The organism is Gluconobacter sp. R75690 (assembly GCF_015244525.1).
In the GTDB taxonomy this organism is placed as follows: Bacteria; Pseudomonadota; Alphaproteobacteria; order Acetobacterales; family Acetobacteraceae; genus Gluconobacter; species Gluconobacter potus.
The window spans coordinates 1-228670 of record NZ_JABCQB010000001.1; the positions used below are offsets into that span (position 1 = coordinate 1).

At 61.4% G+C, this 228670-nt stretch carries 214 protein-coding genes, 3 tRNA genes, 1 pseudogene and 1 riboswitch (1 of these 219 cut by a window edge); of the genes and pseudogenes, 117 read left to right on the top strand and 101 right to left on the bottom strand.

The genetic code is table 11. From position 1 onward, the window contains the following. Positions 1-107: pseudogene (locus HKD27_RS00005) on the bottom strand (transposase); the annotation flags it as partial. Positions 108-426: 319 nt separating this feature from the next. Between HKD27_RS00005 and HKD27_RS00010 the strand changes: the two are divergent. Together HKD27_RS00010 and HKD27_RS00015 are read left to right on the top strand one after the other, a co-directional pair. Then, positions 427-1038 carry a nitroreductase family protein gene (locus tag HKD27_RS00010; RefSeq protein ID WP_194688351.1) on the top strand — a complete coding sequence of 204 codons (612 nt, stop codon included), beginning with the start codon at positions 427-429 and terminating at the stop codon, positions 1036-1038. A 60-nt stretch (positions 1039-1098) separates the two neighbouring features. Further along, positions 1099-2370: an MFS transporter gene (locus HKD27_RS00015; RefSeq protein WP_194688350.1), complete on the top strand. Its 1272-nt coding sequence runs from the start codon at positions 1099-1101 to the stop codon at positions 2368-2370. Positions 2371-2423: 53 nt separating this feature from the next. On the opposite strand, the gene HKD27_RS00020 is transcribed toward HKD27_RS00015, so the two are convergent. Both HKD27_RS00020 and HKD27_RS00025 read right to left on the bottom strand, forming a co-directional pair. After that, positions 2424-3596 (bottom strand): alpha-hydroxy acid oxidase, encoded by a 1173-nt coding sequence (locus HKD27_RS00020; RefSeq protein WP_197436587.1) that lies wholly within the window; start codon positions 3594-3596, stop codon positions 2424-2426. Next, positions 3596-4381, bottom strand: coding sequence for an SDR family oxidoreductase (locus tag HKD27_RS00025; RefSeq protein ID WP_194688349.1), 786 nt, complete (start codon positions 4379-4381; stop codon positions 3596-3598). Before HKD27_RS00025 ends, HKD27_RS00020 begins: the two co-directional genes overlap by 1 nt. 231 nt (positions 4382-4612) lie before the next feature. On the opposite strand from HKD27_RS00025, the gene HKD27_RS00030 reads away from it, so the two are divergent. The 8 genes from HKD27_RS00030 to HKD27_RS00065 all read left to right on the top strand — a co-directional run bounded on the left by HKD27_RS00030 (position 4613) and on the right by HKD27_RS00065 (position 13708). Then, entirely contained in the window at positions 4613-6079 is a 1467-nt protein-coding gene (locus tag HKD27_RS00030; protein ID WP_194688348.1) for an NAD(P)-binding domain-containing protein, read from the top strand. Further along, positions 6072-7706, top strand: a complete 1635-nt coding sequence (locus tag HKD27_RS00035) for an ABC transporter substrate-binding protein (RefSeq protein ID WP_228518262.1) — start codon at positions 6072-6074, stop codon at positions 7704-7706. The genes HKD27_RS00030 and HKD27_RS00035 overlap by 8 nt, the downstream gene beginning before the upstream one ends. 2 nt (positions 7707-7708) lie before the next feature. After that, positions 7709-8752 (top strand): ABC transporter permease, encoded by a 1044-nt coding sequence (locus HKD27_RS00040; protein WP_194688346.1) that lies wholly within the window; start codon positions 7709-7711, stop codon positions 8750-8752. A gap of 2 nt (positions 8753-8754) precedes the next feature. Next, positions 8755-9615 (top strand): ABC transporter permease, encoded by an 861-nt coding sequence (locus HKD27_RS00045; RefSeq protein ID WP_194688345.1) that lies wholly within the window; start codon positions 8755-8757, stop codon positions 9613-9615. Beyond that, complete coding sequence (gene nikE, locus HKD27_RS00050; RefSeq protein ID WP_194688344.1) at positions 9612-11222, top strand: ABC transporter ATP-binding protein; 1611 nt, start codon at positions 9612-9614, stop codon at positions 11220-11222. Before HKD27_RS00045 ends, nikE begins: the two co-directional genes overlap by 4 nt. Before the next feature lie 130 nt (positions 11223-11352). Then, positions 11353-12294 carry an N-carbamoyl-D-amino-acid hydrolase gene (locus tag HKD27_RS00055; protein WP_194688343.1) on the top strand — a complete coding sequence of 314 codons (942 nt, stop codon included), beginning with the start codon at positions 11353-11355 and terminating at the stop codon, positions 12292-12294. Between the two features lie 36 nt (positions 12295-12330). After that, a complete protein-coding gene (locus HKD27_RS00060; RefSeq protein ID WP_194688342.1) occupies positions 12331-13011 on the top strand; it encodes an aspartate/glutamate racemase family protein in 681 nt (226 codons plus the stop codon). Then, entirely contained in the window at positions 12995-13708 is a 714-nt protein-coding gene (locus HKD27_RS00065) for an amino acid racemase (RefSeq protein ID WP_197436588.1), read from the top strand. The genes HKD27_RS00060 and HKD27_RS00065 overlap by 17 nt, the downstream gene beginning before the upstream one ends. 64 nt (positions 13709-13772) lie before the next feature. On the opposite strand, the gene HKD27_RS00070 is transcribed toward HKD27_RS00065, so the two are convergent. The 5 genes from HKD27_RS00070 to HKD27_RS00090 all read right to left on the bottom strand — a co-directional run bounded on the left by HKD27_RS00070 (position 13773) and on the right by HKD27_RS00090 (position 18653). Beyond that, on the bottom strand, positions 13773-14876 hold the full coding sequence (locus HKD27_RS00070; protein ID WP_194688341.1) for a mandelate racemase/muconate lactonizing enzyme family protein: 1104 nt from the start codon (positions 14874-14876) through the stop codon (positions 13773-13775). Further along, entirely contained in the window at positions 14873-15613 is a 741-nt protein-coding gene (locus HKD27_RS00075) for an amino acid ABC transporter ATP-binding protein (RefSeq protein WP_194688340.1), read from the bottom strand. Before HKD27_RS00075 ends, HKD27_RS00070 begins: the two co-directional genes overlap by 4 nt. A gap of 1 nt (position 15614) precedes the next feature. Then, on the bottom strand, positions 15615-16274 hold the full coding sequence (locus HKD27_RS00080; RefSeq protein ID WP_194688339.1) for an amino acid ABC transporter permease: 660 nt from the start codon (positions 16272-16274) through the stop codon (positions 15615-15617). A gap of 5 nt (positions 16275-16279) precedes the next feature. Further along, a complete protein-coding gene (locus tag HKD27_RS00085; protein WP_194688338.1) occupies positions 16280-17047 on the bottom strand; it encodes an ABC transporter substrate-binding protein in 768 nt (255 codons plus the stop codon). A gap of 73 nt (positions 17048-17120) precedes the next feature. Further along, positions 17121-18653: an amidohydrolase family protein gene (locus tag HKD27_RS00090; RefSeq protein ID WP_194688337.1), complete on the bottom strand. Its 1533-nt coding sequence runs from the start codon at positions 18651-18653 to the stop codon at positions 17121-17123. Positions 18654-19150: 497 nt separating this feature from the next. Between HKD27_RS00090 and HKD27_RS00095 the strand changes: the two genes are divergently transcribed. From HKD27_RS00095 to HKD27_RS00105, 3 genes are all read left to right on the top strand, one after another. Then, entirely contained in the window at positions 19151-21562 is a 2412-nt protein-coding gene (locus HKD27_RS00095) for a TonB-dependent receptor (protein WP_194688336.1), read from the top strand. A 92-nt stretch (positions 21563-21654) separates the two neighbouring features. Further along, positions 21655-22410, top strand: a complete 756-nt coding sequence (locus HKD27_RS00100) for a class II aldolase/adducin family protein (RefSeq protein ID WP_197436589.1) — start codon at positions 21655-21657, stop codon at positions 22408-22410. A 10-nt stretch (positions 22411-22420) separates the two neighbouring features. Further along, the gene (locus HKD27_RS00105) at positions 22421-23743 is read left to right on the top strand and encodes a dihydroorotase (RefSeq protein ID WP_194688334.1); all 1323 of its coding nucleotides are present in this window, start codon (positions 22421-22423) and stop codon (positions 23741-23743) included. A gap of 9 nt (positions 23744-23752) precedes the next feature. On the opposite strand, the gene HKD27_RS00110 is transcribed toward HKD27_RS00105, so the two are convergent. Beyond that, a complete protein-coding gene (locus HKD27_RS00110; protein WP_194688333.1) occupies positions 23753-24652 on the bottom strand; it encodes a LysR substrate-binding domain-containing protein in 900 nt (299 codons plus the stop codon). 139 nt (positions 24653-24791) lie between these two features. On the opposite strand from HKD27_RS00110, the gene HKD27_RS00115 reads away from it, so the two are divergent. Beyond that, on the top strand, positions 24792-25763 hold the full coding sequence (locus tag HKD27_RS00115) for a D-2-hydroxyacid dehydrogenase (RefSeq protein ID WP_194688332.1): 972 nt from the start codon (positions 24792-24794) through the stop codon (positions 25761-25763). Between the two features lie 532 nt (positions 25764-26295). On the opposite strand, the gene HKD27_RS00120 is transcribed toward HKD27_RS00115, so the two are convergent. From HKD27_RS00120 to HKD27_RS00145, 6 genes are all read right to left on the bottom strand, one after another. Beyond that, positions 26296-26371, bottom strand: a tRNA-Glu gene (locus HKD27_RS00120). Positions 26372-26412: 41 nt separating this feature from the next. After that, positions 26413-28212: a single-stranded-DNA-specific exonuclease RecJ gene (gene recJ / locus HKD27_RS00125; RefSeq protein WP_194688331.1), complete on the bottom strand. Its 1800-nt coding sequence runs from the start codon at positions 28210-28212 to the stop codon at positions 26413-26415. Between the two features lie 10 nt (positions 28213-28222). Next, positions 28223-29224, bottom strand: coding sequence for a class II fructose-bisphosphatase (gene glpX / locus HKD27_RS00130; protein WP_062497613.1), 1002 nt, complete (start codon positions 29222-29224; stop codon positions 28223-28225). Then, positions 29221-30510, bottom strand: coding sequence for a homoserine dehydrogenase (locus HKD27_RS00135; RefSeq protein WP_194688330.1), 1290 nt, complete (start codon positions 30508-30510; stop codon positions 29221-29223). Before HKD27_RS00135 ends, glpX begins: the two co-directional genes overlap by 4 nt. Further along, positions 30507-31733 carry an LL-diaminopimelate aminotransferase gene (locus tag HKD27_RS00140; RefSeq protein ID WP_194688329.1) on the bottom strand — a complete coding sequence of 409 codons (1227 nt, stop codon included), beginning with the start codon at positions 31731-31733 and terminating at the stop codon, positions 30507-30509. The genes HKD27_RS00135 and HKD27_RS00140 overlap by 4 nt, the downstream gene beginning before the upstream one ends. 131 nt (positions 31734-31864) lie before the next feature. Continuing rightward, positions 31865-32848 (bottom strand): hypothetical protein, encoded by a 984-nt coding sequence (locus tag HKD27_RS00145; RefSeq protein ID WP_194688328.1) that lies wholly within the window; start codon positions 32846-32848, stop codon positions 31865-31867. 177 nt (positions 32849-33025) lie between these two features. Between HKD27_RS00145 and HKD27_RS00150 the strand changes: the two genes are divergently transcribed. Then, the gene (locus tag HKD27_RS00150) at positions 33026-33703 is read left to right on the top strand and encodes an ATP-dependent Clp protease proteolytic subunit (protein WP_194688327.1); all 678 of its coding nucleotides are present in this window, start codon (positions 33026-33028) and stop codon (positions 33701-33703) included. A 56-nt stretch (positions 33704-33759) separates the two neighbouring features. Further along, entirely contained in the window at positions 33760-34734 is a 975-nt protein-coding gene (locus HKD27_RS00155) for a ferritin-like domain-containing protein (protein ID WP_194688326.1), read from the top strand. 63 nt (positions 34735-34797) lie between these two features. Here the strand turns inward: HKD27_RS00155 and recA are convergent, their stop codons facing one another. The 8 genes from recA to HKD27_RS00195 form a co-directional block, all read right to left on the bottom strand. After that, the gene (gene recA / locus HKD27_RS00160; protein ID WP_194688325.1) at positions 34798-35835 is read right to left on the bottom strand and encodes a recombinase RecA; all 1038 of its coding nucleotides are present in this window, start codon (positions 35833-35835) and stop codon (positions 34798-34800) included. Positions 35836-36038: 203 nt separating this feature from the next. Continuing rightward, complete coding sequence (locus HKD27_RS00165) at positions 36039-37115, bottom strand: flagellar biosynthesis protein FlhB (protein ID WP_194688324.1); 1077 nt, start codon at positions 37113-37115, stop codon at positions 36039-36041. A 3-nt stretch (positions 37116-37118) separates the two neighbouring features. Beyond that, positions 37119-37973: a flagellar biosynthetic protein FliR gene (locus HKD27_RS00170; protein ID WP_194688323.1), complete on the bottom strand. Its 855-nt coding sequence runs from the start codon at positions 37971-37973 to the stop codon at positions 37119-37121. Positions 37974-38048: 75 nt separating this feature from the next. Further along, on the bottom strand, positions 38049-38321 hold the full coding sequence (locus HKD27_RS00175) for a flagellar biosynthetic protein FliQ (RefSeq protein WP_011253052.1): 273 nt from the start codon (positions 38319-38321) through the stop codon (positions 38049-38051). Between the two features lie 2 nt (positions 38322-38323). Continuing rightward, the gene (gene fliE / locus HKD27_RS00180) at positions 38324-38671 is read right to left on the bottom strand and encodes a flagellar hook-basal body complex protein FliE (protein WP_194688322.1); all 348 of its coding nucleotides are present in this window, start codon (positions 38669-38671) and stop codon (positions 38324-38326) included. 5 nt (positions 38672-38676) lie between these two features. Next, positions 38677-39084: a flagellar basal body rod protein FlgC gene (gene flgC / locus HKD27_RS00185; RefSeq protein WP_011253054.1), complete on the bottom strand. Its 408-nt coding sequence runs from the start codon at positions 39082-39084 to the stop codon at positions 38677-38679. A 12-nt stretch (positions 39085-39096) separates the two neighbouring features. Continuing rightward, a complete protein-coding gene (locus HKD27_RS00190; protein ID WP_194264341.1) occupies positions 39097-39489 on the bottom strand; it encodes a flagellar basal body protein in 393 nt (130 codons plus the stop codon). 126 nt (positions 39490-39615) lie between these two features. Next, complete coding sequence (locus HKD27_RS00195) at positions 39616-40458, bottom strand: GIY-YIG nuclease family protein (RefSeq protein ID WP_370544207.1); 843 nt, start codon at positions 40456-40458, stop codon at positions 39616-39618. A 257-nt stretch (positions 40459-40715) separates the two neighbouring features. Between HKD27_RS00195 and HKD27_RS00200 the strand changes: the two genes are divergently transcribed. Continuing rightward, positions 40716-41021 carry a flagellar biosynthetic protein FliO gene (locus HKD27_RS00200; RefSeq protein WP_194688320.1) on the top strand — a complete coding sequence of 102 codons (306 nt, stop codon included), beginning with the start codon at positions 40716-40718 and terminating at the stop codon, positions 41019-41021. Next, on the top strand, positions 41018-41785 hold the full coding sequence (gene fliP, locus HKD27_RS00205) for a flagellar type III secretion system pore protein FliP (protein WP_194688319.1): 768 nt from the start codon (positions 41018-41020) through the stop codon (positions 41783-41785). Before HKD27_RS00200 ends, fliP begins: the two co-directional genes overlap by 4 nt. 54 nt (positions 41786-41839) lie before the next feature. Here fliP and HKD27_RS00210 read toward each other — a convergent pair whose 3' ends face one another. Further along, positions 41840-43258 (bottom strand): gamma-glutamyltransferase, encoded by a 1419-nt coding sequence (locus HKD27_RS00210; protein ID WP_194688318.1) that lies wholly within the window; start codon positions 43256-43258, stop codon positions 41840-41842. A 232-nt stretch (positions 43259-43490) separates the two neighbouring features. On the opposite strand from HKD27_RS00210, the gene HKD27_RS00215 reads away from it, so the two are divergent. Then, entirely contained in the window at positions 43491-44249 is a 759-nt protein-coding gene (locus HKD27_RS00215; protein ID WP_228518260.1) for a DsbA family protein, read from the top strand. A gap of 34 nt (positions 44250-44283) precedes the next feature. On the opposite strand, the gene HKD27_RS00220 is transcribed toward HKD27_RS00215, so the two are convergent. Further along, a complete protein-coding gene (locus HKD27_RS00220) occupies positions 44284-44640 on the bottom strand; it encodes a hypothetical protein (RefSeq protein ID WP_194688316.1) in 357 nt (118 codons plus the stop codon). A 130-nt stretch (positions 44641-44770) separates the two neighbouring features. Between HKD27_RS00220 and folP the strand changes: the two genes are divergently transcribed. The 6 genes from folP to HKD27_RS00250 all read left to right on the top strand — a co-directional run bounded on the left by folP (position 44771) and on the right by HKD27_RS00250 (position 50092). After that, on the top strand, positions 44771-45568 hold the full coding sequence (gene folP, locus HKD27_RS00225) for a dihydropteroate synthase (protein ID WP_228518259.1): 798 nt from the start codon (positions 44771-44773) through the stop codon (positions 45566-45568). Next, a complete protein-coding gene (gene folK, locus HKD27_RS00230) occupies positions 45565-46464 on the top strand; it encodes a 2-amino-4-hydroxy-6-hydroxymethyldihydropteridine diphosphokinase (RefSeq protein ID WP_194688314.1) in 900 nt (299 codons plus the stop codon). The genes folP and folK overlap by 4 nt, the downstream gene beginning before the upstream one ends. Beyond that, positions 46461-47135 (top strand): GTP cyclohydrolase I FolE, encoded by a 675-nt coding sequence (gene folE / locus HKD27_RS00235; RefSeq protein ID WP_197436590.1) that lies wholly within the window; start codon positions 46461-46463, stop codon positions 47133-47135. The genes folK and folE overlap by 4 nt, the downstream gene beginning before the upstream one ends. Positions 47136-47330: 195 nt before the next feature. After that, a complete protein-coding gene (locus tag HKD27_RS00240) occupies positions 47331-48362 on the top strand; it encodes a fatty acid desaturase (protein WP_194688313.1) in 1032 nt (343 codons plus the stop codon). Positions 48363-48393: 31 nt separating this feature from the next. Continuing rightward, the gene (locus HKD27_RS00245) at positions 48394-49005 is read left to right on the top strand and encodes a CatB-related O-acetyltransferase (protein WP_194264332.1); all 612 of its coding nucleotides are present in this window, start codon (positions 48394-48396) and stop codon (positions 49003-49005) included. 187 nt (positions 49006-49192) lie between these two features. After that, the gene (locus tag HKD27_RS00250; RefSeq protein WP_194688312.1) at positions 49193-50092 is read left to right on the top strand and encodes a fructose bisphosphate aldolase; all 900 of its coding nucleotides are present in this window, start codon (positions 49193-49195) and stop codon (positions 50090-50092) included. A gap of 22 nt (positions 50093-50114) precedes the next feature. Here the strand turns inward: HKD27_RS00250 and HKD27_RS00255 are convergent, their stop codons facing one another. Genes HKD27_RS00255 through queE form a run of 3 tightly spaced genes read right to left on the bottom strand, consistent with a single transcriptional unit; the run spans position 50115 to position 52011 of the window. Next, the gene (locus tag HKD27_RS00255; protein ID WP_194688311.1) at positions 50115-50642 is read right to left on the bottom strand and encodes a 6-carboxytetrahydropterin synthase; all 528 of its coding nucleotides are present in this window, start codon (positions 50640-50642) and stop codon (positions 50115-50117) included. Next, positions 50639-51367: a 7-cyano-7-deazaguanine synthase QueC gene (gene queC, locus HKD27_RS00260; protein WP_194688310.1), complete on the bottom strand. Its 729-nt coding sequence runs from the start codon at positions 51365-51367 to the stop codon at positions 50639-50641. Before queC ends, HKD27_RS00255 begins: the two co-directional genes overlap by 4 nt. 2 nt (positions 51368-51369) lie before the next feature. Further along, a complete protein-coding gene (gene queE / locus HKD27_RS00265; protein WP_194688309.1) occupies positions 51370-52011 on the bottom strand; it encodes a 7-carboxy-7-deazaguanine synthase in 642 nt (213 codons plus the stop codon). A gap of 134 nt (positions 52012-52145) precedes the next feature. Between queE and HKD27_RS00270 the strand changes: the two genes are divergently transcribed. Continuing rightward, positions 52146-52985: an ABC transporter permease gene (locus HKD27_RS00270; RefSeq protein WP_194688308.1), complete on the top strand. Its 840-nt coding sequence runs from the start codon at positions 52146-52148 to the stop codon at positions 52983-52985. 4 nt (positions 52986-52989) lie between these two features. Continuing rightward, positions 52990-53760, top strand: a complete 771-nt coding sequence (locus tag HKD27_RS00275; protein WP_041111890.1) for an ABC transporter ATP-binding protein — start codon at positions 52990-52992, stop codon at positions 53758-53760. A gap of 7 nt (positions 53761-53767) precedes the next feature. Here HKD27_RS00275 and HKD27_RS00280 read toward each other — a convergent pair whose 3' ends face one another. Further along, a complete protein-coding gene (locus tag HKD27_RS00280) occupies positions 53768-54118 on the bottom strand; it encodes a DUF3147 family protein (RefSeq protein ID WP_194688307.1) in 351 nt (116 codons plus the stop codon). A 74-nt stretch (positions 54119-54192) separates the two neighbouring features. After that, positions 54193-54269, bottom strand: a tRNA-Asp gene (locus HKD27_RS00285). Positions 54270-54472: 203 nt separating this feature from the next. On the opposite strand from HKD27_RS00285, the gene HKD27_RS00290 reads away from it, so the two are divergent. The 10 genes from HKD27_RS00290 to HKD27_RS00335 all read left to right on the top strand — a co-directional run bounded on the left by HKD27_RS00290 (position 54473) and on the right by HKD27_RS00335 (position 62717). Beyond that, complete coding sequence (locus HKD27_RS00290; RefSeq protein WP_194688306.1) at positions 54473-55402, top strand: retropepsin-like aspartic protease; 930 nt, start codon at positions 54473-54475, stop codon at positions 55400-55402. 115 nt (positions 55403-55517) lie between these two features. Next, positions 55518-56993, top strand: a complete 1476-nt coding sequence (locus HKD27_RS00295) for a methyl-accepting chemotaxis protein (protein WP_194688305.1) — start codon at positions 55518-55520, stop codon at positions 56991-56993. After that, a complete protein-coding gene (locus HKD27_RS00300) occupies positions 56993-57262 on the top strand; it encodes an STAS domain-containing protein (protein WP_062497590.1) in 270 nt (89 codons plus the stop codon). Before HKD27_RS00295 ends, HKD27_RS00300 begins: the two co-directional genes overlap by 1 nt. Further along, positions 57259-57618 carry a response regulator gene (locus tag HKD27_RS00305; protein ID WP_194264322.1) on the top strand — a complete coding sequence of 120 codons (360 nt, stop codon included), beginning with the start codon at positions 57259-57261 and terminating at the stop codon, positions 57616-57618. The genes HKD27_RS00300 and HKD27_RS00305 overlap by 4 nt, the downstream gene beginning before the upstream one ends. Continuing rightward, positions 57615-59663 (top strand): chemotaxis protein CheA, encoded by a 2049-nt coding sequence (locus HKD27_RS00310; RefSeq protein ID WP_194688304.1) that lies wholly within the window; start codon positions 57615-57617, stop codon positions 59661-59663. The genes HKD27_RS00305 and HKD27_RS00310 overlap by 4 nt, the downstream gene beginning before the upstream one ends. Then, positions 59660-60088, top strand: a complete 429-nt coding sequence (locus HKD27_RS00315; protein WP_024716930.1) for a chemotaxis protein CheW — start codon at positions 59660-59662, stop codon at positions 60086-60088. The genes HKD27_RS00310 and HKD27_RS00315 overlap by 4 nt, the downstream gene beginning before the upstream one ends. Further along, positions 60085-60942: a protein-glutamate O-methyltransferase CheR gene (locus HKD27_RS00320; RefSeq protein ID WP_172492808.1), complete on the top strand. Its 858-nt coding sequence runs from the start codon at positions 60085-60087 to the stop codon at positions 60940-60942. Before HKD27_RS00315 ends, HKD27_RS00320 begins: the two co-directional genes overlap by 4 nt. Further along, entirely contained in the window at positions 60939-61994 is a 1056-nt protein-coding gene (locus tag HKD27_RS00325; protein WP_194688303.1) for a chemotaxis response regulator protein-glutamate methylesterase, read from the top strand. The genes HKD27_RS00320 and HKD27_RS00325 overlap by 4 nt, the downstream gene beginning before the upstream one ends. Beyond that, on the top strand, positions 61991-62386 hold the full coding sequence (locus HKD27_RS00330) for a response regulator (RefSeq protein ID WP_041111901.1): 396 nt from the start codon (positions 61991-61993) through the stop codon (positions 62384-62386). Before HKD27_RS00325 ends, HKD27_RS00330 begins: the two co-directional genes overlap by 4 nt. Further along, positions 62379-62717, top strand: coding sequence for a hypothetical protein (locus tag HKD27_RS00335; protein WP_194688302.1), 339 nt, complete (start codon positions 62379-62381; stop codon positions 62715-62717). The genes HKD27_RS00330 and HKD27_RS00335 overlap by 8 nt, the downstream gene beginning before the upstream one ends. Before the next feature lie 18 nt (positions 62718-62735). Here the strand turns inward: HKD27_RS00335 and HKD27_RS00340 are convergent, their stop codons facing one another. Genes HKD27_RS00340 through HKD27_RS00350 form a run of 3 tightly spaced genes read right to left on the bottom strand, consistent with a single transcriptional unit; the run spans position 62736 to position 65868 of the window. Beyond that, entirely contained in the window at positions 62736-63131 is a 396-nt protein-coding gene (locus HKD27_RS00340) for a hypothetical protein (RefSeq protein ID WP_226986554.1), read from the bottom strand. Positions 63132-63166: 35 nt separating this feature from the next. Beyond that, positions 63167-64096 carry a 4-(cytidine 5'-diphospho)-2-C-methyl-D-erythritol kinase gene (locus HKD27_RS00345; protein ID WP_194688301.1) on the bottom strand — a complete coding sequence of 310 codons (930 nt, stop codon included), beginning with the start codon at positions 64094-64096 and terminating at the stop codon, positions 63167-63169. Continuing rightward, entirely contained in the window at positions 64093-65868 is a 1776-nt protein-coding gene (locus tag HKD27_RS00350; protein ID WP_194688300.1) for a tetratricopeptide repeat protein, read from the bottom strand. The genes HKD27_RS00345 and HKD27_RS00350 overlap by 4 nt, the downstream gene beginning before the upstream one ends. Before the next feature lie 101 nt (positions 65869-65969). Here HKD27_RS00350 and HKD27_RS00355 point away from each other — a divergent pair, with 101 nt between their 5' ends. Both HKD27_RS00355 and HKD27_RS00360 read left to right on the top strand, forming a co-directional pair. Next, positions 65970-66815 carry a uracil-DNA glycosylase gene (locus HKD27_RS00355; RefSeq protein ID WP_194688299.1) on the top strand — a complete coding sequence of 282 codons (846 nt, stop codon included), beginning with the start codon at positions 65970-65972 and terminating at the stop codon, positions 66813-66815. 182 nt (positions 66816-66997) lie between these two features. Next, a complete protein-coding gene (locus HKD27_RS00360; protein ID WP_194688298.1) occupies positions 66998-68962 on the top strand; it encodes a transglycosylase SLT domain-containing protein in 1965 nt (654 codons plus the stop codon). A 140-nt stretch (positions 68963-69102) separates the two neighbouring features. On the opposite strand, the gene HKD27_RS00365 is transcribed toward HKD27_RS00360, so the two are convergent. Beyond that, positions 69103-70941 (bottom strand): Hint domain-containing protein, encoded by a 1839-nt coding sequence (locus HKD27_RS00365; RefSeq protein WP_228518258.1) that lies wholly within the window; start codon positions 70939-70941, stop codon positions 69103-69105. Positions 70942-71375: 434 nt separating this feature from the next. Further along, the gene (locus tag HKD27_RS00370; RefSeq protein WP_194688297.1) at positions 71376-71954 is read right to left on the bottom strand and encodes a YqaA family protein; all 579 of its coding nucleotides are present in this window, start codon (positions 71952-71954) and stop codon (positions 71376-71378) included. 144 nt (positions 71955-72098) lie between these two features. Between HKD27_RS00370 and HKD27_RS00375 the strand changes: the two genes are divergently transcribed. Further along, positions 72099-72647 carry a cytochrome b gene (locus tag HKD27_RS00375; RefSeq protein ID WP_194688296.1) on the top strand — a complete coding sequence of 183 codons (549 nt, stop codon included), beginning with the start codon at positions 72099-72101 and terminating at the stop codon, positions 72645-72647. Between the two features lie 350 nt (positions 72648-72997). Here the strand turns inward: HKD27_RS00375 and HKD27_RS00380 are convergent, their stop codons facing one another. The 3 genes from HKD27_RS00380 to ccmA all read right to left on the bottom strand — a co-directional run bounded on the left by HKD27_RS00380 (position 72998) and on the right by ccmA (position 77719). Further along, positions 72998-76318: a S41 family peptidase gene (locus HKD27_RS00380; RefSeq protein WP_228518257.1), complete on the bottom strand. Its 3321-nt coding sequence runs from the start codon at positions 76316-76318 to the stop codon at positions 72998-73000. A 103-nt stretch (positions 76319-76421) separates the two neighbouring features. Further along, complete coding sequence (gene ccmB, locus HKD27_RS00385; RefSeq protein ID WP_194264309.1) at positions 76422-77087, bottom strand: heme exporter protein CcmB; 666 nt, start codon at positions 77085-77087, stop codon at positions 76422-76424. Then, on the bottom strand, positions 77084-77719 hold the full coding sequence (ccmA, locus tag HKD27_RS00390) for a heme ABC exporter ATP-binding protein CcmA (protein WP_194264308.1): 636 nt from the start codon (positions 77717-77719) through the stop codon (positions 77084-77086). Before ccmA ends, ccmB begins: the two co-directional genes overlap by 4 nt. A 188-nt stretch (positions 77720-77907) precedes the next feature. Between ccmA and HKD27_RS00395 the strand changes: the two genes are divergently transcribed. Both HKD27_RS00395 and HKD27_RS00400 read left to right on the top strand, forming a co-directional pair. Beyond that, positions 77908-78702: an amino acid ABC transporter ATP-binding protein gene (locus HKD27_RS00395; RefSeq protein ID WP_370544208.1), complete on the top strand. Its 795-nt coding sequence runs from the start codon at positions 77908-77910 to the stop codon at positions 78700-78702. Next, the gene (locus HKD27_RS00400) at positions 78702-80228 is read left to right on the top strand and encodes an ABC transporter substrate-binding protein/permease (RefSeq protein ID WP_194688295.1); all 1527 of its coding nucleotides are present in this window, start codon (positions 78702-78704) and stop codon (positions 80226-80228) included. Before HKD27_RS00395 ends, HKD27_RS00400 begins: the two co-directional genes overlap by 1 nt. Before the next feature lie 32 nt (positions 80229-80260). On the opposite strand, the gene HKD27_RS00405 is transcribed toward HKD27_RS00400, so the two are convergent. From HKD27_RS00405 to HKD27_RS00415, 3 genes are read right to left on the bottom strand one after another with little or no spacing between them, the layout of a single operon-like run. Then, entirely contained in the window at positions 80261-81205 is a 945-nt protein-coding gene (locus HKD27_RS00405; RefSeq protein WP_194688294.1) for a hypothetical protein, read from the bottom strand. Positions 81206-81208: 3 nt separating this feature from the next. Next, a complete protein-coding gene (locus HKD27_RS00410) occupies positions 81209-82462 on the bottom strand; it encodes an AAA family ATPase (protein ID WP_034954447.1) in 1254 nt (417 codons plus the stop codon). Between the two features lie 33 nt (positions 82463-82495). Then, positions 82496-83107 (bottom strand): hypothetical protein, encoded by a 612-nt coding sequence (locus HKD27_RS00415; RefSeq protein ID WP_194688293.1) that lies wholly within the window; start codon positions 83105-83107, stop codon positions 82496-82498. 216 nt (positions 83108-83323) lie between these two features. Between HKD27_RS00415 and rimP the strand changes: the two genes are divergently transcribed. The 10 genes from rimP to HKD27_RS00465 all read left to right on the top strand — a co-directional run bounded on the left by rimP (position 83324) and on the right by HKD27_RS00465 (position 96504). Continuing rightward, the gene (gene rimP, locus HKD27_RS00420) at positions 83324-83935 is read left to right on the top strand and encodes a ribosome maturation factor RimP (protein WP_011253104.1); all 612 of its coding nucleotides are present in this window, start codon (positions 83324-83326) and stop codon (positions 83933-83935) included. 34 nt (positions 83936-83969) lie between these two features. Then, complete coding sequence (gene nusA / locus HKD27_RS00425) at positions 83970-85523, top strand: transcription termination factor NusA (RefSeq protein WP_011253105.1); 1554 nt, start codon at positions 83970-83972, stop codon at positions 85521-85523. After that, on the top strand, positions 85495-86175 hold the full coding sequence (locus tag HKD27_RS00430; RefSeq protein WP_011253106.1) for an RNA-binding protein: 681 nt from the start codon (positions 85495-85497) through the stop codon (positions 86173-86175). Before nusA ends, HKD27_RS00430 begins: the two co-directional genes overlap by 29 nt. Beyond that, positions 86172-88925: a translation initiation factor IF-2 gene (infB, locus tag HKD27_RS00435; RefSeq protein WP_194688292.1), complete on the top strand. Its 2754-nt coding sequence runs from the start codon at positions 86172-86174 to the stop codon at positions 88923-88925. Before HKD27_RS00430 ends, infB begins: the two co-directional genes overlap by 4 nt. After that, positions 88922-89350 (top strand): 30S ribosome-binding factor RbfA, encoded by a 429-nt coding sequence (rbfA, locus tag HKD27_RS00440; RefSeq protein WP_194264303.1) that lies wholly within the window; start codon positions 88922-88924, stop codon positions 89348-89350. The genes infB and rbfA overlap by 4 nt, the downstream gene beginning before the upstream one ends. Positions 89351-89447: 97 nt before the next feature. Continuing rightward, positions 89448-90449, top strand: coding sequence for a tRNA pseudouridine(55) synthase TruB (gene truB / locus HKD27_RS00445; protein ID WP_062446591.1), 1002 nt, complete (start codon positions 89448-89450; stop codon positions 90447-90449). Beyond that, complete coding sequence (gene rpsO / locus HKD27_RS00450; RefSeq protein WP_011253110.1) at positions 90409-90678, top strand: 30S ribosomal protein S15; 270 nt, start codon at positions 90409-90411, stop codon at positions 90676-90678. The genes truB and rpsO overlap by 41 nt, the downstream gene beginning before the upstream one ends. A 197-nt stretch (positions 90679-90875) precedes the next feature. Beyond that, positions 90876-93026 carry a polyribonucleotide nucleotidyltransferase gene (gene pnp, locus HKD27_RS00455; protein WP_194264301.1) on the top strand — a complete coding sequence of 717 codons (2151 nt, stop codon included), beginning with the start codon at positions 90876-90878 and terminating at the stop codon, positions 93024-93026. Between the two features lie 64 nt (positions 93027-93090). After that, the gene (locus HKD27_RS00460) at positions 93091-94509 is read left to right on the top strand and encodes a nitronate monooxygenase family protein (protein ID WP_194688291.1); all 1419 of its coding nucleotides are present in this window, start codon (positions 93091-93093) and stop codon (positions 94507-94509) included. 3 nt (positions 94510-94512) lie between these two features. After that, positions 94513-96504: an FUSC family protein gene (locus tag HKD27_RS00465; protein WP_194688290.1), complete on the top strand. Its 1992-nt coding sequence runs from the start codon at positions 94513-94515 to the stop codon at positions 96502-96504. Positions 96505-96575: 71 nt separating this feature from the next. On the opposite strand, the gene HKD27_RS16690 is transcribed toward HKD27_RS00465, so the two are convergent. The 7 genes from HKD27_RS16690 to HKD27_RS00500 form a co-directional block, all read right to left on the bottom strand. Beyond that, a complete protein-coding gene (locus tag HKD27_RS16690) occupies positions 96576-97001 on the bottom strand; it encodes a hypothetical protein (RefSeq protein WP_194688388.1) in 426 nt (141 codons plus the stop codon). Beyond that, positions 96998-98005 carry a VOC family protein gene (locus tag HKD27_RS00475; RefSeq protein ID WP_194264297.1) on the bottom strand — a complete coding sequence of 336 codons (1008 nt, stop codon included), beginning with the start codon at positions 98003-98005 and terminating at the stop codon, positions 96998-97000. Before HKD27_RS00475 ends, HKD27_RS16690 begins: the two co-directional genes overlap by 4 nt. A gap of 92 nt (positions 98006-98097) precedes the next feature. Further along, positions 98098-98517 (bottom strand): DUF1489 family protein, encoded by a 420-nt coding sequence (locus HKD27_RS00480; protein ID WP_194264296.1) that lies wholly within the window; start codon positions 98515-98517, stop codon positions 98098-98100. 23 nt (positions 98518-98540) lie between these two features. Then, a complete protein-coding gene (locus HKD27_RS00485; RefSeq protein WP_194688289.1) occupies positions 98541-99641 on the bottom strand; it encodes a nucleoside hydrolase in 1101 nt (366 codons plus the stop codon). 36 nt (positions 99642-99677) lie between these two features. After that, a complete protein-coding gene (gene hemW / locus HKD27_RS00490) occupies positions 99678-100856 on the bottom strand; it encodes a radical SAM family heme chaperone HemW (RefSeq protein WP_194688288.1) in 1179 nt (392 codons plus the stop codon). Then, positions 100853-102880, bottom strand: coding sequence for a potassium transporter Kup (locus HKD27_RS00495; protein WP_194688287.1), 2028 nt, complete (start codon positions 102878-102880; stop codon positions 100853-100855). The genes hemW and HKD27_RS00495 overlap by 4 nt, the downstream gene beginning before the upstream one ends. 115 nt (positions 102881-102995) lie before the next feature. Further along, positions 102996-103691 (bottom strand): YggS family pyridoxal phosphate-dependent enzyme, encoded by a 696-nt coding sequence (locus HKD27_RS00500; RefSeq protein WP_194688286.1) that lies wholly within the window; start codon positions 103689-103691, stop codon positions 102996-102998. Positions 103692-103766: 75 nt separating this feature from the next. Here HKD27_RS00500 and HKD27_RS00505 point away from each other — a divergent pair, with 75 nt between their 5' ends. After that, entirely contained in the window at positions 103767-105110 is a 1344-nt protein-coding gene (locus HKD27_RS00505) for an RsmB/NOP family class I SAM-dependent RNA methyltransferase (RefSeq protein WP_194688285.1), read from the top strand. Between the two features lie 49 nt (positions 105111-105159). On the opposite strand, the gene HKD27_RS00510 is transcribed toward HKD27_RS00505, so the two are convergent. The 4 genes from HKD27_RS00510 to HKD27_RS00525 all read right to left on the bottom strand — a co-directional run bounded on the left by HKD27_RS00510 (position 105160) and on the right by HKD27_RS00525 (position 109800). Next, positions 105160-106206, bottom strand: a complete 1047-nt coding sequence (locus HKD27_RS00510; RefSeq protein WP_194688284.1) for an aldo/keto reductase — start codon at positions 106204-106206, stop codon at positions 105160-105162. Positions 106207-106294: 88 nt separating this feature from the next. After that, entirely contained in the window at positions 106295-107914 is a 1620-nt protein-coding gene (locus HKD27_RS00515) for an ATP-binding protein (protein ID WP_194688283.1), read from the bottom strand. A gap of 5 nt (positions 107915-107919) precedes the next feature. Then, the gene (locus tag HKD27_RS00520; RefSeq protein WP_194688282.1) at positions 107920-108645 is read right to left on the bottom strand and encodes a response regulator; all 726 of its coding nucleotides are present in this window, start codon (positions 108643-108645) and stop codon (positions 107920-107922) included. 99 nt (positions 108646-108744) lie between these two features. Then, entirely contained in the window at positions 108745-109800 is a 1056-nt protein-coding gene (locus HKD27_RS00525) for a cysteine synthase A (RefSeq protein WP_194688281.1), read from the bottom strand. Positions 109801-109857: 57 nt separating this feature from the next. Here HKD27_RS00525 and HKD27_RS00530 point away from each other — a divergent pair, with 57 nt between their 5' ends. Next, complete coding sequence (locus tag HKD27_RS00530) at positions 109858-110286, top strand: rhodanese-like domain-containing protein (protein WP_081107351.1); 429 nt, start codon at positions 109858-109860, stop codon at positions 110284-110286. Here HKD27_RS00530 and HKD27_RS00535 read toward each other — a convergent pair. The 5 genes from HKD27_RS00535 to HKD27_RS00555 all read right to left on the bottom strand — a co-directional run bounded on the left by HKD27_RS00535 (position 110262) and on the right by HKD27_RS00555 (position 115805). After that, a complete protein-coding gene (locus HKD27_RS00535) occupies positions 110262-111182 on the bottom strand; it encodes a DUF2272 domain-containing protein (protein WP_052327647.1) in 921 nt (306 codons plus the stop codon). The two genes, HKD27_RS00530 and HKD27_RS00535, sit on opposite strands and share 25 nt — an antisense overlap. Before the next feature lie 55 nt (positions 111183-111237). After that, positions 111238-111510 (bottom strand): hypothetical protein, encoded by a 273-nt coding sequence (locus HKD27_RS00540; protein ID WP_194688280.1) that lies wholly within the window; start codon positions 111508-111510, stop codon positions 111238-111240. Between the two features lie 178 nt (positions 111511-111688). Then, positions 111689-112795: an S-methyl-5-thioribose-1-phosphate isomerase gene (gene mtnA, locus HKD27_RS00545; RefSeq protein WP_194688279.1), complete on the bottom strand. Its 1107-nt coding sequence runs from the start codon at positions 112793-112795 to the stop codon at positions 111689-111691. Positions 112796-112956: 161 nt separating this feature from the next. Beyond that, a complete protein-coding gene (locus tag HKD27_RS00550) occupies positions 112957-114330 on the bottom strand; it encodes a glycosyltransferase family 1 protein (RefSeq protein ID WP_228518256.1) in 1374 nt (457 codons plus the stop codon). Next, complete coding sequence (locus HKD27_RS00555) at positions 114327-115805, bottom strand: glycosyltransferase family 1 protein (RefSeq protein ID WP_194688278.1); 1479 nt, start codon at positions 115803-115805, stop codon at positions 114327-114329. The genes HKD27_RS00550 and HKD27_RS00555 overlap by 4 nt, the downstream gene beginning before the upstream one ends. Positions 115806-116258: 453 nt before the next feature. On the opposite strand from HKD27_RS00555, the gene HKD27_RS00560 reads away from it, so the two are divergent. Next, positions 116259-118205: a hypothetical protein gene (locus HKD27_RS00560; RefSeq protein ID WP_194688277.1), complete on the top strand. Its 1947-nt coding sequence runs from the start codon at positions 116259-116261 to the stop codon at positions 118203-118205. Between the two features lie 133 nt (positions 118206-118338). Further along, positions 118339-119553 carry an HAD-IIIA family hydrolase gene (locus tag HKD27_RS16720; protein WP_194688276.1) on the top strand — a complete coding sequence of 405 codons (1215 nt, stop codon included), beginning with the start codon at positions 118339-118341 and terminating at the stop codon, positions 119551-119553. A gap of 20 nt (positions 119554-119573) precedes the next feature. Here the strand turns inward: HKD27_RS16720 and HKD27_RS00570 are convergent, their stop codons facing one another. The 3 genes from HKD27_RS00570 to HKD27_RS00580 all read right to left on the bottom strand — a co-directional run bounded on the left by HKD27_RS00570 (position 119574) and on the right by HKD27_RS00580 (position 123708). Continuing rightward, the gene (locus HKD27_RS00570) at positions 119574-120482 is read right to left on the bottom strand and encodes a GDP-mannose 4,6-dehydratase (RefSeq protein ID WP_194688275.1); all 909 of its coding nucleotides are present in this window, start codon (positions 120480-120482) and stop codon (positions 119574-119576) included. 12 nt (positions 120483-120494) lie between these two features. Next, the gene (gene gmd / locus HKD27_RS00575) at positions 120495-121478 is read right to left on the bottom strand and encodes a GDP-mannose 4,6-dehydratase (RefSeq protein WP_062497544.1); all 984 of its coding nucleotides are present in this window, start codon (positions 121476-121478) and stop codon (positions 120495-120497) included. Positions 121479-121944: 466 nt separating this feature from the next. Then, the gene (locus tag HKD27_RS00580; protein ID WP_194688274.1) at positions 121945-123708 is read right to left on the bottom strand and encodes a bifunctional diguanylate cyclase/phosphodiesterase; all 1764 of its coding nucleotides are present in this window, start codon (positions 123706-123708) and stop codon (positions 121945-121947) included. 118 nt (positions 123709-123826) lie between these two features. On the opposite strand from HKD27_RS00580, the gene HKD27_RS00585 reads away from it, so the two are divergent. Next, positions 123827-124909 (top strand): glycosyltransferase family 4 protein, encoded by a 1083-nt coding sequence (locus tag HKD27_RS00585; protein WP_228518255.1) that lies wholly within the window; start codon positions 123827-123829, stop codon positions 124907-124909. A gap of 2 nt (positions 124910-124911) precedes the next feature. Here the strand turns inward: HKD27_RS00585 and HKD27_RS00590 are convergent, their stop codons facing one another. Further along, entirely contained in the window at positions 124912-125910 is a 999-nt protein-coding gene (locus HKD27_RS00590; protein ID WP_194688272.1) for an aldo/keto reductase, read from the bottom strand. Positions 125911-125961: 51 nt separating this feature from the next. On the opposite strand from HKD27_RS00590, the gene HKD27_RS00595 reads away from it, so the two are divergent. From HKD27_RS00595 to HKD27_RS00615, 5 genes are all read left to right on the top strand, one after another. Continuing rightward, a complete protein-coding gene (locus tag HKD27_RS00595) occupies positions 125962-127293 on the top strand; it encodes an O-antigen ligase family protein (protein ID WP_370544209.1) in 1332 nt (443 codons plus the stop codon). Between the two features lie 19 nt (positions 127294-127312). Beyond that, positions 127313-128311, top strand: coding sequence for a GTP-binding protein (locus HKD27_RS00600; protein WP_062497542.1), 999 nt, complete (start codon positions 127313-127315; stop codon positions 128309-128311). Beyond that, on the top strand, positions 128308-129348 hold the full coding sequence (locus HKD27_RS00605; protein ID WP_194688271.1) for a WD40 repeat domain-containing protein: 1041 nt from the start codon (positions 128308-128310) through the stop codon (positions 129346-129348). Before HKD27_RS00600 ends, HKD27_RS00605 begins: the two co-directional genes overlap by 4 nt. 162 nt (positions 129349-129510) lie before the next feature. Further along, positions 129511-131499: a GAF domain-containing protein gene (locus HKD27_RS00610; RefSeq protein WP_194688270.1), complete on the top strand. Its 1989-nt coding sequence runs from the start codon at positions 129511-129513 to the stop codon at positions 131497-131499. Between the two features lie 23 nt (positions 131500-131522). Next, positions 131523-131894 (top strand): response regulator, encoded by a 372-nt coding sequence (locus HKD27_RS00615; RefSeq protein WP_194688269.1) that lies wholly within the window; start codon positions 131523-131525, stop codon positions 131892-131894. Between the two features lie 12 nt (positions 131895-131906). Here the strand turns inward: HKD27_RS00615 and HKD27_RS00620 are convergent, their stop codons facing one another. Continuing rightward, positions 131907-132212, bottom strand: coding sequence for a SelT/SelW/SelH family protein (locus HKD27_RS00620; RefSeq protein ID WP_041111937.1), 306 nt, complete (start codon positions 132210-132212; stop codon positions 131907-131909). 395 nt (positions 132213-132607) lie between these two features. Here HKD27_RS00620 and HKD27_RS00625 point away from each other — a divergent pair, with 395 nt between their 5' ends. Continuing rightward, positions 132608-133168 (top strand): phosphatase PAP2 family protein, encoded by a 561-nt coding sequence (locus HKD27_RS00625; protein ID WP_228518254.1) that lies wholly within the window; start codon positions 132608-132610, stop codon positions 133166-133168. Between the two features lie 24 nt (positions 133169-133192). On the opposite strand, the gene HKD27_RS00630 is transcribed toward HKD27_RS00625, so the two are convergent. The 3 genes from HKD27_RS00630 to HKD27_RS00640 form a co-directional block, all read right to left on the bottom strand. Next, the gene (locus tag HKD27_RS00630; RefSeq protein ID WP_194688379.1) at positions 133193-134551 is read right to left on the bottom strand and encodes a chloride channel protein; all 1359 of its coding nucleotides are present in this window, start codon (positions 134549-134551) and stop codon (positions 133193-133195) included. A gap of 282 nt (positions 134552-134833) precedes the next feature. After that, positions 134834-135727, bottom strand: a complete 894-nt coding sequence (locus tag HKD27_RS00635) for a cation diffusion facilitator family transporter (RefSeq protein ID WP_041111940.1) — start codon at positions 135725-135727, stop codon at positions 134834-134836. A gap of 9 nt (positions 135728-135736) precedes the next feature. After that, positions 135737-136792, bottom strand: coding sequence for a cation diffusion facilitator family transporter (locus HKD27_RS00640; protein ID WP_194688268.1), 1056 nt, complete (start codon positions 136790-136792; stop codon positions 135737-135739). A 159-nt stretch (positions 136793-136951) separates the two neighbouring features. On the opposite strand from HKD27_RS00640, the gene HKD27_RS00645 reads away from it, so the two are divergent. The 3 genes from HKD27_RS00645 to HKD27_RS00655 all read left to right on the top strand — a co-directional run bounded on the left by HKD27_RS00645 (position 136952) and on the right by HKD27_RS00655 (position 139828). Further along, positions 136952-137533 (top strand): DJ-1/PfpI family protein, encoded by a 582-nt coding sequence (locus HKD27_RS00645; protein ID WP_062497638.1) that lies wholly within the window; start codon positions 136952-136954, stop codon positions 137531-137533. 64 nt (positions 137534-137597) lie between these two features. Next, the gene (locus HKD27_RS00650; protein ID WP_194688267.1) at positions 137598-138215 is read left to right on the top strand and encodes a TIGR00645 family protein; all 618 of its coding nucleotides are present in this window, start codon (positions 137598-137600) and stop codon (positions 138213-138215) included. Beyond that, positions 138215-139828, top strand: coding sequence for an NAD(P)/FAD-dependent oxidoreductase (locus HKD27_RS00655; RefSeq protein ID WP_194688266.1), 1614 nt, complete (start codon positions 138215-138217; stop codon positions 139826-139828). The genes HKD27_RS00650 and HKD27_RS00655 overlap by 1 nt, the downstream gene beginning before the upstream one ends. On the opposite strand, the gene HKD27_RS00660 is transcribed toward HKD27_RS00655, so the two are convergent. Further along, the gene (locus tag HKD27_RS00660) at positions 139825-141108 is read right to left on the bottom strand and encodes an MFS transporter (RefSeq protein WP_194688265.1); all 1284 of its coding nucleotides are present in this window, start codon (positions 141106-141108) and stop codon (positions 139825-139827) included. The two genes, HKD27_RS00655 and HKD27_RS00660, sit on opposite strands and share 4 nt — an antisense overlap. A 262-nt stretch (positions 141109-141370) precedes the next feature. On the opposite strand from HKD27_RS00660, the gene HKD27_RS00665 reads away from it, so the two are divergent. Then, positions 141371-142372 carry an EAL domain-containing protein gene (locus HKD27_RS00665; protein ID WP_228518253.1) on the top strand — a complete coding sequence of 334 codons (1002 nt, stop codon included), beginning with the start codon at positions 141371-141373 and terminating at the stop codon, positions 142370-142372. Positions 142373-142436: 64 nt separating this feature from the next. On the opposite strand, the gene HKD27_RS00670 is transcribed toward HKD27_RS00665, so the two are convergent. Both HKD27_RS00670 and HKD27_RS00675 read right to left on the bottom strand, forming a co-directional pair. Then, the gene (locus HKD27_RS00670) at positions 142437-142835 is read right to left on the bottom strand and encodes a YidB family protein (RefSeq protein ID WP_194688264.1); all 399 of its coding nucleotides are present in this window, start codon (positions 142833-142835) and stop codon (positions 142437-142439) included. Positions 142836-142998: 163 nt separating this feature from the next. Beyond that, positions 142999-143703, bottom strand: coding sequence for a pirin family protein (locus HKD27_RS00675; RefSeq protein ID WP_194688263.1), 705 nt, complete (start codon positions 143701-143703; stop codon positions 142999-143001). A gap of 99 nt (positions 143704-143802) precedes the next feature. On the opposite strand from HKD27_RS00675, the gene HKD27_RS00680 reads away from it, so the two are divergent. Both HKD27_RS00680 and hemA read left to right on the top strand, forming a co-directional pair. Continuing rightward, positions 143803-144762: a LysR family transcriptional regulator gene (locus HKD27_RS00680; protein ID WP_194688262.1), complete on the top strand. Its 960-nt coding sequence runs from the start codon at positions 143803-143805 to the stop codon at positions 144760-144762. After that, positions 144759-145976 (top strand): 5-aminolevulinate synthase, encoded by a 1218-nt coding sequence (gene hemA, locus HKD27_RS00685; RefSeq protein ID WP_194264264.1) that lies wholly within the window; start codon positions 144759-144761, stop codon positions 145974-145976. The genes HKD27_RS00680 and hemA overlap by 4 nt, the downstream gene beginning before the upstream one ends. Before the next feature lie 120 nt (positions 145977-146096). Here the strand turns inward: hemA and HKD27_RS00690 are convergent, their stop codons facing one another. Then, on the bottom strand, positions 146097-147965 hold the full coding sequence (locus HKD27_RS00690; RefSeq protein ID WP_194688261.1) for a Hint domain-containing protein: 1869 nt from the start codon (positions 147963-147965) through the stop codon (positions 146097-146099). A 427-nt stretch (positions 147966-148392) separates the two neighbouring features. Here HKD27_RS00690 and HKD27_RS00695 point away from each other — a divergent pair, with 427 nt between their 5' ends. Genes HKD27_RS00695 through purF form a run of 3 tightly spaced genes read left to right on the top strand, consistent with a single transcriptional unit; the run spans position 148393 to position 150623 of the window. Further along, the gene (locus HKD27_RS00695; RefSeq protein WP_228124493.1) at positions 148393-148593 is read left to right on the top strand and encodes a hypothetical protein; all 201 of its coding nucleotides are present in this window, start codon (positions 148393-148395) and stop codon (positions 148591-148593) included. 1 nt (position 148594) lies between these two features. After that, entirely contained in the window at positions 148595-149158 is a 564-nt protein-coding gene (locus tag HKD27_RS00700) for a CvpA family protein (RefSeq protein ID WP_062497527.1), read from the top strand. Positions 149159-149183: 25 nt separating this feature from the next. Beyond that, entirely contained in the window at positions 149184-150623 is a 1440-nt protein-coding gene (gene purF / locus HKD27_RS00705) for an amidophosphoribosyltransferase (RefSeq protein WP_194264261.1), read from the top strand. Positions 150624-150720: 97 nt separating this feature from the next. Here the strand turns inward: purF and HKD27_RS00710 are convergent, their stop codons facing one another. The 12 genes from HKD27_RS00710 to HKD27_RS00765 form a co-directional block, all read right to left on the bottom strand. Beyond that, positions 150721-152943, bottom strand: coding sequence for a histidine kinase dimerization/phosphoacceptor domain -containing protein (locus tag HKD27_RS00710; protein ID WP_228518252.1), 2223 nt, complete (start codon positions 152941-152943; stop codon positions 150721-150723). 143 nt (positions 152944-153086) lie between these two features. Beyond that, the gene (locus HKD27_RS00715; protein WP_194688259.1) at positions 153087-154586 is read right to left on the bottom strand and encodes a S10 family peptidase; all 1500 of its coding nucleotides are present in this window, start codon (positions 154584-154586) and stop codon (positions 153087-153089) included. Between the two features lie 119 nt (positions 154587-154705). Then, on the bottom strand, positions 154706-156109 hold the full coding sequence (locus HKD27_RS00720; RefSeq protein ID WP_194688258.1) for a lyase family protein: 1404 nt from the start codon (positions 156107-156109) through the stop codon (positions 154706-154708). 125 nt (positions 156110-156234) lie between these two features. Next, positions 156235-157131 (bottom strand): DMT family transporter, encoded by an 897-nt coding sequence (locus HKD27_RS00725; protein ID WP_194688257.1) that lies wholly within the window; start codon positions 157129-157131, stop codon positions 156235-156237. 88 nt (positions 157132-157219) lie between these two features. Beyond that, complete coding sequence (locus HKD27_RS00730) at positions 157220-157501, bottom strand: hypothetical protein (protein ID WP_062497522.1); 282 nt, start codon at positions 157499-157501, stop codon at positions 157220-157222. Then, a complete protein-coding gene (gene ccmI, locus HKD27_RS00735; protein ID WP_041111955.1) occupies positions 157498-158238 on the bottom strand; it encodes a c-type cytochrome biogenesis protein CcmI in 741 nt (246 codons plus the stop codon). Before ccmI ends, HKD27_RS00730 begins: the two co-directional genes overlap by 4 nt. A gap of 5 nt (positions 158239-158243) precedes the next feature. Next, entirely contained in the window at positions 158244-158714 is a 471-nt protein-coding gene (locus HKD27_RS00740) for a cytochrome c-type biogenesis protein (protein WP_194688256.1), read from the bottom strand. Then, the gene (locus HKD27_RS00745; protein ID WP_041111956.1) at positions 158711-159265 is read right to left on the bottom strand and encodes a DsbE family thiol:disulfide interchange protein; all 555 of its coding nucleotides are present in this window, start codon (positions 159263-159265) and stop codon (positions 158711-158713) included. The genes HKD27_RS00740 and HKD27_RS00745 overlap by 4 nt, the downstream gene beginning before the upstream one ends. 12 nt (positions 159266-159277) lie before the next feature. After that, positions 159278-161257: a heme lyase CcmF/NrfE family subunit gene (locus tag HKD27_RS00750; protein ID WP_194688255.1), complete on the bottom strand. Its 1980-nt coding sequence runs from the start codon at positions 161255-161257 to the stop codon at positions 159278-159280. A 7-nt stretch (positions 161258-161264) separates the two neighbouring features. Then, positions 161265-161768 carry a cytochrome c maturation protein CcmE gene (gene ccmE / locus HKD27_RS00755; protein ID WP_194688254.1) on the bottom strand — a complete coding sequence of 168 codons (504 nt, stop codon included), beginning with the start codon at positions 161766-161768 and terminating at the stop codon, positions 161265-161267. Further along, the gene (locus tag HKD27_RS00760) at positions 161765-161932 is read right to left on the bottom strand and encodes a hypothetical protein (protein WP_167315815.1); all 168 of its coding nucleotides are present in this window, start codon (positions 161930-161932) and stop codon (positions 161765-161767) included. Before HKD27_RS00760 ends, ccmE begins: the two co-directional genes overlap by 4 nt. Further along, positions 161929-162690, bottom strand: a complete 762-nt coding sequence (locus HKD27_RS00765) for a heme ABC transporter permease (RefSeq protein ID WP_194688253.1) — start codon at positions 162688-162690, stop codon at positions 161929-161931. The genes HKD27_RS00760 and HKD27_RS00765 overlap by 4 nt, the downstream gene beginning before the upstream one ends. A gap of 174 nt (positions 162691-162864) precedes the next feature. On the opposite strand from HKD27_RS00765, the gene HKD27_RS00770 reads away from it, so the two are divergent. Continuing rightward, complete coding sequence (locus tag HKD27_RS00770) at positions 162865-163281, top strand: EVE domain-containing protein (RefSeq protein WP_194688252.1); 417 nt, start codon at positions 162865-162867, stop codon at positions 163279-163281. Positions 163282-163292: 11 nt separating this feature from the next. Here the strand turns inward: HKD27_RS00770 and HKD27_RS00775 are convergent, their stop codons facing one another. Further along, on the bottom strand, positions 163293-163826 hold the full coding sequence (locus HKD27_RS00775; RefSeq protein ID WP_194688251.1) for a hypothetical protein: 534 nt from the start codon (positions 163824-163826) through the stop codon (positions 163293-163295). 141 nt (positions 163827-163967) lie between these two features. On the opposite strand from HKD27_RS00775, the gene HKD27_RS00780 reads away from it, so the two are divergent. Together HKD27_RS00780 and HKD27_RS00785 are read left to right on the top strand one after the other, a co-directional pair. Beyond that, positions 163968-164807 carry an EcsC family protein gene (locus tag HKD27_RS00780; protein ID WP_011253178.1) on the top strand — a complete coding sequence of 280 codons (840 nt, stop codon included), beginning with the start codon at positions 163968-163970 and terminating at the stop codon, positions 164805-164807. Positions 164808-164834: 27 nt separating this feature from the next. After that, entirely contained in the window at positions 164835-165224 is a 390-nt protein-coding gene (locus tag HKD27_RS00785) for an MAPEG family protein (RefSeq protein ID WP_194264250.1), read from the top strand. Here HKD27_RS00785 and HKD27_RS00790 read toward each other — a convergent pair. Beyond that, positions 165211-165414 (bottom strand): hypothetical protein, encoded by a 204-nt coding sequence (locus tag HKD27_RS00790; RefSeq protein WP_034954040.1) that lies wholly within the window; start codon positions 165412-165414, stop codon positions 165211-165213. The two genes, HKD27_RS00785 and HKD27_RS00790, sit on opposite strands and share 14 nt — an antisense overlap. Positions 165415-165519: 105 nt before the next feature. Between HKD27_RS00790 and aat the strand changes: the two genes are divergently transcribed. From aat to HKD27_RS00845, 12 genes are all read left to right on the top strand, one after another. Beyond that, the gene (gene aat / locus HKD27_RS00795; protein WP_194688377.1) at positions 165520-166197 is read left to right on the top strand and encodes a leucyl/phenylalanyl-tRNA--protein transferase; all 678 of its coding nucleotides are present in this window, start codon (positions 165520-165522) and stop codon (positions 166195-166197) included. Then, positions 166194-167111: a hypothetical protein gene (locus HKD27_RS00800; RefSeq protein ID WP_194688250.1), complete on the top strand. Its 918-nt coding sequence runs from the start codon at positions 166194-166196 to the stop codon at positions 167109-167111. Before aat ends, HKD27_RS00800 begins: the two co-directional genes overlap by 4 nt. A gap of 2 nt (positions 167112-167113) precedes the next feature. After that, positions 167114-167728 carry a hypothetical protein gene (locus HKD27_RS00805; protein ID WP_231748078.1) on the top strand — a complete coding sequence of 205 codons (615 nt, stop codon included), beginning with the start codon at positions 167114-167116 and terminating at the stop codon, positions 167726-167728. 166 nt (positions 167729-167894) lie between these two features. Then, positions 167895-168272 (top strand): hypothetical protein, encoded by a 378-nt coding sequence (locus HKD27_RS00810; protein ID WP_194264247.1) that lies wholly within the window; start codon positions 167895-167897, stop codon positions 168270-168272. Positions 168273-168335: 63 nt separating this feature from the next. Further along, on the top strand, positions 168336-168842 hold the full coding sequence (gene bcp, locus HKD27_RS00815; RefSeq protein WP_194688248.1) for a thioredoxin-dependent thiol peroxidase: 507 nt from the start codon (positions 168336-168338) through the stop codon (positions 168840-168842). 59 nt (positions 168843-168901) lie between these two features. Continuing rightward, positions 168902-172168: an AsmA-like C-terminal region-containing protein gene (locus HKD27_RS00820; protein WP_194688247.1), complete on the top strand. Its 3267-nt coding sequence runs from the start codon at positions 168902-168904 to the stop codon at positions 172166-172168. A 126-nt stretch (positions 172169-172294) separates the two neighbouring features. After that, on the top strand, positions 172295-173704 hold the full coding sequence (locus HKD27_RS00825; RefSeq protein WP_370544210.1) for a replication-associated recombination protein A: 1410 nt from the start codon (positions 172295-172297) through the stop codon (positions 173702-173704). Next, entirely contained in the window at positions 173701-174708 is a 1008-nt protein-coding gene (locus HKD27_RS00830) for an RluA family pseudouridine synthase (RefSeq protein ID WP_194688246.1), read from the top strand. Before HKD27_RS00825 ends, HKD27_RS00830 begins: the two co-directional genes overlap by 4 nt. Next, positions 174705-177224 carry an AsmA family protein gene (locus HKD27_RS00835; protein WP_194688245.1) on the top strand — a complete coding sequence of 840 codons (2520 nt, stop codon included), beginning with the start codon at positions 174705-174707 and terminating at the stop codon, positions 177222-177224. The genes HKD27_RS00830 and HKD27_RS00835 overlap by 4 nt, the downstream gene beginning before the upstream one ends. Continuing rightward, a complete protein-coding gene (locus tag HKD27_RS00840) occupies positions 177221-177916 on the top strand; it encodes an ATP12 family chaperone protein (RefSeq protein ID WP_194688244.1) in 696 nt (231 codons plus the stop codon). The genes HKD27_RS00835 and HKD27_RS00840 overlap by 4 nt, the downstream gene beginning before the upstream one ends. 154 nt (positions 177917-178070) lie before the next feature. After that, a complete protein-coding gene (locus HKD27_RS16615) occupies positions 178071-178202 on the top strand; it encodes a hypothetical protein (protein WP_255314061.1) in 132 nt (43 codons plus the stop codon). Positions 178203-178338: 136 nt separating this feature from the next. Continuing rightward, a complete protein-coding gene (locus HKD27_RS00845) occupies positions 178339-178575 on the top strand; it encodes a hypothetical protein (protein ID WP_194688243.1) in 237 nt (78 codons plus the stop codon). Between the two features lie 432 nt (positions 178576-179007). Here the strand turns inward: HKD27_RS00845 and HKD27_RS00850 are convergent, their stop codons facing one another. The 3 genes from HKD27_RS00850 to metZ form a co-directional block, all read right to left on the bottom strand. Beyond that, the gene (locus tag HKD27_RS00850) at positions 179008-180174 is read right to left on the bottom strand and encodes a bifunctional 2-C-methyl-D-erythritol 4-phosphate cytidylyltransferase/2-C-methyl-D-erythritol 2,4-cyclodiphosphate synthase (protein WP_194688242.1); all 1167 of its coding nucleotides are present in this window, start codon (positions 180172-180174) and stop codon (positions 179008-179010) included. Between the two features lie 83 nt (positions 180175-180257). Continuing rightward, positions 180258-180731, bottom strand: a complete 474-nt coding sequence (apaG, locus tag HKD27_RS00855; RefSeq protein WP_041111971.1) for a Co2+/Mg2+ efflux protein ApaG — start codon at positions 180729-180731, stop codon at positions 180258-180260. 41 nt (positions 180732-180772) lie between these two features. Continuing rightward, positions 180773-181966, bottom strand: a complete 1194-nt coding sequence (metZ, locus tag HKD27_RS00860) for an O-succinylhomoserine sulfhydrylase (RefSeq protein WP_194688241.1) — start codon at positions 181964-181966, stop codon at positions 180773-180775. Positions 181967-182038: 72 nt separating this feature from the next. Beyond that, positions 182039-182118, bottom strand: a riboswitch (SAM riboswitch). 109 nt (positions 182119-182227) lie between these two features. Between metZ and HKD27_RS00865 the strand changes: the two genes are divergently transcribed. Continuing rightward, positions 182228-182301, top strand: a tRNA-Gly gene (locus tag HKD27_RS00865). Positions 182302-182321: 20 nt separating this feature from the next. Here the strand turns inward: HKD27_RS00865 and HKD27_RS00870 are convergent. The 5 genes from HKD27_RS00870 to HKD27_RS00890 form a co-directional block, all read right to left on the bottom strand. Continuing rightward, the gene (locus HKD27_RS00870; RefSeq protein ID WP_052327648.1) at positions 182322-182861 is read right to left on the bottom strand and encodes a hypothetical protein; all 540 of its coding nucleotides are present in this window, start codon (positions 182859-182861) and stop codon (positions 182322-182324) included. Between the two features lie 52 nt (positions 182862-182913). Further along, the gene (locus HKD27_RS00875; protein ID WP_041111974.1) at positions 182914-183663 is read right to left on the bottom strand and encodes a 2OG-Fe dioxygenase family protein; all 750 of its coding nucleotides are present in this window, start codon (positions 183661-183663) and stop codon (positions 182914-182916) included. Between the two features lie 80 nt (positions 183664-183743). Beyond that, on the bottom strand, positions 183744-184973 hold the full coding sequence (locus HKD27_RS00880; RefSeq protein ID WP_194688240.1) for an NAD(P)/FAD-dependent oxidoreductase: 1230 nt from the start codon (positions 184971-184973) through the stop codon (positions 183744-183746). Positions 184974-185071: 98 nt separating this feature from the next. Then, positions 185072-186307 carry a bifunctional glutamate N-acetyltransferase/amino-acid acetyltransferase ArgJ gene (gene argJ / locus HKD27_RS00885; RefSeq protein ID WP_062497502.1) on the bottom strand — a complete coding sequence of 412 codons (1236 nt, stop codon included), beginning with the start codon at positions 186305-186307 and terminating at the stop codon, positions 185072-185074. A gap of 4 nt (positions 186308-186311) precedes the next feature. Beyond that, the gene (locus tag HKD27_RS00890; protein WP_194688239.1) at positions 186312-187250 is read right to left on the bottom strand and encodes a peptidylprolyl isomerase; all 939 of its coding nucleotides are present in this window, start codon (positions 187248-187250) and stop codon (positions 186312-186314) included. 325 nt (positions 187251-187575) lie between these two features. Between HKD27_RS00890 and secA the strand changes: the two genes are divergently transcribed. The 15 genes from secA to glmM all read left to right on the top strand — a co-directional run bounded on the left by secA (position 187576) and on the right by glmM (position 204166). After that, complete coding sequence (secA, locus tag HKD27_RS00895) at positions 187576-190341, top strand: preprotein translocase subunit SecA (RefSeq protein ID WP_194688238.1); 2766 nt, start codon at positions 187576-187578, stop codon at positions 190339-190341. A 34-nt stretch (positions 190342-190375) separates the two neighbouring features. Further along, positions 190376-191125, top strand: a complete 750-nt coding sequence (locus HKD27_RS00900) for a YebC/PmpR family DNA-binding transcriptional regulator (RefSeq protein ID WP_062501367.1) — start codon at positions 190376-190378, stop codon at positions 191123-191125. Next, complete coding sequence (gene ruvC, locus HKD27_RS00905; RefSeq protein ID WP_011253202.1) at positions 191122-191628, top strand: crossover junction endodeoxyribonuclease RuvC; 507 nt, start codon at positions 191122-191124, stop codon at positions 191626-191628. Before HKD27_RS00900 ends, ruvC begins: the two co-directional genes overlap by 4 nt. Beyond that, positions 191625-192227 (top strand): Holliday junction branch migration protein RuvA, encoded by a 603-nt coding sequence (ruvA, locus tag HKD27_RS00910; RefSeq protein WP_194688237.1) that lies wholly within the window; start codon positions 191625-191627, stop codon positions 192225-192227. Before ruvC ends, ruvA begins: the two co-directional genes overlap by 4 nt. Beyond that, the gene (gene ruvB, locus HKD27_RS00915; RefSeq protein WP_041111981.1) at positions 192224-193273 is read left to right on the top strand and encodes a Holliday junction branch migration DNA helicase RuvB; all 1050 of its coding nucleotides are present in this window, start codon (positions 192224-192226) and stop codon (positions 193271-193273) included. Before ruvA ends, ruvB begins: the two co-directional genes overlap by 4 nt. Positions 193274-193325: 52 nt before the next feature. Further along, the gene (ybgC, locus tag HKD27_RS00920; protein ID WP_041111982.1) at positions 193326-193751 is read left to right on the top strand and encodes a tol-pal system-associated acyl-CoA thioesterase; all 426 of its coding nucleotides are present in this window, start codon (positions 193326-193328) and stop codon (positions 193749-193751) included. 29 nt (positions 193752-193780) lie between these two features. Further along, complete coding sequence (tolQ, locus tag HKD27_RS00925; RefSeq protein WP_172492883.1) at positions 193781-194572, top strand: protein TolQ; 792 nt, start codon at positions 193781-193783, stop codon at positions 194570-194572. Positions 194573-194575: 3 nt separating this feature from the next. Beyond that, complete coding sequence (gene tolR, locus HKD27_RS00930) at positions 194576-195016, top strand: protein TolR (RefSeq protein WP_194688236.1); 441 nt, start codon at positions 194576-194578, stop codon at positions 195014-195016. Between the two features lie 12 nt (positions 195017-195028). Then, positions 195029-196024 (top strand): energy transducer TonB, encoded by a 996-nt coding sequence (locus HKD27_RS00935; RefSeq protein ID WP_194688235.1) that lies wholly within the window; start codon positions 195029-195031, stop codon positions 196022-196024. A 16-nt stretch (positions 196025-196040) separates the two neighbouring features. Then, entirely contained in the window at positions 196041-197402 is a 1362-nt protein-coding gene (tolB, locus tag HKD27_RS00940; RefSeq protein WP_194688234.1) for a Tol-Pal system beta propeller repeat protein TolB, read from the top strand. Between the two features lie 487 nt (positions 197403-197889). Beyond that, a complete protein-coding gene (gene pal / locus HKD27_RS00945) occupies positions 197890-198369 on the top strand; it encodes a peptidoglycan-associated lipoprotein Pal (RefSeq protein ID WP_062497498.1) in 480 nt (159 codons plus the stop codon). 143 nt (positions 198370-198512) lie between these two features. Then, positions 198513-199379 (top strand): tol-pal system YbgF family protein, encoded by an 867-nt coding sequence (locus tag HKD27_RS00950; RefSeq protein ID WP_194688233.1) that lies wholly within the window; start codon positions 198513-198515, stop codon positions 199377-199379. A gap of 23 nt (positions 199380-199402) precedes the next feature. Next, on the top strand, positions 199403-200638 hold the full coding sequence (gene tilS / locus HKD27_RS00955) for a tRNA lysidine(34) synthetase TilS (RefSeq protein ID WP_228518251.1): 1236 nt from the start codon (positions 199403-199405) through the stop codon (positions 200636-200638). Between the two features lie 171 nt (positions 200639-200809). After that, positions 200810-202714, top strand: coding sequence for an ATP-dependent zinc metalloprotease FtsH (gene ftsH, locus HKD27_RS00960; protein ID WP_011253213.1), 1905 nt, complete (start codon positions 200810-200812; stop codon positions 202712-202714). 93 nt (positions 202715-202807) lie between these two features. Further along, entirely contained in the window at positions 202808-204166 is a 1359-nt protein-coding gene (gene glmM / locus HKD27_RS00965) for a phosphoglucosamine mutase (protein WP_011253214.1), read from the top strand. Positions 204167-204234: 68 nt separating this feature from the next. Here glmM and HKD27_RS00970 read toward each other — a convergent pair whose 3' ends face one another. Beyond that, positions 204235-204978, bottom strand: coding sequence for a response regulator transcription factor (locus tag HKD27_RS00970; protein WP_041111989.1), 744 nt, complete (start codon positions 204976-204978; stop codon positions 204235-204237). 190 nt (positions 204979-205168) lie between these two features. Between HKD27_RS00970 and fliI the strand changes: the two genes are divergently transcribed. Together fliI and fliJ are read left to right on the top strand one after the other, a co-directional pair. Further along, positions 205169-206527: a flagellar protein export ATPase FliI gene (gene fliI, locus HKD27_RS00975; protein WP_194688232.1), complete on the top strand. Its 1359-nt coding sequence runs from the start codon at positions 205169-205171 to the stop codon at positions 206525-206527. A gap of 11 nt (positions 206528-206538) precedes the next feature. Continuing rightward, on the top strand, positions 206539-206964 hold the full coding sequence (gene fliJ, locus HKD27_RS00980; RefSeq protein WP_194688231.1) for a flagellar export protein FliJ: 426 nt from the start codon (positions 206539-206541) through the stop codon (positions 206962-206964). Here fliJ and HKD27_RS00985 read toward each other — a convergent pair. The 3 genes from HKD27_RS00985 to HKD27_RS00995 form a co-directional block, all read right to left on the bottom strand. Continuing rightward, positions 206946-207377, bottom strand: a complete 432-nt coding sequence (locus tag HKD27_RS00985; RefSeq protein ID WP_194688230.1) for a hypothetical protein — start codon at positions 207375-207377, stop codon at positions 206946-206948. The genes fliJ and HKD27_RS00985 overlap by 19 nt on opposite strands. A 69-nt stretch (positions 207378-207446) precedes the next feature. After that, positions 207447-207986 (bottom strand): hypothetical protein, encoded by a 540-nt coding sequence (locus HKD27_RS00990; RefSeq protein ID WP_228518250.1) that lies wholly within the window; start codon positions 207984-207986, stop codon positions 207447-207449. An 11-nt stretch (positions 207987-207997) separates the two neighbouring features. Next, entirely contained in the window at positions 207998-209281 is a 1284-nt protein-coding gene (locus tag HKD27_RS00995) for an aminopeptidase (protein WP_194688228.1), read from the bottom strand. Between the two features lie 54 nt (positions 209282-209335). Between HKD27_RS00995 and HKD27_RS01000 the strand changes: the two genes are divergently transcribed. Then, the gene (locus HKD27_RS01000; protein WP_370544211.1) at positions 209336-210187 is read left to right on the top strand and encodes a glycosyltransferase family 2 protein; all 852 of its coding nucleotides are present in this window, start codon (positions 209336-209338) and stop codon (positions 210185-210187) included. Between the two features lie 53 nt (positions 210188-210240). On the opposite strand, the gene HKD27_RS01005 is transcribed toward HKD27_RS01000, so the two are convergent. From HKD27_RS01005 to HKD27_RS01020, 4 genes are all read right to left on the bottom strand, one after another. Further along, positions 210241-210516: a hypothetical protein gene (locus HKD27_RS01005; RefSeq protein ID WP_024716948.1), complete on the bottom strand. Its 276-nt coding sequence runs from the start codon at positions 210514-210516 to the stop codon at positions 210241-210243. Positions 210517-210653: 137 nt separating this feature from the next. Then, on the bottom strand, positions 210654-211721 hold the full coding sequence (gene hisC, locus HKD27_RS01010) for a histidinol-phosphate transaminase (RefSeq protein ID WP_194688227.1): 1068 nt from the start codon (positions 211719-211721) through the stop codon (positions 210654-210656). Continuing rightward, entirely contained in the window at positions 211718-212218 is a 501-nt protein-coding gene (locus HKD27_RS01015; protein WP_194688226.1) for an ankyrin repeat domain-containing protein, read from the bottom strand. The genes hisC and HKD27_RS01015 overlap by 4 nt, the downstream gene beginning before the upstream one ends. A 51-nt stretch (positions 212219-212269) precedes the next feature. Then, entirely contained in the window at positions 212270-213274 is a 1005-nt protein-coding gene (locus tag HKD27_RS01020; RefSeq protein ID WP_194264470.1) for an MBL fold metallo-hydrolase, read from the bottom strand. 137 nt (positions 213275-213411) lie between these two features. Between HKD27_RS01020 and tkt the strand changes: the two genes are divergently transcribed. The 11 genes from tkt to HKD27_RS01075 all read left to right on the top strand — a co-directional run bounded on the left by tkt (position 213412) and on the right by HKD27_RS01075 (position 225918). Next, the gene (tkt, locus tag HKD27_RS01025; RefSeq protein ID WP_194688225.1) at positions 213412-215469 is read left to right on the top strand and encodes a transketolase; all 2058 of its coding nucleotides are present in this window, start codon (positions 213412-213414) and stop codon (positions 215467-215469) included. A 12-nt stretch (positions 215470-215481) separates the two neighbouring features. Continuing rightward, positions 215482-218355 carry a bifunctional transaldolase/phosoglucose isomerase gene (locus HKD27_RS01030; RefSeq protein WP_194688224.1) on the top strand — a complete coding sequence of 958 codons (2874 nt, stop codon included), beginning with the start codon at positions 215482-215484 and terminating at the stop codon, positions 218353-218355. A 3-nt stretch (positions 218356-218358) separates the two neighbouring features. Next, positions 218359-219357 (top strand): phosphogluconate dehydrogenase (NAD(+)-dependent, decarboxylating), encoded by a 999-nt coding sequence (gene gnd, locus HKD27_RS01035; RefSeq protein WP_194688223.1) that lies wholly within the window; start codon positions 218359-218361, stop codon positions 219355-219357. Positions 219358-219463: 106 nt separating this feature from the next. Next, a complete protein-coding gene (locus HKD27_RS01040; protein WP_194688222.1) occupies positions 219464-220324 on the top strand; it encodes a Cof-type HAD-IIB family hydrolase in 861 nt (286 codons plus the stop codon). Further along, positions 220321-221061 carry a 6-phosphogluconolactonase gene (gene pgl / locus HKD27_RS01045; RefSeq protein ID WP_062497485.1) on the top strand — a complete coding sequence of 247 codons (741 nt, stop codon included), beginning with the start codon at positions 220321-220323 and terminating at the stop codon, positions 221059-221061. The genes HKD27_RS01040 and pgl overlap by 4 nt, the downstream gene beginning before the upstream one ends. Continuing rightward, the gene (gene rpiA / locus HKD27_RS01050) at positions 221058-221753 is read left to right on the top strand and encodes a ribose-5-phosphate isomerase RpiA (RefSeq protein ID WP_194688221.1); all 696 of its coding nucleotides are present in this window, start codon (positions 221058-221060) and stop codon (positions 221751-221753) included. Before pgl ends, rpiA begins: the two co-directional genes overlap by 4 nt. Positions 221754-221755: 2 nt before the next feature. Continuing rightward, entirely contained in the window at positions 221756-222292 is a 537-nt protein-coding gene (locus HKD27_RS01055) for a gluconokinase (protein WP_194688220.1), read from the top strand. A 3-nt stretch (positions 222293-222295) separates the two neighbouring features. Then, complete coding sequence (locus tag HKD27_RS01060; RefSeq protein WP_194688219.1) at positions 222296-222823, top strand: YaiI/YqxD family protein; 528 nt, start codon at positions 222296-222298, stop codon at positions 222821-222823. A gap of 55 nt (positions 222824-222878) precedes the next feature. Then, positions 222879-223751, top strand: a complete 873-nt coding sequence (locus tag HKD27_RS01065) for a LysR family transcriptional regulator (protein WP_062497481.1) — start codon at positions 222879-222881, stop codon at positions 223749-223751. 139 nt (positions 223752-223890) lie between these two features. After that, on the top strand, positions 223891-225333 hold the full coding sequence (gene aldA / locus HKD27_RS01070; protein WP_194688218.1) for an aldehyde dehydrogenase: 1443 nt from the start codon (positions 223891-223893) through the stop codon (positions 225331-225333). A 57-nt stretch (positions 225334-225390) separates the two neighbouring features. After that, positions 225391-225918, top strand: coding sequence for a type 1 glutamine amidotransferase domain-containing protein (locus tag HKD27_RS01075; RefSeq protein WP_172492904.1), 528 nt, complete (start codon positions 225391-225393; stop codon positions 225916-225918). A gap of 70 nt (positions 225919-225988) precedes the next feature. Here HKD27_RS01075 and HKD27_RS01080 read toward each other — a convergent pair whose 3' ends face one another. After that, complete coding sequence (locus HKD27_RS01080) at positions 225989-227095, bottom strand: glycerophosphodiester phosphodiesterase (protein WP_194688217.1); 1107 nt, start codon at positions 227093-227095, stop codon at positions 225989-225991. Between the two features lie 11 nt (positions 227096-227106). Further along, positions 227107-228670 carry the 3' portion of a TonB-dependent receptor gene (locus HKD27_RS01085; protein ID WP_194688216.1) on the bottom strand. It continues 833 nt past the right edge of the window, so the window shows 1564 of its 2397 coding nt (coding positions 834-2397); its start codon lies beyond the right edge, outside the window; its stop codon occupies positions 227107-227109.

A 228670-nucleotide genomic window follows, 5' to 3' on the forward strand; every position in this document is an offset into this window, starting at 1 on the left:
AGACCAAGGAAGCGCATAAAAGACAGACGGTCATTGATCAGGTCTTCCATCCGCTCGTCGGAGAGCTTGTTCAGTGTCTGGATCACCAGGATTTTGAACATCAACACCGGAAAAATGGAATCACAGAGACGTACACAAAACCGTGGAGTTTTTAGAACTCTCCACCTGTTTCACCGAAAGTAAAAAAACAGAACAAGAAGGAGAGTATGACAGCTTCTGGAGGCTGGGGCCGTCCGTATCCAAAAACGTCGGTAATGGTGCCGACTGGAAACCCCGATATTTCACGGCAGGCTTCAGGAACACGCTATTTCCTGAAGCTATAGCCTCGGATTTATTATGATACCAACACGAAACGGAAATCCTGTTAGGGTTGGGCTTCGTCAGCATGCTGCGTGATATTTCCATTCCCACAACATGAGATCCGTGATGACCGAAGCCCCCAACCGCGAAGCATCTTCCTCAATCATGAAAATGATCGTCAATCGCTGGTCCCCCCGCGCCTTTACGGACGAAACCATTTCTGACGAAGCTCTTCGTGAAATTCTCGAAGCGGGCCGTTGGGCTCCCTCCCAGTATAATTCGCAGCCGTGGCGGTTCATGTACGCCCGGAGGGGAACGGAAAACTGGGAACAGTTCCTGTCCTGGCTGAAGCCGGTGAACCAGAGATGGGCCAAGTCAGCGTCAGCGCTCGTCTATATTGCATCGCGTACCACCATGATTCCGAGAACAACGCCGGATCGTGTTTTTTCCCGCACTCATTCCTATGATGCCGGGGCTGCTGCCATGCTTGTCCTTTTGCAGGCGCACCATGCTGGATGGGCGGCTCATACCATGAGTGGTGTCAGTGATGTCGACCTGACCCATGCGGGTCTGCGCCTGCCGGCCGATTATGCTTTTGAAACCGCAATCGCCATCGGAAAGCAGGCTCCGGCCGAGATTCTTCCGGAAGATCTGCGGGTGCGTGAAGTGCCTTCACAGCGCGTGCCAGCTGATCGTGTTATATTTGACGGGACCTTTGTTGAAGCTCCTGATGCCTGACATCCTCTTGCCCTGTGGACGTGAGTAGCGTCGGCAGGGCAAAAGCCTGCGGAGAGAATAATGCCAGGATTTGATCCGCTTGACAGAAAGCTGCTCATTCGTCTGATGCCGCTTCTCGTCCTGTGTTTTTTTTTTGCTTATGTAGACCGGGTCAATGTCAGCTTTGCTGCCGGTGACATGCGCCATGACCTCCTGCTTTCAGGCACGACTTATGGACTGGGCGCCGGAATTTTCTTTATCGGCTATGTTCTCTTTGAGATGCCGGGCAATTACATCCTTGGTCGACTGGGAGCCAGATTGTGGCTTTCAGTCTGCATGATTGCCTGGGGGCTTGTCTCTGCAGGCATGGCCTTTATCGGGAACGGGACCGAGTTTCTCGTCATGCGTTTCGTGCTCGGGGTGGCGGAATCCGGTTTTTATCCCGGAATTCTCTTTTTCCTGATGCAGACCTTTCCGCCCAAGCTCCATGCACGGGTCGTCAGCTATCTGATTGTGGTCATCCCCGTGGCGAGCGCTGTGTCATCACTGCTTGCAAGTGTCATCTTGCACTTGAACGGGACATGGAATCTGCACGGATGGCAATGGCTTTTTCTGATTGAAGGGCTTCCCTCAATCCTTCTGGGTGTTCTCCTCTATCATTATCTTCCTGAGCGGCTGGAGCACGCCGCGTGGCTGACAGAAGATGAGCGGACAGTTATGGCCGGTCGTCTTGCCTATCTGAAGGCTTCCCGGCAGTCGCGCTCCCTTGACCTGTTTCTTGGCGCGTTCAGGTTCCCGATCGTCTGGAAGATTGCCGTTGTTTTCTTCTGTATTTCTTTTGTGAGCGGCACGATCCATTTCTGGCTGCCCCAGATGATTGCTCATGTCGGGTTCGACCGGCACAATGTTCTCCGGCTTGCGACCGTTCCATATTTTGCGGGTGCCGTGGCTCTTCTGATATGCGTGAGGCGAACCGGGACGGCCACTGATAACAGACGCATTCTCAGTGCTCTGGTGATTGCCTGCCTTGCACTGGCAAGCATGACGCTCTCACCATCTCTTGCAGGGCAGGGGGGCCTGCTCACGCTGGCTACGGCCGCACTTTTCGTGATCCTGGGGTTGATGTGGGGCTTGCCCGGACGTTTTCTGCACGGCGTTCAGGCAGCCGCCGGGGTTGCGCTGATCAATTCATTCGGGAACCTCGGGAATTTCTTTGGTCCGGTGGTCTTTGCGTCTCTTTCCGGTTCGACGTCAGCCTATGCCCGCGGGCTGATTATGGATGCCCTGATGCTGGGAGTTGCCACGGTTTTTTTCTGGAGGTTGATCCGTAAGGGATCTGTTCCTTCCACATAGCTCACGGGCATGTTGCTCCAGAAGCAGGAAAGACCGGCTTCTGGAGCGTCGTATTACTCCTGCCCCCTGACGTTCAGGAGGCTATTCAGCTCCAGCTCTGACAAAGCAGTCTGCCCACTCAGTCCCATCGTTACGCGCAGTTCGTCCAGAAGCATGTTCAGGATGCGCTCCACCCCCTCGGCTCCGCCCGCGGCAAGACCATACAGTGGCAGACGTCCGACCATGACCGCATCCGCGCCAAGAGCGAGCAGTTTGAAAACGTCGCTTCCCTGCCGGATGCCGCTATCGGCGATGACCGTCATGTTCCCGGCTTCGTCTGCCAGGGAAGGAAGCACATCCGCCACGGCAGGTGCTGAATCAAGATTGCGCGCCCCATGTGTCGAGACGACAACGCCATCAATCCCGATCCGTCTGGCGCGGATGACATCTTCAGGGGACAGAATTCCCTTGAGCACAAGCTTTCCTTTCCAGACTACGCGCAGATGTTCGATATCCTGCCACGTCACGTCTCGTGCCAGCCGTACGGACGGGTCCTGCCGGGGACGCAGGACGTCCGGACGCAGATATTCCGGATAATGCGGAAAATCCGGGATTCCACGCCCCCGCAGCAAAGGGCGCAGAAGTGCATTCCATGCCCAGCGCGGATGGGAAGCAATGTCGAGAACAGACCTTGGCGTTGCCCGGAATCCCATGCTGAACCCATTGCGCCTATTGTAGTGACGTAACGGCTGCACGGCCGTGTCTACTGTGATCACCAGTGTTTCTACACCAGCGGCTTTGACACGTTCCAGCAGTTCCAGCGTCCGTTTCCGGTCCTGCCAGACATAGAGCTGAAACCACACATTTCCCCGTCCTGCCCGTGCAACGGTTTCGATCGGCACGATGGATTGTGTCGCCAGGCAGACCGGTATTCCCAACCGGGTCGCAGCCGAGGCGATCCGGGCTTCTCCGCCGGGGCGGATCATGCCTGCAATGGCCGTGGGGGCGACGATCAGGGGGGTAGGTAATGTTTCCCCCAGAACGTTGCAGGACAGGTCGCAGTCGCTGGCGTCGGTGAGGACGGACGGCACGATCCGCAGACGGTCCAGCGCGGCTCTTCCCAGTCTGAGGGCTGTTTCGCGTTCGCTTCCCCGGTCCATGTATTCGAACAGGACCCGGGGCAGATAACGACGTGCGGCTGTGCGATAATCTTCTGCTTCCAGCAGGGAAGACAGATCAGGCGCCATCACACACTCCGGATCATCCCCCCGTCGATCCGGAGTTGGCTGCCGGTGATGTAGGAGGCCCGTTCGCTGGCCAGAAAAACCGCGGCGTCGGCAAATTCTTCCGGCCGCCCATAACGTCCGGCGGGAATGTTGCGCAGGGAGCGGCTGGCAACTTCTTCGACCGTTATTCCGTCACGAGAGGCCGCCGCACCATCGAGCTGGTCGAGGCGATCCGTATGAATGCGCCCGGGGATCAGCATGTTGACCGTCACACCATCCGCTGCAACCTCGTTGCTGAGTGTCTTGGACCAGCCGGCAATCGCCCCGCGGATTCCGTTGGAGAGACCAAGTCCGGGGATGGGCTGCATGATGCCTGATGACCCTACAGTCAGCACGCGCCCCCATTTTCGCTCCCGCATCCCGGGAACCAGCCGGGATGCCAGCAGGAAGAAGCGGCTGGCCATGACCGTGAACTGGGCGATCCAGTCCTCGTCGGAGAAACCGCTGACGAGGCCGGGTGGGGGGCCACCGCTGTTGTTGACGAGAATGTCCACGCCTCCGCTGGCCAGAACGCTGTCTGCCAGTGCGATAATGGATGCACGGTCCTTAAGATCGGCCTGCAGCGCTGTAATACGGTTGCGCTGCTCTTCAGGCAGTTCAGCACGCCAGGCTTCGATGTCAGCGGGATGCCGCGAGGCCGCCAGGACATGGACACCTTCGGCACACAGGCCAATCGCGATTGCACGTCCCAGCCCTCGGCTTGCTCCGACCACGAGAGCCGTTTTTCCATTCAGACCCAGATCCATGGATTTTCCCCTTCACAGGCGTATGCAGCACCACTGTGGAACAGTTTCCAACACCCTGTCGACAGGACGGGAGATGGAATAATTACAATTCTGCTCTTTATTCCGGGACGGTATTGAGGTGGCTTATACCCGGCAATGATTCGCAATCGAAAAAGCCGGGAAAACAGTTCACATCAGCCGCTTTTCGTTCTCTTCTGCAAACGATATTTCAGATGACAGGCGGTGTACAAAATGACCTCAGATGCCCTCCCGCAGACAGACCGCGCCCTGGCCGAACTGACAGCCCGCGTTCGGGACGACCTTGACCGCATTGCTCATCCGCGGCGCCCCTGGACGTTTCGGCACGACGCTCCCTCCGGCGAGGCGATGCTCGATGTGCTGATCGTGGGCGGTGGGCAGAGCGGGCTTGCTGCGGCATTCGGGCTGATGCGTGATGAGGTCCGCAATATTTTGGTGGTCGATCAGGCTCCCCGGGGGCTGGAGGGGCCCTGGCTGAGCTATGCCCGGATGCATACGCTCCGCAGTCCGAAGGACTTCACCGGTCCCGATCTCGACATTCCATCCCTGACCTATCAGAGCTGGCATGAAGCGAAGTTTGGACCGGAGAGCTGGACGGCACTGCATCTGATCACCAAGCAGCACTGGGTCGAATATCTGCTCTGGCTGCGTGATACCGTTGGAATCCCCGTCCAGAATGATACGACTGTTCTGGACATCGAGCCCTGTGAAGGCGGTTTGTGCGTCTTGCTCCAAAACGCAGGGGCTGAGCCGGTGCGCCGTTATGCCCGCAAGGTTGTTCTTGCCACGGGACAGGAGAGCCTGGGCCGCTGGTCCATGCCGGGCTTTATCGAGGCACTGCCTTCACGGGTCCGCGCCCATACGGCGGAGGGCATCGACTTCTCCGCTCTGCGCGGAAAGCGTGTCGCCATCCTCGGGGCTGGTGCGTCCGCGTTCGACAATGCCGCAACTGCTCTGGAAGCGGGGGCAGGGGAGGTGCATCTCTTCTGTCGCCGGGTGGAGCCGCAGCTTGTGCAGCCCTATCTGTGGCTGACTTTTACAGGCTTTTTGAAGCATTTTTCCGAACTCGACGACGTCTGGAAATGGCGCTTCATGAACTACATTCTTGGCCTGCGTGAAGGCTTCCCCCAGCCCACATGGGACCGCTGCGCGAAGCATATGAATTTCCGTCTTCATACGGGAGCTGGCTGGAACGGTGCCCACATGGACGGGGAAAAAATCCTGCTGGAGACAGCGCAGGGGCCTTTCGAAGCGGATTACGTCATCTGCGCCACAGGCATCGAGCACAATCCCGCGCAGCGCCCCGAACTGGCCCGTGCCGCCGGAAATATCGCGCGCTGGGAAGACCGCTTTACGCCAGCTCCGGATGAGCAGAACAGCCGCCTGTCGGCCTTTCCCTATCTGGGCAACGACTACACGCTTCAGGAGCGCGCCCCCGGTGAAACGCCGTGGCTGCGGAACATCCATCTGTTCTCCATCGCGGCCACGATGAGTTTTGGCCCGTCCGGATCATCCATCAACGCCATGAAATTCTCCGTGCCCAAACTGGTCTCCGGTATTACCGGTGCCCTCTTCCGCGACGATGTGGAAGCTTATTGGCAGGACCTGAAAGGGTATGACATCCGGCAGGCTGAACTGCGCTGGCCTGCAGGTCATCCCATGACACTGGAAGATGCCTGAGCCTATGGCCAGACATCCCCTCAGTCGCCGGACCTTCCTGGCTTCGACCCTCGGTGCGGGCGCTGCCCTGACCCTGCCGTATCCGCAGGGTGCTGCCTTGGCGCAGTCCCGAAGGGAGACGCTGCGCCATGTGACGGGTGGCGCCATCAATACGCTTGACCCTACCATGCTCGGGTCAACCCGTGAGTCCTTCGGGCTGAGCATGAATGTCTATGATCGCCTCATGACGTTTGGCAGCCGTTCCATCGGGGCTTTCGCGACGTTTGATCCCACGCATCTGCAGGGCGAACTCGCTGAATCCTGCGAGATCAGTGCCGATCAGCGGAGCCTTACGCTTCATCTGCAGGATAATGCCGTCTGGCATGACGGCACACCCGTCACGGCTGAAGACATCAAATGGTCCCTTGATCGCTGTGTCTCGGCCAATTCCCTGGCCCGCCCCCAGTTCAGCAGCGGATCCCTGACCACACCGGATCAGTTCCGCATCGCCGGTGAGCGCACCATCGAGATTTCCCTGCCCAAGCCTGACCGTCTGGCGATGGCCAATCTGGCCATGCCCTACGCCATCATGGTCAACAGTCGGCTGGCCCGACAGCATGTCACATCAGACGATCCCTGGGCCCAGCAGTGGCTCCAGCACAATACGGCGGCCGGGGGCGCTTTCCGCGTCGAAAATTTCAAACCCGGCGTGAATGTCACCCTGACCCGTCATGACGGCTGGCACGGTGGAGCAGCGCCTTTTTTCGAGCGGATCATCAGCCAGACCGTTCCTGAAGCGACCACCCGCGCCGGGCTGATCGAACGCGGAGATGCCGACATCGTTATCGATCTTGAAGCCTATGATATCATGGCGCTTTCCCGTCGCGGCAAGGTCCATATCGATTCCGTCGTGGAGAGTAACTGCTTCACACATCTGGCTTTCAATACCCAGAGCGCGCCGTTCAATAACGTGCTCGTCCGTCGTGCCATTGCGCTGGCTCTGCCGTATCAGGACCTGTTTGCAGCCAGTATCTTTGGACGCGGCAAACCCCTTTATGGTGCAGACTGGTCAGGGCAGTCTCAGGCGCCGGATTTCCCACAGCCCCTGCCATTCTCGCAGAATGTCCAGAAAGCGCGCGAAATGCTGGCGAAAGCTGGCCATCCCGAGGGTTTTCACACGACTTTTTCCTATGCCACCAGCCAGACGACCACAGCCGAGCCCATGGCCGCGCTGATCCAGGAAGCGCTGGGCCATATCGGCATTACGGTCAGGATCGACAAGCTCCCGGATGCGCAGTTCAACACCATGCAGGCTCGGCGACAGCTCGATTTCTACACCGACACCGCGGCTGGCTGGATCGAGCATGCCTATTATTTCTTCTACCTGTATTTCACCCGTGACCAGCGCTGGAATTTCTCCAACTGGAACAGCCCGCACATGGTGGAGCTTGTGGAAAAGGCCCGTTTTGAAACGGACGAGGCGGCCTATGTGGCCGAATGTCAGGCCATGCTGGACCTGCTCGTCGATCAGGTTCCGCTGATCCTTCTGTGGCAGCCCAACATGGATGCCGTGACCGTCCCTGATCTCACTGGCTTTACATACCAGTATTACCGTCAGGTCGATTTCCGTACCCTGGCCCGGAGCTGACCATGTCCGCGGAAAAACATCTCCTCCCGCCTTTGGTCCGCCGGATCGGACTGCGTCTGGGTGCGGCACTTCCCGCGCTCTTCTGCGTCATTCTCTTCACCTTCATCATGATGCGGGTGCTTCCCGGTGATCCGGCCGTCTATTTTGCTTCTGGCCCCAATGCCGGACAGGCTGAAATTCAGGAACTGCGCCACAAGATGGGGCTGGACGCGCCCATGCCCGTCCAGTTCCTGCACTATCTCGAAAATCTCGCGATGGGTGATCTCGGCCGTTCCCTGACGACCGGCCAGTCCGTGGCGCAGGATATGCACGAGCGCCTGCCTGCCTCGCTCGAACTGACGCTGACGGCACTGGCTTTCAGCCTACTGATTTCCCTGCCGCTGGGTCTGACGGCGGCCTGGTGGTCCGGCTCGAAATATGACCAGTTCGTCCGCGCTTTCTGTTCGGCCTGCTTCTGCATACCGCCGTTCGTCTCGGGCATCCTGCTGGTTTACGTCTTCTATTACTGGCTGGGCCTTGCTCCGGATCCGACAGGCCGGATCAATATCTTCCTTCCCCAGCCTCCACGGCTGACGGGCCTCCTCCTGATTGACAGTGCGCTGGCGGGAGACTGGACAGCGTGGCACGAAGCTGCCGGTCAGCTTGTTCTGCCGGCCATGACGATGGCGCTGTTTGTGATTGCGCCTCTGACCCGCATGACGCGGGCGGCAGTGATTTCGGTGCTGGGGGCGGATTATATTCGGACTGCACGAGCCATGGGGCTTCCGACCTGGCGGATCATGATTGTCTACACGCTGCGCAATGCATTGATGCCGGTCCTGACGACGGTGGGGATCGTATTTTCGACCATGATGGGGGCGAATGTGCTGGTGGAGAAGATTTTCTCCTGGCCGGGCGTGGCGTCCTATGCGCTCGATGCGCTCGTTTCGTCCGATTATGCGCCGGTGCAGGAGTTTATCCTGCTGATGGCGTGCCTGTTCATTCTGGTAAATCTGGTGATTGACCTGCTGCTGGGTGTGTTAGACCCGCGGGTGAGTGTGGAATGACCATGACGAATGTCACAACGCGCTCAAAGCGCTTCGGGATCGGACGTTTTATCCGTCAGCAGCCTGTGGCAGCGCTGGCGATCGGTGGTCTTTCGATCATCGTGCTTCTGGCTGCGCTTGCCCCGGTAATATCGCCATATGATCCGCTGGGCTCGGACGTGCCGCATGCGCTTCTTGCGCCTGACGGGCAGCACTGGTTCGGAACCGACGAACTGGGGCGTGATGTATTCAGCCGGATTCTTGTGGCGGCGCGCCTCGACCTGTCGATTGCCGTTTCTGCCGTGACAATCTCGCTTGTGGCTGGTGTGACAGTCGGGTGTTTCTGTGGATATCAGGGGGGCTGGCTGGACCGTGTGACGGGACGTATTGTGGATGTACTGACAGCGTTTCCATTGTTCGTCATGGCCATGGCGCTTGTGGCGGTTCTGGGGAACTCGATCGCCAATCTGATTTATGCGACGGCCATCATTAATTTCCCGTTCTATATCCGGATCGCCCGAAGTGAGGTTGCGGCGCGGCGTAATCTGGGTTGGGTAGAGGCGGCGCATGTCAGCGGAACGTCGCCCACGCGCATCGTACTGATGTTCCTGCTGCCCAACATTTTGCCGACCATTGTCGTGCAGGCTTCCCTCAATCTGGGCTGGGCTATTCTCAATGCCGCTGGGCTGTCCTTTCTGGGGCTGGGGATTCCGGTACCGACGCCTGAATGGGGGGTGATGGTCGCCAACGGGGCACATTTCATGTCCTCGGGGCGGTGGTGGCTGGTCGTGTTTCCAGGTGGAATGCTGATGGTGACCATCCTGTGCTTCAACCTGCTGGGTGATGGCCTGCGGGACCTGCTCGATCCGAGGACACGCTCATGAACGAACCTCTTCTGACCATTGATGGTCTTCGCGTCAGCTTCACATCTGACCGGAGCAGAAGGGAAGTCCTGCATGGCATTTCCCTGTCCCTTGAGCGCGGGAAGGTGCTTGCGCTTGTGGGAGAAAGCGGCTCGGGCAAGTCCGTAACAGGGCTGACCACGATGGGACTGCTGCCGAAACAGGCTGTCGTGACGGAAGGGACGATCCGGTTCCGGGGGCAGGATATTACACGTCACGTTCCGCGCAGCCTGCGCGGGGCGGGCATTGCGATGGTGTTCCAGAATCCGCGCGCGGCGCTCAATCCGACACGGCGGGTGCGAGACCAGCTTGCGGACGTGATCCGGGCTCACGACAGACTGGACCGTGCTGCATTGCAGGTGCGGCTTGTGGAACTGATGCATCAGGTGAGCATTACGGACGTTTCTCGGTGTCTGAATGCGTATCCCCATCAGCTTTCAGGTGGTCTGTGCCAGCGCATCGTCATTGCCATGGCAGTGGCATGTTCTCCTGATCTGATCATTGCGGATGAGCCAACCACGGGTCTGGACGTTCTGACGCAGAAATCGGCGATGGATCTGCTTCTGCGCCTGACGCGCGAGCAGGACATGGGCATGATTCTCGTGACGCATGATCTGGGAATGGCAGCGCAGTACTGCGATGATGTTGCGGTTATGCGACATGGTGAAATCGTAGAGCACGGGACGCCCGAAATGCTCTTTAGCACCCCACAGAACGACTATACGCGTCGGCTGGTTGCAGCATGTCCCAATAAAACATCGCTACTGGAAATGCCGGAGGATGCGGCCGCCTGGCAGGACAGTGGTCCTGTGCCATTGCTTGAAGTGCGAAATCTGGTGAAGGAATATCAGAGCGGGTTCCGGGCCGTGGATGACGTGTCCTTTTCTATCCGTCAGGGCGAATGTCTTGGACTGATCGGAGAGTCCGGTTCGGGGAAAAGCACGATTTCCCGGCTTGTCAGTCGTCTGGTGGACGCGGACGGCGGTGAAATTCTGTTCAACGGAACGTCGATCAGTGCAGTTCCCGCCGAGGACTTTTATCGGGCGCCACAGCGTCGGCAGATCCAGTTCGTTTTTCAGGACGCGGCAGGCAGCCTCAATCCGCGTTACACGGCTTTCCGGTCTATTGTTGATCCACTGCTGCGGATGGGACCGGTTCCTGAGGGAGATACGCTTCGGGAGCTTGTCGTGCAGACCGCGCGGTCCGTCGGGCTGTCGGAAGATATACTGGAGCGTTATCCACACCAGATGTCGGGAGGACAATGCGCCCGTGTGGGTATTGCGCGGGCGATTATTGTATCACCAGACCTGCTGATTCTTGATGAACCGACAGCTGCGCTGGATGTGCTGGTGCAGGCCGAGGTCCTAGCGCTTCTTGAACGGCTGCGGCGGGAGCAGGGCATGTCCTATCTGTTCGTCAGCCATGACCTGCATGTTGTGCGCATGCTGTGCGACCGCGCGATCATTCTGCGGAAGGGGAGGATCGTTGAGGCTGGGCAGTGTGAGGATATCTTCCAGACCCCGCAAAGCGATTATACGGCGCAGCTTCTGGAAGCGATCCCACATTTCAGACCGGCGGTATATGTATAAGAAATTCAAATAGAGGTCATTCAATTGTTATAGGCCTTTAATTGATTCGATTTCGGAATTTCCATAACGTCAAGACGGGTCAAAAATAGACGCAATACCTATTCTCCTCCAATACAGCTTCGAGAACACAATGAGCCGCATTATCAGAATTGCTGCCGCCCAGATGGGGCCCACCCAGCGTACGGACTCAAGGGCAGACACGCTTGCCCGGCTCATAACGCTTCTGGAACAGTCTGCCGGGCAGGGTGCCGAGCTGGTGGTTTTTCCGGAGCTGGCGCTGACGACGTTCTTCCCGCGCTGGCTTCTGGAAGGACAGGAACTGGAAGACTATTTTGAAAAGTCGATGCCGAATCCCAATGTTCAGCCGCTGTTCGACCGGGCACGGGAACTCGGAGTTTCATTCTATCTTGGTTATGCGGAATTAACGCCGGACGGCCAGCGATTCAATACGTCCGTTCTGGTCGGTCCGGATGGGCAGATCATGGGGAAATATCGCAAGATCCATCTCCCCGGTTCGGTCGAACCGCGTCCCGGTGCGGTCTATCAGCAGCTTGAGAAGCGCTATTTTGAATATGGGGACATGGGCTTCCCGGTCGTCCATTCTGGTCCGGCGCTGAAGGATGCCATTATTGGCATGCTGATCTGCAATGACCGCCGCTGGCCGGAAGCTTGGCGATGTCTGGCATTGCAGGGCATGGAACTGCTCTGTGTCGGCTACAATTCGGCGGCTTACGATCCCAATGGCGGCGACACCGAAAGTGCGGCACTGCGGACTTTCCACGCCCAGCTCGTGGCGCAGTCCAATTCCTACATGAATGCGTGCTGGAGTGTGGCGGTTGCCAAAGCTGGTAACGAGGACGGATCCGGACTGATCGGCGGGTCATGCATCGTTGATCCGGACGGACAGATTGTTGCGGAAACGAAAACTCTTGTAGATGAAGTCGTTGTTGCGGACTGCGACATGGGCCAGTGCTTGCAGGGCAAGTCCAAGATGTTCAACTTCGAGGCACATCGGCGCCCGCAATGGTACACCCCGATTACCGAGCAGGTGGGGGCCATCATCCGTAAATGAAATGCGGTTTTTCCAACCTGTCAGTGGGGATTTTTTATGACGGATACCGCCAAAATACTGGTCATCAACCCGAATTCCTCGGAGCTGGTCACGGCGGCAATTGATCGTGAAGTTGAGCATTTCCGGGCGCTTTCTCCTGTCAGGATCGACGTTCGGGGCACACCGGGCGCTCCGCCGGGCGTATCGTATCAGCAGGATGCGGATGATATTGCGCCAATGGTGCGCAGGATCGTGTCGGAAAACGAAGCTGATGCCTATGTCATTGCCTGTTTCAGTGATCCAGGTCTGCTGGGGGCCCGGGAAACGTTCCCGGAAAAAATCATCCTTGGATGCGGTGAAAATGCAATCCTTCAGGCCCTGACAGAAGCAGACCAGTTCGGGATCATTTCTTTGTCGATCCTTTCTACCTATCGACAGCGTCGCAAGATCCGCATGATGGGTGTGGCTGACCGGTATGTGGGAAGTCAGGACATTTCATCGAACGCGGTCGAGGCGACTTCTCCGGAACTGCTGGACCGGATGCTGGAAGCCGGACAGGCCCTTGTGGCACGTGGGGCGGATATTGTCCTGACGGGCTGCGCGAGCATGTCCCATTTCCGCGAGCCTCTGGAGGAGCGCCTGGGGGTCCGCGTCATTGATCCGGTCGGGTCGGCCGTTTCTGCCGCCATCGGGCGGATTATCCTCAAACAGGGACAGCGTCGTGGATCAGCCCGTTAAGCTGATTGGCGTTCTGGGCGGAATGGGCCCTGCGGCAACCGCGGATTTCATGGGGCAGGTCATTGCCAATACCTCAGCGAAGGTGGATCAGGAGCATATTCCGCTTCTGATCTTCTCTGACCCGGTCATACCGGACCGCAGTACCTCCATTCTGGATGCCACTGCCCCGTCTCCGCTGCCGATGTTGCAGGATCATGCTGTGCGGCTTCAGAGGGCGGGCGCTACGGCACTCGTCATTCCGTGCAATACCGCTCATCATTTTCACTCCGATATTGCGGCCGCACTGGATATTCCCGTTCTGCACATTGCGGATGCGGTCTGCGAGGACCTCGGTCGGCTGCGGAATGACGGAGGTCAGGTGCAGGCTGTGGCGTTGATGGCGACTGCAGGAACCATCATGTCCGGGTTTTATCGCCATCGTCTCGAGAAGGCGGGTTTTGCGTGCATGATTCCTGATGCCGAAGAGCAGGCCCTCATCAACGAGGTCATACGCCTGGTGAAAGGCGGGAACACCACTGCGGCGATCGCACCTGTGCGGGACGCGAGCCGACGGCTGAAGGCACGTGGGGCGGATGCGGTTATTCTTGGCTGTACGGAACTGCCGCTGTTGCGTGAGGCGATCGGAGATATCCTGCCTTACGTGGACTCAACACGAGCGCTGGCGCAGGCCTGCATCCGGTACGTCCGGCAGAGCTGACTTTTTTCCTGCGAAACTGTCCTGTTAAAGGGAGGGAGCCTGTGGCTCTCTCCCTTTCTGCGTTTCAGCCTTCAGAGGGCATGACAAAAGGAGCCAGTGCGTCCAGATCCGGACGGATACCCCATCCGGGGGATTGCGGAAGAAGAACCTCGCCATTTATGGGAGCGAGATTTCCCTGAAAATAGGGCGTCCAGAGTGCCGCCTTGGACATGGGCCATTCCAGAAACAGCGCATTGGGCATTGCTGCCAGCCAGTGGGCATGCATGGCGATGTTCAGCGGTGTCGTGAAAGAATGGCTGCAGACCTGCGGGACCTGCGGGGCAATTTCGCAGGCTGCGAGCAGGCCGCAGCGTGTGATGTCCGGCTGCAGGATGTCCACCAGAGGGGCAATCCGTTTCAGGCCAATAATCCCGCACTCGCCCTCACCAGACGCGATCGGGACGGCGCTTTGCTTGCGTAGGTTCTTCTGACCGTCCAGATCGTCGCGGTTGAGGGGTTCCTCGATCCAGGCAAGATTGAAAGGCTCGAAGGCCCGGGCGCGGGAGAGGGCTTCGTCCAGCGTAAAGGCCTGTGCGGCATCCACCATCAATGTTGCATCGGGGGCGACGTTGCGTGCGGCCTGAAGGAAGGCGACGTCGCTTTCCTCGCTGGCACCGAAAGGCGGCCAGCCCAGCTTGTGGGCCCGAAAGCCGGCCTCACGTTCCGCACCGATGCGCAGCGCCGTGGCTTCCGGCGTGGCGGCAACCTTGTCGCTCGCGTAGCAGGCGATGGATGTCCGGGCTTTGGGCGAGAGCAGATGGCTGATGGGGAGGTCCGCGCGTTGCCCGGCCAGATCCCATAAAGCCAGTTCGGCCGCGGCGATGGCCTGCATGACCACACCGTCACGACCGATCCACTGGGTGTCCTTTTCCATCCGGCGGCGCAGGGCCGGGATGTCGGATGCATCGGCGCCGAGCAGGATGCAGCGTAGCCCTTGCGCGGTGACATGGGTTTTGGGTGCGTTCACCACGGCGCGGGACAGGAAGGGACTACCATGGGCTTCACCCCATCCCGTCAGACCGTCTTCAGTGACGATCCGCAGGAGGAAGCATTCCTCGTCGCGTGGCTGACCAGTCAGGGATGAGGGAAGGCGGAAGGCCAGTCCGTCTACGGCTTCGATGCGGCTCATGCTGGCAGGGCTCTTGAAAGAAAGGCGCGTCCACGTTCGGTGGCAGGTGCGGTGAAGAAGGTCTCGGGTCTTTCGTCTTCCACGATCTGTCCATCCACCATGAAAAGGACGCGATGGCCGATACGGCGTGCGAAGGCCATTTCATGTGTGACAACCAGCATGGTCATCCCGCTCTCGGCCAGTTTTTCCATGACGCCGAGCACTTCCTGCACCATTTCGGGATCAAGTGCGCTTGTGGCTTCGTCGAAAAGCATGACCTTGGGCTGCATGGCGAGGGCGCGGGCGATGGCCACGCGCTGCTGCTGTCCGCCGGAGAGCTGGCCCGGATACTTGTCGGCATGGGCGGAAAGACCAACCTGCTCCAGCAGTGCCGCAGCCTGTTCGCGTGCCTGTGCGCGTGGTGTGCCAAGGACAGTCACGGGACCTTCCATCACGTTACCGATCGCCGAGAGATGCGGCCACAGGTTGAAGGACTGGAAAACCATTCCGACATGCCGGCGCAGTTGTATGAGGTCGCGCTGGCGACAGGAGGGCGAGATTTGCTGACCGGCGACAGAAATGCTGCCGGAGGTATGGCGATCCAACTGGTTGACGCAGCGGAGCAGGGTGGACTTTCCCGCACCGGAGGGGCCGATCAGGGAAACGACCTGCCCTTGTGGGACATCGAATGTGATGTCCGTAAGGACTTGGCGCTCTCCGAAGGATTTGGAGGCGTTCTGGAAGGAAACAACGGTCATGTCAGCGCACCGTGTAATAGCTGAGGCGGCGTTCGATCCACGCCTGTGCGATCTGGAGAACGGTGGTGATTGCCAGATAGAGAATGCCGGTTGCGACCATCACTTCCGTCACCTTGAATGTTACGGAATAGATGCTCTGGGCGGTCAGCATCAGATCCGGTACGGCAATGACGGACACAAGCGACGAATTCTTGATGAGTGTGATGGCCTGTCCGACATAAGGGGGCAATGCGGGTTTGAGCGCCTGTGGCAGGACGATGCGGCGCATGATCTGAAAAGGCGCAAGACCGACCGCGGCTGCTGCTTCGGCCTGTCCTGACGGGACGGACTGGATGGCAGCGCGGAAAATTTCGGAGAAATAGGCTGCGGAATTGAGGCCGAGCGTCAGGATGCCGGCGCTCCATGGATCAAGCCGGAAGCCGCTCTGGGGGACGGCATAGTAGACTGCGAAGAGCTGAAGCAGCAGAGGCGTGCCTCGTAGAATCCAGACATATCCCCAGGCCAGAAGTGAGATGGCGCGCATCGACGACAGGCGTGCCAGCGCAATACACAACCCGAGGCAGGTGGCCATAAGCAGCGCCGCCATGCTGATTTCGAGCGTGACGCCGCAGGCCCGGAGGAGGCGCGGCATGATATGGGCGACGAAATGCCAGTTCACCACGGATTTCAGGCTCCAAACCAGTGATTGGACAGGGATTTGGCCTGACCGTCTGCCTGTCTGGCGCGGATCTGTTCCGAGACGGCTGCTGCAAGTGTTTCGGAGCCGGATGGCAGGATCATTGCCAGAGGATGGGGATCGATTTCACGTCCGACGAGCTTGAGGGGCACCTGCTGCTGTCTGATGGCATATTGCGCGCCGCCACGTCCGACAATCCCGGCGTCCAGACGGCCGGACATGACATCCATGATGATGTCAGGCAGGCCCGGATAGGAGCGTAGCGTGCCGGGTTTGGCCTGATTATGGGCCACGTCTTCAAGAATGCTGCCGGATGCGACGCCGATGGTCAGTCCGTGCAGATCCTCGACTTCATGAATGGAGGTGTTGTCAGCCCGTACGATCACCGCAGCGGAATCAGTGCAGTAAGGCTCTGAAAAAACGAAGCTGGCCTTGCGCTCCGGGGTGACGCGGACGGCGCTCATGACAGCGTCATACTGGCCGGCCATCAGGCCGGGGAGGATCCCGCTCCAGGACAGGTAGGAAAAACGTGGCTCGACACCAAGGCCTTTGCAGATCAGCCGGGACCATTCGAGATCGAAACCTGTCAGGGTTCCGTCAGCGTCCAGAAAACTGTAGGGCGCATTGGCTCCTGTTGTCGCAATGCGCATGAAGCCCTGCTGGCGCACACTCTCCAGAGTTGATGCGTGGGCTCTCCCGATCAGGGATGTTCCGGCAAGGGTGAGCATTCCGGTCAGCAGGGAGCGACGATGCATCATGATTTTCCTCAGCGATGATAAGGACTGGGGAACACTGCGGAGAGTACTCCCCCGGAACCGGGCGTGTTGTGGTTTAGCGACGGCCATTGACGAGATAGAACGGTTCCGAAATATCGAGGTGATCCAGCATCTTGCGGTGCCAGTCATGAAAATAGGGACGCAGTTTGGCGAGTGCGGAGATACGCTCGGGTGTTGCGGCCTTCGTCTCGTGATGCTTCACGTAGCTGCGGATTTCACCATACAGCCCTTTGACATCAATGGTCTGGAACTTCCGGTCACGGATTACAATGCGGCCGTTGACGACGACGTCTCGGACATCCTGTCCTTTTCCGCGCCATAGCAGCAGGTCGGGGATGGAGAGATTTTCCGAAGTCCAGGGGTCGTGAAGCATGGAACCCGTCTCCATGACTGCGAGATCAGCAGCCGCGCCAACCTGAAGGGTGCCGTGATTCTGCTCGAAACCCAGCGTCCGGGCCGCGTTTGTCGTTCCCATGGACAGGATCTGGGCAGACGTCAGGGGAGGCATGTCCGCCAGATCGAAGCCCGGAACACGCGAGAGCATGGCCGACATCCGCAGTTCCATCAGCACGTCATCGTCATCGTTCAGGGACTTGTCGTCGATGCCGAGAGCGACGTTGATGCCTTTGCGCATCATGTACCAGACCGGGGAAATGCCATTGCGGACATGCAGGTTGCAGGAGCCATGATGCGTCGTGCTGGCACCGCGCTCGGCGATGAGGTCGATGTCCTTTTCCGACAGCCAGACGGCGTGACCCAGCGTGGTGTTGGGCCCCAGCAGACCGATGCGGTCCAGATGTTCCACCAGGGAACATCCGAAGGTCTTGATGCTCCAGGCGCGCTGATGAGGGGTCTGGAGTGTATGGATATGGATTGGAGTGCCACCGTGGGAGTCGGCGCTGTCGCGGATGCGGGTGAAGAACTCATCCGTGGAGCCATGCGCCCATGAAGGGCCATGGAGAACCCGGCTCATGGGAGAGTCTTCCTCGCGGTGCAGGGTCTCGAACAGGTCGAGATAGCCGTCTGCAATCGCGCGGGCATCATAGCGCGTCATCGGCAGAACGAAATCGTGCAGTTCGACCGGGAGGGTCTTGAGGAAGTCCCCTTCATCAATGCAGAACCGGTTGCGGTCACGCACTGCTGGCGAATAGGCCAGGCGGATACCGGTTTCGCGATAGCTGTTGATGGCCTGACGGGCCTGTTCCAACGCCTTGGGACCTTCGTCGTTCCAGCCCGTGTGATGGATCGTCGTGCAGCCGCCACGCAGATGACGGACCGCTGAAAGGGCGGAACACAGGTCGTTCGGCAGATAGACCATTGCCGACCAGTCGAGAAAGGCGTTCTCGAGGTAGTCGTAGAGGACGCCCTTCTGGATGGGCGACAGGCCACGGCCATGGGAATGGGCGTCGATAAGGCCCGGCATGACGAGCGAAGTTCCATCACCGATGACATCGGCAGCAGGATATTTCTGCTGCATCTCTGACCATGAACCGAATTCCTCGACCGTCTCGCCTTCGATACAGATGGCCGCATCCTTCAGGATCGTTCCGGTATCGATGATGACGTGGCCACCCCTCACAAGCAACATGTCGCGCTCCGTATAAATCTGTGTTCCGCAAAACCGGTGCCCGGGTGGGCAGGATACCTTGGCAGCCAGACCTGTAAGGCCAGCTCATGTTTGTAACGAAAGAACGAATACCATCTACTGATATGGATTCGAATCCGAACCGATTACAGGGAATCCTTCTCTCGCTTGCCGAAAATTACCCTAATCAAACCTGAATCCGACTAAAACCTCTAAAATCCGCAGGGTGGTATAAGACTGTGAATAATAACAAGTAATTGAAATATTGGCTTTTTCTGTCGGATTTTCGTGCTGTTTGTGAGGAAGCTATCACGAGACGATATAGCGCTGCTGATCTCCTAATAACCAATTTGTTGCCGCCTCAAATATTCGGATGCTTATATCATCACGAAACGGAAACATTTTCGCGTTGCTTAATATTGCTGTACGGCATCGCCTCCGGGGAGAGCGACAGTCACAGTAAAACACGCGACCATCATGGTATTATAGGGAGCAGAGCGATGAGACACTGGTCAGCTGCACGAATACTGCTTCTGTCTACGACTGGCCTGATTTACGGAGCTGGTACCGTAGCATATGGAGCGGACACCAAGAGCAGGCATTCTACGTCAGCATCCGCCTCTCAGCCGCAGGCGAAAGCAGGAAAGCCGAAGCCGGTCAAAGGCGGGTCCAAGGGGCCGAAAAGCGTTGATGCCAAGGGTGATATCGAAGCGATTGCCGTGCATACGCGTCGGCAGAGCGGCGGCGGCCTGCTGTCCATGACCAAGGATATCCGCTCTTCCGTTGCAACGACCCGTGCTTTCATCGAGACGCAGCCGGCTACAGCCAATCCCGAACAGCTGATGGCGATGCAGCCGGGAGCGGTTGTGGCGACGCAGGATCCCTATGGTATCGAGCCGGGAAACATCACGGTCCGTGGGCTGAACAACAATGAGATCATCTGGCTGTACGAGAATTCTCCAATCACCAATGATGGTACATTCTATCCTCAGGAAGCGGTGGATGCGCTGAACCTTGAGGAAGTCCGGCTCAGCCCTGGATCAACCAGCTTCGATCTGCCAGGTTCCAATGGTGCTGCGGGTACGATCCGCATGGCTCTGCATAATCCCGATCACAAGCTGGGAGCATCAACCAATATTACCTATGGCGCCCATAATACCCGTCAGGTTTATGGGCGTATTGATACGGGTGATATCGGGAATACCGGGGTGCGTGGCTTTGTGTCCTATTCCAACTTCGTCGGTGATGACTGGCGCGGTCCGGGGCATAACTGGCGCGAGCACGTGGATGCCAAATTCATCAAGGACTGGCAGGGTGGCCACCAGACGACCCTTGCAGTGGAATGGACCAAGCTCAACTTCCAGCTCGAGCGTCCTCCAAGCATGTCTGCGTGGAACACCTACGGCAAGAACTACAATTATACGAGCAAATTCACGTCGGGTGACACCAACTATTACAAGCTGCACCAGAATGTCTATCAGGGCATGTTTGCGACCCTGAACCAGCATTTTGCGCTGTCGCATAACCTTGCATTGGATGTTGACCCGTATCTCTACTGGGCAGAAGCAGCCATTCCGGGTGCAATGAACCTGTCTGCGTCTTCGGCCTACCAGGGCACGCAGAAGATCTCGGGACTTCAGCTTGAGACAGGAAACGGCTCTACGGCCAACTCGGCACTGTTGTATTCCAATTCACCAGCGCTGTTCATGCGTTCGGGCATCAATGCGAAGCTTGAATGGAAAATTGGCGAGCATAACCGTCTGATCTTCGGAGACTGGTATGGCTTTACGGAGCAGTCACAGGCAGGTCAGTTCAACTATCTGAATGCTTCTGGTAGCCCCAAAAGCCTGTGGGGCAGTACGTCCTCGGCCGTCTATCTGCCAAACGGAAAGCTCTACAATTTCTCTGACGTGCTCAACCGCATCCAGACGAACCAGATTTTCCTGGGCGATCGTGCATCCTATCTGAATCACCGTCTTTCGCTTGAGGCTGGTTTCAAATATCTGTTCTACCGCGCGCAGGACTTCAACCGTATTCCCGGCGTGACCTATAACATCAACAACAATCAGACAGCTCCGATGCCGAGCATTGGGGCGCGGTATGATTTCAATGACGAGCATGAGATTTTCATGGATGCGGGTGTGAACTCCCGTGTTCCGGATCCGAGCCAGATTGCGGACTCCGTCAGTGCCAGCACGGGCAAGATCACGGGACGGGCATCCCGCGACCAGAAGATCGAAACGTCGATCATCGAGGAGCTTGGCTATCGCTATAACGGCAAGATGATCAACGCCCAGCTAACGCTTTTCAACTATAACTTCACGAACCGTCAGGTTCAGACGGTTGTTGTTCAGAATGCAGGACTGGTTACGCAGTATGTCAATGCTGGCGGCCAGACAAGCCGGGGTGCGGATGTCTCGGTTGGGACAACGCCGTTTCACCACTTCTCCATTTTTGCATCGGGTGAATACCTGCATGCAACGATTGACAACAACATTCCGACCCAGGGAACATATCTTCGGACTGCCGGAAATACTGCGACGGGTTCGCCGACATGGACGGCCAACCTTGGCGTAAACTATAATGACAGTCGGATCTTTGGTAATATCCAGATGCATTATGCATCGAGCCAGTATTCGACGTTCATGAACGACGAAAAACTTCCCGGTTTCAAGACGGTTGATATGACTCTGGGTTATCGTCTGCCGAAAATTGGCCCGGTCAAGGCGCCCAAGATTCAGCTCAATCTCGTCAATCTGACAAACAATCACTATCTTTCCGGGATCTACAGTACGCAGTTCAATGCAAAATCTGCGCGTGCCATGAACGGATCGACAATCGCTGGCTCGGCTCCGCTTTACATCATAGGGGCCGGTTTCACGGCGATGTTCTCCTTCTCTGCGGCGCTTTAAGCGGAGAAGATTTTTCCCACGACATGCGGGGTATCGGTTTCATTCTGGAATGGGACCGATATCCTGTCGTTACAGACAACAGGAACATGATCATGACACAGAATGCAGCGTCCGTTACGTCCACAGGCCTGTCCGTCCGGCAGGAGCTGGCGGCGACCTTCCGTATTCTAGCTCATTTCCGGATGACGGACCTGATCCATACCCATGCCTCGGCCCGGATCAAGGATCGTGATGGTGCGTTGCTGATCAACCGGTATAACCTGTTGTTTGATGAAGTCACCGCTTCCAACCTGATCGAGATCGACGAAGCCGGTGTACCGTTCCCGGAGTATCAGGATGCGGACATCAATGATGCCGGCTGCAACATTCACAGCGCAATTCACGAAGCGATGCCGGGAATTGGGTTTGTGATTCATACCCATACGCGCGCAGGTGCTGCTGTTTCCGCCCAAAAGCATGGCCTGCTGCCTATCAGTCAGCAGGCCATGATGTTTGATGGTGCTGTCGGGTATCATGAGTTCGAGGGCTTTGTGCTGTCGCATGAAGAACGGGGTCGCCTTGTTGCCGATCTTGCGGATAACAAGGTGCTGATCCTGCGCAATCATGGTCTGATTGCAGTGGGCAACAATGCAGCTGAGGCTCTCAACCGGATTTATAACCTTGAGCGGGCCTGTGAAATTCAGGTGGCCGCGCTGGCAGGGAATCCGGAACTGGTGACGCCACCAATGGATATCCAGAACCGTATGGGCAGGCAGGCCGTGACGCCCAAGCAACTCCATATCGAAAAAATGGGTTGGGATGCATGTCTGCGCATGATCGACCGGCAGGATATCAGCTACCTGCTTTGAGGGCGCAGAAATGCATTATGATCTGCTATTGCGAGGCGGGACGGTCGTCACGCCCCAGGGCCGCTATGTCGCGGATATCGCGTGTCGGGACGGCAGGATCAGCACTATTGGGGATCTTCGTACGGCTACGGCGGATCAGGAGGTGGACTGCCGGAACCTGACCGTGCTTCCGGGATTGATTGATCCGCATGTCCATCTTCGGGATCCCGGCGATCCGGCAGTCGAGAATTTCAGTGATGGAACACGGGGGGCGGTTCTGGGAGGGATTACGACCCTCTTCGATATGCCCAACACTGCGGAACCCGTGACGGATCTTCCGACACTCATGAAAAAGATTGTCTCCATGCAGGGGCAGATCTGGTGTGATGTCGGCCTGTATATCGGGGCGACCAAACGGAATGCGCTCGAGCTTGAAACACTCGAGACGCATGATGCGGTCTGCGCCATCAAGCTGTTTCTGGGCTCATCCCGGGGCGATATGCTTGTAGATGACGACGAGAGCGTAGAGCGCATCATGCGCCATGGTCGTCGGCGTATCTGCTTTCACTCCGAAGACCACGCCCGGCTTCAGAAGCGTCGGGCCATGTACGAAGAGGGGGAGCCGCATCGCCTCCATGCGGAATGGCATGATGTGGAATGCGCCTTCCTTGGAACACGACGGCTGACAGCGCTTTCGGTCGAAACGGGACGCCCGATTCATATCTTGCATGTTTCGACAGCGGAGGAACTGGAGTATCTCAAGGCTTATCGCCATCTCGTGACGACCGAAATCCTAGTCAATCACCTGACGCATGTCGGCCCGGAAATCTATGACCGGCTGGGTGGTCTTGCCGTTATGAATCCGCCGATCCGTGACCAGTTTCATCATGATGCGATCTGGAAAGCCGTGCGGGAAGGGAGGGTGGACTGTATTGGCTCTGACCATGCACCACATCCCCTTGAAGCCAAGATGCGGCCATGGCCAGCCACCGCGGCAGGTCTGACGGGTGTGCAGACGCTAGTGCCGGTCATGCTGGATCACGTTTCGGCTGGTCGCCTGTCACTTGAGCAGATGGTGCAGCTCATGTCCGCCGGACCGGCAAGAGTCTATGGCTTGCGTAACAAGGGCCATATCATGCCTGGCTATGATGCTGACTTCACCATCGTAGACATGGCAGCGCAGCGGACCATTACGACGGACTGGATTGTCTCTCCATGTGGATGGACCCCGTTTGACGGCCATGAGTGCACGGGGTGGCCGATCATGACGGTTGTGCGCGGAAAAATTGTCATGCGTGATGACGAGGTTATCGGAGATGCGGAGGGGCGCTCTGCGTCCTTCTCGAAAGTCTGAAAAGTCGTCTCAGCGTCCTTGCGCCGCCTGCTGGTTCAGCAGTCGGCGCATTTCTCCCAGAAAGGTTTTGGCCAGCCGTGTGAGAGACCGGTTTTCGGCCCAGACCGCTGATGCTGCTACCGGAATGGAAGGGGAGAACGGGCGCTGGATGAGGCGGAAACGTCCGGCAGAACTGGCGGTGAGAGGGTCAACCACGGCCACTCCTACCCCCTGATCTGCCAGAATGCAGGCTGTCAGGCCGTAGCGGACTTCTACCGCAAAAGTCAGTTCCACGCCCGTCTGTTCGTAGGCGCGGTGTAATGCTGCACCGAGCTTGGTTTCCTGTTCCAGTGCGATCAGGCGATGTTGGTGCAGGTCTTTCGGCGTGATGACTTCGCAGGCAGCCAGAGGATGTTCTGGGAGCATGACGCAAACCATTTCTCCTTCATACAGGACCTCCGAGCAGATTCCCGGCCGCTCGGCAAAGCCAAGAATGAAGCCCAGTTCGGCCTGATGCGTCTCTATGCTTTCGAGGACTTCCTCGTAACGCCGGGTGTCGAAGAACGTGCGGACACGTGGGCGGCGGATCTGCATTTCGCGAATGGCGTGGGCCAGAACGCCGTATCCGACAGGAGGCGTCGCTATGAGGCGGAGTTGTCCCGCCTTGTTGTCCCTTATGTCTTTTATCCGGCTCTCGAGACGCTTGTGTGTATCGAAGATTGACTCTGCTTCAGCCAGGAGAATCTTCGTTTCAGGTGTTGGAAAAATACGGTTGTTAACTCTCTGGAACAGCGCAAACCCGATCTGCTCTTCCATGACTTTGAGGGCATTGCTGACAGCAGGCTGGGACAGGCCAAGCGCATGTCCGGCTGCAACCGTCGTGTTGTAACGTACGATGGCGCGAAGAATTTCAAGCTGTCGGAGATTCACTGATAACCACCACGAATAGTCCCGGTCCGAATTATCATATAAGTATCGAAAATAAGCCGCTAGCGAAACATTTATCGGATTTATATCATTGCGTATCCGGTTTGCCTAACTGGACATGTCAGCTTTGCAGGATGCCCTGATGCCTTGGATCACAGACAGTCCCAAACTCGTTTCAGCCCATCCCATCTACGATATTACAGCCGCCTTGCCACCAGATGCGCCGATTGTGACATCGCCTCATGCCTTCACGGAACAGGATCTCAGGCCTCTGCTCGCCGAAGTTGAAGTCCTGTGCATTTCCATGATGTGGCGTGATGAATTCCTGGATTTGGCACCCAACTTGAAGATGATCCAGTCAATCAGCGCAGGTGTGGATCATTTCCCGATGGAGCGCCTGAAAGAGCGCAATATTCCACTCTGTACGGCCGGGGGAACCAATTCCCGAACGGTTGCTGAGCATACGCTGGCATTTCTGCTGAATATCTCCCGCCGCCTTTACGCAACCCGGGACGACCAGAAAGCCCATCACTGGAATCCTCCTCGTTACGGCAGCCCTGATCGACAGCAGGAACTTGAGGGAAAGCAGGTTGGGATTATTGGCTATGGAAAAATCGGCAGCACGATCGGCGAACTATGTCGTCTGCTGGGAATGAAAGTGACAGCGGTTCGGCGTCAACAGTCCGAAGACGGACGTATGGACAATGACATCAGAACGGCTCTTTACAGTGAGTTGGATACAGTTTTGCCGGATCTGGATTTCGTTGTTCTGAGCTGTCCTCTGACGCCACAAACCGAAGGGCTGGTAGACAGCAGGTTCCTTGATCTCATGAAGCCCACAAGCTGGCTTGTGAATGTTGCACGTGGGCGTGTCGTGCGGGAGCAGGAACTGGTCTCCGCTCTTGAACGGGGTGTGATTGCAGGGGCTGCTCTTGATACATTCGAGCGTGAACCGTTGCAAAAAGACAGTCCGCTCTGGGATATGGCTAATGTTCTAGTGACACCACACAATGCCGGGGACAGCGAGAAATACGCACCTAATGTCGCCAGACTTCTGTTGGAAAATATCCGAAAATTTGAAGCTGCTGAGTCTCTGATCAACAGGGTGGTTTGAGAGGCTGGTCTTAGTGGAAATGCAAACGGGCTTAGACCATGCTTTATTCCAGTGACTTCTGGCTATCCAAAAATATTGGTTCATAAATGCGAACCAATGTTTTTGCTTTCGTATCGCTAGAGTCGAAAAACCATTCAAAGCTGCGACGCGGATGGAAGGATCAAAGAAGCATTGATTTCTTCTGATGCCTGATTGAGGCACGTCGGACAATAATTGACGGCCCTACAGAATGCCTTTCGCTTTGCGTCTAAAGCAGAGCGAGAGTTGTTCCGTTCCGGATTTCAATGTGACAGCCTTGATGATGTGATTGTTTTCAGCAGCTGGCAAAATGATTAAAATGGTTCCTGCAAAATCTGCGGCAAAGTTTCCTGATAGTCCAATGACATGCGCAGAGTGTGTTTGCACAATCATCAATTATACAAAAATCTATGATGAAGAAATCCGCATTTGCGGAAAAAGAGACAGACTAATTAAATAGCGTGTCTTATGCCATCCCAAGCTGAACCCTAAAGTCCCCAGTTTTATACTAAAATGGCGTCCCGTACGGGATTCGAACCCGTGTTGCCGCCGTGAAAGGGCGGTGTCCTAGGCCTCTAGACGAACGGGACTGGAGGCGTGAGCGGGTGTATAGGGGTGGGGTCTGCTTCCGTCAAGCGGGTGCTGCGTCAGAAATGAAAAAAGACAGATTTTTTCTCTCCTGCCATGTCTCGGCCCGCAGGGTGCCTGCGACATGGACCAGCGGCATGAAGCGGTCTTCCAGCAGGGCGGCGAAAGATTTGTCGGCTGCACGGAAGACCAGGCCGCGCAGGCGTGTACCTCCGTCCTCGCCTTGCAGGATGACGCGCAGGGTGTTGCCATCCTTGCCGATACGCTCGCTTTTGACGCAACGGACATTGCTGATGGCGAGGACCGGCTCCTCGTTGCCGGGGCCGAAGGGTTCCAGCCGGGCAAGCTGGTCCGCGACAGCGATGGAGGCGCCGGCCAGCGTCATGATGCCGTCGAGCTTCAGGGCATCCTGTTTCGGGAGGGCAAGCGCGCCGGAAAGCTGTGTGTCGAGCCAGCTGTGGAACTCGTCGGCACGATCGGCAGAAAGTGAGAAGCCGGCTGCCATAGCGTGGCCGCCGCCGCTAAGCAGCAGGCCGTTCTGGCGGGCTGCGATAATGGCGGTTCCGAGATCCAGGCCCGGGACGGAGCGGGCCGAGCCCTTGATGACGCCATCTGTCAGGGCAGCGACGAGGGCAGGGCGGTTGTAGCGCTCTTTCAGGCGGCCTGCGACGATGCCGACGACGCCGGGGTGCCATGTTTCACCGTGCAGGAAAATGACGGCGTGGCCGGCTTCGAGCTGCTGCTGCGCCTGTTCCATGGCGGAGTCGAGGATTGTGGATTCGACGGTCTGACGCTGGCGGTTGACGCGATCGAGTTGCTCCGCAAGAGCGCGGGCTTCCACGACATCTTCGGAGAGCAGGAGTTTCAGGCCCAGATCGGCCTGCGCGATGCGGCCACCGGCATTGATGCGGGGGCCGAGGGCGAAGCCGCAGGCCATGGCGCTGGCTTCTTCCTTCACGCCTGCAACGGAGGAGAGCGTGGCCAGCCCGAGGCGCTCGCCGCGGGACATGACGCGCAGGCCCTGCATGACCAGAGCGCGGTTCAGGCCGGTCAGGGGCATGACGTCGCAGATGGTGGCCAGCGCGGTGAGGTCGAGGCGTTTGAGCAGGTCGGGGATGGCCTGACCTTCATCGAACCAACTGGTGTGACGCAGGTGGCGGATCGTGGCGACCATCGTGAGGAAGGCGACGGCCGTGGCGCAGATGCTGCCCAGCCCGGAGGTGCAGTCCAGCCGGTTCGGGTTGACCACGATGCATTTCGGCAGGGCGGCGCCATCGGGCTTGTGGTGATCGAGAACAATGATGTCGGCGCGGTCGGTCAGGCCGTTGAGGATGTCGATGGCTGCTGTGCCGCAGTCGATACAGACCAGAAGGGTGGCGCCCTGGGAGAGCAGGTTTCCAAGGGCTACGGTGTTGGGGCCGTAGCCTTCGGTCAGGCGGTCCGGAATGTGGATGCTGACGGTGCAGCCCAGTTCGCGCAGGGTGTCGCAGACGAGGGCCGTGCCGCAGGCGCCGTCCACGTCATAGTCGCCGAACAGGCCGACATGCTCGCGGTTACGGATGGCTTGTGCGAAGCGTTCGGCGGCCCGGTCCATGTCCTGCAGGCAGGACGGGTCGGGCATGGCGTCGCGCAGACGGGGATTGAGAAACGAAGAGGCGTCGTGGGGGGCGACGCCCCGTGCCGAGAGGATACGGGCCAGAAGTTCGGGAATACCGGCCTGCTGGGCCAGGGCGAGAGCCAGGCGGTTGTCTGCTTCCGCCAAGCGGGGATCGCGCCAGATCCAGCGGCGGTGTCCTGCACTTCGGGTTACGCCGAGGACGGCACCCGTATCATCTGCGAGCATGGTTCTCCGTTCAGGAAGCGGCTTGTGCCTTCGGTTTGAAGGTATGGTGGCTTTCTATATAGCGCACCGTGCCAGATTTTGAACGCATGACGATGGAATGTGTGCGGGCCTTGGTCGGGCTCGGACGCTCCACGCCCTTCAGCAGCGGGCCGGAAGTGACGCCCGTTGCGGAGAACAGGACGTGGCCGGAAGCCATGTCGTGCAGGAAAAGCTTGCGGGCCGGATCGAGCCCGTTGGCCATCTCACGCGCACGTTCCCGCTGGGCATCATCCTCGAACAGGAGGCGTCCCTGCATCTGGCCTTCCATGCAGCGGATGGCCGCTGCGGCCAGCACGCCCTCTGGAGCGCCGCCAGAACCGGCATAGAGGTCCACGCCGCCGCCTTCGATACAGGTGGCAATGGCGGCGGCGACGTCACCGTCGCTCAGGAGCATGACGCGGGCGCCGGCCTCGCGGGCATGGGCGATCATCTCTTCATGTCTTTCGCGGTCAAGTGCGCAGAGAACCATGTCAGAGACATCGCGCTTCTTGGCCTTGGCCAGCGAGCGGAGGTTGTTGCCGATCGAGGCATCCAGATCCACCACCCCGTCCGGAAGGTCCGGGCCGACGACGATCTTTTCCATGTAGATGTCAGGCGCATGGAGGAACTTGCCGCGCTCGGCGAGGGCCACGACCGTCAGGGCGTTGGGCAGGCTCTTGGCGCAGAGATTTGTGCCTTCGAGCGGATCGACCGCGATATCCATCGCCGGGCCGCCGGAGCCGACTTTCTCGCCGATATAGAGCATCGGCGCTTCGTCCATCTCGCCTTCACCAATGGTGACGACGCCATCGATGGCCACGGTGTCGAACGCGGCGCGCATGGCCTGAACGGCCGCGCCGTCGGCTTCATTCTTCTGGCCGCGACCGGTCCAGTGGGCCGAAGCGATGGCGGCGGCTTCCGTTACACGGACAAGCTCGAGAGCAAGATTGCGGTCAGTGACGCGGTACGGGAGAACATTCTGAGGGTCGATCACGCAAGGGGATCCTCGATTTTGAGCGCAAGCGGCTTTCCTGTCACGACAGGAAGGACGGCGAGCGCTGTGGCAGCTGCGTGGATGGCTTTTTCAGGAACCTGATGGGTTACGATCGCTAGGTCGGCACATCCTGTTGCAGCATCGTGCTGGGAAACAAAGTGGACAGAGACATTGTGGTCCCGAAGAACCGATGTCAGGTCAGCCATTACGCCCGGACGGTCCTGAACGTTCAGACGTAAATAGAATGCGCTGTTCAAATCAGCGAGATCGGCACAGTCGATGGCTGCCGGAACGGTGCTCCTGCCCCAGACAGGAATGGCGGTTCCCCGCGCCAGATCGATGAGATCGGCGACGACCGCGCTGGCTGTCGGGCCTTCTCCGGCACCGCGACCGGAAATGGTCATCGGGCCGCTGAACACACCCTGCGTGGAAACAGCGTTGAAGACGCCTTCAACGCTCGCAATGGGCGCGTCGGTGGGGACGAGGCACGGACGGACCCAGGCGGCGAGGGGGCCGGTTTCGTCCCGCCGGGCCATGCCGAGGAGCTTGATGCGGTATCCGAGCTGGTCGGCGAATTTCAGGTCGGTCGCGGTGATGTCGCGGATACCCTGCACCGAGAGGGTATCAAACGTGATGGGCTGGAAAGCCAGACCGGCGAGAATGGCCAGCTTGTGGGCCGTGTCCCAGCCGTCCACGTCCGTTGACGGTTCGGCTTCGGCATAGCCCTTGGCCTGCGCTTCGGTCAGGACGTTCATGAAGTCCCGGCCTGTGGCGCGCATTTCGGTCAGGATGTAGTTGCAGGTGCCGTTCAGAATGCCACCGACGCTGAGCAGACGGTCGGCGGCCAGTCCTTCGCGGACGAGCTTGATGGCGGGGATACCGCCAGCCACGGCCGCCTCAAACAGGAGCGGGGCGTTCTTTTCCGAGGACAGGCGGCTGAGACGATCGCCATGCAGGGCTACGAGTGCCTTGTTGGCGGTCACGACCGGCAGTCCGCGTTCGAGCGCAGTGCGCACCATGTCGCGGGCCGGGCCTTCGGAGCCGCCAATGAGTTCGACGGCGACGTCGATCTCCGGGTCCTGCGCCACGGCGGTGGCGCTGTCGTGCCAGCGCATGGCGGACAGGTCCACGCCGCGGTCGCGGGTACGGTCCCGGGCCGTGATGGCCACGACTTCGATCGGGCGGCCGGCCCGGGCGGTAATCAGGTCAGCGTTCTCACGCAGGAGACGAATGACACCGATCCCGACAGTCCCGAGTCCAGCCAGTCCGATCCGCAGTGGTTTCACGATGATGCAGCTCCAAGAAGATCAGCGGTTCTGGCCCCGGCGCCGTGCCGGGACATGAAGCCCTTGATGGCCCGCGTCGCCTGACGCAGCCGCTGGGTGTTTTCGACAAGTCCGATCCGGACAAAGCCCTCGCCGTATTCCCCGAATCCGAGGCCGGGTGCAACCGCCACGCCTGCTTCCTTGAGAAGCAGCTTGGAGAAGGCGACGCTGCCCATCTCGGCGAAAGCGGGCGGGATGGGTGCCCAGGCGAACATCGAGCCTGCCGGTGCGGGGACGTCCCATCCTGCGCTCTGAAGGCCGCGCAGCAGCACGTCGCGGCGGTCCTTGTACATGGCGCGGATTTCGGAAACGTAGTCCTGCGGGCCGTTCAGGGCGGCGACGGACGCGACCTGGATGGGAGTGAAGGCGCCATAGTCCAGATAGGACTTGATGCGCGTGAGGGCCTGGATCAGACGCGGATTGCCGACCGCAAAGCCCATGCGCCAGCCTGCCATGGAATAGGTCTTGGACATGGACGTGAACTCGACAGCCACATCTTTTGCACCTGGAACGGCGAGCAGGGATGGGGGCGGTTCGTTCTCGTTGAAATAGATTTCCGCATAGGCCAGATCGGACAGGATCCAGATCTCTTCCCGGCGTGCGAAGGCCACGAGTTCCTTGTAGAAATCAAGGTTCGCGACAAAGGCTGTCGGGTTGGACGGGAAGTTGACGATCAGGGCCGTCGGCTTGGGGACCGAGTGCCGGACGGCACGTTCGAGCGCGCGGAGCATGTCCTCATCCGGCGTGGCCGGGATCGAACGGACGGACGCACCGGCGATGATGAAGCCGAACTGGTGGATCGGGTAGGACGGGTTCGGAACCAGGATCGTGTCGCCGGGGCTCGTGATGGCGGCGGCCAGATTGGCCAGCCCTTCCTTGGAGCCAAGGGTCGCGATGACCTCGGTTTCCGGGTCCAGCGAGACGTTGAACCGGCGCTCGTAATAGTTCGCCATGGCCTTGCGCAGGCCCGGGATGCCGCGGCTGACGGAATAGCCATGCGCACGCGGATTGCCGACCGTCTCGATCAGCTTCTGTACGACGTGAGCCGGGGGCGCGCTGTCGGGATTGCCCATGCCCAGATCGATGATGTCGTCACCGGCGGCTCGCGCGGCGGCCTTGGCCTTGTTCACTTCAGCGAACACATAGGGCGGCAGGCGGCGGATGCGGTGGAACTCTTCGGTCATGACCAGCTCTGGGACAGAGGGTGAAAGGGAGCAGCGACGATAGACAGGTTTTTTCAGGAGTGGAACAGCCTGACTGTTCCCGATCTCACAATGTCGCCTTCCAGGGGGGCTCTTCCGGGCTGCTCGCAGTGTCAGTGGTTGATCGTAACCCGGACGCCATCGCCAATGGCTTCGGCTTTGAGAATGATTGCGGATGCGGGCACGCCGCGCGCGATCAGAGCGCGGGCGACCACGCGGGCGCGCAGCAGGCCCAGCGCGATTTCCCGGTTCTGGTCCGCGGGCGCAAGGGCTGCATCCGCGCTCATGAAGGCCCCGAAGCCAAGGATAGTCAGGCGCTTGTTCCCGCGCAGAGAAACAATGTGCTGGTAATCGCCCTGCGGATCACCCGTGACGTGGTCCGTTGCAGGCTGGAAGCGGATCAGGGTGCCTTCGGGCGTGGACGTGTCGATATCCGGGCGAACGGGATCACTGACCATTGCATCACGCGGCAGGTCGAAGCCCGGGAACTGCGGTGGGGGCGGAGGCAGATCACCGATTTTCGGGAACTGGCCCGGCGGGGTCGGCGGAATGGATTTCGCGACGACGGCGGGAAGTTCCGCTTCCGCCGCCGGGGCGGAGGGCGCCGTCTTTTTTGCCGGTGCGGAAGCATTGGGGATCGATGTCGTCGCCAGATCGGGAGCCGGATTGATGGCGGAAGGGCTCTCCGGTTCCGGCTGTCCGACTGTCGTCATGGTCATGCCGCTCTGTTCCGTATTGGCTGTCGTGGCGGCCGGGGCAGGTTTGGGCGGCGGGGGAATGGTCGGCAGGGCACCCTGGGCCGCACTTTCGCGCTGGGCCAGGTTCCGCTGGGCTTCAAGCTGTGTCGTCAGTGACAGACGCGCCTCGGGCGTCGGAAGGTCGGGGGCCTGCGTCGGGGTACGGCCGACATGCGGATAGCGCAGGTTCTCGCCCGGCGGTGGGGCGCGCAGCTTGGCAATCTCGCCGCCTTCAAAGTTGTGCCACCAGCCGGTTACGGTATCCGTTGCGTCCTGATGCTGGCAGGCCGCCAGCAGCGGCGCGGTCATCAGCAGGAGAAACGGGATTTTTCCCGCAGTCCTGCGTGTCGCCGCTGTCATGGGCTGCCTGCTGTTCCCTGGGACCACTGTGCCGTTCCTGCCGTCTGTAGAATGTCCAAATGCGGCGGAGACTAGCGGTTCGTGGCAGGGATGGCGAGAGTTCCTGTCGGTCCGGATCGGAAGCCCGATCCGAAGGAGGACTTGGCACCGACGAAAACGAAGCGCAGGATAGGGGGTATGAAGATGCATGCTGGATCTGGAAACGATATGGATATCACCAGAATGACCCCGACCCGCTTGGACGACGAGCCGGATGCTCCGGAGCCCGAGACCCGGGAAGACGACAACAAGACGCTGAACAGCCCGATCAGCGAGCTTGAGGGCCGTCTGTTCGATCAGCGGAAAGTCCTGATCTTCGGCGGTATCAACGACAAGATCGCCCGTGATGTCACCGGTCGCCTTCTGGCGCTGGCCGGGACGTCCGACAAGCCGATCGACGTGTATGTGAACTCCCCGGGCGGTCATGTGGAGAGTGGTGACACCATCCATGACATGATCCGTTTCGTGGATTCGATTGCGCCGATCAACATGATCGGAACCGGCTGGGTCGCTTCCGCTGGTGCGCTGATCTACGCTGCCGGCCGTCCGGAACGACGGGTCTGCCTGCCGAACACGCGCTTTCTGCTGCACCAGCCGATGGGTGGCGTGCGTGGTCCGGCAACGGATATCGACATCGAGGCCCGCGAGATCATCAAGATGCGCGAGCGTCTGAACCGGATCTTTGCGAAGGAAACCGGGCAGACCTACGAAAAGGTCGCCAAGGATACGGACCGCAACTACTGGATGTCGGCCCATGAAGCCATTGCCTATGGCCTCGTGAACCGCATCATCCACTCGGCAACCGAACTCAAGTAAAAACTACAAGCTCCAAGGGGCACGGCGTGCCTTTCCGGCATGCCGCGAACACAGTTATGAAAAGTCTGGCCGAAATCTATTCCCATCTTCCCGACGCACCGTCGGAGAAGACGCTCGAGCGCGTTGATTACGAAGCGCGCCACTGGAGCAGCCCGATCCAGGGGCCGCTCAAGCCGGGTACGGAAGAGCACAAACGGGCCGTCGCCGCGATGTTCCGTGATACGTTCAATCCGTACAAGCCGTCCGTGATCGACTGGCCGAAGCTGGATCGGGAGACGCTGCATCGCATCACGTCGCTGCCAATCTGGGATATTGCGGTCCAGACCGAGGGTAAGGCCCGCCTGCGCATGGCCGCCTATGCGGACATGATCACCGACCCGGACATGAAGGATGCGCTGTCGCGTAATGCCTGGGAAGAGAACCGGCACAAGGAAGTCCTGACCAAGCTGGTCGAGGCCTACAACATTCCGATGGCGCCGGAGCCTCCGTATGTGACGCCGAAGGATACGGAATGGGCGTATCTGGTCACGGGTTTCTCGGAATGTGTGGACAGCTTCTTCGCGTTTGGTCTGTTCGCGCTTGCCGAGCGGGCCGGGCTGTTCCCGCAGGAACTGATCGAGACGTTCGAGCCGGTGATGCAGGAAGAGTGCCGCCATATCCTGCTGTTCGCGAACTGGCTGGCCTGGCACCGGGCGACCATGCCGTTCTGGAAGCGGCCCTGGTTCGAGCTGCGTGTGATCGCAGTGTGGCTGTTCCTGGCCTATGAGCGCATGGGTCTGGCCCGTTCGATCGACGAGAACGGTGAAGAACACACGCAGGACAACAATTTCACGGTCACGGGTGCCAAGGACATGACGACGATGGACATCAGTCTTCCAGACCTGATGCAGCTCTGTCTGGACGAGGATGACCGCCGGTTTTCCGGTTATGATCCACGTCTGCTGCGGCCGACGACGACGCCGGCGATAGCGCGTGCGATCATCAAGGGTGCAAAGCTCTGGGATCGGGTCCGGAGCAAGATCGCCGCCTGAGCGATCCTCTTCTCGATAGTCAAACGGCATAAAAAAGGGCTCCGGAAGGAGCCCTTTTTTGTTTCAGTCTTCCGGGGTGCCTTCGGCGTCGGGCTCCGGATCCGTCATCAGGGCGTCGGAGAGGACGCCGGCTTCTGCGCGGATGCGGCGCTCGATTTCGGAGGCCATCTCCGGATGATCGCGCAGGAACTGCTTGGCGTTTTCACGACCCTGTCCGATGCGCTGGCTGTCGAAGGAGAACCATGCGCCGGATTTCTCGACGATGTTGCCCTTCACGCCCAGATCGAGCAGTTCGCCCATCTTGCTGATGCCTTCGCCATACATGATGTCGAACTCGACCTGGCGGAACGGGGGCGCCATCTTGTTTTTCACGACCTTGACGCGGGTCTGGTTGCCGACGACCTCGTCCTTGTCCTTGATGGAGCCGATGCGGCGGATGTCGAGACGGATGGAAGAGTAGAACTTCAGCGCGTTACCGCCGGTCGTCGTTTCCGGATTGCCGAACATCACGCCGATCTTCATGCGGATCTGGTTCAGGAAGATGACGAGCGTGTTGGAGCGCGAGACCGTTCCAGTCAGCTTGCGCAGGGCCTGGCTCATGAGACGGGCGTGTAGGCCAACATGGCTATCGCCCATATCGCCTTCGAGTTCGGCGCGGGGCACAAGTGCGGCGACAGAGTCCACGACCAGCACGTCAACGGCGCCGGAGCGGACCAGCGTGTCAGCAATTTCCAGCGCCTGTTCGCCGGCATCCGGCTGGCTCAGGAGAAGATCGTCGATGTTGACGCCGAGTTTGCGGGCATAGCCCGGGTCGAGCGCATGTTCGGCATCGATGAAGGCCACGGTGCCGCCCTTTTTCTGGGCTTCGGCAAGCACATGCAGGGCGAGAGTGGTCTTGCCCGAGCTTTCCGGTCCGTAGATTTCGACGATACGGCCGCGGGGCATGCCACCGATCCCGAGAGCGATGTCCAGCCCGATGGATCCCGTGGAAATCACATTGGCTTCCACTTTCGGGCGCTGGCCCATGCGCATGATCGAGCCTTTGCCGAAGGCGCGCTCAATCTGGCTGAGTGCGCCTTCAAGCGCCTTGGTCTTGTCCATTCAATCCTCGCAATAGGTTGGGGCTGGCGTTTCCAGGATACGATAGACCGGGCGGCCACTCTCGCAAAGAGCCGCGATTTCCGCGATTGCCGGCTTCCTGTGTTCGCAAAATGTTCTCGCGCAAACATATCATGTCTGACCCCCTTTCCGCCAAGGGGCCTGGTTGCTTTCAGGAAAGATTTTTTCAGGAACGGCGGCTGTGTCTATCTCAGGGGAGCAGAACGGCTGGCAGGGCGTTTGAGTTTCCAGACATAGGCAATGATGGCCGCGACGATCTTGAAATGTTCAGCAGGGATTTCGCTTTCGAGAGGAAGGGTGAAAAGTGCGCGGGCCAGCGGCGGGTTGGCCACAATCGGGATGCGGTTGTCCTGTGCGATTTCCCTGATGCGGGCCGCCACTTCGTCCATGCCCTTTGCGACGATTTTTGGCGCGCCACCGCTGCCCTTCTCGTAAACAAGTGCGACGGCGTAATGCGTCGGATTGGTGACGACAACCGTCGCGGTTTTGACGGCGGCCATCATGCGCTGCCGGGCGGCTTTCGCACGCAGGGCTTTCTGACGGCCTTTGACGTGCGGATCGCCTTCTGTGTTCTTGTATTCGTCCTTGAGGTCTTCGCGGCTCATCTTCAGCTTGGAGATATGCCGGAAACGCATCCAGAAAATATCAAAGCCGGCGATGACCAGTTGCGCCAGGATCATGGCGGATGCGGCCTTGAAGCCGAGATCTACCATCATTTTCAGGAGGGGGCCGGGTTCCAGCCCGACCATCCGCGGCGCACTCGGGATGGCACCTTTGGAGATGTTCCAGAGGACCACGGCAAAAATCGCAAATTTCGCGAGTGCCTTGAACGTATCGGGAAGCGTTCCGCCACCGGCGATGCGCCTGAAGCCCGCCAGGGGAGAAATCCGTTCGAATTTCGGAAGCAGGGATTCAGGATGGATGAGGAAGCCTGTCTGCAGGAACCCTGCCCCAAGACAGAGCACGGCGACGGTCGCTGCCATTGGCACGGCCAGCTTCAGGCCGGTTTCAATAGCGTGGTCCGTACTATTGAGCAGGCCACCCTGTGCCATGGGGACCGTGCCGGCATTGGCCATGAGGACCTGCATGACGTGCACAAAGTCCGTCACCAGATACGGCAGAACCATGAAAATTCCTGCAAATCCGCCAAGAAGAGCCACGAAATTCATGGCCTCGCGGGACATGACGATCTGCCCGTCCTCACGCGCCTTCTGAAGGCGTTGTGAGGACGGGGCTTCTGTCTTGTCGTCGGAATCAGACATGCTTCAAAGTCCTGGAAGAGCCCGGAGGATGTCGAAAGCCTGTCCCTGCCAGATCGTGACCATGGTGCTCAACGTGAGGCCAAGAAGAGCAATGCCGCCAAGAAGCTGAAGGGGACTGGCGGCATTATAGATCTGCAAGGTGGGGAGCAGGCGCGTCATGATGCCGAGCATGCCCTGCCAGACAAGCGACAGGATCAGAAATGGCGCACTGAGCTCCAGACCGAGAGCGAAACTGCGTTCGGTGAGCTGGATGATGCCTTGGGCGGAATCGCCCAGCAGGTTCCAGTGTGCGTGAGAAGCAGCGGCAAGCAGGGCTCCTCCCGGCGGAATGATGCTGTAACTGCCGAGGATTGCGCGGACGGGCAGGATATATGCGCCAGTCACGAGAAGCACGAGAGGCGCCAGAAGGTTCAGGAAGCGGGCAGGCGCGGAACTGCCCGAACCCAGATCCGGGTCCGGCTGAAGAACGCTCGAAATCCCCATGCAGACCGCGATGATCTGTCCGGCAATCGGCAGGGCCATGCAGATCAGACGTGCCATCCAGCCTATCAGGATCCCGGCGAAAAGTTCGACAGCAATCATGCCGCCCAGAGCCACGGGAGCCAGGGCATCCAGATGGCTCCGCATCAGCAGGGGGGCGACAAGCGGAAGGAGCAGGGCCGTGAGGGTGATGGCGCATCCCGCGCGGATCATCATGGGCATGGACTGCTCGCCAAGGCCCGGCATGACCATGACGACCGCCCCGGTGCGGGAAAGGACCAGGACGAAGGCAAGGGCCCAGACGCTCAGGACCGGCCCGCTGAGGTCCAGTCCCTGTAGCGCGGTTGCTCCATCCGGACCGGCAAGACCGGCGTTCACAGCGGAGCATCTTTCAGACCGGAAAATCCGGACACAGGCATGTCAGTCAACTCCGGATCCGGAAGGGGAAAAGGTTCAGGTCGTGCCGACGAGGATGAGCTGGTCGAAGAGATGTCGGGTAAAGCTGATGAGCGTTGCGGTCATGAAGGAGCCGGCCATGACCATGACGGCCCCGATCGCCAGCACCTTGGGGACGAAGGACAGTGTGGCCTCGTTGAGCTGGGTGACCGCCTGCACCAGCGAGACCAGAAGGCCGACCCCGAGGGCAGTCAGGAGGGCGGGGGCACTCAGCTTGAGAGCGACGAGAAAGGTCTGTTCCAGAATGGCGCCGAGATCGATGGCCTGCATGGTCAGATCGTCATTTTCATCACGTCCTGATACGCCTGTACCATGCGGTCGCGGATCACGGTCGTGGTCTGGAGAGCGAGCTGCGCGTTGGACACCGCGGTGACGATCTGCGTCATGTCCCCGCCGCCTGTGAGGCCCTGTGCAGCTTTGGCTTCGGCATCATGACCACTGTCGATGACACTGCTGACGGACTGGGAAAGGATGGATCCGAAATCCGTACCGGAACTGCTGCTGGCGGTCGCTGCGGATGACTGGATCCCGTCATCGACATTGTCCGTAATCCCCTGCAGGCGGCTCTGGAGACTTTGGACGGCGTAGGCATTATGGGCCTGGGTGAGGGATGTGAGCATCTGGATTACTTTAGCAGGTCGAGTGTACGGGACAGCATGGTCCGGGTGCTCGAAAGGGCGTTGAGGTTGGCTTCGTAGGAGCGTTCGGCTTCACGCATGTCCATCATCTCGGTCATGGAATCCACGTTGGAAACCTTGACGTAGCCGCGTTCATCAGCGGCGGGATGGGATGGGTCGTAGCGGGTGTCGAAGTCCGACATGTCCTGTCCGACATTCTGGACATCCACGGTCGAGGCACCCGTTTCGTCGTCTACATGTTCGGCGAAGGTGATGGTCTTGCGACGATAGGGATCTGCGCCGGGCTGGGAGCCGGTCGTATCCTGATTGGCGAGGTTTTCCGCGACGATGCGCAGGCGCTGGGCCTGTGCGTCCATGCCGCTTGCGGAAATGCCGATGGTGGTGGACAGGTTCATCCGTCAGGCTCCTTACTTGCCGAGTGCCGTCTGGAACATGCTCAGGTATTTCGAATAGACGTTCACGGCGAGATGCTGCTGGTCGTTCACGTCTGCGACCTGTTCCATCTGCTGGTCCAGGGAAACCTGGTTACCATCCAGGGACTGTTCGGATGTGGTCTCGATGGTGTGGGTGCCTGAGGCGTTGTAACCGATATGATCGGGCTGGGTGACGGTGGGCGTAATGTCGAATTCGCCCATCGCCGCCTCGAAAGGGGAGACGTCCTTGGCCTGGTAGTCCGGTGTATCGGAGTTGGCGATGTTGCCGGCCAGCACCTGCTGGCGCGCCTGAAGCCAGTTCATGCGGTCACGGCCCAGAGAAAAAAGGTCGGTGCCGCCTGCGCTGGTTGGGTCGATGTTACGCATCGAGACAGTCTCCATCATGCAGGTGCCGGAAAAATCCCGGCGAAGCGCATGATGGCGTGAAATCTTTAATAAATGGTTGCCTGAGCCGTCGATTCTGCTGCGGGAGAAGGGTGTGAGGGGACTTCGTCAGGCTTCGTAATCGTTACTGGGCGTAGAGCGGCCTATGGCCTCTTCAAGGGTATGTCCGCTGCTGTCTTTCCATTCTGTCCATCCGTTGGCCGCGCGCCCCAGAAGATAAACGGCAGCCGGACTGGGGGATTTGAACAGGGCGTCCCGAGTATAATAGATCCGGTCCCCTTCAATGCGAAGAAGACCCTGATCCAGAAGGGTTTGTCTCTTTTGATAATAGTTATGTCTGAGAAAACTGTTGGAAACTTCAGAGCGTCCGTAGGATCCCGCTAATACGACCAGCCCTTCTTCCGTGTATTTGGCGCGTCCGTCCACGCCAGATGCGCGACAATAAAATTCGGTTGGGATAGATTGTTTCTGTGTATCCAGAACAGATTCGGTCATCTGAGTAACAGCGACAGGATTGCGGTTGCGAATGAGGGGTTCAAAAATCGGGTACCCTAAGGTTGTCAGCAGGATATCGATCGTTTCGAAAACTTCACGGCATTCTGCCTCCAACGCGGGAAGGGTATGGGGTCTTGTTCCACCTGTGCCGTTGTCCATTTCAAAGCGCTGGGCCTGTGTGGCATGGCTGAGGGCCAGCCATTCCAGATAGTGCGCGTGTGTGACGGTCAGGCTTTGGGTGAGCGAGAAGGCGACGACGGCCCGGTTCCACCAGAGGCCCTTCTTTTCGTTATGTTGTTTCAGCCGGTTTCCGAAATTTCCGGTCTGCCCGACATAGGCGCGTGGCCGTTCCGTTTCGTCGTTTTCACCGAACAGGATGTAGATGCCGACCGAGTTGGCTTCGGGCCGTTCAAGAAATTCCTCCAGTCGCAGGCGGGGGATTTCGACAACCTGCACGATCCGGGTGGTAATGGAGGCGATCCGGATTCCCTGTGGATCGCCGGAGGGAAGGAAAATCTGGATCGTCTGGGGATGGGTGTTCACGACGTCTGGTCCTGCGCAGAAACATTCAGAAAAATATTTCTGACAGGGACAGCATGCTCAGGACAGGGGGGTGCTGCTTTTTGAGCGGCATTTTCGGCAAAACTGGCGGGCAATTAAGCGGTCGTTAACAGGTCTTGGGCATCATGCCGGGGAATGAGGATGACTGACCTATGACCCTGCATGAGTGCGTGAACGCGATTGCCGTTCTGATTTTCATTATCGTGCTGATTTTCTGTGCCCGACCCCTGCTGCGTTTTCTGGAACAGAAAAGGGGCGGCGCTCGGGATGGGCAGGCGGGACTGTCGCTTGTGGGGCAGATGGCTCTGGATCGGACGCGGCGTCTTTCAGTCGTGCGGTATGGCGCGCGGGAAGTGCTGGTGCTGACGGGCGGCAATCAGGACATCCTGATGGACTGGACAGAGCGGGACACGTTTGCTTCGGCGCTCGACGCTTCTGGCGTGGAGGACGTGGCATGAAGAAGGGTCTGTCCGTACTTCGGGGGCTGGTCCCGGTTTTCGTATTGCTGGCCTGTCTGGCTTTTCCGCATCTGGCGCATGCTCAGGCCGTAAGCATCGATCTGGGGCAGAATGGCGGTTCTGGTGGCGCAGGGACGACCAGTCGGCTGGTTCAGCTGACGGCTCTGATCACTGTTCTGTCTCTGGCGCCGAGCCTGCTGGTGATGATTACGGCGTTTACGCGGATTGTGATCGTCCTGTCCCTGCTCCGAAGTGCGTTGGGCGCACAGGGGACGCCCCCCAATACGGTTCTGATCGGGCTGGCGCTCTTTCTGACGCTGTTCGTGATGCAGCCGACGCTTCAGAAGTCCTGGGATGCGGGGATCGAGCCGATGATGGCCGGGCGTGTCGGTGAAATGGAAGGTCTGACGGCCGCGGCCCAGCCGTTCCATGATTTCATGGCTGTGACGGCACGTCCTGCAGATGTAGCGACGTTTCTGAACATCGCGCATGAGAAGCCGCCCGCGAAGATTGGGGACACGCCGTGGCGTGTGCTGGTTCCGGCCTTCATGATCGGCGAGCTGCGTCGCGGGTTCGAGATGGGATTTCTGCTCTATCTGCCATTTCTGGTCATCGATCTGGTGGTGTCCAGCGTGTTGATGAGCCTTGGCATGATGATGCTGCCGCCCAGTACAGTGTCTCTGCCGTTCAAGCTGATCTTTTTCGTTGTGGTGGACGGCTGGTCATTGGTGGCGGGAAGTCTGGTGCGAAGTTTCACCGGGTAGGGGCCCGGGTCAGGAAAAAGCCCCGCCGGTCAGTGGATCGGCGGGGCTTTTTTGTCAGTTCCTGCTGTCGTTCGTCGTACCGGCGGCGAGGCCAGCGGCGCGGGGGTCCGTGGAGCCGCGGCACGAATCGTTGCCGTGGCAAAGGATGGCATTGATGCGACCGGCGCCTTCATGCGGGATCGGGGTTTCATGTGCGGCGGCGCGGGCAGCGTCTCCAACGGCATCGGCGGCTTCGTTCTGGCCGGAGGCCGCGATGACGGCGCTCAGGTTGCGCTGGTCACGCAGGACAGCGGCGGAGAGCAGCGGCTGGGGTGTACGGGCGGGAGATGCGCCGAGTACGACGCCGGTGCTGCCCGCGATACGGCCGGTTCCGAACAGGTTGTTGTCACTCAGGACGCAGGCAACAGCCATGCCAGAATGGTCGGTCACGACAAAGGATGTCGAAGCCGGAAGGGCCGGAAGGGAGCCGCCGCCGGAACGGCCGCTGTTAAGAGCCGCCTGGGCAGCGGCGAGCGATGTGTTGCCGGAGGCGCGCCATGCGGCGACGGTGCCCTGTGCGGAGGCGCCGGTCGTGTAGCGGACGGCAGCTCCAAGACCACCATCGGCTGGCGGGGCCAGAAATGAGGCGTCCACACCGCCCTGTCGGGTCGTCAAGGCTTCTGTCTGGAGGGGAAGGGTCTGGCGCATGTCGTCATCGTTCAGGCCCCCCCCGGCTTTCTGGGCTGCGGTCACGTAGACGTCAGCCAGAGCCCCGTTATAGAGGTCGCCGACGCCTGCCACGCGGAGGCGTTCCAGGAAGCCTGCGAGGCGCGGCTGGGCCAGGCTGTCGCCGGCCACGAGAGTGGAGGCCTCGCCGCGGCCGAAGATGGCGCGGGCGCCGTCATCGGCCAGAAGGGCCGGGCGGACGGCGGCCAGATCGGCTGCCAGCGTGCGGCTGACAGTGATGCCCGTGCTGGCAAGGTTCAGGGCCGGTGCGATCAGATCATTGAAATCGACCGTGCCGTAATGGAGCTGCATCAGATACAGCCCACGGAAGTCGGCCGGTGTGGCAGCCGGACGATCGGCGCCTTTGCTGGTGCCAGCGCGGGTCTGGAACGTGATGGACTGTGCCACTTCGCCGGGCCGGCTGACGAGGCAGGCGCCCCCGCCGCCGAAAGACGCACGGGACGGCAGGGTGACGCCGAGCGCCAGGGCCGTTGCGGTGGCGGCATCGGCTGCGTTGCCGCCACGGGCCAGCACGTCATGGCCGACCAGGGCAGCCTGCGGTTCGTCAGCGACGACCGTGCCGATGCTGCCGCCTGCGGGAGCGGATGTTTCGCTGATGCCGACGAGATGGGAGCCCGGGATCCACGAGCAGGCGCCCAGCAGAAGGCCCGAGGCGACCGACGCCATCAGTGAGGCAGGCAGGCGGGAAGAGACGCGACGGGCCTGTGTGGCGTCCGGGGTGGAAATCTGGTGCTGTCGATGCGCCACCTGGCGTTTCTCCAATGTCTGGTCACGACTGTCCGGCCTCGTGGCCTTCGCGGATGGCGGGCGCGGGCAGACGGGTCTGCGCCGTGGGTCCTGGTCCGGTTGTTGTTCCCTCATAACGGGAATCTGTTGTTTGTGGGAGAGGCGAGTTGGTGTCTTCTCTTTGCCACAGACCTTCTTTATGCCGTATGGACCTGATGTCCTGTCTTTCCTTCAGCTGATCCGGAGCTTTCCGTTGAGATACCCTCTGCTTGCCACAGCGTCTGCCGTTGTTGCCGGAATGGCCTTTCTTGTGGGCGGTCAGGCTCTGGCAGCTCCGGCGACATCCTTCACACCTGCCCAGCGGGCCGAGATTGTCGGCATCATGCGTGATGCGCTGCAGAACGATCCGAGCATCCTGACGGACGCCATCCGTGCGATCCGTGAAAAGGCCGAGGAGCAGAAGCAGGATTCGACGCTTGCTGCCGTGAAGGCGCATCAGTCCGAGCTTCAGACTGCGCCTGATTTCGCCATCCGGGGCAATCCGCATGGCAGGATCACGGTGGTGGAGTTCTATGATCCGCGCTGTTCGTACTGCCGGTCCATGATGGGCGAGGTGGACAGTTTCCTCAGCCGCCATCCGGATGTCCGGCTGGTCGAGAAGGTCGTGCCGGTTCTGGGCACCAACAGTGTTCTCGACACGCGGGCGATTTTTGCTGCCAGTGTACAGGGCAAGTATGAGGCCATGCGCCGGGCGCTGATGGCAGACACCACCAAGCCCAGCATGGAGCGGATCGTCGAACTGGCCCAGGCCAATGGCATCGACGTGAAGAAGCTGACGGCCGACATGAGTTCTCCCCAGACCGTGGCGCTGATCAATACCAATCTGGATCAGGGGCGCGCCGTTGGTCTGGACGGAACGCCGACCTTCATTTTCGGTACAGCGGCCGTGGCTCCGGGTGCGCTCGAAGCGGACCAGATGGATGCGTTTCTGGAGCGTGCCCGCAAGGCGTGACCCTCTGACACTTTAATCGGGGCACTTTAAGGTGTCAGCGTTTCTCGCTGTCTGCGCCTGAGCCATCCGCGTCCCCGTTGCCGTCAAGGATACCGGCGCGTGACGGAGCATCCGAGCCTGGCTGAACTGTGCGGGTGATCGCTGCGACATCGTCATCGGATGCGGGAGGAGGCGTTCTGTGGTTCGGGGACCGACTGTTGGGACTGTCAATGTCGCGCTGCAGCACATTGGCAAGCGCTTCGGGATCCGTGCGTTCGGCCGCGTCCAGAAGGCGTTCGGCCAGGGCGTCGTCCCCGATCTGCCGGGCGCGGAGAGCGGCCTCGGCCTGTTCGGTCGCGACCTGGTATTTGCGGTCTTCGCCTTCGAAGGGAGTGTCGTCGATAATGGACATGAAGCGTACCTTCTTTCTGGGGGCGGGATTTGGTCTACGGCAGACCTGAAAACACGATGATGATGCCGCAGTTCCCGAAAGCCATGCTGAGGATGCCTGTATGAGAGCGTCGTGGATAAAAGACAGTCGGATGAAGCTGGCTGGAAACGGGCCGGTGGCAGTGATGGGGATCGTGAACGTCACGCCGGATTCCTTTTCCGATGGTGGCCGTTTTCTGCGCCCTGAAGCGGCTCTGGCCCATGGACGCGCGTTGCTGGCGGATGGGGCGGACCTGCTGGACGTCGGAGCTGAATCCACTCGACCGGGATTTGAGCCTGTCCCGGCGGAAGAGGAATGGGCGCGGCTTTCGCCTGTGGTGGGAACGCTGGTTGCGGAAGGGGCCGTTGTTTCGGTCGATACCACCAAGGCGTTCGTGGCCCGGCGGGTGCTTGAGGCCGGGGTGAATGTTATCAACGATGTCTGGGGGCTGCAGGCTGATCCGGAAATGGCATCCGTGGTGGCGGATTCGGATGCCGTGGCCGTGCTGATGCATAACCGGCATGAGGTGGATACGGCGCTCGACCTGCGCGCGGACTGGCGGCGGTTCTTTGACCGCTCACTGGAACTGGCGGAACGGGCCGGGCTGGCGCAGGCACGGATTGTGCTTGATCCCGGTGTCGGGTTTGGCAAGACGCAGGCGCAGAATGTCGAGGCCGTGGCGCGGCTTGGGGAGTTGCGGGCCGAATATGGGCTACCGGTTCTGCTGGGGGTGTCGCGCAAGTCGATGTTCGGGCATTTTCTGGGGCGGGCGTCGTCCGAGCGGCTGGCGGGAACGCTGGCGACCAATCTGTATGGAGTGGAGCAGGGGGCTGCGATCCTGCGGGTGCATGATGTGCGCGAGCATGTGGATGCGTTGAAAATGCGCCAGATTCTGAAGGATATCCGATGATCACTCCTGCCCTGACCTCCGTTTTCGTGCGGGATCTGTGCCTGTTTGGCTATCACGGCGTGCTGCCGGAAGAGACGCGGATCGGGCAGCGTTTCGTGGTCGATATCGAGATCCGGGCCGATTTGTCAGGCGCGATTGCGGGCGATGATTATCAGCAGGCCGTCTGTTACGGGACGCTGTGCGATATCGCTTCGGCCATCGTGACGGGGGCGCCCCTTCAGCTTATCGAGACGGTGGCAGGGCGTATCGCCGAGGCCGTGTTGGCGAAGCTGGAGCGTGTGGAATGGGTGCGGGTCGAGGTGCGCAAGCCTTCTGCGCCGGTGCCATATGCGGTGTCGGGAACGGCGGTGGCCGTTGAGCAGGCGCGGGTGCATGAGGTTGCGTTCTCGCTGGGGAGCAATCTGGGGGAGCGCGAGGCTGTTCTGGCAGCGGCGGTGGATCGGCTGTCGCTTGTGGACGGGCTTGAGATTGCGGATGTGTCGTCACTGTATGACAGCGCGCCCTGGGGCGGGGTGGAGCAGCCGGCGTTTGTGAATATCTGCGCTACCGGGCGGACGACACTGGAGCCTCATGCACTGCTGCGGGTCTGCAAGGCGATCGAGGCTGATCTGGGGCGTGTGCCGGGTGTGCGCTGGGGCGCACGGGCTATTGATATCGACATTCTTTATTATGGGGAGCGGGATGTCCGGGACCGGGTGCTGACGCTGCCGCATGCCTGTCTGTTCGGGCGGGCTTTTGTACTCGAACCTCTTGCAGAAATTGATCCAGATCACGTCATTGGTGGACGTCGCGTGCGGGACGCGCTAGCAGTCCTGCCGCGGAGCCCGGGGGATGTGACCCGGCGCGCACCTGACGGCACGGGCCGTTGGGGGATCAAGGAGCCTGAACCCGCATGACCAACCTGAACGCCACGATCATGACCGCCGCATCGGCACGTCTGTCGGACAGTCAGGACAGCCTTTCTTCCGAAGAACTGCGCCCCATGGGAGCGTTGCCGCTGCCTGCGGATGCGGAAGTGCGGATTGCGGGCGCCGTGCGGGAAATCCTCAAGGCTCTGGGCGAAAATCCGGAGCGTGAGGGTCTGCTCGATACGCCGCAGCGCGTGGCGAAGATGTATCTTGAAGTGTTCAGCGGTCTGCATCAGGACCCGCGGGATCATCTGAAGACGCAGTTCTCGGCGGACCGGCATCATGGTGCGGTGATCGTCAAGGACATCCGCTTCCATTCGATGTGCGAGCATCATCTGCTGCCGGTTTATGGCAAGGCGCATGTTGCCTATCTGCCAGCGGGAGGCCGCCTGACGGGTCTGAGCAAGATTGCACGGCTGGTCGAAGGCTTTGCCCGTCGTCCGCAGCTTCAGGAGCGCCTGACGGATCAGATCGCGCAGGGCATGGAAGATGTGCTCGCACCTGAAGCCGTGCTGGTCGTGATCGAAGCCGAGCATATGTGCATGAGCATGCGCGGCGTGCGTTCGCCAGGCTCGACGACCGTGACGTCCATCGCACGCGGCACCTGGCTGAGGGACAGCGCTGCGCGGATGGAGATCATGTCGCTCCTGCGCGGCTGATCTGTATCGCCTGGCCGGGCGCCCGGATATTTGTAAAAACAGGGCCTGACATCAAGAGCTTGGCAGTAAAAATCGAGTGTACCAAAAAATATTGCGACAGATAAGTATTGTTTGTTACAAATATTAAATGGATATGGTATTGATTATATAAATAATTCATATTATTGATTTTTCTAGAGAAATATATGGATTATTATGACGCCTGTCAGGGAAAACCAGCTGCAAGCGTCAGGATATTCCGATGAAACAGCACGGTCAGTCCGCAAATATCAGGGCTCGTATTTCTGGACCAGTCTGTTTCAGGTCGTCTCGACCGTCAGCCTGCTTCTGCTCTGCTACATCCTGATTTATGCCGGTCTGGTAAAGGGCTGGTGGTGGTCTCTGGCGCTCACCCCGCTGGCGTCGGGCCTGTCCATCCGGACCTTTGTTCTTCAGCATGACTGCGGACATGGCTCGCTTTTCCGACGGCGATGGGCCAATGACGTGATAGGATGGCTCTGCTCGCTGCTGACGCTGACCCCGTATGATCACTGGAAGAAGCATCACGCCCTGCACCACGGGTCCTGGAATAATATGGACACGCGGGGGCGTCTGTCTGACCTGTATTCGGACTGTATGACTGTCGCCGAATACCGTAAAATGACACGATTGAAGAAGTTTCTGTACCGGATGAGCAAGAAGCCGGTCCTGACGGTCTTTTTGATGCCGCCAGTCATCTTCTTCATCGTCTACCGCTTCGCTTTTGATACACCGCGGCACTGGATCCGAGAGCGGGTGGGCGTTTACGGAACCAATCTCTGTCTGGCGGCAATGTTTGTCGCTCTCTCCTGGCTTGTCGGGTGGAAGCTTGTGCTGCTGGTGAGCTTCATGGTGATTTATCCAGCTGCCGTGACCGGTGTCTGGCTTTTTCTGGTCCAGCACAGGTTTGAAGGCGTGCAATGGGCCGGAAATCCTCAGTGGAACAGTTTCGATGCGGCTGTGACCGGCTGTTCGTTTCTCCGTTTCTCGCGGGTGATGCGCTGGTTTACGGGTGATATCGGAACGCATCATGTCCACCACATGGCTCCTGGCATTCCGAATTACAGGCTGCTGGCCTGTCACGAGGCCCATCCGGCATTTCAGGACGTGAAAATCCTGACCTGGCGGGATGGTATCCGTGAGGCTCGGAGCAACGTGCTGTGGGACGAGGAAATGCAGACTATGGTTGATCTCCACTCGGTGACATGATGCATCATGTCACGATGAAGGAGTGGCCCTCATGGCATTTGGAGAGCGTGCGTTTCAGGCCCTGACGCGTTATGCGCTGGCCTATCAGATCGATGAATGGGGCTGGCAGATCGGTCCGCATACCTACGGCGCCCCGGTCATCCTCGAAGCGGGAGAGGCTGGTCTGACGATCGGTGATTACTGCTCGATCGGGCCCGGTGTCACGATCATCCTGGGTAACCATCGCGCCGATCTGGTCAGCACCTATCCTTTCAAAACCCTTTCGCATTTCTGGCCCCCTGCCGAAGAGGGGGAGGACGATCACTCCTCCAAAGGCGACGTCATCATTGGCAATGATGTCTGGATCGGGGCGCATGCCACGATCATGTCCGGGGTGACGATTGGGGATGGCGCCGTTATTGCCGCGCAGGCTCTCGTCACGAAATCGGTGCCGCCTTATGCGATTGTCGGCGGTAATCCGGCAAAAGTGATCCGCTACCGTTTTTCCGAAACGGTCATTGCGCGTCTGCTGGCGCTGGCATGGTGGAAATGGCCGGAAACGCTGGTGGAAGAACGCTCCGGGCGTCTGATGAGTGACGATATCGAAGCGTTTCTGGCGCTTTATGAAAATGCTCCGTACGGGTCCGGGGACGGTTCATCCTGATTTGGTGAGTGGTGTTGCGCCTTCATGAGAGGGCAGGCTTGCGGTACGGTTTCTTGAAACCGTCGTACCGGAACTCCCCGGGTGTCCGTGCGATTGGGCTGTGTCGGAAAACGTGCTGCGACAGGGGGGTGATCCGTGGGGTCCTTCGGGAGTGGTGACGGTTTTCCCTGTATCGAAGGGGATCTTGATGAGTACCGCGGAAACGATGATGTCACAGATGGCGGAAAAAGGCGGATTTATCGCTGCTCTGGATCAGAGCGGCGGCTCCACGCCTGGTGCGCTGAAACAGTATGGCATCCCTGAAAGCGATTACTCGGGCGAGAGCGAGATGTTCGCGCGGATGCACGAGATGCGGGTGCGGATCATCACGGCGCCGTCTTTCACGGGAGACAAAGTGATCGGGGCGATCCTGTTCGAGCGAACCATGGATGGAGACGTGAAAGGCGAACCGGTCCCGGCCTATCTCTGGCGCGAGCGGGGGGTTGTTCCGTTCGTAAAGATCGACAAGGGCCTGGAGGCGGAAGCAGACGGTGTCCAGCTTATGAAGCCGATGCCGGGGCTGGATGAGCTGCTGGCGCGGGCCGTGAAGTTGGGTGTCTATGGGACGAAGGAACGCTCCACGATCCGTCTGCCGTCCGAGAGCGGGATTCGCGCTATCGTGCAGCAGCAGTTCGCGGTGGCAGAGCAGGTTCGCAGGCATGGGCTGGTCCCCATCCTGGAGCCGGAAGTGCTGATCAAGAGTCCGGACAAGAAGGCCTGTGAGCAGCTTCTGCATGATTATGTTCTGGAGGAGCTTCAGAAGCTGCCCGAAGACGCGCGGATCATGCTGAAGGTGACGATCCCGGAAGTGCCTGATCTGTATGACGATATCGCGCGTGATCCGCGCATGGTCCGTGTCGTTGCCCTGTCCGGTGGCTATCCGTTGGATCAGGCCTGCGAAAAACTGCGGCACAATCATCGGATGATCGCGAGTTTCTCCCGGGCCCTGATCGGGGATCTGCGGCATCAGATGGATGATGCGCAGTTCGATGCGACGCTGGGCAGGACGATCGACCAGATCTACGACGCTTCGGTCCACAAGGCCTGAGACCCAGGTTCCGGGCCGGATGTCAGGCGATGCTGGCGTCCGGCCTGTTCCACCAGCACTGTTCCGGTGGCCGCGAAACGGTGGGCAGGTAATGCTGCGGATTGCCGCCAAGACGGACGGTGTTGGTGGGCGTTTCTTCCAGTTCGATCTCATGGACACGTAGGATGTCGCCCTGATCCGCGAGGATGGCGGTCAGTTTGGCGAGCATGAGAGCGGCCATAAGCTCGGTCGTCGGATCGCCGGGTGTAACGACAATGCGGTGGGCGCGCTCGGGTTCGTTCTCGCGGAACCATGCGAGCAGCGGATCGGTTTCCGAAAGCTGGAGCGCGTGATCAAGGCTGTTGTCCACGAAATCGTGCCAGCGCGTCTTGGCCTCGGCGAAGGGCAGGATCATGTTCGCATGACCATCCAGCCGGGCCTGTTTCGCCGGACGCAGCGTTACGCGGACATATTCGTTATGGCCATGCGGGATGGCGCAGCGTTCGCTGGCTCCCGTGATAAGCCGGTGTCCCATGCAGAAACGACGGGTGAAGACGAGTTCAGCAGTCATGCGGCGCCTCCGTGCGAATGGCGGCTCTGCTGGTAGCGCCGCCAGCCATCGGCACGCAGGTTGCAGGCCGGGCAGGTGCCGCAGCCATAGCCCCAGTCATGCTGATGGGTCCGATCGCCCATGTAGCACGAATGACTTTCACGATTGATGACGTCCACGAGCTTCTGGCCGCCGAGCTGTTCCGTCAGATCCCATGTCTGGGCTTTGTCGATCCACATCAGGGGCGTGTGCAGAACGAAACGCTGGTCCATGCCGAGGTTCAGCGCGACCTGAAGCGCCTTGATCGTGTCGTCCCGGCAGTCCGGATAGCCGGAATAGTCGGTTTCACAGACGCCGGTGACGATATGTCGAGCGTTGCGGCGGACGGCGAGGGCCGCTGCGAAAGTCAGGAAGATGATGTTGCGGCCCGGTACAAAAGTATTGGGCAGGCCGTTCTCGCTCAGGCCGATCTCGGCCTCGCGGGTCAGGGCCGTTTCAGACAGGGCGCCGAGGGAAGCGAGGTCGATCGTGTGGTCCTCGCCGAGGCGTACTTTCCACTCCGGCGAGAAGGCGGCCATCTGCTCGCGCAGGGTCTCGCGGCATTCGAGTTCGATGGCGTGGCGCTGTCCATAGGCGTAGCCAACGGTCTCGACACGGTCGAAGCGGGAGAGGGCCCAGGCGAGGCAGGTTGCGGAATCCTGACCGCCAGAGAACAGGACAAGAGCAGTGTTGCTGCTGATGGTCATGATCAGGGGATTCCGATCAGCTTGTGGGTCTGGAGCGACAGGCGCCAGCGCGGATGGCGCAGGCAGTGAGCCACGGCGGCCTGTGTGTTGGCGATGCGGTCGGGGCCGTCCATCGGCTGGAGCCAGAAATGACGGAAGGAAAGCTTCTCGAACATCTCGGGCGGGAGTTCCGGCTGGGGATAGACCAGCTTGAGTTCTGCACCTTCAGTCTGCACGAGTGCGCCGCCGGGCTTGGGGCTGACGCAGACCCAGTCGATTCCTGCGGGAGCCGCGATGGTGCCGTTGGTTTCCACCGCAATTTCGAAGTCGCGGGTCTTTACGGCGGCAATCAGGGCATCATCGAGCTGGAGCAGGGGTTCGCCGCCCGTGAAGACGACATAGCGCCGGCCGCTGTCATCGGCCGTACCGGTCCAGCAGGCCTCGATGGTGGAGGCCAGGGCCTCAGCCGTCTCGAAACGGCCGCCGCCTTCACCATCCGTGCCGATGAAATCGGTATCACAGAACGTGCAGGCGGCCGTGGCGCGATCCTGCTCGCGGCCCGACCACAGGTTGCAGCCGGCGAAGCGGCAGAACACCGACGCGCGGCCTGTCTGTGCACCCTCGCCCTGGAGGGTCACGAACATTTCCTTCACAGCATATGACATGACCGCAGCATGTCGGCGAGGTTGGCGCAGGATGCAAGGGAAATCATCACGCCATCCTGTTGCGAGGGCGGCAGAGGGTGGTTTCGGCCGTCAGGGGGGATGGGCAGGACACGCTTTCATGGTAGGGAGAGCGCATGGAAGACATGAATGCCCGTTCTCCTGTTCTGGTTCTTGAACCCCAGCGTGGATGGGGGCTTGTCCGCTCTGCCGCAGCCGATCTGAAGGCAGGCCTGCGGCTGTTTCCGCTCGCCGCGGCACTCGGCTGGCTGGACATCAAGATGCGGTATCGCGGCTCCATTCTGGGGCCGCTGTGGCTGACGCTCTCCACCGCCGTGATGATCGGCGCAACGGGTGTGGTGTACGGCTACCTCTTTCACATGGACCTGAGAACCTATCTGCCCTTCCTGTCGCTTTCGATCGTGCTGTGGGGATATATCGGGACGGTCGTCAATGATGCGGGAACGGTCTTTACGCAGAACACTCCCCTCTTTCATTCGATGCGGATTCCGGCCAGCCTGCCCGTCACGCAGGTGATCGTCCGGAACCTGTTGATCCTGCTTCATAATATGGTGGTGGTCGCGGTTGTGTTTGCGGTCTTCCGGATCTGGCCGCACCAGATCTGGAGCCTGCTGCTCAGCCTTCCGGTCTGGATCGTGGACAGTTTCTGCATCATCCTGCTGATCGGGATGCTGGGCGCGCGGTTTCGCGACATCGCACCGATCGTGGCGTCCCTGATGCAGATCTTTTTCTTTGTAACGCCGGTCATCTGGAAGCCCGAGCTGATCACGACCGGGCGGCAGTACCTGCTGCTCGATCCGTTCTATTCGCTTCTTGAAATCGTGCGCGCGCCTCTTCTGGGGCGGACGGTTGATGCGGTTGTCTGGGGAGCGGCCATCGGACACAGCGTGCTCCTGTGGCTTCTGGCAGCCATCCTGTTCTGCCGGATGCGGTCACGCATTCCCTACTGGATCTGATCTGATGCCCGGTATCGTTGTTGACCGTCTCTGTATCGATTTTCCACTGTATCATGGCCAGAGCCGCTCCCTGAAACGGCAGGTCGGCAAGACCCTGACCCGCTTTGCACCGTCCTCGCCATCGGCGCATCTGATGCATGACCAGCGGGAACGCACGATTGTCAGCGTACTGCGGGAAATCAGTTTCACGCTGCGCTCCGGAGAGCGGTTGGGGCTGATTGGCAGTAACGGCGCTGGCAAGACCACCCTCCTGCGGGCGCTGGCCGGCATCTATGAGCCTGTTGCCGGGCGAGTCCGGCTTGAGGGGACGATGCGGACCCTGCTGGATAGCAGTCTGGGCATGAATCCCGATCTGACCGGTCGTGAGAACATCCGTCTCAAAGGCCGGTATGAAGGGCTGTCACGCCAGCAGATCGACCGGATCGAACAGGACGTACAGGACTTCGCGGAGCTCGGGCCTTACATGGACATGCCGGTGAAAGCCTACAGTGCGGGCATGAGTGTCCGCCTGGCGTTCGGTCTGGCCACGGCGTCTGCCCCGGAGATCCTGCTGATGGATGAATGGTTCCTGGCAGGCGACGGCATTTTCATGAACAAGGCCCGCACCCGGCTTGAGGAACTCGTCCAGAAGGCGGAGATCCTGGTGCTCTCGACCCATCAGCCCGAAATCATGCGGCAGTGGTGCACGCGTGTCCTGTGGCTGGAGAATGGACATGTCCGGATGGATGCCTCACCCGACGAGGTTCTGGACGTCTATCTGGAACACACGGGCTGAGGCACCCTCAACTCCCTGACCCAAACCGTGCGAGCGCCCAGGTCGTCCCGAGATACAGGATGATCGTAAGGGCACACCCTGCCATCAGAGCCACCCAGAACGGCACTCCCACTCTCAGCAGCCGCGGAATGAGCAGAAACATCGGCAGGGACGGAAGCACATACCAGAATGTCGCTTCCGCATGACGGCTCATGACGACGCGGTCGGGCTTTTCCACCCAGAGCCAGATCATGCCCAGAACCGATACCAGCGGCAGGGACGCAATCAGGGCACCCGCTCCCGGATAGCGTCGCGCGACGCCTGAGGCCGCAGCGATCAGAACACCCGAGATCAGACATTTCAGAATGAAGAAAACCATATCCTTACCTAGAGGTAAGCGATCGTTTTCGGAATTTGTTTTTTCTGGGAATGTGGCCAACTCCAGAAGAGGAGTGGCGCGAGTGACGGGGCTCGAACCCGCGACCTCCGGCGTGACAGGCCGGCGCTCTAACCAACTGAGCTACACCCGCAAAGCTGCTTTCCAGCATCTTGGGACCTTCCGTTCGGGAAACTGTTTGGCTTCCTCTCGGTCGGTGGCGGTGATTTATCAGCCTGCCCTGGGGGTGGCAATAGGGTTTTCTGAAAAAAAAGCTCACCCGGGCAAAAAAACTGCCTTGCCCGGTCCGGATGGGACGTGTCCTTTGTAACGGATCGATACAGATGCGGGGATGTCATGACGCTGGGCCGACTGGGTGCGCTTCTGCTGATGGGGACTGTTCTTGCCGGGTGCGAGAGTGGTCCGCGTCAGTGCAAACTGATCATAAGCGGTGACATGCCGGTTCTGAATGACTGGGGAAGCCCCATCGTTCGTGCCGCGATCAATGGGCACCCCGTTGCGTTGATTGTTGATACGGGCGCTTTCTCCACCACGATCGGGAAGAGTTTCGTGGAGCCGCTCGGTCTGGACGATACAGGTGGGACCGTGTTCGTCCGTGGCGTCGGGGGAGATGAGTATGCGCGTGTCATGACAATCCGCACGCTGGACATGGGAAGTTCCAAGGCCCTGAACATCGCTGTGGCCGGGGCCGGGAAATTTACCGGAAAGATCGCCGGCCTTCCGATCGTGGGATTGTTCGGGCGTGATTTTCTGGGACGCTACGATACGGTCGTGGACATGCCCTCTCATCGGGTGCGCCTGGTTGAAACCGAAGACTGCGAAACGCCGACGCCGGGATGGACGGGGCGTATTCATACGGTTCCAATCAGCCATCCTTATAACGGCGGCCAGAAGACCACGCTGGATATCCGCCTGAATGGCCACGCGACCGACGCCGTGCTTGATACGGGAGCAGCCAGCAGCCTGATCAGCATGGATGGCGCAAGATCTGCGGGTGTGACGCGGGCCATGCTGGAAAAGGATCCGGTCACGACTGGTTATGGCCTCACGCGGGATCCGGTGAAGAATTATCGCCATCCTTTCGACACCCTCCAGATGGGCGATATCGTTTTTCGCGATGTCGTCCTGAGGGTCGGGGGTGATCTTCCCGATACGGATGCCCTGCTGGGAGCGGATGTTCTCCGGCATTACCGGATCTGGATTCCCCGCTGGGGCCACCGGATGTTCGTCCAGCACGATGTCGATATTCCAGCATCAGCCAATTGAAGAAGTCTGAGAGGCATTAACGGAGTTTCAATCAACTGTTCTCTAGGAAGGGAAGCATCTGGTCGGCTGCATGCGGCTGCCGTGGTGTGATCTGTGTTTCTGGAGGCGGTCTGGCATGTCCGACATGCGCTTTGTTCCCATGCAGCGGAGTTCCCTGTTGCGCAGGCGCCTGCTTTTGGCGTTTGCCATCCCCGTCGCTGTTTCTGTCTGTCTGGTGGGATGGCACCTGAAGACTGCGGGAGGACATACTGCAGGTAGCTGGCAGTCCGTTTCTCCTGAACTGGCTCTTCTTGCTCTCTTTTGTGCTGCTGGAATCGTCGCCTTCTTTCAGGTCGCGGCCTACGGGGACGATCTGGCCAGAGGCGTGAGGCAACTTGCGTCGGAAGGAACGCTACCACGGAACGTTCGTGAAGCCAGCCTGATCCGCTTGCAGGTCCTGCTCGGCGAAGCTCGGACGCATGCCGAGCGCAGCGACGCCATGACCGCCCAGGCGCAGTCGGCCCTTGCCGCTGTGCGGATCGAGGCCGAAGACGCCCGCCAGTCGGCAAGAGAAGAAGCGACCGAGCATGAGCGCGTCATTGCGGTTCTCGGGAATGCAATGGCCAGTCTGCGTGATGGCGAACTGGACTTTCGTCTCGAAGAAGCTCTGCCGGACCGGTACGACCGGCTGCGGCAGGATTTCAATGATACCGCATCGTCGCTTCAGAAGATGATGGTGTCGCTGAATGACAGCATTTCAACGATCTCCTCCGGATCGGCGGAAATCGCCTCGGCTGCCGACGATCTGGCCCGTCGTACGGAACTTCAGGTCGCCCGGCTTGAAGAAACCACGGTCTCGGTGGGGAACGTCACGGAGACTGTCCGCAAGACGGCGGCCGCGTCTGTCCATGCCAGTGAAGTCGCAAGCCAGACCCGCGACCGGGCCGAGCGGTCGGGTGAAGTGATGGCGGCGGCCACGGCGGCCATGCAGGACATCCAGCAGTCTTCAATCCATATTGCGCAGATCCTGGGCCTGATTGATGACATCGCCTTTCAGACCAATCTCCTGGCATTGAATGCCGGCGTTGAAGCGGCCAGGGCGGGAGATGCAGGCAAGGGGTTTGCCGTCGTCGCTGCTGAAGTCCGGGCCCTGGCCCAGCGCTCGGCTGATGCGGCCAAGGAAATCAAGGGGCTCATCACTTCAAGCACACAGCAGGTCAGTCGGGGCAGCTCCCTGGTTGAAGAGACAGGGGTCGCGATGAAATCCATCGTGGAAAATGTCAGTGAAATCAGTGTTCTGATCGGGGAAATCGCGACGGCTGCGCGCAGTCAGGCCAATGACCTTTCGGAAATCAGCGTTGCGGTCAGCCAGATGGATCAGAACACCCAGCAGAATGCTGCGATGGTCGAAGAGGCGACGGCCGCCAGTCATAACCTGAGCGCGGAGGCCCGGGAACTCGTCGGAAGCCTTCAGCGGTTTCGTCTGAAAAGCCTGCATGACGCCGAAAAACCTCTTTTCGAGAGCGAAACGCCAGCCTCTGATCTTCCATCGTCGCAGTGGGGAAATGAGTCCTTTCAGACATCGGATGAAGGATGGGAGGAGTTCCGCTGATGAGCGTTCTGATGCTGCCTGAGCTACTGGACACCAAATACGCCGTTCCTTTTTCGGAACTCCTCAAAAAGGAAGAGAGGGAGTTTGTTCTGGATGGAAGTCAGGTTGGCCGGATCGGTGGCCTCTGTTTCCAGTTGCTTGTCTCCGCGTACCAAACGGCGCAGGTGCAGGGTGCCGGTTTCGAGATCAGGAATATTTCTGATGCGATGAGAGAAAATCTTCAGCTGATGGGCGGAGATTTTCTTCTTGAGGCGCAGGGCGACGCATGAATATTCTGGTCGTTGATGATTCCCGAACCATGCGGGACCTTGTCAGTCGAGAGCTGCGCAAAGACGGTTATGAGGTGGAAACATCAGAAGATGGCGTTGAAGCGCTGAAAAAAATTTCCGATTTTCTGCCGGCAGTCATCATAACGGATCTGAACATGCCGCGTATGGATGGCCTGCAACTGACCAGAGCCCTTCGCGCGCGGTCAGATACAAAATACGTCCCTATCATTTTTCTGACGACGGAATCCGGTGACGATCTTCGTCGTGCCGCACGTGAAGCAGGTGCGACCGGGTGGATCGTCAAACCGTTCGATGGTCCCAAGCTGCTTGCCGCGGTGAGGCGTGTCAGCGCATGAGCACTGAAGATTTCATCGATGATATGGACGCGATCCGGCTGATTTTCTTTGATGAATGCGACGAGCAACTCACGCTTCTGGAAGAAGAGCTAACGGCGCTTGAGGACGAGCCGGAAAATGGAGAGAAGATCAACACGATCTTCCGGTGCGTTCACTCCATCAAGGGCGGAGCGGCCGCCTTTGGCATGGAAGATCTGGTAAGATTCTCCCATCTTTTCGAGAGCGTGCTTGACCGTTTCCGGTCCGGAGAACTGTCCGTAAATGCTGAGAGCATCAGGGTTTTTCTCAAGTGCAAGGATGTGCTGTCGGATATCATTTCAGATTTTAAAAATGGAGCCAGCACTTATGAGGTTGCTCCGGAGATAACTGCTGAACTGGAGCGCTATCTCGGGTCTGATGCTTCGGAACCGGAGCCGGCCTCTGAAGAGGTCGGGACGGAAGATATCTTCGGCATGTCTTTTGCACCGGTGAAAATTGAAATTGAGGCGCCCAGTGAGCAGAAGTTTTCAATTGTCCTGACCGTATCCGCGGAGTTTTATGAGCGCGGAGATGACATCCGGAATATCCTGATGGCATTGGAAGGTCTGGGGCAGATTAAGGTACAGGTTGATAGTGATGCTGTGCCACTTCTCGCCGATATTTCACCGGGCCAGAGTTATCTGACGTGGCAAATTCTGCTGACAACAGAAAAGTCACGAGAGAGCATTGATGAGATTTTTGACTGGTGTGGCGATGATCTGCAGGCGGTCATTACATCTGTGCCGGAAGAACCTGAACAAACCAAAATACCATCTGCTCCGGTTGCAGAAGAGAAAACGGATTCACCGGTCCGGAAAGGAACCGAGCGCAAGGATTCTGCGACCGTTCGGGTTGATATCCAGCGGATCGACAAACTGGTCGATCTGATTGGAGAACTGGTGATCAACCAGGGGGCCATTCAGTCCCAGATGCGCCGCAACAAGGTGCCGGGAGATTCATTTCTGGGGAACGTGGTCACGGCGCAGGAGCAGCTTATCCACGAGCTGCAGGAAAACGTCATTACGATGCGCGCCTATCCGATCAAGACGGTCTTCCAGAAGCTGGGGCGTGTTGTGCGGGAGACGGCCAGACTGACAGAAAAGCAGGTTCGGCTTGTTCTGGAAGGAGAGGACACGGAAGTTGATCGGTCCATTCTGGAAAAGCTCTCCGATCCTCTGACCCACATGGTTCGTAATGCCATTGATCACGGCATTGAAAGTCCAGAGGTCAGGGCGCAGGCGGGAAAGGACCCCGAGGGTCTGCTCCGACTGCGTGCCTTTCAGCGTTCTGGTCGGATCATCGTGGAAATTCAGGATGACGGGGCCGGTTTGGACCCGGACAGGATCTACGAAAAAGCTGTTGAAAAGAAGATTATTGAAAAGGGTCAAAGACTGGATCGGGAGGAAATCTACTCGCTGATTTTCGAGCCGGGGTTTTCGACTGTTGCAGAAGTGACCGATGTCTCAGGCCGGGGCGTGGGAATGGACGTTGTCAAACAAAGTCTCCAGCAGATCAACGGACGGATTTTCATCAGTTCATCAAAGGGAAAAGGAACAATATTTTCCATTTCTCTGCCTTTTACCCTCTCCGTTATCGAAGGCATTATCTTCAAATCAGAAGGGCAGGATTTTGTCGTTCCGATCAATAATGTATCAGAGACAATAATATTCGATAATAGTAAGGCGTTTCATATTGGAGAAGGAAAATATGGATACCCTTATCGGGATGGTTATCTGTCCGTAATTTATGCTTCAGACCTTTTGGGCGTTCCTTCTGATAAGAAAAATCAGAAAATATGCTTCGTTATCGAAAATGAAAACGAAGAAAAAATGGCATTCATTGTAGATAAGATTATTGATCAATCGAGGTTCGTGGTGAAAAATCTCGAAGATAATTATCGAAAAATTGCCTGCTTCTCGACTGCGACCATTCTGGGCGATGGCAACGTAGCATTTATTCTGGATGTGGAATTTCTCTTTGGTGAGCTTTTGAAGAAAAGAGAAAGTTCATTGGAGGAAAGAGTATGATTGGGGAAAAAGCGCTGGTCTTTTCTTTGGGAAATCAGGAATTTTCTATCCCGATTTCGGCTGTCAAGGAAATCAAGACCTGGTCAAAAGCAACGCCTTTCCCGGCGGCACCGGCGTTTGTTGAAGGCGTGGTGAATGTTCGGGGATCCGTAATTCCACTCGTGGATATGGCCCGGATGATGGGCGTTTCTGAGAACAGTAATGAGAAGAAAGCTATTATTTTTCTGAAAAACAAAGACAAGGTTATCGGGTTCTCCGTTTCAAATGTGACAGATATTTCGGATTTGGATGAGGAGGAATTCAAGCCTCTTCCTGAATTGTCCAGCGATGATCTCAAATATTTTCTGAATGGAATCCAGCCTGTAGCAGATCGTCTGATATTCTCTGTGAATGTAGACGCGCTGTTTGAGGGGAGTCTGCAATGACAGCGATCCCTGTGCTGGAAACAGACGGAATTTCTGATGGAAATTTCCGGATTATCGCTGGAATTGCCAAGAGTTACGCTGGAATTTCTCTGTCAGAAAAGAAAAAGAGCCTCGTCTATTCCAGAATTTCCCGCCGTGTCCGGCAGGAAGGGTTTGGCTGTTTCGACGAGTATTGTGCCTTCCTGATGAGCGAAGCAGGTTCTGACGAACGTCAGCACCTCGTTTCGGCGCTGACAACAAATGTCACCAGTTTTTATCGGGAAAAACACCACTTTTCATACCTGGAATCCCTGCTGCGTCAGCAGTTATATGGTCGTCTTGAGCGAGGAGAAGAGCTCAGGATTTGGTCTGCGGCTTGTTCGAGTGGCGAGGAAGCATATTCGATCGCCATGACCGTCATAAAATGTCTGTCCACCATTCCGCATCTGAAAGCGAAAATTCTGGCGACAGATATAGATTCCGATGTTCTGCAGCAGGCGCGCCTGGGAAGCTATGCTTCCATAGAAGCCGAGGCTCTTTTTGAAGACGGACTGCTGACGTCCTGTCGGCTTGAAGACGATCGGGTCGTCATGTCCGAAAAAATTCGGGAGATGATCCGCTTCCGACGCCTCAATCTGGTTGAACCTTGGCCATTTTCATCCTGTTTTCATGCCATTTTCTGCCGGAATGTCGCGATCTATTTTGATCGCGAAACGCAGGACCGGTTATGGGGTAACCTTTCTGCGCGTATTTTTCCGGGGGGAGAGCTTTATCTGGGGCACTCGGAGCGTATCGCTCATCCTGAGCGGTTTGGCATGGAAAGCTTCGGGCATAATGCCTATCGCAAGGTTTCGTCTGGCAGGAGGGGCTCTTGAGTGGCGCAAAACCCCTGACTGTCGTGGTCGTCGATGATTCCCTGACGACCCGCGCCCTGATTGCGGCCGCACTCCGGCGGGATCCCAGAGTAAAGATCGTGGGGACTGCCGGAACGCCCTTTGAAGCGCGTGATCTTATCGTGCGGCTAAATCCCGATGTGCTGACGCTCGATTTCGAGATGCCGTCCATGAATGGTCTGCAGTTTCTTGAAAAGATCATGAGGCTGCGGCCGATGCCCGTCGTGATGGTGTCGGGTCATCTTTCCAGTCATCGGGGACTGGTTGAGCAGTCGCTCCGGATGGGAGCTGCGGAGTGGTATTCGAAAACGACCACGGCTAACGGCGAGGATCCCTTTGCAGGGCTTGGAGATGCGATTGTCCGGGCCGCAGCCATGAAGCGGCAGGCTCCTGTGCCGGTTGCTACAGATTCTGCAAACAGGACTGTTCCAAAAATAGGAACTGTGGTCGGGATTGGCGCATCGACAGGGGGCGTGGAAGCCTTAACGGATGTTCTGGGGCATTTCCCCGTGGCCTGTCCGCCAACGGTTATCGTGCAGCACATGCCGCGGCAGTTTTCAGAAAGCTTCGCACGTCGTCTGGACCGGATTGTGAAGCCGGAGGTCAGGCTTGCGGAAGAGGGCGATATGCTGAAACCCGGCACGGTATATGTCGCGTCTGGTGGAGAGCGCCATCTGCGCGTCCGCTGTGGTGCGCGATCTGGAGAATATGTCTGCCAGCTGGTTGCGGCCCCACCCGTTAACGGACATCGCCCTTCGGTGGATGAACTGTTTTATTCCCTCGCCACCACAGTCGGTAAAAATGCTGTGGGGGTCATTCTGACCGGAATGGAATGCGACGGGGCGCAGGGCCTGCTGGCGATGCGTCATGCCGGTGCCTCCACAATCGGTCAGGACCGGGCGAGTTCCGTCATCTATGGCATGCCCCGGGCCGCATACGAACTGGGCGCTGTCGAGACGCAGCTTCCACTTTCCGCCATTGGCCCAGCCATTCTCAATCTTTGTGAACGTCGCTCTCTGGAGACATATCCATGATTTCAGCCTCCTCCATGTCCGTCCTTCTTGTCGACGATCAGACATCCATCCGCTCTATCCTGCGTAATACGCTGAGCCAGATCGGGTTCGTACAGATTGCCGGTGTCCGGAATGGACTGGAAGCGCTCGAACATCTCAAAAGCAATCAGGTTCATCTGATTATTTCGGATTTCAACATGCCGGATATGGACGGGCTTGAGCTTCTGAAAGCGGTCAGAAGTAATGCACGGACTGCGAAAACGGGCTTCATCATGCTGACGGGTCAGGCCAGCAAGGATCTGGTTCAGCAGGCCATTGCGGAAGGGGTGAACAATTTCCTGGCCAAGCCCTTTACGGCAAGTTCGCTCAAATCCCGTATCGAAGCCGTTTTTGGACCGATCTGCAGTGTCTGAGGCGTCGGGGAAGCTGGCATTGCCGCAAATTCTGGAAGGCGTGGGCGCGCAGCTGTCTTCAAGCCTTCAGGACCTGCACCGGCTGGAGGACACCTGTCTGAAGGCGTGTGCGGGCGAGAGTGCCACGCATCTGCAGGATTTTGACAGGATCACGCAGGTTCTGGGCCAACTGGCGCAGTGTTGTGAGCAGTTAAGTCATGAAAGCGGAGTGAGGGAGGTGAAGGTTCAGCGCTCCATAGTGGATCGCCTGACTCTCTCAGAGGTTCGGCAGCGTCTGCTGGCAGGTACCGTTCAGGTTTCCCCCGAGGCGGGGGAGATGGAACTTTTCTGAAATCCCGGAAGGATTTTGTCAGCTCGGTTTGCTCGCGTCATCGGGGTTGGAGCGGATCATGGTCCGCTGTTTCTGCAGGCCGCGAATGATCTGCTCGACGTCCTGCGGACCGAAGACGATCCCCACCGGACCATAAGCCGGGTGCTGGAAAGCCAGCATGGAGCCTTCGGTCAGGGCATCGATCTGCAAGGCCCAGTTCGTTGTGTAGACCGGCGTAAAGCGCGCACCGGCAATAGGTGCCGGCGGCTGTTTTTCAATGAGGCTCGCATGTGCCAGCCCGAGACTGGTGATCAACTGGGAGAGCTGCTTCTCGTCCAGGGCAATGCTGCCTGAAACGCCGCTGCCTTCCAGGAAAGACAGGATGATGGTCTTGCCGTCCTCTGAACGTGTGACTTGCATGCGTGGTGCTGTCATGACGTCCGTCGCCTTTCTGCCCGGTTGCGTTGTGATCAGGTGGAAGCCGCAGTGTGGTGGAAGCCGCCGGCCCATGTCCACCAACCCAGACGTGCGCTCTGTGCATTCAGGACGTGGGCGGCGGCAACAGCGCTTTCGGGGCTGGCGAAAATGCCGAAACAGGTGGCACCCGAACCGCTCATGCGGCTGAGCAGGCAGCCTGGCAGGCTCTCGATCGAGGCCAGAACTGTGCCGATGACAGTGCATTGTGAGAGGGCCGGGGCTTGGAGATCGTTCGTGGTGGCGTTCAGATCGGCCACCATGTCCTGCGCCGTGTTCCAGCGGTCAGGCAGAAACGGCTCGGGACGCTCAACAATACCGCCTCCTGCTGCGAAGGCCCGGAAAACGTCCGGTGTCGAGACACCGACGCCTGGATTGACCAGCAGGAGACCTGCATCTGGCAGGACCGGAGCGGGGGCGAGGATTTCCCCGATGCCCTGCATCCGTGTCGGGCGCTGGGCAACGCAGACGGGAACATCCGCCCCCAGTGTTTCGGCGATCGGAAAGAGGGCTGCCTGATCGACATTCCATTCCCGCGCCAGCAGACGCAGCGTGGCGGCGGCATCAGCCGACCCGCCACCAATACCGGATGAGACGGGCAGGTTCTTTTGCAGTTCCAGATGAAAGGATTCAGTCAGCCCGCCAATCGTGGTGCCGGCCTGGGCCTGAAGGGCGCGGGCGGCACGGAGCACGAGATTCTGGTCGTCCGCTTCAAGGCCCTTACCGAACGGTCCGTCGATCGTCAGCGACATGGCGTCGCTTGGAGCAGTAAGGGCAACGCGGTCTGCTGCGCCTGCGAATACGGCAAGACTGTCGAGCAGGTGATAGCCATCATCGCGGCGGCCGGTGATGTGCAGGAACAGGTTGATCTTGGCGTGCGCGGTGGCCTGAGGAGCGGCGGAAGAAGTCGTGTCTGGAAAGGTCATTGTTTCTGTTCGAAAGCTGCGAGATGGGGGCCGCCGTTCTGGAGCGCCTGCATCAGAAGGGCGCGATCCTGCGGCTGGGGATTGTCGTCCAGGGACTGGTTCCACTGGTCCTGTGCTTCGGTATGCCGTCCGAGATACCAGTAGGCAACGCCGAGATGGTAGCCGATTTCAGCATCGCTGGGCGCATGTTCCGCAGCCTGCACGAGGATGGGGAGCGCGGTTTTGATATCCGCGCGATATTTGAGCAGGGCCCAGGCATAGCTGTCCTGAATGGAGGCATCAGTCGGCTGGAGATCGACGGCCTTTCTCAGCATGGCGAGGGCCTGAGCCTGATCGGCATCATGCTCGATATTGGCATAGCCCACGAAATTGAGCACTTCGGGCTGGTCGGGCGCGAGTTCCAGCGCATGCTTCATATCATCCTGGACCATCGGCCAGTTGCCGCTTTCTTCCGCAGCCATCGCGCGACCGAGCAGGATGGGCCACAGGATCTCCTTGCGGGGCGGGGACGCTTTGAGGGCGCGGGTATAGAGATCAATGGCCTGCGTATGGTTGCCGCGCTGGTCTTCGACTTCCGCAAGCTGGATCAGGAATTCGGGATTGTCGGGACGCAGGGCGAGGGCGCGATGCAGGGCATCCGCTTCCTGCTCGAGGTCGCCCGAGCGCAGGGCCAGGTTGATGCGCTCCTGTGCAGCCAGGGCGGCGAGAGGATCGGAAGGCGGGATGCCATCCAGTTCAGCCAGTCCGCTGGAGATCTGGTTGGCTTCCCGAAAGGTGTCGGCCAGAAAGATGCGCGCGATTGTCAGGCCAGGATCAAGGAAAATGGCCTGTTGCAGGGCAATGATGGCCGGGTCCCGCGGAATGCCGTCCTGCTGGATGACATCCGTGATCATGAGGGCGATCTGCAGGTTGAGAACCGCGCCGCCAAGGGCCGGGCTCGGGCTCTTCAGATGCGGAAGGCTCTGCTGGATCGGGCCGATGACGAGAGAGGCCAGAGGAGATGTCACGCCAAGGGCTGCGATGGCGTCGCTGGCCTCCTTGTGACGGCCATGGCGTTCGAGCCAGCTCCCATAGAGCTGTGCATAGAGGATCTGGAGTGTCAGCGGGTCGCCGGAAGCATTTCCCGTCCGGTGATAAAGCTGTCCCGCCAGCTGCGGGTTGGGAAGGGATTCCGCGATCATGGCTGCATGCAGAAGATACAGTCTGCGGGTCGCGGGTTGGGCTGCCGCTTCTCCCAGCAGATTCAGGGCCTTGTCGGCATGTCCCTCGGCCGCAAGGCTCCAGGCCATGAGAGTGGGGGCAGCAATGGCGACGAGCGGACCGTGATGGGGGCTGCGGGTCAGGATACGGCGCATTTCGGCCCAGTCCTGACGGGCAAAGGCATCCTGCGCGAGAATGAGGGTCCCGATATCGCTGCCGACGTCATGATCGGGCAGTGCGTTGGCGAGTCTGATGGCCTCGGTCTGCTTCCCGGCCATCGCGGCGTAACGCAGGGCATCGTGCTGCAACTGGAGGTTGTGCGGTGCGAGGGGCAGGGCATGCGAAAGCGCCAGATTGGCGGCGGAAACGTCTCCGCGTTCCATCATGACGGTCGCGGCCATCATCCAGCCGGTCAGGGATTTTTCGGGATTGACGGTCGGCAGCATGGCGGGAGGAACGGCGGCCGCGGCAGCCTCCGTGAGGCAGCCACCCAGCACAAGAGCAGGAAGCGCCAGACGGAGCGGACGGGAAAAATCCTCGAATGATCTGGGCCAGCCGCGTGTGATCTGCATAATGGACGAAACTCTAGCCCTCTTGAGGCCTGACGCCAACTGCTCCTCCTTTTCCGTGAGGGCAGGGCTGCCGGCCCGGAGGCAACCAGAACGGATAGATCATGACGCCCCAGCCGGTTGTGAGCCGGGCCGAACTTCTGGCCGCGCTCCAGCTTCAGTATGAATGGGGAGCCGACGAGGCTCTGTGCGAACTGCCCGTGGACCGTCTCTCCGAGGCGGCCCCGCGGCTGCCCGCTTCCATGCCGCAGCGTGAGGGCGAGGGACAGCGGACGGCTGCGCGGCCTTCGCCGGAAATGTGGGATGGTACGCGTCCGGCCGGCGCAAAGGTTACCGGAGCGGCAACGGGGAGCCTCTCCCTGCAGGCGCTGGAGAAGGCGCCTGATCTTCCGACCCTGATGCGGCTGACAGAGGCACCGGACGACCTGTTTCTGGCCCGGACTGCCACGCACCGGCTGGAACCGGTCTTTGTGGAAGACGCCCCCTTCATGCTGATCGGCGAGGCGCCCGATGCAGACGAGGACCGGTCCGGCACGCTTTTTGCGGGAGAGGCGGGATCGCTTCTGGAGAAGATGCTGCGGTCAGCCGGGCTGGAGCGGGGGCAGATCTCCATGGCGCCGGCTCTGCCGTGGCGACCGCCGGGCGGCCGGACTCCCAGCGATACGGAGATGCAGGCCTGCCATCCGCTCCTGCTGCGGACGATTGCCCTGTGTCGGCCCCGCTTTCTGGTGACGATGGGCGTGACGCCCCTGAAGATGCTGCTGGGGCCGGATGCGGCTGTTGGACGGTTGCGCGGGAAGTGGACGGAGGTTCCGGTTCCGGGGCTTGCGACTCCGGTTCCACTTCTGCCGATGCGGCACCCGCTTCAACTGCGGGCCAGTGCGGCTGCGCGGCGGAATGCGTGGCAGGATCTGCTGATTCTGATGGAGAAACTGGCTCCGGAGGGATGAGGACCGAACCGGTACAAATGGCATCGTCAAAAAACTTCGGGAAAACGTAAAAAAACGCGCCAGGACAGGCGTTTGCCACTGGATTGTTTTGAGGTTGGGTTATATCATTGCCCAGTCCAAGGCTGCATCAATCTTAACAAGTTCTTGCCAACGGCATGCAAAGCGGGTAGCAACCCGCTGCTATGCGAAGGACAACCCCTTTCATTTCTGGCAGTAACGCACGGGCTTTGCTCGTCAGCGTGCTGATTCTGGCTGGTGGCTCACTGTCCCCGGCGCGTGCGGAAAGCACACGAAACCTTCCCCCCCAGCCGGAGCCGGTGGGGGATGAGACCGCTTTTGCCGAAGCCCGCCCGTCTCTGGGCGGGGATGGTATCGTCTCGCTTCCCCATCCGCTCACCGCGACAATGGCCAGCCGCTACCGGCTGATCTTCCAGGCCCAGCGGGAAGGCAATGTCCGGATCGTTCAGGACCAGATGCGCCTTGTGACGGATCATGTCCTGCTGCCGGATGTGCTGGCCGAGCGCTATCTGGCGCCAGGCGCCCATCCGGCCGTCGAACAGCTTCGGGAATGGCTGCATGACTATGCCTCCCAGCCCGATGCCGCCAGTATTCAGGCCCTGCTCCTGAAAATCGCGCTTCCGGGAACGGTGCAGCCCCAGTCCTTTGTCCGTCCGCTCGCCGCTGATGCGCGGGCTGAAGACGTGAAGGGCATATCTGCTCCGGTTGATCCCCTGCTCCATGCTTTTGTGCGTAATCCGCTTCTGGACCGGACGGTTCAGGAACGGGTGCTCTCCGGTGTGCGGGGGGCGGAAAGCGCGCTTCATCTTGTGGATATCACGCCGGGCATGACGGCGCCCTATGCCGCCCAGCTTTATGGGGAGGTGGCTCTTGGACTGCTGTCCCAGGGCGAAACCCTGCTGGCCCTGCGGCAGGGCAGCGCGGGATTTGGCCGTGGCAACAGTCAGGTGGGCCTGCCCGCTTATGTTGCGGGTCTGGCGGCCTGGCGTGAAGGCCATATCGAGGCGGCCTACGACCTGTTCCAGTCCGCAGCCAACGCGCCTGTCACGACGGTGGAACTCCGCGCGGCCGCTGCCTTCTGGGCCGCACGTGCCGAAGGGCGGCGTCATGACATGGTCGGCTATGTGAAATGGCTCCATCGCGCCGCCATTCACCACGAGACCTTCTACGGTATTCTGGCGTCCCAGACGCTTGAGCTTGGACGGCACGGTCATGCGCGCCTGCCGGATGGCGGCGTGGAGATCACGCTGCACGATCCGGTGCCCGTTCTTGCGGAAATCGACGTCGAGGCAGTCGGGGCCCTTCCGCAGGGGCGTCAGCTCTTCGCTCTGCTGCAGGTCGGCGAGCGGATGCGGGCTGAGAACCTGATCCGGCGGATGTGGATCGATGTTGCGGATGACAGCGCGCGGTCCCGCTCGCTTCAGCTCGTGGCGCAGGCGGCGGGTTATGAAGATCTGTCCGAACAGCTCGCCTCTCTCATCATGCATCAGGAAGCGCAGGTAACGAAGCCGACGCCGCTTCCCCTGCCGTCCCTGAAGCCCAGCCATGGCTTCAGGATGAACCCGGCGCTGGTTTATGCGCTGACGCGGGTTGAATCCAACTTTGACCCCTCGGCGACGTCAGGTGCCGGAGCGCATGGCCTCATGCAGATCCGTCCCGTAACGGCCAGCTTCGTCACCGCGTCGCATATGACGTATGACTCGCATGGCGTGGCGGTGATCCCGGTTGCGCCGGATATGGTCAGTCGTCTGCATAACCCGTCCTCCAATCTGGAAATCGGGCAGCTCTACGTGCTGTATCTGGCGAACCAGTCCAGCCGGGTCGCAACCGTTACGCCTCCCGAAGGCGGTGATCTGGTCCGGGTTCTGGCCTCCTATAATGCCGGCCCGGGGGCCATTGCCCGCTGGGAAGGCGCGCAGAAGGCGGACATGCACGATCCACTGTTCTTTATGGAAACGCTCCCCAACGGGGAAACGCGGGACTATGTCCATCGCGCCCTGACCTACACGTGGCTTTATGCGCACCGCATGGGGCTGCCCTCTCCCTCGCTGAAGGCACTGACGCGGTCTGAATGGCCGTCCTTCGGGGAAGAACAGGCCATGGCGCATGAGCGAATGGCCCTGAACTAAAAGATACGGAACAAAAAAAGCCCCGGCCTGGACCGGGGCTTTTTTTGTTCCGTTGCTGTGGGTCCGTATGAAGGACCGTAGATCTTCTCACGGTCGCAGATGGAGCCGTGAGAAGATCCCGGAATGGTTTTCTTATACCTTCAGGCCCGCCGAGCGGTCTGTTCCTCAGGAAGGGCAGTATCCGTAAAATAGGTATTCGTCGCCAGGATGGTGATGGAAAGGACGCCGAAATGAAGGGGGGCACGCTCACCGAGCGGGATGAGACCGTTACCGGTCGTCCAGCGGCAGCGTGCATTTTCCGGGCCTGCCCATCCGTCGAGGGGCTGATGCTCCAGATGAGCTTCGAGGTCGGTGGTGTTTCCTGAATCGAAAAACACGATATCGCCCACGAGAACGCCAAGGGCGCGGCGGTCATCAACAAAGGGGCCGACCGTGTCACACGGGCGCGACACGCGGGACATGAGCTTGACCGAGCTGATTCCCGGCGGGATCATGAACAGGGTTCGGTCTTTTGTCTGTCGCATCGGATAGATGATCTGACCGTCTGACGCGAGGAGATGCAGGTCGGGATCTTCTGTGGTCTGCGGGGCGTGGACCCTGTTTGCCATTGATCTGTCCAGCTGGCAGTGGGTGAGAGCGCGGGTTTCGATCTGCCGATAGAGGGGTTCGACAAAAGCCCGGCTAACTTCCAGAGGGGCAGCGGCATCGTCCCAGCTTTTATGCTGGCCACCGATGGCAAGGATTTTTCCGTCCTGCCGGAAGGTGTGACGGTTGCCTGTATCGAGATAGCTTTCGGTCAGCATGCCGTCAGCCATGATGACGGAATGCTCCCTGGTCTCGAGGTGGAAGTATTCGTAGGAGGTCAGGGACCGGTCGTAGAAGATGGAACTGCCGTTTACGAGCATTCGGGCGGGGACAAAGCGGCCGTCCATGAACAGGCAGTGTTCCGCTGTGATCAGCATGTCCTTGTAAGGGACATTTTCCGAAATGGCGTTGGCGAGGATGCGGATGGGATAACCCGCCTGGTCATCCGGCAGGAACGGGTTGGTGGTGGCCTGTCGCCAGCCGGTCCAGATGACTTCGCGGACAACGGGTGTGCCCTCGTGCCATACGAGGATCTCGTCGCCCGTGCGGATGTCCTGGATCGGGGTTTCGCCGGACGGCGTGCGGATCATGGAGTCAGCAAGGAAGCAGACGCCAATATAGGTGTTACCGTCGGAATAGGTGATGCTGAGCGGGTTATTGTCTGTGCTCAGGGCATTGTAGGTGCCGGTTGCGAGTGTGGTGCCGCTGGCCAGCGTGACAGTATAGGTGGCGATTTCGGTATTGCCATTCCCGCCATAGAGCGTGATCGTGCGTGAGGAACCGCTCCCGGCTATTGTATATCCGGTAATTTCGGTAACCGTATTCTGAAGTTCGATCGTGTCCTTGGCCGGGTTGTAGTTGGTGATCGATGTGCCGCTCAGGTTAATGAGCGTACCGCCGCCATTGAGGATCAGGGTTCCGCCGCCGGTACCGAAATTGATTGTGGAGCCGGTCAGGACGCTGGCGAGATTTGACCCGGAAACGTAGGAACCGCCCTCACTGATGTTGATGGTGGAGCCCTGAAGCGCGCTGGCAATAAGGCCGCTTGAGAAGGTCAGTTCTCCACCAACGACATTCAGTGTCAGTCCTGATACAGCGCTGACGCCTAGAGTGACAGTCGTGTCGCCGCCAATATAGAAATTCACGGCACTGAGTGCATTGAGAAGAATATCAATATCGCCGGTTGATCCGGGAACACTGACATAGGTTCCACTCAGAAGGCTGGCCAGAACGACAACAGAATCGGACCCAGTGACGATATTACCTGTTGGAACATTGGACAGTGTGGTGATGGTAGTGCCAGAACTGTCTTTAATGGTGACATTCTGCAATAAGCCCAGAAGGTCAGACTGAGTAACGGTATAAGTGGTGTTGGTACCGGGATATGAAGTCATGATACTTCCCCTTTTGTGTTAGGATTGCACTAACATCCGTCCTGATTTTATCCTGCATTTTGTTAGCGATATAAAAACAAGACTTATATAACTCTCACAATTTTTCGATTCTGCTCAACAAAAAATTAACTCAAATATAGGTTACTTTATCGCTACTTTATTTAGACAAAAATTGATTGTATTTCACAAACAAAATATGTCTTCCGTGGTTTATGAGATGTATTCTCAATACGGATTTTAGGGGCTGCGCACCGTTTTTTCGGGGGGCATTTGCGGGGTTCCGCTATTTGTCTGGGATTATGCAAGAAATATTTTGATTGTAAAAAATTAACTTAAGGCTGTAGTACTATTGTGAATTGCAATATTTTCGCTATTTGCGACCCCCTTTCCAAAGGGTGTCGAGGGCCCGGAGAGCTTATTTAATAAATTATTTTTTAAAAAATCTCGATCAGAATGATACCAGCTGCGATCAGGAGCAGGACTGCGAAGAGGACGAGGGCCAGACGCTTTTCAATGAAGTCGCGGATGGGTTCGCCGAACGTGCGGAGCAGCGCGGCTTCGAGGAAGAAGCGGGCGCCGCGGGTGACGATACTGGCGGCGATGAAGGGCAGCAGGGAGAAATGGGCGGCACCGGCCGCCAGCGTGACGAACTTGTAGGGGAGCGGGGTCAGGCCCTTGGCGAGAATGATCCACACGCCGTAATGGCGGAACATGGCCTCAAGGTTCAGGATGCGCTGATCGGCATGATAGAAATGCGCGATCGGCATGCCGATATGTTCCATGAGGAACGCGCCGAGGACCCAGCCGATCAGCCCGCCCGCGACGCTGGCGAGTGTGCAGACCAGAGCCAGAAACCAGGCCCGTTCGCGATTGGCAAGCAGCATGGGCACGAGCATCAGGTCCACCGGTAGCGGAAAGACCGAAGCTTCCGCCATCGCGACAATGACCAGCCACCATACGGCGCGCGGAGACGCGGCGAGTTCGGTAATGCGCGTGTACAGCAGTGTCAGCATGGCGGTCGGGTGTTCCTGTGAGAGTGTGCAGGTGTCCTAGCCGTCCTGCTTCCGCTTGAAAATCCGTAACCCGGCGCAACGTGTGTTCCGGCCAGGGAACGGGTTATAGAAAGCGGAACCGTTCTTCCGGAGTGCTGCCGTTTCATGGACAAGACCCTTCCGCCGATCCAGCGTTATTCCCTTGTGGCCAGGATATTTCACTGGAGCATGGCGGCGATCATCATTCCGCTGTGGCTGCTCGGGTTTTATGTGGGGCGGATCATGCCGCATGCGGCGACGCCCCAGAAGGCGCTCCTGCTGCTGATCCACAAGGAGATTGGACCGTTCATCATCGTCCTCACGGTCCTGCGGCTTGTCTGGCGGGCGACGCATCGTCCTCCCGCCATGTCGGCGGAGATCCCTGAAGAGGAGCGTCTGGCGGTTCAGGTCGGGCATTTCGGACTGTATGCGATGATGCTGGTCGTGCCGCTGACGGGATGGGTGCGGAGTTCGGTTCATGGCCTGCCGATCCCGATGATGTGGGTCGTCAATCTGCCGCCTCTGGCGCACAAGGCACCGGTTTTCGTGCCGCTGGTGAATGTGCTGCACCAGTTCTCGTCATGGGTTCTGGGGATGCTGATCGCCGGGCATGTGATCGCGGCGCTGCTTCATCGCTATGGTCGCAAGGACAGCATCATGGACCGGATGCTCTGAATCCTGGTTCATATAGTGTGCTGTTATTTGCCGTGTTCTATTGGATTATGAAATAAGAAGATAAATTATATAAAAAGCATAAAATATGATTAGAAACAGAAGAATTATAAGAAATAATAGAATTATATTGGCAAATATACTTTTATAAATGAAGATATTTCTATGATTGAATATAATATACACAAATAGAAGAACTGAAACCGCAGCCAGAACCGCTAACGAAAATTCCATCATCGGGTCTGACCTGATTTCATTGATCCATCAACAGATCTGATGACTGCTCTGACAGCCGGCATGTCGTTGTACCCTGATGGATCAGCACTCTGCCGATCCATCAGAACCTTTCAGGATTAACGAGGGGCAGCGGGCTGCTGCACCGGAAAGGCCTCGGGCTTGAGGACCGGGCGCGGATGGTCGGCCATGTCCTTGCGGAGCCAGGCGATGGCGGCGTCGAGCTGCTGGTCCTGCCCGTTGAAGGTGGCGACCGGCATGTTCTCAACCTCGATATCCGGAGAGACACCTTTGTTCTCGACCAGCCAATGTCCGTTCAGGTCGAAATACGGGTTCTCGGCCGTGCGGGCGTTGCCGTTGTCGATCAGGCGATCCCCGTCAGACAGCCAGACGCCAGCACCTGCCGTACGCTCACCAAGCAGCGGGGCGATATGCAGGGACTTGATGCCCTGCGAGAAGGTCTCGCCGTCCGAATAGGTCATCTCATCGGACAGGACGATCAGACGGCCCTGAAAGGACTGCTGCATATCCACCGAAGGCGCATTGCCGTAGCGGCCCCAGAACATCCACGGGCGACGCATGAGCTGCGTCAGGACCCAGCTGTCGATATTGCCGCCCGTATTGCCACGGACGTCCACGATCAGGCCGTCCTTGTCGATATTGGCATAGAACTCGCGAGCGAAGGCTTCCATGTCGTCACCGACCATGGACTGCAGATGCAGATAGCCGATGCGGCCGTGGCTGGCGCGATCGACGACATCCGCCCGGCCGACTTCCCAGTCCCGCGCACGCAGGTCACGCTCCTTCATATAAGGAACGGGCGTCACGATGACCTTGTGTTCCTTTCCGGCGCGCGAGAGCGTCAGGAGAACCTGTTTTCCGGCCTGATCGGCAAGCAGCGAGCCCAGATCGGGCTGCCCCGCCGTGGGCTGTCCGTTGACGGCGACGATAAGGTCTCCGTCACGGGCATCCACACCGGGAGCCGCCAGCGGGGACTGCTGGTCCGGGAGGTCGCGGTCGCCCTGATAAATGTGATCGATGCGGAAGCCGTTGTCCTCATGCGTCAGATGCGCGCCAAGGCCTGCAATGAGGCTGGACGCGGGCTGATCGACGGTCGTGGGCGCGTGGAGCTGCGAGTGCATGGCCCCGATTTCCGCCACCATCTGGCCGAGCAGATCGTCGAGATCCGCGCGGTCCCCGAGGCGGTCCACGAAGGGGGCGAAATGGGCGCGCACGGCTTTCCAGTCCACGCCTTGCAGGTCGCGGTCATAGTAATGGTCGCGGTGCAGACGCCAGGCATCCACGAACTCGTCCGACCACTCCTGTCCGGGGTCGATCCGCAGGCGCAGATGGTCGAGTTCGATTTTTTTGCCGGCCAGTTCCTTGGGCTGTTTTTCGCCCGCAGGCGTCAGGAGCAGGTCGGGAGCGTTCTTCCCCTTGCGGCTGAGGGTCAGCAGGGTCTTGCCGTCGGGCGTGATGTCGAAAACCGAAATCTTGGCGGCGTAGGTTTCGATCTTGTGTTCGTTATTGTCGATATGGATCGACTTCAGATCGCCCGGACCATCGCCTGAGCCGGAGCTGTCGATGGTGAACAGATACTCGTCAGAAACGCCGAGACCACTATAGTCCCCGGCCGGGACAGGCGCCTGATACAGACGTGTCGCAAGGCCAGCCCATTCGATGGCGGGGAGAGGCTTTTTCTTGTCGGCGTCTTTCTTCTTGGCATCCTTTTTGTCGGCATCGGGCTTTTTGTCCGCCGGGTCCAGCTCGGTGGCGGGCTGGAACGGGAAGCGTTCTCCGGCCTGAAGGGCCAGAGCATAAATGCCGGTCCGTTTCGGGAAGGCCGGGCCGATATTGCGGTCACCCCAGGGCGAACCATTGGACAGCGAGAAGGTGCGGTCCGAAAGGAACCACAGCCATTTCCCGTCCGGAGAGAAGCTCGGCGTATAGGATTCGTAGCGCCCGTCCGTGACCCAGTTCGTCTGGCCGGTGGCGGGAACGTAGAGCGCGATCTGACGACGCAGGTTTGCACCACGGGTACGCACGAAGGCCAGAACATGACCATCCGACGACCATGACAGGGAGTCGAAGACGTTGGTGCCGTCCTGCATGGCGTTATCGACGAGCTTGTCGGCCTTCGTGGACAGATCCGTCAGCCACAGCCGCCCCAGAAGATCGGTATGGGCGGCGTATTTTCCGTCCGGCGAAAGCGAGAGGATCACGGGTTCAGTCGGTGACGGCTGGCTGATGGCCTCGCCCTTGCCGCTGCCGTCTGCTGCAAAGCGCCACAGAGCGGAATCGCCGTTGACGTCGCTGAAGGCGATGACGGATTTGCCGTCCGATGTGATCTGGGCGAGGCGCAGACGCACATTGTCAGGGGTTGCGAGGACGACGACGCGCCGCGGCGAAGCGCCTGCGACGACGACATGGCCGCGCATGGTGAAGGCCGCGGTCTCACCTTTGGGGGAAATGGCCGATGCGGTCAGGAAACGCGTGGGCTTCTCCAGCCAGTACGGGCTGCGGGGCAGGTTGTCGGAGGTCAGGTCCACCTTGACGGGTGTGGTCTCGCCGCTCGCCAGATTGAAATCGAACAGGTCCGCGCCTTTGCGCATCACGATATGGTCGCCGGAAATGGAGGCTTCGAGGACGCTGTAATCCGTGAAATGGGTGAGCTGTTTCGCGTCCGAGCCGTCGGTGGCGAGGCTCCACAGATTGTAGCGGCCGTTCTCGTCGGAAATGACGATCAGCCGGTCGCGCCAGGGCATCGGGCGGATGAGATTGGCGTCATGCGTGCCGATGCGCTCGGCTTCCTTGCCGTTCTGAAGATCGAAGCGCCAGAGTTGGGACAATGCGCCGCCGCGATAGGCGCGCATGTGGTCGCCGGTCGTAGCCAAGCCGAAGCGGACGGCATAGAGCCAGCGTCCGTCCGGGCTGAGAGCGGCATCATTGACGCCGGAGAGCGGGAAGACATGCTTTGCGCTGGTCTTCGGATCAATGGCGGTGACGGTCTGGGTGTAATACGGCCCCGTGGCGGCGGGGGCGGCGTAGAGAATGCCGGCATGGGCGTCCCAGCCGATGATTTTCAGCCGCGCGACGTTCTCGAAGGTCAGGCGTCGGGGCGTGCCGCCACTGCGGGGCATAACATAGATTTCGGTCGGGCCGTCGAAATTGGCGGCAAACGCGATCTGGGTGCCGTCCGGGGAAATGACGGGGTGCGGATCAATGGCGTTGGCCCCCTGCGGCATGGTCGTCAGGCGCTGGGCCTGCCCGCCGGCGAGGGGGACGCTCCAGACGGACTGCTCGGCATTGAACAGGACGGTCTGGCCGGAAATCGAGGGTTCACGCAGATAGCCCGGCTCGGCCTGAGCGATGCCGAGACCCAGCCCCATCAGGGCTGCACAGGACAAAAGGGAGCTTCTGAGCGACGGGCGTTGGGGCATGACGATGATCTCGATCTGAAACGAATATGGTCCAGTCGTTTCATAAAGGAGTCATGTCGTCAAAGGCCTGCGGATGACATCCTGGTAAGGTATAATATGTCCTTCAGCCCACGGCTGCCTTCAGACCCTGTCCGGCGGCGAGGGGGCACAGGGGCAGGCACGCGAACAGGCAGGCTCCCAGCAGATCCAGACTGGCGGTAGGCGACGTGGCAAGCTGTCCGGCATAGGAGGAGGCTGCGCCGAAGATCAGGACTGGCGTTGCGAGTGGCAGGACCAGAAGCGGCAGCAGCACGCCGCCCCGCCGCGCGCCAAGCACGATCGAAGCCGCCATGCCGCCGAGGAGCGAGAGAGACATCGTACCCATCGCAAGGCCGAGCAGCAGGAGCGGAAGTTCCGAGCCTTTGACGCCGAGCATGATGCCGAGCGGAATACTGGCGATCAGCAGTGGCAGGCCGGTCGTCAGCCAGTGAGCCGCCATCTTGGCGAAGGCCACGGCGGCCGGGGCCGGGCCGGTCAGCATCAGCAGGTCAAGGGAACCATCCTCAAGTTCAGCTCCGAACAGCCGGTCCAGCGGCAACAGGCAGGCGAGCAGGGCGCAGACCCAGATGATCCCCGGCCCCATGTGCCGCAGCAGATCCGGTGAGGGGCCGAGCGCAAGGGGAAACAGGCTGCCACAGAGGATGAAGAACAGCAGAGAGGCCAGCGTGTCGGCGCCGAAGCGGAAGGCCAGACGGAGGTCACGGTCGATCAGGGCAAGAAAAGCGGTCATGACAGCCAGAAGGATTCCACATGCGCGAGCGAGGGCAGCTCGTGGGAGCGGGTATTGTCGAGGGGAAGGGGCACATGCGTCGTGACGATCATGGCGCCTCCCTTGGCGCGATGGGCGGCCATGACGGCGCCGAGACGTTCGATGCTGGCGACATCCAGCCCGACCGTCGGTTCATCAAGCAGCCAGAGCGGCGCGCCTGAGAGCATGACGCGGGCGAAAGCGGCGCGGCGCTTCTGCCCCGAGGACAGCAGGCGGGCCGGAAGATCGGTCAGATGGGTGAGGTCCAGCGCCTCAAGTGCATCGGGCAGACTGTTCGTGCCAAGCTTTTCAGCCAGAGCCAGGTTCTGCGCCAGCGTCAGTCCGGGTTTGAGCGCATCCTGATGGCCGAGCCAGGCGAGATCGCCATAACGGATGACTTCCCCTGAATCGGGGCGACGCAGACCGGAAATCGTGCGGAGGAGCGTGGATTTCCCCGCACCATTTGGTCCCGTCAGAATCATGGCGTCCCCGGCATCCAGCGTCAGCGACACGCCATCGAGCACCAGCCGGTCACCACGGAACACCGTGACGTCCTCGACATCGAGCAGACGTCCGGGGACGGGGGGCGTGGGGAAGTCAGACGGGCTGGTCATCGAAGGGTCTCATGCGGGGTTCGGTTCTGTCCCGGTGTGTGTCTTTCTGTTTTAGAGACCCTGCGGACGTGCTTCGCAAGGGCCGGGGGCGAGGTTGGGCGAATATGATGATCGTATGAATTGTGCCGCGCACTGTATTAAGGTCTCGATACACTGGCGCAGGTCCGTTATGAGGGCTGCGCGGTCATGTGATCGTGCGTTTCTTTTGTCGAGGGTTTCCGGAACTGGCTGATCTGGTGCTGCAGGCGAGTGGTATCGCCAAGTCCTTTGGTGAGAACGAGGTTCTGAAGGGCCTGTCGCTCGACGTGGAGCGCGGCGAACTGATCTCGATGATCGGGCCTTCGGGATGTGGCAAGTCCACGTTCCTGCGCTGCCTCAATTTTCTGGAACATCCGGATGCGGGCTCTGTCCGGATCGAGGATGTGACGGTCGCGTGCACGGGAAAGCACTGGAGCCGCGCCAATGAGGCCGAGGCCCATAAGCTGCGCTCGCATGTCGGCATGGTGTTTCAGGCCTTCAACCTGTTTCCCCATCGCACTGTGCTGGATAACGTCATGATGGCGCCGATCCAGGTCAAGAAGATGTCGCGCGACGAGGCGCAGTCCATCGCCTGCGAACTCCTGGCGAAGGTCGGGCTGGCGGGTGTGAAGGACCGCTATCCGGACAGTCTTTCGGGCGGTCAGAAGCAGCGCGCGGCTATCGCGCGCGCTCTGGCGATGAAGCCGTCCGTGATGCTGTATGACGAGCCGACATCTGCGTTGGATCCCGAACTGTCCGAGGAAGTCCTGTCCGTCATGCGGGCGCTGGATGACGAGGGCATGACGCAGCTTGTGGTGACTCATGACATGCGGTTCGCGCGTGCGGCCTCGGACCGTGTTCTGTTTGTCGAGGGCGGGGAAATCGTCGAGAGCGGTGATCCGGACCTGATGTTCGCCACCCCCCAGGAGGGACGGACACGCCGGTTCCTGCGGACGCTGCTGTGATGAAAAAACTTTTCGCACTCCTGCTGGCGCTTGCCATCAGCCCCGTTTCCGTCGCGCTAGCGGATGCACCTGCCGCCTCACAGGAACTGCTCTGGGCGTCGGACGGTGAGGCGAATGTGCCTTACGTCTTCCACGACCCGGCCCATGAGTCCCGGATGACCGGCTTCGAGTACGAACTGGTCAACGAGATCGCCGCGCGGATGCACCGGAAGGCGCAGTTCATCCAGAATGACTGGGATGGCCTGATCCCCGGCCTGTCCCGCGGGCTGTACGGAATGGTTCTGGACGGCATCGAAATGACGCCGGAGCACAAGGCGGCTGTCCTGTTCTCGCGGCCCTATTATGTGACGAGCGAGCGCATCATTGTTCGGCACGATCAGAACGGTCTGGATACGATGGACGCCCTCAAGGGCCATACCATCGGGACGATCAAGGACACCACGGCCGAGCGGATGCTGCGTCGGCAGGGCGGTTCGAACGTGCGTTCTTATGAAGAAGAGACGAATGCGTTCTCGGATCTGCGGAACGGACGGCTGGATGCGATCCTGCTCGATGCGCCGATTGCCCTTTATTATGGCAGCATCTCGCCGGACATGAAGCTCGTGGGCGAGCCGATCGGGAGCATGGAATATGGGATCGCCTTCTCGCCCGAGAACCGCGCGCTGCGTGATCAGGTGGATGCGGCGCTGGGCGAGATCATTCAGGATGGGACGCTGCACCGCATTCTGGCGCGCTGGAACCTGTGGACGCCGCTGATGGCGAACTACACGGGCGACAACAGCCAGCCGGATATCGCGCCAACCGAATGGGACCACTATCGACAGGCCATGGCGAATACGACCGGCAGCGGCTGGCATGTTCTGGTCCGGCGTTATGTGAGTTTCCTGCCGCTGATCGGACAGGCGGCGCTCATGACGCTGGCGGTGTCGGCACTCGCCATGGTTCTGGCCGTGGCACTCGGGCTTCTGCTGGCGCTGGCCCGGCATTACGGTGCGGCTCCACTGCGCTTTGTGGCGGGCGTCTATGTCGAAGTGGTGCGCGGAACGCCGTTGCTGATTCAGGTGCTGTTCATTTTCTATGGACTGCCAGCTTTCGGCATTCGTCTGTCGCCGTTCATGGCGGGTGTGCTGTCACTGGGCCTGAACTACGCGGCCTATGAGGCGGAAAACTACCGCGCCGGTCTGCTCTCCGTGCCTCGGGGGCAGATGGAAGCGGCGATTGCGCTGAACATGACGCACTGGCAGGCGCTGCGGCTGGTGATCGTGCCGCAGGCGTTCCGGACAGTTGTGCCGGTCATGACCAACGATTTCATTTCGCTGCTCAAGGACAGTTCACTTGTCTCCGTCATCACGCTGACGGAACTGAGCCAGACCTATGTGCGGCTGTCCTCAACCTATTACGATTATTTCGGAACGGGGATCATGGTCGGTCTGGCCTATCTGCTGCTCGGACTGCCGTTTGTGCGGCTGGCGCGGATGGCGGAGCGGCGGCTGGGCCGTGGGTTTTCAGGAACCGGGCACCACTGAATAGGGGCCCGGTTTGTCCTGTTCTGCCCGGTTCAGGCCGGGCGTGGTGCGGACGGATCGTTGATGAGCGGCGGGACAAGCGTTCCGGTATCCAGCGTGCCGTCAAATCCCTGACGCAGGACGCGGGACCAGCCGATCATCCAGCGGTCCAGAGCATCGATGAACTGGGCGGCGTCCGGGTTTTTGTGAACCGACGCCTTGTTCCAGTACTGGGGCGGGGCCAGAAGCTGGCGTGATCCATGTTCGATGGGGGCGACGAGCGTCTCTACCGTTTCGATATGAGCGGTGCCCTTGCCAGCCGCTGCGGCATAATACCAGCCGACATTGATCATCAGGCTCGGGATCGGAAAGCCCAGGGTGCGCATCCGCGAAAATGCCGCCGTGATGAACGGATCCGTGCTGACACTCTGGTTTTCGAGCACGGCATTGCTGGTATAGCTGCATTCCTGCGACACGCCGGCCTTATCGGAAATATGGGCCGCATAGTCGCGGTCGTCGTGACATGGCGTTTCGAGCTGCTCTGCCAGATCGGCCGGAACGGGCTGCTGCGTGGCGCGGACCACGATGACGCCGGAGACGACACCGCGATCAGTGCGGGCCAGAACCTGCTGGGACAGCTCACCATGCGCGCCGCTCCGGGCTGTCAGGATTGGATGCCAGTCACCGGCGGGAAGCGGAAGGGTGCGTCCGGCGATGGTGATGCTACCATGTTGGGTAATGCCGGGATCGGGTACGCCGATCTGGTCTCCCAGACCCGGAGCGCCACCGGGCTGGGCGCCCTGTTGTCCATCCGGCTGTGACGCGCCGGACCCTGCATTATACGGTGTCGCCCCGGGCAGGTGCCCCGGAAGCCACGGCATGGCCTTTTTGAGCGCCGGGGTGGGGTAGAAGGCGGCCATGCCGAGCGCGCCTACCGTTACGATCACGCTCGTGCGCCAGAGCGGCGCGCGTCGCCAGAGCCGTCCGAATGCCGTCATGGATCAGTGGCTCACCCGGCCAAGCTGGGTTTCGGTGTCGCTGGCGATTTCGGTGACGACCGTGCCGTCCTCCTGCGTGACAAGACGGACGCGCTTGGCGCCCTGCTGACGGGCGACGATGAGGCTTTCGCTGACCATGTCCTCGATGGAACGGACAAGATCGCGCGCGCTCGCGCCGGTGCCGAGGTTCTTCTGCTTGACCATGACCTGGAACAGGACTCCGGCATCGATGCCGCCGGTTTCCACATGCAGGCCATAGCCTTCGATCATGGCCTCGATCTCGAGAGCCGCGACGCGGGCCAGATCCAGCCCGCGCAGGGCCCGGAAAATGAAAATACGGTCCAGACGGTTGAGGACCTCTGGCGCGAAGCCAGACTTGCGCAGGGCCTCCACCGACTCGGCGCGCATCTTTTCAGGCTCGTTGGCGAGACGGTCGGCGATTTCGGTCAGGGCCTCGGTGGCGACGTTGGACGTCAGCATGAAGATCGCGCGGGTCGTGGAGACCTGCTCGCCCGTGGAGGCTTCCGTGACATGGCCGTCGTTCCAGGCGGTGAGGAACTTCTTGAAGACGTCCGGATGGGCCTTCTCGATCTCGTCGAGCAGCACCACGGCATCCGGATGATCCTTGAGGCCGCCGGTCAGCTTGCCGAAAGTGTCCGAACCCACATAGCCCTTGGGCGAGCCGAAAAGCTGGGTCGCGGCATGGGCGCTGGACATCTGCGTCATGTCGAAATGCAGCAGGGGGCGTTCCATCTGCTTGGCCATCTGCTTGGCCAGATAGGTCTTGCCGGTGCCCGGAGGGCCAGCGAGCAGGAAGATGCCGACGGGTTTGCCGCGGACCTGAAGCGCCAGGCGGCGGCGCATCTGCTGGGCGATGTCTTCGCAGACCTGGTCCTGTCCGATGACGCGGGCGCGCAGCGAGGCGGCCAGTTCGTCGGCGTCGATGACGGTTTCGCGCTGTTCGCGGGCCATGAGCTCTTCAAGGGCTCCGCGGTTTGTCAGACGGCTGAGAACATCCATGATGAGACCTTTCCTGCGGCGCAGTCCGCGACGCGCCAGTTTTTCGGCTGACGTTTCATACGCCAGTCCCGTGACTGCCAGAAGGGCACTGATGCCTGCCAGCGGAAGATAGAAACGCCGTCCCCATTCGATGGCAGCCCATAGCCCGTTCAGCGACAGGTGTAGCATGACCGCGACCTGAATCACTGCCAGAATAAGGAAGGCCGCCATCATCAGCGGCATGGCCCGGTTGAGCATGGGAACGAGGGACTTGAACACCGGGGCGGTTCCTTACTGGACGATCACGTTGAGCAGGACGCGCTGGTCGAGCGTCATCAGGGCGGGCAGGGCTTCGGGACCGAGGGCTGTCAGTGCTCCGACGATCAAAGCTGGCGCATGCGGCATACTGACGGGCGCGATGAGGATTTGCCCGGCTTCGACAATGGGAATGACCAGATGCTGGAACTTGCCCGTCAGGACAACGCGCTGTGTCAGACCCGAGACCGTGACGTCAATGGTCTGGCCGACTGCGCCCGATGCATCCAGCACCGGCATTTCCACGAGCCGCATTTTGCCATCCTTCACCGCCGCGAGAATGCGGGCGCGGTCGGCAGGGCTGAAGCCGCTTTTTGCGAGGGCGGCCGGAGCCTTCGCTGGGGGAAGCATGGAAAGCTGGACCGCGGCGGTCTGGGCGGCCGGCACGGCGGGCGTGCTCTGGGACGGCGGTGCGACCGCAGAGACGGGGGGCGCGGCTGTATTATGCGTGTAGAAAAAAGCGCCGGCCCCGACCGTCAGGGCCGCGATCAGCCCGCCTCCGCCCCACAGCGCCCGGCTGCGGGATGCCGGTTCGGAGGGCAGCGGCTGGGCGCGCGGTTCTGGACGGGGCTCGTACTGGGAAGTCATTTCAGAACCATCTCACTCCCGACGGCGTCCGAAGACAAGGGCTTTCGAGATATGGGAATGTAAACAAATCTTTCGACTCGCCCAATGGATAAGAGCTTCAGGAACAATGGGATTTGCGTTCCTCTTGCGTCCTGCGGGGAGGTGACTTACATAAGGCACATTCCATTCATCTTCCGCTCATTTGGGGGGTGGCCCTGACGGGCCGCCTTTTTTGTCTTGTCTCAGCAGAACGCCTCTTCCGACATCGAACTGCCCCATCTCACGGGGCTGGAAGCCCGCATTGCGGAGCGGATCGCACCGACGCTGGCCGATCTGGGCTACGAGCTCGTGCGTCTGTCCGTGCTGGGACGCGACACCCCGACGATCCAGATCATGGCGGACCGTGCGAACGGCTCCCTGATCTCGGTGGAAGACTGCGAGCAGATCAGCCACGCCGCCGGCGCCATCCTGGACGTTGACGATCCGATCCCCGGTGCGTGGATGCTGGAAGTTTCGTCCGCAGGGATCGACCGTCCGCTGACGCGCGCCAAGGACTGGGAGCGATTCGCCGGCCATCTGGCGAAGGCCGAGCTGGACGTGCCGCTCAATGGCCGTCGCCGTTTCTCCGGCACCGTCATGGGCGCACGGGACGGCAATGCCATCATCCGTCTGGATGACGGGACCGAGGCTGTCCTGCCGCTGGTGGACATCCGCAAGGCCCGTCTGGTCCTGACCGATGCGCTGATCGAAGCGAGCGCTGCCCTTGCCGGGGTCAGCTCCGAAGGGGAAGATGGCGGGGAAGCGCGCCAGGCGCCCAAACTGAATCCGAAGAAGCCGGGGAAAAAGTGATGACCCGTCTCATGCTGGCTGGAGGTCCGATCTGATGGACACGTCTGTTACACGTCCCGAACTGCTGCTGGTTGCCGATGCAGTATCCCGCGAGAAGAACATCGACCGCGAGGAAGTGCTCGAAGCCATGGAGCAGGCCATCCAGAAGGCTGGCCGCGCGAAGTACGGGCATGAAAAGGACATCCGTGCGACGATCGACCGCAAGACGGGCGAAGTCCGCCTGAGCCGCTGGACCGAAGCGGTCGAGCATGTGGAGAACGAGGACACCCAGATCCCGCTGCACATCGCCCGCAAGTTCCAGCCGGAAATCCAGGCCGGCGAGCATCTGGTCGATCCGCTGCCGCCGATCGATTTCGGTCGTATTGCAGCGCAGACGGCCAAGCAGGTCATCGTGCAGCGCGTGCGTGAATACGAGCGCAAGCGCCAGTACAACGAGTTCAAGGACCGTGTGGGCGAGATCGTCAACGGCACCGTCAAGCGGACCGAGTATGGCAATCTCATGGTCGAGATCGGCCATACGGAAGCCCTGCTGCGTCGCGACGAGCTGATCCCCCGCGAATCCTTCCGCAATTCCGATCGCGTCCGCGCTTACATCTATGATGTGCGTGACGAGCCACGTGGCCCGCAGATCTTCCTCTCCCGCACGCATCCGGCCTTCCTGGCCAAGCTGTTCGCGCAGGAAGTTCCGGAAATCTACGACGGTATCATCGAGATCAAGGCCGTGTCCCGTGATCCGGGATCGCGCGCCAAGATGGCCGTGATTTCCCGCGATGCGGCAATCGACCCGGTCGGTGCGTGCGTTGGTATGCGCGGTTCCCGCGTTCAGGCTGTCGTGGCTGAGCTGCAGGGCGAGAAGATCGACATCATCCCCTGGAGCCCGCAGGCCGCGACGTTCGTCGTCAATGCGCTGGCCCCGGCTGAAGTCAGCAAGGTGGTGATGGATGAGGAAGCAGGTCGCGTCGAAGTCGTGGTGCCGGACGAGCAGCTTTCGCTCGCCATCGGCCGGCGTGGCCAGAACGTGCGTCTGGCCAGCCAGCTGACGCGTTGGGACATCGATATTCTGACGGAGGCCGAGGAATCGGAGCGTCGTCAGGAAGAGTTCCGCAAGCGCTCCTCGCAGTTCGTCGAGGCGCTGGACGTCGATGACGTGATCGCGGGCCTGCTGGTGACGGAAGGCTTCCACACGATCGAGGAACTGGCCTACACCGATCCGGGCGAACTGAACGATATCGAAGGCTTTGACGAGAGCGTGGCTGAAGAGCTCATGCATCGCGCCAACGACTATCTCGCCAGCAAGGAACAGGCTCTGGACGACCAGCGCAAGGCGCTGGGTGTCACGGATGACGTGGCCGAGCTGGGAACGTTCACGAACCAAATGCTGGTGACGCTGGGTGAGAAGGGCGTGAAAACGCTCGACGATCTGGCGGATCTGGCCGGTGACGAGCTGGTGGAGATTCTCGGCGAGGAGGCCATCGACGAAGATGCCGCCAACGAGATCATCATGGCAGCGCGTGCGCACTGGTTCGATGGTGAAGAAGCCGACTCGGCAAAGCCCGAGAATGGTGACGGGGAGTCGACCGACGTCTGATATTTCTGATACTGATAATGGTCCCGTTCGTGGTGCTCTAGGGCGTCGCGGCTCGGAGCGGCGATGCATCGTTACGCGAGAGCAGAAGCCGCCTGAAGGTATGATCCGTTTCGTGGTCAGCCCGGATAACCGGGTTGTTCCCGACCTCGCCGGAAAACTTCCGGGTCGGGGAATGTGGTTGAGTGCCAGCCGGGATGTGTTAGATAGCGCCCGCACACGACAGGCTTTTGCCAGAGCGGCCAAAGCCCAGGTGATCGTACCGGACGGCCTGGCCGATCTGGTCGAGGCCGCGCTGGTGCAGCGGATGCTGGACGCAGTCAGCCTGGCTCGCAGGGCGGGTCAGACGGTCTGCGGGTTTCAGAAATGCCGGGAGTGGCTCACTTCAGGCAGGGTAGGGGTGGTGATCCGTTCGGAAAGTGCAAGCCCGGACGAGTTCTCCAGACTGGTGTCGGGCCGGCGTTCTCTGCCGGTGGTGACAGTTCCCGATCGGGTCCTGGAATCGGCGTTCAGCCGGGACCGGGCGGTCTATGCGGTGATGGCGCCAGGAGCGCTGGCACAGCGCCTGATCGCCGAACATGAGAGATTTTCGGGAGTGGCAGGACGTCCGCTCCCAGACCCCGCAGGGGTCAGTAAGGAACAGGCGGAACTATGAGCGACGGCAACGAGCGCAACCAGGACGGAAACAACACCCCATCACAGGGCGGCGAACAGACCAGAAGCAGCCGCCTGTCGCTTCGCCCTGCTGGACGCCAGGAGGTCGGGCGTACTGTGGATGCCGGCTCCGTGCGTCAGAGCTTCAGCCATGGCCGTTCCAAGGTCGTGCAGGTTGAGGTCCGCAAGCCCAAGCGCAATGCGGCTGGCCCGGGTGCTGGTGCGGCGGCCCGTGGTGGCCGTGCGGGTGGTCGTGCCCTGACGGCAGCCGAACTGGCTGCCCGCCAGCGCGCCCTTGAGGGGCAGCGCAAGGCTGCTGCCGAAGAGGCTGCACGGCGTGAGGAAGAAAAGATCCAGATCATGTCTGCCGCCGAGGCTGCGCGTCGCGCTGCCGAGGAAGAGCGTCTGATCAGCGAACAGAAGGCTGCGGAAATCGCGGCTCTGAAGGAAAGCGAACAGCAGGCTGCCCGCGAACAGGCTGCGGCTGAAGCTGCGGCACGTGCTGCCGAGCAGGCCGCTGCCGAAGCAGCAGCACGCGAGGCCGAGGAAGCCGAGCGCTCTGCTCCGCTTGATCCGCGCAGCCATTCGACCGGCGGCGTGCAGCTTGCCGCGCCAGTCCAGCGTCTGCGTCCTCTGGCCGAACGTGCCATCATGCCGCCGCGCCCGGTTCAGCCGTCCCGTCCGGCAGCAGCCGCGCCGGCCCGTAACAACGAGACGCTGCATCTGCGTTCCGGCGCTGCCGCCGGTGGCGACGACGAGCGTCGTCCCGCGCCGCGCCGCAGCGGTCCCGGCGCACCGCCGGCCCCGCCGCGCCGTCCGTCCGCTCCGTCCCGCAAGGGTGGCGGCAGCGATCGCCGTTCGGGTCGCATCGACGTCCGCGCCGCGATCGAAGGTGATGACGACAAGACGCGTTCGCTGGCTTCGGTCCGTCGCCAGCGTGACCGCGAGCGTCGTCAGGCCGAGCTGGAGCGTCTGCGCTCCGATCAGGTCCGCGTCGTCCGTGACGTCATCGTGCCGGAGACCATCACGGTCGCCGAGCTGGCCAACCGTATGGCGGCCCGTCAGGGTGAAGTCATCAAGGCGCTCATGAAGATGGGCGTCATGGCGACGGCCGCGCAGAGCATCGATGGCGATACCGCCGAACTCGTGGTCGAGGAATTCGGCCACCGCATCAAGCGCGTTTCCGAAAGCGATGTTGAAATCGGTATCGAGGGTGTTGAAGACAACGCTGACGATCTGAAGCCCCGTGCTCCGGTCGTCACGGTCATGGGTCATGTCGATCACGGCAAGACCTCCCTGCTCGATGCGCTGCGCACCACGGATGTGGCTGCAAGTGAAGCCGGTGGCATCACGCAGCATATCGGCGCGTATCAGATCACGGCGCCGTCGGGGAAGAAGATCACCTTCATCGATACGCCGGGTCATGAGGCCTTCACCTCCATGCGTGCCCGCGGTGCATCCGTAACGGATATCGTGGTGCTGGTGGTGGCTGCCGATGACGGCGTGATGCCGCAGACGATCGAAGCCATCAAGCACGCCAAGGCGGCCAATGCTCCGATCATCGTGGCGATCAACAAGATCGACAAGCCGGGCGCCAACCCGAACCGTGTGCGTCAGGAACTGCTGAACCACGAGATCGTGGTCGAGGAAATGGGTGGCGACACCCAGGACGTCGAGGTTTCGGCTCTGAAGCGCATCGGTCTGGACAAGCTCGAAGAGTGCATCCTGCTCCAGTCTGAAATGCTGGATCTGAAGGCCAATCCGGATCGCGTGGCCGAAGGTGTGGTGATCGAAAGCCGTCTGGATCGTGGACGTGGCCCTGTTGCCGCCGTTCTCGTCCAGAAGGGCACGCTGCGTCGCGGTGACATCGTGGTGGCCGGTGCCGAATGGGGCCGTGTCCGTGCGGTGCTCGATGACCGTGGCCGTCAGGTCAAGGAAGCCGGTCCGTCCATGCCGGTCGAGGTGCTCGGCCTGACGGGTGTGCCGGGTGCGGGTGAACCGTTCGTGGTTGTCGAAAACGATGCGCGGGCCCGTGAGATCAGCGAGTTCCGTCAGCGGAAGATCAAGGAGAAGGAAGCAGCCTCGCAGGTTGCGGCCCGTGGTACCCTTGATCAGATGCTGGCCCGGATTCAGGCCGGTGTGCAGAAGGAAGTTGCCCTTCTCATCAAGGCTGACGTGCAGGGTTCGGCGGAAGCTATTTCCACGACCGTGCAGAAGCTGGCCCATGAGGAAGTGGCTATCCGCGTCCTGAACGCCAGTGTCGGCCAGATCACGGAAAGCGACATCCAGCTTGCCAAGGCTTCCGACGCCATCATCGTGGCCTTCAATGTCCGTGCCACCACGCAGGCCCGTGAACTGGCCCAGCGCGAGGGTGTGGACATCCGCTACTACTCGATCATCTACCAGGTGGCGGATGACGTGGAGCAGCTGGTCAAGGGCAAGGTTGCGCCGAAGCATCGCGAGAAGTTCCTCGGCTACGCAGAGGTCCGTCAGGTGTTCAACATCACCAAGACCGGTAAGGTCGCGGGCTGCTATGTCACCGAAGGTCTCGTCAAGCGCGGTTGTGGCGTGCGCCTGTTGCGTGACAACGTGGTCATTCATGAAGGCGAGCTGAGCCAGCTCAAGCGCTTCAAGGATGACGTCAAGGAAGTGGCCCGTGGTTATGAGTGTGGTCTGTCGTTTGCGGGTTACAACGACCTGCGCGAAGGCGACATGGTCGAGTGCTATGAAATGGAAGTGATCCCGGCTTGAGCTCCCGTTCCAGACATGACGTGAAAGGTCCCGCGGGCGTCTCCGCTCACGGGCCCAGCACCCGCCAGCTCCGGGTGGCCGAAGAGGTCCGTCGGGTTCTGGCGGAGCTGTTCGCCCGGACCGAATTTCGCGATCCGGAACTGCTGGATGTGCGGATTACGGTGACGGAAGTCCGCATCTCTCCGGATTTCAGACATGCCACGGCTTTCGTGACGCGTCTGGGACGGAGCGATGTAGAGGTTCTCCTGCCCGCCCTGAAGCGGGTGGCACCCTTCTTAAGAACGGGCCTCTCCAAGGCTCTCAATCTCCGGACGGTGCCGGAGATCCACTTTCAGCCCGATACGGCGCTGGATAACGCCATGGAGCTCGACGAGCTCATGCGATCTCCGGAGGTTCGGCGGGATCTGGAAAAAGATCCGGAGTAGTTTTTAAAAAAGTCCCTCACTTCCTGTGAGGGGCTTTTTTTTGCATTCCGGCCCCCTGCTGGTCTATCAGCGGCCTTCACAAGCAAGGACGGGATGTATGGGCAGGAAGCGTGGACGCGATATCGACGGGTGGCTGATTCTCGACAAGCCACTGGGGCCGACCTCCACGGATATGGTCAACAAGCTGCGATGGGCTTTTGATGCGAAAAAGGCCGGACATGGCGGGACGCTCGATCCGCTGGCTTCCGGCGTGCTGCCGATTGCGTTCGGCAAAGCCACCCGGACCATTCCCTACATCATGGACGCGACAAAGCGTTACCGCTTCACCCTGACTTTTGGGGAAAGCCGGACGACGGATGATCTTGAAGGCGAGGTTCTGGCGACATCCCCGAACCGCCCGACCGATGACCAGATCCGTGCCGTCCTGCCTGCGCTCACTGGAAACGTCATGCAGGTGCCGCCCGTCTTTTCGGCGCTTCGGGTCGGGGGCGAGCGGGCCTATGACATGGCGCGGGCCGGCCGTCCGCCTGAACTTCCGCCACGTCCGGCGCGGATCGATTCGATAACGCTGGTGGAACGTCCGGACGCGGATACGGCCGTCTTCGACGTGCAGTCTGGCAAGGGCGTCTATATGCGCTCGCTCGCGCGTGACATCGCGCTGGCCTGTGGAACGGTCGGGCATATTTCGGTGCTGCGGCGGACGAAGTGCGGGCCGTTCGATCTGAGCCACGCACTGACGATCGATCAGATATCACTGGACAAATCGACTCAAACTGTGGACAACGCCGATGCTCTTCCGGCTCCTCTGCTGGATGCGGCGACCGCGCTGGTCGACATCCCGGCGCTGGCCGTCACCGATGCGGAGGGAAGGATGCTTGTCTGGGGGCAGTCGATAGACCCCGCGGACCTCGTGCATCCTCTGCCGGCATCGTCGCAGGGGGAAGACCACCTGTGGCGCGCGATGATCGGAGAGCACGTGCTGGGTCTGTGTCATGTCCGTCATGGGCGGCTCAGGGCAGCGCGTATGCTGGAAAACCACGAGTTTTTTGGAGAACACGATGTCGATTACCGCAGAACGCCGCACGGCACTGATTTCTGAGTACAAGCAGAGCGAGACGGATACGGGTTCGCCGGAAGTGCAGGTTGCAATCCTGTCCGAGCGTATCGTCAACCTGACCGAGCACCTGAAGACCCACAAGAAGGACTTCCACTCCCGTCGTGGTCTTCTGATGATGGTCGGTCAGCGTCGTAGCCTGCTGGACTATCTGAAGCGCAAGGACCAGGCCCGTTACCAGAGCCTGATCGAGCGTCTCGGCCTGCGTCGCTGAGCTAGATCTGTCCGGGAGCCTACTCCCGGACACCCCCGCCATCGCCTGTCCGGCGGTGCGGGTGCGCGACCGGCGTTTCAGGCCACATGGTGTCATGTCGGGGGCTTCCCGTCATCACCGCCATGCCGTCCGAAACGCTGCTCCGCCACCTGCCGGACGCCCGGGGATGGTTTCATCCTTAATTTGGGAAAACATGCATGTTTGATTATTTCCGCAAGGAAATCGAATGGGCCGGACGCCCCCTGATCCTGGAGACCGGCAAGGTCGCACGCCAGGCAGACGGCGCGGTCATGATCACTTATGGCGACACGGTTGTGCTCTGCACCGCCGTTGGCGCCAAGAGCGTCAAGCCGGGACAGGACTTCTTCCCGCTGACGGTCAACTACCAGGAAAAGGCTTACGCCGCCGGCAAGATCCCGGGTGGGTTCTTCAAGCGTGAAGGTCGTCCGTCCGAAGCCGAAGTTCTGAACGCCCGTCTGATCGACCGTCCGATCCGTCCGCTGTTCCCGGAAAACTTCCGCAACGAAGTCCAGATCACCGCAACGGTCCTGAGCTACGACAACGAGAACGATCCGGCCCTCGTGTCGCTGATCGGCTGCTCGGCTGCGCTGACGCTCTCCGGTATTCCGTTCTTCGGCCCGGTCGCCTGCGCGCGCATCGGCCGTATCGACGGCAAGCTGGTCGTGAACCCGACTCATGACGAGATCAAGGACAGCACGCTCGACCTGATGGTCGCCGGTACGGCCGAAGGCGTGCTGATGGTTGAATCCGAAGCCAGCGAGCTTTCGGAAGAGACGATGCTCGAAGCCGTCACGCTGGGTCACACGTCCTTTCAGCCGGTCATCGACGCCATCATCGCGCTCGCCGAGCACGCTGCGAAGGCACCGTGGGATCTGCCGTCGCTGACGAAGGAAGAAATCGCCCTTCGCAAGCGCGTCGAGAAGGTCGGCAACAAGCTGATGGCGGACGCCTACAAGGAGCGTCAGAAGCAGGCTCGTTACAAGAAGGTCGCCGAAGCCAAGGACCGGATCAACGAGATCCTGGCCGAGGAAGGTCTGGACGTCGAACTGGCCAAGCCGATGCTCAAGGAGCTTGAGGCACAGGTCGTTCGCGGTTCCATCCTCAAGACCGGCATCCGGATTGATGGCCGTGACCTGAAGACGGTCCGCCCGATCCTTGCCGAAGTCGGCATCCTGCCGCGCGCCCATGGGTCGTCCCTGTTCACGCGTGGCGAGACGCAGGCCCTCGTGGTTGCAACGCTCGGCACGGGCCAGGACGAGCAGATCATCGATGCGCTGGAAGGTGAATACCGTTCCAACTTCATGCTGCACTACAACTTCCCGCCGTATTCGGTGGGTGAGTGTGGCCGCATGGGTTCCCCGGGCCGTCGTGAAATCGGTCACGGCAAGCTGGCATGGCGCGCTATCCATCCGCTGCTGCCGACCAAGGAAGCCTTCCCGTACACGATGCGTGTGGTTTCCGAGATCACGGAAAGCAACGGTTCGTCTTCCATGGCAACCGTCTGCGGCTCCTCGCTCGCGCTGATGGATGCCGGCGTTCCGCTGCCGCGTCCGGTTGCCGGCATTGCCATGGGTCTGATCAAGGAAGACCGTGGCTACGCCGTGCTGTCCGACATCCTGGGTGATGAAGATCACCTCGGCGACATGGACTTCAAGGTGGCCGGTACGGCTGACGGCGTGACCGCGCTGCAGATGGACATCAAGATCACGTCCATCACGCCGGAAATCATGAAGATCGCCCTGGAGCAGGCCCGCGAAGGCCGTATCCACATCCTCGGCGAAATGGCCAAGGCCCTGACGGAAGGCCGTTCGGATGTTTCGGGCAATGCTCCGAAGATCACCACGATCTCCGTGCCGAAGGAAAAGATCCGTGATGTGATCGGCTCCGGCGGCAAGGTGATCCGTGAGATCGTCGAATATTCGGGTGCGAAGGTCGATATCGGTGACGATGGCACTGTGACGATCGCTGCTTCGAACGACGAGCAGGCCCAGAAGGCCATCTCCCGGATCGAAGGCATCGTTGCCGAGCCGGAAATCGGTCGCATCTATGACGGCAAGGTCGTCAAGGCTGCTGATTTCGGTGCGTTCGTGAACTTCCTCGGCCCGCGTGACGGCCTGGTTCACATTTCCGAACTGGCTGAAGGCCGCGTTGCGAAGACGTCCGACGTCGTCAAGCAGGGTGATGCCGTGAAGGTCAAGGTCATCGGTTTCGATGACCGCGGCAAGGTCAAGCTCTCCATGAGGGTTGTCGACCAGGCCACGGGCGCCGATATTACGGAGAGTGTGGGGGCCAAGCCTGGCCGTCCGCCCCGTCGCGACGCCGAATGAGTGTTGGGGCGGGGCTCGCAAGGCCCCGCCTTTTTTTTCTGAGTTTCGGAGACAGCCAGTCCCCATGAAATCTATTGATACCCTCCGTTTTGGTGGTCAGGATGTGCTGCCTCTGATCGAAGGGGGCAAAGGTGTTTCCGTCTCCACGGGCGTCTCGGCCGGACACTGGGCTGCCGCCGGCGGGATCGGAACCATCTCGGCCGTCAATGCGGATAGTTACGATCAGGACGGCAATCCCGTTCCGCAGATCTATCACGGCCGTACGCGCCGTGAGCGCCAGCAGGAGCTGATCCGCTACGCGATCGATGGCGGTATCGCCCAGGCGAAGATTGCCCACGACATCTCGGGCGGCAAGGGCCGGATCAACGTCAATATCCTGTGGGAAATGGGCGGGGCCGAGGAAGTCATCATCGGGATCCTCGAAGGGGCTCCCGGACTGGTACATGGCGTGACCTGTGGTGCGGGCATGCCGTATCGCCTGTCCGACATCGCAGTGCGTTTTGGGCTCCCATATTACCCGATCGTCTCTTCGGGACGCGCGTTCAATGCCCTGTGGCGCCGTGCCTACAGCAAGGCGCCCGAACTGCTGGGTGGCGTGGTTTACGAGGACCCGTGGCGTGCGGGCGGTCATAACGGCCTGTCCAACACGGAAAATCCGCTCTCTCCGGAAGATCCCTATCCGCGCGTTCTCGAGCTGCGCCGCGTCATGCGCAATTACGGTCTGGGCGAAACGCCGATCATCATGGCCGGTGGCGTCTGGCATCTTGAGGAATGGCAGGACTGGATTGGCAATCCGGAACTGGGGCCGATCGCGTTCCAGTTCGGAACCCGTCCGCTCCTGACGCAGGAAAGCCCGATTCCCAATGCCTGGAAGCGCCGTCTCCTGACGCTGAGGAAGGGGGATGTGTATCTCAACCGCTTTTCCCCGACCGGGTTCTATTCCTCAGCCGTCAAGAACAGCTTCCTCCGGGACCTGCGCGAGCGCTCCGAGCGTCAGGTGCCGTACAGTCAGGAATCCGGTGACGGATATGAGGCGTCTTACGGCGTTGGTGCCCGCAAGCGCGAGGTTTTCGTGCCGGCGGCCGATCGTCCTCGCATTGCCGAATGGGAAGCCGCCGGCTTCACCGAGGCGCTGCGCACCCCGGATGACACGCTGGTTTTCGTGACGCCGGAAAGCTCGCGCGAGATTCTTGCGGACCAGACGGCGTGCATGGGCTGCCTGTCGCAGTGCCGCTTCTCCAACTGGATGCAGAAAGAACCGTACACGACGGGCCAGAAGGCTGACCCGCGTTCCTTCTGCATCCAGAAGACGCTCCAGACCATTTCCCACATTCCGCCCGGAGCGGATGAGGATGTGATTACGGACCACAACCTCATGTTCGGCGGCACGAATGCGTGGCGCTTCGGAACGGATCCGTTCTACGCGAACGGCTTTGTCCCGACGGTTGGCCAGCTCGTGGAGCGTATTCTGACCGGTCGCTGAGACATGGTCCGCGACCCTCTCTCCTCTGGTCCGTCGTCCCGGCCTGCCCTCAATCGGGGCAGGCCGTTCGACTTTCTGACGCAGTTTCTGGCGCGCCACTCGGTTCCCGTCAGTCCAGAGCAGATCGCTCCGGCTGAGGGGAGCCGGGCCGCGGTCGCCACTGTCGTGGCGCTTCTCCCCGCAATTTATGAACATCAGGCCGTGCTGGCCTGGGCCGCGTTTGCGGCATTCTGGAGCTGCCTGATCGAGCCGGGCGGAACGGCCCGCGAACAGCTCCGCATTCTCGGACTCTTTACGGTAGCCGGCGCGATCCTGGGGGGCATGACGTCCCTCATCGCGGTGTCTCCGCTCTGGGGCGTGCTGCCCTGGCTGGTTCTGACGGGCCTGCTGGTTGGTATGGCTCGCGCGCTGACGCCGTCCATGGCGCTGCTCTGCGCGCTTCTCGGCTGCGTCATGCTCGCGGGGACGGGGTTCCCGGCCCATGGGCTTCAGGATGCTCTCGTCATCGCCGTGGCATTCGGGGGTGGTGGATTGTGGGCCATCCTTCTATGCCTCGCTATCTGGCCGCTGCATCCCTATGCGCCCGCGCGGCGGGCCGTGGGAGGCTGTTACCGGCTGCTGTCGGTCATGGCGGGCGAGATCGCGGCGGGACGGCTTCAGGAAACCGTGCACCGGCAGAACGTGCGGGCGGCGATCGAGCGAGCGCGCGGGATGGCGCTTCAGATTGACGCCGGACATGCAAGTTACGGCATGCGCGGGCGTCTGATCGCATCCCTGGCCGGGGCGGAGCGCCTGTTCACCGCCATGCTGGCCGTCGAGCATCTCGTCGAGACGCGCGGTCTGGATTTCGAGGCGCGGGGGACGCTGGCGGCGTTTTCCGCGCTTTGCCAGCATGCCAGTGACGCCGCACTCGACCCCGCACCGGATCTTGGCCATCTGGCCTCTGAGGGGCTCGCGCTTGCGGGGAACATTCCCGCGACGGCGGGTCCGATCGGGGAACTGGTCGCGACCAGTGCGCGGACTCTGGGGACGCTGGCCGAAGGGCTCGCGCAGAAGGAGCGCCTGCCATTCGATGCCGAACTGCCCCGGCATGTCGCCCGGCTGACCCCCGCGATCTGGCAGCATACGCTGCGTCTCGTGGTCGGCCTGCTGGCGACCTATATGACAAGCTGGTGGCTGGGACTTGATTATGGGTTCTGGGCGCTGGTGGCGGTGCTGCTGGTCATCCAGCCTTCCGGACAGACGACGCTGGTGCGGGCGCTGGAGCGTGTGCTCGGGACCGTGGGCGGTGGCGTGCTGGCGCTGCTGCTGACGCCGTTCCTGCCGGGTTCGGCCCAGATGCTGGCGGCGGTGGCGGTCTTCGTGATCGGCGCCATCGCCATGCGTGCGGTGAATTATACCATGCTCGTGGTTTTCATCAGCGCGCAGTTCATCGTCGTGACGGAAATGATCATGCCGTCGCAGGGCGTGGCGTGGATGCGGATGCTCGACAACACGCTCGGCAGCGTGATCGGGCTGCTCTGCGCCTTCATGGTCTGCCCGCAGCGTCGGGGCCAGGACATGGACGGTCTGTTGCAGAAGGCTGTCGTGGGCAATCTGCGCTATCTGGCGGCTGTTCTGAAACGGGAAGATCCCGTCATGACGGACCGCATCCAGCGTCAGGCCGGGATTGATACGACGCGGGCGGAGTTCGCCCGGGGCTCGCTGCCCGTTCTGGGGGGTGTATCCGCCGTCGGAGAACGCGCGACGCAGGCCCATGCTCTTCTGCGGGCGCTGCGCCGGCTGAGCGGCGAGGCGACCCTGCTGCGTTTCGATATCTCTGCCGGGCTGTGTGAAGGCGATGCGCAGGCCGGTGAGCGGTGGAGTGCTACGGCGGCAGCTCTTGAAGTGGGTGCCCCGCTGGCGGATGTCGCCCTGAAGATCCAGAACGGGGAAATCATGGCCGAGATCGCCGCTCTGGAACGGGCCGGGCGCGGGGATCGCGCCATTTCCTGAAAACAGGACGGGGGAAGACGGAACTCCGTTTTCCCCCGTTCTTGCATCATGTTCCGAAAGAGGCGCGGATGTCAGTGACGGCCACCCCCGCCGCCATGACCACCGCCCCCCCCGTGGCCGCCTCCGCCGCCGGGACCGCCACCATGGCCACCCCCGCCACCTGAGCCGCCAGGGCCACCACCATGACTGCCGCCGCCCATATTGCCGCCGCCATGGCCTCCGCCACCTGGGCCGCCACCGCCGGGACCACGTCCGCCGGATCCGCGTCCACCGCCAGGGCCACGCCCGCGATAGGGGCCGACGCCATAGCCCGAGCCCCAGCCGCTACCCCAGCCACCGCCCCAGCCGGTATCGTAGCCGCCATAATAGCCACCGCCACCATAGCCGCCGTAACCGTCATAGCCATATCCGTCATAGCCGACGCAGCCAGACAGCATGCCAAGCAGGCAGAGCGCACCGCCGATGCGGGCGAAGGTCTTTGTTGTCCGACGGATCATTTCGCGTCTCCTGTCAGGCCGGTGTCATGCAGTTCCATGACGCCGAAGGCGGCACCTGCCGGATCGGCGAGAACGGCGATCATGCTGTTCTGGTGATCGAGATGTGGCTCGACCAGAACGCGCCCGCCAAGCTGCACGGCTTTTTCAGCCGCGCTGCCCACACTGTCCACCTGCACGAAGCTGAGCCAGCGGGCCCGCGCGTTCGGCGGCAGACGCGGCGGGAGTGGATTGACCGTCGCACGGGCCACGGACTGCGACTCAAGGATGTAACGCTGGTTGGTGTCAGGCGCCGGCGCGGCCTCGACCTGATAGCCGAAGAGTTTCTGGTAGAACCCCGCACTGGCCGACGGCGTGGAGGTCAGGAGCGCATTCCAGATCCAGTCGCCCTGCACCGTAGGATCCGTATCGTTCGGATCGCCATGCGGGGCATGAAGGCTCGCAAACAGGGCTCCCTGCGGATCGGCGATGATGGCCTGTTCGCCCCGGCCCTGGATCATGGTCGGGCGGAACAGCACCTTGGCGCCCCACTGGCGCGACGACTTCGCCAGTGCCGGGACGTCCGGCGCTGAAATGAAGGGAAGCCAGAGCGGATGGGGCGGGTTGTCGCTGTCTGGCAGGGGGCGCTCGACCAGACCAGCCACCACATGCCCGTTCACAAGCGCTTCGGCATAATGCCCGCGCGAGACGGGACGGTCCTGAAAGGTCCACCCCAGAAGGCCGCCGTAGAATGCCTTGGCCTTGGCGAGATCGGGAGTCGTGAGCTGGGCATAGACGATCTTGCCGGGCAGAATGCTGGCCTCGGTGGCGGGAGCCGGGGCAGTCGTCTGCGCATGGGCGCCGGAAAGCGGGGCTGTCAGGCCAAGCCCGATGGAAAGAGCCGCTGACAGCGTGACGGCAGCCGTACCTGCTCGGGAAGGACGGGGAAAGGGCGGCAAGGCGGCACTCCTTCTGTTCTGGCCCGCACGCAGCGCCTGTGGGCGCCAGGTGGGGCGGAGAGGGGACATCCTGTGGTTCCCCGGAATAGGGGCATGACGTTTCATGTCCCATTCCGTTCCCGGAATGCAGCAAAAATGTGGCAGGGCCGTGTTGGGAAAGCTCAGATCAGGGCCAGCTCGGCCAGTTCACGCCGGAGCTGGGGCGGAAGATCGGCGATTCCGTCCTGCGTCAGGCCGTTGCCGAGATCCGGCGGGGCGTCTTTGGGGTCCAGATAGCGCCAGCCCTGAAAGGGGCGCATGGGGCGCGGCTGGACCGGGATGATCTCGTCTGACACGACGATCAGCGTGCCCGTGCTCCCATCCGAGCGCTGGCAGGACTCCAGCCCGATGATGGGCTGGCGGCACAGGATCATGCCATCCATCACGCGGTACAGGGAGCCACCGTCCAGAACTTCGTCCGCACGGCGTGGCATCGTCCGGGTGGGGACGGCGCCGTGTCCGTTGATACGGGGATGGGCCATACGCTCGCGCAGGACTTCAAGGCTCGGGCAGCCGACGGCCAGCTTGATGATGTTCAGCATGTGTGTCGGTTGCCCTCCTGTATTCAGTGCGTGCCCAGGGCGTTCTGGGACTGCGAGACGAACTCGTTGATGAAGCGCGTCTTGTCGATGGACTGCACGATCTTCACCTTGCGCAGGCCCATGGTTTTCGGGGCCGTGGAATCCGGCCAGATATGGGTGTGGCCGTAATCCATGCCGTGTTCGATGTTGATGTCCATGACGGCCGTGACGGATTTTGTAACCAGTGTGGGATTAACGGCGATGGCGGAGGTCAGTTCATCCCACAGCGGCAGGGGAGCCTGATACTTTTTCAGATAATCCGTGACGGCGTTGTGCTTTTCGTCGATGCGGCTGGCAAGCTCAGGCGTCATCATGATGTCGTTCGAGACGTTGCCGACGCAGGTGATGGAGGCCCAGGGTGCGGTCAGAGTGATGCGGGCGGCTTCGGGGTCCATGATCATGTTGAAGTCGGACGCGAAATCAGCATTGCCGGTGACGGACATCATGCTAGCATCAAGCAGACCACCCATGAAGACAAGCTGCTTCGCAGTCGCGGCAAAGGTCGGGTCGATGCGGATGGCGAGCGCAAGATTCGTCAGTGGCCCTGCGGCGATGACCGTGACCTGATGCGGATGGGCATGAACCTCGCGGATCAGGAACATGGCGGCCGGGAGCGGATCGGCGGCGGTATGCGGTGCACCTTCCGGCAGTTTGCCGACGGGGGGCTGCGTGGCCGGAACGTGTTCGATGGAGCCGAGACCGCCCCAGGCGCCCTTCCAGGGAATGATGCCGAACTGCTGTTCGCGCAGCTTCGTCTCGGCCACCGTGTTGACCAGCGGCGTGGTGGCGCCGTCAGCCACGGGGATCTGGGTCTGGCGGGCAATTTCCAAAAAGCGGAGAGCATGCGCCGTGCCTGCGTTTTCCCAGTCATCGCCGATGACGGAGGTCAGGCCCAGCAGCGTCACGCCGGGACGGTTGAGCAGTGGAATGATGGACTGGATGTTGGAGCCGCCCGGGCCAAGGAAGTCATTGTCGAGCACGACATAGTTCGGGGCGGGGCTCGGAGCAGGGGCAGCGTTCGCAGCGGCAAACGGGGCCAGAACGGTGCAGGTGGCCAGAAGGGCAGAGAGAATGGATCGGCGCATGGTCTCTTCCAGATGGATTAAGACGGGATCATGCCTTCAAGTGACCAGTCGCGCCAGTATTGCTTCAAGCCGGAGCCGCCCTTCACCCGTCGCGCGCAGGATGCCGTTGTCCCGCTCAAGGTAGTTTTCCTCGATGCAGGCTTCGAGCAGGTCCGGGTCCACACAGTCCATGAGCGCTCGTCCCGTGCGGGCAGCAAAGCGGGCTTCGTCGATCCCTTCGGACAGGCGCAGGCCCATCAGAAGGGCTTCGCGGCCTTTTTCTTCCGGAGTGAGGAGCGTTTCCTCCGTGCTGCCGGAGCCTGTCTTTTCGACGCGCTCGGCCCAGGGCTCCGGCGCACGATGGCGACGGGTGGCGTAAAGCTCTCCGTCCAGTGTGAGCCGGCCATGAGCGCCGGGGCCTATGCCGATATAATCCGCATAGCGCCAGTAGGTCAGGTTATGGCGGCTCTCGGCACCGGGGCGGGCGTAGTTCGAGACTTCGTAGGGCAGCAGGCCGTGACGGGCGGCGATTTCGCCGGTCAGGTCATAAAGGCGCGCGGCGGTGTCTTCGTCGGGCAGGGTGAGTTCGCCGCGCCGGTGCATGGCTTCGAACTTTGTGCCGGGCTCGATGGTGAGCTGATAGAGCGACAGGTGATCGGCCACGAGCTCGAGCGCCGTGTTGAGTTCGTCCGTCCAGTCGGCATCGCTCTGGCCGGGCCGGGCGTAGATCAGATCGAAGGAAATCCGGGGGAACAGGGTGCGTGCGGTTTCGAGCGCGCGGATGGCCTGTGTAGCGGAGTGTTCGCGGCCCAGCTTGTGCAGTGCATCGTCCCGCAGGCTCTGCACGCCGAGCGAGACGCGGTTGACGCCGGCCTGACGGAAGGCGGCGAATTTCCCGGCCTCGACGCTGGTTGGGTTCGCTTCGAGCGTAATTTCCAGATCATCTTCCGCATCGAACAGGCGATGCGCGTCCTCGATCAGGGCAGCGACGGTTTCGGGCGCCATGAGTGAGGGCGTTCCCCCACCAAAGAAGATCGAGCGCAGGGGGCGTTTGACGCCGTCGCGGGTCAGGCGGGCGGCGTCATGAGCCAGTTCGCGGCGCAGGGCCGCGGCGAAGCGCTGCTGCGGGATCACCTCCCGGACATGGGAGTTGAAATCGCAGTAAGGGCACTTCGCCAGACAGAACGGCCAGTGGATGTAGAGGGAAAGAGGCCCGGGTTGTGATGTGGTTGTCAAATGGCGATCCGGACACCGAACTCCACAACGCGGTCAGGCGGGATGCGCAGGAACTCGGTTGTGGAGGCGGCATTGCGCAGGAGCAGAAGGAAGATCCACATCCGCCAGAGCTGCATCTTCGGTACGCGTGAGCGGACGACCAGCTCATGCGAGGTGAAGTAGGAGGCCTGGATGGCGTCGAATGCCACGCCAAGCGCGTTCAGTTCCAGCAGGGCGCGGGGGAGGTTCGGCATCTCCATGAAGCCATAGCGGACGATGACACGGTGGATGTTGGGTGCCAGTTCCTGAACGATGGTGCGATGCCCGCGTTCGGCTTCCGGCTGGTCGAGGTTCTCGACCGTCACGAACAGGATGTGATCGTGAAGAACCTTGTTGTGTTTGAGATTATGCAGCAGCGAATTCGGCACGATGTCCGGGTTGGCGGTCAGGAAAACGGCCAGACCGGGAACGCGGATCGTGCGGGACTGCGGCAGTCGGGCGAGGAAGGAACCCATCGGCATGGAATCCGCCTGCTGCCGGGCTGCAATGAGGCTGCGTCCGCGCTTCCAGGTGGTCATGATGATGGTGCTGATGATGCCGATCGCCAGCGGGACCCAGCCACCATCGGGGATCTTGAGCACGTTCGCCGAGAAGAAAATGCTGTCCACGATGAAGAAGAAACCGAAGACGATCGCAACCGTTGCGGATTTCCATTTGAAGACGCGGCGGAACACGACCATCGCCAGCACGCAGGTGCACAGGAACGTGCCCGTCACGGCGATACCGTAAGCTGCGGCGAGGGCCGAGGACGTGCGGAACGCCAGCACCAGAACCAGCGCGCCGGAGGCCAGGATCCAGTTGAGAGAGGGCAGGTAGATCTGCGCTTCCTCGGAGGCATTGGTGTGCATGATGCGGGTGCGCGGCAGATAGCCGAGCTGGATGAGCTGGCGGCACAGGGAGAAGCTGCCCGAGATGCCGGCCTGCGAGGCGATTACGGTCGCAAACGTCGCAAGGACCAGCATCGGGATCTGAGCCCAGTGCGGCACCAGAAGATAGAAAGGGTTGGACAGGGCGTGCGGATCGCGGATCAGCAGGGCGGCCTGTCCGAAATAGTTCAGCGTGAGCGACGGCAGGACGAAGAACAGCCATGCCTTGCGGATCGGCGCACGGCCGAAATGGCCCATATCGGCGTAAAGCGCTTCCGCACCTGTCACGGAAAGCACGACCGAACCCAGCGCGATGAACGACAGATAGCCGTGCATGATGATGAATTCGAGCGCGAACGTCGGGGAGAGGGCAAGCAGGATGTGCGGGTAGAGGAAGATCCCCTTGATGCCGAGAATGGCGAGCACCGCGAACCAGGCCACCATGATGGGTCCGAACGCCTTGCCGATCTTGCCGGTTCCCAGAACCTGCACCGAGAACAGCCCCACCAGCACGACCATCGCCAGGGGGATGATGATGTGGCTGGCCGAGGGGACGGAAGTTTCGATACCTTCCACGGCCGAAAGCACCGAAATGGCCGGGGTGATGATGCTGTCGCCAAAGAACAGACAGGTACCGGCAATGCCGACGAGGCCGAAGAGCCATCGGAAATGCTGTGACTTGCAGACGCGCTGGGCCAGGGACATCAGCGCGATGATGCCGCCCTCGCCATCATGGTCGGCCCTCATGATGAGGATGACGTATTTGATGGTGACGATGAGCATCAGCGCCCAGAAGGTCAGGCTGGCAAGCCCCATGATTTCCCAGGGCTGGGCCGGCGCCTTCGGCGAACTGACGATGCTGACCGAGGATTGCAAAGCGTAGAGCGGGCTTGTGCCGATATCGCCATAGACCACACCCAGAACCGCGAGCAGGGCGCCCATGCCGGCGGGACGCTCATGGCCGGAGCCCTCTTCTCCACCGCCGATTTCGTGGGTGTGTCCCTCCGAGCGGGCCTGCTCGATCGTCTGCACGATTCCGGCGGAGTCGTTGGGAATTCCTACGCCATGAGGAGGGTTGGAGGCGTGGTCACCGTCATGTTCAGGCATTGCTGGTTCCATTTACGGGCGTCAATAGAATGCCGTTGTCTACTGTCGCAGCACCCTTCAAGCGCGGCTCCGCATCACGGCAACTGTCCCTCATGACAAGATTTCTGCGACGGACGCAAGCCGCGTGTCAGGATTGTGGCGCGGGACGGCTTCCGAAAATGGCTGTCCCGACCCGGACCAGCGTTGCATTTTCGGCAATGGCCTTCTCAAAATCCGCCGACATGCCCATTGACAGCACCGGTAGCCCGTGACGCCCGCCCATCTGGCGCAGGAGACGGAAATGCGGGGTGGGGTCCTCGCCTTCGGGGGGGATGCACATCAGGCCACGGATTTTCGGACCGAATCTTTCGAGCGAGGCTTCGATGAAAACATCGGCCTCTTCGCGTGGCACGCCGGATTTCTGCGGCTCGTCGCCGGTGTTGACCTGCACGAGAAGCTCCGGAAGACGCCCGGCCTTCTGCGCGCCTTTCTCGATGGCATCGGACAGGGACAGGCGGTCGAGGCTCTCGATCATGTCGGCGATCTGGCAGGCTTCGGCCGCCTTGTTGGTCTGAAGTCCGCCGATGATGTGCAGTCGCAGATCCGGGAAGGTCTGGCGCAGTTCGGGGAATTTCGAGGCGGCTTCCTGCACGCGGTTTTCGCCGAACAGGCGCTGGCCGGCGTTCAGGGCGGCTTCCACGCTCTCGATCGGATGGAACTTGCTGACGGCGACGAGGGAGACATCCCCTGCCGGGCGTCCGGCCTGTTCGCAGGCCCGGGCAATGCGGCTGCGGATGGCGGCAAGGTTCTCGCGGATAGGGTTCTGGGCAGTAAGATCGGACATGTCTGGAGAAGACGCCATTGCGTCCGTGGCCGCAAGATGCGATTTCGGCAGGATGCGAGAGATCGATAGCCTGTCATGACCCAGACCCCTTCCAACACGTCGCCCCGCAATCCGGCCTCCAAAACCCGGAACGGCGGACCACGCCGCCCCCAGGGAGGCCGCACGCCGCAGCGCCGTCCCGCGCCGGACCCGACGCGCGATCTGGCCTTTGATATCGTCTGTGGCGTGGTCGAACATCGCCGGATGCTGGAGACGACGCTGGACCGTGCTGGCGCGATGGACGCACGCGACCGTGCGTCCGCGCACCGTCTGGCGGCAACGACCCTGCGTCATCTCGGCAGCATGACCGAGCTGCTCCAGCCCCTGCTGCGGCGCGAACCGCCCGAGCCGGTGCGCTGTGCGCTGCTCATGGGGGTGGCACAGCTGCTGCATCTGGAAACGCCGCCTCATGCCGCCGTGGGTACGATCGTGGACCTGCTTCGCCGTCGCGGTCTGGCACCGTTCGCGGGGCTGGCCAACGCCGTTCTCCGGCGTGTCGCGCGTGAGGGGCAGGAGCTTCTGGACGGTCTGGACGAGGACCGGCTGGATGTGCCGCCCTGGCTGTGGAGTGCGTGGGGCAAGCGGGCGCGGGCGATTTCGCGTGGTCTGCATCGTGAGGCGCCGCTGGATCTGACGCTGCGTCCGGGGGCTGTTGCACCGGAGGGCGGCGAGGTGCTGCCGACCGGCTCCGTCCGTTATCCGGCCGGGACGCGGATTACGGCTCTGGAAGGGTTTGAGGACGGCGCGTTCTGGGCGCAGGACGTGGCGGCGACGATACCGGTGAAGCTCATGGGAGACGTGGCGGGCAAGTCCGTCGTGGATCTCTGCGCGGCACCCGGCGGCAAGACGGCGCAGCTTGCGACGGCGGGCGCGCATGTCGTGGCGGTCGAGCGTGAGGAAGCGCGGGCGAAGCGGCTTGAGGAAAACATTGCGCGTCTGAAGCTCTCGGCCAAGACGGTCGTGGCGGATGCTGCGACATGGCGTCCGGATGCGCCGGTGGACATGGTCCTGCTGGATGCGCCGTGTTCCGCGACAGGGACACTGCGGCGCCATCCGGATGTGCTGTGGATCAAGCGGCCGCGGGATGTGACGGCACTGGCGGAAGGGCAGGATGCGCTGATCGACGCAGCGCATGAGATGCTCAAACCGGGTGGCATCCTGCTTTACGCCGTATGCTCGCTGCAGGACGAGGAAGGTCCGGAGCGGATCAAGGCCGCGATTGCGCGTGGCGGCTGGAAGTTCGATCCGTTCTCGGAAGCCGAACTGGCGGATATGGCCGTCGCGCGGACTTGGGACGGGATGTTCCGTACCCATCCGGGCCTGTGGAGCGAACTCGGCGGCATGGATGGCTTCTTCGCCGCGCGTCTGATCAAGGTCTGATGTCGCCCGGCATCAGGGTTGCATAAGCCCCGATGCCGGATGCTCCGCCTCAGGGGGCCGGGTTGGAGTGGACCTGATGGATGGCGTTGATCTTCTCTTCCAGTTCGGGCGTGATGGTCACGTTTTCCGCGCCGAGGATGGTGCGGAGCTGGTCGAGGCTGGTGGCGCCGATGATATTGGACGTCACGAAGGGCCGTGAGGTCACGAAGGCAATGGCGAGCTGGACGGGGTCGATCCCTTCCTCGCGGGCGAGGGCGTGATAGGCCGTGACGGCCTCATCAACGCCGGGCTTCTGGTAACGCTGGCCACGATCGAACAATGTGGTGCGTGCGCCGGCGGGACGGGCGCCGTTGAGATATTTCCCGGTCAGATAGCCCTGAGCCAGCGGGGAATAGGCCAGCAGGCCAACCTTTTCCTGAAGTGCCATTTCCGCCAGTCCGATCTCGAACGTCCGGTTGATCAGGTTGTAGGCGTTCTGGATGGAGGCCACGCGAGGCAGGCCGGTGCGGGAGGCTTCCAGAAACTTCGACACACCCCAGGCCGTCTCGTTGGAGAGGCCGACATGGCGGATCTTGCCTTCATTCACGAGATCGCCGAGGACACCGAGCGTTTCTTCGATGGGAACGGATGTTTCTTCCGGCAGGTCGCGGAACGTCGTGCCGCCTGCGCCGAACAGGCCGATTTTCCGGTCCGGCCAGTGAAGCTGGTAGAGGTCGATGTAGTCCGTGCCGAGGCGTCGCAGGGAGCCTTCGAGCGCATAGCGGATCTGGCGCGGGGTCAGGCGGGCTTCCTCGCCATCGGGCCGGAACCACGGCATGGCGGTGCGTCCGACAACCTTGCTGGCGATGACGAGGCGGTCACGGCTACCGCGGGCTTTCAGCCAGCTTCCGATGATGGTTTCCGTTGAGCCCTGTGTCTCGGCGCGGGGCGGGATGGAATAGAGTTCGGCTGTGTCGATGAAGTTGATGCCGTGGTCCAGCGCCATGTCGAGCTGGGCGTGGCCTTCGGCTTCGGTGTTCTGCTGACCGAAGGTCATGGTGCCGAGGCAGATTTCGCTGACGGCAATGCCGGTGCGGCCAAGTTCACACTGTTTCATGGAAAAGACCTGATCAGAAAATGGGGGAAGCCCCCAGCATGGAAGGTCCGGCACCATTGATCAAGGTGCGGGCCTGTCCGGGCCGAGGTTACGGGGCCAGTGTCACGATGACGCGCAGACCGCCGCTCGGTCGGTTTTCGAGGCGGACATTGCCGCCCTGACCGTGCAGGATCGTCCGGGCGATCGAGAGGCCCAGACCACTGCCGCCGGTTTCGCGATTGCGGCTGCTCTCGATGCGGACGAAGGGCTCGAACACGCGGTCCAGTTCGCTTTCGGGCAGGCCGGGGCCGTTATCCTCGATCAGGATCTTGACTACGTTGCCCTTCTCGCCCGGATGGGTGGCGGGGATGAGCGTGACATGCGCGTTGCCACCATATTTCAGGGCATTGAGGATCAGGTTGTTCAGGGCACGTTTGAGCGCTACCGAGCGGGCCTTGATCCGGACGGGAACATTGGGCGGCTCGTAGAACAGGTCGTCGGCTTTGTCTGGTAGGCTTTCGGCTGCCTCGTCCATGATGGTCTGGAGCAAAGCGCGCAGGTCGAGCGAGACGATGGGTTCGGCGGACGCGCTGTCCCGCCCGAAGGCCAGAGTAGCCGAAACCATGGCTTCCATTTCATCGAGATCGGCCAGAACCTTGTTGCGCAGTTCCTCGTCGTCAATGAATTCGGCGCGGAGTTTCAGGCGTGTGATGGGCGTGCGCAGGTCATGGCCGATGGCGGTCAGCATGAGTGTGCGGTCCGTCACGAAACGGCGGATACGCAGGGCCATCGTGTTGAAGGCGATGGCGGCGCGGCGGATTTCGGAGGGGCCGTTCTCGGGCAGGGCAGCTGTATGAACATCCCGGCCCAAGGCTTCGGCGGCATTGGCCAGCGTTCTGACAGGCGCGATCAGGCGCTGCGTGGCCCAGACGATCATCGCACTCCCGGCAATCGACATGACAAGGAAAGCGATCATGAAAGTCGGGGAGCCGAACGGATTGGGCAGAGGGGTGACGAAACGCACCACGAGCCAGCAGTCCCGGTCCGGCAGGAGGATCGAGGTCGAATGCGTGCGCATTTTCTGCCCGATCAGGACCTTGCGCGGATAGAGCGAGGACGGCAGGAGCGCCCAGCGCATGAAGGGTGGCATGTCGCGGCGGCGTATGGTGCCGGGAAAGCGTGGCTCTCCGTTCAGATGCTCGGCGTCCGGATGTTCGCCATCGGGGTGTTCGGGAGGAAAATGGAACTCCGGTCCGCCCGGTGGCCCGCCCAGTGGTCCTCCAGGCGATCCCATCGGGCCGGGGAAGCCCGGGCCTCCCATATCGGGGCCGGGATGCGGCATGCCCGGATCCATCGGGCCGGGAGGCGGAAAGCCCTCATGGCCCGATGGATCATCATGCAGGCGGTGCAGGAAAGACGGCGATGCCATCGCCGGGAACGGGATTTCATGCCCCTCGATCAGCGGGTCCGGCTCCTTGATCAGCAGGACCGTGACGTTGGAGGGGATATGCAGGTCGTCGATCGCATCGTGTCGGTCGGCGGGTTTGGCTTCCGCGACCGTGCGATAGATCGAAAAGACCTGAACCTGTTCTTCATGGACCTGACTGCGCTCTTCCAGATCGAAGCGGTCCAGCGCGTAGATTCCGAGCCCCGCCGCTTCCACGACCGCAAGGCCCACGATCAGCAGAAGGCTGGTCCGGGCGACGAGAGACCGTGGCAGGATGTGCATCGGGTTCAGAGACGCTCCACTTCCGCTGCGAGCACGTAGCCACCGCCACGGACCGTTTTGATGACCTGTGCGTTGCGGCCGTCATCCTCAAGCTTGCGGCGCAGGCGGCTGATGGCGACGTCGATGGCGCGGTCGAACGGGCCGGCCTGACGGCCACGGAGCAGTTCGAGCAGCGTGTCACGCGTCAGGACGCGGTTGGCGCGCTCGAGCAGGGCCATGAGCAGATCGTATTCGCCGCCCGTGAGGGAGACTTCCGCTCCGTCCGGGTTCAGCAGGCGGCGGCGCACGGGGTCGAGGCACCAGCCGGCGAAATGGATCTTGCGGGTATCGGACGCCTGACGTTTGTCCTCGACATCGACCGTCCGGCGCAGGACGGCGCGGATACGGGCGAGCAGTTCGCGCGGATTGAACGGCTTGGCGACGTAATCGTCCGCGCCGAATTCGAGGCCGATGATCCGGTCCGTTTCGTCGCTCATCGCGGTGAGCATGATGATGGGGATGTTGTCCTGCGAGCGCAGCCAGCGCGCGACTTCCAGGCCGCTCTCGCCGGGCAGCATCAGGTCCAGCACCACGAGCTGATAATGCCCGTTGGCCCAGGCTTTGCGGGCTTCCCGTGCATCGCGGGCCGCCGTGACGCGGAAATGGTTGCGCTCAAGGAACTGGCTCAGCAGTTCGCGGATCTCGCGGTCATCATCCACGACCAGAAGATGGGGCAGGGTTTCCGTGCTCATGACCAGAGGCCTTTCGGGAATGCTGTAACCGCGTTCAGACTGCTGATGCCGCCCGACCGGAAAACGGCATTTCCGGCCGGGACAGACAGGGAAGCGATGTTAGGCCAGCCAGGGCGGAACAGGCAGGTTTTTCGCACGCAGGAACTCCGGATTGAACAGCTTGGACTGATATCGGGCACCACCGTCGCACAGAATTGTAACAATCGTATGTCCGGGACCAAGTCTGCGTGCCGTCCGTATTGCCGCAGCAACATTGATTCCGGACGAGCCACCTACCGACAGACCTTCTTCGTAAGTCAGGGAAAAGATCTGCTCCAGCGCTTCGGCATCGGGGATGCGTTCGGCGTCATCGGGATGAGAACCTTCGAGATTGGCCGTCACACGGCCCTGTCCGATGCCCTCGGTGATGGAGCCGCCCGTGATGGTGAGGTCATTGGATTTGACCCAGCCATAAAGCGCGGAACCTTCCGGATCGGCGAGGACGATACGCGGGGCCGCCTTTCCGGCAGCCTGAGCCTGATCGCGCAGCCCGAGTGCGATGCCCGCCAGCGTGCCGCCGGTGCCGCAGGCGCAGGTGAAGGCATCGACCTTCCCGCCCGTCTGCTCCCAGATCTCGCGCGCCGTGGTGGCGCGATGGCCTTCGCGGTTGGCGGTGTTGTCGAACTGGTTGGCCCAGAACCCGCCGATCTCTTCGGCCAGGCGGCGCGAGACGTGAACATAGTTGCCCGGATCGCGATACGGCTTGGCTGGAACGAGGCGGAGATCGGCGCCGATCATGCGCAGGAAGTCCAGCTTCTCACGGCTCTGTGTTTCCGGCACGACGATCACGGCCTTGCAGCCGACGGCATGGGCGACCAGTGTGAGGCCGATTCCCGTATTGCCGGCCGTTCCCTCCACGACCGTCCCGCCGGGCTTCAGCGCTCCGCTTTTCAGCGCGTCCTCGATGATCGCCAGGGCTGCACGATCCTTGACGGAGCCGCCGGGGTTCATGAACTCGGCCTTACCGTAGATGTCACAGCCCGTTTCCTCCGAGGCGCGTCTGAGGCGGATGAGGGGGGTGCCCCCGATCGCGGCGGTCATGCCCGGAGAGATGGTCTGCCATCCCGTCGTGGGGGGCTGGGGGATGGTTTGGCGGTTCGGGGAGATGTCAGTCATAGTTCACTCCTGTGCTGGGTGAATTATAGAACGCGTTTTGGAAGGATGAGGAAGAGCATGAAGGTCCTGACGGCAAGACAGGCATGGGAAATGCTTGAAAAAGACCCTGAAAACGCCACCGGCAATGCCGATGAAGGCGCGCCGCGTCCCATTCTGGTGGATGTCCGCACACCGCCGGAATGGATGCATGTGGGCCTGCCGGACGCCGACGCGATGACCGCGCCGCTCCTGTGCATCACCTGGCAGCCGGACCGCCAGCAGGAGTTCGTGGAAGCGCTGCTCGAAGCCGTCCCCGACCAGCAGACGCCGCTGCTGTTCCTGTGCCGGTCGGGGGTGCGCTCGCATCATGCCGCACTTCTGGCGGAAAACGCCGGTTATGCGGATGTCAGCAATATCGTGGACGGATTCGAGGACCAGCACGGCCCCGGCAAAGGCTGGCGCTCCAGCGGCCTGCCGTCCTCTTACATGCCGCTGTCGGGTTCCTGATCCGCATCGTAATGGACTTCCAGCACGGCGCACCACGGATAACGGCTGTCATAGCTGTGCCCTGAGCCATCGGCGATCATGCCGTTGGCGTCCGTGGGAACATGGGTGAGGGCCACGGCATCATCCACGTTACCGCCGACGATGCTCAGCTCATGCCCGAAGGGCTGGGCATTCTGGTTCGTCGCGGACACGATGCCGCAATGGGCCGGAAAGCCGTAGCTCGTGGGCAGCATGGAGAAGGTGACGGTCTTGCTGCGCCCGCGGCCGACGCAGATCAGGTCGCCGATCTTCGGGGCATAAGTGCCCGGATCATGCGCCGTAACACCGCTGGACTGCCCGCTGGCGGCGGCGTTGATGTAGGTCGAGTGATTGGGCGAATACGGGAAGCGGTCATTGGCTCCGGCGACCCGCATCACATAGGAAATGAAAGCTGCGGACCACGCGTAATGGCCGTCATGCTCGATCTCGAAGCGTGTGCCCTGGGAGTCCGTCTTGCCCGTCCAGCCGACTTCCGTTTCATACGGGTCCTGCCCGATCCACCAGTACTCGCCAACACGCTGCCACAGGCCGGGCAGGCGTTCGGGCTTCAGTGCGGCATCGGTAGGTTCGGGACGGTCTTCGGGATCATCATCCGAGACAGGTGAGCCGAACATCCGCCATTCGCGCAGGGCGATGGCGGCGACGTCCTGACGGTTGAACGGTTCGAAATTGCGGGTGGCGAAATCCGGGACGTGGCTGTCATAGCCAGCCGGACCAGTGGTTCCGTTCGCATACTGGGCGTTCGGCGTGCGGGCCGGGTACGGGCGGACACTCTGCTGGCTGGAACATGCAGCCAGTGCGAGCAGGGCGGCCGTAGCAGCTGCTCGCCTGAAAATATGCGAATCTGGCACTGTTATCCTCGTTGGGGGATCTGTTTCCTAGGCTGAATGAAGGGCCAAGACGACCGGGGCGTCAAGGACGGGCGCTCAGAGGGGCATGGCTGGCCGCATGGGCCGCCATGATTTTCGTACAGGCTTTCTCAAGCAGTGGCACGCCCGTGGGAAGGAACCAGATGCCGAGCAGAACTGTCGAAACCAGCGTGTTCATGATCATCCGCATCGGAGACGGGAACGCCGCCCTGAAGAGAAGGGTGGCTGTCACGATGCAGATGACCGGCAGGAGCAGGAGATAGAAAAGCAGGCACCATCCGAAAAGCGGCTCGTTGTCGGGGCTGGACAGGGCCATGCCAGTGCCGAGCCCTACCGGGAAGAAAAACGCTCGCGACCATTCCGGCAATAACGTTGGCCATCAGGAAACCCCGTATGATGCGGAACCACAGCGGAAGAAGGGCCGCAGGTGGTTCCACGGAGACCGGAACAGGAGATGGCATTGCGCAGTCCAGCTCCTGGCAGGAGGACACGCCTCAGTGGGCTTTCGTCTGCTCCGGAAAGAGGGACTGCAGCCCGGCCTCGGATGCACCACAGCGGCCCCGCTCGGTGATGAGACCCGTCACGAGGCGCGCGGGCGTGACGTCAAAGGCAGGGTTGGCTGCCGGGCTGTTGAGCGGAGCGATCCGGACGCGGCCAGCTTCCCCGTTGCTGTCGAGTCCCGTCATGAACAGGACTTCGTCGGCGCTGCGCTCCTCGATCGGGATGTCCTTCACGCCGTCGCGGACGCGCCAGTCGATCGTCGAGGACGGCAGTGCCACCCAGAACGGGACATTGTTGTCATGGGCCGCGAGCGCCTTGAGATACGTGCCGATCTTGTTGGCGACATCGCCCTGAGCAGTCACACGGTCGGTGCCGACGATGACCATGTCCACACGACCGGCCTGCATGTAATGCCCGCCGGCATTGTCGGCGATGACGGTATGCGGCACGCCATGGCTGCCAAGTTCCCATGCGGTCAGGAGGCTGCCCTGATTGCGCGGACGGGTCTCGTCCACCCAGACATGCACGGGGATGCCCTCGTCATGCGCCATGTAAATCGGGGCGAGGGCCGTGCCCCAGTCCACGGTCGCGATCCAGCCGGCATTGCAATGCGTCAGCAAGTTCACCTGTCCCTGTTTGCCCTTGCGCTCCCAGATTTCGCGGATCAGTTCCAGCCCATGGCGGCCGATGGCCTCATTGACCTGCACGTCCTCATCGCAGATCGCATCGGCCTCGACATAACCCGCCGCAACGCGCTCCGTCGGCGGGACGGCTTTGAGGCGCGCAACCATCCGCTCGATGGCCCACCGCAGATTGATGGCCGTCGGGCGTGTGGCCACCAGAAAGGTTGCGGCCTTCTCCAGAGCCTCGTCTGATGCATCGTCCTGAAGCGCGAAAACCAGCCCATAGGCCGCAACGGCCCCGATCAGCGGCGCGCCACGCACCTGCATGCTGGTGATGGCGTCAGCGACGGCGCCCACATCCCGAAGCTCCAGGATCTCCACGTTCCAGGGAAAGCGGGTCTGATCGAAAATCCGGATGCTGCTCGCATCATCGGAAGGGCGCCAGAGACTGCGATAGGAAATGCCGTTGATTTTCAAGGGAACGCTCCTTGCGGACGGAAAAGGAGGGTGGGTCGCTGACCGGCCCGCAAAAACAGGGGCCCGCGCGGCCCGCGACATGCTGGACCAGAGGTTCCTGCATGTGCGTGATCCGCCGTCCTAACTCAAGACCCTTCGCGTGAAACTTTCACGCCCGAGGTTCAGAGAACCCTGTCGAGAATGGCTCTGGCGCTGTCTTCCCAGGGAACAGGCTGGAATTCAGCCCGGACCTTCGCTGTCCACGCCGCCAGCCCCTCGGGATCCTCGATCGTCTCGCGGATCACCGTATAGGCATCATCAAGGCTGTAGGGGCTGAAATATCGCCCGAGCGGCCCGCCAGCCTCGGGAATGGAGGTCGTGTTGGACACCACGCACGGGCGCCCCATGGAAAGGCTTTCCGTCACCGGCAGACCCCAGCCTTCAAAGAAAGACGGGAAAACGGTGAAGCTGCAATCGGCGTAAAGGCGGCGAAGCTCCTCGTCCGTCGGATTGCGGATGAACCGGATCTTGCCATTCAGCCAGTCCGCATTTTCAAGCTGCTGCATGAAATCGGAAACCAGCCAGCCCTCCCGCCCTGCAAAAACAAGGGTCGGCACCCGCTCAGCCGGCATTTCTTCCAGCATCCGCCGCCAGACCCGGAAGAGCAGGGCATGGTTCTTGCGGGCCTCAATGGTCGAAACAAACAGCACATAAGGCTCACGCACCAGCGCTTCCGCACTCATGCGCCCATCGGCCAGACCAAACCCGGTCCCCAGGGGAATGGGATGGACAGGAATATCCGTCCCGATGTCCTGTTCCGCGAGATAAGCCCGCACGTCTTTTGCCGTGGCATGGCTGATGGCGAAAAGCGTATCGGCGAGAGGCAGGATGTCCTGATGCCAGGCGCGGAACGTCGTGATGATGCCGCGGTTGCACCACTCCGGACAGCGGATGGGGACCAGGTCGTACATGAGCAGCGCGTAGGACAGCCGCAGGTCGTCGCGCAGCCATCTGACGGTCTGGCTGTAACTGGCGTGGTGCCAGGGGGAGCCAAGGGTCAGGAAGACATCGCCGGGGCGGGCGACATCTGCGAGCTGTGTGCCTTCCGAGAAGGTTGGCAGTTCCGGCCGCCGGGAACGACGCGCGTCGAGGCGGGTCTGGAGGGATTTCAGACCAAGCCGGGCGAATGTGCGGGGGAGGCTGGCAAGACCTTTCAGGATCCGGCTTTCCGTCCGCAGGAACGCGGAGAGCGTGTCTTCCGGCGCAACCTGTTCGAGCGCCTGGAATGTCAGGGGCGGAGCATTGACCGAAGACGAGCCGGGTTTGATGCTGCTGTTTGTGGCCTCGCGAAACACGGTTTCGACCATGGTCCAGTCGACGGTCCTGAAATCACGGGCATCCGTGGCACCTGGGCCACGGCGCACGAACTGGACGTTATGGCCGGCGAGGTTGCGCAGGGCCGATCCGATTTCGAACACGACGCGCTGGATGCCGCTTGGCCGGCTGTGATGCAGCAGGTGATGCAGCAGATCGTCGATGTCGATCCACAGGGTCATGATGTCTGTCCGTTCATACGGCCCATCAGATGGGCGGAATGGCAGGCGTCGAGGATCGCATCTGCACTGCATTCCCAGGGGACAGGTCTGAACTGCTCGCGGACCTCGTCCTGCCATTTTTTCAGGCCGGGCCTGTCCTCGATTGTCTCCCGGACAACACGATAGGCTTCGTCGAGGTCTTCGGGGTTGAAGTACCGCGTCAGCGGGCCGCCTGCTTCGGGGATGGAGGTCGTGTTCGACGCGATGCAGGGACGTCCGTTGACGAGGCTCTCGGTCACGGGCAATCCCCAGCCTTCATAAAGGGACGGGAAAATCGTGAACATGCAGCCATCGTACAGATGGGCCAGTTCCTCATCCGACGGGTCACGGAGAAGACGGATTTTTCCTCGCAGCCATTCGGTATTTTCAAGCTGCTGCATGAGGTCGGAAACGAGCCAGCCAACCCGGCCCGCAAAGACGAGGGTCGGAACCTGATCCCGCGGCAGGTCCGTCACGAGACGGCGCCAGATGCGGAATGCCAGCAGGTGGTTCTTGCGGGCCTCAAGGGTGGACACGAACAGAACATAGCTGCCCTTCGCGGGAAGGCCCCTGGGACGTTCGTTTCCGATCCTGCGGGGCGGCCCGAAGCCGCTGCCGATCGGGATGGTCTGTACGGGCGCCAGCAGTTTCAGGCGCTGTTTGCGGGCGTAATCCTCTACGGTCTCGGCCGTGGCATGGCTGATGGCCAGAAGGCGACCGCACTGGGGAAGGGTGGTGTCGAGCCAGTGCCGGAAATCCCGGATCAGGGAAATCGCGCACCATTCCGGCCGGACGGCGGGAATGAGATCGTAAAGCAGCAGGACGGGCTGAATGCCGTAGGTCCTGCGCATCTGGGCCAGGCGTTCGCCGAAATCGGGTTCCGACCATGCCGCACCGAGGATCAGAAAGATATCGCCGGGTTTTGGAACGTCGTCCGAGGTGGCTGCGGGCGCGGCTGAGGACAGGGGGGCCTGCGCTGTGTGGTGCGACGGGGTGGTCCGCTGGAACTTCGTGCGGGCGTAACGGCGTAAAAGCTGAAGGGCTCTGAGCTGATTGACGGCAAGGTTCAGGAGCGGACGTGCCAGTTCCGGCGGCAGGCTTTCAATCCGCCGGATAATGGCATGACGCAGACGGCGCATCAGGGAGTGGGACGGCGCATGGGCAGCGCTGCGCTCCCCTCCTGCATGAAGGGGAGTTGCTTCGTCTGTATGGGCGGAGAAAAGCGTGTTCAGCGCGTCAAAGGAGACGGGAGACAGGAGAGGGCCTGCCTCGGGGTTTCCATCTGTGTTCCGACGGGTGAGGACGATGCTGCCGATATCCGGTTTCGCGGCAGCCTGCTGGCGGATGACACTGAGTATTTCGAAGACAAGACGCTGGATGCCGCTGGGACGGGTATTGTTTTCGAAATACCGGAAGATATCTTCGACATCGATCCAGATGGTGTACTCTTTGGTCATGTGTCCGGACTGGCTTCGCTATTGCCGACGAAATCATCGGTCTTTCAAATATCGTTAACGCGGTGTTGTAGAATAATTATCGCCTTATGGGCAAGGGGCGGTCATAACATCGCAGGTGAGTGAGTATCTTCCCTGAATATTCGCCATGATACATTTCATCAAACTTGCGACATGTTTCCGACATATTTTATTTTTTCTGGAAACATATTCGGGATTCTGGTGTGTTTCCTGAAGTATTCTGTTGCGAAGGTCCTGCCGGACAGTGTGGCGGGGGCTGACTTTTCAGGGGCTCGTAATCATGGTCCTGGAAGCTCCTGTGTTTCGTTCGGCAGTAACATGATCGCCTCCGAAGCAGGCTCGTTTTTCTTCTGACCATTCCTTAAAGACGGTTAGAAAAAGAGACGGACGTTTGCCGATGATTGCTGCCTTGTGAGAGCCACCACAAAGATAGGAATGAGTGCGTTCGCGCTCTATTTCGCACTCTCTGCCTTACTGCTTGTCAAAGGGTTTTCCCTGCGTCACCACCTGATTGGTGTGGGGGCCGATGTGGAGTCCTTTGCCTGGATGCTTTACTGGTGGCCCTGGGCCATCGGGCACGGCATCAATCCGTTTGTGACGGATCTGGCGTGGAATGGCCTGGGCTATAACCTGACCTGGGCAACCGCATTGCCGACATTCGGGCTTCTCCTTGCGTCTCTGACGTGGCTGGGGGGGCCGGTTCTGACAACCAATCTTGTGATCCTACTGGCCCCCGCCTGTGCGGCTTTCGCGGCATTCTTGTTGCTGCAGTCCGTGACCGGACGCTGGGTGCCAGCGTTTCTGGGGGGGCTGGTTTTCGGGTTTTCGCCGTATGAGATGGGGCAGTCGCTTGGTCATCTCAATCTGACGAGCGTCGCTCTGGTGCCGGTCTGCCTGCTTTTGTGCAAAGCGTATCTCGACCAGACGATCACAAGCCCCCGCTTTATTGCGGCGCTGTCGATGACTGCACTGCTCCAGCTCGGTATCTCCACGGAGGTCCTGTTTACTTCCGCCGTAATGGGGGTTGTGACCTGGTGCGTGTTTGTGGCGACTGCGCCGGGCAAGGCACGACACATTTATCTTCTGCTGGCACGTGATGTCGTGCTGGCAGGGATTGTAACGATTATTCTTGCATCGCCGTTTTTATTCTATCTGGTCAAGGGCATGAAGGTCGTGCCGGGGCAGCTGAATGATGCGGATTTCTATTCTGCTGACATTCTCAATTTTCTGGTTCCAACGCCGGTGACGCTGCCTGGTGGGGCGCTGTTCAGTTCGATATTCCGGCAGTTTACGGGGAATATCAGTGAGCAGGACGCTTACATCGGGTTGCCGTTTTTTCTTCTGGCCGTCTATTTTTCAACCATCGCATTCCGGAGTTCGCTTCTGGTGACGCGGTGTGTGCTGGTGTTCTGGATTTCCGTTCTTTTCTCGCTGGGAGGTGTTCTCCATTCCGGGAAGACCGTCGTCCATGTTCCCCTGCCATGGCATCTCGTGGATCATCTGCCGGTTGTGAGCTCGGTTCTTCCAGTCAGATTTGCGATGTTTACCAGTCTGGCTCTGGCTGTCCTGTGCGCGGTGTTTCTCGCGCAACGTGCGACAGTAGGCCGCTATGGCGTTGTTCTATGCGGGCTCCTGTTCCTGTTTCCCGCTCCGGCGGCGCAGGGCTGGGAAGCGACGACGTCCAGTCCGTTTTTCACCGAGGCCAGTATAAAGCGTCATTTCGGCGACGATCCTGTCCTGGTTGTCCTGCCGTTCGGGTATCTGGGGCATTCCATGGCGTGGCAGCTCCAGTCCGGCTACGCCTTCCGTCAGACAGGCGGATATCTCGGCTATACTCCGACCAGTGAACATAACGACGCTGTTCTTTCAGCCTTTCTGAATAACGCCATACCGCCGCATTTTGATGAGCAGCTGGGTTTTTACTGCGTCGATCATCATGCGACTGCCATTGTCATCGGGCCCAGGACAAAGGACGTATTGAGGCAGGCGATCCTCGAGACGCACTGGCCGGCTGAACAGGATGGAGACATGATTATCGTGCGGGTCCCGCCGCGCGAGACGCTGCCGCTCTTTCACATTTCGGGAGACTATTGGCCCAGTCCTGCTGAAGTGAACTGGATGGGACAGCAGATCGTGGTCGAGACGGGGGTTGCGCCAGTGCGGCTCGAAATTGGCCGGCCTTATGCCGTTTCTTCACCCGGTGTGTCGGTCTCTACAGGCCATATTATACGACATATTGGCTTTCAGCCTGGAGAGAAGACGGTGATCGATCTCGCGGCGAACAGCAGGACGACAATCCGGGCAGATAAGGTGTTTGTTCCCGCAAAAGAGGGGATCAATACGGATCAGAGGGCGCTTTCTCTCCTGATTGGTCGGCGCTGATGCTGCATGAAGGCGAGAAGGATTTTCGACGCTTGTACGGGTGGTGGATATAAGAATTGAATTCTGTATTTCCATGATGATTTCTGAACCATGGAAATATGCTGGTGGATTTTGAATAAGGTGGGATGATTTCGTGGGAGGGATTACCGTTCGGCAGTGTGTGATTGTTCTTGAAGATGGCGTATCGGGTTCTTTTCCAGCAGAAAGCGCGCGTCCCAAGGCACTTGCTCCATGTGGTGACAGGCCGTTTCTGGCCTGGTCGATGCGAGAAATGCAGCGCTTCGGGGTCGAGGAATTTGTTGTTCTGGTATCTTCCTGCTCTGCGCAGCTTGAAGACGCGATCGAACAGATCCGTTCCTTTTTGCCAAAACCATCTGAAATCATTCTGAGCACCTGTTCTTTTTCTTCGGGGACGGGCGGTGCCCTTCTGTATTCAAAGTCCTTGCTTCAGGAGCGTTTCTTCCTCTGTCACGGAGAAGCGCTGTTTTCGGGCAATCTTTCGCGTTTTCTGCAACAGGCGCGAGAAGGGAACTCTGTTCTGGTCAGGTCTGTCGACGGCTTGAGCCGGTACGGCAATGTTCGCCTGCAGCCTGATGGCGAATATGTGGAAGATTTATATTTTGAGCCTGATCGCTCCAGGACGGCGGGATTTGCCAGCAGCGGCGTTTATATTTTTGATCATTCTGTTTTCGATCATCTGACTGAAAACTCTTCTCTGGAAAAGGATGTTCTTCCGGCCCTCGCGCGAAACCGTAGCCTGAAAGCTGTGCCGCTTTCGGGGGCGTTCTGGGATATCGGGAAGATGGCCGACCATGAAATCCAGGCTCTGGATTTGTCTGGGAGCCTGCTTCGGCCGGCAGTGTTTCTCGACCGGGATGGTGTCATCAATCGCGATCATGGCTGGGTCGGAACGCGTGAGCGGTTTGAATGGGAAAGCAACGTCCGTGAAACTATCGCCCGTATTGCGGATCGTGGATATCATATCTTTATCGTCACGAATCAGTCCGGGATTGCGCGCGGTTTTTATTCCGAGCGCGATCTTGAGCATCTCATGGACTGGGTGATCGACAGTATCCGGGAATACGGTGGAAATGTTGATGACTGGCGATACTGTCCTATGCACCCTGAGGCGGTTATTGAGAAATACCGGGGGACCAGTATGGATCGTAAACCCGGACCAGGAATGCTTCTCGACTTGATGAGGCGGTGGGAACTACGTCCTTCCTGCTGCCTCATGTTCGGCGACCAGCCTTCCGACATGACTGCCGCTCGCGCGGCGGGTATGGAAGGCGTTACCGTGGGGCCTGCGTCGCTCTCAGAACTAATCGCTTCAAGGGAGGGTTTCTGACTTCCTGCGTCCCTTGAGGATCAGGCCGTCGTCTTTCGCAGGCAGTCTTCATAGACATCGCGCAGGGTGTCTTCCCATGCGATCTGTCGTCTCCATCCCAGGGTCGAGGTGATGAGTGTCGCATCGCCTCGGGCAACCGGGATATCCGAAGGGCGCAACCTGTCAGGATCCGTGACGATTTCGGCGTTGATGCCGCTGATGGTCAGAAGATCGTCCAGAATGGAGCGAATGGAACGCGTCTCACCGGAGCACACATTGAAGATCGTGCCCGGCGTCAGCGGCTTCTTCGTTGTGAGGACGTCAAGATAGGCGTCGCACACATCGCGGACATCGAGAAAGTCGCGCTGGGCGTCCAGATTGCCGACGCTGATTTCCGGCTTCTGGAGTCCTTTTGCAATGCGCGCGATCTGGGACGCAAAGGCCGGGACTACGAAATCCGGAGACTGGCCAGGGCCGGTGTGGTTGAACGGACGCATGCGGATGACCCGCAGGCCCTCTCTGGCCATTGCGCCCAGGGCTAGATCGGCAGCAGCCTTGGTCGCGGCATACGTATTGCCCGGGGCGAGAGGGGCATCCTCGGTCAGGGCTGTCCCGCGCTGGAACGTGGTGCCATAGGCTTCTGCTGTGGATGCGAAGAGGAAGGTGCTGTGTGAAACATGTCGCAGCATGGCGCGTGCGACATTGAGCGTTCCGTGCAGATTGACGTCCCAGGCGTGGTCCGGAGATTTCCGGGCTGCACCAATGGTCGAAACGGCGGCGAGATGGACGCAGTGATCCGGTTTTTCGGCAGCGATAACCTTCTCAACAGCCTGCGCATCCCGGATATCCGGGATGGCAGGCACAATCTCGCAGTCGGGGAAGCGTCTCCGCACCTGGTGCTGCAGGTGCTGCCCGACAAAACCCCTCAGCCCTGTTATGAGAAGGCGCATACGTCCGTCCGCTTAAAGGCCGTTGCGTTTGCGGTGGCGGGCCAGATCAGCTTCCACCATCTCGGTGATCATCTCTTCCAGCGTGGTTTCCGGCTCCCAGCCAAGCGCTTTTTTCGCTTTGCTGGCATCGCCCAGAAGAACTTCGACTTCTGCCGGTCGCAGGAAGGCCGGGTTGGTGACAACGTGATCTTCGTAATTCAGACCAACTGAAGAGAAAGCGATACGGCACAGGTCGCGGATGCTTGTGGTGCGGCCTGTTGCGATGACGTAGTCGTCCGGAACTTCCTGCTGGAGCATCAGGTACATGGCACGGACATAATCCCGCGCATGTCCCCAGTCACGGGTGGCATCCAGATTACCCAGGGCCAGTTCTTTTGCCAGGCCGAGCTTGATGCGGGCGACGCCGTCCGTAACCTTGCGGGTTACGAACTCGATGCCCCGCAGCGGGCTTTCATGATTGAACAGGATGCCGGAGGAGGCATGCATGCCGAAGCTCTCGCGGTAATTTACGGTCATCCAGTGCGCGTAAAGCTTGGCGGCGGCATAAGGAGAGCGTGGATAGAACGGTGTTTTTTCGTTCTGCACCGGCTCCTGGATCAGGCCATACATTTCGGAGGAAGATGCCTGATAGAAACGGGCATCGCTTTTGACGATGCGGGCCGCTTCCAGCATGTTGACTGTCCCCATGCCAGTCACGTTTCCGGTCAGCAGCGGCTGCTGCCAGGATGCGGCGACGAAGCTCTGGGCAGCAAGATTGTAGATCTCGTCGGGTTTGACGGTTTCCACAATGCGAATGAGCGAGGACAGGTCCGTCATATTGCCGTCGAGCAGCTCGACATCATCAAGAATGCCGAGCCAGCGGAGACGCTCGCCGATAACATCTGCGGAAGCCGAACGACGCAGGAGGCCTACGACCCGGTAGCCTTTCCCAAGCAGAAGTTGACTGAGATAGGCACCGTCCTGGCCAGTGATTCCTGTAATGAGAGCTGTAGGCATGCTTTTCCCAGTCCGGCTTGATGACAGTCTGCGCCCACCATATGGGCTTATAGGGTTTCAGGGGTTAACCTTCCGTATCACAGTGGTCAATGTCTGAGTGTGGGTCCTGCCTGGACATCCGGAAACGGAAATACAAACTGTCCTGCACAAATCACGAAGAGGTGTCTGTGCGGATGGAAAATATGCTCACCCTGGGGAGGTATGGGAGGTGTCAGTAAATTCTCGACAACTCAAGATTATTTCGGTTACAGGCTGTAGCAAAGTATTTGAATGGAAAGATGATGGCATCTTACAGGAAAACTGAGGGGGCTTCGTTTCATATTCCTGCGGAATCACAGGACTGTCACTCTTCTGAAAGGGAGAGAAAGCCAGCGCTGTCGGCTGTTGAGAAGTATCGTCTGCTTCGTGAGACACGGCGGGTTCTTCGGCGTGAACGTCTCGCCGGGGAGCGGAAAGCCGATCTGCGTTAAGACGCGGACGCCGAGGTTCCGCTGTTCTTCCCGGATATGACGGGAGTATCGGTCATTCCGGGATAGGCTGACAGGTTGGCGAGGGGAGCCGGGCGCCCCATCAGGAAGCCCTGTGCTGTGCTGCAGGAGGTGTGCCTCAGCATTTCGAGTTGGGCTGCGGTTTCGACGCCTTCGGCGATGACTTCCATCGACATGGCGTGCCCCAGTGTCATGATGGCGCTGACGATGCTCTGGGCCTGCGGGTCGTTCAGCATGTCCCGGATGAATGAGCGGTCAATCTTGATCCTGTCGAAGGGAAAACTGCGCAGGTAATTGAGGCTTGAAAACCCGATACCGAAATCGTCCATGACGATCTTGACGCCAAGAGCGCGGATCTTGGTCATGGTTTCCAGATTGCGCTGTACGGCGTCGAGAAAGATGCTTTCTGTCAGTTCGAGTTCAAGGCGTTCCGCCGCCAGACCTGTCTGGAACAGGGTCTGGATTACGGCGGCGTACATGTCATCATGAAGGAACTGGACTGCGGAAATATTGACGGCGACCCTGACATGCGAGGGCAGTCTGCTGACCTGGGCGCAGGCTTCGAGCAGCACCCATCGACCGATCGGGACGATCAGGCCGCTCTCTTCCGCTATGGGGATGAATTCGTTGGGAGAAATGACCCCTCTTGTGGGGTGCTGCCAGCGCAGGAGCGCTTCAACGCATTCGATCCGGTTCGTCCTGAGGCAGATCAGGGGCTGGAATTCCAGGAAAAACTGGTTTGTCTCGAGCGCGCGTTGCAGATCATGTTCCAGCTTCGAGCGATGATGGACATCGGCCTGCATGAGGGGAGTGAATCTGATCCAGTCCGGCGACTGAAGGCGGCGCGCCTCCTTCAGGGCCAGTTCTGCGTAATGACAGGCCGTTTCGAAATGGTAGGTGTCGAACGGGATGAGGCAGCAGCCGATGCTGGCTGTCAGGTGGATCCTGTGTCCGTCTATCGAGAGGGTGGTATGGAAAATATCCCGGATGATCTGGGCCCAGCGGGTTGCCTGGATCGGGTGTTCGTAGGGGAACGGGCAGAAAATGCCGAAATCGTCGCCGCCCAGCCGTGCGGCCATGCACTCCTCGGTCAGGAACGCTCGAAGACGTTGCCCGATTTCATTGAGAACGCTGTCGGCGATGCGGGTGCCATAGCGCTCGTTAATGATGCGGAAACGATTGATGTTGGCGTGTAGAAGAATTCCTGCGGGCTGCCGTGTTGTTCCGTTGCCGAGAAACGCGCTCATACCTTTCTCGAACTCTTCCCGCCCGCACAGCCCTGTAACACTCTCCGGAGGAAGGCTGTGAGATGCAGAGAGGCAGGGGGGAAACGTGATGGCCAGGGCCAGGCAGTCCAGGTCATTGCGTCGAAGCGGAGTCAGCCGGAACGCGACCTGAAAGCTCCGTCCTTCCAGTGTTCGGAGGACACCGGGATGGTAACTGTTATCCGGTGGGGTTTTCCGGACTCCGGGAAGGATATCGCGGATGGCGGGGAAGTTCTGGAGATCGGTTCCGATGCAGGAGAGAAGGGGTCTGTTGGCCTCGATGATCCGGTCCTGATAGAGGATGGCCAGTCCTTCGCTGGAGGCGTCGGCGAGATGATGGATGGGAAACAGCGCGGTGATGTTTTCTCGTGAGGTGCTGCCAGGTACCCTTCCCCGGGGCGCAGTCTTCGGGAAGGTGGCGTCCACGCGGTGTGGAGTCCCTTCCTGGCTGGTCCTCTGGGGAATATGCACGATCATTTCTTATCCTCTGTCTTCGAAGAAGATGGCGCGGTTTTTGTTAAGAAACTGGAAATATCGGACAGTCATGAACTGTCCAAACTGAAACAAAATGTTTCTGAACGAGGACCCGGACATCATGCAGCACCCCGTCCTGACCATTCTGCCACCGCGGGAGCGTTATGAGGCGGGGCATGCGGGGGCGATTTCCCTTCTTGTCAGCCGGGAAGCGCGGTTTTCGGATGTTGTGGCGGGAATGGGACGGATCGGCACGCCTCTGCCTGGCGGGCAATACAGGCCGTTAATCCTGCCCCGGGTTCCGCTCTCACGGAAGTGGCGTCTGCGTTTCGCCTGTGTGGCGATGATGCGGTTTTGTCGCCCTGCTTTGACGGAAATTCACAATCGGCCTGATCTGGCGCGTTTTCTGGCCCGGTTCGGGCCCGTCAGGCTGATTCTCCATAACGATCCCTGCACAATGCGCGGCGCGCGTTCCGTCCGGCAGAGGGAAGATCTTGCCCGGCATGTTCTGGTTTGCGGCGTTTCGGACTGGGTGACCGGGCGTTTTTGTGAAGGATGCGGGCCGGTCCGGACGGAGGTGCAGCCCAACTGTATCGATCTGTCCGTATTGCCGACGGCCGGTCTGCGGCAGAAAGTGGTGCTGTTCGCGGGGCGGGTTGTAGCGGACAAGGGCGTGGACGCGTTTGTCCGGGCCTGGGGTGCGCTCCGGTCCCGGTATCCGGGATGGAGGGCTGTCATCATGGGGGCGGACCGCTTTGGACCCGACTCACCGGAAACGCCTTTTCTGGAAAAGCTGCGGCCTGTGGCCGCGGCTGCGGGGGTCATGATGACGGGATACCGGCCTCATGATGATGTACTGGAGGCGATGGCGGCGGCGGCTGTGGTGGTGGTGCCCAGTCGCTGGGAAGAGCCTTTTGGTATGACTGCGCTGGAAGCCATGGGATGTGGTGCGGCAGTTCTTGCGTCACCTGTGGGCGCGCTGCCTGATCTGGTGGGAGATGCGGCTTTGCTCGCAGCGCCGGACGAAGCCGGGGCGCTGGAACAGGCTCTGAGCCGTCTGATGGACGACGAGGGTCTCAGAGCCCGGTTGGGAGAACGGGGGCGGGAGCGGGCAGCGCTGTTCGATGTTGCGGCTGCCCGTGTCCGGCAGGAAGAGCTGCGGCAGGCGGCGATTGCATTCGCGCGCCGCCCACCGCAGCTTTGAGGTCAGTCCCGTGCCGGGGGCGCCATGAAGGTCGGGTCGATGGGATTGGGGACGTGCCGGGCCAGAATGTCGTCCACGGCTTTCTTTTCCTCGTCGGTCAGGGACCAGCCGAAGACGTCCTTGACGCCTGAGACCTGACCCGGCTTGCGGGCCCCCCACAGGGCGATGACCGGGCCTTGATCGAGAACCCAGCGAACGGCGAAGGCCATCACCGACTTGCCGCGCTTTTCGGCAAGCTTTTCGAACTCGTCCACGGCTGCGAGATACTTCTCGAAATTCGGCTTCTGGAACTTCGGATCGTTCGAACGCAGATCATCCTTCGGGAAGGTTGTGTCTCGGTTCATCTTGCCGGTTAGCAGGCCACGGCAGAGGGCCCCGTAAGCGAGAACGACGGCGTTGTGCTTCTCGGCGTAGGGCAGGATGTCCTTCTCGATGGTGCGTTCGAAAAGGTTCAGCGGCGGCTGGATCGTGGCGAGCGGGGCGACTTCGCGGAAGATGTCCATCTGTTCCGGCGAGAAGTTGCTCACGCCGAGGGCTCGGATCTTGCCTTCCTGATGGAGCTTCTGAAGCTCGCGGGCGCTCTCGTCGATCGGGGTTTTGTCGTCGGGCCAGTGGATCTGTTCGAGGTCGATCGTCTCCACACGCAGACGACGCAACGAGTCCTCGACTTCCTTGCGGATGCGGGCCGGGCGGGAATCCCGGAAGACCTTCATGTTCTTTTCGTCTTCGCCAACCCAGTGCAGCCCGAGTTTCGTGGCGACATGGGCCTTGTTGGGCTTTTCAGCGAGCGCCCGGCCGACGATTTCCTCGGAATGGCCGAAGCCGTAGACCGGCGCGGTGTCGATCAGATTGATGCCTTCATCGAGGGCCGCGTGAATGGTGCGGATGCCATTGTCATCATCGGGGCCGCCCCACATCCAGCCGCCGATGGCCCAGGTGCCGAGGGCGACGCGGGAGAGAGGCGTGTCGATGCCGGGGATGCGGATGGTGTCGGATGCCATGAGTGTCTCCACTTGAAATGGACGGTAACGAAAAAGCGCTTCGGACTGTAAGTGGTTGCATGGCAGCGGGAAACCTTTCATCCACGCCAGATGCGTTTCTCTCCTTCTGTCCTGACCCGGATCGGCCGCTGGGCTGCCGTGGTCCTGCCTCTGGCCCTGACGCATGTGCGCGTGGCGGGTGAGGCCGATCTTGATCTTCTGGCCGTGCTGCTTCTGCTGCATTCGGGCCTGACCGGGCGGCGCGAGGGCGGATGGGACTGGTTCCGGGAGCCTTGGGTCGTGGCGACATTCTGCTGGTGGGGCTGGCAGGTGTTGTGCACATTGTGGGTGTCGCCGGGGCATGGGGCGCTGGTTCAGTCCCTGCTGGCGATCCGTTTTCCACTCGCGGCCGCTGCTTTGGGCTGTTGGGTGCTGAAGGATGCAGTCTGGCGCCGTCGCGTGCTGTGGCTGACCTGTGCGTGCGGGGTCTATATTGCATTGCAGATGCTGATCCAGGCCGTGTTCGGGCGCAATCTGTTCGGGATTCCACGCTTTCATGACGGAACGCTGACTGGGCCGTATGCGCATCCGCGGGCTGCGGCACCTCTGTCCCGGTTGATTTTGCCCCTGCTGATGGTCGGGTGTGCGGCGGCGGAAGGGGCGCGCAGCCGTCTGGTGCGGACGCTGGGACTGTGCGCGGCTACGGTTCTGGCGGTCGGGATTATGGTTCTGGCCGGGCAGCGGATGCCGCTTGCACTGTCCCTGCTGGGGATCGGGGTGTGCGCGCTGCTGTACCGGCCAATGCGTCCGGCAGCACTGGCGGCCGCGGCGATGTTGCCGGTTCTGGTGCTGGTGGCGCGGGTGTTTTCGCCGGGCAGCTTCTTCCATCTCGTAACGCTGGCGCGGCAGCAGCTCACGCATTTCGGACAGTCGCCCTATGGGGAAATCTATACCCATGCGGTCGTGATGGCGCAGGCGCATCCTTGGGTTGGACAGGGTTATGACGCCTACCGGCATTACTGTGCCGCGCCATCCACGTTTCATGGGATCGCGGGTCTGTCTGATGCCATTCCGGAACAGGGATGGCTATCCCTCTGTGTGCAGCATCCGCACAACCACTACCTTCAGGCGCTGGTGAATGCGGGGGTGCCGGGGCTTATCCTGTTTGTGCTGATGATCGCGACCTGGCTGAAGGCGATCTGGCCGGGGCGGAATGGCGCGGCCATTTCGATCGGACTGTTTGCCGCCGTGTTCATTCAGGAATGGCCGATCGCATCGTCTTCGGACTTCCTGAACCTGCCCCTGAGCGGATGGGGCTTCCTGCTTCTGGGGCTGGCGCTGGCCTATCGGACATTCCGGGGTGGGGACGGGTTTCAAGCGGACAGGGACCGGCCTATATCGTAAGGCAGATTACGGAGGCCTTATGTCCAGCACCCCTGACACTACTGCGACCCCGACGCGGACCGGAACGGTTCCCGTGACGGTCCTGACCGGCTTTCTCGGCGCCGGCAAGACGACGCTTCTCAATCATATCCTGACGGCCGAACATGGCCGCAAATATGCGGTCGTCGTCAACGAGTTCGGCGAACTCGGGATCGACAATGACCTCGTGGTGGATGCCGACGAGGAAGTGTTCGAGATGAACAACGGCTGCATCTGCTGCACGGTGCGCGGGGATCTGATCCGCATTCTGGGCAGTCTGCTGCGTCGGCGGAACCGCTTTGACGGCATCATTGTCGAGACGACCGGACTGGCCGATCCGGCGCCGGTCGCGCAGACGTTCTTCGTGGACGAGAACCTGCGGGAGAAAGCCCGTCTGGATGCGGTCGTGACGGTTGTGGATGCGTTCAACGTCATGGAAACGCTGGACGAAAGCCCCGAGGCCGTGAACCAGATCGCGTTTGCGGATGTGATCGTGCTCAACAAGGTTGATCTTGCGGATGAAGAACGCCGCAAGGAGATCGTGGCCCGTCTGCGCAAGATCAATGCGGTGGCGCAGATCCATGAGGCGCAGCATGGCGGCGTGAAGCTGACGGACATCCTTGACCGGGGCGGCTTCGATCTGACGCGTGCGCTCAAGACGATGCCGGATTTTCTGGAAAACGACCATCACTCGCATGAAGAGGGCATCACCAGCATTTCCCTGAGCATCAAGGACCTGATCGACCAGCGTCGTTTTCAGGCCTGGATCGGGGCGATCCTTCAGGAGCAGGGGGCGGACATTCTGCGGGCCAAGGGCATTCTGCATTTCAAGGGCGAGAAGGACCGCTTTGCGTTCCAGGCCGTGCACATGATGGCGGATGGCGACTTCATCGGTCCGTTCCGCGAGGGCGAGAGCCGGGAATCCCGTCTGGTGTTCATCGGGCGCAATCTCAACCGTCCGCAGCTTCGTCGCGGCTTTGAAAGCTGCATTGCGGAATGATGGGTGATCTTCTGACGGACCGGGGCGGAGAGCGCCAGTTCGAGAGTCCGGTTGTCCAGGTCGTCTCCTCGCGGGACGGGCACGGTTTTGCAGCCCTGACGGCGGATGGGGAGCTTGTGCTGATTCCCCGTGCCCGTCTGCGGGATCCGGAAAGCTGGACCGTTGTGGCAGCGCATGATGGCGGGCTGTGTCTGGCACAGGATTGCGCTCCGGATGCGTTCCTGTCGGGCGGCGAGGACGGAAAGCTTGTCCGGACCTTTGCTGACGGACGGAGCGAGACCCTGCATGAGGGCCGGCGCTGGATCGACTGTGTGGCGAGCACGACGGGGCATCTGGCGTTCTCGACGGGCAAGCAGGTCGAGGTCCGGACAACGGAAGGGCGGGAAACGCTCAAGGTTCTGGAGCATCCTTCGACCGTGACCGGCATCGTGTTCGATGCGAAGGGCAAGCGGATCGCGGCGTCACATTATAATGGGGCGTCGATGTGGTTCGTGCAGGCGAAGGTCGATACGGTGCGACCGTTTGAATGGAAGGGCAGCCATATCGCGATTGCCATCCATCCGGGCGGCGAGGCCTTGGTGACGTCCATGCAGGAGAACGACCTGCATGGCTGGCGTCTGTCGGATGGGCACAACATGCGCATGAGCGGCTATCCGAAGCAGGTGAAATCGCTGGCCTTCACGCGCAATGGCCGCTGGCTGGCGACGGCCGGGGCGGATGCGATCATCCTGTGGCCGTTCTTTGGCGGCGGGCCAATGGGCAAAGCTCCGGCCGAACTGGCGCGTCTGCCAGGGCTGTTCGTCAGTGCGGTCTGTCCGAACCCGAAGGAAGACATCATCGCGGCGGGCTATGAAGAGGGGACGGTCGTGCTCGCGGAAATCGGAGGGGGCGACCAGCGCGTCCTGCCGCTGTGCTCCGGACAGGACACGAAGCGGGGCAAGGTGACGTCGCTGGGGTTCACGCCGCAGGGCGGATCTCTGGTGTTCGGAACCGAAGAGGGCGTTCTGGCGGCGATCGACCTGTCCAGTGCGGGCTGAAGCCTGAAAGGGGCGGCAACTTTTCTGATGAATTGTTGCTGCCCCTGAAACACGGTATGTTCGCTCATGCCCAGCATGGACCCAGCCCCAAAAGCGTCTGTGAAGACCGTGGTTTCGCCGGACGCACCGCCGTTTCCGGCGGAGAGGCCTGCTGATCTGAATATGTACGGGGATCTGAAAGCATTTTCGGATCTCGACCTTGATGACATTGCAGTCGCGGCGGCGGCCGTCTGTCGCACGCCGATCGCGTTGGTCAGTATTCTCGACGGGGACCAGCTCTGGTTTTCCGCGCGGGTCGGTACGGATCAGCCGTCCGGGGCCCTGGCCAATTCGGGATGTGCGCCTGTCATCACGCGCCGGGCGCCGGTGGTGATCCCCGATATGATGGCCGATCCCGAGACGCGGAAAAACGGTCTTGTCTGCGGGGCGCCGGGCCTGCGCTTTTATGCCGGCTATCCGCTGTTTACCGCAGAAGAGGAGGTTTTCGGCACGCTGTGCGTTGTGGATCTTGAGACACGTCCGCAGGGTCTCTCGCAGGCGGAAAGTAACGGTCTGGCGGCTCTGGCGCGTCAGGCCATGCGGCTGATGGAGATGCGTCGGGAAACCGTGGCGCAGGAACGGCGTCTGACGGCGCAGCAGATCCGCCGGGAGAGGGCCACCCGGCAGGCGAGGCAGGCGGATGTGGAGCGCCGTCACGCCATGGAGAAATATGCCCTCCAGCAGGAGGCCGGCGCGGCCGGTGGGGTGGGGATCTACGAATATGATCTGATCAGCGGGGACATCGCCGTTTCCCCGGAAGTCTGTCGCATCATCGGCCTGCCCGTCACGGATATCCTGACGGTGCGGCAGTGGGTCGCGCAGGTGCATGAGGACGACAGACCGCAGATGCCTGTCCTGTCGCAGCTTCTGGACGGATCGGCGCCGCTGAAACTCGAATATCGCGTGGTGCGGGCGGATGACCAGCGGGAACGCTGGGTTCTGCGCCAGGGCGTGCTGGATCGTGACGAGGCGGGGCGTCCTGTCCGCCTGATCGGAACAATTCAGGACATCACCCCTGAGCGGAATGCGACCAGCCGTCTGACAACCCTTCTGGCGGTGGGCGATGCCCTGCGGATGGCCACGACGCGCAGTCAGGCGCTGACGGAATCCTGCCGCCTTCTGGGGCAGCGGCTGGAGGTGCAGCGTGTCGGGTTCGCAGCCATTACGGTGCGCGACGAACTCTTTACCGTCGATCAGGGATGGTGCGCTCTGGGGATGCCGGTGGTTTCGGGAGAGTTCTCCTTCAGGGCCTTCCGCCGGACGTCGGATTTCCTGCGCAGTGGAGCCGTCCTCATTCTGGATGATCTCTCCAGCCCGTCCTGGATGCGCGAGGAGCGTGAGGCCTGTCGCGCGGTGCAGATCGAGGCGCAGATTGTCGTCCCGAAAATGGATCATGGCGAACTGACGGGCTGTCTGTTCGTGCACAGCGCGCTTCCACGGGAATGGACGCTGGACGAGACGTCCTTCATCCGGACTGCCGCGGACCGGATTTTTGCGGCGCTGGACGAATGGGATGCCGAGACGCGTCAGGAGATCGTCAATCATGAAATCCTGCACCGCCTGAAGAATACGCTGAGCATTGTGCAGAGCCTGGCGCATCAGGGGTTCCGCAGCGTGGACGACCAGGGGCCGCTCACGACCTTTACGTCCCGTCTGGTGGCGTTGAGTGCGGCGCATGATCTGCTGATGCGTCGGAACTGGCAGTCCACGGATCTGGCGAGTCTGGTGCAGGGGGTACTGACGCCGCTGGGCGTGGAGAACAGGGTTCAGGTCTCGGGACCGTTTCTCAAGCTGGGTCCGGATACGGCGACGTCCTTTTCGATGCTGCTGCATGAACTGGCGACGAACGCCATGAAATATGGTGCGCTGAGTATTCCGGAGGGGACGGTGTTTCTGCACTGGACGATGACGGGAACAGGCGAGGGGGGCGTCATGGCATTGCAGTGGCGTGAGGCCGGTGGACCGCAGGTTACGCCACCCGCCCGGACCGGCTTTGGCGTGCGTCTTCTGAAGGCCGGACTGGGGCGGCACGGGAAAACGGAACTTCACTACGCCCCGACGGGTTTATGTGCAGACCTGACCGCCCCCATCCTGTCGCTCGCGACGGTCTGAGACACACCGGAGACCCGTTTTACATGCCGGAGGACCCTGACACACGGCCCACGATCCTCATCGTCGAAGACATTGTCTTCATCCGTATGATGACGGAGGACTACTTCGCGAATGCCGGTTTCAGGACCCTGAGCGCGCGTACGACGGCAGAAGCCATAGTGCTTCTCGAAACGGATCCGACGATCCGTTACCTGTTTGCGGATATTCACCTGCCAGGCGGTGAGGACGGCCAGAAACTGGCTGCCACGGCCCGGAAGCGCTGGCCGCCCGTGAAGATCATCCTGACCTCCGCCGACATGCCCGCGGATCAGGTCCGGTTGCCGGTGCGCGGCTTGTTCGTTCCCAAGCCCTACAGTCTGGACCGGGTCAGGCAGGCTTTCGAGATGATGCCCTGATTAGGCCGCGGGTCAGCGTTCCGGCTGCGGATCCGAGGTCCGGTCCGTGTGGCCCAAGTCGCGTTCGGGAGCAATGATGTCCCTGACGCGCTGTTTCAGTTCTTTCGGGCCGGGAAAGCCGCCGTCGCGCTTGCGTTCCCAGATCAGCGTTTCGTTCACATGGATTTCGAATCGGCCGCCCGTATCGGGGATGAGCGCGACTTCACCCAGGGCCTGACCAAAGGTGGAGAGCAGTTCCTGCGCCATCCAGCCCGAGCGGAGCAGCCAGTTGCACTGCGTGCAGTAGCGGATGGAAACACGGGGTGAAGCAGGTGTCATGAAGATCCTGTGGGGGCTTTGGGATGTTTGTCCCGAGACAGTCTCATAAGAGTTTCACACGTAAAAGCCTTCGCGCCCGCAGCCCTGAACGTTAAGGATACGGACTGGTTCCTCACTCCGTTTTCCTGACTGGATTTTCCTGCTTATGCGTCCTGCCCTTCGTCTGCCCGCTGCACTGCTCTTGTGTGCGACTGTTCTTTCCGCCTGCGCGCCTGCGACGCATACGTCCGCTACCGCCCAGGGCGGCATCCTGCCGGACAGTGTGGTTCCCGACGAGCGCCTCGTGCTGGCTCCGCCGCCCGCGCCCGGGAGTGCCGCGCAGAGTGATGACGACCGGGTGTTTCATCTCACACGCGCGCTGAAGGACACGCCGCGCTGGAAACTGGCGCAGAGCGATGCGGATCTGGACCCTGCGCATCTGGTCCGGGACTTCTCCTGTGCGGCCAGGTTTCGAGATCGATCTGGCAAAGGCGCCGCATCTGGCCCGCGTGCTGGAGCGGATCCGACATGCTGTCGGACACCGGACATCGGACGTGAAGAAATACTGGCACCGTACGCGGCCGTTCGTGGGCACGAACCTGCCGATCTGCACGTCTCCTGAAGGGCTTGGGCTGAATTCGTCCTATCCGTCAGGTCATACGACGGCGGGATACGGGATGGCGCTGCTTCTGGCGCATCTAATGCCGGAACATGCCTCGGCCATTCTCCAGCGCGGGCGTGTGTTCGGGGAAAGCCGGATCGTCTGCGGGGCGCACTGGAAGTCGGATGTTCAGGCGGGATATCTGAATGCGTCCTCGCTCATGGACGTGCTGCTGGCACAGCCGGAACTTCAGGACGATCTGGCGGCAGCGCGTCAGGACCTGCTGGCCATGCAGGGAACGGCCCCGGCTCCTGAAGCGGGGACGTGTGCCGTCGAGCATGACGCAGCAATTCATTCCCTGCTCAGCGAACCGTAAGTTCGTGATCAGTGCCCTGAGAGATCAGGGCACTGGTTTCCTGTCTGCTGGTGGCGGGTGATTGCGGTGAGCGGCTCGGTCATTGGCTTCCATGAAGCGGTCGGCCAGGCTGCTGTACAGTGAATGCGGGCAGATCATTTTTGATACGCCGAACGCCAAGAAGGAGGTGGCCAGCAGGGCTAGCGTGACCTGCTGGTTGTCGCACATTTCCATAACGATGATCGTCGCGGTCAGAGGTGACTGCGACATGCCACAGAAATAGGCCACAGTGCCGAGAAGTACGACCGCGCCGGGCGTGGTGTGGGGGAGGAACTGTTCCACCCATCCGCCGATCCCCGCCCCGATGGCGAGCGAGGGCGCGAACATGCCGCCCGGGATGCCGGAGCAGTACGAGACGATCATCGCCAGATATTTGAGGATGAAGAACGAGGCCGGGTAGTGCTCGGTGCCATTGAAAATGGCGCGGGCCTGATCATAGCCCGTGCCATAAGTCGCGCCCTTGGAAACAAGGCCGATCAGGGCCAGCACGAAGCCGCAGGCTGCGGCAAAGGTGATCGGGCGTTTGGCGGCGAACTGTCCCACCGGGCCTGGAATCCCGCGCGAGGCTTTGATGAGAATGGCCGAGAAGCTGCCCCCTGCGAGGCCGCCGAGAATGCCGCAGGTCAGCACCGCGATCCATGCCGTGCCGACCGGAACGTCCACATCCGCATGGCCGAAATAAGTGTAGTTCCCGATCAGCGCGATGGCGGTGACACCGGACAGGACCACGACGGTCAGGGTACGCCCCGAGGCCTTCTGCTCGAAGGAGTGGGACAGCTCTTCGATGGCGAACATGATGCCTGCGAGCGGCGTGTTGAAGGCGGCGGCCATGCCGGCCGCACCACCGGCCAGGATCATGCTGCGCCGTGCGGTGATGTTCGACTGTCCAAGCAGGCGTGAGAAGGCGTGCATGATGGACGCGCCAACCTGAACGCTGGGGCCTTCACGACCGATGGAGGCACCGCAGATCAGCCCGAAAGACGTCAGCAGGATCTTGCCGAGGGACGTCTTGAGGGACAGGACGCGGTCCACGACGGCAACGTTCTCGATGTGCAGTGTCGCGATCGTCTGGGGGATGCCGGAACCCTGTGCGCCCTTGAAGATGGTGCGTGTGGCCCAGGTAATGAGGGCGAGGCCCGCGGGGGCGACAACCAGCATGGCGGTGGGATGCCAGCCCACAATCTGATGGCGCACACCTGCCGCCCAGTCACCCAGCCGGGCGAACAGGACCGCCACGATGCCGACCAGAACCGCACCCACCCAGTAGACCGCCGTGCGGCGCCACTGGTGCGTCGTGACCTTCGCCGAGCGTCGCAGATGCAGGATGCGGTCCTTGCGGCGCATGGCATGCTGCGAGGAGCGGGCCTCCGGGATGGGAGGCTCGGGCGGGACGGCGGCGACGGGTGAAGGAGGCGGTGTATCAGCCAATATTCGGACGTCCGGGAGGGAGGGGCAGGGTGTGGAAGAGACGCCCGGTTCAGGCCCGTGCGCTGATGTTCTGCACGTGCCATTAACGCGGGAAAGGGGTCAAGAGTTCTTGCCCGATGGGGTGCAGGGGACTTAATCCGTTGAGAGCTGTGTCATAAACCGCACAGTCTGATGCGGATTCTCCGCAGTCGCGGTGGGTCAGGTCAGGACGAGCGCGCCGGAATGCTTGGCCTTGTCTTCGGGCTCGACATGAATGTGGATGGAGGCGCGGCCGAGCTCGGAACGGATGGCGGCCTCGATCTGGTCGCAGATCTCATGGGCGTCGTGGACCGTAAGCGTGCTCGGGACCACGAGGTGGAACTCCACGAAAGACAGGGCGCCGACCTTGCGGATGCGCAGGTCATGGGCTTCGAGAGCCCCTGTGGCGCTCTCGGAAATCACGGCCTTGACCGCATCCATCTGCTCGGGCGACGGCGCTTCGTCCATCAGCCCGGACAGGGAGTGCTTCATCATGGAGAAGCCCGCGCGCATGACGTTCAGCGCCACCAGTGCGGACAGCACGGCATCAAGACGGTCCCATTTGAGCAGCGGGATCAGCGAGACACCGATCACGAGCGCGATCGTGGCCCAGACATCCGAGACCACATGCTCGCCCGCAGCCTGAAGGGCCTGTGAGGACTGCTTTCGGCCAACCGTGATCAGGGTGCGGCCCCAGACGAGATTGACCAGACCGGCCAGCGCATTGAGCGCCACACCGGAGAAGGGGGCGTTGACCGGCTCGGGGTGGCGCCAGTCATGAATGGCGATGACCAGAATGCCGATGGCCGTGAGGACAACCAGCACGCCTTCGATGACGGCGGATAGATATTCCGCCTTGCCGTGGCCGTAAGGATGGTTGTCGTCGGCTGGCAGGGCCGCGACGGACATGGCCCAGAGCGTGCCGACGGCTGCGACGACATTCAGGATGGTCTCGATCGCGTCCGAAAGCAGGGCTTCCGAGCCCGAGACCACATAGGCCGCGTATTTGATGGCCAGCACCACCACACTCAGCACGATGGAGGCGCGGGCGACCTTGATGCGGGTGGATGTCATGACGGGTCCTCAGCAGCAGGGCTGGTGCGTGTCGCAGACTGAGGGCTGGGTTTCAAGCTGGAAAGTGGGATGGGCAATGTCAAAACGCGTCCGGACAAGCTCTGCGGCGCGGGCGATGACCAGATCCGTGCTGACGGGTTTCGTGGGATCGCAGACGAGATGGACGGTCAGGGCAGTCTCGGTCGTGCTCATGGCCCAGATGTGCAGGTGATGCAGTCCGGAGACGCCATCAAGCGACAGGAGAGCGGCCTGCACGGCATCAGGATCGATCCCCGCCGGGACAGCATCAAGCGCCAGATCCAGCGAGCTCCGCAGTAGCGACCACGTCCCGATCACGATCGAAACCGATACGATCAGGCTCATGATCGGGTCGATGATCGTATAGCCCGTGAACGCGATCAGCAGTCCCGCGATGACGACCGAAAAGGCCATGACCGCATCGGCCGCCATGTGCAGGAACGCGCCGCGCACGTTGAGATCGCTCGAGGCGCCTTTCATGAAAAGCAGGGCTGTCACGGCATTGACCGCAATCCCCACCAGCGCGACCCAGCTGATGACCTCGCCCTGGACATTCTGGTGCGAGAACAGTCGCAGGACGGATTCCCAGACGATGCCACCCGTGACGAGCAGCAGGATCGTGGCGTTCGCGAGGGCCGAGAGGATCGTCGAGCGGCGCAGGCCGTAGGTGAAACGCGCACTGGACGGGCGTGTGGCCAGAACCTGCGCCAGCCAGGCCCCGGCGAGACCGAGCACGTCGGACAGATTGTGTCCCGCATCGGCCAGCAGGGACATGGAGTGGGCCCAAACGCCCCACAGGGCCTCCCCCGCGACATAGGCCGTGTTCAGAAGAATGCCGATGGCAAAGGCCGTGCCGAAACTCGCAGGGGCATGAACATGGGCATGTCCGAATCCGAAACCGTGACTGTGCCCGTCGCAATGGTCGTGATCATGGTGATGGTCATCATGATCATGGTCCGCATGATCATGTGCGTGATGCTCATGCGGAAGGGTGGTGCCATGATGATCGTGATCGCAGGCGCAGTCGTGATGGGGATCCGGGGTCATGGAGGCCAGTGCTGTGAGAAGTGAAAGCCGACCTTACTGCATGTGAGGCGGCCGTCCCATATCTATTGCCGAACCGTGCATGGCATGGTGTCGTGACTGATATGAACGGCAGCGCTCCTGATGCGTCAGGATGCGCACATGAAGAAGGAGAAAGAGACGATGGCTGAAAAGCGTATTCTCATGATCGCGGGTGATTTCGTCGAGGACTATGAAATCATGGTGCCGTTCCAGATGCTGCTTCTGGTCGGGCACAAGGTCGATGTCGTCTCGCCGGGCAAGAAAGCCGGAGAACAGGTCGCAACGGCCATTCATGATTTCGAGGGGCACCAGACCTATACCGAAAAGCGCGGCCATAACTTCACGCTGAATGCGACCTATGCGGGCGTGACGGCCGACGCCTATGACGCGCTGGTTATTCCGGGTGGTCGCGCGCCGGAACAGCTCAGCACCGATGAGAGCGTCCTGGATCTGGTCCGCGCTTTCGTCGAGAGTGGCAAGCCGGTCGCGGCTGTCTGTCATGGCCCGCAGCTTCTGGCGGCAGCAGGTGTCATCAAGGGGAAGAAGATCTCGGCCTATCCGGCCTGCCGGGCAGAAGTGCTGCTCGCTGGTGCCGAATACCAGTCCGTCCCGATGGATGGTGCGGTGACGGACGGGCAGTTCGTGACGGGGCCGGCCTGGCCCGCGCATCCCGCCTGGATCGGGCAGTTCCTCAAGGTTCTGGGTACGCAGATCACGCCGTAAGGGATTCACGCCCAGCGTTCACAACACTGTGGCGAAACGCGGCCTGAAATCGTAGAGAGGGAGCATGACGACTTCCTCTCCTTCTCCCGATCAGCAGCCCAGACGACGCACCGGCAGTTTTGGCCGTGCGGAAGGCCTCATGGAGCGCGCGTTTTTCGCGACACGCTGGATTGCGGCGCCGCTCTATTTCGGCCTGACGGTCGGTCTGCTTCTGGTGGCCTTCAAGTTCTTCCAGCAGCTGATCGGGCTGGTGCTGAAAGCCTCAGGGCTGGATTTCGACGACGTGTTCGTCGGCGTCCTGGACCTGATCGATCTGGTTCTGCTGGCCAATCTTCTGCTGATCGTCATGTTCTCGGGTTACGAGAACTTCGTCTCCCGTCTCGATATCCGCACGCATGAAGATTATCCGAGCTGGATCGGGCATGTCACGTTCGGGGACATCAAGATCAAGCTCATGGCCTCGATCGTGGCCATGTCCGCGATCCATGTGCTGGCGGACTTCATCCGCGTGGACGAGACCTCGACGCGCGCTCTGGAATGGAGCGTGGGCATCCATCTCGCCTTCGTCGTCTCCGGTGTGCTGATGGCCATTATGGACCGGATCATGGAAGGTTCGCCGGACACGCATCACGCTGACCCTGCGCCGACTGTCTCGAAAACGGCAGGGGACGGGCACCACTGATGATCCGCATTACCGAACTGCGCCTGCCGCTGGATCATCCGGAGGAGGCGCTGCGTGAGGCCGTGCTTGCGCGTCTGAACATTCCTGCCGAGGACCTCAAGTCCCTGCACGTTGCGCGTCGTGGATACGATGCCCGCAAGCGCGGCCATATCGTGCTGGTCTATAATGTGGACTGCGATGTTGCCGACGAAGCCGCAGTACTGGCAGCGCATGAGGGCGACCAGCATGTGCGGCCGACGCCGGACACGACCTATCATCCGCCGGAAGCGACGCTGCCTGAAGGCATGCCGCGACCCGTCGTGATCGGCGCGGGACCGTGCGGGATCATGGCGGCGCTGACGCTGGCGCAGGCCGGGCTGAAACCCATCATCATCGAGCGCGGCAAGGATGTGAAGGCGCGGACAGTTGATACGTTCGCCCTGTGGCGCAAATCCGTCCTGACGCCTGAAAGCAACGTGCAGTTCGGCGAAGGTGGGGCGGGGACGTTCTCGGACGGCAAGCTCTATTCCGGCGTTTCGGACCCGCGGCATCTGGGGCGGCATGTTCTGGAAGAATTCGTACGGGCGGGAGCGCCGGAAGAAATCCTGACCATTTCCAAGCCGCATATCGGCACGTTCCGTCTGGTCACGATGGTCATGTTCATCCGCGCTGAGATCGAGCGGCTGGGCGGCGAGTACCGTTTCGAGACCCGTGTTGAAGGGTTCGAGATGGAAGGCGCGGGCACGGAGCGTCGTCTGCGCGGCCTGCGTCTGTCCACTGGCGAAACGCTGCCGGCGGAACGCGTCATTCTGGCTGTCGGACATTCGGCGCGTGACACGTTCGAAATGCTGCGTGAAGCGCATGTGGAAATGGACGCCAAGCCGTTCTCCATCGGTGTGCGTATCGAACATCCGCAGTCAGTGATCGACGTGGTCCGTTTCGGGGCCAGCGCCGGGCATGAAATGCTGGGGGCGGCGGATTACAAACTCGTCCATCATGCGTCGAATGGCCGTGCGGTCTATTCGTTCTGCATGTGCCCGGGAGGGCAGGTCGTGGCGGCGACGTCCGAGGAAGGGCAGGTCGTCACCAACGGAATGAGCCAGTATTCGCGGGCCGAGCGCAATGCCAATAGCGGCATCGTCGTCGAGGTGAAGCCGGAACTGGATTTTCCGGATGACGTGCTGGGCGGCGTGGCCTTCCAGCGGCATTGGGAAAAAGCGGCATTTGTCGCGGGCGGCAGCAACTACAACGCGCCGGCCCAGCGGGTTGGGGACTTTCTGGCAGAACGTCCGTCCACGTCTCTCGGTGCGGTTGTGCCGTCCTACCAGCCGGGTGTGACACCGACGGATCTGACGCAATGTCTGCCGGCTTTCGTGACGGATGCCATCCGCGAGGCCCTGCCGCAGTTCGAGCGCAAACTGCGCGGATTTTCGATGGAAGATGCGGTCATGACCGGCGTGGAAACGCGGACGTCCTCTCCCATCCGGCTACGTCGTGACCGTGAAGGACAGAGCCCAACACTGCGCGGGCTGTTTCCGGCCGGTGAGGGCGCAGGATATGCGGGTGGGATCCTGTCCGCCGGGATTGATGGCATCCGCGCGGCGGAGTGGCTGGCGGCCTCTCTCTCTCTTTAAGAGGCCGTTTCGTCGCCTTCCATGTGCTCGCCCGGAAGTTCTTTCGGGCGGATGAGGGCGATGGCGCCGGTCACAAGGCTGGTGCCCAGCACAAAGATTTCCGCTGACAGTGGCAGGGTCAGGGCCGTCGGGCCGAACATGGGCACGAATTTCTGCGCCATGCCCTGTCCGATGGAGCCGAGCGCATAGCCCAGCCCCATGCCGAAGCTGCGGGTGTCGGATGGAAAGCGCTGCGCCAGATAATGCGGAACAAGGGCGAAGATACCCGAAGCGGCCCCACCCATGACGAAGGCGGCAATCAGCAGCATGTTCCAGGATGGGGCGCTCAGGAACGGCCAGATCGTCAGCATTACGACAACCAGCGCACTGAGCATGACGCGGACTTCCCCGAACCGCTCAGCCAGCCAGCCGCAGAAAACCTTTCCGCCGAACGATCCGATGCAGTAGAGCGTGACCGGCCAGAAGACCGCCTGCTGCGTCAGGTGATGACTGCCACGCAGAATCGTCGGATAATAGGTGTAGATCGCGGCTTTCTGGAATTCGAGAAAGCTCATGAACGCAATGGCCTGAAAGGCTGCGCCTGTCAGACGGAATTTCGGACGCAGCTGGGGTGGGGCGTGCTCCTTTCGTCCCTGTGCCAGGCGTGCTTCGCGGTTGCGAAGCCACACCGGACTTTCGGGTACGCCGATCCGGATGAACAGCGCCAGCGCGGCGGGTGCCAGACCGATGAAGAACAGAACGCGCCAGCCGTAATGCGGCAGGACCAGAGCCTGCACGCCGGCCGCGACGAAATAGCCGACTTCATATCCGGACATCATGAGGGCGGAGGCCATGGGGCGGGTCCAGGCGGGAACGCTTTCCATCAGAAGCGCGGCCGAGGCGGTCCATTCGCCGCCAAAGCCGATTCCGAACATGAACTGCACGGCCATGAGCACATAAAAGTGATGGGAGAGGCCAGTCAGGGCGGAAAAGACCGCAAACCAGACCACGCCAAGCATGAAGGCCGGCTTGCGACCGTAGCGGTCGGCCAGCCATCCCCAGCCGGTATTCCCGACGGCCCGGCCGATGGACTGCCCCATCAGAACGGCCCCCAGATCGGCGATCGTGCACCCGAAATCATGGGCGATGTCCGGCAGCGTGAACATGAGCGTCGTCTGGTCGAAAGCGTCCAGGAACCAGCCCAGAAAAGACGCAAAAGTGACCTGCCAGTAGGGCAGGAGGGCCCTCAGGGAGCCTTGGGAAGAAGATGTTACGGCGGAGCGGGTGGTGGCATCCGTCATGCAGAATGGGTCCTGTTCCGGCATCGGAGAGAAGCCGTGCCGAAGGGGTGTCACAGGCCCGGAAGAACATCCGGGCGGGAAACCGTAACAGCTTTGTCCGGATTGATCGAACGAAGAGTTCGGGCCGCCAGAAAATGGATAGGCCGGGCGGGTATGAGAGCGCGACGTGTGTCCGGATCGCGCCATAAAAACCCATCCCATTAAGGAAAAATTAGGCTGTTGAGCCGCATTGTCCCCGACATGAAGAACGGAGGTGTCCGCATTGGATGATCTAGGACAGGGAGCGACTTCGGTGCCGGTCGCCCCTCAGGACCTGCATGCCGGCCGGACAGTCATGACAGAAGGACTGTCCGAACTGCCGAAAGGCAAGACCGGCCACGCCTTACCCATGACTGCGTCCAGCGCAGGGATGTTCGCAACGACGTTAAGGAGCCGGAGAGCACGCCAGAAAAGTGCGCTGCCCCCTCTGCGATGGCTGCCGCGCTTTGTGGTGGGACGCAGTGGAGCAGACAAGGTGATCGGGGCGCAGGTGGACATGAGCCAGCTCTGGCTTTCGGTTCCGCGCCGGACCCTGCGCAAGAGCCGGCGCAAGAGCTTGGGCCAGCAGCAGCGGGAATTTGACTCGGATCTGCTGGGGAATGCCTGTGCACAGGCTGCGACCTGGCCGGAGGGCATGCGGCTGATGGTCTCGCTGGAAGACGATCAGGCACCGGATGGAGATTTCAACAACCGCCTGAATACCGTTCTTCAGGACAGCGGTTTTCCGGTCAGCCGACTTGATCTCGTGTTTCAGGAAAGCGGTCTGGCGCAGGACGACAAGGAAACCTGTTACACACTGTCAGCGCTGCGCGATCAGGGATGCCAGATTTTTCTGGGTGGGTTTGGCAGTGCACCTTCCAGTCTGAGTCTTCTGCGGGAACGTGCGATGGGAGGATTGCTGGACGGGGTCCAGTTCGACGCGTCCGTGCTCGCACCCTCCGGCATGACCTGGCGTCAGTCCGGCGATGCTCCGCTGCTGGATGAATCCGCCACGGTCTTTTACCGCGCAGCTCTGGAGACCGTGAAGGCACTGGGCCTGAAAGTCCGCAGTATCGGCGTGGATATCCCGGATCTTCTGGCTTTCGTACAGAAAGTCGGATGTGTCGAAGCCTCCGGAACCGTGCTGGCTGCACCGGAAACGACGGCACAGATCAGCGAGCGGTTCGAGGAAACCGCGGGGCGTCCGCGCCGTCGTCGCATGGCAAGAACGGCGGAAGGTCTCTGAGGAGACCTCCCGCCATATTGGCCGGAAAGGAACAGGACCGCCTGTCAGAACGGGAGAGGATCGTTCAGTTGATCCTGCACTGGTAACTGAAGAGACGTTCCGGATTTTCCCGAAGCATGGAGGCCAGCATCGGCAGCACTTCGGTCAGTGCCGTCTCAACGGCTTCGGGCGACTGGCCGGTCTGGTCACAGATAGAGTTCAGCCGCTTTTCCCCCATGAGGTCCTCGACCTGTTCGGGTGACAAGGGCGTTGAAGGCGGAAGCCGGATTTCACTGATGGTGGTGGCGAACTGGCAGTCCTCCTTCATCATCTTGATGGTGACTTCCGTCAGGCCGGAACGATCCGTGCTTGCGCCGCTCAGCCAGTCACCGAAACGGGTGAACACGGATGTTGTGGCCTGGGCTTCGGTCTGGCCTTTGCCGAATACCGGAGACTTGGTTGTGAATGTATTCTGAACGGTCATTGTCAGGCTCCTTCATCTCAGGAGAAAACGGGCCTTTGCCGGGCTGGTGGCCCTGCGATCACAACGCCCTTCAGGACTGAAGGCTGCGCGACCGGGACAACACCTTTCTGTGTGATCTGTCACAGAATATCCAGGTGTTGTCACAATCCGCCGCCTGGCCGTTTCAGCGGAGCGAGGCGCTTTCCACGAGAACAATTTCCGCGTCTTCCAGCGCAGTGATCGTGAAGCGCTCCACGTCATGAATTGCTGCGCCATCCCGGTGTCCGACGGTCCGGCCATCGATTTCCACGCTGCCGGTGGCGGGGACGAAATAGGAAAACATGCTGCGATCCGTCTCGTAAGTCAGCGTCTCTCCAGCTTTCAGCGTCGCTCCGAGAACCCGGCCGCGGGTGCGGATCGGTAGTGCCTTGTCTTCCGGAAAGCCGGATGCGAGGGGAACGAAGCGCCCGTTGCGCTCATGCCGGGGAAAAGGACGTGTGCCCCAGGACGGCGTACCGCCCGTTTCATCCGGGATCAGCCAGATCTGGAACAGCGTCGTGGCTTCGTCATCCCGGTTGAATTCGGAATGGATGATGCCGCTTCCTGCTGACATGACCTGCACATCGCCTGCTTCGGTGCGGCCACGGTTGCCGAGGCTGTCTTCATGCGTGATGGCGCCCGTGCGGACATAGGTGATGATTTCCATGTCGCGATGGGGATGCGCGCCAAAGCCGTTATGGGGCGCGATGCGGTCGTCGTTCCAGACGCGCAGGCGTCCCCAGTGCATGCGGTTGCGGTCGTGATAGTCCGAGAAGGAAAAATGATAGTGGGCGTCGAGCCAGCCATGGTTGGCATGACCGAGGCTTTTGAAAGGTCTGATGTCCAGCATGGGATCATGCTCCTGAATTGATGTCCTGTCGTAGATAATGGGGTATGGACAGGATGAAGAAAACGGAAAGGATGGAAATGTGAAGTTTCTGAAAACGGCATGACCGGTCTGCCCGACTTCGAAGGCTGGGCCGTTTTCGCGCGGGTTGCGGAAAGCGGGTCCTTTGCTGCTGCCGCGCGCTCCCTTGGGCTGTCGGCCCCCACGGTGTCCAAGATCATGGGGCGGCTGGAACATCGTCTGGGAGCGACGCTGTTCCAGCGCAGTGCGCGCCATCTTTCCCTGACGGCCGAGGGTGCGGAATGTCTGGATCGGGCGCGCCGCATCCTGTCGGAAGGAGAGGGGCTGGAAACCGAACTTCGTGAAGGAACGGCGACGCCACGCGGCATGATCCGGCTGGCAGCGCCCATGACGTTTGGCCGCGAGGTGCTCGGCCCGGCATTGCCCGGATTTCTGGAACAGTATCCGGACATCACGCTGGAGATGGATCTGGATGACGGAGTCGTGGATCTGCTCGGCGGCAGGTTTGAAGCAGCAGTCCGGATCACGTCCGGCCTACTGCGCCCGGCAGTGTCGGGACAGGCGTTTCTGCTGTGCCGGTCCGTGACGCGGCTTGTGTGTTCGGAGCAGTTTCGTGCGCGATTGGGGGAGGTGGGAAATCCCGAAGATCTGGCAGGGCAGCCGGGGCTTCTTTACACCAATGCGGCCGTTCCGGATTTCCTGCGCCTCAGGCACACCGATGGTCGTCAGGCGTCTGTCCGGCTGAAGGGGCGGGTGAGTGCCAATAGCGGAGACATGCTCCTGCCGGCCATCCGGGCCGGACTGGGGATCGCGCTTCTGCCCGATTTCATGCTGAGGCCGGATCTGGAAAGCGGCCGGATTGTGGAAGTGCTGCCCGGCTGGACAGGAGCCGAACTGTCCGTCTGGTTCATCATCACGGGCTGCGGAGCCACACGGACGCAGATGTCGGCAAGACTGCGGGTTCTGCTGGCTTATCTGGAGAGAGTGCTTGGCGAGATCGTGTCACAGGATTACAGTGCCGGGCAGGAGAAAACGCGATGAACTATGATGCGATGTTTCAGTCCGCCCTTGACGGTCTGCATGCGGATGGCAGCTACCGTTACTTTGCGGATCTGGAACGCCGGGCTGGTAACTTCCCCAAGGCTTTCCATCATGGCCTGGGCCGTGATGTCACGGTCTGGTGCTCCAACGACTATCTCGGCATGGGACAGCACCCTGAAGTCCTGACGGCCATGCACACAGCGCTGGACGAAACAGGCGCCGGAGCAGGCGGAACCCGCAATATTTCCGGCACCAACCACTATCATGTGGAGCTGGAAAAAGAGCTCGCCTCCCTGCACGGCAAGGAAAGCGCGCTGCTTTTCAACTCCGGTTACCTGTCGAACTGGGTGACGCTCGGGACCATCGCGGGACGACTGCGCAACTGCGTTGTGCTGTCCGATGAGCTCAATCATGCGTCCATGATCGAGGGCATCCGTCATTCCCGCGCCGAAAAGCAGATCTTCCGTCATAATGACATTGAGGATCTGGAACGTCGTCTGAAAGAACTTCCGGCGGATGTTCCGAAGATCATCGCTTTCGAGTCGGTCTATTCGATGGATGGCGATATCGCCCCGATCGAAGCCTTCTGTGATCTGGCCGACAAATACGGCGCCATGACCTATCTCGACGAGGTCCATGCCGTCGGTATGTATGGTGATCACGGCGCAGGCGTGGCTGAGAAGCTTGGTCTGTCCCATCGCCTGACGGTCATCGAGGGAACGCTGGGCAAAGGCTATGGCGTTGTGGGCGGTTATATCGCTGCTTCTGCCGCGCTCTGCGACTTCGTCCGTTCCTTCGGGTCCGGCTTCATTTTCTCCACGGCTCTTCCGCCGATGATTGCGGCCGGTGCCCTCGCCAGTGTGCGTTACCTGCGCAGCAGCAGTGCGGAGCGTGAAGGTCAGCAGCGTGCGGTCGCCTATCTGCGTCAGGCGCTGGACAAGGCCGGCATCCCGCATGTCATGAACCCGAGCCATATCGTTCCCGTCATGGTGGGCGAGGCCGAACTGTGCCGCAGCCTGTCGGACGAGCTGCTGAACCGTTTTGGCAACTACATCCAGCCGATTAACTTCCCGACCGTCCCGCGTGGCACGGAACGTCTGCGCATCACGCCGACGCCGCTGCATACGAACGAGATGATCGACGAACTGGTCGAGGCTTTGGCAACGTTGTGGCAGGAGCGTCAACTCAGGACATCCAAGTCCGCCGCGGCCTGAAACGGAACGGGGGGCGTTCGCAGGCGAACGTCCCTCCGTTCATTTCCGGAAGTGTCATGAAAAAAGGCAGACCCTTTTCAGGGCCTGCCTTTTTTGTTTCAGGTCATCCGAAGACGCGGATCAGGCTGCGGCTTGTGCCTCGGCCTGGGCGCCGTGGGAGAGGATCTGCAGGCTGAGGATGCCACCGGACATCTTCAGCGTCTGGCCAAGATCCAGACGGGCATTGCCACCGGTCCAGCGCGCATGGCTGGTTTCGATGCCCCACCATCCATCGGCATAGGGATCCGAAAGATGGGTGGAGATACGGTGCGTGCGCTCGCCGCTCCAGATCGTGACTTCGCCCACGAGAACGCCGAGCGTGCGACGATCGTCAACGAAGGGGCCGATCCGGTCAGCCGGGCGGGCGGCCTGACTGATGATGCGGACGCTCTCGCAACCTTCGGGAAGCATGAAGACAAACTGCTCACCATTGGCGCGGATCGGGTACAGGGCCGTGCCGTCTGCCAGGACGAGATGGGTCTCGCTCGTGACATCTGCCGACGGGGCCGCCTGCGGAGCGGCGTAACCCAGCGCCTCGGCGCGCAGGGCAATCGCGGCGAACAGGGGCTCGACATGCTCACGATCCGTGACCAGCGGCAGGGCAGCGTCCTTTTCCCAGCTCAGGGGGCGCAGACGGGTCACCTGGCTGCCCTGCATGAGAGTGTCCGGGCGATGGCCTGCATCCAGGAAGCTTTCCGACAGCGCACCATTCGCCACCAGAACAGAATGCTGTTCGGTTTCGATATGGTAGTAGTCGTAGTCCGTGATGGAGTGGTCATAAGCAATGCTCATGCCGTTGACCAGCATCCGGACCGGAACGAATCTGCCTTCGAGCATCATGCAATGCTCGGGCGTGACCAGCAGATCGCGGCTGGGGATACCGTCGGCCAGTGCTCCGGCGCGTACGCGCACGGGAACGGCGTCCACATCTGCATGTCCCGTCGTTCCGGTCGTCGCATGGGCGTGCCCAACGCGCAGGATCGTCTGCGTGCTGGTCGTGCCATCGGCATAGACCATGACCTGATCACCAGCTTCGAGGGTCTCGATGGCGCGTTCGCCTTTCGGCGTCAGGATCATGGTTCCGGCCAGGTAGCAGATCTGCCCGTTATAGCCGGTTGCGCCGCCAACGACGCTCCAGGTTCCATCGGCATTGTGCACGATCGTCGGCGTGCCCGGGCCGGAATTCGGACCGAAGGAGACATCTGTCAGCGTGATGCCGTTGCCATACTGATCAAGGGCAATCTTCAGCGTGTAGGTTCCGTTGCCATTGTCCGTGAACGTGGCGCTTATCGGAGCCGTGTTGCCGCTTCCAATGGTGATGACGGAAGCCGCGTCGTAACCCGTAATCGGCGTGTTCACCGTCTGGCCGTAATCGGGAAAGACGAGCTGGCTGGACGTGCCATCCACCGCGTCACGACCAAAGACGATGTTGCCGCCGGCGCTTGCATTGTTGACATAGAGCGTCGCACCGTTTTGCAGGACCGTTGTCAGGGACGAGCCCATTATGAACTGGGCATTCGTGCTGCCGAGTGTCGTTCCGTCGAGGATCAGGGTCCCCGTGCCGCTGACATTGTTGCTGTTGATCGTGACGGTCGGATTGCCGCTGATCTGCAGGGTCCCGTTCACGGTGGGGCTGCTGCCCAGATACACCGGGTTGGACGTATCGATGTCCAGGGTTCCACCCTGGGCAATCGTTATGCTGTTGGCGTTGAAGACGGTGGCTCCGGCATCCGAAGAAGTCGCCGTGACATTGAGCGTCGCGTTGGCGGCAACCGTCAGCGTGTTAAGCTGTGTCGCGCTGGCCGTCGCAAAATTGATGGTGACGGCGCTGCCATCGGGTGTGCCTGCCAGGACATCAACCCAGGCCTTGTCCTGTGGAACGTTGCCGTCGCTCCAGTTTGTCGCAGCGAACCAGTTTCCGGTTGCGCCACCGGTCCAGTAGTTTGTCATTTTTTAGAGTCCTGAGAGGTCCGGGAGCCGCTCTGCAGAAGAGGGAGTGGGTTCCAGGGCCTGGCTTGTGACGCGTTGTCTTGCGCGAAGAGTTAATTATTAGATAATTCAAGTGCAAGATCATTCGGGTTTTAAAAATGAAAACGTCGGTGACAAATCGTTAAAGTGTTATTTTTCAGTTGCTTGCGTGCAGTGCATCCGCTGCATCACAGGATGTGATGCAGGACTGGGATTTCTGTTTTTCGAAGGAAACAGAGCATGATCGGGTCAGGAAAAAACGGCGGAACGGGTTGCCTGTCAGCGGGCTTCCGACCATCATGTCGTGATGATATCACAGGAAAAATCGGTTCCCTTCCGTAAGAATCGGAAAGTAACGAAGCTTTCTCAAAGAATGGGAATTGCGGGAGCTTCCTGTGTACTGGATGTCATGATCAATGACCGGTCTGCCCTGGTCCGGGACAGCGCGGCTTTCATTGTGCTTCTGGAAAGAATCTGGAAGGCGCGCGATGTCGATGCGGGTCTGGTCTGGTCGGAGATCGACGAGCGGATCCGTCTGGCGGACGAGTTGCGTGCGAGTGGGATCCGTCCCTACAAGGGGGGCCGTTTCCGCTCGACGAAGCTGCCGTGACATGCCGCCTCTGCCAGACCTGTCCCACATCAACCCTGACGATCTGACCCGTCTCGACATCGCAGCCCTGGTCATCATGGGGCTCTCGGCGCTGTGGGGACTGACCCGGGGTTTTGCGACTGAACTGGCCGGGATTCTGGCCTGGGTTGGTGCGATTGTCCTGACCTACCGGTTTCATGGGATGCTCGAGCCTTATCTGGAGCCCTATCTGCATCAGGCGGCCCTGGCAGGGAGTGCAAGTACGACGATTCTTTTTGTTGTTGTGCTGCTGGTCTTCACCATGGTGGGCGCGCGGATCGGTTCGGCGGCGCGGGGCGTCCTGTCGGGCGGCGTGGATCGTATTCTGGGGGCCGTATTCGGTGTGGTGCGGGGTTATGTGGCCCTGATCGTGCTTTATCTGCTGGCGGGCTCTTTTTTCGGCTCGTGGATGACCTATGTGATGCAGGGAAGCCTCATCGGCCCTTACATTGCCGTCGGGGCAACCCATCTGACAGGTTATCTGCCTCATTTCCTGCAACCGCATCTTGCGTCTCCCGTCACAAGCGGCCATGAGGCGTCCTTGTGAAACCCGTCTGGAAAGGCCGCGCCGCATGACCCAGTCCGACAGTCTCAACCGCCCCTACGAAGAATGCGGGGTTTTTGGCGTCTGGGGTGTGCCTGATGCGTCCGCCCTGACGGCGCTGGGCTTGCACGCCCTGCAGCATCGCGGCCAGGAAGCCGCCGGTATCGTCAGTTTCGATGGCGAACGGTTCCACCAGCACAAAGGTCTGGGGCTGGTTGGCGACGTGTTCGGGGACAGCCGCGTCATGGCGACGCTGCCCGGCACGGTGGCCATCGGTCACAACCGCTATGCCACGACGGGCGGGACGCATGTCCGCAATGTGCAGCCGCTTTATGCCGATTATGAGTTCGGCGGTCTGGCCGTGGCGCATAACGGCAACCTGACCAATTCCGCGACCCTCAAGCAGGCGCTGGTCAAGCGTGGATGCATCTTCCATTCCTCGACGGATACGGAAGTCTTCATCCACCTGATCGCCATATCGCTCTATACGACCGTGCTCGATCGCTTCATCGATGCCGTCAAACAGGTGAAGGGTGCGTACTCGCTCATCACGCTGACGCCGGATGACGGCCTGATCGGCATGCGCGATCCGCTCGGTGTGCGTCCGCTCGTTCTCGGCCGGATGCCGGGCTATGAGCAGGGCAATGGCGGCTGGGTACTGGCGAGCGAGACCTGTGCTCTGGATATCATTGGTGCGGACTATGTCCGGGACATCGAACCCGGCGAGATCGTCGTCATCAATAATGACGGACTGCGCTCTCTGCGGCCTTTCGGGGATCAGGGCGGCCGGTTCTGCGTCTTTGAATACATTTACTTCGCGCGGCCTGATTCTGTTCTTGAAGGACAGCCGGTCTATGAGGCGCGGCGGCAGATTGGTTGCGAGCTCGCGCGGGAGAGCGCGGTCGAGGCGGATGTCGTAGTGCCGGTGCCGGATTCCGGTGTGCCGTCCGCGATCGGATATGCGGCGGAGAGCGGCATTCCGTTCGAGCTTGGCATTATCCGTAACCATTATGTGGGCCGGACCTTTATCGAGCCGACGGACCAGATCCGTAATCTTGGTGTGAAGATGAAGCACTCCGCCAACCGGCCGGTCCTGGCGGGCAAGCGCGTCATTCTGGTGGATGATTCGATCGTCCGGGGCACGACGTCACGCAAGATCGTGGACATGGTGCGTGCGGCCGGAGCGACGGAAGTGCACATGCGCATTACGTCTCCGCCGACGAAGCATGCGTGTTTCTACGGGATTGATACGCCCGAAGAGAGCAAGCTGATGGCGGCGACGCATACGCTTGAGGAAATGGCGCAGGCGATCGGTGCGGACAGTCTGGCCTTTGTCAGCTTCGACGGGCTTTACCGGGCGCTGGGTCATGCCAACCGGGCCGAGGGCGCGCGCCGTTACTGCGATGCATGCTTCACCGGGGATTACCCGATCGAACTGGTGGACAAGGAAGGCAAGCTGGTCGCGTAAGACCGGATTTTCCCCGGAGAACACAAAACCGGAGAACACAAAAAAGGCGCCGGACCGCAGGTCTGGCGCTTTTTTTATGCCTGAATGCGGGGAAGGCTCAGGGGTACGGATAGGGGGTCTGGGACAGGGCTGCTTCAGTGCTGGCATCCGCTTCCGAAGGCAGGATGGAGTCCAGTGGCAAAGTCATGACGGCTTCCAGGCCCGGGCTGAGCGTGGTGTAGGTCAGTGTGCCAGAGAGACTGCTGACGACGGCATTCATCATGCGTGTCCCGAAACCCGTTCCTTTGAGCTGGGGCGTGCATTCGCCCTGGTCCGAGACCGTGAGCACCAGACGGTCGCTGGTCTGGGTCAGGCCGACATGCAGCGGACCGGCCTTGCCGTCATAGGCGTATTTGCTGGCGTTGATGACCAGTTCAGTCAGGACCAGACCGATATTGATGGCGCGGTCGGCGGAAATCATGATCGGGAAGAGGGAAAGGTGGAGCTGCTCGTGCCAGTCCGCACCCAGTGAAGAGCACAGCTCTTCCATCAGTTCTTCAAGATAACGGCCGAGATCCACGATGCCGAAATGCTCGTCCCGGTACAGGCGGCGATGCACGAGGCCGATGGCGGCGATGCGGTGCTGGGCTTCGGTCAGGGCGGTCGTGGTTTCCTCGTTCGAGGCGCTGCGGGCCTGGAGCTTGAGGAAGGAGGCGACCATCTGAAGGGAGTTCTGCACGCGGTGATTGACTTCCCGGATCAGGAAATCCTTCTGTCGCAGCAGGTTTTCGCGCTCTTCCAGCGTGGCGGCGAGGGTCGCGTTCAGCTCGCGGAGCTGTTGGGTCTGGTAGTCCGCGATCAGGACGCGGCGCAGGCGGCGGGCAGCCTGTTTCTGTTCGCTCGTCCAGCGCGTGCTGTGACCGCGGATCGTCTGTTCCCAGGTCCTGAAGGACGCACGGGGACGCAGGACGTCGCTGCCCTCAGTCGTGTCCTTGTGCGGGTTTCCGGCCCATTCGATGGTCTGAATGATTTCAACACGGCTCCAGATCAGGCAGGTCGGTGTCCGGAACGGGAGCGTGATGGCCAGGAGACCGGCCGAGCGTTCGGGCCACTCGGCTGCGGGCGGATAATCCTTGCCCAGCATGGTGCTGACGAAAATACCACCATTCGTGCCCAGTCTCAGCCAGTCATGCAGCCGGTGCAGGTTGTCCGCATCGGGCAGTACGCCGGTGCCGGTGATGGTCTCGTCACTGATGACGGCAAAGCCGTTGCACGGGAACAGCGCCTGTAGTTCGCCCATGAAGCTGCGCAGGTTGCTTTCGATGGGATGTCGCACGTCGAAATGGGACGTGACGAATTCCATCGCATTGCGCAGGCGCAGACGCTCCTGATAGGTGACCAGCTCCTCCTTGTTCCGCAACTGCCGTGACATGACACCCGCCAGCGTCCGGCACGCGGCGCGGATGTCTTCGGACAGGCAGCGCGGTGTGGCATTGTGGCAGGCGATCAGCCCCCACAGCACACCATCCACGACCAGAGAGACGGAGGCCGAGGCTCGCGCGCCCATATTGGCCATGTACTGGAGATGGATCGGCGAGACGCTCCGGAGCTGGACATCGCTGAGATCAAGCCCTGCAAGCCCGGCTTCCGGGGGCCGGATGGGGGCGGCCTCGTAGGTGATGTCCGGGATGACGCGGATACGGTTGCGCAGATAGAGGGCCCGGGCCTGCGCGGGGATGTCGCTGGCCGGGAAATGGTGGTTCATCAGGGACGGGAAGGCGTCGTTGCGGCTTTCGCCGACGACACGGCCGGTCCCGTCTTCCATGAAGCGATAGACCAGGACGCGGTCGAATTCCGTGAGGCGACGGAAGATTGCAGCGCCATGACGGCAGACGGACGCTGTATCCGGGCAGCGCTCGAAGCGGTCCGCCGTGCTGTCGATCTCGCCGAAAATGTCCCAGGTCAGCAGGTTGTGCGCTTCGACCGGTTCAAGTTCGATGAGGAGATGCGTGTCCTGGGCGTGGCGCAGGATGCTGAAGGTTTCGTCTTTCAGCCCCGCAACGCGCAGATCGGACAGGGAAGGCCGTTTTTCATCGTGAAGGCGGCTTTCCGGGATTTTCAGGACATCCGCCAGGGGGCGTCCGAGCCAGTCGGGAGCGAGACGCCCTTCGATATCGCCAGCGCCACCGATGACCGCCAGACTTGTGCTGTCAGCGATCAGCAGGAGACCATAGGGCTGGATGGCATCTGGTCGATGGATCGGCTCGCGATCGCACGAGGTCATGACGGCATGTTCCAGCGAACAGCCCGGTTCGGGGGCGAGGGAGCGCTGGACTGTCAAATGGAGATCCACCTGAAAGAGGAAGAGACCGCCCGAAGCCCCTGAGAGACAGCGGACAGGGAAGGTCCAGAAATCATTTCGTCCATTATCTGTTCCTCCATCAGGCCTGTCAATTTATGACATTGTATTTCAATTGGACTGTTTCAGGGCTGGCGACCGTCGGCCTGAATCCAGGAGGCGACGTCTGCCGAGAGGGCATGACGGCTGGCCGGACGCGTATAGAGCATATGGCCACCCTGATAGAGGTGCAGCGACACGCGATCCGCACCCACGGTCAGATGATCCTTCATCCAGCGCGCGGTGCCGAACGGGCAGGCCACGTCATAGTAACCATTGGCCACGAAAACGCGCAGGCCCGGATCGAGCGCCAGCAAGCGGTTCAGGACCGGGATCTGATGGACGGGCGACGGGCCACCTTCACTCCATTTCCAGCTTCCGTTGACCTTGAAGGAGAGCAGGTCGTATGTCAGGGGCGTTTTGAAGCCGAGGTCGTTGGCTGCGTACCCCGAGAAGGCGTTGCCATAGGCGCGGCCGAAGCCGAACAGCGTCGGGTCTGGGCTCTCGTCCAGACCATCGGCCGAGGGGTCGGCGATGGACTGGGTGAAGTCGTACAGTCCGTACAGGCGGCCATCGCGGGACATGATGTCATGCGAGCCGATGGCCGGGATACCGTGCTGGCGGGCAATCACGTTCTGCGGCAGGCCGGTCCGCTGGGCGATCTCGGCGTAAAGCGCCTGTCCTTCGCTTCCCGAGGGGAGTTTGCCGGCGATTTTCGGCAGATAGGTGTTCAGGGACCACTGATACGCATCTTCGGCCGTTTTTTCCGTCACGTTCGGGCTTTGATGCGATGTGATCAGGCTCGGCATCATGAGGGCGGCGGAGAGCGGGTTCTCATCCATGTCGAGCAGGGGCATCTCGATGGCCGGGGAGATCATCACGATGCCGTTGAGCAGGATGCCCTGTTCCATCTGAAGCGCATTCGCGACCTGGATGGAGCGGATGCCGCCGTAGCTTTCGCCCACGAGATAATGCGGCGAGGCTTCACGACCGTTTGCAGCCGTCCACAGGCCGATGGCTTTGGCGAAGGTGCTGGCATCCTGTTTGACGCCATAGAACTGGTCTCCGGCCTTGGCCGTATCGGTGGGGCGGGAATAGCCCGTGCCCACGGCGTCGATGAAGACCATGTCGGTGACGGGGAGCCAGCTGTCGGGGTTGTCACCCATCGTGGCGTGCGTGCCGTCCGTCGGGTCTTTGGCGGGCATGGTCAGTGCCTTGGGGCCTGCAGCACCGAGGTTCAGATAGGCCGTGGCCGCGCCCGGTCCGCCGTTGAAGAAATACGAGACCGGACGGGTGCCAGCCGGGACGCCATCCTTCGTGTAGGACACGTAAAACATGCGGGCCGTGGGTTTGCCGTCAGGGCCGCGCAGGATGAGCGTGCCGGCATGGGCAGTGTAGGCGATGCCGTTCAGATGATGCTGCGTGACGGAATCCGCCGGGAGCAGGGCGGGTTCGCCCGTGAAGGCGTCGGTTGCCTTGCCGGCTTCGAGCTTGCTGGCGTCGGTCTTGGGGGCATCGGCCGCCGCAGCCGTACAGACGGGGGAGAGGAGCGTTAAAGCGAGCAGGGCTGCGCGGCGGGTCATCATCTGACGGGCATCTCCGGGAAAAAAGCAGAAGAGTCCGCCGTATCAGTCCTGAGACGTAACGGCCATCGCTTCCGCATGAAGTTTTCGTCATGCGGAAGCAGTTTGAAGCTGGCGTTCAATCAGGTTCCGGGGGGCGTGATGTTGGGGCGCAGCATCAGGCGCGGATCGGCGACGCGGTCATACTCTTCGGATGTCATGAAACCCAGTTCCAGTGCGGCTTCACGCGGGCTCAGATCCTTTTCCATGGCGTGATGGGCGACTTGTGCGGCGCGGTCGTAACCGATGGCTGGCGAAAGGGCCGTGACGAGGACCAGAGAGCGTTCCAGATCCTGTTTCAGCTTGTCCGTATTGGCTTTCGTGCCTTCGACGAGGAAGCGGCGGAAGTTTTCCGAGCCGTCATGCAGAAGGGTGATGCCCTGCATGATGTTATGGATCATGAGCGGCTTGTAGACATTCATGTCCAGCATGCCCGCAGCCCCGCCCAGGCCCACCGCAACATCATTGCTCATGACCTGAAGGGCGAGCATGGCCAGCGCCTCGGCCTGCGTCGGGTTGATCTTGCCCGGCATGATCGACGATCCCGGCTCGTTCTCCGGCAGGTGCAGTTCGTCCAGACCGGCGCGTGGTCCGCAGGCGAGCAGGCGGACGTCATTGGCGATTTTGAAGAGGCTGCCCGCCGTCGTGCGCAGTGCACCCGACAGATGCACCAGCGCGTCATGCGCGCCCTGAAGTGCGAACTTGTTCTCGCCAGCCGTGAAGCCGAGACCCGTCAGGCGGGCAATTTCAGCACAGGCGCGGCGGTCGAAGCCTTTATCCGTGCTCACACCCGTGCCGAGTGCCGTGCCGCCGAGGGCGAGGGGTAACAGACCGTCGCGGGCCTGTTCCAGACGGACGATATTGTCCGTCAGCATTCCGGCATAGCCGTGCCATTCCTGACCCAGCGTGATGGGGACGGCGTCCTGAAGATGCGTGCGGCCGACCTTGACCAGATCGCGCCATTCCTCGGCCTTGGCGGCCATGGCGTCACGCAGGCGCGTCAGGGCCGGGATCAGGCGACGATGCGTGCCGAGGACGGCCGCGATATGCATGGCGGTCGGGAAGTTGCAGTTGGTGGACTGCGACATGTTGACGTGATCGTTGGGGTGCAGCGGCGTCTTGCTGCCGAGCGGGTTGCCGGTGATCTGGCAGCCGCGGTTTGCGATCACTTCATTGACGTTCATGTTGAACTGCGTGCCCGAGCCCGTCATCCAGACATGAAGCGGGAACATCCGGTCATGCTCGCCCTTCGTGATCTCGTCACAGACGGTATGGATCAGATCCGCGCGCTCCTGCGACAGGCGGCCACTCGCGGCGTTGGCTGTGGCGCAGGCGCGCTTCATGATCGCATAGGCTTCGATCATTTCGCGCGGCATCAGTTCGCAGCCGATGCTGAAATATTTCAGGGAGCGCTGGGTCTGCGCGCCCCACAACACATCATCAGCGACTTCGATCGGGCCCATGCCATCGGTTTCGGTACGGCTCATTGTCTGTTTTCGGCTTTCTTGCGGGTGATCCGGCTCATTCCACGGGAGAAATTATCGCACAATTGCCGCAGGACAAAGGAAGACAGCCATAGAAAATCCGGATATCGCCACAGGCCGCGTGGGGTTCAGGACTCCACGGTCTGGGCGACCGGATGGCGGCCATAGGTGTTGGTCAGGATCACCCCGGCCATCACGACCGCGCCGCCGATCAGGGTGCGCAGGGAGGGGACCTCATTGGTGAGGAAATAGGCCAGGACCATTGTGACGGGGGGCAGCAGGTAAAGCAGTGCCGCACCGCGTGAAGCGCCGAGATGGCCGATGACGAAACCCCAGGCGGCATAGCCGAAAGCCGCCGGGAAAATGCCGAGTTCCAGCACAGCGGCCTGACCCTGCCATGAGGCGCGGGAGAAGCTCGTGAGGCCCTGTGGCAGCCATGGGGTCAGGAAAATCGCGCCTGAAATCAGGACATAGGCGATGGTAGGGAGTGCGCCGTAGCGGCGGATCAGGCCCTTCTGAAGGATCGTGTAGAACGCTGCGCAGACGGCCGCGCCGAAGACCAGTGTCGCGCCCGAGCCGAAGGAAAGGCCACCGCTCTGCCCTTTTGCGATCAGGGCCACGCCGCTGAAACTCAGGATCGATCCGGCCCAGCCCCAGCGGGACATGCGCTCGCCGAGGAACACCATGGCCAGAAGGCCCGCCATGAGGGGCGCTGCGCTGATGAGAAGGCTGGCCGCGCCGGAGGAGACGGTCATTTCGCCGCAGTTGAACAGGATGTTGTAGACCGTGATCCCGATGATCCCGCAGGCCAGGATCTGCGGAATATCCGTCAGTTCCGGGCGGCGGGGACGCTTCCACAGCAGCCACAGGGCGGCCATGACGGCCGCGACGGCATAGCGCAGTGCCGCCAGAGGCACGGGGGCAAGGTCATGCAGGGCAATCCGGACGACGGGATAGGCGCTCGCCCAGGACAGGATGGCCACGGCGACGAAGAATGGCAGGAAACGCCCGGAAGGATGTGTCATTCATGCCCATTAGCAGGAATATTCCGCAGGCGGGAAGAGTGCCGGATTCTGGCAGGCGGGATCGGATCCCGCCGTGCATCCTGTGCCGTTATTTCAGCCAGCGGTCGCCGCTGAAACGGTTGTGGGAGAAGAGAAAACCAGCCACCAGCCCGATGGCGGCGAACATGATCGTCCATAGCGAGATCGGCAGCAACAGGGTCGAGAGCGCCGCGAGCAGGACCATTCCGGCGAAGGCACAGACGGCGGATTCCAGGACGCGCGGACCGTAATGGCGTTCAGCCCCGCAACTGGGGCATTTTTCCGAGGTCGGGCGCATGGGCTGGCGGCAGACGGGGCACAGCGCGATGGCGTTGGCTTCGGGTTTTCTCACTGACCGTTATTCTCCTGATGTTCGCCGACCGCGATACGCGCTTCCACGGCCATACGCCAGGGCGCATCGGCCGGTGCCGCTGCCAGGGCGCGGCGATAGAGGTCAAGGCTCTCACCAGAGATATGGCTGCCGTTGCGACTTTCAAGTTCGGCGAGGCGGATGGCGAGCTCGGGCTCGAAATGCGCGTCAAGCGCGGCTTTCCAGTCCCGGATCGCCTCATCCGTCATGCCGGATCTTGCTTCGATCTGCCCCAGAAGGAAATGTCCGGTCGCATAGGTCGGTGAACCGGGGGGAATGGTGGAGACCTGGGTCTGGAGCTTGTGGATCATCTGCAGGCCCTTCGCGTCCGGGCCCGTCTGCCGTCCGCTCAGGGGCTGGGGCGGCAGGGAAGGATGACCGTTGACGATATAGAGCGCAAAGGCCAGCACCGGAATGCCGATCCCGACGGCGGCGACCGGCAGGGCGCGGCTGCGTTTTGCGGGCTCGGCGTTCAGGTCCTCGACGGCAGCTTCACCATCCGTGGCCAGCAGGCGGCGCTGAACTTCCAGACGGGCGGCCTGATATTCCTCGTCATTGATGAGGGCGAGGGCGTGGTCACGCTCCAGATCGCCAAGCTGTCCGCGATAGAGGGCGAGAGCGGAGTCACGCGCGTTGACGCGCCGGCGCAGGGTGCGCAGCCCCAGAAATGCGGGACACAGGGCCACCGCCGCGATTATCAGGATTCCCAACCAGAACAAAAAGTCTACTCCCGGCCCGAAAGGGCATCCAGACGCGCGCGCTCGTCATCCGTGAGCGGCGCAGGCGTGACGACGGTGCGGCGTTTGGTCGCACGCCATGCAATGACAAGTCCAGCCACCAGCGCGAGCGCTGGCATCAGCCAGAGCAGGGCAGTGGACCATGAAAACTGTGGGGCCAGACGGATGAACTCGCCGTAGCGTTCGGTCATCCAGTCCATGATCTGCTGATCGGACTTGCCGGCCGAGACCTGCTCGCGCACGACCTTGCGCAGATCGCGGGCGAGGGGGGCGCTGCTGTCCTCGATGCTCTCGTTCTGACAGACGAGGCAGCGCAGATGCGCGCCAATGGCTTCGGCGCGCTTTTCCTGCGCCGGGTTCGGCAGCATTTCGGCGGGATCGTCCACGGCAAGGGCCACGCCACCGCCGATCAGGCCAGCGGCGAGCAGCAGGGCCGGGAATCGTCTGGACACCTTCATAGTCCGGCGAGCCTCGGACGGATTTCCGCCTCGTAGATCTGGGGGTCGAGGGCCGCACTTCCATGCCAGATGATACGGCCGCCGGGTGCGACCAGAAAGCTCTCGGGCACGCCGGTCACGCCCCAGTCGATCGCGACGCGGCCATGACGGTCCGACGCAACGCGGGCATAAGGCGATCCGTCACGCTGGACGAAGCCGGCGGCGTTCTCGGGCTTGTCCTCATAGGCGATGCCCCAGATCGGCATATTGCGCGAAATGGCGCGCAGACCGGGCATTTCCGCCACGCAGGGGATGCACCAGGAGGCGAAGAAATTGACCAGAACCGGGCGGTGCTGGGCTTTGAGTTCCGCGTCGGTGAAGCCGTCGCCGAGGCCGGGAAGGCCTGGCATGGCGAAGCTCGGGATGGGTTTGCCGACATTGGGGTTCTTGATGGCGCGCGGGTCGAAGGCGCCGCTGCGCATGTCGCTCAGCATCCGCCAGAAGCCGACGCCCAGCACGCCTGCGCCGATGATGGGGACGGCCGTGAGGATGCCGCGTCGTGTTGCGTTCATGTCCCTCTCTCCTCAGGCACGGGCCATGTTGCGGGCGGCGGCACGCTTGGGGGCGCCGATCCGCATCCGACGGTCAGACAGCGAGAACGCGCCGCCGATGGCCATGACCAGTCCGCCCAGCCACATCCAGGGTGCGAGCGGATTGCGGTGCAGGCGCAGGACATAGGTCGTGTCCTTGCCCGTGCCGTGCCGGTCACCGACCACGCCATACAGATCGGTGATGAAATTGGTGTGGATGGCGACTTCGGTCGTGGTCTGGCTCTGCGTCGTAAAGTCGCGCTTTTCGGGGTGCAGGATCGTCACGAGCTTGCCGTTATGGCGGATGGCAATGTCGGCCTGCATGGCCTTGTAGTTCGGGCCGATATAGTCGTGCACATCCAGCAGGGTCCAGTCGTCGCCGGCCAGCGAACGGGTCTCGCCGATATGGACTTCGACGATGGCGTGCTGCGCCTGCGACATGCCGCACAGGCCGAGCACGGTGATGCCCGCGCCGATATGGGCAAGAGCCGCGCCCCAGCTTGAACGCGGCAGGTGCTTCATGCGCTCCCACACGCCCTGAGCGGAGGTATGGCCAATGCCGATCCGGTGCAGGACGTCAGACGCGGAGGCTGCGATGACCCAGATGGCCAGCGCACCGCAGGCGATGGGCAGGACACCGGAGAGCTTCCAGAAGCACAGAACCAGTCCGATCGCGGCGATGCCGGCGGCGGCATAGAGATGCGAGAAGGTCCGGGCGAGCTGGGCGCGTTTCCACGGCAGGGCCGTACCGACACCCATGGCCAGCAGGAGCGGCAGGGTCAGCGGGATCGTGGCGGCGTCAAAGAACGGCTTGCCGACGGAAATGGTGCGTCCGGCCAGAAGCTGCATGAAGGGCGGGTACATCGTGCCTGTCACGACGACAGCGCAGATCGAGCAGAGCAGGATGTTGTTCAGCACCAGCGACCCTTCACGCGAGATCGGCGAGAACAGGCCGGTCGAGGTGAGGGACGGCGCGCGCCACGCAAACAGCGCGAGCGAACCGCCGATGACGATGGCGAGCAGGGCCAGAATGAACACGCCGCGGGCAGGATCGTTGGCGAAGGCGTGGACCGAGTTCAGGATGCCTGAGCGGACAAGGAACGTGCCGGACAGCGAGAACGAGAAGGTCGCGATGGCCAGCAGGACCGTCCAGATCTTCAGGCCTTCGCGCTTTTCCACGACGATGGCGGAATGCACGAGCGCCGTGCCCGTCAGCCAGGGGATGAGGGACGCATTTTCCACCGGATCCCAGAACCAGTATCCGCCCCAGCCCAGCACGTAATAGGACCACCAGGAACCGAGCGCGATACCACAGGTCAGGAAGCACCAGGCCGCAACGGCCCAGGGACGGACCCAGCGGCCCCATGCGGCATCGACGCGGCCTTCGATCAGGGCGGCGACGGCGAAGGCGAAGGGGACGGCGAAACCGACATAGCCGGTGTAGAGAATGGGCGGATGGAAGGCGAGGCCCGGATCCTGAAGGAGCGGGTTCATGCCCTGACCGTCCATCGGTGCCGGGAAGACGCGGTCGAACGGATCGGAAGTCAGGAGGCAGAACATCTGGAACCCGGCGGAGACGCCGCCGAGAATGGCCAGAACGCGTCCGCGCAGGATGTCCGGCAGGTTGCGGCCGAACAACGAGACCGCGCCGCCGCAGATAGCGAGGATCAGCGTCCAGAGCAGGACGGAGCCTTCATGGTTTCCCCAGACGCCGGTGATTTTATACAGCAGCGGCTTGGAGACGGCGGAGTTGGCGGCAACGTTCTGGACCGAGAAATCGTCGCTGACGGCGCACATGACGAGGCACAGGAACGAATAGCCCAGCGCGATGAGCTGCGAGACCGCGAGATAGGGGGCTAGCCCCACGAGACGGGCATCGCGGCGGTTTGCGCCCCAGAGCGGGACGGCGAACTGCACGAGGGCGAGCACGCAGGCGAGGGCCAGGGCGAAATGGCCCTGTTCAGGTCCGAACATCAGGCGGTCAGCCCCCTGTTTTCTTTGCGGTCATGGTGTCCCAGCTCGACGCGTCCGGCGCCTTGCCGAAGCGCGGGTCCCACTTGCCGGTGCGCTTGAGTTCGTCCGCGACTTCCTTGGGCATGTAGGTCTCGTCATGCTTGGCGAGGACTTCGCTGGCCGTGAAACCGCCGTTCTTCTGGACGGTGCCGAGGGCGACGACGCTCTGGCCTTCGCGGAACAGGTCGGGGAGGATGCCGGTGTAATGGACCTCGACCGCGGCCTGTCCGTCCGTCACCTGAAAGGCGTTCACGGGGGTGCCGTTCTCGTTGATGCGGTGCAGGCTGCCGGCCATGACCATGCCGCCGAGGCGGATGGTGCGGTCTGGCGAAGGCGGATTGGCCTTCACCTGCGACGGCGCCATGAAGAAGACGATGTTGGACGAGAAAGCACGCAGGGTCAGGGCGGCGGCGGAACCGACACAGGCCAGACAGGCAATGACGATCCAGAGGCGACGGGTCTTGCGGGTCATGATGCTGACCTTTCACGACGGCGGGCATGGCCTTCAACGGCAGCCAGACGGGCCTTGGACTTCCGAAGGCGCAGGGCCGCGCCGACACCGAGGACGAGAGAGCAGCCCAGCGTCAGGGCGTAGGACGCCGCAATATAGGGCCAGTGGTTCGGGAGGTGCATCATGCGGCTTGACTGTCCCTGCGGTCGAGGCGCGAACGGGCCAGAAGCTGGCGCGCGCGGCTTTCATGGATGGCGGCGCTGAGCCGGGTGAAGATGACGGCCGCAACGCCAAGCGTGAAGCCGATCGTGGTGATCAGCAGCGGCCAGAGCATCATCATGGACATGGCTGGTGCGCCGGTCAGGGTGATGCTGTCGGGCTGGTGCAGGGTGTTCCACCACTGGACGCTGAACTTGATGATCGGCAGGTCGATCACGCCGGCAAGGGCGAGGATCGCGGCGGCGCGCTGGCCGCGGGCGGGTTCATCGAAGGCGCGGATCAGGGCGATATGGCCCAGATACAGGAAGAACAGTACCAGCATCGACGTCAGGCGCGCGTCCCACACCCACCATGTGCCCCACATCGGCTCACCCCAGAGGGAGCCCGTAATCAGGCACAGGGCGGCGGCACAGGCGCCAACGGGCCCGATCTCGATGGCGGCGAGATCCGCCAGCGGATGACGCCAGACCAGCGAGAGCACGCCGCAGATCGCAAGCCCGAGGTAGCAGGACGAGGCCAGCCAGGCCATCGGGACATGGACATACATGATGCGGACGGTGTCGCCCTGCTGCCAGTCGGCCGGGGCGATGAACAGGCCCCAGATGACGCCGACGGTCAGGAACAGGATGGCGCCGCTGCTCAGCCAGGGCAGGAGCGCATGCGCCAGACGCAGGAACTGCCCCGGATTGGCATAGCGATGGAGCAGGTTGGGGGTAGGGCGCACAGGGACACGGACCTCGGCAGATTGGCAACTCGGCGATTGGTTCCCCTTTGAAATAGTCCGAAGCAATCATATTCGGAAGAGGCGCGTTGTCCCATTGTTCCGATCACTGTTATCACGTTTCACGGAAATGAGCGGTAAATGCCTCTGTAAATGCCCTTGGGGCGGGAGTGAAATGTGGCTTTCTGGCTGGTGAAATCGGAACCCGAGGCGTTCTCTTGGGCACAGCAGGTCGATCATGGCGTCGAACCGTGGACGGGGGTGCGCAACTATCAGGCGCGCAACAACCTTTCGGCCATGAAAAACGGCGATCTGGCGCTTTTTTACCACTCCGTCAGCGAAAAACGCATTGTCGGCGTGGTTGAAGTGGTGCGGGAAGCCTATCCGGACCCGACGGCGGATGATCCGCGCTGGGTCTGTGTGGATGTGAAGGCGATGGGAGCGTTTGCCCATCCCATGAGCCTGGCCGACATCAAGGCTGATCCTGCCCTGGCGGAGATGGCGCTGCTGAAACAGTCCAGACTGTCCGTGGCGCCGGTGACGGAGACGGAGTTCCGCCACCTGACGCAGATCGGGGGCTGGACGCGCCCCTGAGAGACGCCGTCTTAGTGAATGGCGGAGGAGTCGCCGTTCACGAGCATGTTCGTCTGGCCGTTGACCGGATGGCCGGCGTAGCTCGTCGGGGAGTCTTCGTCTTCATACGGTGACTGAACGGGGGCGTTGAACTTCACCGGCATGCCGAACAGCGAGAAATGGGACGGCAGGTTGTTGGTTCCGTTGGTCTTCTGCTGGGCGTTCGTACCGGGCATGCCGACCGGAAGATGCGTGCGGACGCGGTCACTGTAGCTGGCGAGGGCGGTCTCCGAGTCTTCCACTTCCGTATAGCCATGCGGCGGGGGCGGTGCGCCTTCGTCGGGCAGGGCGGACTGCTGGGCCGGCGTCAGGGGCTTGGCGGGGGCGCCGACGATCTGGCCCGCTGTCGGGCTCATCTGCGGAAGATTGGCCGTGCCGTGTGCGGCACGGTGACGGGTGTGACCCGAGGGAGAAGAGCTGGAGGCGGCATGGGCCGAAAAACCGGCCGGGATGAGGAGGCTGGCTGCCAGCGGAGCAGACAGGATCCAGCGCGATAATACGGTCATTGTTGTAATTCTCCTCACCCCGCCGGGGGCGTCCCGGGTAGCGTCACAGAGCCGATATCCCCATGATGGCGCCATGTTAGGATATGAAACCTGCTATCCGGTAAACGGTTTCGGGTCTTACGAACAGGAGTTTTGATCGTCATGACCGCAGTGAATGACACGCAGCTTCCAACCAGCGAATTCGCCTCGATGGCGCTGGACGGGGATTCCCTTGCCCAGCTTCAGTCGGTTCTCGAAAAGGTGGAACAGGGCCGCGGGGTTCTCGTGCGTCTTGCAGACCTGATGGGGGGTGCGGTCGGACAGGCTACGCGACTCGGTATGCAGGGACTCGGCCTGGCGCCGGCGGTGCAGGAGAAGTTCCACAACGCGGCTGAGATCGCCATCGAACGGGCGTTCAAAGTCGCCATACTGGGGATCGACAACGAGGCTCCCGCCGTGCGTGAACCCTGGCGTGAGAATGTGGGGCAGGCCGCCGTGGCCGTTTCGGGCGCGCTGGGTGGTTTCGGCGGAATCTTCGGTCTGGCGCCGGATGTGGGCTTCACGACGCTGACCATCATGCGCGAGATCGCACGCATTGCCCGCGAGGAAGGCGAAGACCTGCGTAACGAAGACACGCGCCGGGCCTGTCTGGAAGTCTTTGCGCTGCGCAGCTTCCCTGCACGGCAGAGCGAAGATGAGAGCGAGCTCGGGTTTTTCTCGGCGCGGGCACTGCTGCGCGGACGTCCGATCGTCATGCTGATGGCGGAAGTGGCGTCGCATTACGGAATTGGCCTGTCGCGCAAATTCGCGTTGCAGATGGTGCCGGTGGCAGGTGCGCTGTGTGGTGCGTCGCTCAATGCGGCGTTCCTCGCGCATTACCGCGCGCTGGCCCGGGCCCATTTCACGATCCGCCGTCTGGAACGCACGCATGGGCTGGCCGTTAAGGAAGCGGCTGCCGACCTGCGCGCAGGGGGAACGGGCACATCTGAAACATTCTCCTGATTTTCAGGAGCTTCCGGGGAAAAGCCCATGCCGATCGGTCTTGTCTGGCTTGGATGGACACTGGTGCTGGCAGTCGTCCAGCTTTTCCTCACCGCCGCCGCGTGCCGCCAGCAGGACGGTCTGCAATGGGCGAGCAGCAACCGCGACGGTGACCCGCCCCGCTATACAGGGATGGCGGCACGGCTGAAGCGGGCGCAGGCCAATCTGGCGGAAACGCTGCCGATCTTTATCGGGGCGGTCCTGCTGAGCTGGGTCTCGGGCCGGTACAGCCCGCTGACGGGCTGGGGTGCGGGGATCTATTTCCTGGCGCGGACACTCTATGTGCCGGCCTACGCGTTTGGCTGGGGGCCGGTGCGCAGTCTGATCTGGGGGATCTCGATGGCCGGTCTGATCCTGGTGCTGATCAGTCTGCTGTGAAGGACGCCTCGGTCATGGACGGGGGTTCGACGCCTTCGCGCATCATCCACAGATCCACGAGTGCGGAGATGACCAGGCAGACGGCGCTGACCTTGGCCAGGGTCATCAGCAGGCCATGCGCTTCGGGCATTGCGAGACGCAGTGCGCCGAGAATGACGAGAATGATGGCATAGACGAAGGCAAGCGGCACTGGCGGTCTCCCTGACGATGGATCACCCTTACCATGCCCGCTGTCGGCACGGCCATGTTTTCCCGTGCCACCCCGGATCATGACACGAGCAAAGACTGTACCCTCATGGACGACATAACGCCGGATCTTCTGCTGCGGGCCTATGCCTCGGGGATCTTTCCCATGGCGCCCGACGCCGGGAGTACGGAACTCTCGTGGTACCTGCCCGAAGAGCGCGGGATCATGCCGCTGAACGGGATGCATGTTCCAAAGAAGCTCATGCGGCTGGTGATGTCCGGCAGAATGATGGTGACGGCGGACCGGGCTTTCGATGAGGTCATGCTGGCCTGCGCGGAGCCTGCTCCGGGGCGGGAGACGACCTGGATCAGCGGCCGCATCCGCACTCTTTACGGTGCGCTGCACCGGCAGGGAAACGCCCATTCCATCGAGGTCTGGGACGGCAAAAAGCTGGTGGGCGGCCTGTATGGGGTGTCGCTGCGTGGGGCTTTTTTCGGCGAGAGCATGTTTTCGCGCGAACGTGATGCTTCTAAGGTGGCTCTGGTTCATCTTGTCGCAGGGTTGCGAAAGGGGCGGTTCACGCTGCTGGATACGCAATACACCACGCCTCATCTGACGGGGCTTGGCGGTATCGGAATTCCGGCGGCGGATTATCAGTCCCTGCTTCATCAGGCGCTGACCGTGCGCGCGGTCTGGCCTGACGATTTCAGCCTTCAGGCCCTGCGGGAATCCATTGCGTCCCTGCGTGTACCTGCCGTGCGCGCGCCTGCCGGAGATCCGCCATGACTGTTTTCACGCGCCCCGCCCACCTGTCTGTCGCGCCATTGGGGCTGCTGGCCGTCGGGCTGTGTCTGGTGACGCCGGCCCGTGCGGAGGATCATCCCCGCCTGACGCCGACGCGCGATGTCACGGTTGTTTATGAACTCACCACGCCATCCGCCCCGCCCAAGGCCGGGCCCAACACCGTCAAGGTGGCGTTCTCGGGGGCGGGCGATCTGCTACGGATTGATTCGCAGGACGGCAATGGCGTCACGATTCTCGACCGGCCGGGGCAGCAGGTGACGCTCGTGATGATGAAGCAGCAGGTCTATACGCGCCTGCATCCCAGCCACGGCCTGCATAATCCGTTCATGCTTGATCTGGACATGCAGTACACGCCGGCAGGGCATGAAACCGTGGCGGGCGTGGCCTGTGAACGCTGGGACATCCAGAGCAGCCATGGCAAGGCCAGCGCCTGCGTGACGGAAGACGGCGTCATTCTGGCTGAGAATGGCGTGGATGCGGATGGGGTGGAAGGATCGATCAAGGCACTTTCGGTGTCCTATCAGGATATTCCGTCCTCGACGTTCGAGCCGCCAGCGGGATTCCATGTTCTGGAGCCGAAGGCTCGCCCCGCCCATCAGAGCCAGGCGGGAAGTGCGACGCCGTCTCCCGTGCCGGAAACGTCGGGCAGCGACACGAAGACGACAATGCCCGAGGCGGCGTCTCCCGAGACGTCCGATTCCGATAGTCCTGTGATCGGGAGCCGGGATACTCCGGCTCCGGCGACGACAACGCCTGGCCCCGCGACGCCCTTGCCGGGTCAGTCTTCCCAGACCGATACGACGCAGCCTTCCGTCTCCAATGATTCTTCGGGGGATGGCTCGGTGTCTGCTCCGGACCAGCCGCCCAGCGGTCCTGCTGATGGAAACCACAAATGAGAATGACGTTTCTGCGCGGCGCAGGTGGGGCGGCCTGTGTGCTGATGGTGGCTGTTTACGCTTTTCCGGCGAGGGCGGATGTGCCGTCCGCCCCGGTTCCGGGACCCGCGCCGGAGCCAGGTTCGGCGCCGCTGGTGACGCCGCTGCATGACACCGATATCGATTACGTCCTGACCGGTCCCTCCGGACAGCGCCTGCACCAGCGCATGCGCTGGACGTCCGCGCTGTGGCGGCAGCGGGTCGAGCCGGAAGGATCGGCGACGGTGATGCTGACGGATTACCGCACGCATACGCTGATGGTGCTGGATGGCACGAACCATACCGCGACTGTCATGTCCGCGCCGGGGGAAGGCTTTTCCGCGCCCGGGACGCCGGCATCCGGGTCATGGCGCAGGCTGGGGCAGGGCAGGATCGCGGGGGAAGCCTGCACGATCTGGGAAAGCGCGGACAGCGACCGTCACCCGACCACATTCTGTTACACGGATGATGGTCTCATGCTTGGGGCGGTCCATGATGGAAAGCCGGTCGTGGAGGCTGTTTCTGTCAGCCATGCCCCGCAGCCTGTCGAGATTTTCGACCCACCGCCGGGTTATCACCGCGTTGATCCGCCGCGCTGAAGCCGTGGGGTGAGAGCAGGAGCAGGCGCTGTTACAATTTGTCCGTCTCCTGCCATGATTGGCGCCTCTTGCTGCCATTTTCAGCGGGCATGATCTTTCTCATGGACGGAAAAGACCCCTTTCATCCGGGGATTTCCGGTCCACGTGTTTCGAGGAGAAAGATGCCATGCGTCGCATCACACGTGCAGTTCTTATGGCCGCTCCCCTGCTGATTGGTTCTGCCATCGTTCCGAATGTTCTGGTGCCACAGGCCCAGGCTCACTGGCATGGCGGTGGTCGCGGCCCCGGTTATGGATATGGCGGGCCGCGTGGCGGCTGGCATGGAGGCTACCGTGATCATTCCGGCGCCATTGTAGGCGGGATCCTTGGCGGTCTGGCTCTGGGTGCCGTGGGTGGCGCGCTTCTGGCGCAGCCTTATGCCCCTCCGCCGCCCCCGCCACAGGTGGTCTACGCTCCGCCGGCAGTCGTCTATGCCCCGCAGCCGCAGGTTGTTTACGGACCGCCGCCGGGTCCAGCCTATCCCGGGATGTATCGGGGTTACTGATCTCGGCAAACTGAACGCTTTGTGTCCGCTTTGCCTTGATCGGACCGGAAGGGTGAGGCAATCATGCCCGTCATGACAGCTTCTTCCCCCAGAACGGACCTTCAGCCGGGTGTCCGGGCGCCGGACTTCACGCTTTCCGCCTCGGGCGGACGCACGGTCAGCAGTGCGGAGCTGAAGGGGAAGCCCTATCTGCTCTATTTCTATCCGAAGGCCGATACACCGGGCTGCACCACACAGGCCTGTGGCCTTCAGGAAGTCCTGCCGAAGTTCGAGGCTGATGGTCTGACCATCATTGGCGTCAGTCCCGATCCGGTGGCGAAAATTGAAAAATTCGCCACCAAATACGGGCTTCAGTTTCCGCTGGCCTCGGACGAGCACCATGCCGTCGCCGAGGCTTACGGAACATGGGTTGAGAAATCCATGTATGGCCGGACCTATATGGGAATGGAGCGCAGTTCCTTCCTGGTGGACGGGCAGGGCATCATCCGGAATGTGTGGCGCAAGGTGAAGCCTGCGACCCATGCGGCTCTGGTGGCTGAAGCGTTCCGGGATCTCTCTTCGGGGGCCTGAGGGCTTCCTCCACAAACTTTTACGAGGGAGACAGGCCGGAAACGCGCCGATGACCGTCTATGGCCGTCCCCGACTTCCCGCGCCCTCCCCGCAGGCGTTTCCGTCCTTTCTGCCCGGGACCACAGTTTCCCCGCCATCTGCATATCGCACGCTGGGCGGCGCTGGTCTGCGTCACGCCCATCGCGCTCGTCGCTGCAGCGGGAAGCGTTTTCCTGTGGGAGCTGGCGCATGGGCCGGTGGACATCACGCGCGTCTCGCATCTCGTGGAGCCTGTTTCCATCGCGGCGGGCAAGCGTCCCGGACATCCGGCGGGTCGTCTGAGCTGGGACACGCTGCGCATCCAGTGGCAGCCTGCGGCAGGCGGCGTTCCCGCCGGGCTGGTGCTGATGGCGCGCGGGCTCAAAGTCACCCGCTTCGATAATCTGATCGCCGAACGTGCCGAAGAGGCCGATGCCGTTCTGTCGCTGAGCGCGCTGTTCGAGGGCGTAATCGCGCCCCGGACCCTGCGGCTTGAAAATGCCACGCTGGCCCTGCGCCGTCTGCCCGATGGCGATGTGGACATGGACCTGCCCAACCAGAAGCGGGGCGGCCGGGGTGTGCCCACACGGCTCGACCGGCTGCGGGCGATCGATGTGCATAACGTTTCCATCACGCTTGCCGGACTGCCGCAGGACCGGACGGCCGTGATCGGGCCGGTCGAGATGCAGGCGCGCCGCATCCGGGTGGCGCCGCATTCGCCGGATTTCGTCTGGACGGGAACGGCGCGGACGATGGTCATGCTCGACGGGTTCCGCACGACCCTGACGGCGCAGGCCAGGCAGGTCGGGAATACCGGCAGGCTGCATCTGGGCAGCACGCCGTTCGAGCCTGCGGAGCTTGGCGTTTTCAGCCCGCTGGCGGCGGACTGGCATGTTCCGGTGTCGGTCAGCGCTGATGCGGTCTTTGTGCCGCATGGCATGGACGAGCAGCCGTCGGAGCTGACGCTGAACCTGTCGCTGGGCGACGGACAGGTTTTCCAGAAAACGGCCGATCCGATTCATCTCCATGCCGGGCAGGCGAGCGTGCATCTGCGGATGGATCGCCCGGGTCTGGACGGGGGTGCTACGGTTTCGGTGCCGTCTGCCGGGCTGGATGTGGCGGATAATGCGGGTGCGCTAACGCATGTGCATGCCTCGGCCAGTCTGAGGCTGGACAGTCTGCGCCAGCCAAAGGTGATGGACGGGGACGCTGAGGCCGGGTTGGACGGGGTGCGTTTTGCGACGCTGGGCTCCATCTGGCCGGCCAGCATCATCAAGGGCGGCCGGCGCTGGATTTCCAGGAACATCACCGACGGCACGGGGCGCGATCTTGAGGTCAAAGCCCATCTGCATGGCGATCATGGGCCGGACAGCATTCTGCCGGTCTCGGTTCAGGGGCAGCTGACAGGGCGCGGGCTGACGGTGAACTGGCTGCGGCCGGTTCCACCCGCGACGGGTCTGGATGCGTCCCTGCATTTCGACGGGCCGGAGACGCTCGTGATTGATCTGAGCCGGGGTGTCCAGCCTACGGGCGTGAAGGAGAATGTGCTTCTTCCGGACGGGGAGATCCGGATTGGCGATCTGTATGCCAAGGATCAGACCGGCGATATTTCCACGCATCTGACGGGGCCTCTGGCGGGGTTCATGTCCGCGCTGGCGCATCCGCGGCTGCATCTTCTGGCGCGGCATCCGCTGCCGTTCACGCATCCGGACGGGATGGTGGATGCGCATGTGCGTCTGACGCTGCCGCTTGTTGCGCATATTCCGGACGGGGCGCTCCATGTCTGGACGCAGGCCACGTTCTCCGGTGTGCATCTGGGCAATGTGCTGATGGGGCAGCCGGTGGACGGGGCGTCTGGAAAGATGTCCGCGACCGAAGATGGACTGGACCTGACGGGGGACGGGCGTCTTGCGGGGATCCCCACGCATGTCGTGCTGCATGAGAACTTCCAGGCCGGGGCGCCGTCCCGGGTGTTGCAGACGATCGATGCGCGTTCGGTTCTGGACCCGCAATCCACCGCGAAGGCCCGGATTGCGCCGGGCGGGCTGTTTGACGGGCACGCGGTTCTGAATGCGCATTTCGTGCAGCAGGCCAATGAGATGTCCGATCTGAAGCTGTCGCTGGACATGGCGCAGGCGGCGCTGATGGTGCCGATCTGGGCCAAGCCGATGGGTGAGCCTGCGACGGCCATGGTGCATATCGGGTTCCAGAAAGGGCGCATGTCGGTTCTGGATGGATTGCAGGCGCATGGGACCGGGCTTTCCGTGGCGGGGCGCGGTGTGACCCGTGCGGGCAAGCTGACGGGGATCGTGCTTGAGGGCTTCCGGATCGGCCGGACGGAGGGCGATGCGCGCATTGCCCTGCCGCAGGCCGTGGATCAGCCCATTGGCGTGACGGTCGATGCCGATCCGCTGGATCTGGCGCCGATGTTTGCGCCCCATCCGCCGACGGCGCCCGCTGCTGCGCCGCGGGGTGGTTCAGGCGAGAAGAGCGTGTCCATGGGGGATAGCTGGTCCATCAGCCTGAATGCGCCGCATGTCTATTATGGACCCAAGGCGCAGGTCGGCGGTGTCGTCTCGCAGATTGAATTGCGGAACGGGCATCTGGCCTCGGGGCGGTTTGCACTCGATGCGCCGACGCGGGTCCGGGCAGTTCTGGCCGATACGGGGCGCGAGCATCCGTTCGTGCTGGATATCGATAATCTGGGGACGCTGCTTGAAGGTCTGGGTCTGTATGACCGTATCCGGGGTGGGCAGACGCATCTGGACGGGGTGTTCACGCCGGACGAGACGACCGTGCGGAAGGTGCCGGAAGGGCGGAATACGAAATCAGCCGGGTTGTGGGGCGGCCTGCCGCCGTTCCGCGGGCATGTGGAAATGGGGCCGTCGCAGTTCCTGCGGCCGCCTCTGACGCTGACGGCGGTGTCGGACCTGTCCCCGCTGCACTGGCTGACCAATCATCTGGACCGGTTCGAGATCAGCCATCTGGCGACGCGTCTGAGCCTGGCGGGGAACCTGCTGGTGTTGCATGACGGGGTGATCGGCAATCAGGCGCTTGGGGCCACGATGGAAGGGCCGATCGACCTGACGACGTCTAAGTTGAACCTGAACGGGACGATCGTGCCGCTGTTCGGACTCAATGCGCTGCCGGGGCGGCTGCCGGTTCTGGGGCATCTGCTGTCTCCCGAAAAGGGGGGTGGGCTGCTGGCGGCGACGTTTGATCTGCATGGGACGGTCGAGAAGCCGGATCTGTCGGTCAATCCGCTGTCGATGCTGCTGCCGGGCGTGATGCGTCGCATCCTTCATTAAGTCGGCGGCCGGGGTTATGCTCCGGTAACGTGAGGCCGGGGATTTTCCTGACCGGCCTGGCTCCCCATATCCGGGGAGCAGACCTTCTGACGGGGCTTCGGGGAGCGGGAGATGCCAGTGACCGACATGACAGATCTTTTCGGCGGCGCTCCGGAAGCGAACCGCTCCCCCGGACATGCTTTGGGCCGTGGGCCGTCCCGTGCGCCGGAGAACATGCGGCAGCAGCGCCCGATCGAAGCACCGCAGGTGCAGCGCCGGCCGCCGTCCCGGACGCAGCCTCTGGCGGACCGTCTGCGGCCCAAGCGGCTGGAAGACGTGCGGGGGCAGGATCATCTGCTCGGGCCTGAGGGTACGCTGACGCGGATGCTGGAGCGGGGCACGCTGTCCAGTCTGATCCTGTGGGGCGGTCCGGGATGTGGGAAGACAACGATTGCACGGCTTCTCGCAGGGCGGGCCGGGCTGTTCTATTCGCAGATTTCGGCAGTCTTTTCCGGCGTTGCAGATCTGCGGCGGGCGTTTGAGGAAGCCGACAAGAAGCAGGCGGCGACGGGCAAGGGCACGCTGCTGTTCGTGGACGAGATCCATCGCTTCAACCGGGCGCAGCAGGACGGATTTCTGCCCTATGTGGAGCGCGGGACGGTGGTTCTGGTGGGCGCGACCACGGAGAACCCGTCCTTTGCGCTGAATGCGGCGCTGCTGTCGCGATGTCAGGTTCTGGTGCTGAACCGGCTGAATGATGCGAGCCTTGAGAGCCTGCTGGTGCATGCGGAAGAGGAAGTCGGCCGTCCGTTGCCGCTCGATCCGGAGGCACGGGCCAGTCTGCGGGCCATGGCGGACGGGGACGGGCGGTATCTGCTGAATATGGTCGAGCAGCTTGTGGCGCTTGATCCATCGAAAGTTCTGACGCCACGCGATCTGGCGGCGATCCTGTCCCGCCGGGCGATCCTGTATGACCGGGACCGGGAAGAGCACTACAATCTCATTTCCGCCCTGCACAAATCGCTGCGCGGCAGTGATCCGGATGCAGCGTTGTACTGGTTCGCGCGGATGCTGGAGGGCGGGGAGGCCCCGCGCTACATCGCGCGGCGTCTGACGCGGTTTGCGGCTGAGGATGTGGGGCAGGCCGATCCGTCCGCGCTGCCGATGGCCGTGGCGGGGTGGCAGACCTATGAGCGGCTGGGTTCTCCGGAAGGGGAGCTGGCACTGGCGCAGGTCGTGGTGCATCTGGCGACCGCGCCGAAATCCAATGCGGTTTACACGGCTTACAAGGCGGCCCGGGCCCTGGCGCGCGATACCGGCAGCCTGATGCCGCCGTCGCATATCCTGAACGCGCCGACGTCCCTGATGAAGGATATCGGGTACGGCAAAGGCTATGAATACGACCACGACAGCGAGGACGCGTTTTCGGGTCAGAACTACTTTCCGGACGGGATGCCCAGAGCGTCCCTTTATCATCCCACGGACCGCGGACATGAGGGGCGTATCAGAAAACTTCTGGACATGCGGGCCGCCAAGAGGGCATCCCGCGAACCATGACAGTTACCAACCGCATCGTGACCGAGGATGAGGCCGATATTCGCCTCGACCGCTGGTTCAGACGTCACTACCCCAACCTGACGCAGGGCGCGCTCCAGAAACTGTGCCGCAAGGGACAGATCCGCGTGGAGGGAGGGCGTGTCCAGACCAACACGCGCCTGATCCCCGGACAGAGCGTCCGCATCCCGCCGTTGCCGGATGTGGACAAGCCCGCGCCCCTGCCGCCGCCGGATCCGATGCTGGCGCGCGAGATCAAGAAGATGGTGATTTACGAGGACGAGCATCTGCTGGTTCTCGACAAGCCATCGGGCCTTGCGACGCAGGGCGGTCCGGGCATTACCAAGCATGTGGACATGATGCTCGACGGTCTGCGGACCGAGGGCGGGGACCGGCCGCGTCTGGTGCATCGCATTGACCGTGACACGTCGGGCATTCTGCTGATTGCGCGCACGCCGGGTGTGGCGGCGAAGCTTGCGGCGGCGTTCCGTGGGCGCGATGTGGAAAAGACGTACTGGGCCGTGGTCGTCGGGCGGCCCTCACCAGAATCTGGCATTATCGATCAGCCGCTGGCGAAGATCGGCGCGGGTGGTGCGGCGCTGGTGATTGCGGCGTCGCGCGATGAGGAAGACGCGGCTTCGGCCAAGACGGAATATGAGACGCTCGATGCGGCGGGCAAGAAGCTGAGCTGGCTGAAGCTGTCTCCGCTGACCGGCCGGACGCATCAGCTTCGCGTGCATACCGAATCCATCGGAACACCGATCGTTGGTGATCCGCGCTATGGCGGGAAGGCCGCGCATCCGGAAGGGTTTATCGACCGGCTGCATCTGCATGCGCGCCAGCTCGACATTCCGCATCCCGCCGGGGGGCGCCTGATCGTGACGGCACCTCTGCCGCCGCATATGCGCGAGACGTTCCGCACGCTCGGCTTCGTGCCGGGTGAGACGCCGGCGCCCAAGCGTGTCCGGGGTGGGAGCAGCAGCAAGGGGCGGGGGCCTGCAAAATGAAGAAGCTGACCGGCGTTCTGATTGCCGTCATCATTGCCATTGTGGGTGTGAGTGTGGCCACGCATGTCCTGATCGATCAGGACGCGCTGCGCGAGCGTGTGGCTGTGGCGCTGAAGCACCAGACGGGGCTTACGATGCAGGTCCGTCATTCGTCGGTACAGCTTCTGCCCTGGCCCGCGTTCGAGGCGTCCGACGTCGTGCTGACGCGCGATGGGCAGACGCCGGTTCTCAAGGCCCATACGATCCATGCCGGGATCGCCGTCTTTGCCCTGCTGCATCGTGAGGTCCGGTTTCAGGATTTCGTGATCGAAGGGGCGACGGTCAGTCTGGTGCGCGGTCTGGACGGGCAGGCGAACTGGTCCCTGACGCCGGATCGTGAGAACGAGGATGCGTCCCTGCCGGTGCATGGTCAGAGCGGGCAGCGGATTCAGGCGCACTGGGATCTGTCGCTGGACGGGTTGCATGTCGCGCAGGCGTCCGTGCTCTGGAACGATCGTCTGACCCGCACGAGCGGTTCGTTCGGTCTGGATACGCTGGATCTGGCAGGGCTGCGCAGTTCCAGCCCGTGGATCAGCCTTCAGGGCCATCATGCGGGCACGCCGTTCACGCTCAAGGGACATGTGGGCAATCTGTCGCAGATCCGGGGCACGCAGCCCTGGGCGTTCAGCATCGGGACGACGCTGGGCGATGGGGAAAAGCGCGACTGGCTGAATCTGGATGGACGGATCGGCAATCCGTCGCAGATGCAAAACGTGGTTCTGACGGCGCAGGGCGAATGGCCCAATCTTCAGGACGCGCATCGTCTGTTCCCGCATGCCAATCTTCCGAATGTGCCGGCCCTTGGCGGCGATGTTGCGGTTCAGGGCAGTCCCGGTCCGCTGACGGATCTGGATGGGGATGCGCTGCTGCATCAGGTCCTGGGCAGCATGAATCCGATGCGGGTGCATCTGCATGCGGGTTATGTCGCACTGCGCCAGGGCGTGTTGCGGAACCTGCATGTCGACTCCGCCGGGCCGGATGCGGCGCTGACCGTCACGGCAGATACGCAGTGGCGGGATACGGCCTGGCATGTCGAAGGCGGGGCGGGGACGATGCAGCAGGCGCTTGCGGCCTGGCGCGACGGGTTGAAGACCGCTGTTCCGCTGACGGTGCAGCTGCGAAGCCAGACGGCGCTTCTGTCCGGTGCGCCTGCGCTCAATGCGCAGGACAGTGCGCGTTTTGCCCTTTCGGGCACGATCGGTGCGGAGAACGGGCATCTCGTGGCGGAAGGGAGCGGCAAGACGCTCCATCTGCCGGGTGCGGTTCTGCATGATGTCAGTCTGCATGGCACGCTGGACGCGCAGGACCGTGAGAACCTGTCGCTCGACGGGCTGACCTTCGGCAGTCAGGAACTGTCTGTGGATGGGGCGCTCAAGCTGGTTCTGGGGCATGACGTTCCGCCGGTCGTGAGCGGAAACCTGCATGCCGCGAAAATGGATCTGGATGTGCTCAAGGGGCTGTGGCTCCAGCCTGCACAACCGGCTGCTCCGGCTGTTGCGCCCGCTGTTCCGGGTGTGCCCGCACCGAAGCCTGTGGCGCCGCAGAATGAGGGCCCGGTTCCGGCTGTGAGCGATCATCCTTCGGCTGAGACGGTCGCTGCGGACCTGACGCCGTCCTGGGTGAAGCGGTTGCGGGCGCAGGATGTGAACCTGCATCTGACGGCGGATCATGTCGTGTTTGCGGGGCGGGATTATACGGATCTGGCGACGCGCCTGACGCTGTCGGGCGGTCATCTGCGTCTGGATCCGATTTCCGGTCAGGCGCAGGGATTGCCGTTGTCGGGAATGGCGGAACTGGATGCCAGTGCGCTTCCGGTGACGGGTAGCGTGACGTTCCAGCCGCTGATGCTTCCGGCCGGTCTGCTGGAGACGCAGCTTGGGATGCCGCTTCTGCTTCAGGGGCCTGTGCAGGTCGTGGGGCAGCTTTCGGCGAAGGGCAACAATTCGCTGGAACTGCGGCAGTCGCTGGACGGGCATCTGGGCATTTCCATGGTGGATGGCCAGGTGCAGAGCGAGCTTCTGGGGAAGATGGCAGGGTCTGCGGCCAGCGTGGTGCTTGGGAAAGGGGGGCGGTCGCTTCGCTGTCTGGGGCTGCACATGAGCATTGCGGACGATGTCGCCCATATCGACACGCTGGGGCTTCAGTCCGGGCGGTTCTCGACGTCGGGCAGCGGGACTGTCGGGCTTGGGACGCAGGCGCTGGATCTTCGCCTTCTGCCGGTGGTGGATTTTGAAGGAGCGGGTGCCTCGACGCCGGTTGTGCTGACGGGCACGCTGGGTGCGCCGCATGTCGCGCAGGATCGCGATGCGGGCGGCAATTTTCATGTGACGATCGGCGGGGACAGCAATACGGCCGATCCCTGCACGGCACCGCTGGCGGCGGCGCGCGAAGGGCAGGCTGGTCCGGCTCCTTCGGCGGTCAAGGCGCATCATTCGAAGGCCGGGGACATCCTGCGGGCTCTGGGAGTTCTGCATTGAGCGGGCACAAGCGTTTCTGGAAAGCGGTTTCGGTCGTATCGGAGGACGGGCTGTTCCAGCCGCGTCTGGATGGCCGGCCGATCCGTCTGCCGCAGGGCCATGTTCTGGCTGTGCGTTCCTCTGCGCTGGCCGAAGCCATTGCGGGGGAGTGGGGCCAGATTGCGGAAGGCGCGGCTTTCACGCCGGATTCCCTGCCTCTGACGCGGATGGCCGGGACCATGATCGAGCGTATTGCGCCCGATCCGCAGGCCGCGCGGGACATGCTCCTCGGACACGGGGTGGATGACGGGCTTTGCTACTGTGAAGACGGGGTCGGGCCGGTTGCGGCGCAGGTTTTCGCCTGGCTTTCGGGTTACGGGATCCACCCGAGTGTAACTGATGGTCTCATGCCGGTGGTACAGCCCGAGGGTTATACGGAGGCTCTGGCGGGGCTTCTGGCAGCGCGGGACGATCTGGAGCTCGCGGTTCTGGGCGTTCTGGCGCAGGCGACGGGCAGTCTGCTTCTGTCGCTGGCTGTCGTGGGAGGCGTTGTCAGCCTCGTGGATGCGGTGCTCTGGGCCAATAATGATGAAAAATCCCAGCTTGCGACCTGGGGGCAGGATGATGAACTCGTCCGTACGATGGAGAATCATGAGAAGGATATTCTCGACGCGGGCATGTTCCTGATGCTGGGACGCAGGGTTTCGATCTGAGAGGAAAATGCCCTGAATGGGGCATGATCTTGCCATATTCGGGGATCATTGAAGCTCCTGCCATGTGACAGAACGAGATGATTGGTGACTCGCCCCGGCCGGGGATCGGGCGCTATCTCCGGATCTGTCGAACACTGTGAGATTCGAGGAAGATATGTCCGTATCCGTTCGTAGGCCCCTGCTGCGCCACATGGGTACCCGTGTCGTGAAAACCTGTTCCATTGGAGCCTGGCTCTTTCTGGCCGCGACACCGCTGATCGTGGTGGTCTGTGCCATTCACGGTTGATTTCTCGGAAGCTCGATCTGCCCCGAAGCGTAGTTCTCTATAAGTCAGGCGCAAAGTCGCATTGGATAATCAATAAGACTCCTCCTCCACTCCAAACGGCGTCATGTTACGGAGTGTGAATAGAGGAAGACCAGCAATGAAGCTGTCTATTGGAAGGTTGCTTGCGACCCTGTGCTTTTTTCCTGCCGCGCCAGCGATGGCGCAAGGGACTGGGATAGCTTTGGAGTTGGCGCAAGGAAACTGGTTGTCAATGCATCATACCGTTGATGGCGGAATAACAACCGGTGTGTGCGTTGCCCTTGCTGTGGATGGCGGGCTAGGTCTTCGAGTTGACGGAAATGACATCGAACTGCGTTTTACTGACGAAAAATAGAACTTGCCGTCAAACACTGAAGGCGACGTGACAATTTCTGCCGGTCCCAAGGTGCTCGTGGGTGTCACAAATCAGGAAAATTTGGGCGCGCTCATTCGTGCCTTTAACACCGCCACCATGGCTCAAGTTAAATTCGGATCAAAGAGTGCGCGGACCATATCGCTATCTGGTAGCACTCGGGTGCTTGCAGAGTTTCGTGGCTGCGTACAACAGGCAGGATTAGCAGATCTGGGGCCCATAGCGGGGCCGTCAAACTCCCCGTTTTGAATAAAGTGGGCAATCCAGGCTATTTTTTGGAGTTGTTGTGCTGATTGGGACAACTTGTCGCGCCCTGTCTAGTTCTCCTGGATGATTTGATATGGCGGATCATAGCTAAGAAAAAAGCCCGGTCTCCATGGGGAGGACCGGGCTTTTTCGTGCCGTGGGCGCAGGTCAGGCTTCTCCGTTATCCGGGACCATGATGCTGACAGTTGCGGTAGCGGCGATGCCTTCTTCGCGGCCGGTGAAGCCCAGACGCTCGGAGGTCGTGGCCTTGACCGAGATACGGCTGACGCTGACCTTGAGAAGCTCGGCAAGGCGGTTACGCATGGCTTCGGCGTGTGGGCCGATCTTGGGGCGTTCGCAGATCAGCGTGATGTCGGCATTTACGAGGAAGCCACCGCGCTCGCGGATACGTTCGCCCGCATGGATCAGGAAGCGGGCCGAATCCATGTCCTTCCATTCATTGTCGGACGGCGGGAAATGGCGGCCGATGTCGCCCTCGGCCAAAGCACCGTAAATGGCATCGCACAGCGTGTGGATGCCGACATCGGCGTCGGAATGCCCGGCGAGGCCCTTCGTATGGGGCACCTCGATGCCGCACAGGATCAGCTTGCGGCCTTCCTCGAAGGCATGGACGTCATAGCCCAGTCCGACGCGGGGCAGCAGGTTCCGGTCAATCACACCTTCAAGACGCATCAGGTCCTCCGCAACAGTCAGTTTGATATTGTCTTCCGACCCTTCGACGATCGCGACCGGATGGCCAGCCTGTTCGAGCAGGGCGGCATCATCGGTGCGGGCGTCACGATGGGTGCGGTGAAGTTCGAGCAGGGTGCCGAAGCGGAAACCCTGCGGGGTCTGGGCGCGCCACAGCCCGTCCCGCGGGACGGTATCGACGATGATGCCGTCTTTGGCCTTCTTGATCGTGTCGATGACGGCGACGGCCGGAATTACGCCCTCATGGGTTTTCAGCGCGTTGATGACGTTCTGCACCACTTCCGCCGGGACGCAGGGGCGGGCGCCGTCATGGACCAGCACCAGATCAGGCGGTTCGGGCAGTTTCGCCAGGGCTTCGAGGCCGTTGCGTACGCTGTCATGGCGTTCCGCGCCGCCGCAGACGGGGGGCAGGATGTCCAGGCCTTCGAGGCTGTCGGCCAGCAGGGGATCGTCCCCGACGGGCAGGACCACGTCCACATGCGGCAGGAGGGCTTCGGCGGCTCTGCGGATGACGGGTTTGCCCCGCAGCATCCGGAACTGCTTGGAAGAATTTTCCCCGCTCTGCGAGGAGGCGTCAAAGCGCCGGCCACGACCGGCAGCAAGAAGGAGGGCAGCGATACGCATGGGGGAGGAATGGGCCGGGACGGCGGCAACGTCAAGCGTGTGTGACTGTTCTCCTGCCTGTCCGTGCGGCCCGTTCACCGCCTTCAGTGCACCAGTGTGCTGTCGTGGGGGCTGTCGAGGCTGAAGACCGGGATGCTGACGTCGAAGCGATGGCCCGAGCGGGGCTCGACCATGTGGTAGGTGCCGCGCATGAAGCCGGTCGGCGTCGTGAGCATGGCGCCGGACGTATAGTCGAACTGTTCCTGCGGGCCGATCACGGGCTGTTCGCCAACCACGCCATCGCCGTGAACATGTTCCTTGCGTCCAAGCCCGTCCACGATTTCCCAAGAGCGGGAGAGAAGCTGGAACGTGTCTTTCCGCTCGTTCTCGATGCTGATGTGATAGGCCCAGGCGTATTGATGGTCTTCGGGATGGGACTGGTCGTCCAGCCAGAAGGTCCGGACCGTGACCGTCACGTCGTCCGTGGTTTCGCTGAAGCGGGGTGCACTTTCCATGGCTTCGGCGAGTGCCGTCTCGGGATCGGCGTGCAGATGGGGGTGGGATGACTTGTCAGGCATGACGCCATTGTAAAGCCATCCCGGGGATTTGTCAGGAAAACTTATGCGAGGGCCGCGACGGCCGCCGCACCACGCTTGAGATCATCGATCAGGTCTGCCGGATCTTCCAGACCGACGGAGAGGCGGATGGCGCCGTCCGTGATGCCGAGACGGGCACGCTCCTCCGCGCTGACGCGCATATGCGTTGTCGTGGCGGGGTGGGTGGCCAGGCTGCGGGCATCGCCGAGATTGTTGGAAATCGCGATGATTTTGAAGGCGTTCATGAAGGCGAACGCGCCCTCACGGCCTTTGTCCACCACGAACGCGACCATGGAGCCGCCATTGTTCATCTGGGTTTTGGCCAGTTCATGCTGCGGATGGTCGGCACGACCCGGATAGCGGACCTGAACGATTCCCGGCAGCTCGGCCAGTGCATCCGCGATGGCGGCGGCATTGCGGGCCATGGCATCCGTGCGGAGCTGGAGCGTTTCCAGACCCTTGAGCAGGACCCAGGCGTTGAATGGCGACAGGGCGTTGCCGGTGTTGCGGGTGAAGGGCTGGAGCGTCTCGGTGATCCACTTACTGGAGCCGAGCACCGCACCGCCGAGGACACGGCCCTGACCGTCGATATGTTTCGTACAGGAATAGACGATCACGTCCGCGCCGAGTTTGAGCGGGGACTGGCCGAGCGGCGTTGCGAAGACGTTGTCCACGATCAGCAGGCCGCCGGCCTTGTGCGTCAGCTCGGCAACGCGGGCGATGTCGAGGACGTCGAGCATCGGGTTAGACGGGCTTTCGATCAGCACGGCGGCGGTCGGCTTGGACAGTGCGCGCTCCCAGGCGTCGTAATCCGTGCCGTCCACCAGTTCGGTCTCGATACCGTAGCGGGGCAGGAGATTGGTCACGATCCAGTAGCAGGAGCCGAAAATAGCGCGGGAGGCGACGACGCGGTCGCCGGCCTTTACAGTCGACAGGATGGCCGAGGAGACGGCGCCCATGCCGGTCGCTGTGGCAACGCAGGCTTCGGCACCTTCGAGAAGGGCGAGGCGCTCCTGAAGCGTGTCCACGGTCGGGTTGCCGAAGCGGGAATACTGGAAGTGCTGGACGTCGCCCGTGAAGGTGGCGGCGGCCTGTTCGGCGCTGTCATAGACGAAGCCGGATGTCAGGAAGAGTGCCTCGGACGTTTCGCCGAACTCGGTGCGGTTCGGGGCTTCGTGCAGGAGACGGGTGGCTGTGCGCCAGTTTTCTGAAGACATGATGTGTCCCTCCATAAAACGTCCTGTTGTGCAGGGCGCATGTGGCGGGCCGTGGAAGTCCTGGAAATCGTTCGATAACGACGCAGGGCCTCTTTAGCGCAGTTCTTTAGCCTCGCCGCAAGCCGGCCGCTCAAATCACGAGGGTCAGGCACGCCATGACGTTTCTGACAGGCAGGACTATGAGCCGTATTTCGGTTTTGCGTCAACACCTCGAGGGCGGATTGCGAAGGGATCGCAGAGCGGTTATGCTCGGGGGCGTTAGCGGGCGTAGTTCAATGGTAGAACGGCAGCTTCCCAAGCTGCATACGGGGGTTCGATTCCCCTCGCCCGCTCCAGACTTCCTGAAAAACAGTGGTTATTTGGGCATCGGCGGTGCGCTGAGCGTGTCCTGATATTCCTTGCCGTTCCAGACCCAGCGGTCGTTCGGGCTGACCAGCAGGTCATGCATACCCTTGTGGCGCGTGGGCAGGACGGAAATATCGCCGTTCACGGAGTCCAGGACCGTGTTCCAGGTGTCATTGTGCTTCAGATAGACGGAGGTCGTGCAGCCTGCGGAACCGCAGAGGCGCGCGGACTGGAGCTGTACGAACAGGGCCTCGTCATTCTTGCCCGAAGACAGCGGGGCGGAGCCGACGAGCACGACCGGTTGGTCATGGTGTTTGGCCGCGTCCTGAAGATCGTCTTCGTTCAGTTTGCGGGCGTCTTCATCCAGCTTCGTGCCCGGATGGGCCGTGAGGATGACGGGAGCCGCACCGGCATTGGCCGACTGCGTCGTATGCCGCGTGTGATGGCGGGTCTTGCCTGTCGCGGCATCCGCACAGGACAGGGCTCCGGGGAGCATGAAGGACAGGGCCAGAACCGCCGCGGGGCGGGAAAGAATCTGCTGGATCGACATGAGACCTGTCATAACACGAAATTGAAGAAGAACATCTGTGAAGCTTCGGGGATTATTCGTGGCGGAGCGTCACCACCAGCACGTCCCGATAGGCGGGTTGTGACGGATCGACCGGTTGGACGGCCGTGACGCCGTGATAGACGCGGTGATCGTCCACGATGGCGGCATCCAGCGGGTTGGTGAGCGTGAAGGAGCCGAGCGGGTCCTTGCGCATGCCGTGGATCGTGGTGACGCCCTGTTCGACGTTGTGGCGGGCGACCATCAGCACGAGAACCCAGTCCACGCCATCGCGATGCAGGCCCTCGGGTGTGGGGTGGCCTTCATTGCCCGGACGGGCCTCGATGCGGAACTGATGCACCTCGACATGCCAGACCGGGGGTTTTTCCTTCGGCGGCGTCAGGGCATCCGCGATCCGGCTGACGGTGCGGATGGCGGCGGTCATGGCGGGATGGGTGGCGATGGCGTCCGTTACGGCCGGAAACCAGCGCTCGATGCCGCCATTGAGCAGGTTGTAATCCCGGCTCTGGTAATGGGGCTGGTGTTTTTTGCGGGTGATGGTGTCGCCCGAGACGGCGAAGGTCGCATAACGGCGGCGGCGGTAACGGCCGCCATCCGCCATGTAGCGGTCAAGACCCAGATGATTCCAGCTCTCGGCAAAACCCTGCCAGTCCGTCAGGCCTTCATGCTCCAGCAGAGGACGCGTGACGTCGGCCTGCAGGAAGGAAAACCCTTTTTCCAGCAGCACGTCTTCGATGCGGATCAGAGCCTTGTCAAAGGGCGGGGAGAGATCGGTTGGGCTCATGAGTTCTCGGACCAGGGGACGCAGGGTTGGATGAGGCTGCGTCCCACATTCCCTCTTTGACGGGCTTCTGAAAAGGGATTTCAGGCGCCCAGATCAGGTTTGACCGGCGAAAGATGTTCGCGGAGCGTGCTGCAGGCTGTGGGGGCCACACCGAGGATGCCTGCGAGGTGCTGGCGGTACAGTCCCTCATGGATCAGACGCGCGGCCAGACCCGACAGCAGACCCCCGCCGAAGCTGCGCTTGGCGTCCAGCATGCCCCAGCCGTTGTAGTCCCCCAGGGCCACGACGGCGCCGCGGTCGTTATAGGCGAACGGGGCAGGGGTCCTGCCGGCGATGATTTCCGGCAGGGCACGGCCGAGATACTGGCCTTCCTGGCGTGCGGCCTGAGCTGTCGGCGCGATCGGGGCTGCGTCGATGCGGGCGCAGTCGCCGATAGCGAAAACGGTCGGGTCCTGCGTGGTCTGAAGCGTGGTGGTCACGCCAAGCTGGCCGGAGCGTCCGCGTTCCAGACCTTCGAGCAGGCTCGTGGCGTCCGAGGCGCGCACGCCGGCGGCCCAGACGCGGAGGCTGGCGGGAATGTGCTCGCCGGTTTTGAGGCTGAAGCCGGTCTCGTCCGCGCCGACCACCATGGCTTCGGTCCGCACGGAGATCCCGAGCTTTTCGAGCTGCTGCGTGGCGGCAGTGGAGACAGCTTCGGGGAAGGCAGGGAGGATGCGCGGGCCGGTCTCGATCAGGACGGCGTTCAGCAGGGATTTGCGAACGGCCGGTCCCAGGCCGCGGGCGTCATCGATGGACTTGCACAGTTCGGCAATCAGCTGGACGCCGGTTGCGCCACCGCCGACGATGCCGACCGAGAGCTTATCGCCAGCGGCACGGGCTTTCTGCACGGCTTCGCGGAAAGTGGCGAAGAGTGCGTCGGCGTCGTTCAGGCTGTCGATGAACATGCAGTGATCGACGATGCCGGGAATGCCGAAGTCATTCGCACGTGAGCCGAGAGCGACCACCAGATAATCGTAAGGCAGTGTCGCGCCGGTATCGAGCGAGACGGTCTTGTTCTCGCGATTGACGGCGACGGGGCTGCTCTGGACGAAGGTGAAGCCGAACTTTGCGGCCGTGTCCTTGAAGGGGATGCAGTTCCCCTGATGCTGCATGGTGCCCGCAGCGAATTCGTGCAGGGCCGGCTTCCAGTAGTGGACGGGGCTGCGATCAACGAGTGTCAGGGAGATGTTCTGGCGACGGCCCAGCGCTGCAGCGGCTTCAAGCCCCCCAACGCCACCGCCAAGAACAAGCACGCGAGCTCCAGCAGACATGGATTTTTCCTCATATCAAGTGCGAAACGGCACCCGGATTTTGCTAACGGCAGAGGCGGGGACGCACAAGCCCCGCTCTCGCTGACGTGTTGGGACGGTCAGCTGCGGTAGGAGCCGTTGATGTCGATGTAGCCATGCGTCAGATCGCAGGTCCAGACGCGGGCCTGTCCGTCGCCCAGGCCGAGATCAACGGCAATTTCGATCTCCTGACCCTTCATGTGGGCGACGACCGGGGCTTCATCGTAATTCTCGACGACACCGCCGTCTTTCGCGATCCACGTGCCGCCGATGGCGACGGAGAGGCGGTCACGGTCTGCGGGTTCACCGCTTTTTCCCACCGCCATGACCACGCGGCCCCAGTTGGCGTCCTCGCCCGCAATGGCGGTTTTGACGAGCGGGGAGTTGGCGATGCACAGCGCGATGCGGTGGGCGGAGAGATTGGAATCCGCTCCGGTGACGGCGATACGGACAAGCTTTGTCGCACCTTCGCCATCGCGGACCACCATCAGCGCGAGCTCCAGCAGGAGATCGTTCAGCGCAAGGGTAAACTCGGCGAGAGCGGGGTCGTTGACGTCGTCGACTTCCGGATTGTCGGCCAGTCCGGTCGCGAAAATCATCAGCATGTCCGAAGTGGACGTGTCCGAATCGACGGTAATGGAATTGAAGCTCTGGGCGCAGCCGGAGGCCAGCAGGGATTGCAGCACGTTCTGCGGCAGTCTGGCATCGGTTGCGACATAGGCCAGCATTGTGGCCATGTCGGGGGCGACCATGCCCGATCCCTTGGCGATGCCCTGGATGCGGACGGGGGTGCCGTTGATTTTCACATCGCGACGGGCGGCCTTGGGGAAGGTGTCCGTCGTCATGATGGCGCGGGCGGCATCGGCCCAGCCGTTCTCTTCCAGTCCTGCCCTGGCGGCGGGAAGGGCGGCGATGATGCGGTCCTGCGGCAGTTTTTCGCCGATCACGCCCGTGGAAGCGAGAAAGACGTCCTGCGGAGGGCAGTCGAGAAGCTGTGCGGTGGCGTCCGCGCAGTCTTCGCAGGCCTGGATTCCGGCGCGGCCGGTAAAGACGTTCGCGTTGCCTGCATTGACGAGCAGGGCGCGGGCATAGGGGGTCGTCAGGGCCTCGCGGCACCACAGGACCGGGGCGCCGGGGCAGGCATTCTTCGTATAGACGCCTGCGGCAACCGTGCCAGGGACGAATTCCGCGAGCATCAGATCCGTGCGGCCCTGATAGCGGATGCCCGCGGCGACGGCGGAAAGCCGCACGCCCGCAATCGTTGCAAGGTCCGGAAGAGGACGCGCGAGCGGAGAGACGGGGAGCGGCTTTGCCATGGACTTACTTCTTTGCAGGTGCGGCAGCCGGAGCTGCATTCGGGATCGCCTTGCCCTGTGCGTCGTAGTGAACGACCTTCACCTGGGATTCAGCGGCCTGAACGATGTCACGCACCTTGTCGCGGATCAGCTCCTGACGGACCTGGTCGTGGACCTGGTCGAAGGTCGGGATCGGGGCCGTGCGGGTCGCGAGGACCTGGATCACATGCCAGCCGTACTGGGTGTGAACCGGGGTTTGGGAGATCGTGTTCGGCTTCATGGCGAAAGCCGCTGCGGAGAAGGCCGGCAGCATGTCTTCCTTCTTGAACCAGCCGAGATCGCCACCATTGGCGCCCGCGGAACCCTTGTCCTTGGAAAGCTGGGCGGCGAGCTTGCCGAAATCAGCGCCCTTGCCGAGCTGGGCAATGATGTCCTTGGCCTGCGCTTCGCTGTCCACGAGGATGTGGCGGGCGTGGATCTCTTCTTCCGGCTTCTTGTTCGCGTAATGCGACTGGTAGAAGTCATGCATTGCGGAATCGGTGACCAGCGGGCCGACCTTCTCTTCGAGATAGGCGTTCTGCAGGGCGTTCGCGGCGGCAGCGTCCATGGCGGCCTTCACGTCCGGCTTACGGCTCAGGCCTTCCTTGTCGGCAGCGATCTGGACGGCCTTCTGGTCAACGAGCTGGTTGACGATCAGGGGAACCAGGACGGACGGCTGGATCTGGCGGGCCTGCGGCGGGAGGTTGCCCGCTGCGCGCTGCACGTCGCCCAGCGTGATCTTCGCACCGTTGACGGTGGCGATTAGCATGTCGGGGTTGGGGGCAGCGGCCGGAGCACCGGTCGGGGCAGCTGCGGGCGCTGCGGCGGCAGGGGCTGCCGCAGGAGCGGCGAAAGCCGTCGATGCTGCGACCGACGTGCCGGCCAGAAGGGCGGCGAGAGCGAAAGTGGAGCGGGAAAGCCGCATGTGGGAACTACCTCGGATGTAACCTGGAAAAAGGATGGCCTGCACCATGACAAAGGCTGGTCCGCCCTGCAAGGGTGCGGTCCGTTACCATTCCTTCACGCACCCTGCAGGCGGGTGTCGCGCGAGGCGTGTGGTCGGTCGGGGATGTGACCCTGTGATGACAATGGGAACATTTCATCGGGGTTCTGGACGGGCTCTCCATTGACCCTTTGCGGCCCGGGTCCTATCTCCAGCAGACGTGAAAATCCTGACGGCACGGTGTGGCGGGTCTTTCCGGTAGTGGAAAGAGCTGGCGCTTCGGGCCTTCGGCATCTCAAGGTTCAGCATGTTCGCACGCCTCGCCCGCGCCCTTTTCGGTTCTGCCAACGATCGCACGCTCAAGGCGTATCAGCGCCGTGTGCCCGAGATCAATGCACTGGAGCCTGCGGTCCAGGCCCTGTCTGACGAGCAGCTCCGGCACAGGACGACCGAGTTCAAGGAGCGGCTGGAAAAGGGCGAAACCCTCGATGGTCTGCTGCCGGAAGCCTTTGCGGTCTGCCGTGAGGCGTCGCGCCGTGTTCTGGGCAAGCGTCACTTTGATGTGCAGCTGATCGGCGGCATGGTCCTGCATGCGGGCCGGATTGCCGAGATGCGGACGGGTGAGGGCAAGACCCTTGTGGCGACTCTGGCGGTCTATCTGAACGCGCTGAGTGGCAAGGGCGTGCATGTCGTCACGGTGAACGACTATCTCGCGCGGCGTGACGCGGAAGAGATGTCGATCCTCTACAGCTTCCTTGGGCTGACGACGGGTGTGATCGTGCCGAACCTGTCGGACGGAGAGCGTCGCGAGGCTTATGCCGCAGATATTACCTACGGCACGAACAACGAGTTCGGCTTCGACTACCTGCGCGACAATATGAAATATTCGCTTGGCGACATGGTGCAGCGTCCGTTCAATCACGCGATCGTGGATGAGGTGGACAGCATCCTGATCGATGAGGCGCGGACCCCGCTCATTATCTCCGGTCCTGCAGATGACAGCTCCGACCTGTATCGCTCTGTCGATGATGTGGTCGTGAAGCTCGTTGAGGAGCCTGACGTCTACGACAAGGACGAGAAGCTGCGGTCTGTCACGCTGACCGAGCACGGTTCGCACCGTGTTGAGGAACTGCTGGCGGAAGCCGGCGTGCTTCAGGAAGGCGGGTTGTACGACATCCATAACGTCGCTGTCGTTCATCACGTCCAGCAGTCCCTGCGGGCACATACGCTGTTCACCCGGGACGTGGATTATATCGTGCGTGACGGCAAGGTCGTCATCATCGACGAGTTCACGGGGCGCATGATGGACGGTCGCCGGTATTCGGATGGTCTGCACCAGGCGCTGGAAGCCAAGGAGCATGTGGAGATCCAGCAGGAGAACCAGACGCTCGCTTCCATCACGTTCCAGAACTATTTCCGTCTCTATCCGAAGCTGTCTGGCATGACTGGTACGGCCATGACCGAGGCTGACGAGTTCGCGGAAATCTATCACCTCGATGTGGTGGAAATCCCGACGAACCTACCGGTACAGCGGATCGACACGGATGATGAGGTCTATCTGACGGCGGCTGAAAAGTTCAGTGCCGTGGCGGATCTGATCAAGGAGATCCACAAGACCGGCCAGCCTATTCTCGTGGGCACGACCTCCATCGAGAAGAGCGAATATCTCTCGCAGATTCTCACGCAGCGCGGTATTCCGCATAACGTCCTGAATGCACGTCAGCATGAGAAGGAAGCGATCATCGTGGCGCAGGCGGGTGCGCCGGGAGCCATCACGATCGCCACGAACATGGCGGGCCGCGGAACGGACATCAAGCTTGGCGGCAATATCGAGATGCTGGTCAAGGCCAGTACCGAAGGCGTCGAGGACGAGGCGCAGCGTGAGTCTGTCGAGCAGAATATCCGCGCGATCGTCGAGGAGCATCACGAGGAAGTTCACAAGGCGGGCGGTCTGTATGTGATCGGCACGGAGCGGCATGAGAGCCGCCGCGTGGACAACCAGCTTCGGGGCCGTTCGGGACGTCAGGGCGATCCGGGCAATTCGCGCTTCTTCCTGTCGCTTGAAGACGATCTGATCCGCATTTTTGCCAGCGACCGCATGGGCGCGATGATGCAGAAGATGGGGCTCAAGGAAGGCGAGGCGATTGTTCATCCCTGGCTGAACAAGGCCCTGGAAAAGGCGCAGAAGCGGGTCGAGGCGCGCAACTTCGACATGCGCAAGAACACGCTCAAATATGACGACGTCATGAATGACCAGCGCAAGGAGGTTTACGCCCAGCGCCGGGAATACATGGCGACGGACGATCTGTCGGGCGTGATCGCCGAGCTGCGCGAGCACACGATCGAGGATCTGGTGCATGCGCATATTCCTGAAAAATCCTTTGCCGAGGCCTGGGATACGGAAGGGCTGACAAAGGAAGTCTCTCGCATTCTGAACCTGGATCTGCCGATTGCAGACTGGGCGAAGGAAGACGGGATGGATGCCGAGGGCGTCATCGAGCGGATCGAGGCGGAAGCCGCGAAGGCGCAGGCGGCACGGACGGCCAATATGGGCCCCGAACTGATGCGTTTGATCGAGAAACAGGTCGTGCTGACGACGTTCGATGCGGTGTGGAAAGAGCATCTGCACGGGCTGGACCAGCTCCGTCAGGGCATTGGTCTGCGGGCTTATGGTCAGCGTGATCCGCTGAACGAGTACAAGCAGGAAGCCTTCCAGATGTTCACGGCGATGCTGGATGATATGCGCATCCGCGTGACGGAGACGATGTGCCGCATCCAGGCCGTGTCCGAGCCGCCGCCGTTCCCGGTCATCAACACTGAAACGTCCGGTCCGTCCGAAGAACCTGCGGGACTGTTCGCGCAGGGAACGACGGGGGGCGATATTCCGGCGCCGCAGCCGATGGCGGGTTTCCCGTCTGCTGCTCCGATGCCGCCACGCCCGCAGCCCGTCCCGACGGGGGCGGAGCCTGATGCGGCGACGCTTCAGCGCTGGTATGCGGAGACGCCGCGTAACGCCCTTTGCCCGTGTGGATCGGGTCTGAAGTTCAAACACTGTCATGGCAGGCTCGCCTGAGCCTCTGACACGACGATAGAGGAAGGAGCGACCGATGGCCGGTCATTCACAGTTCAAGAACATCATGCACCGCAAGGGTGCGCAGGATGCCAAGCGCGCCAAGCAGTTCGCCAAGGTCCTGCGTGAGATCACGGTTGCGACACGCTCGGGCCTGCCTGACCCGGCGTCCAACCCGCGTCTGCGTGCCGCGATTTCCATGGCGCGTGAAGTCAACATGCCCAAGGACAATGTCGAGCGCGCCATCAAGAAGGCGTCCGGTGCTGCCGGTGGCGACGACTATGTGGAAGTGCGTTACGAGGGCTATGGTCCGGCCGGTGTTGCGCTGATCGTCGAAGGTCTGACGGACAACCGCAACCGGACGGCGGGCGAAGTCCGTGCAGCGTTCTCCAAGCATGGTGGTTCGCTGGGCGAGACGAACTCGGTGTCGTTCATGTTCCAGCGTCTGGGTGTCATCAGCTATCCGCTGGATGTGGCTTCCGAGGACGAAATGCTGGAAGCCGCCATTGAGGCCGGTGCGGATAATGCCGAGACGACCGAAGAAGGCCATGAAGTGACCTGCGCGATGGAGAATTTCTTCGCCGTGCGTGATGCGCTTGAGAGCCGTTTCGGTGAGCCGCAGTCGGCCAAGCTCGACTGGCGTCCGGAAAACAGCGTGACGCTGGACGAGGACAAGGCGCGTTCGGTCATGAAGCTGATCGACGTGCTGGAAGACAGTGACGATATCCAGGCTGTCTATGCAAACTTCGATATTCCGGACGACGTGGCTGAGGCGCTGGCTGCTTGATCCGTCTGATGGGCATTGACCCCGGCCTGCGTTTCATGGGCTGGGGCATCATCGACGTGGACGGCAATCATCTCAAGCATGTGGCTTCGGGTGTGATCGGGACCGATGGGTCCGAATCCGTGCCGCTGCGTCTGTGCGAACTTCACGGCGCGCTCAAGAAGCTGATCCGTGAATATGCGCCGGCAGAGGCGGCTGTTGAGGAAACTTACGTCAATCGTAACGGCTCCTCGACGCTCAAGCTCGGCTATGCGCGGGGGGTGGCTCTGCTGACGCCCGCTTATGAAGGGCTGCCGGTTGCGGAATACGGGGCGATGACGGTCAAGAAATCCGTGGTCGGGACCGGGTCTGCGAGCAAGGAACAGGTGACGATGATGGTGAAGCGGCTTCTGCCGGGGGCGGAGATCCGCAAGGCCGATGCGTCCGATGCGCTGGCCGTTGCGATCTGTCATGCCCATCACCGTGCAAGTGCCGCGCATGTCGTGGCTGGAAAGCGCATGGCATGATCGGGCAGCTCACCGGACTTGTCGGGCAGATCGAAGGCGAACGCTGCATCGTGGACGTCAATGGTGTGGGGTATGTGGTCTCGGCCTCGACCCGCACATTGGCGGCGCTGCCTCAGCCGCCGTCCGTGGCGCGTGTGCTGATCGAGACGATCGTGCGTGAGGATGCGATCCAGCTTTTCGGTTTTGCGACGACGGATGAGCGGGACTGGTTCCGGCTGCTGACGACCGTGCAGGGTGTGGGCGCGAAAGTCGCGCTGGCGATCCTGTCGGCGAACAGTCCGGGCGAGATCCTGCTGGCGATCAATGCCGGGGACAAGGGCTCGCTGACCCGTGCGGCCGGTGTCGGGCCGCGTCTGGCGGACCGGATCCTGAGCGAGCTGCGCAACAAGGTTGCGAAAATGCCGGGCGGGGGCGGGACTGTTTCCGCACCGGGTGTTGTCTCGGGGCCGAGTGTCGAGAACGACGCGCTGCTGGCGCTGGCGGGGCTTGGATTCCGCCGGGCCGAGGCCTGGCCTGTGCTCAGTAAGGTGCTGGCCGAGAACGAGAATGCGACGCTTGATCTGGCGATCCGGCTGAGCCTGAAGGATCTCGCGCGATGAGCGACGACTACCGCGAAACCGATCCGGCCCGTCAGCCCGAAGATATGGGCGAGGGCAGTCTGCGGCCTGAAACGCTTGCGGATTTTACGGGGCAGAAGGCTAGCCGTGAAAATCTGGCGATTTTTATCGAGGCGGCGCGGGCCCGGAATGAAGCGCTGGATCATGTCCTGCTGCACGGGCCTCCGGGTCTGGGCAAGACGACGCTGGCGCAGATCGTGGCGCGGGAACTGGGTGTGGGGTTCCGGGCGACGTCCGGGCCGGTGATCCAGCGCGCGGGTGATTTGGCGGCGATCCTTACGAATCTCCAGCCGCGTGACGTGCTGTTCATTGATGAAATCCACCGTCTCCAGCCGGCGATCGAGGAAGTGCTCTATCCGGCGATGGAGGACTTCCAGCTTGATCTGATCATCGGCGAGGGGCCGGCTGCGCGGTCTGTGCGGATCGATCTGGCGCCGTTTACGCTTGTGGCTGCGACCACGCGGGCCGGTCTGCTGGCGACGCCTCTGCGGGACCGGTTCGGGATTCCGCTGCGGCTGGTGTTCTATACGCCGGAAGAACTCCGGGCGATTGTCTCGCGCGGGGCTCTGAAGCTCGGGATGCGCCTGACGGATGACGGGGCGGAAGAAATCGCCCGCCGGTCCCGTGGGACGCCGCGTATTGCGGGGCGTCTGCTGCGGCGGGTGCGGGATTTCGCGCTGGTGTCGAAGCATGCGGTCGTGGACCGGGCGCTGGCAGATGCGGCTCTGGGGCGGCTTGAGGTTGACGAGCGCGGGCTGGATGCGATGGACCGGCGTTATCTCAAGCGGATTGCCGAACATCATCATGGCGGTCCGGTCGGCGTGGAAACGCTGGCGGCGGGGCTTGCCGAAGCGCGCGATACGCTGGAAGACGTGATCGAGCCTTACCTGATCCAGGAAGGGCTTGTTCTGAGAACGGCCCGCGGGCGGATGCTGGGTGAGGCGGGATGGCGTCATCTCGGCCTGACGCCGCCGGCGAGCCAGGTGGATCTGCTCTCCTCGCTGGAGCAGGACGATTCCGCGCCCTGAAAGGCCCTGAACACGGTTCGGGGTATGGGCGCACCATGACTGGAGAAACAGTATGGCCACGCACAAGATCAGGTTCCGGGTTTATTACGAAGACACGGATGCGGGCGGTATCGTCTATCACGCGCGCTATCTGGGCTTTGCCGAGCGTGCGCGGAGCGAGGCGATGCGGGATGCGGATGCGTCCGTGACCGAGCTTCTGAACGATTTCGGACTGGTCTTCGTCGTGCGTCAGGCCGCACTCCGCTACCGCTCGCCGCTCCGACTCGATGACGAGATGGAAATCGAGACGGCGCTGGAGGCCATGACTCCGACGCGGCTGAAACTTTGTCAGACGGTCCGGAATTATTCCGGGGGTGGCGAAACGGCTACGGTTATCGACGTTGAACTGGCCTGTCTGAATGCTGCTGACATGAAACCTGCCAAAATTCCGCCTCGGTGGCGTGATGCAGTAAGAAAACTGGAGGCAGGAGAGGTCTGACCCACTTTCCTGTTTCGTCATGAAGTGCAATGGAGAGTCCTGACCCGCAAGGGACAGGATCTGTACAGGAGAGAACAGTGGATCATGAGGTAAGTTCGAGTGCGCTTGGGGCGGTCGGTGCGGCCGGTCTTTCGCCTCTGGACCTGTTCCTGCACGCCTCCATCGTTGTAAAGCTGGTGATGCTGGGTCTGCTGCTGTGCAGCGCCGGCGTATGGGCGATCATTGCGGAAAAAATCATTCTCATCCGTCGCGTCAACCGTGAAGCGACCGAGTTCGAGGATCGTTTCTGGTCGGGCGGATCGCTCGACGATCTTTACGAATCCGATGGTGCGCGGCCGACACATCCGATGGCGGCCGTATTCGGTGCTGCCATGGGTGAGTGGCGCCGTTCCGCACGGATTGGCGGAATTGACCTGTCGCGGGGTGGCGTGCGTGAGCGCGTGGACCGCGCCATCGACATCACCATCATGCGTGAGAACGACCGTCTGACGCGCCGGCTGATCTTCCTTGCGACGATCGGCCCGGTGGCACCGTTCGTCGGTCTGTTCGGAACGGTCTGGGGCATCATGCATTCCTTCGCGTCCATCGCGCAGATGCACAACACGAACCTTTCGGTCGTGGCGCCTGGTATTTCCGAAGCTCTGTTCGCCACGGCGATCGGCCTCGTGACGGCCATTCCGGCCTATATCGCCTATAACGGTCTGAGCAATTCCTTCGAGAAGTTCGCGGATCGTATGGAAGCCTTCGGCACCGAGTTTGCGGCCATCCTGTCGCGTCAGTCCGAGGAACGTGCGGATGATACGACCGGCGGGAAGGCCTGAACCATGGGAATGTCTGCGGGAGGACGGGCTGGAGGTGGCGGACGCCGTAAGCGTCGGCCCGCCTCGGAAATCAACGTCACGCCACTGGTGGACGTCATGCTGGTGCTGCTCATCATCTTCATGGTGACGGCGCCGATGCTGACCAGTGGCGTCAATGTGGATCTGCCGAAGACGGATGCCAGCCCGGTCAATTCGGATTCCAAGCCGATCACCGTCTCCCTGAAGACGGATGGGTCGCTCTATCTGGGGGACCAGCAGGTGACGTCGGACCAGCTGATCGACCAGCTCAAGGCACAGTCGCAGAATGATCCGACCCATCGCATTTTCGTCCGTGCCGATGCACATATCGACTACGGACAGGTGATGCAGGTCATGGGGCAGATCACGTCGGGTGGCTTCACGCATGTTGCGCTTCTCGCGCAGCAGCCCCAGAGCGGCCAGTAAGAGGCCGCTGCCGTGGTGCGTCCACGCCGCTCTGACAACAGGCGCTTTCGTCATGCGCTTTACGGATCAGCCGCCATTCATCTGGGGCTGATCGCGTATCTGCTTGTGCAGATCCCCCCCGAAAAACCGCCCGAGCCACCGGAGCCCCCCACGGTTCAGATGGAATTCGAGCAGGCAGGACCGCCGACCCATCCGGTCAAGGGCGATCATCCGGCGCCTGCGCCCGCTCCGGCCCCTGCACCCGTAAAGAACGAGGCGCCTCCTGCCCCGACACCGCCCCTGAAGGCGCCGACGGAAGAGCCGCCTCCGCCACCACCACCGCCTCAGCCCGTGCCGCCTCCACCGGAGACGCCGCCGCAGAAGCTGCCGGACATCAAGCTGCCGCCGAAGATGACGGACGAGTCGCCCGAGCCTGTGCCAGCGTCGCCGCCTAAACCGTCACCGCCGTCGAAATCGACGATGGTTGCACCACCGAGCCCGCAGACGCAGAAGGCCGACAAGCTGCCGGATATGCCGAAATTCTCGCATATGACGCAGCCGAATGCGGCCAAGAAGACGGAAGCGGACAGTCATTCGCTGCTGGCGACGCTGGATAATTTCCGGGCGGACCAGAAGCAGACCCATGCGCCGACCGCGAAGGCCAATCCGCCGCAGGGTGGTGCCCCCAACGGGGGTGGGGTGCCGAATGGTGACATCACCAAGTCCCTGTCCATGGCGGATCAAAAGGCCATCGGTGGCTCCGTGCGCCGCTGTTATACCGAAGACACCGAAGCGCGGAACTATGCGAGCTTTGTCGCGCATATGGTTGTGACCGTTGATGCGACCGGCGAGGCCCGGATTGTCAAATTTGCGCCTGATACGGCTGCGAAGATGGCGTCCGACCCATCCTATCGCGTTCTGGCGGAGCGGGCGCGGGATGCGGTGCTGAGTCCCACCTGTGCCCATCTGCCGATCCCCTCCAAGATGCTTGGTCAGACGCATGAACTGCGTTTTGTCTTCAGGCCGTAATCCACGAGGAAGTCTCATGTCCTTCATTCCCGATACCGAAGCCGAGGCCCTGAGCGCGCTGTTCTCGCGCCGCTCCGTTCTGGGAGCGACCGCCGCGGGCGGTCTCCTGGCGACGCCTCTGGCGGCCTTTGCCCAGTCGGGCGCCGCTTCCGGCCCCGGTGAAGCCGAAATCACCGTCGATCAGGCCCGTCAGGAGCCGATCCCCATCGTCGTTCCGAATTTCGGGGCAGGGCTGGGTGAGCAGATTTCTGGCGTGATTACGTCCGACCTGAACGGAACCGGTCTGTTCAAGGTCATGAGCGGCAGTGTGCCGCCGGGCTCCACGCCGGATTTCAGTGCTCTCAAGGCCCAGGGCGCCCGTGCGGCCGTGGCCGGTCAGGCCGTTGGTGCGGGGAGTGTCCGCGTCGAGATGCGCCTGTGGGATGTACTCTCCGGACAGCAGCTTCAGGGCACGGCCTATACGGCGTCCAACAGCAACTGGCGCCGGATCGCGCATATCATTGCTGACGTGATCTATGAGCGGATGCTGGGCGAGAAGGGCTATTTTGATACCCGCATCGCCTATATCGCCCGGACCGGTCCGCGCCATCACCAGATCACGCGTCTGGCCCTGATGGATCAGGATGGCGCGAACGAGCGCATGCTGACGGGTGGCGAGTGGCTGACGCTGACGCCGCGTTTCAACCCGGTGCGCGACCAGATTGCGTTCATGTCTTACGCCAATAACCGTCCGCGCGTGTATCTGTTCGATCTGGCGTCAGGCCGTCAGCAGATTCTGGGTGAGTTTGCGGGCATTTCCTTTGCGCCGCGCTTCTCGCCGACGGGTGGATCGGTCGTGCTGTCCGCCACGCGTGGGGGCGGGTCTGACATCTTCGTTGTCGATCTGGCGTCCCGTGCGAAACGGCAGATCACCAATTCCAACGGTGCGATCGACACCAGCCCGTGCTTCAGCCCGGATGGCAGTCAGATTGTGTTCAACTCCGACCGTGGCGGCAGCCCGCAACTCTACATCATGAGCGCGTCCGGCGGTGGAGCAAAGCGGATCTCCTACGGCAGCGGGCAGTACGGTTCGCCAGTCTGGTCGCCGCGCGGGGATCTGATCGCCTTTACCCGGATCGGCAGCGGAGGGTTCTCGCTCGGTGTCATGAACCCGGACGGTACGGGCGAGCGTATCCTCACGCAGGGCTTCACGGTTGATGGGGCCACGTTCTGCCCGAATGGTCGTGTGCTGGCGTTCTGCCGTCAGAGCGCGTCCGGTGCGGGTGGTGCGGGTTTTGCCTCTGGCATCGGCACGATCGATATTACGGGCTTCAACGAGCGTCCGATCCGGATCTCGACGGGTGCGTCCGACCCGGCCTGGTCTCCGCGGAACGGCTGAGGTCAGGCTCCGCGCTTTCGATTGGAAAGCGCGGATTTTCAGGGGTGAAAACCCCCATATCCCAGAGTCCCGTTGCCGTGCTGATTCGGTCTGTGGCCGTCAGGGCCTCGTGGGCCAGCTTCCAATGCTACGCCTGTAGCGCTTGTCTGCCACGCAGACAGCGCATGTATCCAAACTGCAAAACTTCAATGCTGAGACAAATATGGCGGAATTCTGCCACATTCGTCAGAGTTGGTGTGACATTTATGCCGAGTTTTGTGGTTCCGAAACTGAATCGAACTTTTCGGCCTTAACCCGCGTTAAGACGACACTTGACCCATGATTTGAGTCATGAGTATGGGCGCTTATGGCCACTGGTTTTCAGGCACGGCAGACAGGGATCGAAACCGACTCCTGCTTGTTCCGGTCTGGGAAGAAGTGGTCCGGGATAACGCGGCATTTTCCGCATTCGGTTCCAGATGTGGGGCCGTTCTCAGGATTGAGACACATGAAGTTCAAGGTATTTGGCGCGCTTGGTCTGGCGCTTGTTCTCGCAGCCTGTTCCAACGGCAACACCAACAAGGGTGACAGCAATGGCGCTGGCGCCGTCGCTCAGGAAGCCGGCCCGACGCCCGGCAGCGAAGCCGATCTGGTCGCCAATGTCGGCGATCGCGTCTTCTACGAGCTGAACCAGTCCCAGCTTTCTGAAGAAGCCCGCGCAACGCTGGACAAGCAGGTTGCCTGGCTTGCCAAGTACCCGCAGGTCAGCATCCAGGTCGCTGGCAATTGCGATGACCGCGGCACGGAAGAGTACAACATTGCTCTCGGCCAGCGTCGTGCAAATGCAGCCCGCGACTACCTGGTCGCCAAGGGTGTGAGCGCTTCGCGCATCACCACGATCTCCTACGGCAAGGACCGTCCGACCGCCGATGGCGATGACGAGCAGTCCTGGGCCCAGAACCGTAACGCCATCACGTCTGTTCGCTGAACCGACGTTTCAGGCCTGACGGACTGGGATGATGAGCGGCCGGGGGATTATCCCCCGGCCGTTTCTGTTTTATGACTGGGCCATGTCGCACGCGAGACCTGCCTGCGTGCCCGTGACCGTGAGTTTGTCTCAGGAGATCCGTTATGGTGCTGTCCCGTTCCCTGCGTGCCGTCTTTCTGGGCACGGCTCTTTCCGTCCTGTCGCCCGTCGTTCCGGCGCTGGCTCAGGATGCCCCTGACAGCGGGGAAATTTCCTCACGCGAAGCCATTGCCCTTCAGGATCAGATCGCATCCCTGCGGCAGCAGCTTTCTCAGGTTCAGAACGGTGGTGGTCTTGCTGTGCCAAGCGCGACGGCAACTCCCCAGGTTTCTGTCGGAGATGGTAATCTGACGGCGCAGCTTCTGGAGCGTGTTTCGGCTCTGGAAGAACAGAACCGCCAGATGCGGGGGGAGTTGGATCAGCTCAGCAATTCTGTCCGGGACAATCAGGCCAGCGTGTCCAAGCAGATTTCGGACATGCAGTTCGCGTCCCAGAACGGGGGCGGATCACCGGCCCCGGCTCCGGTCAAGGCCGCCACCGAGGAAAAGGCCTCTGCCCCTGCTGCCGAGGCTGCCGAGCAGCCGAAGACGGCTCTGGATGCCCTGAAGGCTGGCAACGCCTCCCTGCATTCCGGCAATTACACGGATGCGGAAAGCAATGCCCGCTTTGCCATCAAGACGGCGCATAGCGTGTCGGGCAAGATGGATGCGCAGTTCCTGCTGGCCCAGTCCCTGGCAGGGCAGAAGCAGTACCGTCAGTCCGCCGTTGCCTATTACGACGCTTATACCAAGGCGCCGAAATCCCTGAAGGCCCAGGACTCCCTGCTTGGCGTGGCGGCATCGATGCTGGCGCTCGGGGACAAGGGATCGGCCTGTCAGGCGCTGGACAAGCTCAAGACCGAGTTCCCTGCGCCCGCGCCGCGTGTGAAGACGGCTGAGACGACGTTCCGGAGTCGTGCCGCCTGTCACTGAGCGATGTCTTGCTGAGTTCGGGGATGGCGCATCCAGTCGGGGAACAGGAGTTTGCCGACCGGATGGCCCGGTTTGGTCCGTGGCCACCCGATATCGATGACGCACCGGTAGGGCTGGCTGTCTCAGGGGGCGCCGATTCCATGGCGCTCGCGTTTCTGGCCCGTCGCTGGCGGCGGAATGTTGTGGCGTTCGTCGTGGATCATGCCTTGCGGCCTGAATCGGCGGCCGAAGCGCAGCTGACAGTCCGTCGTCTTGCCGGGATGAACGTGAAGGCCCGGCTTCTGACGCTTGCGCCGTTTTCGAAAGGCCGGATGCAGGAGCGGGCCCGCGACGCCCGGTTCGAGGCTCTTGAGGCGGCCTGTGTTTCGGAAGGCTGTCTGGATCTTCTGGTTGCGCATCATGCCGGCGATCAGGACGAGACGGTGTGGATGCGGCACCTGCGTGCGAGCGGCCCTCTGGGGCTGAGCGGCATTCAGCCTGTTTCCGTGCGCGGGCGTATCCGACTGGTCCGACCGCTTCTTTCGTTTTCCACGGCACGTCTGCGCCTGACCCTGAAAGCGGAAAACCTGCCGTGGATCGAGGACCCGTCGAATGCCAACCGGCGTTTCGAGCGGGTTCGTCTGCGGCAGGACCTGACGGCGGAGCAGAGACTGGAAGCCCGTGCTCTGCAAAAGGCTGCCCTACAGGAGCGTCAGCGTCTTGAGACGCAGCTGGCGGGACAGCTTGGGCGCCACGCCGTCTGGCACGAGCAGGGTTGGGTTTTTCTCGGGCAGGCGGGGTTGGATGCAGAAACCCTGGCCGTCCTGATCCGGCTGGTTTCGGGGCGTGCCTATCGTCCGGCGCGTGAGGCTGTGCAGACCCTGATGCAACAGGGCTCCGGAACGCTGTCGGGGGTTCAGATCCGGCCCGCGGGGCGCTTCGGGGACGGGATCATTCTGGTGCGGGAGGAAAGGGCGCTTGGTCCGGCCGTTCCCGCGAAGGCCGCAGTGCTCTGGGATGGACGCTGGCGTCTTCTGACCACCGATCTTCCGCAGGGGAGTCTGATCGGGCCGCTGGGGGATGCCGTTCACGCGCTGGATCTGCGCAGGCTGGGCATGCCTTATGCGGCTGCCCGCTGCCTTCCGGGCGTATGGCATGAGGGGCGACTGGTTTTGGGGCCACGTCTGGGGGAGATGGCCTGGGGCGAATTTGCCGGTGAGGCGGATTTTGTCTGGTCGTCCGGTGTCCCCGCGACGGGAGAAAATCATTTCAGGACGTAAAAAGAGCTTCAAAAACGCAAGAAATGCGTTTTCCTGCCCCCGATGGGGTAGGATCGTGGACGCGGAGGCTTATGTTATGAAGTCAACGCAGAATGTGACCGGTCGGCCAGTTGTGACGGGGGTTCCCGGACCGCATCTGACGGAACAGTCTGAAGGACGACAGAGAGCGAGATGAACAATTTAGGCCGTAACGTCGCGATCTGGGTGGTCATCATCGTGGTCGGAATGGCAGTGCTGACAGCCTTCCAGCCCGGTGGCGGCCAGCATGCAGCCCAGCAGATCGCCTATTCCGATTTCATCCATGATGTGGACCAGCATCAGGTCCGTTCGGTTGTGATCCAGGAGCAGAATGTCTCCGGGACGCTGACGAACGGGACGTCTTTCGAGACCTACGCTCCGCTTGATCCGAGCCTTCCGGCCCGTCTGACAGCCGCGAATGTCGAAGTGACGGCCAAGCCGATGGAAAGCGGCGAAAGCCCGATCCTGCGTTATGCGAGCGCCTATCTGCCGGTTCTGCTTCTGCTCGGGCTGTGCTTCATGGTTTTCCGCCAGATGCAGGGCGGTGGTGGCCGGGCCATGGGCTTCGGCAAGTCCCGCGCCAAGCTGCTGACGGAAAAGACCGGCCGTGTGACGTTTGAAGACGTTGCCGGTATCGACGAGGCGAAATCCGAGCTTCAGGAAATCGTCGAGTTCCTGCGTGACCCGCAGAAATTCACCCGTCTGGGCGGCAAGATCCCCAAGGGTGCGCTTCTGGTCGGGCCGCCGGGTACGGGTAAGACGCTGCTGGCCCGCGCCATTGCGGGCGAGGCCAATGTGCCGTTCTTCACGATCTCCGGATCGGACTTTGTGGAAATGTTCGTCGGTGTTGGTGCATCCCGTGTGCGTGACATGTTCGAGCAGGGCAAGAAGTCCGCGCCCTGCATCATCTTCATCGACGAAATCGATGCGGTAGGTCGTCATCGTGGCGCCGGTCTTGGCGGTGGCAATGACGAGCGCGAGCAGACCCTCAACCAGATGCTGGTCGAGATGGATGGCTTCGAGAGCAATGAGGGTGTCATCCTGATTGCCGCGACCAACCGTCCGGACGTTCTGGATCCGGCTCTGCTGCGTCCGGGCCGTTTCGACCGTCAGGTTGTCGTGCCAAACCCGGATGTTGCCGGGCGTGAGAAGATCCTGCGCGTTCACATGCGCAAGGTTCCGCTGTCGTCGGATGTGGATCCGAAGGTCATTGCACGGGGTACGCCGGGTTTCTCGGGTGCGGATCTGTCCAATCTCGTGAACGAAGCTGCGCTGATGGCGGCCCGTCAAGGACGGCGGACCGTCGGTATGGCGCAGTTCGAGGAAGCCAAGGACAAGGTCATGATGGGGGCGGAGCGTCGTTCCATGGTCATGACCGAGGACGAAAAGCGCTCGACGGCCTATCACGAATCCGGACATGCCATCTGCGCGATCTTCACGCCGGGAAGCGATCCAATCCACAAGGCGACCATCGTGCCGCGTGGCCGGGCGCTGGGTCTGGTCATGACCCTGCCGGAGAAGGACAATATTTCCTACAGCCGCAAATGGTGCCTGGCACGTCTGGTCATTGCCATGGGTGGTCGTGTTGCCGAGGAAATCATCTTCGGACGCGAGGAAGTCAGCGCCGGTGCTTCGGGTGATATCAAGAGCGCGACCGATCTTGCACGGCGCATGGTGACTGAATGGGGCATGAGCGATACGCTCGGCATGATTGCCTATGGCGATAACGGGCAGGAAGTGTTCCTTGGCCACTCCGTGACCCAGAGCAAGAACATTTCGGAAGAGACGGCCCGGGAAATCGACAAGGAGGTCAAGGTCCTGATCGACACGGCTTACAAGCAGGCCCACGATCTGCTGACGACCCGTATCGATGACCTGCACCGCCTGACCGCAGCGCTTCTGGAATATGAAACGCTGACAGGTGAGGACGTTGGTCGCATCATGCGCGGTGAGGCCATCGAGCGTACATCGGACGATGAACAGGTTCCCGATAACCGTCGTGCCTCTGTTCCGACCACGCGCCCCGGCGCGTTTGATCCGGCGCCTCAGGCGGGGTAATCAGGCAGCCAATCGCACCAACAGGCGCGTCATCGGGATCTTTCCCGGTGCCGCGCCTTTTTCATTTCTGGCAGACAGGCAGGATTCTTCATTATGGCCACCAAAAGGTCTCTGTTCGGTACTGATGGCATCCGGGGAACGGCCAATACCGCGCCCATGACGGTCGAGATCGCACAGAGACTGGGGCAGGCGGCCGGCCTGTATTTCATGCGCAGTCAGAACCGCCGGCACAGCGTCGTGCTCGGCAAGGATACGCGCCTTTCAGGCTACATGCTGGAATGTGCCCTGGTTGCGGGCTTCCTGTCGGCCGGGATGGACGTCATTCTGGTCGGACCGCTGCCCACGCCTGCCATTGCCATGCTGACGCGCTCTCTTCGGGCCGATCTGGGTGTGATGGTCTCGGCGTCTCATAACCCCTTTACCGATAATGGCATCAAGCTGTTCGGGCCGGACGGATTCAAGCTTTCCGACGAAGTTGAAGGCGAGATCGAGGACCTGATGTCGCAGGACCTGTCCGCGCGGCTGGCGTCACCGGCGCAGATTGGCCGGGCGTCACGTCTGACGGATGCGGCCGGGCGCTATATCGAGAATGCGAAGGCCTCTTTTCCGCGGGGCCTGCGGCTGGATGGCCTGAAGATTGTCATCGACTGTGCCAACGGCTCGGCCTATCGCGTGGCACCCACGGCCCTGTGGGAACTTGGTGCGGAAGTTATCAAGATCGGCTGTTCGCCTGATGGGCTGAACATCAATGACGGCGTGGGGTCAACGCATCCTGAAACGCTGTGTGCAGCCGTCAGAGAGCATGGGGCGGATTTCGGTATTGCGCTGGATGGTGATGCGGACCGTGTCCTGATTGCAGATGAGAACGGCAATCTTGTCGACGGGGACCAGATCATCGGTCTGATTGCAGCCTTCTGGAAGCAGCATGACCGGTTGCGGGGCAATACGGTGGTGACGACCGTCATGTCTAATATGGGTCTGGAAAAGGCCCTGGCGGAGAATGGTCTCGAACTTCAGCGCACGGCGGTCGGTGATCGCTATGTTGTGGAACGGATGCGGGAAATCGGCGCTAATCTGGGCGGCGAGCAGTCCGGTCACATGGTCCTGTCGGACTATGCCACCACGGGCGATGGTCTGATTGCGGCCTTGCAGGTCCTGGCGGTGTCCGTCGAGACAAAGCGGCCTGCCAGCGAGATCTGCCGTTTCTTCACGCCCTATCCGCAGCTTCTGAAAAATGTCCGCTATTCAGGGACCAGCCCGATGAGCAGTCCCGATCTCGCTGCGGCCAAGGCCTGGGCGGATGAGCGGCTGGCCGGAAGTGGCCGTCTTGTCCTGCGGGCAAGCGGGACTGAACCGCTGATCCGTGTCATGGCCGAGGCGCAGGATGAGGCGCTGGTACATGAGGTTGTGGACCATGTCTGTGATGTCATCCGCGCGATCGCGCACGCCTGATTCTGGCAGATGACTATAAGAAGCGGGAACCTGCCGTGAGCGGCAGGGGCGCCTGATCCCGAGGGCGGTCAGACGGCCGCGATGGCTGCGGGAACGCTGTTTCTGGACGTGGCGTCTGTCACAGCAGGGATTTCCGCGGTGTCGTCTTCGCGCAGGATGTAGCCGCGTCCCCAGACGGTCGCGATCAGGTTTCCCGCGCCGACATTCTGGAGTTTCCGACGCAGCTTGCAGATGAAGACGTCAATGATCTTCATTTCCGGCTCGTCAATGCCGCCATAGAGGTGGTTGAGAAACGCGTCCTTGGTCAGGACGGATCCCTTGCGGATCACCAGCAGTTCCAGAATGGCATATTCCTTGCCCGTCAGGTGCAGCGGAGCGCCGTCGACCGTGACGTTCTTGCCATTCAGATCCAGTTCCAGATTGCCGACGCGAAGCTTCGGCTCGGCAAAGCCACGGGAGCGCCTCATGACGGCCTGCAGACGGGCGACCAGTTCGCCTGCGTCGTAAGGCTTGGTCATGTAGTCGTCCGCACCCATGGAGAAGGCCCGGATTTTCGCCTGGGGGCGCAGCAGGGCGGACAGGACAAGGATGGGTGTCGTGATACGCGCAGCCCGGGCGCGGCGGATCACTTCGTAGCCTTCAAGGTCGTTCAGCATCAGTTCGAGCACCACCACATCGTAGTCGTAATGGCGAAGCATCTCGATGGCCTCTTCGCCAGACGGCGTGTGGTCTACGGTGAAAGACGCGGTCCGCAGGATCTGGGACAGTGTGGTGGCGGCTGACTGATCGCTGTCGACAAGAAGGATACGCATGTTCTCAACTCCCGGCTTGGTGAAGCAATGGTTACTACCCAAGGTTGTGTGTGTCGATAGACATGGATCAAAAATCGTAAAATTGTCATTATCTTTCCCGTCAGAGGGGAACGTTAGGGTTCTCTTAAGGGTGTGGTTGTAGGGTTGGAAGATCGGAACAATCCGCGGAAAACGGTCAGAAACTGCCACTATGGACGACTACGACAGACTGCTCGAAAGGCTTTCGAACCTCACCTGCGACTGGGTTGTAGGAAGCGTTAAAGACGTTATCGGTCTCTGCCTGACCGTTATCGGACTCGAAGGTTTCATTACGATTGGAGACCGAGTCGCGGTGAAAGCGCGTGACGGGCGGGTTGTGCAATCCGAGGTTGTGGGATTTCAGGGCGATGTCGCGCGGCTCATGTCCTTCGGACCTCTGGACGGAATTGGTCCAGGCTGTGAGGCCAGGATTCCGCTGAACCGCCATGATGGTGGTCTGGGCGTCAATGAAAGCTGGCTGGGTCGTGTGCTGGATCCGCTGGGACAGCCGATCGACGGGAAGGGGCCTCTGTTTCCGTCGTTTGAGCGGCAGCCGGTCCAGTGTCCTCCGCCCAATGCCGCAAGCCGGGCGCGGCTTGGCGAGCGTATCGACCTCGGGGTCCGAGCGCTTGATACCTTTACGACCTGCCGGCGCGGACAGAGGCTCGGGCTTTTCGCGGGGTCGGGTGTCGGGAAATCGACATTGCTGTCCATGCTCGCCCGGGGCGCGGACTGTGATGTCGCCGTGATCTCACTTGTGGGCGAGCGTGGGCGCGAAGTGCGGGAGTTCATCGAGGATGATCTCGGGCCGGAAGGGCTGGCACGGAGCGTGCTGGTGATCGCGACTTCGGATTCACCGCCTCTGATGCGCCGCGAAGCTGCTCTCTCTGCCATGGCCATCGCGGAATATTTCCGGGAGCAGGGCAAATCAGTCCTGCTGCTGATGGACAGCGTGACGCGGTTCTGTATGGCGTTGCGTGAAATCGGTCTGTCGGCCGGAGAGCCGCCTGCGACACGGGGGTATCCGCCTTCGGTTTTTGCCGAACTGCCGCGTCTTCTGGAGCGGGCGGGGCCTGGCTATGCCGATCAAGGCATGATCACGGCGCTCTTCACGGTTCTTGTGGAGGGGGATGACCAGAATGAACCGGTTGCGGATGCCGTGCGTGGCATTCTGGACGGGCATATCATTCTTGACCGCAAGATCGGCGAGCAGGGGCGTTATCCTGCCATTGATGTTCTGCGTTCCCTGTCGCGTGCGGTTCCGGGATGTAATTCGCCTGAGGAAAATGCTCTGACACAACGCGCACGGGCCGCGATGGCGACCTATCAGCGGATGGCGGACATGATCCGGCTGGGGGCCTACAAGCCCGGAACGGATCATGAGGTGGATGAAGCCATCGCCCTGATGCCGAAGCTGAACGAGTTCCTGTCTCAGGGGCGGAACGAACGCACCACGCGCGCCGAGGCCTTTGAGCAGCTGGCGCAGATCATGCAGATGCCGCTGAAAAACCTGCCCCCGAATGAATCGTAAAGGACCTCACAATGGAACCCTCACCTCTCGAGACACTGATTACCCTGCGGGAGCAGGAACTTGATCTTGTGGAACGCAGCTTTGCAGAGGCCGTGGCGCGGGAAACGGCTGCGGAAGAAAAACTGACTGCGGCACAGGCGGAGATCCTGAACGAGCAGCGGATCGCATCCAGCCCTACGGCGGATGACGGTGCTGTGGAGGCATTCAGCCGGTGGCTTCCCGCAGGGCGGCAGGCGGTTCTCGAAGCGCGGGAGCGCTGTCGGGAAGCGGCGATGGATCGCGAGGCGGTGCGTTCAGCCCTGATCGCTGCCCGGGCAGCGATGGAGGCCGTCAGGACCTTGCGGGAAGAGCAGAAGGAAGAAGAGCGGCAGGCTGACCTCAGAAAGGAACAGAATGTTCTGGACGAACTCGCTGGCCGTCAGTTCGGCAGGTCGTGAGAGGGTGCATGCCCGCGTAAGGCCGTCTCGATCTGGGCAGCGGTGCCAATCAGGGCGCAGGCGACCGGATGGGTGCTGTCGCGGACGAAGGCCAGGACGAGGTCGGGATCGCTCGGAAAAAGGTCGCTTTGCAGCGTGATGACGGGTGTCATTTCGCCGTTACGGGATGCCCCTTCAGCCGCGTGTGAGAGAAGGCGGGCAACAGCTTTTTCCAGCGCGGGAAGAAGTACCGTGTGAGGGGCGTCATGATGTGCGGCATGGGTCGCGATCAGTTCATCCCAGCCGTTACGGGTTACGAAAGCGGGGATGCCGTCAGGGGGCGTGTCGCGCTCGGCGCGCAGGAGGGCGCCGGACTGGGCCATGCCGAGGATATCCAGGGCAGGGAGAATCGCGGGGTCGAGTTTGATGGACATTTGGGTCTTTGGTTCGCGGGTGGGAGAGGCCGGCTTATTTCCACGGAAGGCGCGGCCTCTGTGCCGTTGTCAGTGCGGCGGGTTGCCCATGGCCTGCATCAGGGCCGTAACCTGCTCGGGCTGGGCCTTGAAGAGGGCGACATTGGACGGGTTGGGGCTGGGCATTCCCGTCGGGAGCTGTCCGTTGCTGGCGGCCAGGGTCATGCCGAATGTTGTCATGCCCATGACAAAGCTCTCGGGCGTGAAGCCGTGGCTTTGCAGGACGGGGGCCAGTCCCGGCACCTGACTGATCTGCCGGATCGTGTCTGAGAGGCTCGTGCCATGGGAATTGGGGGGCTGGATATTGCGGGCCTGGAGTTCGGCGATCGTCGCCGCGGCACGGGTCATGAAGTCAGGCGGTAGCGGGTAATGCATGGCCCGCTCCGTATCCGCGCGGACCTGGGGGGAGATCTGCTGGGTTTGCTGCGGCGCGCCCTGAAGGGGCGTGCTTCCGTCAACCTGGGTCTGGCTTTGGGCGCCACCCTGATAAGCGGATGGCGGGTAGGTCTGCGCCTGTGCCACCAGTGGCAGCATTGTAGCGGAAACGAGAAGGGCAGAGAGCCCTGTCATGCGGGGAAATGTCATGCCTGCACCCATTCGCCAGCGCGCATCAGTGGCACGCGGTTGCCATTCTTGAGACCATCGAGGTCGATCTTGTCCGAACCGATCATCCAGTCAATGTGGATGAGGGAGTCGTTGACGCCTCGCTCCAGCAGTTCTTCCGGCGTCAGGCCTTCGATATCGACCATGCACTTCGTATAGGCCTGACCGAGAGCAATGTGGCTGGACGCATTTTCGTCGAACAGCGTGTTGCGATACAGGATCTTGCTGGCCGAGATGGGCGAGGAGTGCGGCACGAGAGCCACTTCACCAATCCGGGCTGCGCCTTCATCGGTGCTGAGGATGCGCTTGAGCACGTCTTCGCCATGGCTTGCGGACGCTTCTACGATCCGTCCGTTTTCAAAGCGGACCGAGATGTTGTCGATCAGCGTGCCCTGATGGAACAGCGGCTTGGTGCTGCTGACCCGGCCATCGACCTTGCTGCGATGGGGGGTCGTGAAGATTTCTTCCGTGGGAATGTTCGGGTTGCAGACAATGCCATTGCCCGATTTTTCCGAGCCGCCTGCCCAGAGATGACCGTCAGCAAGGCCGACCGTCAGATCGGTGCCGGGGCCGCTGAAATGCAGGGCCTCGAAGCGGCTGTCATTCATGAACTTCGCCCGGACATGCAGGGCGGCGTTATGAGCTTTCCACTCGGCGACTGGGTCGGCCACATCGACGCGGGAGGCTTTGAAAATTCCGTCCCACAGGGCGGCGAGTGCCTCGTCGGCCGGAAGCTCCGGGAAGACCTGTGCAGCCCAGGCCGGGGTGGCGCAGGCGATAATGTTCCAGTTCACGGCGAACTGCGTGATGATTTCCATTGCCGGGCGGTTGGCCTTGGAATTGGCGCGGTTGGCCCGGGAAATACGCTCGGGGTCCTGACCCTTCAGAAGGGTCGGATTGGCGCCCGTGATGGCCATGCGGGCTGCGCCTTCACGGAAAGCGCGGGCCATGCCGTCAGCCAGCCATGTGGGTGCGACGTCGAAGGCTTCGTCCGGGGCATGGATGAAGCGGGCCAGCGTGGTCTCGTCATCCGCATACAGCGTCGTCACCAAGGAGGCGCCGGCCTTGTAGGCGTGTTCCGTTACGCGACGGACAAGCGGGACGGCGGCCAAAGGTGCTGTGATGAGAAGCTGCTGGCCCGGCGCGATGTTCAGGCCAACGCGGACGGCAACCTCGCCCAGGCGATCAAGCAGTTGTTCGTGCGAAAAGGTGGAAGGAGCGGACACGTTGGACTCTTTCGCAGTGATCATTCTGTCCGTCATGGTGTGCCCTGTGGCGCCGAAGTGCAAGAGAGCAGCGCGGGCTTAGGCTGTGACGTGACAGGTCTGCGGACGCGCAGTATCGTCGCCGGCATGGAACCCGGACTTCACATTTTCGCCGATGCCGGCGAGCCAGACCAGCGGCCGTTTGATGTTGCGGTCGTCATGCCGAGCCTGCTGCGACCGAGTATCGTCCGGGCACTCCAGTCCATCTTCGCGCAGCAGAGTGGATTGCGGGTTCAGATCATGATCGGGCTGGATAGGGCGCCAGGAGAAGGTGCGGACGAACTGCTGCAGCGTGCAGTCGAGGGACGGCCGCCGGGCTGGGCTGTTGAAGTTCTGTGGCCCGGCTATTCCACGTCCCAGAGGCATGGCGGGTTTGGCCGTGCAAAGGATGGGGGCGTGTTGCGCAGTGTGCTCAGCCAGCTTTCGAATGCGCCGCGGATTGCTTACCTCGACGACGACAACTGGTGGGCGCCGGATCACCTGTCTTCCCTGCTGACGGCGATCGAGGGGCAGGACTGGGCCTGGGCCGGGCGGTGGTTCGTGCATCCGAGGACGCTGACACCCATCTGCGAAGATCAGTGGGAGTCCGTCGGGATCGGGGGCGGAATTTTCCGGGAAAGCTATGGCGGGTTTGTCGATCCGAACTGTCTGATGATCGACCGGACGCGGGTGCCGGAAGCTCTGGACATGTGGAACCAGCCTCTGGCCGGAGACGGGACGCAGATGACGGCAGACCGGAATGTTTTCAGGCTGCTGAAGCACAGGCCGGGCAGGCCGACCGGCGAATATACGGCGTATTATGTCCTGACCGAGACCGACGGTCTTCATCCGGCACGGCTGCGGCTGATGGGGCCGGCGGCCTGGGATGCGGCATCCCGGAAAACGGTCGCTCAGGACGCCTGATGCAAAAACGGCCGGTGCAGAGAAGAACTCTGCACCGGCCGTCTCAGCCGCCATTACATGGAGCGGATCGTGTTGCGACGCGGCGGGCGGCGCTGGCGGTCGGACTGGGCGTCCGGATTGGCGGCCTTGGCAGCTTTTTCACGCGCGATGGTGCGCAGTTCGACCTCCAGTTCGCGGATGCGGCGCTGGATGCTCTCCTTCAGCGTCGGAGATGTGTGGGACTTCATGGACGCGATCGTTTCCTTGAGGTCCCGGAGCTGTTTTTCCTTTTCGGCCTGATTACGGCGAATAGGCTGGTTGTCGGACATCTGTCCCTGAAATGCACGCATGTGTTCGTCTTTCCGCATGAAGCATTCACGGGCCTCCCGCTCATCCGGGGATGGCGGGATGGAACACGCGAAAGCGTGCCCGGCTGGCCCTGTCTGGCTCATGATTATGGGGGACGGAGTATTACCGTCCGGTTAATTCAGGATCGGGGAGAAAGGATGTCCCGCAAAGCGTCTGTCAGGCGTATGCAGGCTTCGTCCGTTCCGATCGAGATGCGCAGCCAGTCCTGGATGCGCGGGGTTGAGAGATGCCGGACAAGGATCGCCCGCTCGCGCAGGGCGGCGGCGATGGCTCCGGCTTTGTGCGCCGGGTGGTGCACGAGAACGAAGTTGGCACAGGATGGCAGGACTTGGAAGCCAAGATTTTGCAGATCCGGGACCAGCCTGTCACGGCTGGCGATGACGCGCGCCGTGATATCCGCAAGCCAGTCGGTATCCTGGATCGCGGCGATGGCCCCGGCCTGTGCCGGACGGGAGAGGGGATAGGAATTGAAGCTGTCCTTGACCCGGATGAGACCTTCGATCAGCTCCGGAGAACCAATCGCAAAACCCACACGCAGCCCTGCCAGGGCATAGGACTTGGACAGCGTCTGGACCACCAGCAGATTGTCATACCGGTGTGTCAGTTCAATGGCGGACTGCGCCCCGAAATCGACATAGGCCTCGTCGATGATGACGGTCCGGTCCGGATGACGCTTCAGGAGCGTCTCGATCTGCTCCAGTGGCAGAGCAATGCCCGTGTTCGCATTAGGATTGGCGATGATGATGCCGCCGCAGTCGCCGGTATAGGCGTCGATATCGATCGCAAAATCGTCATTGAGCGGGATATGGCGGAACGGTTGTTCGAACAGGCCGCAATAGACCGGATAGAAGCCGTAGGTCACATCCGAGAACAGGACCGGCGCATCATCGTGGAACAGGGCGCGGAAGGCATGGGCCAGCACTTCGTCCGAGCCATTGCCGACGAAAACGCGGTCTGCCGTTGTGCCGAAGCGGGCGGCAATGGTGTCGCGCAGAACTGCCGCCGTCGGGTCCGGATACAGGCGCAGGTCATCCGATGCGGCGTCCCGGATGGCTGCCAGCACCTTCGGGCTCGGGCCGTAGGGAGACTCGTTCGTGTTGAGCTTCAGCAGGTCCGCGACCTTGGGCTGCTCGCCCGGGACGTAAGGGTGCAGGTCACGCACCCGGCGGTTCCAGAAACGGCTCATGCGGGTATTCCGGTGAACAGGCTGCTCATGAGCTGGCGTTCGGCGAGATCGCGGGCGGAGACGCCGTCCGCGTCTTTCAGGTCAGGGTTCGCGCCGGCTGCCAGAAGGGTTCTGGCCATGTCTTCGCGGTTGAACATGATGGAGAACATCAGCGGCGTGCGACCGGCATGATTGGCATGATCCACCTGAGCACCGTGATCGAGCAGAAGCTTTGCGATGTCGGTCAGGCCCTTGAAGGCCACGCCGGACAGAGCCGTGGCGCCCTTGAGATCGGTTGCTTCCGTATCGGCGCCGCGGTCTAGCAGCAGGCGCGTGGCGTCCGCGTGGCCGTTATAGGTAGCGACGATCAGCGCGGTGTATCCGCGGCTGTCGGGCGTATCGATGGCCATGCCGGCGTCCAGAAACTGGGTCAGGAGGTCGGTATCGCCTTCACGGGCCGCGTCGATGAACAGGGCGGTGATCTGGTCTGACGTGAAAGTGACGTTCTGGGCGTTCATGACGGTTTCCACATGGAGGTGTCCCCTCGCGGGGTGTTATCGGAGGAGAGGTTAGCTTTTTGTGTCAGCCGGCGGAAGGGTAAGGCTCTCACCGTTCTCCAGTGCTGCGAATGGGCGGCTTCCGGGTCGGCTGGCGAATTCCAGACGGGTGGGGGGCTCCAGAATGGCCTCGTCGGTGAGCTGGAAGGTCCCGAAATGGATAGGCAGCCCCTGTTTTGCCCTGAGTGTATCGAACGCCATAAGGGCTTCTTCGGGCGACATATGGACGCGCCGCATCAGGTCGCGCGGGTCGTAGGCGCCGATGGGCAGGATAGCGAGGTCGATGTCCGGCCAGCGGCGGTGAATCGCGTCGAAATGCTTGCCCCAGGCCGTGTCGCCCGCGAAAAAGACCGTGTAGCCATCCGCTTCGATCGTGAACCCGCCCCACAGCGCACGGTTGGAATCGAACGGTGTGCGAGCGCTGCCATGCAGGGCCGGGGTGGCCGTGATGCGGGCGCCGTCATCGGTCGTGCTTTCCCACCAGTCAAGCTCGGCGATGCGGGGCAGATCGGCCTTTTCCAGATGCCGGCGGTTGCCGGGCAGGGAGATGCACAGCGGATCGTCACGTTCGGCCAGCGCGCGCAGGCTGGGCAGGTCCAGATGGTCGTAATGGCAGTGCGAGACGAGGATGACGTCGATGTGGGGCAGGACATCGAGCGTGATGCCGGGCGGACGAACACGACGGGGACCGAAACTGCGGAAGGGGGAGCAGCGTTCGGAGAAAACCGGATCAGTGATGATCCGCAGAGGTGCGCGTCCCGCGCGACCAAACTGGAGCAGAACGGTCGCATGGCCGATAAACGTAACGCAGCATTCTCCCGGAGCGGGCATGACCTGTGGCCAGGATTTCTGTGGCGGAAGGGCGTTCGGCCAGCGGGGGCGCAGTCCTATCTGCCAGCGGAAAATGTTCCCTATCCGCTGGGAAGTCCTGCGGGTTGTGCGTGTTTCATCAGGCCGCCAAACCTCGGGATTAAGGTAATGATCACCGTCGAAATGAGACGGGTTGTCATCAAGCACAAGAGCGTGTTTCACAATATGGTTTACCAATCAGCCATTGCGTCCGGCGTGACTTCGCGTCATGCCGTGGCAGCAGAATGCGCGGGGGATATCGTTGCGTTTCTTCCCGTCAGTCACAAGCCGGAGACCCCGTTCCGATGAGTACGCTTCCCCAACTCGCCATCAATACGATCCGTACCCTTTCGATGGAAGGTGTTGAACGCGCCAATTCCGGCCATCCTGGCACGGCCATGGCCCTTGCTCCCGCGATGTACGCGGTGTGGCAGCATGATCTGAAATACGATCCGGCCGACCCGTGCTGGCCGGCGCGTGACCGCTTTGTCCTCTCGGTCGGCCATGCGTCGATGCTCCTGTATTCCACCCTCTTCCTGACGGGTGTGAAGGATATCCGGGACGGCAAGGTCGTCGATGCCCCGTCGCTGACGGTGGAAGACCTCTCCCAGTTCCGTCAGCTGAACTCCAAGACGCCGGGCCATCCGGAATACCGCTTTACCGCTGGTGTCGAGACCACGACTGGCCCGCTTGGGCAGGGTTGCGGCAATTCCGTCGGTATGGCGATTGCGCAGAAATGGATGTCCGCACGTTACGACCGTCCGGGCTTCAAGCTGTTCGACTACCACGTGACGGTGTTCTGTGGAGACGGTGACATGATGGAGGGCGTGGCGTCTGAAGCTGCGTCTACTGCCGGTCATCTGGCTCTGGGGAACCTGACCTGGATCTATGATTCAAACCAGATTTCCATTGAAGGCTCGACGGATCTGGCTTTCACGGAAAATGTCGGCAAGCGCTTCGAGGCCTATGGCTGGCACGTCCAGACGCTGACGGATGGCAATGACGTCGATGCCATCCTTGCCGCGCTGAAGGCTGCGCGCGCGGTGACGGACCGTCCGAGCCTTATCGTTCTCAAGACGATCATCGGTTACGGCGCGCCCAAGAAGGCTGGCACGGCCTCGGCCCATGGTGAGCCGCTGGGTGCGGATGAAATCAAGGGTGCAAAGGAGGCCTATGGCTGGCCGGAAGACGCTCCGGACTTCTACGTGCCGGATGGCGTGAAGGAGCACTTCGCCGACGGCCTTGGCAAGCGTGGCGCGGAAGCGCATGCGGAATGGCGCGAGCTGTTCTCGGCCTATCGCGAGGCACATCCGGACCTTGCTGCTGAAATCGACTGCATCATCGAGCATCGTCTGCCGGAAGGCTGGGACAAGGATATCCCGACCTTCGACGCGGATGCGAAGGGCATTGCTTCGCGTGCAAGCTCGGGCCAGGTGCTGAACGCGGTTGCGAAGAACCTGCCCTGGATGATCGGTGGTTCCGCTGACCTGACGCCGTCTACCAAGACGGACATCAAGGGCGGTGGCTCCTTCCAGCCGGAAAAATGGAATGGCACCTATGGTGGCCGGAACATTCATTTCGGTGTGCGCGAACATGCGATGGGCTCCATCTGCAACGGCATCGCGCTGTCGGGCATCCGGTCCTACGGTTCAGGCTTCCTGATCTTCTCGGACTACATGAAAGCGCCGATCCGTCTGTCCGCGATCATGGAACTGCCGGTTCTGTACATTTTCACGCATGACTCCATCGGCGTGGGTGAGGACGGTCCGACGCATCAGCCGATCGAACAGCTTGCCCAGCTGCGCGCCACGCCGGGGATCATGACGATCCGTCCGTCCGATGCCAACGAAGTGGCGGAAGCCTGGCGCACGCTGATCCCGATGACGCACAAGCCGGCGGTGCTGGCCCTGAGCCGTCAGAACCTGCCGACGATCGACCGTACGAAATATGCTTCCGCCGCCGGTCTGGCGAAGGGTGGCTATGTGCTGGCGAGCTGTGAGGGCAAGCCGGACGTGATCCTGATTGCTTCGGGTTCAGAAGTCAGTCTCGTGGTCTCGGCTTACGAGAAGCTGACGGAAGAGGGTATCAAGGCCCGCGTCGTGTCCATGCCGAGCTTCGACCTGTTCGAAGAGCAGAGCCAGGAATACCGCGATTCCGTGCTGCCGCCGGATGTCATCGGTCGCGTTGCGGTCGAGCAGGCCGCAGCCTTCGGCTGGGACCGCTATGTCGGCATCGGTGGTGCGATCATCGCCATGAACACGTTCGGTGCGTCGGCTCCGGCTTCCGCACTGCTTACGAAATTCGGTTTCACGCCTGAGGCGGTCTATGACGCGGCAAAGCGTCAGGCCCTGCGCGGCAAGTAAGGGAGAGATCCTGTGGCAGACACAATCTCCAATACCGGTCTGAACGAAGTCGGCAGTGTGCTGCGCGACCTTGAGAAATACGGTCAGTCTCCCTGGCTGGACTTCATCCAGCGCAGCTTCACGGAGGATGGCAGCCTCCGCAAGCTGGTGGACGAGGACGGCCTGCGGGGTGTGACGTCCAACCCGGCCATCTTCGAGAAGGCCATCGGGCACGGCACCGAATACGATCCGCAGATCCGCAAGCTGCTCGAAGGGGAGGGTCTGTCCCCCGGCGAGCTGTACGAGCATCTCGCCATTGACGATATCCGCTCGGCCTGTGCGGTGCTGGATCCGGTGTTCGAAAAGACCAAGGGGCTGGACGGCTATGTCAGCCTCGAGGTTTCGCCCTATCTGGCCTTCGATGCGCACGGTACCATCACGGAAGCGCGCCGCCTGTGGAAGGCAGTCGGACGCCCGAACCTGATGATCAAGATCCCGGGTACGGTTGAAGGCACGGGTGCGATCCGCGAAGCCATCGCGGACGGCATCAATGTTAACGTGACGCTGCTGTTCTCGCTGGATGCGTACAAGGCGGTCCTGGAAGCCTATATTTCCGGTCTTGAAGCGCGTGTGGCCCGTGGCGAAGAAATCTCGCGCATCTCCAGCGTGGCATCGTTCTTCGTCAGCCGTATTGACGGGAAGATCGACGCGGAAATCGACCGTCGCGTTGCCGCAGGGGACCCGGAAGCTGAAGCGCTGAAGGCCATTCGCGGCAAGGTTGCGATCGCCAATGCCAAGATGGCGTACCAGTACTATCTGGAAGTCCGCAATAGCCCGCGCTGGAAGGCTCTGGCGGAAAAGGGCGCGAACCCGCAGCGTCTGCTCTGGGCCAGCACCGGGACCAAGGACAAGGCCTATTCTGACGTCCTGTATGTCGAGGAGCTGATCGGCCCCGAGACGGTCAACACCATCCCGCCTGCAACGTTTGACGCCTATCGCGATCACGGCAAATCCCGTGCGAGCCTGACGGAAAACGTCGATCAGGCGCGGCACGTCATGGCAGAGGCCGAGCGTCTGGGGCTGGGTCTGGACGCGATTACGGCCAAGCTGGTCAAGGATGGCTGTGCAGCGTTCAGCGTCTCGTTCGATACGCTGCTGACGGCCGTTGCCACCAAGCGCGAGGCCGTGCTGGGCGATCGTCTGCTGCGGGTCAGCGCGGATCTGCCGCCTGACCTGCGAGATGATGTTGCCGCGGCTGAAAAGGACTGGAGCCACAGTGGCGGTCTGCGCCGCATCTGGAAGAAGGACCCGTCCGTCTGGACGAACGGTCCGGAAGCTGGCTGGCTGAACTGGCTGACGGTCGTGCAGGACCGCCTGTGGCATATCGAGGAGCTGGAAGTCCTGGCCCGCGATGTCCGCAGTCGCGGCTTCAAGGACATCCTGCTTCTGGGCATGGGCGGTTCGAGCCTCGGCCCCGAAGTTCTGGCCGAGACGTTCGGGCAGCGCGAAGGCTGGCCGAAGCTGCATGTTCTCGACAGCACGGACCCGCAGCAGGTTACGGCGTTCGAGAAGGCCATCGATCCGAAGAACACACTGTTCATCGTGGCCAGCAAGTCCGGTGGAACGCTGGAGCCGAACATCCTGTTCGCGCATTTCTGGCAGGTCGCGGGTCAGGCTCTGGGCAAGAAGCCGGGTGACAGCTTCATCGCGATCACCGATCCGGACTCGCACATGCAGAAAGTGGCCGAGGAAAACGGCTTCTGGCGCATTTTCTATGGCGATCCGAAAATCGGTGGCCGTTATTCGGTCCTGTCCAATTTCGGTCTTGTCCCGGCTGCCGCGAGCGGCATCGATGTCCGCAAGCTGCTGACGATCACGCGTCTGATGGTGGAATCCTGTGACGGCAGTGCACCTCCTTCTGCCAATCCGGGTGCGGTCCTTGGTCTGATCCTGGGTCATGCCGCGCACTGCTTTGGCCGTGACAAGGTGACGATCCTGGCGTCTGACGGGATTGCCTCACTGGGGGCCTGGCTCGAACAGCTGATTGCCGAGAGCACCGGCAAGAAGGGCCTCGGACTCATCCCCATCGATGAGGAAGAGCTTGGGACGCCGGATGTCTACGGAACAGACCGTGTCTTCGTGGATCTGCTGCTCGGCGAGGATGTTCCCGACAGCCGCCTTGGCGCCCTGCGCGCCGCTGGTGCCCCTGTAGTCACCATCCGCTTGGCCGATGCGTCCCAGATTGGGCAGGCATTCTTCCTGTTTGAATTCGCTACCGCTGTTGCCGGTGCGGTTCTCGGGATCGACCCGTTCGATCAGCCGGATGTGGAGTTCAGCAAGCTTGAGACGCGCAAGCTGACCTCGGCCTATGCTGAGACAGGCTCGCTGCCGCCGGAAACGCCCTTCGCCAAGGATGGTCCGCTGTCGTTCTATGCGGATGCGAAGAACACGGAAGCCTCTGGAAACAAAGGTGATGCGGTCTCCATCCTCAAGGCGCTCTTTGATCGCGTAAAGCCGGGTGACTATGTCGGGCTACTCGCCTATATCAGGCGCGACCAGCAGACCCGGGACTGGGCACAGTCCGTTCGTATGGAGCTTCGGGACGCACTGAAGGTGGCAACAGCCGCTGAATTCGGGCCCCGGTTCCTGCACTCGACGGGCCAGGCCTACAAGGGCGGACCTGACAGTGGCGTGTTCCTGCAGGTTACGGCGACGGATGCGGCGGATGTGCCGGTTCCGGGTCATGGCTTCAGCTTCAGTGTCGTGAAAGCGGCACAGGCGCGAGGCGATTTCGAGGTGCTCGCGGCCCGTGGTCGTCGTGCCCTCCGCGTTCATATCGATGGACCGCTGGAGGACGGGCTGAAGGCTCTGGAAACGGCGATTCACAAAGCACTGGCAGGAGCATAAGTCATGCGGATCGGAATCATCGGACTGGGACGGATGGGCGGCAACATTGCTATTCGTCTGACCCGGCACGGGCATGATGTTGTCGTGCATGACCGCACGCCGGAAGTCACTACGTCGGTCGTCAGCCGCTGTGAAGCCGGGCGCGCAACGCCTGCCGATACGCTGGCCGATATGGCAAAACTGCTTGAGGGCGACGAGCACCGTGTGGTGTGGGTCATGCTGCCGGCCGGCGCCATCACCGAGGACTGCGTTCAGCAGCTCGGGGGCCTTCTGGGGCGCGGCGACATCATCATTGATGGCGGCAACACCTATTACAAGGACGATGTTCGCCGTTCGGCCGAACTGGCTGAAAAGGGCATTTCCTATGTCGATGTCGGGACTTCAGGCGGTGTCTGGGGTCTGGAACGCGGCTACTGCATGATGTTCGGCGGCACGAAAGAGACCGCCGAATACATCGATCCGATCCTCAGCGCGCTGGCGCCGGGCATCGGGGACGTGCCACGTACGCCCGGCCGTGACGAGGCGGGTCATGATCCGCGCGCCGAACAGGGCTATCTGCACTGTGGTCCCGCAGGTTCGGGCCACTTTGTGAAGATGGTCCATAACGGCATCGAATACGGCATGATGCAGGCCTTCGCAGAGGGCTTCGACATCATGAAGAGCAAGAACTCTCCGGTCCTCGCGGAAAAGGACCGGTTCGAGCTCAATATGGGTGACATCGCGGAAGTCTGGCGTCGCGGCAGTGTCGTGTCGTCCTGGCTGCTTGACCTGACGGCCGAGGCCCTGACGCGTTCGGAGACCCTCAACGAGTTCTCTGGCGAAGTCGCGGATTCCGGTGAGGGTCGCTGGACGATCGAGGCCGCTATTGAAGAAGACGTGCCGGCTCCCGTCATGACGGCTGCGCTGTTCACGCGCTTCCGCTCACGGTCGGGTAATAATTTTGCCGAGAAAATTCTCTCGGCACAGCGTTTCGGTTTCGGCGGACACGTCGAAAAGAAATAAGCCTGCGCCCCGCATGGGCAAGGACTGGCTGGCAGGGTATGGTTTTGCCATCGATGACCAGCCAGCCCCCGCAAAGACTCTGACGGGGGTTTTTACAGGGGCTTTTATGTCCGTTGACCTCGACGCCATCCATGCGGATCTGCCGCCGCTGCCACAGACCATCCGGATGGTCGTGTCCGACATGGATGGAACCCTCCTGACGTCAGACAAGACCATCGCGCCTTCGACGCGGGCCATGGTCAGGGTGCTGCAGGAGCGGGGAATTCCGCTCTGTCTGGCCAGTGCAAGACCGCCTGCCGCCATGGTCCCCTATATCGAGCAGCTCGGCCTGACCGGGCAGAATGCCGGCTTCAATGGTGGCATCATCTTCAAGCCTGACGGCACCACGTCCGTCAGTCGTGTTCTGTCCCCCGATGTGCTGTCGATCGTCCATGACATGCTGCATCTGCACGGGATCGAGACCTGGTTCCTGCGGCAGTCCTACTGGATGGTGAGGGACGCCTATACGCCCTTCGTCCAGCACGAACAGGGCATCACCGGCCTGATACCACATCAGGTTCCCGATCTTCGCAAGGAGTTCGAGGGCATCGGCAAGGTGATGGGCGTGAGCAGCGATACCAGTCTGCTTCAGGACATTGAGACCGAGCTTGGGGCCATGCTCCAGGGCGACGCGAGCGTGCGCCGTTCTTCCGATATTCTCCTCGACGTGACGCCGGCCCTGGCCAACAAGGGTGAGGCCATTCGCGAACTGGCGCTTGCCCATGGCATTGCGCCGCATGAAGTCGCCTGTCTTGGCGATGCCCATAACGATCTGCCGATGTTTTCGGTGGCGGGACTGGGCATTGCGATGGGGCAGGCCGAAGACGATGTGAAAGCCGCCGCGCAGGTTCTCACAGACACCAACGAGCGCGATGGCTGGGCCAAGGCCGTCGAGCGCTACATCCTGCCGAGAGTTCCCAATCCATGACCACCGACATCCGTGCCGCCACGCTGGAAACCCTTCCTGACTCTGAAGCCGTTGCCCTGCGGATGGCGGATCTTCTCATAGAAGGGATCCTGGCCAAGACGGATGGCCCGTTCCGGGTTGCCCTGTCCGGCGGCTCTACGCCCAAGCGCCTGTTCGAGATCCTGGCTACGCCGTCCCGCGCAAAGCTGATTCCGTGGGAGCGTGTTGAGATTTTCTACGGCGACGAGCGACACGTGCCGGAAGGCCATGCGGACAGCAACCACACGGTCGGCCAGTCCGTCCTGCTGTCCCGTGTTCCGGTGCCAGCGCAGAATGTCCATGCCATTCCGACCGCTGGTACGGTGGAAGAGGATGCGAAGGCCTACGAAAAGACCCTTCAGGCCGCCTATGGGGCAACGACGCTCGATCCGCAGCGCCCGCTGTTTGATCTGGTCATGCTAGGTCTGGGTACCGATGGTCACACGGCCTCGCTGTTTCCCGGGCAGCCGGTTCTGAAGGAGCGGACGGCCTGGGTCGGCACGGCTGCACCGTCCACAGCACCTTACGAGCGCATCACGCTCACCTATCCCGCCATCCAGTCCAGCGCGCTGGTCGTGTTCCTCGTGACGGGGGCCTCCAAGGTCGAGATGCTGGAGCGCCTGGTCGAGGGCGACAGTTCCATCCCGTCCGCACGGGTAACGAGCGAGGGACGGATCATCATTCTGGCAGACCGCGCTGCGGTGGGAGAAGACGCATGAGCGGTACGGATATGAACGTTCACAAGCGTACGGCTGCGCGTGAAGCTGCGGATATGGTCAAAAGCGGCATGGTCGTGGGGCTCGGGACCGGTAGCACGGCGGCCTACATGATCGAGCGTCTGGGCGAGCGCGTTAAGGAAGGTCTGGAAATCTTCGGCATCCCGACGTCTGATGACAGCGAAGACAAGGCGCTTAAGGCCGGTATTCCGCTGACCGATTTCAGCGCGCATCGCCGCATCGATATTGCCATTGATGGCGCGGACGAGGTCCAGCGTGGTTCGCTCAATCTTATCAAGGGGCTGGGCGGGGCGTTGCTGCGTGAAAAGATTGTGGCGCAGGCAGCCAAGCGTTTCGTGGTGATCGTGGACGGCACCAAGCCCGTGGACCTGCTGGGCGAACGGGCGCCGGTGCCGGTGGAAGTCATTTCTTTCGGCTGGGAATGTACGGCGGAACGTCTGGCGGCCTGTGGCGCACGCGGCGTGAAGCCGAGGACGGACCGGGCCGGATCGCTGTTCGTAACCGATACCGGCAACATGATTCTGGACTGCCATTTTGGACCGATCGAAAAGCCCGAGGAACTGGCTGAGAAAATCGACCGGATCGTGGGTGTCGTGGAGCACGGCATGTTTCTCAACATGGCGTCCGAAGTCCTCGTGGCGACGCCGGATGGCGTGGAGCATTGGGAGCCATGAAAATGACGGAAAATGAAACACAGCTGGGTCTGAAGCCGCGTTTCCTCGTGGTCATGGGCGTGTCCGGAACAGGCAAGACGACGGTTGCAACCGGACTGGCCACGCGTCTGGGCTGGCATTTTCAGGAAGGCGATGCACTGCACCCGCCGGCCAATGTCGAAAAGATGAGCACCGGTCAGCCGCTGACCGATGCGGATCGCGCGCCCTGGCTTGCGCTCTGTCATGACTGGCTGCGCGAACAGGTGAAGGCCGGACATGGCGCCGTCCTGACGTGTTCCGCGCTCAAGCGCTCCTATCGCGAGCAGTTGCGCGGCGAGGACCTGCCGATCGAGTTCGTGCATATCGATACGTCGGCCGGGGAACTTGCTGAACGCTTGCAGCGCCGGGAAGGGCATTTCATGCCGGCGAGCCTGCTGCCCAGCCAGCTTGCGACACTTGAAGTACCTGGCGACGACGAGCCTGTAATCCGGGTCTCGGGCGAGAAGCACCCCGATGTGGTGCTGGAGGAGCTGATCCGCCATTTTCAGGCGGAGGACTGATCCATGGCCGAGACCACCCGGCTTCTGGTGGATGCCGATGCGTGCCCGGTCAAGGATGAGATCTACCGGGTCGGGGCACGCTACGGCCTTAAGACGGTCATCGTTGCCAATAGCTGGATGAATATCCCGCAGTCGCCGCTTATCGAGCGCGTCGTGGTGCCGGAAGGGCCGGACGTGGCAGATGACTGGATTGCGGGACAGGTGACGCCTGCGGATATCGTCATCACCAGCGACATTCCGCTCGCGGTGCGCTGTCTGGCGAAACAGGCTTCTGTCCTGCGCCCCAATGGCGAGGAAATCGACGACCGCTCCGTCGGCATGGTCTCGGCCATGCGCGATTTGATGCAGGGTCTGCGCGAGACGGGAGCGGTCACGACCTACAATCCGTCCTTCGGGAAAAACGACCGGAGCCGGTTTTTATCCGCGCTCGATACGCTCATCGTGCGACTCCGCAAGAAAGCTGCCCTGGCGCAATCGGTCCCCAGTTCGTCAGAAACAATCCACAGGCCCTTCCCCGGAGATGTTCCCTGATTCTGGGGATATCTTCTGCCGGGGGATAATCCCGCCCCGATAAGGATATTTTCCCATGAATCCCCTCCGCCTCGCCCAGCTTGAAATGTTCTGCGCGGTCGTGGAGGAGGGGACGGTCGTAGCAGCGTCCCGGCGCCTGAACTGTGTGGCGTCCAATGTGACGGCGCGGCTGAAGGAGCTGGAACTGCTGCTCGGGCAGGAGCTGTTTCTGCGTGAAAAGGGTCGCCTGACGCCCACTCCCGAAGGGCGGCTCTTCTATCAGCAGGCCCTGCCGGTCGTGGCTGGCGCACGGAGCCTGACGGATCTGTTTTCCGAGGGCACTCCGCGCGGTGTCCTGAATATCGGGGCGCTGGATGTCGCTCTTGAGGGCTATCTGCCGCGGATCGTGCCTGAGTTTCTCAAAGCCTGCCCGGGTGTGGAACTGAAGATGTTCCTGCGCCCGACCTATACGCTGGAGCGCATGCTGGCGGATGGGGAAATCGATCTGGCGCTGACGGACGGGCCGATCGTTCATCCCCTGATGGAAAGCCGTTTTGCCTTTCGCGAGAAACTGGCGCTCGCCATGCCGGAAGGCCAGAAAGGCGCGCGGGACGGGCAACATGTGTTCCTGTTCAACACCGACTGCTTCTACCGCCGCTATTTCGAGACCTGGCTTGAGCGGCATGGCGTCTCGAACGCGATCATCCACACGGTTGAATCCTATGACGTCATTCTTGCCTGCGTTCAGGCGGGCTTGGGTATTTCCTGTGTTCCGCACAGCATCATTTCACAGGTCAAGAAACGGCGTCGTGAGGGGATCGCGTTTACATATCCGGAAGATCTGAAAGGCAGTGAAGTCTATTTCATCTGGCGTGAGCCGGGACTGAATGATCTCGGGCGGAGATTTCTGGACTACGCGCCAGCGCATCCGGATACTCATGAAAAGTGAGTCCTGGGCTCACGAATCATCACTTTTTATTATCGGGGAATGCCTGCACCTTACGGTCATCGAATGAACTGCTGGTTGGCTGATGCGTCTGTTTCATCACGGAGCGCAGGGTCGCCACACAGAAAATGCAGGAAATTTCATGACTGGGAAAAGCAATCTTTTTATCAATGGAAGCTGGGTCGCCCCAAAGAGTGGCGAGTGGATCACGGTTGAAAACCCGGCCACGAAAGCGGTTGTCGGCGAAGTGGCCAAGGGCAGTCAGGCCGATGTGGATGCGGCGGTCTCTGCCGCGAAATCAGCCTTTGTTGGCTGGAGCCGCCGTACGGCGACCGAACGTGCCGATTACATCCACGCGCTCAAGGATCTGGTGAAGCGGGACAAGGAGAAGCTGGCTGGCATCATCACGTCCGAAATGGGCAAGCCGCTGAAGGAAGCCCGGATCGAGGTGAACTTTGCCATCGGTCTGCTGCGCTTCTCGGCTGAAAACGTGCTGCGGCTTCAGGGTGAAATCATCCCCGGCAGCTCCCCGGAAGAGAAGATCCTGATAGACCGTGTGCCGCTGGGCGTAATCGGGGCGATCACCGCCTGGAACTTCCCGCTGGCCTTGTGTGCCCGCAAGATCGGTCCGGCTGTGGCCGCGGGCAATACCATCGTCGTCAAGCCGCATGAACTGACGCCGCTGGCCTGCCTGCATCTGGCGAAGCTGGCTGAGGAAGCGAAGATTCCGCACGGCGTCATCAATGTCGTGACGGGCGATGGCAAGGATGTCGGCGTGCCACTGGTGGCGCATAAGGACATCAAGCTCATCACGATGACGGGCTCGACTCCGGCCGGCAAGAAGATCATGGCGGCAGCGTCCGAGACGCTGAAGGAAGTCCGGCTTGAACTGGGCGGCAAGGCGCCGTTCATGGTCATGGAAGATGCCGATCTGGACAAGGCGGCCGATGCCGCGGTGGCGTCGCGTTTCGGCAATGCCGGTCAGGTCTGCACCTGCAACGAGCGTACCTATATTCACGAGGCCGTCTACGACAGGTTCGTCCAGAAGGTCCGTGAGAAGATCGAGGCTCTGAAGGTCGGTCTGCCGACGGACCCGTCCACGGATATGGGCCCGAAGGTGAGCGAGGACGAGCTCAACAAGGTGCATGAAATGGTCGAGCATGCTGTCCGTCAGGGCGCACGTCTTGCCATTGGCGGCAAGCGTCTGACGGGTGGCGTGTACGACAAGGGGTACTTCTACGCCCCGACGCTGCTGACGGATGTGACGCAGGACATGGATATCGTCCACAACGAGGTCTTCGGTCCGGTCATGTCACTGATCCGCGTGAAGGATTTCGATCAGGCCATCGCCTGGGCCAATGACTGCCGCTACGGCCTGTCGGCTTATCTCTTCACGAACGATCTGAGCCGGATCCTGCGTATGACCCGCGATCTGGAATTCGGTGAGGTCTATGTGAACCGTCCGGGTGGTGAGGCCCCGCAGGGCTTCCACCACGGCTACAAGGAAAGTGGCCTGGGCGGTGAAGACGGGCAGCACGGCATGGAAGCCTATGTCCAGACCAAGACCATCTATCTCAACGCATAACTGTCTGACGGGCGGCGGCGTCTGCCGTCGCCCGCATTCTCTGAAAGGACCGGAACCATGGTAAAAGTCGCTGCACTGGCCACTGACGGCCTCGAAGAAATCGAACTGACGGGTCCGCAGGAAGCGCTGGAAAAAGCCGGTGCGACCGTCACGGTCATTTCCCTCAAGGCAGGGGAATTCCAGGCCGTGAACAAGGACATCTATCCGTCCAACAAAATCCGCGCCGATCTGGCGATTGCCGATGCAAAGGCCGAGGATTATGACGCGCTGCTGCTTCCGGGCGGTCTGGCCTCTCCGGATGCGTTGCGGATGAACAAGGATGTCGTGGCATTCGCCCGTGCTTTCGTAAAGGCGAACAAGCCGATTGCTGCCATCTGCCACGGCGCGCAGACGCTGATTGAAGTGAATGAACTCAAAGGTCGGACTGTCACGTCCTGGCCGGCCATCCGAACTGATCTGGAAAACGCTGGCGCGACCTGGGTGGATAATGAGGTCGTTGTTGACGGACCTTATGTCTTCTCACGCTGCCCGGATGATATTCCGGCTTTCAACAAGGCGATCATCAAGCATTTCAAGATCGCCTGAGATTTCTGTCAGGTCACAAAAAAGGAGGCTCTCCCGGTCAGGGAGGCCTCCTTTTTTGTGGCAGCGGCCTTCAGATTATGCCCTTCACGGCAATGCGTCCCAGTGCGGGATCATCCGTGAAGAAGCCGTCGATCCCCATATCCAGATAGCGGCGGACTTCCGTGATCATGCCCTTGGGGTTGCGGGCGGCGTCTCCGGCATCGCTGCGAAGCTGGGCCGGGAGGAAGTGGTTTTCCGGCCGTGCCGTATAGGAATGAACCAGCAGTCCGGCCTTATGGGCATCCGTTACAAGCGTGGAGGGCTCAAGCCACGCACCCTTGCTGTCACGCGGGATCAGGTCCGTGTTGGAGGGACCGATCACGTCGGCATAGCGGCGGACTTCCTTGAGGCCTTCCGGCGTCATGAGATCTCCGAACGTCGTGGTCTTGCCGGCTGCCAGAAGATCCGGCGGGACGTCCTTGCGCTCGCCCATGAGCAGCATCAGACGCGCCTGCGGGTTGATGGACAGAACGTCCGCCCGGATGCGGCCCAGATTGCCGGTTTCAAAGGACTGGAGCTCCAGCGGGGCCTGCCGGGTGTAGTCGTGGGCGGCGATGGTCCGCAGGAACGCGGCTTCGGGGTTCAGGCCGAGGCTGTTGAAATGGGTGGAATGCTTGATTTCCGGCACCAGCCCAAAGACCTTGCCCGTCGCAGCCGACTGGGCAGCGACCTGCTCGATGACTTCCTCGAAGGTCGGGATCTCGAAATGGTCGTCATAGCGGGTGTTGTGCACCCGGATCGTGGAAAGGCGCTCGCGGGCGCGGAGGGTCTTGAGTTCGGCCAGTGTGAAGTCCGTGGTGAACCAGCCGGTCTCGTTCTTTCCGTCGATCTTCAACGTGCGATGACGGGAGGCGAATTCCGGATGGTCCGCCACGTCCGTTGTGCCGGCAATGTTGCTCTCATGGCGGACGACCAGATGGCCGTCCCTTGTCATGACGAGATCAGGCTCGATGAAATCTGCACCATCCATCATGGCGCGGGCATAAGAGGCCAGCGTGTGCTCCGGACGCAGGGCCGAGGCCCCGCGATGGGCGAACACGAGGGGCTTCGGCGCCAGTGAGGGGGCCGCCTTTGCCCGCAGGTAGAGAGCGGGAACTCCGGCAGCCAGCAGGCCCAGTGCGCGGCGGCGTGACAGCATGACGGAACTCCTTACAGGGCGGCGCTGATGCTCAGGAAGAACATGCGCGGCGCGATGGGATAGGCCGAGAACTGACCCGAAGTCTGGGTCGCGTTGATCGTGGACCATCCCTTGGTGTTTGTCAGGTTGGTAATGTTGCCCTGGACCTTCAGCGACGCCAGATGCGGGATGTTGTGGAAAGTGTAGCCCGCGTTCAGGTTGAACTGCGCATAAGGTGCGGCCCACATGTCGTTGGTATAGGTCGCATAACGCTTGCCAATGACGTCACCGGTGAACTGGCCATAGGCGTTGCCCCAGTTGGTGGTGAAGACGAACTTCTCGGACCAGTCCGGCATGCCGACGACGTTCTTACCAGCAGTATGGATGATGCTCGAGCCCGTGCTGTAGTTATCGTTGTAAACGGACTTGTTGTAGGACAGCGCGTTATACAGCGAGAAATGCGGGCCGAAATGGGTGGTGAAGGAGAAGTCCATGCCATCCGTCGTGACCGAGCCCACGTTTGCCAGCGTGGTGGCCGAACCGATGATGGACGACAGGGTTTGCGTCGTCGCCACGGCCAGAAGACGGTTCGAGAAGTGGACGTGATAGTACTCGACCTGACCTTCGATCGCCGTCAGCGGACCGAGATGGATCTGGCGGTGTTCACGCAGACCGGTCTCATACGTCCATGAGGTTTCGGGCTTGCCGTTCTTCTTGAATTCTTCAAAGGCGGCCTGGCTGGTGGCGCCCCAGGGCGTGGCATTGCCGTAACCTGCGTCCTGATAGGAGCGCATGTTTTCCTGGATGTTGGCGAACCACTGTTCGTGCTTCGTGATGTCCCAGACCGCGCCGAAGGCGGGCAGGAACGGCTTGGCGGCATCGATCTCGCCACCCGGTGCCGTCACGGCATAGGACGGGGAGAGCGAACCCGCCTTGGCGGCGACCGGCAGGGTGCCGTTCGTATAGACCAGCTCGGACTTGAAGCCCGCCATCAGGGAGAAAGTCTTCGAGATCTGCCAGTTGTCCTGCAGATGCGTGACGAACGTGTTGGTGTAGAAATTGTTGGTGTACTGGTCGATCAGGGCGTTCTGCTGGCGCTCGTAAGGGGTGGTCGGGTTGCTGGCGTCCAGCGGATACCAGCGACGGGCCTGCGTGTTGTTGTTGCGCTCATACCAGCCGCCAAGCTCGATCGAGTGCTTGCCGAGATGGTAGCGCAGCGTGGACATCAGGCCACCGCGGTTGTCCCAGTATTCGGTCGTTCGCGTGGCATAGCCCGAACCGCCGAAAACGGTGTTCAGATCCTGACCCGGGAAATAGGCGGCGAACAGCGTCGGCAGACCGGCGGCCGAGATCGGACCGGCTACGACGCCTTCACCCAGATCATGGTGATAATAGATGCTGTTGTCCCAGTGCAGGTTTTCGCTGAAATCATGCGTCCACTTTGCATAGGCAAGAAAATCTTCACGCTGTGCGGCTGAATAGTAGTTCCGGTAGTTCAGACCGGCATTCGTGTAGGCTGCGGAGTTGATGTACGACTTGGCATACGCAAAATTCGGATAGGTGAACGGACGCACATAGGTGCCATAACCGTTCGGC

Coding starts and splice junctions, on each gene's coding strand:
- HKD27_RS00820 (WP_194688247.1), top strand. CDS start 168,902: ATGGCCGTCCCCGACTTCCCGCGCCCTCCCCGCAGGCGTTTCCGTCCT.
- HKD27_RS01075 (WP_172492904.1), top strand. CDS start 225,391: ATGGTAAAAGTCGCTGCACTGGCCACTGACGGCCTCGAAGAAATCGAA.
- HKD27_RS00700 (WP_062497527.1), top strand. CDS start 148,595: ATGCCGCCTCTGCCAGACCTGTCCCACATCAACCCTGACGATCTGACC.
- HKD27_RS00495 (WP_194688287.1), bottom strand. CDS start 102,880: ATGGAACCAGCAATGCCTGAACATGACGGTGACCACGCCTCCAACCCT.
- purF (WP_194264261.1), top strand. CDS start 149,184: ATGACCCAGTCCGACAGTCTCAACCGCCCCTACGAAGAATGCGGGGTT.
- HKD27_RS00220 (WP_194688316.1), bottom strand. CDS start 44,640: ATGTCCATTATCGACGACACTCCCTTCGAAGGCGAAGACCGCAAATAC.
- HKD27_RS00480 (WP_194264296.1), bottom strand. CDS start 98,517: ATGCTGAACATCATCAAGCTGGCCGTCGGCTGCCCGAGCCTTGAAGTC.
- HKD27_RS00255 (WP_194688311.1), bottom strand. CDS start 50,642: ATGACTGCTGAACTCGTCTTCACCCGTCGTTTCTGCATGGGACACCGG.
- HKD27_RS01065 (WP_062497481.1), top strand. CDS start 222,879: ATGAATCCCCTCCGCCTCGCCCAGCTTGAAATGTTCTGCGCGGTCGTG.
- HKD27_RS00030 (WP_194688348.1), top strand. CDS start 4,613: ATGACCTCAGATGCCCTCCCGCAGACAGACCGCGCCCTGGCCGAACTG.
- HKD27_RS00320 (WP_172492808.1), top strand. CDS start 60,085: ATGACAGCGATCCCTGTGCTGGAAACAGACGGAATTTCTGATGGAAAT.
- HKD27_RS00690 (WP_194688261.1), bottom strand. CDS start 147,965: ATGACAAACTACTGGACCGGTGGCGCAACCGGAAACTGGTTCGCTGCG.
- folE (WP_197436590.1), top strand. CDS start 46,461: ATGACCAACCTGAACGCCACGATCATGACCGCCGCATCGGCACGTCTG.
- tolB (WP_194688234.1), top strand. CDS start 196,041: ATGTCCTTCATTCCCGATACCGAAGCCGAGGCCCTGAGCGCGCTGTTC.
- HKD27_RS00155 (WP_194688326.1), top strand. CDS start 33,760: ATGAAAAGTCTGGCCGAAATCTATTCCCATCTTCCCGACGCACCGTCG.
- HKD27_RS00900 (WP_062501367.1), top strand. CDS start 190,376: ATGGCCGGTCATTCACAGTTCAAGAACATCATGCACCGCAAGGGTGCG.
- aldA (WP_194688218.1), top strand. CDS start 223,891: ATGACTGGGAAAAGCAATCTTTTTATCAATGGAAGCTGGGTCGCCCCA.
- HKD27_RS01060 (WP_194688219.1), top strand. CDS start 222,296: ATGGCCGAGACCACCCGGCTTCTGGTGGATGCCGATGCGTGCCCGGTC.
- HKD27_RS00360 (WP_194688298.1), top strand. CDS start 66,998: ATGCGAAGGACAACCCCTTTCATTTCTGGCAGTAACGCACGGGCTTTG.
- HKD27_RS00115 (WP_194688332.1), top strand. CDS start 24,792: ATGCCTTGGATCACAGACAGTCCCAAACTCGTTTCAGCCCATCCCATC.
- HKD27_RS00460 (WP_194688291.1), top strand. CDS start 93,091: ATGAAATCTATTGATACCCTCCGTTTTGGTGGTCAGGATGTGCTGCCT.
- HKD27_RS00345 (WP_194688301.1), bottom strand. CDS start 64,096: ATGACCTTTCCAGACACGACTTCTTCCGCCGCTCCTCAGGCCACCGCG.
- HKD27_RS00995 (WP_194688228.1), bottom strand. CDS start 209,281: ATGACGGACAGAATGATCACTGCGAAAGAGTCCAACGTGTCCGCTCCT.
- HKD27_RS00650 (WP_194688267.1), top strand. CDS start 137,598: ATGACGACTTCCTCTCCTTCTCCCGATCAGCAGCCCAGACGACGCACC.
- nikE (WP_194688344.1), top strand. CDS start 9,612: ATGAACGAACCTCTTCTGACCATTGATGGTCTTCGCGTCAGCTTCACA.
- HKD27_RS00340 (WP_226986554.1), bottom strand. CDS start 63,131: ATGACAGCACCACGCATGCAAGTCACACGTTCAGAGGACGGCAAGACC.
- HKD27_RS00280 (WP_194688307.1), bottom strand. CDS start 54,118: ATGGTTTTCTTCATTCTGAAATGTCTGATCTCGGGTGTTCTGATCGCT.
- HKD27_RS00055 (WP_194688343.1), top strand. CDS start 11,353: ATGAGCCGCATTATCAGAATTGCTGCCGCCCAGATGGGGCCCACCCAG.
- HKD27_RS00090 (WP_194688337.1), bottom strand. CDS start 18,653: ATGTTGCTTGTGAGGGGTGGCCACGTCATCATCGATACCGGAACGATC.
- HKD27_RS00760 (WP_167315815.1), bottom strand. CDS start 161,932: ATGATGCACCTCCCGAACCACTGGCCCTATATTGCGGCGTCCTACGCC.
- HKD27_RS00070 (WP_194688341.1), bottom strand. CDS start 14,876: ATGAGCCGCATCGAAGCCGTAGACGGACTGGCCTTCCGCCTTCCCTCA.
- HKD27_RS00020 (WP_197436587.1), bottom strand. CDS start 3,596: ATGGCGCCTGATCTGTCTTCCCTGCTGGAAGCAGAAGATTATCGCACA.
- hisC (WP_194688227.1), bottom strand. CDS start 211,721: ATGAGCCGTTTCTGGAACCGCCGGGTGCGTGACCTGCACCCTTACGTC.
- HKD27_RS00465 (WP_194688290.1), top strand. CDS start 94,513: ATGGTCCGCGACCCTCTCTCCTCTGGTCCGTCGTCCCGGCCTGCCCTC.
- HKD27_RS00750 (WP_194688255.1), bottom strand. CDS start 161,257: ATGTTCGGACCTGAACAGGGCCATTTCGCCCTGGCCCTCGCCTGCGTG.
- HKD27_RS00585 (WP_228518255.1), top strand. CDS start 123,827: ATGCAGCACCCCGTCCTGACCATTCTGCCACCGCGGGAGCGTTATGAG.
- flgC (WP_011253054.1), bottom strand. CDS start 39,084: ATGAACCTGTCCACCACCATCGGCATTTCCGCAAGCGGCATGGACGCA.
- HKD27_RS00010 (WP_194688351.1), top strand. CDS start 427: ATGACCGAAGCCCCCAACCGCGAAGCATCTTCCTCAATCATGAAAATG.
- HKD27_RS00570 (WP_194688275.1), bottom strand. CDS start 120,482: ATGCGCCTTCTCATAACAGGGCTGAGGGGTTTTGTCGGGCAGCACCTG.
- HKD27_RS00095 (WP_194688336.1), top strand. CDS start 19,151: ATGAGACACTGGTCAGCTGCACGAATACTGCTTCTGTCTACGACTGGC.
- metZ (WP_194688241.1), bottom strand. CDS start 181,966: ATGTCTTCAGAAAACTGGCGCACAGCCACCCGTCTCCTGCACGAAGCC.
- HKD27_RS00830 (WP_194688246.1), top strand. CDS start 173,701: ATGACAGTTACCAACCGCATCGTGACCGAGGATGAGGCCGATATTCGC.
- recJ (WP_194688331.1), bottom strand. CDS start 28,212: ATGCTCGCAGATGATACGGGTGCCGTCCTCGGCGTAACCCGAAGTGCA.
- HKD27_RS00800 (WP_194688250.1), top strand. CDS start 166,194: ATGACTGTTTTCACGCGCCCCGCCCACCTGTCTGTCGCGCCATTGGGG.
- HKD27_RS16690 (WP_194688388.1), bottom strand. CDS start 97,001: ATGATCCGTCGGACAACAAAGACCTTCGCCCGCATCGGCGGTGCGCTC.
- HKD27_RS00970 (WP_041111989.1), bottom strand. CDS start 204,978: ATGCGTATCCTTCTTGTCGACAGCGATCAGTCAGCCGCCACCACACTG.
- HKD27_RS00775 (WP_194688251.1), bottom strand. CDS start 163,826: ATGACCGTATTATCGCGCTGGATCCTGTCTGCTCCGCTGGCAGCCAGC.
- HKD27_RS00240 (WP_194688313.1), top strand. CDS start 47,331: ATGACGCCTGTCAGGGAAAACCAGCTGCAAGCGTCAGGATATTCCGAT.
- HKD27_RS00290 (WP_194688306.1), top strand. CDS start 54,473: ATGACGCTGGGCCGACTGGGTGCGCTTCTGCTGATGGGGACTGTTCTT.
- HKD27_RS00190 (WP_194264341.1), bottom strand. CDS start 39,489: ATGCGTAACATCGACCCAACCAGCGCAGGCGGCACCGACCTTTTTTCT.
- HKD27_RS00245 (WP_194264332.1), top strand. CDS start 48,394: ATGGCATTTGGAGAGCGTGCGTTTCAGGCCCTGACGCGTTATGCGCTG.
- HKD27_RS00175 (WP_011253052.1), bottom strand. CDS start 38,321: ATGCAGGCCATCGATCTCGGCGCCATTCTGGAACAGACCTTTCTCGTC.
- HKD27_RS01040 (WP_194688222.1), top strand. CDS start 219,464: ATGTCCGTTGACCTCGACGCCATCCATGCGGATCTGCCGCCGCTGCCA.
- HKD27_RS00405 (WP_194688294.1), bottom strand. CDS start 81,205: ATGACGGCATTCGGACGGCTCTGGCGACGCGCGCCGCTCTGGCGCACG.
- HKD27_RS00625 (WP_228518254.1), top strand. CDS start 132,608: ATGCGGATCTGGACCCTGCGCATCTGGTCCGGGACTTCTCCTGTGCGG.
- HKD27_RS00165 (WP_194688324.1), bottom strand. CDS start 37,115: ATGTCTGATTCCGACGACAAGACAGAAGCCCCGTCCTCACAACGCCTT.
- rpsO (WP_011253110.1), top strand. CDS start 90,409: ATGTCGATTACCGCAGAACGCCGCACGGCACTGATTTCTGAGTACAAG.
- fliJ (WP_194688231.1), top strand. CDS start 206,539: ATGGAACCCTCACCTCTCGAGACACTGATTACCCTGCGGGAGCAGGAA.
- ruvB (WP_041111981.1), top strand. CDS start 192,224: ATGAGCGACGACTACCGCGAAACCGATCCGGCCCGTCAGCCCGAAGAT.
- HKD27_RS00880 (WP_194688240.1), bottom strand. CDS start 184,973: ATGTCTGCTGGAGCTCGCGTGCTTGTTCTTGGCGGTGGCGTTGGGGGG.
- HKD27_RS00060 (WP_194688342.1), top strand. CDS start 12,331: ATGACGGATACCGCCAAAATACTGGTCATCAACCCGAATTCCTCGGAG.
- HKD27_RS00400 (WP_194688295.1), top strand. CDS start 78,702: ATGAAAAAACTTTTCGCACTCCTGCTGGCGCTTGCCATCAGCCCCGTT.
- HKD27_RS00990 (WP_228518250.1), bottom strand. CDS start 207,986: ATGACAGGGCTCTCTGCCCTTCTCGTTTCCGCTACAATGCTGCCACTG.
- HKD27_RS00675 (WP_194688263.1), bottom strand. CDS start 143,703: ATGCTGGACATCAGACCTTTCAAAAGCCTCGGTCATGCCAACCATGGC.
- HKD27_RS00475 (WP_194264297.1), bottom strand. CDS start 98,005: ATGTCCCCTCTCCGCCCCACCTGGCGCCCACAGGCGCTGCGTGCGGGC.
- HKD27_RS00375 (WP_194688296.1), top strand. CDS start 72,099: ATGGACAAGACCCTTCCGCCGATCCAGCGTTATTCCCTTGTGGCCAGG.
- ccmA (WP_194264308.1), bottom strand. CDS start 77,719: ATGACCAGCCCGTCTGACTTCCCCACGCCCCCCGTCCCCGGACGTCTG.
- HKD27_RS00670 (WP_194688264.1), bottom strand. CDS start 142,835: ATGACCGTTCAGAATACATTCACAACCAAGTCTCCGGTATTCGGCAAA.
- HKD27_RS01055 (WP_194688220.1), top strand. CDS start 221,756: ATGACGGAAAATGAAACACAGCTGGGTCTGAAGCCGCGTTTCCTCGTG.
- HKD27_RS00810 (WP_194264247.1), top strand. CDS start 167,895: ATGCGTCGCATCACACGTGCAGTTCTTATGGCCGCTCCCCTGCTGATT.
- HKD27_RS00635 (WP_041111940.1), bottom strand. CDS start 135,727: ATGACATCCACCCGCATCAAGGTCGCCCGCGCCTCCATCGTGCTGAGT.
- HKD27_RS00660 (WP_194688265.1), bottom strand. CDS start 141,108: ATGACGGATGCCACCACCCGCTCCGCCGTAACATCTTCTTCCCAAGGC.
- HKD27_RS00200 (WP_194688320.1), top strand. CDS start 40,716: ATGACCCTGCATGAGTGCGTGAACGCGATTGCCGTTCTGATTTTCATT.
- HKD27_RS00745 (WP_041111956.1), bottom strand. CDS start 159,265: ATGAACGCAACACGACGCGGCATCCTCACGGCCGTCCCCATCATCGGC.
- fliE (WP_194688322.1), bottom strand. CDS start 38,671: ATGCTCACATCCCTCACCCAGGCCCATAATGCCTACGCCGTCCAAAGT.
- gnd (WP_194688223.1), top strand. CDS start 218,359: ATGCGGATCGGAATCATCGGACTGGGACGGATGGGCGGCAACATTGCT.
- HKD27_RS00330 (WP_041111901.1), top strand. CDS start 61,991: ATGATTTCAGCCTCCTCCATGTCCGTCCTTCTTGTCGACGATCAGACA.
- HKD27_RS00350 (WP_194688300.1), bottom strand. CDS start 65,868: ATGCAGATCACACGCGGCTGGCCCAGATCATTCGAGGATTTTTCCCGT.
- ccmB (WP_194264309.1), bottom strand. CDS start 77,087: ATGACCGCTTTTCTTGCCCTGATCGACCGTGACCTCCGTCTGGCCTTC.
- aat (WP_194688377.1), top strand. CDS start 165,520: ATGGACGACATAACGCCGGATCTTCTGCTGCGGGCCTATGCCTCGGGG.
- HKD27_RS00145 (WP_194688328.1), bottom strand. CDS start 32,848: ATGACAGCGGCGACACGCAGGACTGCGGGAAAAATCCCGTTTCTCCTG.
- folP (WP_228518259.1), top strand. CDS start 44,771: ATGAAGCTGGCTGGAAACGGGCCGGTGGCAGTGATGGGGATCGTGAAC.
- HKD27_RS00785 (WP_194264250.1), top strand. CDS start 164,835: ATGCCGATCGGTCTTGTCTGGCTTGGATGGACACTGGTGCTGGCAGTC.
- HKD27_RS01005 (WP_024716948.1), bottom strand. CDS start 210,516: ATGCGTGCATTTCAGGGACAGATGTCCGACAACCAGCCTATTCGCCGT.
- HKD27_RS01015 (WP_194688226.1), bottom strand. CDS start 212,218: ATGAACGCCCAGAACGTCACTTTCACGTCAGACCAGATCACCGCCCTG.
- ybgC (WP_041111982.1), top strand. CDS start 193,326: ATGGCCACGCACAAGATCAGGTTCCGGGTTTATTACGAAGACACGGAT.
- HKD27_RS00515 (WP_194688283.1), bottom strand. CDS start 107,914: ATGCACATCCTGCCACGGTCTCTCGTCGCCCGGACCAGCCTTCTGCTG.
- HKD27_RS00590 (WP_194688272.1), bottom strand. CDS start 125,910: ATGGCATCCGACACCATCCGCATCCCCGGCATCGACACGCCTCTCTCC.
- HKD27_RS00655 (WP_194688266.1), top strand. CDS start 138,215: ATGATCCGCATTACCGAACTGCGCCTGCCGCTGGATCATCCGGAGGAG.
- infB (WP_194688292.1), top strand. CDS start 86,172: ATGAGCGACGGCAACGAGCGCAACCAGGACGGAAACAACACCCCATCA.
- tkt (WP_194688225.1), top strand. CDS start 213,412: ATGAGTACGCTTCCCCAACTCGCCATCAATACGATCCGTACCCTTTCG.
- HKD27_RS00540 (WP_194688280.1), bottom strand. CDS start 111,510: ATGGCCCTGTCCAGCCCCGACAACGAGCCGCTTTTCGGATGGTGCCTG.
- argJ (WP_062497502.1), bottom strand. CDS start 186,307: ATGGCAAAGCCGCTCCCCGTCTCTCCGCTCGCGCGTCCTCTTCCGGAC.
- HKD27_RS00985 (WP_194688230.1), bottom strand. CDS start 207,377: ATGTCCATCAAACTCGACCCCGCGATTCTCCCTGCCCTGGATATCCTC.
- HKD27_RS00630 (WP_194688379.1), bottom strand. CDS start 134,551: ATGCGCCGCAAGGACCGCATCCTGCATCTGCGACGCTCGGCGAAGGTC.
- HKD27_RS00560 (WP_194688277.1), top strand. CDS start 116,259: ATGAGTGCGTTCGCGCTCTATTTCGCACTCTCTGCCTTACTGCTTGTC.
- recA (WP_194688325.1), bottom strand. CDS start 35,835: ATGGACAAGACCAAGGCGCTTGAAGGCGCACTCAGCCAGATTGAGCGC.
- tolR (WP_194688236.1), top strand. CDS start 194,576: ATGGGAATGTCTGCGGGAGGACGGGCTGGAGGTGGCGGACGCCGTAAG.
- HKD27_RS00740 (WP_194688256.1), bottom strand. CDS start 158,714: ATGAAGGTGTCCAGACGATTCCCGGCCCTGCTGCTCGCCGCTGGCCTG.
- HKD27_RS00850 (WP_194688242.1), bottom strand. CDS start 180,174: ATGCGTATCGCTGCCCTCCTTCTTGCTGCCGGTCGTGGCCGGCGCTTT.
- bcp (WP_194688248.1), top strand. CDS start 168,336: ATGCCCGTCATGACAGCTTCTTCCCCCAGAACGGACCTTCAGCCGGGT.
- HKD27_RS00365 (WP_228518258.1), bottom strand. CDS start 70,941: ATGACTTCATATCCCGGTACCAACACCACTTATACCGTTACTCAGTCT.
- HKD27_RS00520 (WP_194688282.1), bottom strand. CDS start 108,645: ATGAGCACGGAAACCCTGCCCCATCTTCTGGTCGTGGATGATGACCGC.
- ftsH (WP_011253213.1), top strand. CDS start 200,810: ATGAACAATTTAGGCCGTAACGTCGCGATCTGGGTGGTCATCATCGTG.
- HKD27_RS00085 (WP_194688338.1), bottom strand. CDS start 17,047: ATGATGCATCGTCGCTCCCTGCTGACCGGAATGCTCACCCTTGCCGGA.
- fliI (WP_194688232.1), top strand. CDS start 205,169: ATGGACGACTACGACAGACTGCTCGAAAGGCTTTCGAACCTCACCTGC.
- HKD27_RS00610 (WP_194688270.1), top strand. CDS start 129,511: ATGTACGGGGATCTGAAAGCATTTTCGGATCTCGACCTTGATGACATT.
- truB (WP_062446591.1), top strand. CDS start 89,448: ATGGGCAGGAAGCGTGGACGCGATATCGACGGGTGGCTGATTCTCGAC.
- HKD27_RS00620 (WP_041111937.1), bottom strand. CDS start 132,212: ATGACACCTGCTTCACCCCGTGTTTCCATCCGCTACTGCACGCAGTGC.
- HKD27_RS00035 (WP_228518262.1), top strand. CDS start 6,072: ATGCCTGAGCCTATGGCCAGACATCCCCTCAGTCGCCGGACCTTCCTG.
- tilS (WP_228518251.1), top strand. CDS start 199,403: ATGGCGCATCCAGTCGGGGAACAGGAGTTTGCCGACCGGATGGCCCGG.
- HKD27_RS00605 (WP_194688271.1), top strand. CDS start 128,308: ATGATGGGTGATCTTCTGACGGACCGGGGCGGAGAGCGCCAGTTCGAG.
- HKD27_RS00485 (WP_194688289.1), bottom strand. CDS start 99,641: ATGCGCCGATCCATTCTCTCTGCCCTTCTGGCCACCTGCACCGTTCTG.
- HKD27_RS00270 (WP_194688308.1), top strand. CDS start 52,146: ATGGAAGACATGAATGCCCGTTCTCCTGTTCTGGTTCTTGAACCCCAG.
- HKD27_RS00300 (WP_062497590.1), top strand. CDS start 56,993: ATGAGCGTTCTGATGCTGCCTGAGCTACTGGACACCAAATACGCCGTT.
- HKD27_RS00525 (WP_194688281.1), bottom strand. CDS start 109,800: ATGACTGACATCTCCCCGAACCGCCAAACCATCCCCCAGCCCCCCACG.
- nusA (WP_011253105.1), top strand. CDS start 83,970: ATGGACACGTCTGTTACACGTCCCGAACTGCTGCTGGTTGCCGATGCA.
- hemA (WP_194264264.1), top strand. CDS start 144,759: ATGAACTATGATGCGATGTTTCAGTCCGCCCTTGACGGTCTGCATGCG.
- HKD27_RS00295 (WP_194688305.1), top strand. CDS start 55,518: ATGTCCGACATGCGCTTTGTTCCCATGCAGCGGAGTTCCCTGTTGCGC.
- HKD27_RS00305 (WP_194264322.1), top strand. CDS start 57,259: ATGAATATTCTGGTCGTTGATGATTCCCGAACCATGCGGGACCTTGTC.
- HKD27_RS00550 (WP_228518256.1), bottom strand. CDS start 114,330: ATGACCCTGTGGATCGACATCGACGATCTGCTGCATCACCTGCTGCAT.
- HKD27_RS00150 (WP_194688327.1), top strand. CDS start 33,026: ATGAAGATGCATGCTGGATCTGGAAACGATATGGATATCACCAGAATG.
- HKD27_RS00040 (WP_194688346.1), top strand. CDS start 7,709: ATGTCCGCGGAAAAACATCTCCTCCCGCCTTTGGTCCGCCGGATCGGA.
- pal (WP_062497498.1), top strand. CDS start 197,890: ATGAAGTTCAAGGTATTTGGCGCGCTTGGTCTGGCGCTTGTTCTCGCA.
- HKD27_RS00640 (WP_194688268.1), bottom strand. CDS start 136,792: ATGACCCCGGATCCCCATCACGACTGCGCCTGCGATCACGATCATCAT.
- HKD27_RS00530 (WP_081107351.1), top strand. CDS start 109,858: ATGAAGGTCCTGACGGCAAGACAGGCATGGGAAATGCTTGAAAAAGAC.
- HKD27_RS00725 (WP_194688257.1), bottom strand. CDS start 157,131: ATGACACATCCTTCCGGGCGTTTCCTGCCATTCTTCGTCGCCGTGGCC.
- pgl (WP_062497485.1), top strand. CDS start 220,321: ATGACCACCGACATCCGTGCCGCCACGCTGGAAACCCTTCCTGACTCT.
- HKD27_RS00510 (WP_194688284.1), bottom strand. CDS start 106,206: ATGAAACAGTGTGAACTTGGCCGCACCGGCATTGCCGTCAGCGAAATC.
- gmd (WP_062497544.1), bottom strand. CDS start 121,478: ATGCCTACAGCTCTCATTACAGGAATCACTGGCCAGGACGGTGCCTAT.
- HKD27_RS00835 (WP_194688245.1), top strand. CDS start 174,705: ATGAAGAAGCTGACCGGCGTTCTGATTGCCGTCATCATTGCCATTGTG.
- HKD27_RS00370 (WP_194688297.1), bottom strand. CDS start 71,954: ATGCTGACACTGCTGTACACGCGCATTACCGAACTCGCCGCGTCTCCG.
- HKD27_RS00555 (WP_194688278.1), bottom strand. CDS start 115,805: ATGACCAAAGAGTACACCATCTGGATCGATGTCGAAGATATCTTCCGG.
- tolQ (WP_172492883.1), top strand. CDS start 193,781: ATGGAGAGTCCTGACCCGCAAGGGACAGGATCTGTACAGGAGAGAACA.
- ruvA (WP_194688237.1), top strand. CDS start 191,625: ATGATCGGGCAGCTCACCGGACTTGTCGGGCAGATCGAAGGCGAACGC.
- HKD27_RS00310 (WP_194688304.1), top strand. CDS start 57,615: ATGAGCACTGAAGATTTCATCGATGATATGGACGCGATCCGGCTGATT.
- HKD27_RS00680 (WP_194688262.1), top strand. CDS start 143,803: ATGACCGGTCTGCCCGACTTCGAAGGCTGGGCCGTTTTCGCGCGGGTT.
- HKD27_RS00075 (WP_194688340.1), bottom strand. CDS start 15,613: ATGACCGTTGTTTCCTTCCAGAACGCCTCCAAATCCTTCGGAGAGCGC.
- glmM (WP_011253214.1), top strand. CDS start 202,808: ATGGCCACCAAAAGGTCTCTGTTCGGTACTGATGGCATCCGGGGAACG.
- HKD27_RS00950 (WP_194688233.1), top strand. CDS start 198,513: ATGGTGCTGTCCCGTTCCCTGCGTGCCGTCTTTCTGGGCACGGCTCTT.
- HKD27_RS00415 (WP_194688293.1), bottom strand. CDS start 83,107: ATGACTTCCCAGTACGAGCCCCGTCCAGAACCGCGCGCCCAGCCGCTG.
- HKD27_RS00045 (WP_194688345.1), top strand. CDS start 8,755: ATGACGAATGTCACAACGCGCTCAAAGCGCTTCGGGATCGGACGTTTT.
- queC (WP_194688310.1), bottom strand. CDS start 51,367: ATGACCATCAGCAGCAACACTGCTCTTGTCCTGTTCTCTGGCGGTCAG.
- HKD27_RS00410 (WP_034954447.1), bottom strand. CDS start 82,462: ATGCTCAACCGGGCCATGCCGCTGATGATGGCGGCCTTCCTTATTCTG.
- fliP (WP_194688319.1), top strand. CDS start 41,018: ATGAAGAAGGGTCTGTCCGTACTTCGGGGGCTGGTCCCGGTTTTCGTA.
- HKD27_RS00600 (WP_062497542.1), top strand. CDS start 127,313: ATGTCCAGCACCCCTGACACTACTGCGACCCCGACGCGGACCGGAACG.
- HKD27_RS00015 (WP_194688350.1), top strand. CDS start 1,099: ATGCCAGGATTTGATCCGCTTGACAGAAAGCTGCTCATTCGTCTGATG.
- HKD27_RS00025 (WP_194688349.1), bottom strand. CDS start 4,381: ATGGATCTGGGTCTGAATGGAAAAACGGCTCTCGTGGTCGGAGCAAGC.
- HKD27_RS00695 (WP_228124493.1), top strand. CDS start 148,393: ATGATCAATGACCGGTCTGCCCTGGTCCGGGACAGCGCGGCTTTCATT.
- HKD27_RS00380 (WP_228518257.1), bottom strand. CDS start 76,318: ATGCCCCAACGCCCGTCGCTCAGAAGCTCCCTTTTGTCCTGTGCAGCC.
- HKD27_RS00825 (WP_370544210.1), top strand. CDS start 172,295: ATGACAGATCTTTTCGGCGGCGCTCCGGAAGCGAACCGCTCCCCCGGA.
- apaG (WP_041111971.1), bottom strand. CDS start 180,731: ATGCCTGACAAGTCATCCCACCCCCATCTGCACGCCGATCCCGAGACG.
- HKD27_RS00645 (WP_062497638.1), top strand. CDS start 136,952: ATGGCTGAAAAGCGTATTCTCATGATCGCGGGTGATTTCGTCGAGGAC.
- pnp (WP_194264301.1), top strand. CDS start 90,876: ATGTTTGATTATTTCCGCAAGGAAATCGAATGGGCCGGACGCCCCCTG.
- queE (WP_194688309.1), bottom strand. CDS start 52,011: ATGTCATATGCTGTGAAGGAAATGTTCGTGACCCTCCAGGGCGAGGGT.
- HKD27_RS00430 (WP_011253106.1), top strand. CDS start 85,495: ATGGTGACGGGGAGTCGACCGACGTCTGATATTTCTGATACTGATAAT.
- ccmE (WP_194688254.1), bottom strand. CDS start 161,768: ATGACCCGCAAGACCCGTCGCCTCTGGATCGTCATTGCCTGTCTGGCC.
- HKD27_RS00845 (WP_194688243.1), top strand. CDS start 178,339: ATGAAGCTGTCTATTGGAAGGTTGCTTGCGACCCTGTGCTTTTTTCCT.
- HKD27_RS00250 (WP_194688312.1), top strand. CDS start 49,193: ATGAGTACCGCGGAAACGATGATGTCACAGATGGCGGAAAAAGGCGGA.
- HKD27_RS00870 (WP_052327648.1), bottom strand. CDS start 182,861: ATGTCGATCCAGCAGATTCTTTCCCGCCCCGCGGCGGTTCTGGCCCTG.
- HKD27_RS00580 (WP_194688274.1), bottom strand. CDS start 123,708: ATGATCGTGCATATTCCCCAGAGGACCAGCCAGGAAGGGACTCCACAC.
- HKD27_RS00615 (WP_194688269.1), top strand. CDS start 131,523: ATGCCGGAGGACCCTGACACACGGCCCACGATCCTCATCGTCGAAGAC.
- HKD27_RS00140 (WP_194688329.1), bottom strand. CDS start 31,733: ATGACCGAAGAGTTCCACCGCATCCGCCGCCTGCCGCCCTATGTGTTC.
- HKD27_RS01080 (WP_194688217.1), bottom strand. CDS start 227,095: ATGCTGTCACGCCGCCGCGCACTGGGCCTGCTGGCTGCCGGAGTTCCC.
- HKD27_RS00275 (WP_041111890.1), top strand. CDS start 52,990: ATGCCCGGTATCGTTGTTGACCGTCTCTGTATCGATTTTCCACTGTAT.
- folK (WP_194688314.1), top strand. CDS start 45,565: ATGATCACTCCTGCCCTGACCTCCGTTTTCGTGCGGGATCTGTGCCTG.
- HKD27_RS00355 (WP_194688299.1), top strand. CDS start 65,970: ATGACGCCCCAGCCGGTTGTGAGCCGGGCCGAACTTCTGGCCGCGCTC.
- HKD27_RS00315 (WP_024716930.1), top strand. CDS start 59,660: ATGATTGGGGAAAAAGCGCTGGTCTTTTCTTTGGGAAATCAGGAATTT.
- secA (WP_194688238.1), top strand. CDS start 187,576: ATGTTCGCACGCCTCGCCCGCGCCCTTTTCGGTTCTGCCAACGATCGC.
- HKD27_RS00100 (WP_197436589.1), top strand. CDS start 21,655: ATGACACAGAATGCAGCGTCCGTTACGTCCACAGGCCTGTCCGTCCGG.
- HKD27_RS00105 (WP_194688334.1), top strand. CDS start 22,421: ATGCATTATGATCTGCTATTGCGAGGCGGGACGGTCGTCACGCCCCAG.
- HKD27_RS00890 (WP_194688239.1), bottom strand. CDS start 187,250: ATGCGGCTTTCCCGCTCCACTTTCGCTCTCGCCGCCCTTCTGGCCGGC.
- HKD27_RS00875 (WP_041111974.1), bottom strand. CDS start 183,663: ATGAGCCCAACCGATCTCTCCCCGCCCTTTGACAAGGCTCTGATCCGC.
- HKD27_RS00715 (WP_194688259.1), bottom strand. CDS start 154,586: ATGATGACCCGCCGCGCAGCCCTGCTCGCTTTAACGCTCCTCTCCCCC.
- HKD27_RS00500 (WP_194688286.1), bottom strand. CDS start 103,691: ATGTCCGATCTTACTGCCCAGAACCCTATCCGCGAGAACCTTGCCGCC.
- rpiA (WP_194688221.1), top strand. CDS start 221,058: ATGAGCGGTACGGATATGAACGTTCACAAGCGTACGGCTGCGCGTGAA.
- HKD27_RS00505 (WP_194688285.1), top strand. CDS start 103,767: ATGACCCAGACCCCTTCCAACACGTCGCCCCGCAATCCGGCCTCCAAA.
- HKD27_RS16615 (WP_255314061.1), top strand. CDS start 178,071: ATGTCCGTATCCGTTCGTAGGCCCCTGCTGCGCCACATGGGTACCCGT.
- HKD27_RS00780 (WP_011253178.1), top strand. CDS start 163,968: ATGACCGCAGTGAATGACACGCAGCTTCCAACCAGCGAATTCGCCTCG.
- HKD27_RS00805 (WP_231748078.1), top strand. CDS start 167,114: ATGACGTTTCTGCGCGGCGCAGGTGGGGCGGCCTGTGTGCTGATGGTG.
- HKD27_RS00720 (WP_194688258.1), bottom strand. CDS start 156,109: ATGAGCCGTACCGAAACCGATGGCATGGGCCCGATCGAAGTCGCTGAT.